The organism is Burkholderia sp. BCC1998, assembly GCF_905339875.1.
GTDB lineage: Bacteria > Pseudomonadota > Gammaproteobacteria > Burkholderiales > Burkholderiaceae > Burkholderia.
In genome coordinates this window covers 1-200,300 of the sequence record NZ_CAJPHE010000016.1, presented here as the reverse complement: position 1 = coordinate 200,300, position 200,300 = coordinate 1, and the positions used below count along the sequence as shown (strand labels likewise).

Sequence of the window (200,300 nt, the reverse complement as noted above, 5' to 3'; positions counted from 1 at the left end):
AACATCTGCGTGATGCTGCCGATGGTCGACGATGTCGACGAGGTTCGCCGTACGAAGGCGATCATCGAGCGCATCGCTGCGGAGCTGACCGAAGCGGGGGTGCCGTTTGCAGTTCCAAAGCTCGGCATCATGATCGAGACGCCGGCTGCGGTTCTCACTGCCGATTTGTTGGCGCAGGAAGTCGAGTTCTTCTCGATCGGTACCAACGACCTTACGCAATACATCATGGCCGTCGATCGCATGAATCCCAGCCTCGCCTCGCTCTACAGGACTGAGCACCCGGCTGTCATTCAGGCGATCAGAATGGTATGCGACGCTGCGAAGCGGGCGAACATCAGTGTCGGCGTGTGCGGTGAGGCTGCGTCCCGGCCAAACATGATTCCTGTGTTCGTGAACCTGGGGGTCGACGAGCTCAGTATGAGTCCCAACTCGATACTACGCGCAAAGAAACTCGTGACGGAAATCTGATTTCCGGTTCGGAGAACGATAGGAGCGTGGCATCGACGGTCCACAAGGTTCGTATTTGCCACTGCTTCACACGTTCGGCTGGATCTACGGGGTGCCGGACGACCAGACTCGCTCGGCAGGTGTCCAGTCTGGTCGAGTTGTTTCTCTCTCCCCCAGCTGCTTCCCGGTCGACGCGGCGCAATTCGAGGAGGCGATTTTGCCGGATGGAACTGCCGGCCAGTCTTCTCGAGCGCGCGCAGGCTTCACACTGGAGAGACGTTCGAGCTCTCCCCAAAATTGTCTGGCTTTCCTCCGCGGTTCGTCCAGTCACGCGTCTGCATCAAAAACCGGAATGAGCCGAGAAGTAAAACGTTCGGGTGCACCTGCCTGCAGCGAAGCTTTGTCGGGGCTTGCTTGACCGTGCATATGCGTGCATCGGATCACGCCGAGCTCACACACCGGATCTCTCGCGATCGATAAATTTTTACGATCAGCGCAAATCGCGAATCGCAATTGGACCTCTTCAATTTGGAGGTGGACGATCGTTTCACTTGCCGTGCACAAAAGACGTCTTGAAGCGAAAATCGTGAGACAAATGTAGCGAAATAAGCCGACAAATACTAGTCGCCGCTGCATTGCCATCCTCGATGGATCTTACCGCAGCCGCTTCTGACGTGCCGGGCGATCCCTGCAACGAATCTCGCAAGAAATTGTATGCGTGACCAGTCGACAGGCAAGCGTGCTTGCACGAGCGAACGAAAATTTTCAGGTGTTTTCGTGCGACGAAGATTCACATAACGACGGAGGTGGGACGGAGATGGAGATGAACATGCAAGAGATTCGCATAAGTGAATCTGCTCCCAAAAAGTTGTCGGGAAATATGGGGCCGATCGGCCTGGCACTGATGGTGCTCGCATTCTCGGCACCTTTGACCACCGTGTCCGGTTACATTCCGTTCGCGTTGATGTTCGGAGGGGTAAGCAGCCCCTTCCTGTTTGTCGTTGTGACGATCGTTCTTCTGTTCTTTTCCGTCGGTTACGTAACGCTCAACAACATCGTCAAGCGCCCGGGCGACTTCTATGCGTTCGTGAGTTTCGGCATCGGGAAGTCGACGGGTCTCGGGTCGGGCATCCTCGCGGCAGTATCGTACTTTTTGCTACTGGCCGGGGTCACGTCGTTTTTCGGCGTGTCCTGCTCCGATCTTCTTCATGAAACGACTGGCGCCACGCTCCCGTGGTATGTCCCCACGATCGCGTGCTGGATGGCCTGCGGGATCCTTAGTTATCTGCATGTCGAGTTGTCGGCGAAGGTCCTGACGTGGATCATGCTGCTCGAGATCGCGGTGTGTCTTGTCTTTTCGTTCTTCGTGCTGGCGAAGGGGGGGGCGGCGGATCTCTCGGCGACCGCGCCGTTTGCGCCAAGCCAATTGTCGAAGAGCGCGAGTGTGCCGTTCTCGGTGCTGTTCATCGTCGGCTTCTTCATGGGATTCGAGGCGACTGCGCTGTTCCGGGACGAAGTCCGGATGCCTGACCGGACGATTCCGGTAGCCACTTATGGTGCGGTGATCTTCATCGGCGTTGTCTACACGATTTGTGCGTACGCACTGATCATGGCCTATGGGTCGCATGTCCAGGACATCGCTACCAAGACACCTGCCGCAATGTTTCCCGACGCATTCTCGAAATTCGTCAGCGGTCGTCTCCATGTCGTGATCTCGCTGCTGGTACTGACGTCGGCATTCGCATCGGCGCTGTCCACCCAGAACGTCTTGGCGCGCTACATGCATAACCTCGGCACCGACGGCGCGCTGCCGCGATTCCTCGGCAAGGTTCATCCGAGGCATGAGTCGCCCTATCTCGCGTCGATCACGGTTTCAGTGATGGTGCTTTGCGTGCTGATCCCCTTCATTGTGATGGGGGCCAAGCCTGATCTGCTCTACGGGCAACTCTCCGGAGTAGGTACGTCGGGGATCGTCGTTCTGATGGCCATCGTCAGCATCTCGTCGTTGGTGTGGTACGGCCGGAGCGGCAGGCACCAGGGTGTCAGCTTTTTCAAGTCGGCGGTCGCACCCGCGATTTCCTCTGTGTTCTTCATCGCGCTCGTCGTGCTGATTGCCCAACACTTCGATGTTCTGGCTGGCGGCGATCCGGGGCAGTACGTGTGGATGTTCTACTGCCTCATCGGGGTGCTGCTCGTGGGCATCGCACTGGCTCAATATTTCAAGTATCTGCGCCCGGAGACCTTCGAAAGACTTGGTCGCAGCCACAAGGACTAAATCGTTGAACGACCAGGGCGGAGATGTTCCGCCTCATCCTGGGTCGTTTCTCCTTTGATCCCGAGCAATTTTCGGGATCTTTTTTATTTTCCGGCTCGTCGTTCTCGGTGCGTCGGGCTGTCTGTAACAGCCGATGCAGAAACGTCACAACGGGCTCCTCCACATCCGTTCACCCACAAGACGTCCGATTTATCGGACGAATCCCAAACCATGGTCGTTGAGACTACAAGCGAAAACAATAAGCGGGCTGCAACACGCGCATCGTTCTTTCTCGCCGGAATCAGCGTGGCGACGTGGGCGCCGCTGGTGCCTTACGCAAAGGCGCGGCTCGACGTCGACGAAGCGAAATTCGGCTTCCTGCTGCTCTTCCTGGGTATCGGCGCCGTTGGCTGCATGCCGCTCTGTCAGCGCGCCGTCGACCGCTTTGGCTGTCGCAAGGTCATCGGTGCGGGTGCGACGATGATCTGCGTGTCGCTTCCACTGCTGGCGACGCTGTCCGGTATGCCGGCGATGGCAGTCACGCTGTTGATCTTCGGCGCCGGGCTGGGATTCGTCGATGTCGCGATGAACATCCAGGCTACGCTCATCGAAAGGCAAAGCGGGGAGCAACTGATGTCCGGTTTCCACGGCCTGTTCAGCGTCGGCGGAATCGCGGGCTCGCTAGTCGGCGGATCGCTGTTGTCGGCCGGCGCGAATCCGCTCGGCGTAGCGGGTGCGATGGTAGCCGTCATCGCCGTGCTCATGTTTCGCTACGCGCGATACCTGGAGTCGGCAGGGCCCGGCGAGCGCACGGCCGCGGTGTTGATCCTGCCGCAGGGGATCGTGGTCTTGATGGGCGCCATTGCGATCGGGTGCTTTCTCGTCGAAGGCGCGATGCTCGACTGGAGCGCCCTGTTCCTGACATCCGTGAAGTCTTATGCGCAGGATCGCGCAGGCTTCGGCTATACCGCATTCGCGATGACTATGGCGACCGGTCGGCTCTTCGGCGACATGTTGATTACCCGATTCGGCGCGCGCGCGGTGATCGTGGCGGGTGGGATTCTCGGCGCGATCGGGATGTCCATCGCGATCGCGGCGCCCTCGGGTACGGGCGCGATCGTCGGGTTTGCCGTGTGCGGGGCCGGGTGCGCGAACATCGTCCCCATCCTGTTCGCCGCTGCCGGCAGGCAAACTGCAATGGACCCGTCCGCCGCCATCTCGTCGATCACGACATTGGGCTATGGCGGCAATCTGGTCGGGCCGGCAATTGTCGGCTTCTTTGCGCATGCGATCGGCTTGCATCTTGCCTTTGCGTTGCTCGCCGGGTTACTTCTGCTCGCAGCGTTCGGTGGCCGAAAAATCGACTCGTGACCTGCACGCACTGCGGATGTGTCGAGGCACGGGGAATCTTGCCTTTGCGTTGCATCGGACGTTCAGTGCACATCACCGATCGATTACAAATTTCGATCAGTAATCATTTTTGTTCTTCATTGGATTGAATCGGTCGCGGTTGATGTAATGCGCTGACGTCTTTCACCGTGAGCGAATGCCATGACCGATCTCTCATCCGGCGATTTCTCGGTCGCCGACATCGAAGCAGCCTATGTACGTATCCTACCGTTCGTCGTGCGAACGCCTTTGCTCGAGAGCGAGGTGCTCAACCGGGCGGCAGGAGCCCGTGTGCTCGTCAAGGCGGAAAGCCTTCAGAAGACGGGTTCCTTCAAGTTCCGGGGCGCCTGCAATCGCGTGCTGCAAATTCCGGCTGCACTGCGGCCGCGAGGCGTCGTCGCTTTCTCGTCTGGAAATCATGCGCTGGCGATCTCGGCGGTTTGCGCGCGATTCGGCATGCCGGCTACCATCATCATGCCGTCGGATGCACCCAAGGCAAAAATCGAAGGTGCGCGGGCCTATGGTGCAACCGTCCGTCTGTATGACCGACAAACGGATGACCGGGAAGCAATCGGACGGGACATTGCCGAGCGCACCGGTGCAGTGACCGTTCCCCCCTACGACGATCGCCAGGTGATGGCCGGCCAAGGCACCGTCGGTCTCGAGATTGTGCAGCAAACGCAGGCCATCTCCGTGGCACCGGATGTCGTTCTTGCGGCCGCCAGCGGCGGCGGCCTTGTCGCCGGGGTCGCGACGGCGATCAACGCGTACTGCAGGCAAGCGCGCCTCTACGCTGTCGAGCCGAAGGGGTTCGACGATCACGCACGATCGCTTGCGAAGGGGGAGCAGGTCGCCAATGCCGCGGGCGCCAGATCCATCTGCGATTCCCTGCAGGTCGCCTCTCCCGGCAAGCTAACGTTTCCCATCAACAAGAGACTGCTGGCCGGGAGTCTCGTCGTCGACGATGACGAGGTGCGCCGGGCGATGCGCGCGGCGTTCGAGACACTGAAACTCGTCGTGGAACCCGGTGGTGCAGTGCCGCTCGCGGCGGTCCTTGCCGGGAAACTCGACGTCGCAGGAAAAACCGTCGTGCTGGTGCTGAGCGGCGGTAACGTGGACCACGATGTATTCGTCAGCGCATTGGCTTGACCATCCGGCGTTCATCCATCCAGAGCGCATTCCTGCCAGGAGGCAATTGCCATGCTTCAACCAGACAGCAAACAGTATCAACGCGTCGCGCGCACGATTGACGGATTCATGACGCTCGACTACACGGGCGTCGGGCTCATCGGAAACATCTACGAGGCGCTGCAGAAGCGGCAGCCCGGCTTTGCATGCATGGGCGCGGCCGAACGAATCGTCGAGGCGGTGCGGCGACAAGGCGGGCCGGTGCTTATCGCCACGGGATTCCCCGAGGGCGGCGGTGCTCCCGAAACCGATGGTCCGGTGGGCGCCGCGTTGATGGCGCGCGCATTCTTCCTGGGCCTTGGGGTGCCGACCGTCATCGTGATCGACGAGGACTGGGAGGAGATGATGGTGCAGACCTGCCGCGGCGCAGGGCTGGCGCCGATGCCGTTCCCGGACGACGGTGTGGTGAAAGGGATCGAGTACCTGCGGCCCGTCTACATCCGGACCGTCCCCAAGGACAAGGAAGGCAGTCATCGCGTTTCGGACGATCTGCTCGAGCGTACCCGGCCCAGCGTGATGATTTCGATCGAGCGCCCCGGTTGCAATGCGCTGGGGCTCTATCACGGCCTTGGCGGCCGCCCGCTCGACGGACTCGTCGCCGACCTCGATTACCTGTTTTATCAGGGCAAGGAGCGCGGCGTTCTGCATATCGGCGTGGGCGACGGGGGTAACGAACTCGGCATGGGTGTGATTGCGGCAGATCTGCCCGCATTTTCGCCGAAGGCTGCGTCGACCGGCGTTGCGGGTCGGGGAGGCGTTGCGGCGGTCAACGCGGCGGATCACCTCGTCGTCGCGAACGTGTCGAACTGGGGCGCAACGGGAATCATCGCGGCGCTTTCGGCGTTGCTGGAGAACCCTTTCGTATTTCATGACCCAGAACTCGAGATTCGTTGCATCGAATGCTGCGTCAATTCGGGCGGTGTGGATGGCATGTTCATGGCGCCCGAACCCGCCGTGGACGGCATCAGCGCGGTCGAATGGGAAGGGTTGCTTCGGACGCTGCGCGCGAGCGTCCGACGCACGCTGGGCGACTCGATTAACTGGCAGGGGGAACGCGGCGACTGGAGGCAGTTGAAATGACGGAACAGACCACGATCGATGCGCGTCTCGCCGAACTGGGCCTCGAACTGCCGCCGGCGAGCGTGCCGCGCGGCAGTTATCTGCCTGCGGTGCGGTCCGGAAACTACCTTCAGATAGCGGGCCAGGGGCCACGTCTGGGCGGTGAACTTCTATATGCAGGCAAGGTTGGCACCGACCTCAGCGTGGAAGACGGGCAGCGCGCAGCTCAGCTCTGTGCACTGAATATCCTGAGCCACATCGGACGAATGCTGGAGGGCGATTTTTCGCGCGTCGTTCGCATCATTCGCGTGGCTGGCGTCGTGCAGTGCAACGCCGATTTTATTGAACACGCGAAGGTGCTGAATGGTGCTTCGGACCTGCTCTTTGCCGTTCTCGGTGAAGCGGGGCGGCACGCTCGTATCGCGACCGGTGCCAATTCCTTGCCGTCCGGCATGGCCGTGGAAGTAGAGGCGACCGTAGAAATATCCTGACGCCCGCACGTGCGGATTGCCAAGCGTACGCCGATCAAGATCGGTACGAAATCTGAAGGGAGAGACGTGAGCATGCAATACGATTCAGCAGCCGGGCCGGTCCGTGACGGCGCGCATTCTGAGGGTACGTACCGGTCGGTCGCCTTTCGGATCATGCCGTTCCTGATGTTGTGCTACGTCACGGCATATCTCGATCGCATCAACATCGGCTTCGCGAAGCTGCGGATGCTGTCGGATCTCGGGCTGACGGACGCGGCGTACGGGCTGGGGGCCGGCCTGTTCTTCATCGGCTATTTCATGTTCGAGGTGCCGAGCAATGTGCTGATGGCGAAGATCGGTGCGAAAAGGACCATCTCGCGAATCATGATTCTCTGGGCGCTGATTTCGGCGGCCTTTGCGTTTGTTTCGACGCCAGCCCAGTTCTATGTGCTTCGCTTCCTGCTAGGGGTGGCCGAGGCCGGCTTTTATCCCGGCATCATTCTGTACCTCACATACTGGTTTCCGTCCGCGCGCCGCGCGAAGATGGTGGCGCTCTTTGTCGGGGCGGTGCCCTTGTCCGGCATGATCGGGGCGCCGGTATCCGGTGCGATCATGTCGGCGCTCGAGGGCGCGCATGGATTGGCGGGATGGCAATGGCTTTTCGTCATCGAGGCGATACCGTCGTTTGTGCTCGGGCTACTGACGCTCGTATTCCTCGACGACGGCCCGGCGTCCGCTCGCTGGTTGCCGGATCGAGACAGACGCTTGATCGAGCGCGAGCTGGAAGCGGATCGTCGAGCGATAGACGGACAGGGCGCCGGGATGAACCTGCGGCAGACGATGACGAACCGAAAGGTCTGGCACATGATGCTCATCTGCTTCTGCTCGGCGATTTGTTCGTACGGCGTTTCGTTCTGGTTGCCGACGCTGGTCGCGCAGCTTGCGCCAGGCGACGTCCTGCGTATCGGGCTCTACACGTCGTTGCCGTTCAGTGCGGCGTTCGTCGGGATGTATCTGATCGGTCGAAGCTCCGATAAACTTCGCGAACGCCGCTGGCATCTCGTCGTGCCGTTTTTGTGCGTGATTGCGGGGCTCGTCGCCAGTGTATTCACGCGGGGCGCGCCGGCCATTGCATTGGCGGCGTTGTGTGTCGCAGCCCTGGGTGCATACAGTACGACGTCGATGCTGTTTTCGATTCCGGGACTGTTCCTGACCGGGATCGGCATGGCTGCCGGTGTCGCCTTCATCAACTGTGTCGGCGGGTTGGGCGGGTTCGTCAGCCCCTATGTCGTAGGCGTCGTCAAGGACATGACCGGGAGCACCGATTACGGCGTTTTCTTCATTTCGTTGATGGCCGCAATCGGCGTGGTGCTGACGCTGAGCCTTCCGAAGCAGCTCGTCAATCGCTGAGGTCGATGGCCGCTGACACCTGTTGCGTCTGAACGATTGCGGGTTGGCAATTTTCTTCATGTTCGACGTGAACAGAGCAGATGATCAATCTGAAAAGTCTGGAAACCTTCTACTGGGTCGCAACGCTCAACAGCTTTCATAAGGCGGCGACCAAGCTGCATACGACGCAATCCGCGGTGTCGCACCGGATTTCCGGCCTGGAGGACGATCTGGGCGTGCTGCTGTTCGAGCGCTCGGCTCGCACCATCCGGTTGACACCCCGTGGCCGAACGCTGCTGGAATACGCGGAGCGGTTCCTGGCGCTCGAGTCCGAACTGATTTCGGCGATTGCGAGCCCTCAGACGCTGTCCGGCGTGGTTCGTCTGGGTGTCGCAGAAACGATCGTTCATATGTGGCTCACCGAGTTCATCGAGCGTGTGCATCGCGAACATCCGGGTATCGTCATCGACATCGTGGTCGACATCACTCCGGCGCTTCGCGATGCGCTCAAGTCCGGTGAGATCGACATGGCGTTTTTGCTAGCTGGGCCGGTGGTGGATCCCGATTTCGTCGAAGTGCCGCTGTGCAGATATCCAGTCGACTTCCTCGTGTCCCCTGATCTCGATGTCGGCGACAAACCATTGACGCCGGAGACCCTGGCGCGTTTCCCGATCATCACACTGCCGAAGCGGACTCATCCGTACATCACGCTGAGGGACGCCATTGCGACGCGGGACAAGCCTTCCCCGCGCATCTTCGCGAACTGGTCCCTGTCGACGATCGTGAAGATGGCGGTCGACAGGATCGGCATCGCCGTGATGCCAGGCGCAGTCGCGCGGCACGAAATCCAGGCAGGCGCACTCGTCGTCAAGGAATCAACATTCACGCTGGATGATTTCGTATTCAGCGCGGCATACGCCCGCGGGCTCGACGTACGTATCTACGAAATCCTGACGGGGTTGGCTCTCGACGCGGCCGCGTCGACGCACGGGTAGACACGTGTTTTAACGTTCGCCAGCCGCAGCGATTAACGGGGTTGCATCAGCGCAAACGCCGTCGCCTGACGAAGTTCGGAAATTTTTATCATCCTTTGGGTGGACGAGGGACGCGCGCGTCATTTCTAGAATGAAATCAATAGCCGGCACACGCGATATGACCATCCGGCTTGACGCGATTCGTACGTTGCGAGCTCTTCGATGAGGTTTTAGTGAAGTGCCGCATGGCGATCATTTCGACCGACAAATTGGCTGTTGACCACCAGCTTTCGCAAGAGAGCCGGACAGGAGGGCGCAAATGACCGATGCGAGCGAGAAGAGGGTGGCCTTGACGAGCGCGGCGGGGCGCTACGACGCTTCGGAAAAGAAGAAGTCACAGGCTAAAACGGCGCGCATCCCGATTAAGATCGTCCCGATCGAGCCGCTTCGCAAGCCGCAGTGGATCCGTGCCAAAGTCGCGACGCCGAACACGCGCTTTTTCGAAATCAAGACGATCCTGCGCGAGCACAACCTGCACACCGTGTGCGAGGAAGCGAGCTGCCCGAACATCGGCGAATGCTTCGGCAAGGGCACCGCGACGTTCATGATCATGGGCGACAAGTGCACGCGCCGCTGCCCGTTCTGCGACGTCGGCCACGGCCGTCCCGATCCGCTCGACACCGACGAGCCGAAGAACCTCGCGCGCACGATCGCCGCGCTGAAGCTCAAGTACGTGGTGATCACGAGCGTCGACCGCGACGACCTGCGCGACGGCGGCGCCGCCCACTTCGTCGAATGCATCCGCGAAACGCGCGCGCAGTCGCCGGACACGCGCATCGAGATCCTGACGCCGGACTTCCGCGGCCGTCTCGACCGCGCGATCTCGATCCTGAACGCCGCGCCACCCGACGTGATGAACCACAACCTCGAAACGGTGCCGCGTCTATACAAGGAAGCGCGCCCGGGTTCGGACTATGCGCACTCGCTGAAGCTCTTGAAGGACTTCAAGGCGCAGCATCCGGACGTCACGACGAAGTCGGGCTTGATGGTCGGCCTCGGCGAGACCGAAGAGGAAATCCTGCAGGTGATGCGCGACCTGCGCGCGCACGACGTCGACATGCTGACGATCGGCCAGTACCTGCAGCCGTCGGAGCACCACCTGCCGGTGCGTGCGTACGTGCATCCGGATACGTTCAAGATGTACGAGGAAGAGGCGTACAAGATGGGCTTCACGCACGCGGCCGTCGGCGCGATGGTGCGTTCGAGCTATCACGCGGATCTGCAGGCGCATGAGGCAGGCATTGCGTGAGGGGGGCGAGCCCGATGAGCGTGATAAAGCGCGCTTATCGAAAAACATCGCCAACGGCAATTGGACCTGATCAATTTGGCGGCGGACGATGACCCGCACGACGAACCGAACCGGACACACGAACGATCGAGGCACGATGCAGCGCAAGTTCGACAATGCTGGTGAAATGTTGAAGGGGTAAGGAGATGGAGGTGGAGATGGAGATGAAACTGAATATGGACGACGTTCAAATAGAAACGTCTCCGCAGAAGAAGCTGTCGGGCAGCATGGGGGCCGTCGGTCTGGCGCTTACCGTGCTGGCGTTCTCGGCCCCGTTGACGACCGTATCGGGATACATCCCGTTCGCGCTGATGTTCGGCGGAGTCGGCAGCCCCGTGATCTTCATACTGACGACGCTCGTATTACTGCTGTTTTCCGTCGGCTATGTGACGCTCAACAATATCGTGAAGCGCCCCGGTGACTTCTATGCGTTCATCAGCTATGGCATCGGAAAGTCGACGGGACTCGGTTCCGGCATTCTCGCCGCGGTCTCGTACTTCCTGCTCCTCGCCGGTGTCACGTCGTTCTTCGGCGTGTCGTGCTCCGATCTCGTGCACGACATGACCGGCGCTTCGATTCCGTGGTACTGGCCGACGCTCGCTTGCTGGTTAGTGGTTTCGATGCTGGGATACCTTCATGTGGAACTGTCCGCGAAGGTGCTGACGTGGGTAATGATTCTCGAGATCGTCGTTTGTCTGGCGTTTTCATTCGGTGTGCTGTCGAAAGGTGGTGTGCCAGGTGTTTCCGCGTCCGCTCCATTCATGCCGAGCCAACTGGCGAACAGTACCAACGTGCCGTTCTGCATGTTGTTCACCGTGTCGTTCTTCATGGGATTCGAGGCCACCGCGTTGTTTCGCGACGAAGTGAAGATGCCGGACCAGACGATTCCGCGTGCGACATATGGTGCAGTCATCTTTATCGGCGTGATCTACACACTGTGTGCCTACGCGATGATCATGGCTTACGGGCCGCAGGTTCAGGCGATCGCGGCCAAGACGCCCGCGGCGATGTTCCCTGACGCCTTCGCGAAATTCGTGAGCCCTAGCCTGCACCTGATCGTTTCGATGCTGGTGATGACTTCCGCATTTGCGGCGAGCCTGTCCACGCAGAACGTGCTTTCGCGCTATATGCACAACCTTGGCACGGACGGTGCGCTTCCCCGCTTCCTCGGGAAGGTGCATGCGAAGCACGAGTCTCCGTATCTGGCTTCGATTACCGTCTCGGTCATGGTTCTGTGCGTGCTGATGCCGTTCATCCTGATGGGCGCTAAACCGGATCTGCTGTACGGGCAACTCTCCGGTGTCGGGACCTCGGGCATCATCATCCTGATGACCATCGTCAACATCTCGTCGCTGGTCTGGTACGTTCGTCGGGGCCGGCACCAGGGCGTGAGCTTCGCCAAGTCGTTTCTGGCGCCGGCGATTTCATCGGTATTCTTTATCGCGCTGGTTTATCTCGTCGCAGCACACTTCGACGTGCTCGCGGGTGGCGACCCGGGGCAGTATGTGTGGATGTTCTACTGCCTGATCGGTGTGCAGGTTGCGGGCATGGCACTTGCCCAATACTTCAAGCACCGGCGCCCCGAAGTCTTCGAATGCCTGGGACGCAGCCAGAACGGTTGACGATCACGACAAGTCAGGACTCGTCGAGTCCTGGCTTTTTTTTGGTTCATCGCAGGAAACCGTGGAGGGTTTGAGAGCGATTGCGTAACCTGACGCCTGACTTTAAGGACGTCAGGAGAGGCAATTGCTCGATCGCAAGGCACTTCAGGCACTGGGCTGCTGGACAGGTTACCGGCTGGAGCGTGTGGAATGGCCGGAAGGCGAAGGCCGTACGCTGTCGCTGTATTTAAAGCCGGTCAGCAAGATCATGTACTGCGAGCAATGTGGGGCACGCTGCCAGCAGATCCACGAGACGACGGTTCGTCGGGTGCGTGACTTGCCGCTATTCGAATACCGGGTGGTGTTGCATGTGCCTCGTCGCCGGGTCTGGTGCGAACGCTGCGGCGGCCCGCGACTGGAGAAGCTGGCGTGGTTGGGCCGTTACCAGCGAGTGACGGAGCGCTTCGCCAAGGCTTGCGAGAAACTGCTGCAAGCGGCCAGCGTACAGGCGGTGGCGGCCTTCTACGATCTGGGCTGGCACACGGTCAAATCGATCGACAAGATGCGCCTGCGGGCGCGCGTGAGCGAGCCCGATTGGTCAACGATCCGCTATCTGGCGATGGACGAGTTCGCGCTGCATAAAGGTCATCGCTACGCCACGGTGGTGGTCGACCCGATCAGCCGGCAAGTACTCTGGATCGGACCGGGACGCTCGCGTGAGACGGCCCGGGCCTTCTTCGAACAGCTTCCCGAAGGCGCAGCCAAGCGTATCGAAGCGGTCGCGATCGACATGACCACGGCCTATGAACTCGAAATCAGGGAACAGTGTCCGCAGGCGGAAATCGTCTTCGACCTGTACCACGTCGTGGCCAAGTACGGCCGCGAAGTGATCGATCGGGTGCGGGTCGATCAGGCCAATCAACTCCGACATGACAAGCCAGCCCGCAAGGTTCTGAAGTCCAGCCGCTGGCTGTTGCTGCGCAACCGCCACAACCTCAAGCCGGATCAGGCCGTGCACCTGAAGGAATTGCTGGCGGCCAATCAGGCGCTGTTAAGCGTCTACGTGTTACGCGACGAGCTCAAGCGGCTCTGGTTCTACCGAAAGCCGGCCTGGGCGCAAAAGGCTTGGGAACAATGGTTCGAGCAGGCTCAGCAAAGTGGGATCGCGGCCCTGCAAAAGTTCGCCGAGCGTCTGCAGGGCTACTGGCACGGCATCGTGACTCGCTGCCGCCATCCGCTCAATACCAGCATCGTTGAAGGCATCAACAACACCATCAAGGTCATCAAGCGTCGAGCTTACGGGTACCGCGACGACGAATACTTCTTCCTTAAGATTCGCGCCGCGTTCCCCGGTAATCCTCGATGAACCTTTTTTTTGCGCTTGTGCAAAGCGAGCGCAGTGCGTTGCCTACCGCCCTTCGTAACGAGCGGCGACGTTTTGGGCGAGCGTGGCCACGATCGAACTCAGCGGCATGTCGACGCGGCGAACGAAACTGGCGGTGAACGGCATCACCGGCATCTCGTGGCCGGTATCGATGCGGCGTAGCCGGCCGGTCGCAAGATGCTCCGCGACGACGTGATGCGGGATCGCCGCGATGCCAATGCCGTCGAGCGTCATCCGGACGATCGACGACAGCGACGAGTTGCCGAAGATCCTCACGTGATGCAGATGTGACCGATCGAACATCTCCTTCAGCTGCATATACGGACGCGTCGATCGGGAAAACGTGATGACCGGATGCCGCGCGAGATCGTTCAGCGTGAGGTTCCCCGCGTCGCATTCGAAATCCGACGAGACTATCCAGCTGATCGGATAGCTGCACAACGGCAGATTTTCTGCGTTGCTCGCGTTGACGGGGCCCATCAGCAGCGCGACGTCGATCGTGCCGTCGGAGAGGCCCGCGGTGAGGTTCGGCGTGGCGTCGACATTGACCTCGAGGGTGATCTCCGGGTACTCGACGCTGAGTCGCTTGAGCAGCGCGGACAACCATGTATGCACGATCGTGTCCGACGCGCCGAGCTGGACCGTCCCGCTCAGGGCCGTGCGGCCTGCGACAGCCTCCACCATCTCCGCGCTCAGCGAGATCATTTGTTCGGCGTAGACGAGCAACTGCCTGCCCTTGATGGTCAGGAAGCAACCCCGTTTGTCTCGCTCGAACAGGCGCCCCTTCAGCTGCTGTTCGAGTTGCGCGATGCGCGCGGATACAGCCGGCTGTGTCGTGTGCAACCTTTCCGCGGCACGGTGAAATCCTCCCAGCTGGGCGACGGCGTAAAAGGTCTCCAGATTTCGAAGATCGATCATGTGACGAACTCCACCCGCGTGGGGAAAAGCGATTCGATCGCAGTTGCCCGGCGCTCGATTGCCGGTCAGATAAAGCGACGCATTTCCCCATTGCGGGGAAGGTCCGATCGATCATAACGACGAAGGTTTGAGCACTCAACACCGAACGCGTGAAACCGGCGCTAGCGCGCCCGCGGCACATTCTTTCTCCACCTTTAGGTGGACGAACCTCATTAGGCGTCTAACTAGAATTTCAACAACGCTGAACGAACGGTGCGTTCGTGAAGGTTGAAGCGAGCGGTCGATGATTGATTGCGAGTGCGTGGTTTGCGCGTCAACGTGCATCGAGGATCGAGATTCCGACCCGTGCTCACGCACTGATAAGCATCGTTGATCGCGCGATATCGCCAATCACGATTGGACCGGGCGAAATTGTCCGGTGACGATTGAAATGGCATGTCGGCACTGCTGTCACGATATTCGTCGGGCGATCGGAATTGGCAAGAAAGCTGAGGGTGCCGCGTCGAAGCGCGCTGCCACGCACACCATTTGAATAAAGGAGATTGGAATGTCCGCCTTGAAGTTTCCCAGTGAGCGGCTCGTGGACGCTTATCGCGCCATGCGAACGATTCGCCGCTTCGAGGAGCGGGTGATGGACGAGATGTCGACCGGCGACATTCCGGGCAATACCCATCTTTGCGCGGGGCAGGAGGCCAGCGCCGTCGGCGTGTGTCTGCATCTCACGGATAAGGACTACATTTCGTCGACGCACCGTGGGCACGGTCACAGCATCGCCAAGGGGTGCGATATCGGCGCAATGATGGCCGAGCTGTTCGGTCGCGCGACTGGAACGTGCGGCGGCAAAGGTGGCTCGCAGCACATCGCGGACCTGCGCAAGGGGATGCTGGGCGCGAACGGCATCGTGGCCGGCGGTGCACCGATCACGTGCGGCGCCGCGCTCACGGCAAAGTTGCTCGGTACCGGTGGCGTGGCCGTCGCGTTCGCGGGTGACGGTGCGATGAACGAAGGAGTGATGTCGGAGAGCTTCAATCTCGCGAAGATCTGGATGCTTCCGATCGTCTTCGTGATCGAGGATAACGGCTTCGGCGAGGCAACGGCGAATTCGTTCGTCTCGGCTGGCAGCTTCACGCGGCGCGCGCAGAGCTACGACATTCCGGCCGCCGAAGTGGACGGTACCGACCTTTTTGCGGTCTACCAGGCCGCAGGCGAGGCGATCGATCGTGCACGCAATGGCGGTGGCCCAAGCCTTCTTCAAATCCACGTACCGCGCTACTACGGTCACTACAGCGGCGACCCCGACAACTACCGCACCCCCGAAGAAAAGAAGGCCATGCGCCAGGAGCGCGATTGCCTGGCCAACTTCCGCCGGCAAGTGCAGGAAGGGTCGCAAGTAGCCAGTGGTGAGTTGGACGCGATCGACGGGCAGATCGAGGTCGAAATCGACGCCGCCGTGAGTGCTGCGCGAGCCGCACCGTTCCCGCCGCTTTCGGCACTGACCGCCGACGTTTACGTGAAGTATCTGTAAGGACCCACTGCAATGGCTAAGAAATCGTTCCGTCAAGCGCTGAATGACGCGCTGCACTCGGAGATGGCGCGCGATCCGCGCGTGATCATGATGGGTGAAGATTTGACTGGCGGCGCCGGCGCCAACGGTGTCAAGGATGCGTGGGGCGGTGCATTCGGTGTGACGCGCGGGCTGCTCGAGGCATACGGCCCCGAGCGCATTCGCGATACGCCGATCAGCGAGGCCGCATTCGTTGGCGCAGCTGCCGGCGCGGCCCTCACGGGTTTGCGCCCGATCGCCGAGCTGATGTTCGTCGACTTCGCGGGCGTATGTCTCGACCAGATCATGAATCAGATCGCGAAGTTTCGGTACATGTTCGGCGGCCGCGCCAAGACGCCGCTCGTGATCCGCGCGACGTACGGGGCAGGCACACGCTCTGCCGCGCAGCACACGCAGGCGTTCTATCCGATCTTCACGCACATTCCCGGTCTCAAGGTCGTGATCCCGTCGAATCCGTACGACGCGAAAGGCCTGCTGCTCCAGGCGATCCGAGACGACGACCCGGTGATCTTCCTCGAAAACAAGATGCTGTACGACACGAGGGGCGAAGTACCCGACGGGGCCTACACGATTCCATTCGGCGAAGCACGCGTGGTGCGGGACGGGAAAGACGTGCTGATCGTTGCGCTCGGCCGCATGGTCGGCGTGGCCGAGACGGCTGCTCGCCTTCTCGCGGCAGACGGGGTGTCGGCATGCATCATCGATCCGCGCACGACATCGCCGCTCGACGAGGACACGCTGCTCGAATACACGGAGGACATCGGACGGGTCGTGATCGTCGACGAGGCGAATCCGCGCTGCAGCGTGGCGACGGATATCTCCGCGCTGCTGGCCGACAAGTGCTTCGACTCGCTGAAGGGGCCGATCCGGCTCGTGACGGCGCCGCACACGCCGGTGCCGTATGCACCGAACCTGGAAGACGCGTACGTGCCGTCGCCGGAAGCGGTCGTGAATGCCGTCAAGTCGATTCTGAAGGGGTAATCAATCATGTCGTTCATTGAAGCCGTCACCATCCCCAAGTGGGGGATGACGATGACCGAAGGCACCGTGCTCGAATGGCACGCGAAGGAGGGGGACAAGGTCGAGCGCGGCCAGGAACTCCTCGAGGTCGAATCCACGAAGGTCAACAACGCTGTGGAAGCGACTGTGTCCGGGATCCTGCGGCGCATCGTGATCAACGAAGGTGAAATCGCGCCGGTCGGTGCGCTGATCGGCGTCATCGCCGACGAGGCCGCGACCGAGGAGGAAATCGACGCGCTCGTCGCAAGCTACGCGCATCGTTTGAATGCGGGCGACGGTGAGGCGGGCGGTGTCGTCGCACCGAAGGCGATTGCCGTCTCCGGGGGCAGCGTGAACGTGCTGGAGCTCGGCCCCGAAAGCAATGAGGCTGTGCTGCTCATTCACGGCTTCGGCGGCGATCTGTCGACCTGGCTGTTCAACCAGGGCACGCTCGCCGAGCAGTTCCGGACGATTGCGGTCGATCTTCCCGGGCACGGCGCATCGACGCCGATTACCGGCGGCGACGTGATCAGAAAGATCACCGAAGCTGTCGAGGACGCCGCGGACGCCGTGACGTCCGGGAAACTCCACCTGGTCGGTCACTCGTTCGGTGGTGCGATCGCCGCCGCGTTCGCGGCCAGCAAACCGGCGCGTGTCGCGTCGGTGACGCTCATCGCGCCGATCGGCCTCGGCAAGGAAATCAACCGGTCGTTCGTGACTGAATTCGTTGCTGCAGAGCGCCGTCGTCCGCTTCAGGTTGCACTAGAAAAGCTGTTTGCCGATCCGTCGAAGATCACGAGCGAAATGGTCGAGGGCACGCTCCAGTTCAAGCGTCTGGAAGGTGTCCAGGAGGCTCTGTCGGCCATCGCCGACACCATCGCCGATGAGAACGGACAGGTTCAGGCGATCGGCGCGACGCTGGCGGGACTTGCCTGTCCCGTGATGCTGCTCTGGGGCGAGCGTGACGGGATCATTCCGGTTCCGCAGGCCGACAGCTTGCCGTCCACGGTGCAGCTGCGCGTGATTCCGGGCGTCGGCCACATGCCGCAAATGGAGGCGGCGTCGGTCGTGAACGATGCGGTGCTGGACAACATCAATCGCGCCCGATAACCGCGCCTGCCGAGCGGCGGGATGCCAATTCGGCGGCGTGGTGCGGTTATCCGCGCAGTGATCTTAAGGAGACTGTGATGTCAGGACGTTTGACAGGCAAGCGAGTACTTCTGACCGGCGGCGTTGCCAATATCGGTCTCGCCATTCTGGAGTCGTTCGTTGCCGAAGGCGCGACCGTGTCGGTCGTCGATATCGACGAAGTCAAGGGTCGTGCGCTCGAATCCCGGTTCGGCGGCAAGGTGCGCTTTTTCCGGGCGGACATTTCGAGTGAAGAAGAGATCAAGACCGTCATCGGGAAGTCGTCCGAATGGATGCACGGCATCGACACGTTGTGTCTGAATGCCGGCGTCCAGCTGTCCGGGCGCGTCGAGGAATTCAGCACCGAGAACTGGGACAAGGTGTTCAGAATCAACGTGCGGGCCAACTTCATTTTCGCGCGCGAGTCGCTTCGCTACCTGCGAGCCGCGAAGAAGTCGTCGATCGTGATGATGTCGTCTCTCGCGGGCAAGCGCGGTGGTACTGGCCTTGCATGCTATTCGGCGTCCAAGGCGGCCATCATCGGTCTCACGACCACGCTGGCAATCGAATTCGCACCGGATGGCGTGCGTGTCAATGCCGTGTGCCCCGGCTGGATCGATACGCCGTTCAATCAACCGGTGATCGACTTCATGGGCGGACGCGACAAGCAGGAGTCGGTCGTCCGGACGGCGATCCCCCTCGGCCGACAGGCGACGCCGGACGAGGTCGCGCCGCTGTTCGTCTACCTCGCATCGGATGAGTCGTCCTACGTTACCGCGCAAGCGATCAATGTCGACGGCGGCGTGTACAACTGACTGCCCGACAGGGCCAGGAAGAGATCAATGAGCAAGCAGATCACATATGAAGCCGCGCGGCTGGCGATCGAGGCGGGCGTCGCCAAGGCGAACGAACTGGCGCAGCGTTCCTCGCTGTCGATCGTGGATGCGGGCGGCCATCTGATTGCGTTCACGCGTGTGAACGACGCCGCATTCGGCACGATCGAAATTGCGCACAACAAGGCATATACCGCGGCCGCACTGCGGTTCCCTACCGATTACTGGATGAAACTGGTTCAGCCGGGCGGCGAGCTGTACGGGCTCGAGCGCGCAGCGTCCCGTCCGTTGGTCGTGTTCGGCGGGGGCCTGCCGGTGAAGCGCGGCGACGAGGTCATCGGTGGTGTCGGCGTGTCGGGCGGACCGGAGGAAGCGGACGTCGCGATTGCGCGTGCGATGGTCGCTGCGCTCGGCGAGAACTGAACAACTTCGCGCAAGGGTGCTTTCAATGGAATCGACTGCAGGTACGCGGACGATGTCGGCCGACCAGGTCCGGCAGCTGATTCGCAACGGCAAGCTGCGTGCGCCGACAACGGGATATGCCGATGGCTTCATGCAGGCAAATCTTGCGATTCTGCCGAAGCGGTACGCAGATGATTTTCGTGAGTTTTGCCGGATCAACCCCAAGAGCTGCCCGCTGGTTGGTGTCGGGGAGCCCGGCGATCCGGGACTGGCCGGACTCGGCGCAATCGATATCCGTACCGATGTGCCCCGTTACCGTGTGTATCGGAACGGGGTTCACACCGATACGGTCGACGATCTGATTGATCTGTGGCGCGACGATCTCGTGACGTTCGCGCTCGGTTGCTCATTTTCGTTCGAGAGCGCGATTCTGCAGGCCGGGATCGATATCCGCCACATCAGTGCGAACCGGAACGTGCCGATGTACGTGACGAACATCCAGACCGCGGCTTCGGGACCGTTTCATGGCCCGATGGTCGTGTCGATGCGCGCGTTCAGGCCTGCCGACGCGATCCAGGCGATCGTGCTTTCGGAGCGGTTTCCGCTTGCGCACGGCGCGCCGGTTCATATCGGCGACCCGGCGGCAATCGGGATTCGCGACGTCGCCCGGCCCGAGTTCGGCGATCCGCCGGTGATTGAGGCCGGTGACATCCTTGGTTTCTGGGCGTGCGGCGTAACGCCTCAAATGGCCCTTCAGGCCGCGAAGCCGGACTTTGCGATCACGCACGAACCGGGGTACATGCTCGTCACCGATTTGCCGGCGAACACGGCGGTCGTGTGAGCAAGGAGTCGTTGCAATGTTCGATGCAGAAATCGCTGCGAAGCTGCTCAATCGCGGAACATCGCCGGCGTCGGACGACTGTGACGGCCAATACCTTGACGTGTTGCGCGAGGGGCTGCTCGATTTTTGTCACAGGATCGAGAGTCTGGTCGTAGCGGACGCCGGATACGGGGGGCCTCGCGAAATCGAGTGGCTGACGTTTGGCGACGGCTCCCGCGCGTTGCGCATTCGTACCGATGACGCGCAGACGTGCTGGAGCGAATGGGTTTCGATCGTGAGATCCGGTGTCGGCAAATCGATAGAGAGTACGAGCAAATACCTTGCGGCTGAATGAAGCGGCGAAGCCGTCTCGATCTGTTCGCAAGGGCAATTGACTGATTGGCGAGGAAGCTCGCCGGGAGACACCGATGTCCGAGCATGGCGTCCGATTGGAATGGAACGTCGAGAAGCACCACGAGCGAGAAGGAACCTATTGCCGGGACCACCGGGCAATCATCAGCCCGACGGTGACGATTCCTGTATCCGCGGCTCCCGATTATCTCGGGAACGAAAACTTGGCCGACCCGGAGCAGTTGCTCGTCAATGCGCTCGCAAGTTGCCACATGCTGTACTTCCTCGCGCTCTGCGAAGGCAGTGGCTATGCGGTCGAGTCGTATTCCGACAATGCAGTCGGGAAAGTCGAGAAAAGCGCAGAGGGGTTTCACTGGGTATCGGAGATCGTGCTCAGGCCGCGTGTGACGTTCGCGTCCGACAAGCAGCCGAACCATGCGCAGCTCGAACGACTGCATCACCGTGCGCACAAAGGGTGCTTCATCGCCAATTCGATCAAGTCGAAAGTGGAAATCGATCTCGGCTGAGCCCAGATCGGGGTCGGCTGCGCATCGATCAACAACCGTAATGAGGAGAGTGAGATGAAGAAGGAAGGTCTGGTCGTGGTCGCAACGGTCGTTGCTCGCTCGGGTAGCGAAGACGTTCTGCGCGAAGCGTTGAAAGAGCTGGTGCCGTATGCAAAGACGGAGCCAGGGTTCATTCAATACGATCTTCACGAATCGACCGAGACGCCGGGACAGTTCGTCTTCTACGAAATCTGGGAGGACGAAGCGGCCCTTGAAACGCATTCGAATACCGAGTTTGCGAAGGCGTTCGGCGCACGGGCGGGGCAATGGATCGAGTCCGTCTCGCTTAGCAAGTTCCGGAAAATCGCGTGAACCTCGCGCGAACGCTCGAGCAGCATCGTGTGTTCGTGCATTAAAGGAATCCTGTAGGCGGCGTCATGGTAAGCATTGACTTGAACTGCGATCTCGGTGAGAGCTTCGGCGCATGGCGGATGGGCGATGATGCGTCGATGCTCGACATCGTGACTAGCGCAAATGTTGCCTGCGGTTTTCATGCCGGCGATCCGGCCGGGATCTATACCGTGCTGCGTGAAGCGGCACGGCGCGGTGTCTCCGTCGGCGCTCACGTCGGTTATCGCGACCTGGTGGGTTTCGGGCGTCGCAACATGCAGCCATCCCGTGCAGAACTGACGGGCGACGTGATCTACCAGATCGGTGCACTGCAGGGGCTTGCAAAAGCAGCGGGCACGTCGATTCGCTACGTGAAGCCTCATGGCGCGCTGTACAACACGATTGCGCACGATACCTACCAGGCGGCGGCCGTCATCGACGCGATTCTGGCGATCGATCCGACGCTCGTGCTTATGACGCTGGCCGGTGCACCTGTCGCGGATCAGGCGCGCGAAGCCGGCCTTGCCGTCGTCAGCGAGGCATTTGCCGACCGGGCGTACAACGTGGATGGAAGCCTCGTGAATCGCCGCATAGAAGGGGCTGTCATTCATGATCCTAACGTCGTTGCGCATCGCATGTTGCGGTTCGTGCAAGAGGGTGTCATGACGGCAATCGACGGTACGGACATCATGATCGAAGCGCAGTCGATCTGCATCCATGGAGACAACCCGTCGGCCGTCGAGACCGCTCGCGTGCTGCAAACGCGGCTCACGGCGCGCGGCGTTACGCTTCGGCCGTTTGCCGGTGCGTGCAGGGGGGCGAACCGTGCCTGAGCAGATGCGCATCCTTTCGGCCGGGTCCGCCGGCGTTCTGGTCGAGCTCGGGAGTCTCGACACGACGCTGGCGCTTCTCGACCGCCTGCTCGCGAGCGAAGTGGACGGCGTCGACGAGGTCATTCCGGGCGCGCGTACCGTGTTGGTTCGCTTCGACCCGGTTGTCATCGATCGTGCGGCATTGATCGAGCGGCTCGGGCAGCTGGACGTGTCTGCTCGCCGGGAGCGTAGCGGGAATACGTTCGATATTCCGGTTTCCTACGACGGGGAAGATCTCGGCGAGGTCGCCGAGCTGCTGGGATGGTCCGTGGCGGAACTCGTCCAACGGCATCTGGATGCGGTCCACTCGGTCGCGTTTACCGGATTCGCACCGGGATTTGCCTATATGACCACCGACGATCCGGGATTCGATGTGCCGCGACGCAAAACACCTCGCGTGCGTATCCCGGCAGGCTCGGTCGCGATCGCGGGCACATTCAGCGGGATCTATCCGTCGGACAGCCCTGGAGGATGGCAGCTTCTCGGCACGACACAGGTGCCCATGTGGGACGTGACGCGTCCGCGAGCCGCATTGCTCGCACCCGGCGATCGGGTTCGATTCCGCGATGCGAGGAAAGGCACCACCGTGCCGGTATCGAAGCGACTGCGACCGACGCCGGTGCGCCACGTTTCAGGCCGCGGCATCATGGTCACGCGTGCGGATCGCCCGGTGCTGTACCAAGACCTCGGTCGGTCTCGACAGGCTGACCAGGGTGTCTCCATGTGCGGTGCCGTCGACAGCGCCGCGCTACGGACCGCGAACGCCTGTGTCGGCAATCCCGACAGTAGCGCTGCGCTCGAGGTGACGTTCGGCGGTCTTTCGTTGGTGCCCGATCGCGCGGTGACGCTGGCCGTGACAGGGGCGCCCTGCCCGGTGTCGATTCGAGACGCGAATGGCCGTGTGACGGTTGTCCCTCACTCGCATCCTTTTGCCGTCGACGCGGGCGAGGAAGTCACGCTCGACATTCCCGACCGCGGCATGCGGAGCTACGTGGCACTGCGCGGCGGGTTCGTCGTCGAGCGCACGTTGGGGTCCGCGTCGACCGACACGCTTTCGAGGATCGGCTCGGCGCCGATCGCCCGTGGCGATGTGCTCGTTCCGGCCGACGAAGCGGTTACGTTCGTCGAGCCCGAGCCGCCGGCCGCGCGGCCGCTTCCGCGCGCCGGCGACGTCATCGAGGTCGATGTCGTCCCGGGTCCGCGCACCGACTGGTTTACCGATGAAAGCGTCGTCCGGTTTCTGTCGCTGGAATGGCATGTCACGTCCGAGTCGAGCCGCGTCGGCATGCGGCTGTCGGGTGAGTTTCCGCTGCAGCGGCGCGACGACGCGGAGCTGCCGTCGGAAGGCACGCTGTTCGGATCGATTCAGGTGCCGCACAGCGGGCAACCGGTGTTGTTTCTGACCGATCACCCGGTCACCGGCGGATATCCGGTCATTGCCGTGGTCGCGGCACATCATCTCGGCATGCTCGGGCAGATTCCGATCGGCGCCCGCATTCGCTTCAACCCGATATCCGCATTCGATCCGCAAGTGAAGGAACTAGTTCGATGAAGAAGCTGCTCATCGCAAATCGTGGCGAAATCGCCATTCGCGTCATTCGCGCCGCGCGCGACTACAACGTGGCGTCGGTCGCCATCTACTCGGACGCGGACGCCGGTTCGCTGCATGCCGAACTGGCCGACGAGGCGTACGGATTGGGCGCCGGGCGCCCGGCGGACACCTATCTCGACATCACGAAGATTCTGGCGATTGCACGTCGCGCCGGCGCCGATGCGGTTCATCCCGGCTACGGCTTCCTGTCCGAGCGCGCGGAATTTGCCCGGGCGGTCATTGATGCCGGCCTGATCTGGGTCGGCCCGTCGCCGGAGGTGATCACCGCGCTCGGCGACAAAGTGCAGGCGCGACGTATCGCGTCGAAGGTCGGCGCGCCGCTGGTCAGGGGTTCCGACGGGCCGTTGAGCAGTGCGTCGGATGCGGTAGCGTTCGCGCGGGAAGTCGGCCTGCCGTTGGCGATCAAGGCCGCGTTCGGCGGCGGCGGCCGCGGCATGAAGATCGTCCGGCGCATCGAAGATGTCGCGGAAATGTTCGATTCGGCGGTTCGGGAGGCGACGGAAGCGTTCGGCCGGGGCGACTGCTACGCAGAACAATTTCTCGATCGTCCGCGCCATATCGAGGCGCAGATCGTCGCCGACCATCACGGCAACACGGTCGTGCTCGGTACGCGCGACTGCTCGCTTCAACGCCGAAACCAGAAGCTCGTGGAGGAGGCGCCCGCGCCTTTCATCACCGACGAGCAGCGCGCGCGGATTCACGACGCGGCGCGGCGGATATGTGCCGAGGCCGGATATACGGGGGCCGGCACGGTGGAGTTCCTGCTCTCGCAAGATGGCGTCATCTCGTTTCTCGAGGTGAATACGCGATTGCAGGTCGAGCATCCGGTGACGGAGGAAACCACCGGCGTCGATATCGTGATCGAGCAACTGCGCATCGCCGACGGCCTTCCCGTCTCGATCACGGCGACGCCGGAGCCGCGCGGTCACGCGATCGAGTTCCGTATCAACGCGGAGGATCCGGGCCGCGGTTTCTTGCCGACACCGGGCGCGATCACGCGCTTTCGTCCGCCGGCAGGTCCCGGTATGCGGCTCGACTCCGGTGTCGAATCCGGTTCGCAGATTCCGGGGCTGTACGACTCTCTCATGGCCAAGCTGATCATCACGGGCGAGACGCGGCACCAAGCGTTGGCCCGTGCGCGTCGCGCGCTCGCCGAATTCAGTATCGAGGGCGTGGCTTCGGTGTTGCCTTTCCATCGGGCGGTGCTCGAGGAAAGGAGCTTCACCGGCGAAGACGGTTTCAAGGTTCATACCAACTGGATCGAAACGGAGTTCCGCGGGATTGAGCCTTCGGCACGCGTCGCACCGGCGGAGGGAGGCTTGTTGAAGAGCTTTATCGAGATCGATGGAAAGCGTCACACGATCGGCCTGCCCGCGTCGCTGTTTGCAAACGTCGGCGCCCCGCGCGCTTTCGACGATGAGGTGAAGGCAGACGCGGGTACAGACATCGTGACGGCACCGGTGCCTGGAACGTTGCAGAAGTGGCTGGTGAAAGAGGGAGCGACGGTGTCCGAAGGAGATGGCGTCGCCATCATGGAGGCGATGAAGATGGAGATGCGTGTCATTGCGCCGAAAGGTGGTCGGATCAGGATCCAGACGGAATCGGGACGTGCGGTCGCCGCGGGCGAGAAGATCGCGGTTATCGAGTAAGGAGCGAACGAGACATTGAATCTGAATTGAGCAATCGAGATGTAATGAATGTAAGTCATGTAATTCGGAATACTGAATGACAGACGAAAGATCAAGTTTTTGTCGAATGAGTCAAGCAATCGGCTGAGTGCGTCACGAGTACGACAGCCTTAATGGAGGAAAACCGTGAAAAAATTGAATGTCGCTCTGGTGGGCACTGGCTTCATGGGCAAAGCCCACTCCATCGCTACTGCCGTGGTGCCGATCCTGTTCGGCTCGCCGGTGGAAATCGAGCGCAAGGTCGTGGTCGACATCGACGACGAGCTCGCACGCAATGCGGCTGCGCAATACGGGTTCGCAGAGCATGCGACGGACTGGCGTGAAATCGTGTCGCGCCCGGATATCGACATCGTCGACATCTGCACGCCGAACGACACGCACGCGGCGATCGCGATCGCGGCCGCGAAGGCGGGCAAGCACGTGATGTGCGAGAAGCCGATGGCCATGACGGTGGCCGACGCGGAGGCCATGCATGCAGCCGCGAAGGAAACCGGCGTGGTCACGATGATCTCGTACAACTATCGCCACACGCCGGCATTGCAGATGGCCAAGCGCCTGATCGACGAAGGGCGTATCGGCGAGATCCTGACGTTCCGTGGCTACTACCTGCAGGACTGGGGCGCTGATCCGAGCACGCCGCTGTCGTGGCGCTTCAACAAGGAAAAGGCGGGCTCGGGCACGCTCGGCGATATCGGCACGCACGTCATCGACGCAGCGCGGCTGCTCGTCGGCGAGTTCGAATCGGTGAACTCGATCGTCAAGACCTTCATCGCCGAGCGGCCGCTGCCGGCCGGCCGCTTCTTCGGCCCGGCAGGCCAGGCGTCGTCCGAGAAGGGCAAGGTCGACGTCGACGACATGGCCATGACGATGATCAAGTTCGCCAACGGCGTGTGCGGGACGATCGAAGTGACGCGCAACGCGTGGGGCCATCACAACCAGCTCGGCTTCGAAATCCACGGCACGCGTGGTTCGATCGCGTTCGATTATCAGCGCCTGAACGAATTGCGTGTGGCATTCGCAGACGATCCTTCGGACGCGTTCGGCTTCCGCACGATCTACTCGGGCCCGCATCAACCTTTCGGCGACAAGCTGTGGCCGGTTGCCGGGATGGGCCAGGGCTACATCGATATCAAGTCGATCGAGTGGTACAACTTCCTGCAGGCAATCGCCGGGAACCAGCCCGCCGCACCGAACTTCGAGGACGGAGTCCAAATCGAGCGCATTGCAGACGCGATCCTCGTGTCGGGTCAAAGCGGTGTGTGGGAACACATCCAGCAGCCCACGCGCGGATAACACGGCTGCCGCGTGAAGTCGTGCGGCGATGGTGATCTTCCTAAGTGGGCGGCAAATCTGTAAGGCGGCTCGTCGGCAACCGATCCGACGAGCGCGTCCTCATCTGCTACCCACGTCGAAGCATCACCGTTCGGGGCGCGATGCGATGGATCGGGATGCGGCCACCAGGTCGACAGCATTCGAACGATAGCGTATCAATAGATCGGAGGCAGGAGATGTCCCTGGCAATTGGGGTGATCGGTGTCGGCGTAATGGGATCGGAGCACGCGCGCATCTTGCGCGAAGAGACGTCGGGCGCGGAGCTGGTCGCAGTCTGCGATGCGGACGAAGGACGTGCACGCACCGTGGCGTGCGGCGCGCGAGTCTATACGGACCCGCGAGCACTGATTCTCTCCGAACATGTTGACGCGGTTCTCGTTGCAGCGCCGGACCCGTTGCACGGCGACCTCGTACTGCAGTGCATCGAGGCCGACAAGCCGGTCCTGTGCGAGAAGCCGCTGGCCGGTACGGCAGTCGAGGCGCTCAAGGTCGTCGATGCGGAAATCGCGAAAGGCCAGAAGCTGGTCCAGGTCGGTTACATGCGTCGATTCGACCAGCCGTACATCGAAATGAAGCGTGCGATCGGAGACCGCGAGATCGGTGCACCGGTTGTCGTGCACAACGTCCACCGCAATCCCGTCGCGCCGGATTGGTTCAACGGCCCGATGTCGATCACCAATGCATTCGTTCACGAAATCGATGCAAGCCGCTGGTTGCTCGATTCCGAGCCTGTTGCCGCACGTGTCTACAGTGCTGACAGCGGTGATCCGCTGGTCGTCGTGATGGAAATGGCCGGCGACGTGATCGTGTCGTCGGAGGTGTTCATGAATTGCCAGTATGGCTATCACGTACACGTGCAGGTTGTCGGGCGAACCGGAACGATCGAGACCGCTCCGCCGGGATGCGTCGGCAGGAACGCCGGCGGCTACGGCATGACGGCCTATGCAGGAAACTGGATCGACCGGTTCCGGTCGGCCTATGTGAAGCAACTCAACGAGTGGGTCCGATCGATCGGCACCGGTACCGCGAGCGGCGGTGCCAATGCGTGGGACGGCTATGTGACGACGTCCGTCGCGGAGCAGATCGTCGCGGCGATGAGCCGTGGGACGTCAGTGACGTTCGCGGCCGAGCGCTACCGTCCGGCGATGTACGCGTAGCCGTGTCGATGCACGGCAATGGAAAAGTTGGCGCGACTCGGGAGGAAAAATGATCAGAATCGGCATTCTCGGATGTGGGCGCATTGGTCAGGTTCATGCGCTAGGTATCAGGCAGATTCCATCGGCGACGCTGGTCGCGGTCGCCGACGTCGACGAGCGTGCCGCGCACGTCTGCGCCGACCGGTTCGGAGTTGAGGCACGCGCTGCAGTGGAAATTCTCGACGGGAGGGACATCGATGCGGTCGTGATCGCAACCCCGTCATCGACGCATTTCGATCTCGTGCACGCAGCGGTGGCTACCCGAAAGGCCATCTTTTGCGAGAAGCCCGTAGACCTGTCGTCGGCACGGGTAAGAGCATGCATGGAAGCCGTTGAGAACGTGGGCGTGCCCTTCATGACGGCGTTCAACCAGCGGTTCGATCCGCACTTCGGTGAGTTGGCGCGCCGCGTACACGACGGTGAAATCGGCGACGTCGAGACCGTCGCGATCACGTCTCGCGATCCGGCGCCGCCGCCGTTGTCGTATCTGAAGACGTCTGGCGGCCTCTTTCGCGACATGATGATTCACGATTTCGACCTCGCGCGATTCCTGTTGGGCGAAGATCCGGTGCGTGTGTTCGCCACCGGATCGGTGCTGGTCGAGCCGTCCATTGCCGAGGTCGACGACGTGGATACGGCGGCGGTGATCCTGACGACGAAGTCGGGGCGGATCTGCCAGATCTCGAATTCGCGCCGCTCGACCTACGGCTATGACCAGCGAATCGAGGTTCATGGATCGCGCGGCATGCTGCGCGTCAAGAACGTGCACGAGTCATTGGTGGAGCGAGCCACGGAATCCGGGTTCGCGATGCCGGTCGCACAACCGTTTTTTCTCGAGCGCTTCGGCGCCGCCTATCTCGCCGAAATGCGCTACTTCGTCGACACCGTGTCGGCGGGAAAACTGCCGAGACCGGATGCCGGCGACGGCCTGAAGGCCCAGCTGATCGCCGACGCGGCCACGCTTTCGTGGCAGCGCGGGCAGCCGCTGGAAATCGCCGGTTGATCGAAGCGGCCGGCAGGGAGAAGACGGCCGGTCGTCATTTCACACAAATCGGATGCTCCCATGAAGATCGGAATCGTTGGCCTCGGCAACGTCGCAGAGCTGCACGTGGCGGCTCTCGCCGAAATGGATCCGCAGTTGTTTTGCGGCGGCTGGAGCCGGACTTACAGGAAGGCGCTAGCGTTCGTCGACAGGTTCGGCGGACGCGCATACGAAACCGTCGACGAGCTGCTGGACGACAAGACGGTCGACGCGGTTGTCGTGTGCACGAATACCGGGTCGCACTTCGACATGGCCCGGCGTGCGTTGCTGGCGGGCAAACACGTGCTACTCGAGAAGCCATTGTGCGAGCAGGCGACGCAGATTCGCGAACTTGCGGAGATTGCCCGGTCGCAATCGAGAATCTGCATGCCTTCCCACAATTACGTTTATGCGGAGAGCATGCGCCGACTGCATGCGCATATCGCTTCCGGGAAGCTGGGCAGGATCGTCAATTTCTGGGCGATTTACAACAAGCGGCATGACGCGGCGATCGGCGCGCCGGATCTGACGATGCGCGAGCTGATGGTGCATCACGCGTACTGCATGCTGTACTTCGTCGGCCGTCCGTCGTCGGTCTTCGCGACCGGCTCCAATGTGCACTTCGACGATCCTGATGCCGACGATCAACTGATGATCACCGCGGAGTATCCGGACGGAACGATCGCGAATCTATGGGGAAGCTTTTCAGCCGACGATCGCAGTCGCGATCCCTGGTCCGTCTATTTCAAGATCATCGGCTCCGACGGAAGCGGCGTGATCCCGTGGGATGTCACGAAGTTCGGCGACGCGAGACTTCCGTTCTGGGATGACGCAACTTACTGGGACAGTTTTCTGCAGGTCGAAAGCTTTTTCGTGAACGAATGCGTCGCGAAAGGCACGACGCCGTTGTCGACGCTCGACGACGCCCATGACGCGGCCGTCGTGCTGGATGCGGCGCGTCGGTCGCTGCGCGAGCGGCGCGTCGTATCGGTCGCTTACGGTTCCTGAGCCACGCAGAGGGGCAAACATGATCAGATACGCTGTTGTAGGCGCAGGGTGGATATCGCAAGAGGCGTTCATGCCGGCCGTTGCGCAGACCGGAAATTCGACGATCGGTGCGTTGGTCTCCGGAAATCCTGACGGCGCGCTCAAGCTCGCGCGATTCCATGGGGTCGACACGATCGTCGGGTACGACGACTACGAGCGGCTGCTGAACAGCGACGTCGTCGACGCCGTCTATATCGCGGTGCCCAACCCGCTCCACGCCGACTATGCGATTCGAGCTGCGCGGGCCGGCAAGCATGTATTGGTCGAGAAGCCGATGGCGACCAGCGTCGCGGATGCCGAGGCGATGATTGCGGCCGCGACCCAGGCTGGCGTTTTGTTGAGCACCTGTTACCGGTTGCATCATGAGGCTGGGACGATCGCGGCGCTGGAAGCGATCCGGGAAGGCCGCATTGGCGATCCGAAGTACTTCAGCGGGGTGTTCGGGTTTCAGTCTGCGACGGGCAATCACCGGCTGGACAGCAAGAATTGGGGTGGCCCGCTTCAAGACATCGGGATTTACTGCGTGAACGCGGCGCGGCATATCTTTTCCGATGAACCCGTGGATGCGTTGGCGATCACGACGCGCCGCTCTGGGGATCCCCGCTTTTCAGACATCGACGACGCTATTGCGGTTACCCTGCGCTTCCCCCGGGATCGAATCGCACAATTCTATTGCAGTTTTGGCACGGCGTCGGTCGATATGTACAGGGTGCTGGGAACCGAAGGGGACCTGACCATGGAGCCTGGTTTCAGGTTCGAGACGCCGACGCGGATGGTACTGAACACGAAGGACGCTTCAGAGACGATGCATTTCCGGCACTGCGACCACTTCGGTGGGATGATCCAGCGATTCTCCGAATGCATACAGAGAGGCACCAAACCTGCCGCGAGTGTCGAGGAGGGACTGGCTGATCTGAAGACCTTGTTGGCGATCGAGGCGTCCGCGCGCACGGGAACGGTGGTATCCGTCGAACCGACGCGGTTCAGCCGACGGAACCTGACGCTGGACGATGTGCGCGCCGTGCCGAGAACGGAAAAGCGCCTGCTGCTGTAGGCAGCATGTCACGAGAACCCGCGGGACGCGCTGGCCGAGGCTCGCCCGGCGAGCCTCACATTCCTGCCGCGGATCGCGACGCGTAGCACGCGATTCAATTGTACCCGAGGATCGATACCGACCGGAGATCAGGTCGATCGGGGACGTTCGCCGCGATGGAAGACATGGGTTCACGCAGAAGGGCCATGTACGGGGAGGTATTTCGCGGGTCGGTGACAGGTGCCTTTCGATGGCTCGTCCGGGTTGCCGTGCCGGCGTTGTGAAGGGCGGTGCCGAGAACTTTCCGTGACGTCATGGGGTGGGTCCAGATAGATCCGTTGTTTCGTGATTCACGGTTGCCAGAGTGGCTTCCGCGTTCTAAATCATAAAAGAAGGAATGCGAATGAATAATAGGATCGGAAATGATCTTGCGCTAACAAGAAATTCCGCTCACGTCTGTCAACATTTTCCTGACAGGCAGTGAGGAACGTCTGAGTGTTCGACGCAGCTGCGCTGTCGTCACCGTGTCGACTCGTGCAGGCAGACGCGCGCCGGAAAGTGTGCCGTGCCGGATGTCGGAACGAATACCAGCTTCCTTCAGGGTAGGGTAATGAATACGCGCTTTCTGGATACGTTCGTAACACTCGCGCACCAAGGCAGCTTCCGGGCTACGGCGCGTCTTCTTCATACTTCGCCGGCGACGATATCGACACGCATTAAGGCGCTCGAGGACGAATTGAGGACCGAGCTCGTCGATCGGACGGCGGCGGATTTTCGTCTCACCCTATCGGGGCAGAGCTTGTTGGCGCTGGCGAGGAACGTGGTGGACGCGACCCGTGCGCTCAAGCAGGCAGCCGGCCTCGAACTCGCGTTGCGCGGGCCCATACGTTTCGGTGTCGTCGACACGATCGTCCATAGCTGGCTCTCCCTGTATGTGACGCAGTTGAGGGAGCGTCTACCTGGGCTGGTGATCGAGCTGACCGTCGATTCGAGTCCGGCATTGAACAAGAAAATCCTGCACGGAGAACTCGACATGGTCGCGTGCGCAGAGATCGTCGATAGCAACAAGATCACGTCGAGCCGGATTGCAAGCTATCCAGTTCGATGGATTGTCAGCCGGGAACTGCTTTCCGACTCGGACGTGGACCCGATTCGCCTTGCCTTGGCGCGGCCGATACTTACTTTCGGAAGAGGCACGACGTCGCACCTGGCGGTGGAACGCATCGTCCGAACACTCGCGAGTCGTGCCGGCATCCCGGACGACGCGATACGCATAACCTGTGCCTCTTCTGTCGCCGCGATCGTGCAATTGGTGCGTGATGGATATGGTGTCGGGGCAGTCCCGCATCTTTTCGTGCGTGACGAACTGGAGAACGGACGCTTCGCCGAGCTCGCGCTGGAACCGCAGCCACCGTCGATCGACGTGTCGTTGTGCATGTCGGTGAATGCGTCCCCGGCCGTCGTCGCGGCAGCCGACGCAGCTAAGGACGTATGCGCCGCATACTGCAGCGGAAGGCCGGCAACCCTGATCCGGCCTGCATGACGGTCATCCCGCTTACGGTCGTTCGGGCAGTGGCGTGTTCCGGTTGGCTTCCCCGGATATGGTCGCCGGCCTGTATATGACTTCCCCTAGTATGAACCGGCGGCATGTTGCGGTAGGCTGTCACATTAGGTATCAGATGTTAGTCTGGTGCGAATTTCATGCTTCACGCTTGTGCGGCCGCCCGCTTGGTGCTGAGTACTCGTCAGGCCGCGGATTTCGCGCGATTGGTGTGCGTACTCATCCCTTCCGGCAAAGAGAATTGGCGATGTTAGTCGAAGTCAGCAAATTCAGGGAATCCCAGGAGTTCGCCCTTCAAACCGTTAACTTCGCACGGTCGATGCTCAATTGTTCAGCAGCCGTGTTTACATGGCTCGATTCGCACGACCAGCTATTGCCGCACACCCAGATGGGATGGCCGGAAGAAACCATCAAGGACTATTACACGGTATTCGCCTCAGCCGATCCGCTGAACGTCTATCGTCTGATCAAACAGCGTGCGACCGTCGTGACCCTCAAAGGTGCAAAGCGCGACGACCAGCACTCTAGCTGGTCGGATTACCAGAGAAAGTATGGTCTCGTGGACGAAGTCGGGTTCCTGTTCTGGGCAGGGGATACACCATTGGCGTGTCTCTCCGTCATCAAGAAGCAGGGCGACAGCCCGTTCTCGACCCCGGAACCCTTCGGACAGATGTACGACTACATGCAGCACAGCTTCTCGATGCTTGCCTCCGTCAAGAAGGTCCAGGCCGACCATGTGCTGCGAAACGAGTATTTCCTGACGGAACGGGAACTTGTCGTTGCGTCCCTCATGACCGCAGGCCTTTCAAACAAGGACATCGCGGAGACGCTGGGCATCGAGCTTGCCACCGTCAAGTCGCATGTCATTCGCATCTTGGGCAAGCTGGGAATCGAGAGCCGTACGCAGCTTGCGGCGTTCTCCGCGGACTTGGGCACTCCAACAACGAAGTAGCCTGAGCGCACCGGGGCGGTGCGTTCATATTCGCCGCCGGCTGCGTCAATGGAAATTTTTCTCATCCTTTGGATGGACGAACGGCGTCTTGGCCATACATACAATGGTTTCAAGGCCGGCGGACATCATCCGAGAGGTCGGAACGCTCGCATTGGCCATCGCCTGTTGCGTGGACTGACCGTTCACTTCATCGACCAGAATCTTCAACCTTGAAGACGGTGCACGTTGCGCACGGTACGATCGATGTTCGAATATAAATTCGCATAACGAATTAAATTACGGTGAGTGATGGATGCTTGCCGAGCGACGATTGATTGCGGACACCGCGTCCGCTCTGGCTTGCCGAGTTGATAGAAATTCGTGATCTGCATACATCGAGAATCACAATTGGACCTCGTCTAATTGGCGCAAGACGATGCAACGACACGAATCCTGGAAACGCAAAGCGCACGATTCGCCGGCTCAATGAGCAGCGCACGTGCTGGTCAAAGTGAAGTCAAGGAGACGTTTCAGTGAATGATTATTCCGGGCGTGTGGTTGTCGTAACCGGTGCCGGCTCTGGCATGGGGCGGGCAATGGTTCGCGAGTTCGTCTCGAGAGGGGCGAACGTAGCCGCACTCGATATCAATCTCAAGGGCGCCGTTGCCACCGTTGAAGCGTTGGCGAATCCGTCGATGGCGTACGCACATCAAGTAGACGTCAGCGATCCGCGTAGCGTCGAGACCGCTGTCAATGCGGTGATCGAGCGCTGGGGGCACATCGATCTTCTGTGCAACAACGCCGGCATTCTGGATGGACACGCGACGGCTCACGAGGTGAGCATCGAAGAGTGGGATCGCGTCATCGCAGTTAACCTCACGGGACCGTTCCTGATGGCCCGAGCGGTCATTCCGCAGATGCTGAAGCAAGGCAAAGGGGTGATCGTGAACACATCGTCCACCTCGGGCTTCAGCGCTGCAGGCGGCGGGACTGCCTACACGGCATCCAAGCATGGCGTGATTGGTTTGACTCGACAACTCACCTTCGAATACGGCGCGCGCGGTATCCGCGTCAATACGATTTGCCCGGGCGCGACCGCGACTCCGCTGGCGATGTCGGAACATACGACGGCGAATTCGCCCGATATGGAGGCGGCGCTTCAGAAATTTCCGGCGCGCCGGTGGTGCCAGCCGGAAGAAATTGCCAAGCTCGCCGCGTATCTGGGTGGCGACGATGCCGACTTCGTGCACGGCAGCGAGTACGTAATGGATGGGGGCTGGCTTGCAGCTGCACGGGATCCGTTCTGAGCGTGCGTTTGGCTACACGCGTGCGCGGTGCAGGCACCTGCGTCCGCGCCTGCACATCTCGGTGGAACAATAGGAGCTTGTGAATGTTTTCGAATCGTGAATGGCCGGAAACCGGCATTGAAGGCTTCGAGCGAGGCTTTCAAACGGTTGATGGCGTGCGGATGCATTATGTGAGCGGAGGCAAGCCGGACGGCGACGTGCTGGTTCTGATTTGCGGTTTCCCCCAAAGCTGGTATGCGTGGCGCAAGGTTTTGCCTCTGCTTGGGCATCGGTACCGTGTTATTGCTCCGGATCTTCCCGGGCAAGGTGACTCGGATCGTCCCGCGGGTACGCTTGATACGGTCAAGGCGGCCAGGCTTCTTCGTGGCTTGGTTGAAAAGCTCGGTGTCGATCGCCATGCACTGGTCGTGCACGATATCGGCGGATGGGTCGGCTATCCCTATGCAGCGATGAACGGCAACAAGGTCACCGGCCTCGCGATTCTCGACACGGGTATTCCGGGCATCAGTCTTCCGGATACGCTGCCGTGGGCTTCCGACGTTGCGTGGCGGACGTGGCATGTCGCATTCCACAACATCCCCGATCTTCCGGAGGCACTTCTTGCCGGACGCGAGCACATCTACCTCGAGTGGTATTTGCAAAGGAAGGCGGCAAATCCGCAGGTGTTTTCCCAAGCGGACTTCGAGGAATACCACCGCGTCTTTCTGACGAATGGCCTGAAAGGCGGTCTCGCTTACTACCGTGCTATCTCAGTGTCTGCCGACCAGAATCGCGAATTGAGCGTGAAGGGTAAGCTCACGATGCCGGTTCTCGCCGTGCGTGCCGATCAGGGATCAATGCCCGATCTGGTCCCGCAACTGCAGCAGGTCGCTGCGGACGTACGCGGAACGATGGTCGCTTCCGGGCACTACATCCCGGAGGAGGCGCCCGAGGCGCTTGCAAAGGAACTCGAGAGTTTCTTCGGCTAGTAGGAGCGGATAAGCGGGCGCCGGTTTTGACGACCTTGCCGGCGTCTGAAGATATCCGTCACCCGGTTCGAACGGGTACGGGGTTCGCGCCGCATGCTGCCGATCGAAGTCAGTGCGTCGTGGGAGCTGCGCTCCACCGGTGAGAGATTGTTGATCTTGAAAACGGCCAGCACCGACTAAAGAATTCAATTAAGTTAATCAGTATTCCTAGTGAAATTAACTTCTGATATTGGGGGGGATATGAAAAAGAAAGTCATCGCAGTGGCCGCGCTGAGCATCGTAGCGTTTTCGCAAGCAAAGGCTCAAAGTTCCGTAACGCTTTACGGGATCGTCGACACGGGTGTCGGGTACGTACACAACAGCGGCGGGCAGAGCTCGCAAGTGAGAATGTTGCCCAGCAATCTGTCAGCGTCTCTGTGGGGATTGAAGGGAACGGAGGATTTGGGCGGCGGGCTCTCGGCCATCTTTACGGTCGAGAGCGGCTTTGATGGCACGAACGGTGCGCTTGCGACACCGGGCAAGTTGTTCAGCCGACAAGCGTTCGTGGGCATTTCGAGCCCGTACGGCACTCTGACGCTTGGTCGTCAGTACGACCCCCTGACGGACCTCGAACAGCAGTTGACTGCCGACGTTTACAGCGGCTGGTTCGCTACGCCGGGTGACGTCGACAACTACGACTCGAGTGCTCGGTTCAACAACGCCGTGAAATGGGTGAGTCCATCGTGGGGGGGTGTTTCGGCCGAGGTCATGTATGCGCTTGGCGGCGTCGCTGGATCCACGGGGTCGGGGCAGACGTGGAGCGCAGCAGTTGGCTATCAAAGCACGTCGTTCAGCGTCGGTGGCGGCGTTCTCCACATCGACAACGGCAATGCAACGTTAGGCAATCGCGGCACATCCTCGTCCGACTCGCTGTTTAATTCGCCGGTAAACGCGGCTTATGCGTCAGCCCGGTCGATCAATATCGCGCGGATCGGCGCCAATTACGTCGCGGGTCCGTTCACGGTCGGCGCGGCATATGGCTACGCGCAGTACGCGTCGGATGCCGCGTCGACGTTCACCGGATCCGAGAAGTATCACAACGGTTCGATCTTCGCCCAGTATCAGGTGACGCCTGCATTTCTGCTGATCGCCGGCTACAACTACACGCGCTCGCTGGGGGATTCGTCCGCGAAGTACCACCAAGTAAATATCGGGGCCGACTACAGCTTGAGCAAGCGCACCGACGTCTATGCGCTCGCGGGGTATCAGCACGCGAGCGGGCAGAACGGCCAAGGTGCCGCCGAGGCTTCCATCGGTTCGTACGGAATTGCGGCGGGCAAAAGCACGCAAGAAGTTGTAGCCGTCGGCCTGCGGCACAAGTTCTGAAGCGATCTACACGAGGCGCCGCGGACCGATACGAGGGCGATTCCTTCGTGAGGTTCGCGGCGCCGCGTTGCTCCTTTTCGTTGAGCGTATTGGGATTTCTGTATGCCGGCTTCAACTCACTCCGATGTGGATTACGCCTCCAGTCCGGTCCCTGAAGATGCAAGGACCAGTTGGAGGGGCATATTCTTCGCTACGTTAGGTATCGCGACCGCGCTTTTCTTTGCTCAGATTGCGTCGATCATTACCGTTAGGTATGGCGTAGTCGCAGCGCTAATCGGACTGGCTTACGGATACTGCATTTCGACATTTGTCGGTGTGCTGCTTGTTCGCCGATCTATCGAGACAGGATTTGGCATCAATATCTGGGCCAGAACCGTGCTCGGGTATCGTGGAGCGGGATTGTTCAGCCTGGCTTACGGAGTGGCCTGCCTCACTTACTTCGTTGCCGAAGCCAGCATCATGGGGGCTTCGCTACAGGCTCTCCTTCCAGAGGTTCCTCATGCGTTGATATATGTCTGCTTGGTCTTCGTCATGTTACCGCTTGTGTGGTCGGGAATGAAGGTCCTCGCAAGATTCCAGACGATAAGCCTAGTGCTGTTTGTTGTGTTCGTCGTGTGGGCGATAAGAAATGCGCTTGGTGTTCCAGTTGCAGGAGCGTCGCTCCCGGAGATTCAGCTTGCGGCAGACCCCTTCACGAGCCTGCTTGAAGTATTGGGCATTGTTAACGGTCTCGCTTTCATCGTAGGTCTCGTGACGGCCGACTATGCAAGATTTGTCCGCAAACAAGAACTCCGAGCAGGGACTGTGTTTGTCGGAGCGTTGTTTCCCGCGTTCTGTTATGGGATCACCGGGGTCTTGGGGATCTGGTTCGCTGTCAAGATGCGGGAAAGCAATCCTGGCGTCTATTTCGTTTCGTTGCTGGGTGCAGGGGGGATCATTTTCGCCTGTACGACTCAGCTCAGAATCAATCTCGGAAACATCTACTCAGGCACCGTTGCCTTCGTCAACGCAGTCGAGCATCTATTTGGCGTTTCCGTCAGCAGAAGGGTCGTCATCGTTGTTTTCTGCGCCGTTGCGGCCACCGTGCTGATATCAGATGGTACGCAATTGCTCGCGAGTGCCCTGAACTATATCGGTATGTCCATGGCTTGCCTCGTCACGTTGCTTCTCGTCGATCAGTTCTGGGTTGCGCGATCCCGCGACGTGTCCGATGCGATGCCTCAAGTGATCAAAAACTGGCGATGGACGGGATTAAGCTCATGCCTGATCGCAACCCTCTGTGGAGTATGCATCGGTAACGCGTCGCTCTTCCCGTCGTTGTACCAGTGGGCGACACCTGTGTCAGTACTTGTCCAGGCGATCCTCTTTCTTGGTATCGAATCGTACTCCAATCGAGGAAGGGGAATGTCGTCACATGCTGCCTCGAGCTAGGGGGCACGTGACAAACTAACCTGTTCTCCGGAGCGCGAGGCAACCTGACACTAGCGAAGGTCACTATCGAGGAAGATGTGAGGATGAGGAAGCGCTTTACGGACGAGCAAATCATCGGCTTCTTGAGAGAGGCCGAGGCTGGCGAGGCGGTCCAATATCTGTGCAGGACGTACGGTTTCAGCGATACCTCCTTCTACTCCTGGCGGGCGAAGTTCGGTGTCAAGGACGACATCGAATCGCAAAGGTTGAAGGACCTTGAGGCCGAGAACGATCGACTAAGGAAGCTATTGGCAGAAGCCTTGGCCAAGCAAGGGGCGTCGGGTATCGCTACAGAAGATGCGTAGATTGTCGACGTCGCCTGAGTCGTCGTCGTTCCGATGTCGTTGTGATTGGCATCGAGCGATCCGTCATTCGACCTGGACAGATCATGGTGCTTCACGCTTTGTAAATCACCGCCACCACTGCGCTTTGACGCCGAGTATGGTGAGCCCTCAGTAGTGGCCTCAACAAGGAATCGAGTCATGCGAAAGATATTCCGACGATCGCTGCAAAATCGTCATCCGATTGGTTCAACAGAGGTCTCTGCTTGTCAGACGGATTCCGATCGTGGATCTCGTAATGTTGAGTCGGACCGAAGCAGATTGGTTACGTACTATAGCCTCGGACAAGTAGTTGCGTGCTTGAGTTTCGACGCGTGGAATGGAGGGCAGAGCTCGACCGAGCGTAGCCGAAAATGAAGAAAGCCTGCTCCAACGCCAGATCATGGCATGGAAGCGGCAACTGCCAGAGCACGCGGCGGGAACACCACTGAACGTGCCAAATCGGACCCGGTTTCGCGTCTGTACATTTGAGGGAGCTGTCGAAACCGTAGCGTGCCAAGTTGCCGGTATTGTGAAAGCTTGTAGGTTCAGCGGGCCGCGTGCGTTCGTATGGTGCCTGGAGCATGGCGCTTGATCTGCAGTGGCAACACGTTCGTACGCGTGTTCGCCACGAACGCGTTCCTATCCGCCTTCGCGGCATTGCGGGACCCAGGTCTCACGGGCCTATTACTCCCGCAAGATCCAGCAAGGCAAGCGTCATAACCAAGCGCTCATCGTGCTCGCATGGCGACGCTGCGGCGTTCTGTTCGCCATGCTGCGCGACGGCACCATTTACCAACCCAAGTCAGTCCCTAACGCTTGACGAAACACATCGGGGCACCCTCCTACTGAGCCGCAATGGACCTCACGCATCAGACTTCGCTGCCACGAGGCAGAGTTGCAACGATCAATTTGCGGTTATCGAGTGCAGGAATGACGCGACTTGCGACCGCGTATTCAATCCGAGCTTTGCCAGCACCCTTCCCACGTGTGTTTTGACCGTTACCAGCTCGATTTGGCATTCTTGGCAGATCTCCTTGTTGGAAAGTCCACTCGCGATCAAGTTGGCGATCTCTAGCTCGCGGGATGTCAATAGATAATGTTCGGTGAGTTTCCGATTGCGTCGATGAGTCTTTATCGAATCCAATCCGATAAGATTGTACTGAATATAGCTATGCATTTCCTGGAGGGCGGATTCATTGTCGAGCGTTCTGTCGCGCCTGCTTTTTAGAACGTTTAGAAAAGCGATGGCTCGATTGTCCTGCCAAAAGACAAAGGCGGCCTCGTCCACAAACCCGTACCGCGCCATGAACTGTGCGTATGGGATGTGGCAATCTCTAAATCTATTGTCGGCGATCTTTCTTAGAGTAACGACCGACGACCTATTTGACAAAAGAAAGTCAGGGGAGATCGGGTCGAACTCTCTGAAATCTCGGTAATAGTCGCGAATCATCGCGTCGCCGAGGCCATGTTCCGTGCATGGTGGAATCTTCTGACTGGCGTCAATCCAGGTAAAGATAGCGGCAGACGATTCCAGAAGGGTTTGGGAAAACGCAATGGTCCGCTTGGCGAAGTCCTTGCAATCGTCGTTTAAATGATATCGCATGGTGTATCCAAGTGGAATAGACAAAGAATAATTTTCCGGACCTGTCTGATGAAAGCCGAAAAGTTCGGGGCTCAACTTGCGCAGCCTACGCGAAAAGGCTGCTAGCGCTATGTTCAGCGATGGGATGCAAGAACCGAACCAAGAGGACCGGCAGGTCACACGCTCCCGTCTATGGTGGCGGTGGCGACTAATCCGGCGAAGTGTCCGGGTGCTGCCGTAGAGGTAGACGCACGACCTGAAAGCGCGTCATTGCACGTTGATCGTGCATCGCGCACCAATCGCGAACGGTGCGCCAGCTTGAGGCGTCTCATAAATACTTTCGGAGGATGTTCGTCCTAAATTTGCTGGATACAGTTCGGGTACCAAGTCCATGGCTTCCGCGGCAAGCGCGACGGAAGTTGGATGCCGAGGAATTCACGCACAGCAGAAAAGGGGGCTCGAATGAGTACGGACGGTTACAGGGCGAATGCCGAAAAGCGAAATAAACTCACTGGAAATATGGGCGCTTTCGGCCTTGCACTCAGTGTGCTGGCCTTTTCGGCCCCTCTCACGACAGTATCGGGATACGTGCCGGTCGCGTTGATGTATGGCGGTGCAGCCAGCCCCATCATTTTTGTTGCGACGATGGTGATGCTGATGCTGTTCTCGCTGGGATATCTGACGCTCAACCAGGCTGCGAAGCGCCCCGGTGACTTCTATGCGTTCATCACGCATGGTCTGGGGAAGAGTGCTGGCCTTGGAGCGGGGCTGCTTGCCACGATCACGTACTTCATCATCCTCGCCGGCGTTCCTGCCTATTTTGGCGTTGCGTCTGCGGAACTGCAGCGTACGCTGACTGGATCAGCCTTTCCCTGGTACTACTTTACGCTCGCATGTTGGCTGGCCATCGCGATCTTCGGCTATCTGCACATCGAGGTATCCGCGAAGTTCCTGACCTGGGTAATGGTTGCGGAAGTCATTGTATGCCTCGTGTTTTGTGCGGGCGTTTTTGGCAGTAACCCACCGAACGACTTGCAGAGCGCCGGGTTCTCGTCATCAGGGCTGTTCAATGCGAACACTCCGTTTGCGATGCTCTTTGCGGTCTCTTTTTTTATGGGTTTCGAGGCGACCGCGTTGTTCCGCGATGAGGTACGAGACCCGGACAACACCATTCCGCGAGCGACTTTCGGTGCCGTGATCTTTATCGGTCTGTTGTACACGTTCTGCGCTTACGCGCTCATTCGCGTGTACGGGCACGATGTGATCTCGGTGGCAACGAAATCACCTGAGACGATGTTTCAGAGTGCTTTCGACAGGTTCGTAAGTGTGAAGATGCGGACACCGGTCGCGATTCTGGTGTTGACGTCAGCGTTTGCGTCCAGCCTATCCATTCACAACGTCTTGACACGGTATCTCCACAATCTTGGCATTGATGGCGCATTTCCGCAGTACCTGAGTGCGATTCACCCGAAGCATCAGTCTCCGCATCGTTCGTCCGTTACGGTCTCGACACTGACCCTGCTTGTTCTGCTGCCGTTCATCGTCACTGGAGCACAACCGGAATTGCTTTACGGTCGACTCTCCGGTGTTGGTACCGCCGGTGGACTGATCCTCATGACGGTCGTGAATGTTTCGTGCCTTGTCTGGTATTTCCGCGAGGGGCGATTCATCGGTGCGGGTGTCTTCAAGGCATGTATTGCTCCTGCCATCTCCGCGGTTATGTTCGTCGCGCTTGTCGTTGTCGTCGGTAAACACTTCGAGCTGCTGGTTGGCGGAGAACCGGGTCAAAGCACGTGGATGCTTTATGGTCTGTGTGCAGTGCAGATTTTCGGAATGGCACTGGCGGTGTACTTCAGGAAGGCCAAACCGGACGTGTTCCAGCGGCTAGGGCGCAATTCTGACGTTGCAGCGCTCGACAGCGGCACGAACGGTGAGATTGTTCTTGTCGTCTCCCAATGACGTGTTTATTGGCCAGAGGTGGATCGCATTAGCGCGGCTGTCAGTTGCGAAGCAGCGCAGTCCTCGGCTCACAGTTGTTCCACGAGACCATTCCAGGTACGTTCATGAGCATCATCAGCCCATCCATTGCCGTTGTGGGCAGCGGCCCGTCGGGGTGCTACCTCGCGCAAGCGTTGAGAAAGACCTGGCCGGATTCTGAAGTCTCAGTGTTCGAATCCGAGCCGGTGCCATTCGGCCTGTTGCGTTACGGCATCGCCGCTGACCATCAGGGTTCCAAGTCGGTGGCGATGCAGTTCGATCGGCTATTTCGACGCGACGGAGTCAAATTCTTCGGAAACGTGACGATTGGGAGAGACCTGCCGTTCGAGCGATTGACGCAGAGTTTCGACGTCGTTGCCATCGCGACGGGGCTCGCCAGGGACCTGGCTCTCCCGGTGCCGCAAGATCCGAGAGCGAATGTCGTTGGGGCCGGAGAAATACTGCGTGCGTTGAACGGCTATCCCGAGCCGCGGCTTCCTAATGATGGCGGTCGATTTCACTCATTGGGAGAGTCGTTGGCGATCGTCGGGCACGGGAACGTAGCCGTCGACGTTGCACGACTATTGGCCAAGCGCATCGAACAATTCGACAACTCCGATATCGATGACGACCGGGTGTCGATGCTTCGCTCCGGTCAACTCCAACGCATTCACCTTATCGGAAGGTCTAACGCCGCCGAAGCGAAATTCGACCTTTCCATGTTGAGCGAGCTCTGCGCACTTGACCATGTAAAGGTGTCTGCATCAGGTCTTTCGGACGACGACCAGAGCGAGAAGGCCGTGATAGTGCGGAACGCCGCGAGACGCACGGTGACCGCTGAACCGCCGGTCGAGATTGCTTTCCATTTCGAATGTGCGCCGGTGCAGGTCGATGCATTGGGGACCAAGAGTGTTTTGCGAGGGTGCTCGAAGGCTGACGGCATCGTGAGTTTCCATGTAGACACGGTCGTGACCGCCATTGGCTTCACGGATGAGGTTGGAGATATTGGCGTTCGATGCGGGGCATGGAGTGCGCCGAATGTCTTCCGGGTCGGTTGGGTGAAGAACGGAGGGAAGGGGGGAGTCGCAGCCAATCGCAAGGATGCACAAACCGTGGCTGCACAAATCGTCACGGCGGTGCGGGATGGCGCGCTGCAGGTCGGTCGGCGTGGACTAGTCGCACTCGGTGAGCAATTGCCAGTCGATTACGTGCGCTACGCGGGTTGGCTGGAAGTCGACCGATATGAACGAAACGCGGCGGGACCGAACAGGCTTCGTAAGAAGATAACCGATCGTGAACTCTTGCTGAAAGTGGCAAGGGGCGATTTGAACCTTGAAGTATCCCGTTGAACAAGAGCGTAATGAAATGAATGCATCTATCCTGATTCTATTCGGCACCGAAAGCGGAAACGCGGAGATGGTCGCTGACGATATTTCGATGTGTTTTTCGGAGAAAGGTCTGCCATGCATCGTCAAATCGATGGCGGAACAAGATGTGAGTGAATTGGAGGCGGCCAGGCTGGCGATCTTTGTTACTTCCACGTATGGCGAAGGGGACATGCCGGAAACGACGGAACCGTTTTATCGTGCGCTTGTCGAAACACGTCCGAACCTGGACACAATGAGGTTCGCCGCGTTCGGGTTGGGAGATTCCACCTACACGAATTACAACCGTGCCGTCGACGTGTTAACCGAAATGCTCGTCTTATGTGGTGCCACTCGAATTGGTGAGACGGGCCGGCACAACGCATCGAAAGGAGTGCCGGCAAACCAAGTTGCAACGGAATGGTCCGAAAATATCATCGCTGCGATAAAGGGATAAGGTAATGTCGACGAGCTACGCAACAGGGGATTTTCTGCAAGATCCTTACCTCCCGTGGGCCGACCCAGCATTTCGCAACAACCCGTACCCGTGGTACGAGCGACTGCAGCGCGAAGCGCCGGTGTATCGAATCAGCGAACATGAGTTCGTCGTCTCGAAGTATGTCGACTACGTGGAGTTTGCCAAGCATCCCGCGATGAGCATGGAAGAGCCGGACTGGGTGAAGCCCCACCCTTGGCATGTGTTTAAGGACAGTGTGCTGTTCTACGACCCGCCGAGGCAGACGCTGTTGCGGCGACACTTCAACAAGTGGTTTACGCCCAAGATGGTGGCGGAGTGGGCGAAGCATACCAAGGAGCTGGTTAGCGACGCGTTGGACAATGTCGCACGAGATGGCGTTGTCGAGGCTCACCACAATATTTGTGTCGTGCCTACGCACGTCACGATGTGTCGCGTCTTCGACATCCCCGAGGACGATATCGAAGGGGTAGTAGAGAACGGGTTGCGTATCGTCATGGCTCAGTCTCCAGCGTCAACGAAAGCGCAGCTGGACGATGCGGTGGTGGGGTTCAAATATCTGTTCGACCGGTGCAACTCGTTCGTTACCGAGAAGCGTCGCAATCCCGGAAACGGTCTCGCTGATGCACTGATCGAGGCACAAGCTCGAGGAGAGCTGACCGAAGCCGAGGTTGTGCAGGCCATGGTCAATTTTTTCTTCTCCGGTGCACCCAATCCGGCGTACGTGCTCGCGTCAGCGTTGGAGCATTTCACGCGTGAACCAGGACTCTTCGACCTCTACAAGACTGCTCCCGAAAGCCGTCAGGCGATGATCAACGAGTTCCTGCGCCTGTATCCGCCAGAGATTTCCTTCACACGGTACAACAAGGCCGCAGTTACGATCAGAGGAACGGTGATCCCAGAAAATAGCGTCATTCGCTTCATGACTGCGGCAGTTAATCGGGATCCCGATGTTTTTGAGGAGCCGAACAAATTCGACCACACTCGCTCGATGCGTGAAAGCCAGATGCTGTCATTCGGCATCGGGACGCACAGCTGCGCAGGGCAATTGATCAGTCGCGTCGAAATCGAAGTGATCTTGTCAGCCATAGCGGAACGCTATTCACGCGTGGAGCTTGCCGGTTCTCCTACGGTCCAGCACGACGATCGCATTCGCAACTATTTGACTTTGCCGTTGCGATTTTCCTGAAGCGACCAAGGACCCAATGCGGGCTATGCTCGCTGATCGTGCGTATTTAGCTATCGAGGAGCGTCTCGCGTGCCACAACTGCTTGGGACGCTCCCTTCATTCCGCTATCGGCGACCCGCTCGGCGTTGTCATCGCGCACTCTGTCGACCGTATCGTCCGTTGCTTCTATCATTCCTCATCCGCGCCCCGATAGCATGCCTTCCAATAGTAGCTCGTCCGGGACGTTTCCCGGCGATGTCCCAACCTCACGACACCAATGGTTCGCCGCATTTGCCGTCGCGGTCAGCGCATTTGCGTTCGTTACCTGTGAATTTCTACCGGTCGGCCTTCTGGCGCACATCGCTCTGGATCTGGATGTCACGTCCGGGACAGCGGGCCTGATGATGACCTTGCCCGGTGTGATGGCTGCTTTAGCCGCGCCGATCTCGGTGGTTATTGCTGGAAAATGGGATCGGAGGTACATACTTTTAATATTAACCGGATTGCTGACGTGCTCAAGCTTCGTCAGTGCATACTCGATGAACTTCACGACGATGCTTGCCGGCCGGGCACTATTGGGGATCGCATTGGGAGGATTCTGGACGCTCGCGACCGCGGCGGCGGGGCGCATGGTGCAAGCCCAGGATGCGGCCCGTGCGATCGCATGCATCCTGGGAGGAGTTGCATCGGCTACTGTCATTGGCGTGCCGCTCGGGGCACTGATCGCTACGCTCGCATCCTGGCGAGAATCGTTCATTGCGACCGGTGTCCTCGCAACGGTAGCGCTTTTTGCACAAGTCGCCTTTGTGCCGGAGCTCACACCTGAATCCACTGTGGGCGTTCAGGATTTCATTTCGCTGCTGCGCCGGCCGCACGTTCGTCTGAGCCTGATGATGGTGGCGTTCGTATTCGGCGCGCATTTTTCCACCTATACGTACCTAGAACCTCGTCTTGGAGAGGACTTTTCGGTATCGGAGATTTCAACGCTGCTGATGGTGTTTGGAATTGTCGGCTTCGTGTCAAACGTGGCGCTTTCGGCGGTGATGGATGGCCGCGTGAAAGTCGCCACCGCGATCGCGACGGCTCTGCTGTTCTTCGCATTGTTGCTGATGGTGGTACTGGATCACGCGCGAATCGGCGAGGCGGCAGCATTGTCGCTCTGGGGTGTAGCGTTCGGTGCAATCCCGTTGTGCTTCAGCATCTGGACTCAGCACGATGCCGCTGACTGCCCCGAAGTCGGTTCGGCGCTCTTCATTTGCGTTGTTCAAGTCGCCATCGCGATTGGGTCCGCCGTGGGAGGGTTGATCGTCGATCATATGGGCATACGAGCAGATTTCTCTATCGGGTGTATTTCCTCCGTGCTCGGGTTGGTGACCCTATGCACACTGAAAGCTCCATCGCGCGGGCAACTGGCGTTTTTGCCTGCTACGGGTAGAACCGTAGTCGGCCAACATCCTGGCTCGTCACATCGAGATAGCCCCCCAGTTTCTGAATGACCGCCATCCACTCCAGCGATTCGCCTAACCTTTTCCCGCTTCAGATCGCGGTCTGGAGTTGATGGGATCGTGCGACCCGGCGGCGACACCGCAACCGGGCAGGACGTACTTGCCGCGATCGCGGAATACGAACTCGCCGCCATCGTGACCGTTAAGTCATTGAGTCGCGAACACGTGCAGCGTTGAAAGACCATCACGGTTCGAAGCGAAGCCTCGCTCCTCGGCCTGCGCCCCCCGGACGCTGATCGCTGGCCCTTTGCAACTTCATTGACGTGCCACGTAGCGACCGCCGCAGCGCGTGGAGTAGCTGCAGCTTCGACGTCGCCGTGCGTCTTCATGCTGCAGCGCACTCACGCGTAAACACGGAGTTTTGCGTCTTGCAAAGCCGTGTAGAGTGTGCGCAAAGAATATAAATATGCACAAAAAATAAGCTTAGGCATTTCTTGTGCACATTGGCGACTTCGTAAACGGTATGGAGGAGACGACGGTGAAAAGGTGGGTCATTACGTCAATTGCCTGCGCGACAGCGGCTCTGGGCCCGGTATCGTGTGCCTATGGGCAAAGCAGCGTGACGCTCTGGGGCTTGCTCGATGCAGGTGTGTCATACATCAGCAATACGTCGGGCCACCCTGCATGGCGGCTCGACGACGGCATCGCGTTGCCCAACCTGCTGGGATTTCGCGGGACCGAGGATCTCGGTGGCGGCACCCGCGCGGTGTTCCAGTTGGTGACGCAGTTCACGCTGCAGGGGAATCTTGTCGCTCAGAAGAGCAACGGGAGCGGTACCGGAACCGGGCTTTTCGCGCGCAATGCATGGGTCGGCCTCGATAACGCGCGCTTCGGCAAACTCACGCTCGGACGCCAGTACGACTTCATGGTCGACACGCTGTTCGCCGATGTCGGGGCCGATATGGCGATGTATGGCGGCGGATTCTACGGCTTCCGGGATGGTCCGTTTGCGAAGCTCGGCATTCCCGATTCTCCGCCGAACGAGGCGTTCGACTTTGACCGCATGAACGGCGACACGCCTCTTGGCAACGCGGTCAAGTACACGAGTCCGTTGCTGGGAGGATTCCGGTTCGGCGGAATGTACGCATTCGGCGGCGTGGCCGGGGATTTCCGCCAAAACAGCGCGGAAAGCTTCGGTGCCAGCTACAGTGCTGGCGCGTTTGCATTCGGCGCGGCCTATACCGACGTGCGTTATGCGTCATTGCTCGGCGACAGCATCAGGAACTACGGGCTCGACGCGAAATATCGCAGCGACAAGTTGCTGCTGACGGCACTGTTCACTGACACGCGCAATACGCACAACGGCGCGGTTGTCAACGCGGCGGAGGTCGGCGCACTGTATCAGTTCACGCCGGCGTTCTCGACGAGCCTCGCCTACACCTATATGTGGGGGAACGAGGTTGTCGACCGCAATCACGCCCATCAATGGGGGGCCGTTGCGAAGTACCATCTGTCGAAGCGGACGGCCGTCTATCTGCAATCGGTGTATCAGCTGACGAACGGGGGGGCGAATGCGTCGATCAACGGGACGTTCGGCCCGTCGAGCAGTCGCTCGCAGTTCATCGGCCGGATCGGCATGCAAACGATGTTCTGACTGATCCGTGCGACGGCGGCGGGAGTCGCCGTCGCAATGGGGTGCATTCGCAGACGCAGTATCGGGGCACTGCGCGCGACTTACTGCACCGATCCCAATTGCCGTTCCAGTGCGGCGGCAACACGAGTCAACGTTCCTTCTATATGCTTGCGCAGCAATTTCGCTGCCTTGTCCTTTTCCCGTCCGATCGCCGCTTTCATCAGCGCCTCGTGTTCCGCACCCTTGTGGCGTTCCTCCGTCCGATGGAGTGCCGAGTAGCGCCGATAGCGTTCGGCGCGGTCGAACAGCGATCCGACCATGTTCAGCAGCAGCGGGCTTGGCGTCGCGGACAGCAACGCCATATGGTAGGCGCGATGGCGCTCCGACCAGTCGTCGTCGAGGGCCACAGGGCCGGTACCCATCCGTTTTTCGGCGAGACTCAGCCGATGGAACGCCGTCAGCACGGCAACTTCCCAGTCGTCGTCGGCATGCTCGATGGAATCCATCAGCGCTTCGTGTTCAAGCAGGATGCGCAGCCGCGTGATGTCCTTGAAGTCGTCGATACTGATCGGTGCGACCCAGAAGCCGCGATTTTCGGTTGCCTGCACGATTCCGTCCTGCGCGAGGCGGTTCAGTGCTTCGCGAATCGGTGAACTGCTGAGACCGTAGGTCTTCGACAGACTTTCGACTTTCAGGCGCGTGCCTGGCTCCAGTTCACACCGGATGATCGAGGTTTTCATCCGCGCGAAAGCAACATCGATGAGCGGGGCACCATTGGAGGCAGGTGTCGAATCCATGGCGTGGCATTCCGGATTGTCAATGCGGTAATTTTATGCGCAAAGCTCGCTTCTATGCAAGATTGACTCGAAAGGCTCGTCGGACAAAAAAAGCGCTCGGGCAAAGCACCGAGCGCTGAAGGCTGTTACATGATGCGCGTTCCGGATCAAAGGCTCGTTGCAGGCGCCTCAAGTGCTTGCGAGCCGTTGGTCGCTAGCGCGCCCACGAGCTCGTCGAGCAGCGCAAGCGCCTCATGCGGCTCACGGCAACCACCGTACACATAGTGGTCGGGGCGGGCGAGAACCACACGGCAGTCGTGTTGCGCCATCCAGCCGGTCAGCACGCCACTGACGTCCTGATACGTATCCGGCGAGGCATCGGGCGCGGGCGCGTCGGGCCCGATCGCGACGAATCGGATCGCTGGATGCTGCAGGTGATTGCATGCCTGCCGAAGTTGCGCGACGGTCGCCGCATCGGTACGTGCGTCCACCGCGAGCCGGAAGGTGGCGCCGGTCATGTCGTCGAGCAGGCGCTCGTCGCCGGCGGACGTCCGCACGCGTGGTTGCGGGAACAGCAGCCCGCGTGGCCCGTCGCTCGAAGCGGACAGAAAGCCATCGCTCAGCCCCGGGATCAACGATTGCCGGACCGTTCCCCGCGGATTGGTGGCCATCTCCGCATGCAAGAGCTCGTCGCGCGCGCTGGCTGCGACCGGATCGCGTTCACAGATCAGCTTGCCCAGTTCCTTCGTCACGAGTGTCGTGCGCTTGACGTGCGGCAACCGTTCAGCCTGGTAACTGTCGAGCAGTGCCGTGCCGGCGTTGCCACGCGTAACCATCGCGAGCTTCCAGACGAGATTGGACGCGTCCCGGATGCCTTGACACATTCCCTGCGCGAGGAACGGCGGCGTCATGTGCGCTGCATCACCGAGGAAAAATATCCGCCCGGCTCGCCAGTTGCGCAGCACGAGCGCGTGAAACCGGTAGGCGGATGCACGCCAGATCTCGTATTCGTCTTCGGCGAGCCAGCGCGAAATCAGCTTTTTCACGAACTCGGGCCGGCAGGCCTCGGTAGGCGTCTCGTCCGCGTTGATCATGAACTCCCAGCGGCGGCAGCGGCCGGGGCCGACGACGAACGTCGACGGGCGCGCGATCTCGCAATACTGCACGTTAGTTGCCGGCAGGCTCTCGCCGGCACCGTCTTTGAGCATCACGTCGACGACGAGCCATGGCTCGTCGAAGTCGAGATCCTCCATGTCCAGGCCGAGCCGCGTACGGATCGGGCTTGTTCCTCCATCGCAGGCCAGCACATGGCCTGCGGTGAACGTGCGTTGCTCGCCCGACGCTAGCGAGATCGTCACGGAGGCGGCATCGTCGTGTGATTCGACCGCAGTCGCTTCTGCACCGAGCTCGACCCTGACCGACGGGTAGCGGGCGAGATTGTCGCGCAGGACCCCTTCGATTTGCGGCTGCATGAACACGTAATTCGGCGCCCAGCCGAGCTGGTACGGCGGCGCTGCCGCGTCAATGCGGCGGATCACCCGCGTGTCAGTCGTCCGGTATTCGGACGGGCGGTACGGCATCACGTATTGCGCGATCCTGTCTGCGATCCCGAGGTTGGCCAGGATCCGCATGATTTCCTGGTCGAATCCCATTGCTCGCGGCTTGTCGTATACATTTAGCGACTTGTCGACGACCAGCGTGCGCAGGCCGGCTTGACCGGCCAGGTTGGCGGCGACTGCACCGACCGGGCCGAGACCGACAATGATCAAATCGAAGTCCACATCTCCTCCATGTTCATATTCGTTCCGCCAGAGGCGATCACGTTCGCCCCGCGGTGCGGGCGGGTCCACCGGACCGTCGCCCGACTGATCTCAGTATGCCTTCGTGTAGGCGGTCTTGACGGTCGTGAAGAATTCGGCGGCGTATCGGCCTTGCTCGCGCGGGCCGTAGCTCGACGACTTCGTGCCACCGAACGGTACGTGATAGTCGACCCCCGCAGTGGGCACGTTGACCATCACCATCCCGCTGCGCATGTGTTGCCTGAAATGCGCCGCGTATTTCAGAGACGTCGTACAGATGCCGGCTGACAATCCGAACTCGCTGTCGTTCGCGATCTCCAGCGCCTCGTCGTAGTCCTTCGCCGGAATAGCGCACGCGATCGGGCCGAAGATCTCCTCGCGCGCGATGCGCATCTTCGGCGCCCCATCGGAGAACAGCGCCGGTGTCAGAAAATGGCCTCGTGTGCTGCGGGCGACGGTCGCACCGCCGCAGATCAGCGTCGCCCCTTCATTTCTGCCGATATCCACGTACGCTTCATCCAGTCGCAGTTGCTCGCTATCGACAACGGGCCCGATTTGCGTGTCGGCGTCGAGCGCATGCCCGACGCGGAGCTGCTCGAGCGCCTCCGCAACCCGGGCGACGAAGCGCGTGTAGATGCCTTTCTGCACGATGAAACGGGATGATGCGGTGCAGCGCTGCCCGGTCGAGTAATAGGCGCCCTGTATCGCACAGTCGACGGCGACGTCGAGGTCCGCGTCGTCCATGACGACGAGCGGATTCTTGCCGCCCATCTCGAGCTGCATCCGCTTGAACTGGCGCGCGCCCTGCAGCAGCAGGTTCCGCCCGGTGTCGACCGATCCGGTGAACGAGATCGCGTGGATTTTCGGAGAGGCGACCATCGCATTGCCGACGACACTTCCACGCCCCATCACGAGATTGAATGTGCCGGGCGGAATGCCGCTGCGGTGAATGATGTCCGCGAGCGCCCACGCGGATCCCGGGACGAGGTCCGCAGGCTTGAAGACGACGCTGTTGCCGTGCGCCAGTGCCGGCGCGATCTTCCAGGCCGGAATGGCCATCGGGAAGTTCCACGGCGTGATGATGCCGACGACACCGACCGGCTCGCGCGTGATACTGACGTCGACGAGCGGCCTGACCGACGGCAGGTACTCGCCGCCCGAGCGCACCGCTTCGGCGGCGTGGAACTTGAATATCTGCCCAGCACGCGCGACTTCGGCAATGCCCTCGGCAAGCATCTTGCCTTCTTCACGCGATAGCAGCGTACCGAGTTCCGTCTGCCGCGAGAGCAATTCGCTGCCGATCGCGTCGAGTGCATTCGCTCTGGCCTGGATGCCGCTGTCCCGCCAGCCGCGTTGAGCGTCGCAAGCGGCGTCGATTGCCTCGTGTGCCTGCTCGACATCCGCGTACGCATAGTCGCCGATTGCGTCGTCGAGATCGGACGGATTGATGTTGCGGCGTGAAGTGGCGCCGGTGCGCCACGACCCGCCAATCAGATTGCACTTCATGACCAGTGATCTCCCCCATTTTTGCAGGGTGGCGTCCGCCTGCTGTCGAACGCGGCGGACGCAGCGGATTGCTATGTCTATTCGTCGAACGCGGTGCGCTGGGCGGCGATGCGTTCGCGCATTGCCGCGATCCATGCGTCGCGCGTCAGGAAGCCCGGGCGGCGCTGGCACATCGCTTCCGTCCGTCTCAGGACTTCAGCGCTCGGGAGATCGAGATCGAGCGGCTCGCGACAAGGCTGCGCGGTGAAGAACGGGCTGTCAACGTAGAGTTCGATCGGATTGCCTTCAGGATCCTTGAAATAGATCGACCACGCGTTGCCGTGATCGACTTGCTCGATACCGGCGATGCCCGCGCGTTTCGCGCGTTGGTAATACGTGCGCAGATCGTCCAGCGAGTCGAGCAGGAAGGAAAGCTGGTTGACCGGATTGAAGGGGAGGTCGGTGGGCTTTCCATCGAACAACACGAGCTGGTGATGGATTTCCGGATCCTGCGTCATGAAGTACAGATTGTGTCCGGTCGACGCGACGCCCTTGTCGCTGATCACGAACCCGAGTGCCTTGCGGTAATAGTCGACCATCCTGTCGAGGTCGCTGCAGAAGATTCCGCAGTGGGTGAACTGAATTTTCGGCAATGCTGCCATGATCGTCTCCTGATAGTTCGAGTATCGCTCACGCTTCGTCGGTCACCGGGTTCGACAGCGTGCCGACCCCCGGAATTACCACGTCGAAGGTGTCACCGGGCTTCAGGAATACCGGCGGCTGGCGCTTGAAGCCGATCCCGCTCGGGGTTCCGGTCGCGAGGATGTCGCCCGGCTGCCAGTCGAGCGCCTGCGATACGTATGCGATCAGGGCCGGAATGTCGAAGGCGAGTTCGGACAGCTTGCCGATCTGCATCTGCTCACCATTCAACAGACCGTGCACCGAGAGTTCGCGGTAGTCCGGAATTTCGTCGGCCGTGACGAGCCACGGGCCGAGCGCGCCGGTGCCGCGGAAATTCTTGCCCATCCCGTACTGGTGCGTATGGAACTGCCAATCACGGATGCTGGCGTCGTTGAAGCACGTATAGCCGGCTACGTGGCTCATCGCGTCTTCCGGTGCGATATGCGAACCGCCGCGGCCGATGACGACCGCGAGTTCGGCCTCGAAATCGAAATTGTCCGAAATGGTCGGACGAATCAGAGGCGCACCGTGCGGCAACAGGGTTTCCGCGTAACGATGGAAGATGACGGGGTACTTGCCGACCATGCGCCCGGCTTCCGCGGCGTGTGCGACATAGTTGATGCCGACGCAGATGATCTTGTTCGGGCGTGGAATGACCGGCTCGAGCTCGACTTCGGCCAACGGGAAATCCGTGGCCGCGGCGACGAGCCGGCGTGCTTCCTCCAGCGCCGCGTCATCCGCGAGCAGCGATGCGAGATCGGCCAGCGCGGGCAAGCGCGACGCGAGATCGACGATCCCTTCTTCCTTGATTGCACCGAAAGCGGCCTTGCCGGCCCGGCGATACGACACGAGTTTCATTGCTCCTCCATTTGGGCACAAAACATGTTTTTGTGCATATTACATCTGAATGGATATAATGCAAGCACGGGAGCACAAATTGGCTCCCGGCGATCCGAACAATTTCCGTGGAGCAGAAAGATGCCGCTGGTCAATGTCAGAAAGATCAAGCTCGACCTGGAGGAGGTCTGGCACGAAGGGGGGGGGCGCGTGAGCGAGCCGCTGCGGGTCGCGGTCGCGACAGCCATCGTCGCGAATCCGTATGCGGGGCGGTACGAGCCTGACCTGTTGTCGTTCATGCAAGCGCTGCGCGAACTCGGGCATGACCTGTCGTCACGCATCGTGGCGCTGCTCGGCGGCGCGGAGAACGTCCAGGCATACGGAAAGGGCGCGATCGTCGGCGAGGATGGCGAACTCGAGCATGGCGCCGTATGGCACGAAGCCGGCGGCTGGGCGATGCGGGAATCGCTGGGCCAGCCGAAGGCAATGGTGCCGTCGGCTAAGACGATCGGCGGCGTCGGTACGCGCCTGATGGTACCGCTGGGCCATATTCAGGCGTCTTATGTCCGCAGTCACTATGGCACGTGCGAGGTGACCGTCTGGGATGGCCCGCGCCGCAACGAGATCGCGTTCGCACTCGCGATGGCGACGGGCGGGCGCGTGCATGCGCGACTGGGCGGCCTCGCGGCGTCGGACGTCAAGGGTCTCGACGGCCTGCGATGAAGTTCAGGCGGAATTTGTATTTTTGTGCATAAAAATTGATATCATGCATTTAGCCTGGCTTGAGTTGCAGACAGATGACCGGGCCGGTGAATGTGTGTTGTGAATACACGAAGAGTGACGGACAGGAGACAAACATGACGAAGATGATGCGAGCAGCACGGATGCACGATGTCGGCGCACCGATGGTGGTGGAGGATATTCCGGTGCCGTCGCCGCGGCCGACCGACGTGCTGGTGAGAGTCAAGGCATGTGGCATCGTGCCCAACCTCGGCAACGTGCTGAGCAACTGGCAGAAATGGTTTCCCCACCTGCCGCTTCCCCGGCTGCCGGCGATTTTCGGTCTCGACGCGACGGGTGTGATCGAGGAAGTCGGCAGTCAGGTTCATGCATTCAACGTGGGAGACCGCGTCTATGTGAATCCGGCACGCTATTGCGGCGGTTGCCGCGCGTGCCGCTCGGGTGATACCACGGCCTGTCCGTACTACACATTCAATGGTTATTTCGGGTTCAGCCAGCGATCGCAGGTTATCTTCGACGACTATCCGTACGGCGGGCTGTGCGAGTTCATGACCGCGCCGCAATACAGTCTGGTCAAGATACCCGAGAACCTGAGCCATGAGACCGCAGCGCGCTTCGGCTATCTTGGCACCGCCTATCGTGCGCTGAAGAAGGCGGAAGTCGGGCCGAGCAGCACGATCCTGATCAACGGCATCAGCGGGACGCTCGGTATCGGGGTTGCACTGTTCGGGCTCGCGCTTGGTGCGCGGAAGATTCTCGGTACCGCACGCAACAAGGAGTTGCTTCAGCGCGTGAAGGCAATTGCGCCGGATCGCATCGAGATTCTGGCGCTCGACGACGAACCGGTCGACACATGGGCGGCGCGCATCACGCGTGGAGAAGGTGTTGATGCGGTGATTGACGCACTGGGGCCCGGCGCGCCGCATACGACGCTGCAAGAATCGTTGAAGACGCTGCGCCGCGGCGGCCATCTCGTCAATATCGGCGCGGTTGCCGGCGACGTGCCGGTCAATCTTCACTACATGATGGACAATGACCAGCGCCTGAGCGGCTCTGCCTGGTTCACGGCCGGGCAAGGACAGGAAATGGCGGACATGGTCGAATCCGGCGTCGTCGATCTGTCGGTCTTCGAACACTGCACGTTCAAGCTGGAGGACATCAATGTCGCGCTGGGCGGGATCGAGAACCGAAACGGCGGCTTCAGCAACTACGTGATCTGTCCGTAACGCACATCGGCGACACTTCTGCACCACATCGGCGCCGGGGTGTCGTCGGCCGAAAGCGTTTCCTTTCAGCGAGGCAACTCATGCACATTCGACGCGTGGTAACCGGCCGCGATCCGCACGGCCGATCCGTCGTGGTTTCCGATGGCCCGACACCCCGAACTGTCCTGTTCGACTTCATCCCCGGGCATGCATTCGCGCAGGTGTGGACGACTGCGGCTTCTCCGTCGCTGGCAACGGCGGCCGATCCGACGATCGGAAAAGACACCCTGATTCCGCCGGCCGGCGCGACCAGCCTCCTGGTCGTAACCTTTCCGCCGGATAAGGTCATGGCGGCTCCACAGTTCGATCCCGCAGCGGCGGCAAACGAATGTGTCGCGCGCATGCCGGATCTCGCAGCGACGTTCGAGCCCGACCATCCAGGCATGCATGCGACCGAAACGGTTGACTATGCGATCGTGCTGTCGGGCGAGATCTGGCTGGAGCTCGACGATGGGCAGGCGACGCGGCTCGGGCCGATGGATATCGTCGTGCAGAACGGCACGCGCCACGCATGGCGCAACAAGGGGAACAGCCCGGCGACCGTGGCGTTTTTCATGGTCGGTGCGACGCGCACGTGATGCGCACGCATGGTCTTTCGATAGTCGATCTGGAGGAAAAAGGAATGAGCGAGCCGCTCGATACCCGCGCGCGCCAGCAGTTATTTACTGACGCACGCAGCCAGAACGCGTGGTTGGACCAGGCGGTGCCCGATGCGATGCTGCGTGATCTGTACGAACTGACCCGATGGGGCCCGACGAGCATGAACTGCTCGCCGATGCGCGTCGTGTTCGTGCGGTCGCTGCCAGCGCGCGACAGGCTGTTGTCGGCCGTTTCTCCGGGGAACGTCGCGAAAGTGCGTACCGCGCCGGTCGTTGCAATCATTGCGCAGGATGTGGCGTTCTACACGCAGCTCGACAAGCTGTTTCCACATCGACCGGGTGCAGGGAAGATGTTCATCGAGCAACCGGAGTTGGCACGAGATACTTGCTTTCGCAACAGCTCGCTGCAGGGTGGTTATTTCATCATGGCGGCGCGGACGCTTGGTCTCGACTGCGGGCCGCTTTCTGGATTCGACGCGGCCAGAGTCGATCACTTGTTCTTCGAAGGAACGGCATTGCGCGTGAACTTTCTTTGCTGCCTCGGGTATGGCGATTCGGGCGGGCTGTTTCCCCGCAGCCCGCGGCTCGATTTCGACGAGGCATGCGAGATTCTGTAGGTCATCCGCGCGGCGATCGGTTATCCGGGCCGCGCTTGCTCATGCGATCGACACCGTCGCGATAGTAGCGTGTAGCGAATTCAGTGTGGGGCGCGGCGGCGAAGCCAGTCAGTCACCCATGCGCTTCAGTTGTTCCGCACACTTGAGAAACGCCGTTTCGATCACATGCAGTCACGGTGCGGGCCGGTGATGTCGCGCGCAGCGTGATTGAGCCATGTGCGCAATGTTCTCGTTGTATCGTCGCGCTTCGCCGCTCAGCCATTCCCGAAACGCCGCCAGCGTCGAGCTTTCCGCCTTGGCTTCCGGGTAGATCAGGAAGTACGCATTCCCGGTCGGATGTTCGTAGCGACCGACCTGCACCAGCGTCCCGCGCGATAGTTCGTCTTCGACGAGCAGGCGAGGAATCAGTGCGATTCCGATTCCACTCGATGCCGCTTCGGCCAGCATCGAGAACAGTTCATAACGCGGTCCGGACAGGTCGCCTTCCATTTCGAGTCCTTGCGCCGCGAACCATTCGCGCCACGCGTACGGTCGCGTACTTTGCTGCAGCAATCGATAGCGCCGCCAGTCCACCCGGGTCGGCTGGATGCGCGGCGCGACCAGCTTCGGGCTGGCGACCGCGATCACGCTTTCCTGCATCAGCAAATCGCCGGCCGTACCGGGCCAGGGAGCGGGGCCTGCGTGGAGCGACGCGTCGAATCCTGTCGCATCGAACATGAACGGACGCGGCATGGCGGTCAGATTGACGGTGATGTCCGGATGCGTATCGATGAACGCCGGCATGCGCGGCAGCAGCCAACGGGTTGCGAAGGTCGGCACGGCCGCGAGCTCCAGGGTACCGCCTTTGCCGCCCGTCGCCATCATCTCCAGCGCGTCGTATTCGATCTGATCGAGTCTCGATGCCACACGGCGGCTGTACGCCGCACCGGCTTCGGTCAGTGTCACGCCGCGCCGGGTGCGCCGAAACAGCTTCACGCCAAGAAATGCCTCGAGCACGCCGATCTGACGACAGATCGCACTTTGCGTGACGGCGAGCTCGTCCGCCGCTTTCGTGAAGCTCTGGTGGCGAGCGGCGGACTCGAATGCGGACAAGGCCGTTGTAGAGGGGATCGTGCGGCGCATGATGCGTGTCCAGGTGAGCAGTGAGATCGACGAGTGAGATTTTTGCACATGTTGGTGCGAACAAATCGTTTGTTTTAACGGTACGTGGCGAATAAAGTTGGCGTAACACCTTCAGGTGGGCGATCAACAAATGACTAATGCACACAAATCGATTTCGTTTCAATGGGACGACCCGCTGCTGATGGACCAGCAGCTTGGCGAGGACGAACGCATGGTGCGCGATTCCGCGCACGCGTACTGTCAGAAGCGGCTGGCACCGCGCGTTCTGGATGCGTTTCGTCGCGAGGAGACCGATCGGGCGATCTTTCGCGAATTGGGCGAGCTCGGCCTGCTCGGCATCACGATTCCGGACACCTATGGCGGCGCGGGTAGCAACTACGTCAGCTATGGCCTCGTCGCGCGCGAGGTCGAACGTGTGGATTCCGGCTATCGCTCGATGATGAGCGTCCAATCGTCTCTCGTGATGGTGCCGATCCATGCATTCGGTCATGAAGCGACTCGCCAGAAATACTTGCCCAAGCTGGCATCGGGGGAACTGGTCGGCTGCTTCGGCCTGACCGAGCCGAATCACGGTTCCGATCCGGGCGGCATGGCGGCGCGCGCGCGGAAGGTCGACGGCGGCTATCGCTTGACGGGCAGCAAGATGTGGATCACGAACAGCCCGATCGCGGACGTGTTTGTCGTCTGGGCGAAGGATGACGAGGGCGCGATTCGCGGCTTCGTGCTGGAGAAGGGCTGGAAGGGTTTGTCGGCACCGGCGATTCACGGCAAGGTCGGGCTGCGTGCGTCGATCACCGGCGAGATCGTGATGGACGACGTGTTCTGTCCGGAGGAGAACGCGTTTCCGGAAGTCCGCGGCCTCAAGGGACCGTTCACCTGCCTGAACAGCGCGCGCTACGGTATCGCGTGGGGCGCGCTCGGTGCTGCCGAGGATTGCTGGCATCGCGCTCGGCAGTACGTTCTCGATCGCAAGCAGTTCGGCCGGCCGCTCGCCGCGAACCAGTTGATCCAGAAGAAGCTCGCCGACATGCAGACCGAGATTACGCTCGCCCTGCAGGGCTGCCTGAGGCTCGGCCGGATGAAGGACGAAGGCACGGCAGCCGTCGAGATCACGTCGATCATGAAGCGGAACTCATGCGGCAAGGCGCTCGACATTGCTCGGGTCGCACGGGACATGCTGGGCGGAAACGGGATCAGTGACGAATTCGGCATCGCACGGCACCTCGTGAACCTCGAAGTCGTCAACACGTATGAGGGTACGCACGACATCCATGCGCTGATCCTCGGCCGGGCGATCACCGGCATTGCCGCATTCTGAGCCGCCATGGAAACGATCGCACAGCAAGGCGCATTGGCCGGACTCCGCGTACTCGATCTATCGCGGGTGCTGGCCGGGCCGTGGTCCGGCCAGCTTCTCGCCGATCTCGGCGCGGATGTCGTCAAGATCGAGCGGCCGGGGACGGGTGACGACACGCGGGCGTGGGGCCCGCCGTGGCTGCTCGACGCGGACGGGCAGTCGACGGGCGAATCGGCATACTACTTGAGCGCCAATCGCAACAAACGCTCGATCGCGGTCGATCTGAGCCGGCCGGACGGCCAGTCGCTGGTTCGGCAACTCGCGCAGCAGGCTGATATCGTGCTCGAGAATTTCAAGGCCGGTGGCCTTGCGCAGTACGGGCTGGATTACGCGACCCTCAGCGCCGGGAACCCGCGCCTGATCTACTGCTCGATTACCGGGTTCGGGCAGACGGGGCCGTATGCGTCACGTGCCGGGTACGACTTCCTGATACAAGGGATGGGCGGCCTGATGAGCGTGACGGGGCGCGCCGACGGCACGGAAGGTGCTGGTCCGGTGAAGGTCGGCGTCGCGCTGACCGACTTGATGACGGGGCTGTATGCGACGGTTGCCGTGCTGGCCGCCGTTGCTCATCGTGAGCGCACAGGGCGCGGACAACACATCGATCTGGCGCTCCTCGACGTGCAGATCGCCGCGCTCGCGAACCAGGCGTCCAATTACCTGATAGGCGGCATCGTGCCGCATCGGATGGGAAACGCGCATCCGAACATCGTGCCGTACCAGGATTTTCCGACGGCCGATGGTCACATGATCATCGCAGTCGGCAATGATGGTCAGTTCGCCAGCCTGTGTGAGGTACTCGGTCAGCCGCAGTGGGCGAGCGATGCGCGTTTCGCGACGAATCCTTTACGCGTACAGCATCGCGACGAACTGGTCGCGCTGATTGGCGTGGTGACCACGTGCCGGTCGACCGACGAGTGGGTCATTGCGATGGAGGAGGCGGGCGTGCCGTGCGGGCCGGTCAATGGGCTCGACCGGGTATTTGCGGACGAACAGGTCAAGGCGCGCGGTATTCGTATCGAAATGCCCCATACGTTGGCCGGCAGCGTGCCGCTCGTTGCAAACCCGATTCGAATGTCGGATTCACCTGTTCAGTATCTTCGTCCGCCACCACGGCTCGGCGAGCAAACGGACGAGATCCTGGACGCGTGGCTGGGACTAGGTCACGACGAGATCGCCGCATTGCACGAGCGAAAAATCATCTGACATCATGATTTCGATACTTGATCAATCACTGGGCTGGGAGGCAATCTGCGAGGTGCGCATGGTTGCCGCCGCTACTGCGAACGCAGACGATGCGTCGGTGTGGAGATGGTTTGCGGCGATGCTCGAGGAGCGACGCATCCGCTGGCGCTTCATGTTCAACGAGTGGATTGTTCACGTCGATCGTAAGGAAGTCGCGATTGAAGCCAGCTTCTACGAGGCAATTCGATCCGCCAAGTGTGAATCGGAAGAGCTTGGCCTTGGGGCACTTTAGCGCGGGCGTTGATGCAAGCGGTGTTTTCCCGACCCTCCCTGATGTCGATTGGGTCGTATCGCTTGCGGCTCCACGAAAGAGTGCCTCTTGAGTTGGGTGCGCCAACGTGCAGCGCGAAGGAAGTGAATTTAGATGAACCGAGGGAAACGACGCCGGTGCTGGGGCATAAACGACTTTACATAATTACCTCTCTCGTCGGACAGCCCTGTGATGACTGGTAGGGAAAACCTGGGCGTAACGGTGACTGTGAGGACCACTTTGGGGGCATCTTGTCGGGAGTCTGCCCGGCGTCTCTTTGCAGTCAACGTATTGCGGCCGATCCTGGATTGCGGCTGCCCAAATATGGGTAGGATCATGGGTAGCGAGCCATCTGCGAACGCGGGAGTCTTACCTGGCGGTTCGGTGCGAGCGGTAGTTGGAGTTGGCTGCCTGACCCCTACGGCCCGGATTACTTGATCCGGGCCTGCGCGCTTTGCTTGCGTGCGGTCTGCACATCAAAGCGGCCGTTGCCTGTCCAGCCGTCTTCGCTGGCTTCATCCCGTCATCTGCGACTGTAGCCCGCGGCAGTGTGCCGTTAAGGCACACCGGGTCGTGTCCTCGGCGGTCTTCTGGGGCTCGACAAAAGCCCTTCAACCGGGAACCATTCTTCGTCTGTCAGATCTGTCGGGTAACGGCGGGTGTTCTTCGCGATCGAGGTCATCCGGGCTCGATTCGCTTGTGTCCACATCAGAAGTTTGGATCATGGACCTCAAACCGCCACCCGCTATCAAACGGTCTCTTGGCCCACACTTCGGTCGTGACAGTATCGAGGAGCGCGTTCGAAAGAGGTTGACGGTACCAGCGACGGTATCGCGCTCACAAATCGTGAAGAGACGGTGAGTATTCTCGATTTTTCAATCGAAGCGGGCGACAATCCTCCAGGACGATCCGACGACAACCGTCAAGTGCCGAGTATGATTTTCGGTATCGTCGACGGTATCAACGCCGCGTGACCAGGCGGAAACGCCGTCCCCACAAGGCTCCAGCCACTGGATTGACAATCGAGTGGGGACCGGAAATCGGGTGCGGGTTCAGGGGTAACACGTCGCGCGAACTGCACGCCGGCAGAGAAAGTTCGAGCGCTTCCCGCGGGGGATTGCCAGAATTATTCGAGTTTGCTATCCCGGGTAGCAGGATTTGGGGGAGGCTCAGCTTCGACTCGAGAGGCACTGCGATCAAGTTCGTCGACTACGGTCTGCGCCCATTTTCGCCAATCCACGTAGCCCACCATCGCTTTCCCGCCGTTTCCGAGTCTTGTGTCCAGCATGTCAAGGTATGCACGCAGTGCGCTAGCCTTACCCCAACTCTCAGCTTCAGCAACGAGCTCCGCCTTTCGCTGCCGCTCATGTTCCGCTCTCTGCTGCGCCTCTTTCCGCTGTCGCTCTTCTTCTTGCCGCCGAAGTTCGGCGGCTTTCCAGTTCAGATCACGCTGAGCCCACTCCGCTACCGCTGCCACAGAACGCGCATATCGTAATTCGATCACCTCAAAGATTCGCACAAGCTGCCCCTCCAGTAATTGATCTCTACGATCTGCAATCCCAGTTTCACCAAGGCCTTGCTGCTCGACAAATAGAGTGAGGAGCCCGGACGGCATTAATCTCTTTACCTGTTCAGTCTTTTTATCCCAACTGCGTACCCTTTGGCGCAAGCCCGCATCGAGTTTTTCGACTATGCGTAGCTGGACGTATGCTTGTTCGCGCGTCAGCCGGAGTCTCGAGTGCCCTTTCTCCATGCTGACTGAATATCCACGACGCTCGGCCTGCCAGCAGATGACGTTGAGCAGCGCGAGACCTCGCTCGTAACTGAGCAAAGAGAGCCGAGCTACGGACTTCCGGTGGGTTGTCGCGAGCAATTGCCCAGCGTCACAAAAGTATTCCCAGCTCCCGCGAGAGTCCAGGTGAACCGGATGCCGCTTCCCCGGATGCGCTCGCTCCCAATCGTCTTTGAGCTTAAGTCGGTTCGCGTTGTCAGCGTCATCTTTCATGCGCTTGCGTAGCCCCTCGATAGCGTCATGCCAGTGCATGGGCGTCTCGGTAGCGGTGCTCAGCGAATCGTTCTGAGACGGTGCTTCGGATTGCTGTTGTGGGGGAGCGGGCTGCTCCGTACTATGTATCCTTCGAACTCGCTTACGTAGTGTGTCTTTTGGTTTGTTGTGACGTTCGATCCACTTCGGCAGGGGCGGGCGCTCGATTACATATCCCATTTCCACCCGTGTCCAATGCCCCTGTTCAGGTACCGGAATTTGCAGTTCATCGCATGCGCGTCGGATATCTGGTCCAGAAACGCCGTACTTCGTTCCGAGATGTTTCATAGGGGTTGACCAGACTTCTTCGTAAAGTTGCTCGCGGTCGAAAGAAGCGAGGCGATTGATGTCTTGCATAATTTGCTTTTCCTCGATCTACGGATGCGTATCCGATCGACAGTCTGGATGACGCTGGCACGCAGTTCGACCGGCTTCCTATCTTCCGATCCTACGATGTCCACGCCTATTTCGAGCGGAGTTTTTCGGTGCGTTGGTGGATTGTGCGACAAGCGGGGACAACGTATGGCACCGTGAGTGCCTATCCACGTCGCTGATCAACGCCGTCCCCACAAGGCTTCAGCCATTGGGTTGACAATCGAGGGGGGTATTGGGCGGCACGAGCACACTCGCTTCGTGACCGCTTGTTCCCTCGTGCTGCGATACTTCCGAAACCATCGCTCGTTTGTTGCGGAAACGCGACGTAATTTGCCAAAGACTGACGATGTGATTCGGCGTAGGCTTTGGCGTAGGTCAGCTGACGAGGGCATTGTGAGATAAGGCCAATTCACTACTTCGAAGAAAACGAGTAATCGCGTTCGACGCGTGGGCGCCCGATCGGGCGTCGCGCTCATTCCGTGAACGCCGGGCGGGACGATGCGTCCCGCCGCATTCGATTCCCGTCGCCGGTTCTCGCGACTGTCGCCGCTGGTTGCCGGCGCAGCTGACGAGCGCGATTGCTTCATCCCTCCGCTTCGCCTTCGAGCTCGCTCCTGCGTTACGAGAACGGTGTGCGCGGCCCGACGCACCCCATGCCTTCTGCATCTCCCGATCACGGTTGATCCGCCATTGAAGATAGAAACCGAACGTTTGACGTTGCGTCGCTGGCGCTCGGACGATGCCGATGCGCTGGTTGCGATGCACGCGGATCCTGATGTGACCGCGTGGCTGGCGCGTGGCCCGATGTCCTTCGATGAGGCGGAGGCCGTCATCGCACGTTTCGAAGCGCATTTCGACGCGCACGGTTTCGGTGTGTGGGCGATCGAGCGCCGTGCGGATGGCGCGCTGATCGGGCTCTGCGGGTTGTCGCGCGAAGTTCGTGACGAGCATCCGATGGCGCCGTGCGTCGAGATCATGTGGCGCCAGGCCCGCGCATCGTGGGGGCATGGCCATGTCGCGGAAGCGGCCGCTGCGGTATTGGTCGACGGGTTCGGCCGGGTGGGGCTCGGCGAGATCTTTGCATGGACGGCTGCCGCCAACCAGCGATCGCAGCGTGTTGCACGGCAACTCGGGATGGTGCGGCAACCGATGCGCGATTTCGAGCATCCTGCGTTGCCGCCGGGGCATGCGCTGCGACCGCATGTGGTGTTTGTCGCGCACGCAACGCCCGTTCGTCCGGATGATTACGTCAGCGCGTAACGTGCCCCGGTCACGCTTGCCCGCTCACGCCACCTCGCGTTCTGCAGCACGATCCGGTAGCCGTCGGCGTCCTCGAACGTCTGTCCGCACGCATCCCAATATGGATTGAACGATGTCGCCCGCATGAAGCCGTGCGCGACTGCGCGTGCGCACGCGGCTTCCCATGCCGGGCGGTCGGGAAGATAGAAGACGATCAGGTCTTCGGGTGTCGGCGACGGGGCAACCGGATGCGCCGGACCGTGCGTGAATTCAAAGTGGTAGTCGAGTTCTTCGCGTCCGGGCATCACGCCGGAGAAACCGTCGTGATCGTCGAAGCGCGCGAGCACTGCTAGCTCGAATGCGTCGCGGTACATGTGCTCGGTTCTGGCGAGGTCGGCGACGGGGCGGGCGATGCGCAGGTGGGCGCGCATGACGACGTCGGCTCTGGGTGAGCGATTCGTCGATGATAAGCCGACGGGCAGGCGCGGGGGCGCTGCTCGCGGGGGGGGGGGGGATGTGTCCCTGATAAATTATCGCAGGCAAGAAAAAGCCCGCTACTGGAGCGGGCTGAATCCATGTTTGGAGACATGGAGGAGACGGATGTAACTTTAAGGGAAAACCCGAGGGATGGCAAGCCCTAGTTGTAATTGTGCAACGCAGCGCGCCTTGAGCTGTCCTGACCAGGCTGGTGCTGCACGCCATCCAGCTGTCGCGGGCGTTCCACCGTGTCGTGCCGAACAGCCGCCGCACCGTCGCGTATCCGCGGAGCCGCCGCCGGTCCTATATTGCGCCTGCCCGCGCGTGCGCGGCAAACGCGCCGAACCGCTCCTGCGCAACCGGCACCGCGTACTTGTTGCGCATTTCCGTCTCAATCCACGCGCAGGCCTCGCGCGCGCAGTCGGTCAGCGCATGCCGTGTCGTGTGTCCGTCGATGTCGTAGACGAAGCGCACGCCCACCTCGTCGTCGGCGACTTGCCGTTGCAGCTGATTGAGCTGCAGTTGCGGCCCGTGTCGCTGCGACAGCGCGCGCAGCTCGTCGAAGTGATATTCGAGCCAGTCGGCGAAGAACAGCGCGTCGCTATGGCAGCGCAGACGGAACGCCGCACTACGCGACGGACGCTGCGCGCCGCCGCCCGCGGCCTGCGGCTCGCCGTTTGGCGCGATGGCCGCATCGACGGGCGCAAGCGGCTGCCCGGTCTGCCGGTACGGTTTGCGGTCGCGCAGTGCGTGCCACAGCAGTTCGTCGCCGGCGGCACCGGACGGCTGCATTGTCAGGTCGCGCCGGCCCTCGCCGACAGCGGCGACGTCGCGGATCACGAGGCGCAGCGAGCAGAGCGGCTCGTCCGCTACCAGCAGCGTCGCCGTGCGCGGCAGCCCGCACACGAGCGGCGCGGCGCCGGCGGCCCGGAACACGAGCCCGCGGCGATCGAGCCGCACGAGCGGCAGCGGCCGCGCAAACGTCGGGTAGGCGACTGCGATGCGGGCGCCGCCGGCACCCGTCAACCCGGGCATCATCGCGCGAAAGACCTGAGACTGGTCCACGGTGGTTCTCCTTCGTTACGTTGACGCCCGGCCGGACTACGCGCGTTCCGGCTCAGGCGGCGATGGCTTGCCGGGCAGCCCGTCCCGGCTCGATTCCCAGTGCGGCAAACGTTTGCGGATCGATGTCGATCCAGCACGCGACAACCAGACGACCGTCCACCTGTTTCGGGGGACCTGCCCGGTGCGCGTGCACGCCGATCCGGCGGAACAGCCGCTCCATGCTCGCGAACGTCACGCCGATCAGCTGCCGCGCGCCCCGTTGCGCCGCGCATTCGACGACCGCGGCGAGCATCGGGCGGACGGCCCACTCGGCATTGCCGGGACCGCCTTCGTCGTCGCCGGTCGCCGCGAACCGCGACAGCTCCCAGACGGCAGCGGATTGCGGCAGTGCGACGTCCTCGGCGATCAGGTCGGCGAACAGCGACTTCAGCAGATACGGGCGGGTGGTCGGCAACAGGCGCGCACATCCGCACACTTCGCCGCCGGCATTTCTCGCGAACACGTAGACGGTATCGTCGCGATCGAACTGGTCGCGCTCGAAACATTCGTTCGCCGACGGGAGCGCCCAACCGAGCTGTTCGACGAACACATGGCGCCGATAGCGCCCGAGATCCGCTGCAAGTTCGTGTGGTAACCGCCCTTCATCGTGAACGAAGGTCCGCATGGTGTCCTCGGATCGGTACTTTGGTATGCCCGCATTACATCGCGCGTCCCGAGGAGGCGGTAACTGGTAACTCTTACAGGGTGATGGCGCGCCGACACCATTCGACCGGTGGTAACGGTTTCTTGATCGGCGGGATTGAAATACCGGCGGCTTTTGCTTATAAAGAGCGCCAGTCTTGCGGAAATGTCAGACGAAAGCGCGGCCGGTTGTCACTGGAGCACGGGACCGGCATGATAGACGTCGTTGCGACCGAGCAATGCCGACGCAACCGCGGCCGGCCAGTCGATGTGTGCGAGCCGCGCGGCGAGCACGGCGGCGGTGCGGAACATGCCGAGGTCGGCGCCGGTGGCGTCGACGGCCATGATGTTGCTGCGGACGTCGCCGCCCGCGATCGCGAACGTGCCCGTCGCGCGCTCGAGATACCAGTCCCAGCCGACCGTCAGGTACGCGAGGCCGGCACTGGCCGGGCGGTGCCATTCGGTGTAGCCGGCCAGGCGCGCGTCGACGGCGCTGTCGCGCAGCTCCGCGAGCAGCGATGCATCGAGGCCGCTCGCGACATGGTCGAGCGCGAGCGCGGCCAGCGCGCTTTCGGACAGGCGCACGTAGCCGTCCGGAGACGGGCCGCGGACCGGGTGCAACAAAGGTGAAGTCATGCGCGGAATGTATCAGCCCCGAACCGGCGCTGGCACCTGACAGGTATGACAGCGTAACGTTGTCGGAGAATGAATGGAACTGCGCTGGCAGGATGCCTACCAACAATTCAGCGCCGCGGAAGACGAGCAGCAGCTCTTCCAGCGGATCGCCGCTTATTCTAAACGCCTCGGCTTCGAATATTGCTGTTACGGCATTCGCGTGCCGTTGCCCGTGTCGAAGCCGGCCGTCGCGATCTTCGATACCTATCCGGACGGCTGGATGGCCCACTACCAGGCGCAGAACTACATCGAGATCGACTCGACGGTTCGTGACGGCGCGCTCAGCACCAACATGATCGTCTGGCCGGACGTCGACCGGATCGATCCGTGTCCGCTGTGGCGGGACGCGCGCGACCACGGGCTGTCGGTGGGCGTCGCGCAGTCGAGCTGGGCGGCGCGCGGCGCGTTCGGGCTGCTGAGCATCGCGCGTCATGCGGACCGGCTCACGCCGGCCGAGATCAACATGCTGACGCTGCAGACCAACTGGCTCGCGAACCTGTCGCATTCGCTGATGAGCCGCTTCATGGTGCCGAAGCTGTCGCCCGAGGCGAGCGTCACGCTGACCGCACGCGAGCGCGAGGTGCTGTGCTGGACGGCCGAAGGGAAGACCGCGTGCGAGATCGGCCAGATCCTCAGCATCTCGGAGCGCACGGTCAACTTCCACGTGAACAACATCCTCGAGAAGCTCGCCGCGACCAACAAGGTCCAGGCGGTGGTCAAGGCGATCTCGGCCGGGCTCATCGATACGCCCTGACGCGGCACCGGCGGCGGGGCGGTCGTGCCGAGCCGGCCGCCTTTGCGCTCACTCCATCATCGGCTCCGCTTCCTTCGCGGTCCAGCTCACGCTGGAAATGCTCTTCTCCATGCTCATCCGGCTCGCGATCTGTTCGAGCTTTTGCTGATCCTTCGGATGCAGCTTCAGCGTCGCGGTCACCTTCAGCCGGTCGGGCTGCTCGGGCACGTCCTCGCTCGTGAGGCTCTGGAACGACAGTGGTTTCGCGTACATCGAATTCGACAGCAGCGTGCGGATGTGGACTTCGTCGGCGGCGAGGCAGATCACGGTGATCTGGTATTCGCGCACGAGGTCGGCATTCGACACGGGGGTCGCGTTGATCGCCTGGCTGACGCCGCGCAGCACCGTGTTGGTGAGCAGCACGACGCCCGTGCCGGCCAGGGCCGGCACGTAGTGGCCGGAGCCGGCCAGCACGCCGACGGCGGCCGAGCACCACAGCGTCGCGGCCGTGTTGATGCCCTGGATCGAGCCCTTGTCGCGCATGATCACGCCGCCGCCGAGAAAGCCGACGCCCGACACGACGTAAGCGGCGATCTGCGTGACGCCGGCCACGCCGTTGCCGGTCAGCACGCCGAGCGTGACGAACAGGCAGGCGCCGCTCGCGACGAGCGTGATCGTGCGCAGCCCCGCCGTGCGTTGCCGCATCTGGCGTTCGAGGCCGATCGCGACGCCGCAGGCGAACGCAGTGAAAAGACGGAGTGCGAAATCGAGAGTCATGATGGTCCTGCCGTGCCAAGTGCGCATGCCGGCCCGCGGCGCGGCGGCGCGAAGCCGAACGCGGCACGATGGCCGTCATCGCGCGGTACTGTACCGCGCGGATGCGTCATTCAATGTGAAACGGATGGCGTGCGGGCTCGCGGAACGCGAGCCGCGGCAGGAGAACTGTGGCGGACAGGCGTTCAGGCGGCAAGCGGCGCACGCAACGGAGTGCTGCAACTGTCCACGATGGTTCCTGAAGGAAGAATGGGCGGCATTCTAGTGGGCCGCGCGCGCAGGCGTCAACCCGTCTGGCGGCCGGCCGGTGGTCACTGCGACGGTGACTGCGACGCGCCGATCGTCCCCGTCGCGAGCGCGAGCGCGGCGGCGGCCGACAGCGCGCCGGCGTAGCTGTCGACCTCCGCGTTGCGGGCCGCGAGCAGCTGGCTTTGCGCGATCGTCGCATCGGTGACCGAGCCGACGCCGTTGCGGTACGCGGTCAGCGCCGCGTCGTAGCTCGTCTGCGCGGCATCGACGAGCGCCTTCGCCGCGTCGTGCGACGCGAGGCTCGTCTGCACCGCGTTCTGCGCGGCGACGACCTGGCGGACGGCCTCCTCCTTGGTCCGCGTGAGGCGCGCGGATGCGCTTTGCGCATCGTTGCGCGCCTGCATCAGCACCGCCGAGCGCAGGCCGCCGTCGTACAGCGGAATCGTCACGCCGAGGAACACGCCGCCGCCGTAGTGGCTGCCGTTCAGGTTCACGGTCGGGGCCTGGTCGCCGATCGCGGGCAGCGCGGTGATCGCCGTGCCGCCGCTGGCGTAGGACGTCGACGCCGACAGGAAGATCTTCGGCATGAACGCGGCTTGAGCGGCCTTGATCTTCGCGCGGTTGGCCTGCTCGAGCGCATAGGCGCCCTGCAGGTCGGGGCGGCGCGCGATCGCGTCCGATACGATCGCGTCGACCGACGACGCGAGCGCGGGCGGCAGCGCTCGCCTGGGCAGCGCGGCGATCGACGGTTTCGACAGCGGCGAGATGCCGAGCGCGGAAACCAGCGCGAGGTAGCTGTCGCTTTCCGTGCCGTTCGCCTGGACCAGCGCGAGGTTCGCCTGTGCGCGATTCTGCGTCGCCTGCGCGAATTCGACGACGGTGCCGACGCCTTGCCTGAGCCGTGCGCGCGACGCCGCGAGAATCGCGTCAGCGTTCGCCAGGCCCTGCTGCGCGCTGACCGCGCGCGAGCGGGCGGCTTCGTAACGGTAATACGCGACGGTCACGTCGTGGATCACCTGCTGATGCACGGCCGTGAACGCGACGTTCGACGCGACCGACGCCTGCTCGGCCGCCTCGACGCGTGCGGCGCGGCCGCCGAAATCGAACAGCAGCCATTGCAGCGACAGCGCCGAGATCGTGCCGTGCACGGTCGTGTTGCTCGACGAGTCACCGAGGATCGTCGACGTCGAGCCGTGACTCGCCTGGTACGCGCCCATCGCGGTCGCGGACAGGTTCGGCAGGTACGCGGCCTTCGCGATGCCGACCGCGAGCGCCGCGTTGCGCGCGTCGTTCCACGCGATGCGGGTCAGCGGGTTCGTCGATTCGGCGAGATCGATCAGCTCGGGCAGCGTGTACGGATGCGCGGCATCGAGCGCGGCCGGCGGCGACACCGATGCGAGCGCGGGCGAGGCCGGCAGCGTGTAGTCGTGCGGCGCACGTTGCGCAGATGCAAGCGGCGGCGCCGGCACGATGTCGCCGGCGGCCGACGTTTGCGGCTGCCACGGGCGGTCGGGCGCCTGCGGCGCGAGATCGACCGACGACGTGGCGCAACCGGTCAGCGCGATGGCGGTCGCGAGCGCGGCGGCGGCGATCGATGCGGCCGGCGGTTCAGGGACGCGCATGAGGGGCAGGCTCCTTCGGGGTGTCGGGGCGCGCGGCGTCGGCGATGTGCGCGAGCCGCGTGTCGATCAGGTTCAGCAGCGCGTCGCGTGCAGGGTCGGTGGAGGTGGCGGCCGGCGGCGGGGCCGGCTCGGCTGCCGCGCCTGCCGTCGACGACGGTGGCGCCGAAGCGGCGTCGGCAGTCGGGGCGTCGTCGCGCAGTTCGACCACGCGCGCGAGGTGCGCGCCGATCGCCGCATCGCCCGGCGTGCGCTCGGCGAGCAGGAACAGCGGGCCTTCGAGCGCGCCGAGCTCCGCGAGCGCGCGTCGCCGGGTGGCGAGCCACGTGGCGGCCGGCCGCACCCACGATGGTTCGTAATGGATCAGGCTCAGCTCCTGCGCGATCGCGCCGTGGCGCGCGAACGCTTCGGCGGCGAGCGTGCGGCGTTCGGCCGGCTGCACGACCTGCGCGATACGGCGCCATTGATCGAGCAGCGCCGCGAACGCGACGTCGATCTGCTTGCCGATGCTGACGGGCCAGATGCGCGTGAACACGAGATACACGACGACGTTGCCGAGCAGGATGCCGATCGTGCGATCGCGCGCGAGCGTCAGGTCGAAGCCGGGGCCCGCGCCCTGGATCACGCACAGGAAGAACGCGAACGCGACCTGGAAGCCCGCGTACGCAATGCGCGGCGAACCGAACGCGACCCACGCGGACAGCCACGCGCCGACGAACACGAGCGCCATCAGCTCGCCGATCGACGACAGCGCCGGCACGACGAACACGAGCGCCGCGGTGCCGATCAGCGCGCCGACGATGCAGCCGGCGATCCGCAGCGTGAGCTTCTCGACCGTTTCGGCCGTCGAGCCGAGCGACACCATGTAGCAGGTGATGAAGCAGGTATGGATGCCCGACCAGTCGAGCTGCGAGTACAGCAGGTAGCAGAACATCGCCGCGACGGTCGTCTTCAGCGCGTAGCGGATGTGGTCGGGGTTGGTGCGCGCGTCCGGCAGGAAGAAGCCGCCGCGCGGCGCGGCGGGTGCGTTGGCGGTTGCAGCCGATGCGTCGGGCGGAGTCGCCGTCGGTGCGGCAGATGCGGCAGCGACAGCAGGCGCGGCCGTTGCAGTCGCTGCAGTGGATTCAGCAGGTATGGCCGGCTCGGCGAACTGCGTGATGGCCGTGTGCAGATCGGCTGCGACGACGCGCGCGAGCGGCGGCAGCGTATCGGCCGGCGGCAGCGCCAGCGTCACGTCGACCGGATAACCGCCTTGCTCGAGGATGCCGGCCATCTCGTCGAGTGTCGCCGCAGCCGGTTGCGCGAACGCGGCGGGCAGCCGCGCGTCCGGCTCGCGGTCGGCGAGCGAGACCGCGACGAGCAGCGCGGTGCTCGACGCGATGGCTTGCCGTATCGCGGGTGCGTCGGCGGCGGGCGTCGACCCTTCGAGCGTCGACAGCTTGAGCCACGTGAGCAGCTGCTTGTCGCCTTCGCGCAGGCTCGTGTCGAAGGCCGCGCGCGCGTCCTCGTCGCCGCGCAGCCGCTGCGCGGCGAGCCGCAGTCGTTTCGCGAGCTGCGCGAGCGCGAGCTTGCGCGGCGAAGGCGCGATCAGCAGGTTGACGACGATCGCGACGCCGACCGGAATCGCGACCATCAGCCATGCGTAGAGCAGCGCACGCGTCGCGGCTTCGCCGACCGGCGCGAGGCCGAGCTGGTCGAGCCCGAAGCCGACGATCATCGCGAGGATCGCGCCGACCGGGCGCAGCTTGCTCGCCGACGTGAGGTACAGCAACCCGGCCGACAGCACGGCCATGCACGCGACGCGCAGCACCGAATAGTCGATGCTGAAGATCGCGACGCCGATCACGAGCGCGATCACGAGCGTGATGAGCAGCAGCATCGCGACCGCGAGCACGACGCTCGTCACGCGGTCGGCGCGGTTCAGGAAGAACACGACGTACGCGGAGATCGCGGCTTCCGGCGTGCCGTAGCCGCTCGTCACGAGCACGACGAGCGCGCAGATCAGCGCGACCCGCGCGGCCATCGCGGCGCGCCCCGGAAACGGCGCGAGCAGTCGCAGGACTTCGCGCGGGCCGGGCGAGCGGACTTCAGCGGCAGGCTGAGCCATGCCGGACCTCGACGATCGCGCTCGCGCCGACGCGCACGAGCTTGCCGTCGGGTTCGTCGAGCTTCACACGCACCGGGAAGCGCTGCGCGACATGTACCCAGTTCACCGAGCGCTGCACGATCGGCAGCGCGCGCGGCAGGTTGATGCGGTCGCTGTCCGAGATGCCCGCGCCGATCCCGACGACCTTGCCCGCCAGCGGCCGGCTGCGGTCGATCATCGAATAGACGGTCGCGCAGTCGCCGACCGCGATGCGGTTCAACGACGTTTCGCGGAAATTGCCGACGGCGAACCATTCGCTCGCATCGATCAGCGTGAAGATCGACTGGTTCGGCGCGAGGGTTTCGCCGGCAAGCACGGTCAGGCCCGTCACGAGCCCGTCGTGCGGCGCGCGCACCACCGTGTCGTCGAGCGCGTGCTGCGCGCGGGCGAGTGCGGCTTCGCGTGCATGGAGCGTGGCGATCGCGTCGGCGTCGTCGCCGATCGTCTGCGCGGACGATCGCTGCTGTTCCTGCGCCTGCGCGAGCGACACGGCCGCGTCGCGCTGCCGGACCTTCGCCTGGTCGAACTGCTGCGCGCTGACGTAGCCCTGCGCCGCGAGCGGCGCGAGCCGGTTCACGTCGCGCGTCGCGAGATCGTGATTCTGCGTCGCGCGCTTGACCTGCTCGGCGGCGACGGCTGCGTTCGAGCGCTCGCCGATCAGCGACCGGCGGCGCGTGTCGAGCGACGCGCGCGCGAGTTCGAGGTCGGCCTGCGCCTGCGCCACCGTCAGCCGGTACGGCACCGGATCGATCTGATACAGCAGGTCGCCCTTTGCAACGCGCTGGTTCTCGTGCACGGCAAGCTGCACGATGCGGCCGCCGACGGGCGATGCGACGTGCACGACGTCCGCGTCGATCGACGCGTCGTCGGTGGACGGGTAGGCCGTCGTGCGGTGGTACGCGTATGCGAGCGCGGCGATGCCGAGCGCGACGATCGCCAGCGCGATCACGCGGCCTTTCGTGGACGGGCGGGCGGTTCCGGCGGCCTTCATGCGAACGGCCCCGTGCCGGTGAGCCACACGATCACGGCGACCACGAGCCCGATCGCGGTGCAGACGGCGAGCTGGTAGGGCACCGTGGCGGCCCAGCCGGTCGCGACGAACACGCGGTGCGCGACGATCGCGCCGACGATGCCGACGATCGCGCTGACGAGCCAGAGCGGGAAATACGCGCCGAACAGGACGTACGACGGTGCGCCGCGTGACGTGCAGCCCGCGAGCGGCAGGGCGGGCGCGAGGACGGCGGCGACACGCAGCGGCGCGCGCGGCGTTGTTTTTCTCATGGTGTGACGAGCTCGACGTTGGGGGTGGATGCCGGGCGCGGCGCAAGGCGGTTCGTCGCCGCGACGACGATTCCGCGATACGGAGCCGATCATAAATCAGCGCGATGTAGACCGCCAGCGATGCGGCGTGCATCGGCGGCATGCGGCGGGCTGCCCGGCGGGCCGCCGCACCCACCGCACCCGTGACCGGTCGTGCCGGCCGGTATCTGTGTACCATCGTGCGAAGGGCGCGGCGCGTGGCGCGGGGCATGACGAGACCTGGCGTCACGGTCCCGTCCGACGCGCGGCGCGGAAGCGGTATCGCAACGAGGACGAGTATTCCATGCGAAGTTTCTTTGTCCGGTTCATCGCAATCGGCGTGGTGTTCCATTTGTATGTCGGGCTGCGGATCATTCCCGATGCCTTCACGTCGCCGCTCGCGCGCACGATCGCGGCGCTCGTGCTGGCGAGCTTCGTCGTGCTGATCCCGGTCGGCATGTTCTCGCGCCGCTTCGACGAAGGCTGGGCCGCGACGCTGGTCGGCTGGCTGGGTTCGATCGCGATGGGTTTCTTCTCGTCGCTGCTGGTGCTGACATTCCTGCGCGAGCTGGTGCTGCTCGGCGTCGTCGTCTGGCGGCATCTGGGGCACGACGGCGCCTGGAGCGGCGCGGCATCCGACACGGCGCTCGGCGTGCTGGCGGGCGCGGTGCTGGTCAGCGCGCTCGGATTCGTCGGCGCGCGCCGCACGGCCGCGGTCAAGCGCGTGTCGATTCCCGTCGACGGGCTGCCGGCCGCGCTCGACGGGCTGACGATCGTGCAACTTTCGGACATTCACGTCGGGCCGACGATCAAGCGCCCGTATATCGAGCGGATCGTGCGCGCGGTCAATGCGCTCGAGGCTGATCTCGTCGTCGTGACGGGCGACGTGGTGGACGGCTCGGTCAAGCGGCTGCGCGAGCACACGGCGCCGCTCGGCCGCATGCAGTCGCGGCACGGCAGCTTCCTCGTGACGGGTAACCACGAGTACTACGCCGGCGCGCACGCATGGATCGACGAGTTCCGGCGGATCGGGTTGACGGTGCTGCTCAACGAACACGTGCTGATCGAGCACGACGGTGCGCGCGCGGTGCTCGCCGGCGTCACCGATTTCACGGCGGGCGGGTTCGATCCCGCGCATCGCAGCGATCCCGAGCAGGCGCTGGCGGGCGCGCCGCACGACGTCGCCACGAAGATCCTGCTTGCGCACCAGCCGCGCAGCGCGGAAGCGGCGAGCCGCGCCGGTTTCACCGTGCAACTGTCCGGCCATACGCACGGCGGGCAGTTCCTGCCGTGGCCGCCGTTCGTGCGCCTGCAGCAGCCCGTGATCGGCGGGCTGAACCGGTTCGGCACGATGTGGCTCTATACCAGCCGCGGCACCGGCTACTGGGGGCCGCCGAACCGCTTCGGCGTGCCGTCCGAGATCACGCTGATCCGCTTGACCCGCGGCCTCTAGCGCGCCGGAATGACAGCGCATGGCGGCGCGCGTCGCCGTTGGCTACCATGCAGGCATGGTTCGCCTGCATCGTTCATTTGCTGCCTGATCCCGACATGTCGACGCCCGATCTTTTCGCCGATTCGCCTGTGCCCGACGTGGACTGGTACCCAGACTGGCTCGCGCCGGCCGACGCCGATCGCGTGCTGGCCGCGCTGATCGACGAGGTCGCGTGGCGGCAGGACACGATCCGCACGCCGCGTGGCCGCATTCCGCTGCCGCGGCTCACCGCGTGGCAGGGCGAGCCCGACGCCGTCTACGTGTATTCGGGGATCCGCAACGTGCCCGCGCCGTGGACGCCGGCCGTGCTCGACCTGAAGCGCGCGGTCGAGGCGACCTGCGGCGCGCGATTCAACAGTGTGCTGCTCAATCGGTATCGCAACGGGCAGGACAGTCTCGGCTGGCATGCCGACAACGAGCCGGAGCTCGGCGACGCGCCGGTTATCGCATCGGTGAGCCTCGGCGCAATGCGCGTGTTCGACCTGCGTCATCGTGCGACCGGCGTCGTGCACGCGTACCGGCTGACACACGGCAGCCTGCTCGTGATGCGCGGCCGCACTCAGGCCGAATGGCAGCACCGCGTGCCGAAGGCGCCGGCCGTGCAGGGCGAGCGCGTCAACCTGACGTTCCGGCGGGTGGTGTCGGCGGGAAGCGGCCGGTAGCGGCGGGAGATGCCGACCGGCGGACGCCACGGGCCGACTTAGGTGATGGTCCGGCGCACGCGTGCCGGTCGCACCCCGTTTTTCATCCGGGCGAAGCAAGCCGCCGTCGATGCGGCACGTTGCCGCACTCAGGTGTCCGGGGCGGCTTGAACCGGCCTGCGAGGCCCGTCCCATAAGGGTTTCAGGTGGTTTTGATTGACCGCCCGGTTCTGATAGGCAGGTGTAAGCCCTGATGGTGCGTCGCAACATTCATTGACTAGACTGTCGAATGGCTGAAACGCGCCGGACGCCGGCGCATTTTTTCGACATGCCTGACGCGTCGCCGACGTGATGCGCAGTGCAGGAGCATAACCCGTGACCGTACTGGACTCATCCCTCGAACCCTCGCTGCACGTCTTCGAACAAGACGGCGGATGGCAATGGGCGCTGACGGTGAAGCGGGCGTCGGGTGTCGGTGTGAAAGTCGTCGCATTCAGCACGGACGGCTTTCGCGGTGAAGCCGACGCATACGCCGCCGGCCAGCTCGCCCGTGCCGAGTACGACGCTGCCGTGACGGCCTGACGTCGCGTCGCGCCGATCCCGCTCGCGGATCGGTGCGGTCGTTTGTTCCCTCGCGTTTCTTCCCCCTTTCGTTTTCTAGTCGCACATCGGCCGTGATCGTGCCGGCCGGTACCGCACGTGAGGCATCCCGATCGCGGATGAGCAGGGCCGGCGGCCCGCCTTGCCCACGGCGACGTTCCGGTGGGCAGTCCTGTCTATCGCTGTTATCCTTTCGATCGCATCGGGCTATATGACAGTCCGGCGACCCGATTCGGGCGCGCCGGGCCATCGGCCGCCTGCGCCGGATCGTGTTGATCCGGTCCGGTCGAAATTCCATAATCAAGCATTGCGGGTCATTCGTGAACGCTTCCATTCCGTCCATGTGCACAGGATCAATCCAACGATGAGCGGCGCATCGAAACCGCCGGCGAAGCCGGCAAGCGCGCCGCGCGCGACAGCCGGCGACGACGTCGACCACGACGCGTCGAAGCAGGGCGCGGGCGACGACGAATCGTCGGGCGGCGCGTCGTCGTATCTGGTGCCGGGCCTCGAGCGCGGGCTGCGGATCCTCGCCGAATTCTCCGCGCGCGAGCCGGTGCTCGGCGCGCCCGAACTGTCGAAGCGCATCGGCATTCCGCGCACGACCACCTTCCGCCTGCTGCAGACGCTCGAAGCGCTCGGCTTTCTCGAGCGCGTGAACGGCGACCGTTATTTCCGGCTCGGCGTCGGCGTGCTGCGGCTCGGCTTCGAATACCTGAATTCGCTGGAACTGACCGATCTCGGCACGCCCGTGCTAGAACGATTGCGCGATGCGACCGGCCTGTCGACGCACCTGCTGATCCGCGACCAGCGCGATGTCGTGTTCGTCGCGAAGGCGCAGAGCAACACGTCGATGTTCGGCTCGGTGAAGGTACACGTCGGCACGCGGCTGCCCGCGCACGCGACCGTGCATGGTCATGTGCTGATGGGCGACCTCACGCGCGACGCGCTGCGCCAGCTGTATCCGGAGAAGCGCCTCGAACAGTACACCGAGCGCACGCCGGGCACGGTGGACGAGTTGTACGAGCGCGTGCGTCATTACGCGCGGCTCGGCTACGCGGTCAGCGAAGCCGCGTTCGAGAGCGGCATCTCGGCCGTGACCGCACCCGTGCGCGACCATTCGGGCGCGATCGTCGCGGCGATCACCGCGACGGTGCCGCGCTCGGAAATCGGCGAGGCCGGCGAGAAGGAGCGGCTCGTCGAAGCGGTATGCGGCGCGGCGGTCGACCTGTCGCAGCGGCTGAACTACCGGCCGCTCGAAAGCGACCCGACGTTCGCGCACGCGCGCCATCGGGTCGCGATGTTCTGATTCGCGGCATGAGCCGCGTCGCGCGGCTTCGTCAGTAGCCTGTCGCAAGTAGCCAAAAAAAGAGCAGCCCGCGGGCTGCTCTTTTCGTTTCCGCCGTCGGGCGCATCCGCCCGCCGCCGCTCTCAGAACGAGTGATGGATGCCGGTCAGCACGATCACCTGGTTCGCGGTGCTCGACGCGCCGGCCGTGAAGAACGCGGCCTTCGCGCCGCCCGAACCGTGCTCGTACAGCACGTTCGCATACAGCTGCGTGCGCTTCGACAGCGCATAGATGTCGCCGAGCTCGACCTGCGTCCAGCGGCGGCCGGCCAGCGTCGTGGTCGCCGCGCCGCCCGCGATCGTGTTGAACGCGCTGCTGCGGTAGTTCACGCCCGCGTCGTAGCTCTGGAACGTGTCGGAAAACCCGTTCGACTGCATCTTCACGCGCGTGTAGAGGCCGTGCACGAGGAAGTCGCCGATCTGGTAGGACGCGCCCGCGCCGATGTTCTCGACCTTGTTCGCGATGTAGCCGGTCGCGGTGTTCTGCCCCTGGAACGACGTGATACCCGTCTGGCTGATCAGGATCGCGCGGTCGTGCTCGTTCGAGTAGACGGCCGACGCCTTGAACGGCCCGTTCGCGTAGTTCAGCGCGACCCCGACCGACTTGCCGGTCGAGAAGTTCGTCGTGTTGCCGAGCGCCATCGCCGCCGCGGCCGAGAAGCCGGCGAAGCTCGGCGAACGGTACTTGACCGCGTTGTTGTACGGCACGTTGCCGGTCGCGGCGAGCCCGTCGATGTTGCCGGGATGGAACGCATACCAGCTCAGCGCGAGATACGCGGTGCTGAGCGGATCGAGATAGTCGAACGTCAGCGGCGTCTGGCGGCCGAGCGTCAGCGTGCCGTAGCGGTCGGAGCTGAGGCCGACGAAGGCCGCGCGGTTCCAGATCGTGTTCGCGGTCGCGAACTGGCCGTTGTTCGTATAGAAGCCGTTTTCGAGCTGGAAGATCGCCGACAGGCCGCTGCCGAGGTCTTCCTTGCCTTTCAGGCCCCACCGGTCGGGTTGCGAGTTGCCCTGGATCATCGCCCACTTCGCGTGGCCGCCGACGTTGTTCACATAGGCGACGCCGGCATCCAGGCTGCCGTACAGCACCACGCTGCTTTGTGCCCAGGCGCCCGACATCGCGCCCATTCCGATGATTGCTGCTGCTACCGCTTGCTTGACCATTTGATCTCCTGACTCTCCAAACCTGATGAGAAACGTGCCGTGGCGGCGGGCGCGGGGGACGGCCGGCCGTCGCGCGTTCTTCACCACCGGGCGGGCATTTTTAATGTTCCATATAAGGAACAATGTGCCTCTGATGGAATGAAGTATAGAGGTGTCGTGCGCCGGATCAAAAATAAATTTATCGGGCCGGATGCGGGTGGTGACGATCCACAACACGGGACCGAGCGTCCTGAAAAAAGGACTTAAATCCCCGACACTAAACAAAAAATCACCTTTTTGAAGATGAGTGGCGGCGATCGTCGACCCGGCGGTCGGTGTTTTCCCTAGGACGTGCAGCTTTTTGTTTTACTCGTGGGAAGTCGCTCCTATAATCACCATCCATAAACTGCTGTTCCGGGTATGGAACAAACCCGGGGCGAACCGAGAGTCGATCAGAAGGAAGGGTGTGAGATGTCTGAACAATGGGTTTGTGCCGGGCACGCCGGCGCGCTGTCGGAAGACACGCCGATCGAGTTCAAGCGGACCGACGGCGTCGAAATCGGGATCTACCGCGTCGGCGACGAGGTGTATGCGCTCGAGAACGTGTGCCCGCATGCCTACGCGCTGCTGACGCAGGGGTTCGTCGACGAAGGCACGGTCGAATGTCCGCTGCACGAGGCCGTGTTCGACATCAAGACGGGCGAATGCCTGAAGGGCCCGGGCGGGCGCGCGCTGAAGCAGTACGCGGTGCGCCTGGCCGGCGAGGAAATCCAGATCAAGGTGGAGTAACCGATGAAAGAAGCGACCGTCAACTTCAATCCGTTCCTGAAGCCGTGGGTGGCGCCGCAGCCGAACAACGTCGCCGGCAAGGGGCAGATCGAGATCCCGGGCCAGGTCGAGAACCGCATCTGGCAAAACCGCAAGGCCGAGCCGACGCAGTACGAGAACGATCTGGGCGATGCGCTCGAACGCGTGTTCGAGAGCGGCGCGACCGAGCTGGACGAGGTCGTCGCGGGCCTGAACCGCATCGGCTTCCGCGCGCCGGACGGCACGGCGTGGACGCCCGAGCGCTTCCGCGCCGAAATGGCCTCGCTGGCGGAATGAGCGCACCGACCGCGCCGCACGCCTGAGCGCCGACCCGACAACCGCATCCGGAGCACACTGATGACGTCCCCCGCACAACACGAAACACAACACGACCCGGTCCGCGACTACCTCGACCGCGGCATCAAGAACTACTGGTATCCCGTTGCGCCCAGCTGGCAGGTGTCGAATGCGCCCGTCGGCCTCACGCGCCTGTCCGAGCAGATCGTGCTGTGGCGCGATCACGAAGGCAAAGTCCATGCGCTCGAAGACCGTTGCCCGCACCGCGGCGCGCGCCTGTCGCTCGGCTGGAACCTCGGCGGCAGCATCGCGTGCTGGTATCACGGCATCGAAGTCGACGGCGGCGGCACGGTCAACCGCGTGCCGGCCGTATCGAACTGTCCGCTCGAAGGCACGAAGTGCGTGAAGTCGTATCCGGTCGAAGAGAAGGCCGGCGCGATCTTCCTGTGGTTCGGCGACGAAGCGCACGGCGAGCCGGCGCCGCTGAACCTGCCGGAAGAACTGGTCGCCGACGAATACGCGCACTTCCTGTGCGTGTCGAACTGGAAGTGCAATTACCAGTACGCGATCGACAACGTGATGGACCCGATGCACGGCGCGTACCTGCACGCGACGTCGCACTCGATGGCCGAAGGCGACAAGCAGGCCGACATGCGCGTGCGGAAGACGGAAACGGGCCTGATGTTCGAGAAGATCGGCCAGCGCGACGTGAACTTCGACTGGGTCGAGCTCGGCGAAACCGGCTGCCTGTGGATGCGCCTCGCGATTCCGTACAAGCAGAAGTTCGGCCCGGGCGGCAACTTCGGGATCATCGGCTTCGCGACGCCGGTCGACGGCGACAACTGCCAGGTCTACTTCTGGCGTACGCGCAAGGTCAGCGGCTGGCAGCGCGACGTGTGGCGCTTCATGTACCGCAACCGCCTCGAAGGCCTGCACTGGGACGTGCTCGAGCAGGACCGCTACGTCCTCGAGAGCCTCGCGCCGAACGCGCGCGATCACGAATACCTGTACCAGCACGACGTCGGCATGACGCGCGTGCGCCGGATGCTGCGCACGCGTGCGCAGGAGCATCTTTCCGCGCTCGACGCGCATCGCGCGGCGCAGGCCGCGGCGGAGCCCGCGAATGGCTGAGTTCGCACCGGTCGTGTCGCTGCCGGGGCGCCGCGTGCTCGTCACGGGCGGCGCGCGCGGTCTCGGCGCCGCGTTCGTGAAGGCGCTCGTCGAAGCGGGCGCGCAGGTCGCATTCGGCGACGTGCTCGCCGAAGAGGGCCGCGCGCTGGCCGCGCAGCTCACGCAAGCCGGCCACACCGCGCATTTCTTCACGCTCGACCTGGCCGATCCGGCGAGCGTCACGGCTTTCGTCGCGCAGGGCGCGGCGGCGCTCGGCGGCATCGACGCACTGATCAACAACGCGGCGATCACGAACTCGGGCGGCAAGCTGTCGACGGAGCTCGACGTGTCGACCTGGGATGCCGTGATGAACGTGAACGTGCGCGGCGTCTGGCTCGTCAGCAATGCGGCGCTGCCGTACCTCGCGCAATCGGGCCGCGGCGCGATCGTGAACCTCGCATCGGACACCGCGCTGTGGGGCGCGCCGAAGCTGCTCGCGTACGTCGCCAGCAAGGGCGCGGTGATCGCGATGACGCATGCGCAGGCGCGCGAGTTCGGCGCCCACGGCGTGACGGTCAACGCGATCGCGCCGGGGCTCACCGAAGTCGAGGCGACGGCCTACGTGCCGGCGGAACGCCACGCGTTCTACATGCAGGGCCGCGCGCTGACGCGCGCGCAGGTGCCCGAGGACGTGACGGGCCCCGTGCTGTTCCTGCTGTCGGACGGCGCGCGCTTCGTGACGGGTCAATTGCTGCCGGTAAACGGCGGCTTCGTAATGAATTGAATTGAAGTTTTCACTCTGATGAAGGAGAGGACGATGGCGGACGCCGATCTCGAACGCAAGTCGTGGGACCAGCCGGAAGGCGCAAGCTTCAACGACTGGATGGAAGGGCGCGTCGCGCGCTACGCGACGCGGCGCTACGACTGGGACGCGCTGAAGTTCCAGGCCGACTACGACCCGAAGTACCGCCGCGCGCAGATGCGCTACGTCGGCACGGGCGGCACGGGCGTCGCGAAGGACGTCAACACGGTGCCGGCCGGCGGCTTCACGTTCTCGACCATGGTCATTCCGGCCGGCAACATCGGCCCGAGCCACATCCATATCGACGTGGAAGAAATCTTCTTCGTGCTGCGCGGCAAGATGAAGGTGATCTGCGAGCGCGACGGCGAGACCTGGGAAGCGATCCTCGGCGAGCGCGACCTGATCTCGGTGCCGCCGGGCGTGTACCGCACGGAAATCAACATCGGCGAGGAAGACGCGCTGATGTGCGTGATGCTCGGTTCGCCGAAGCCCATCACGCCGACGTATCCGCCGGATTCGCCGCTCGCGAAGATCAAGCGCTGAGACGGGGCGGAGCAAGCAATGCGTGTCATCGACAAACGTGAACGCGACCGCACCGCGGCGTTCGCCGCGCTGCTCGGGCAGTTTCCCGAACAGCGCTGCGCGGCCGGCGCGGCGGGCACGATCGGCTACCGTGAGGCTGGCGCAGGCGAGGCCGGCGCGCAGCATGCGGGCCGCGCGCTGCCCGTCGTGCTGCTGCACGGGATCGGCTCGGGCGCCGCATCGTGGGTGTGCCAGCTCGACTCGCTCGGCGCGTCGCGCCGCGTGCTCGCGTGGGATGCGCCCGGCTACGGCGTGTCGACGCCCGTGCACGGCGCGTCGCCGGCGGCCGCCGATTACGCGGCGTCGCTGAACGCGTGGCTCGAGGCACTCGGCATCGAACGCTGCGTGCTGGTCGGGCATTCGCTCGGCGCGATCGTCGCGGGCGGGTTGGCCCGCGTGATGCCCGCGCGGATCGCCGGCCTGCTGCTGATCTCGCCCGCGGGCGGTTACGGCAGCGCGCCCGCGGAAACGCGCGACACGCGCCGCGATGCACGCCTCGCGATGCTCGACGAACTCGGCCCGGCCGGGCTCGCCGAACAGCGCAGCGGCAACATGCTGTCGGGTTTCGCGAGCGAGGATGCGCGTGCATGGGTACGCTGGAACATGGCGCGCATCGTGCCGGCCGGTTATGCGCAGGCCACGCATCTGCTCGCGAACGCCGATCTCGCGTCCGATCTCGCCGGCTTTCGCGGCCGCACGGCGGTGGCGGTCGGCGCGAACGACGCGATCACGCCGCCGGCTGCCTGCGAGCGGATCGCCGCTGCCGCGCACGTCGGGCTGCAGGTGATTCCGCAGGCCGGTCATGCGGGCTACGTGGAAGCGCCGGCGGTCTACTCGTCGCTGATCGACGCGTTCTGCCGTCAATGCGACCGTCAACGGGGGCTGGAATGAACTACCCCCACGCTCACATTCGTTCGCTTGGGGGGGCGCAGCCCGCCCAATCCCGACATGCATTTCAACGTGCCCCTGGGGCGGCCCGACCGGAGGCATCATGAGCGAACCGTTGCAACAACAGGATGCGGACACCGCGAAGTCCGAGGCCAACTACGTGGTGCCGGGCCTCGAACGCGGTTTGCGGATCCTCGCCGAATTCTCGCCGCGCGAGCCGGTGCTCGGCGCGCCGGAACTGTCCAAGCGCCTCGGCATTCCGCGCACGACGGTGTTCCGTCTGCTGCAGACGCTCGAATCGCTCGGCTTTCTCGAGCGCGCGGACAAGGATCGCAACTACAAGCTCGGCATCGCCGTGCTGCGGCTCGGCTTCGAATACCTGAGCTCGCTCGAGCTGACCGATCTCGGCCTGCCGGTGATCGAGAGCCTGCGCGATGCGACCGGCTTCACGACGCACATCGTGATCCGTGACGGCCGCGACGTGGTGTTCGTCGCGAAGGCGCAGAGCCAGTCGCCGGTGTTCAGCTCGATTCGCGTGAACGTCGGCACGCGGCTGCCCGCGCATGCGACGACCCACGGCCACGTGCTGATGGGCGACCTGTCGCTGAAGGAGTTGCGTGCGCTGTATCCGGAAGGAGCGCTGAACCGGATGACGAGCGCGACGCCGGAAACGGTCGATGCGCTGTACGAAGTGATCCGGGAAGATGCGCTGCGCGGCTACGGCGTCAGCAATTCGTCGTTCGAGCGCGGCATTTCGGTGGTCACGGCGCCGGTGCGCAACGACACGCAGAGGATCGTCGCGTGCATCACGGTGACGGTGCCGCGGCCGGAGATCGACGCGGCGCTGATCGCCGACGGGCTGATCGACAAGGTGCAGCGCGCGGCGGCGGAATTGTCGCGGCGGCTCAATTACCGCTCGGATGACGAGCACACGTTTCTCAAGGCTTTAGGACTGCGATGATTCAGATCGATCTGACCGGGCAGGTGGCGGTGGTGACGGGCGGTTCGTCCGGCATCGGCCTCGCGACTGCCGAACGGTTCCTGCAGGCCGGCGCATCGGTCGCGATTTGCGGCCGCGACGGCGAGCGTCTCGCGCGCGCCGAGGCGATGCTCGGCGAGAAATATCCGGGCGCGCCGCTGCTCGCGGTGCGCTGCAACGTGCTCGACGAAGCCGACGTGGCCGCGTTCGCGCAGGCCGTGTCCGACCGCTTCGGCCGCGCCGACATGCTCGTCAACAACGCAGGCCAGGGCCGCGTGTCGACTTTCGCCGATACGACCGACGACGCATGGCGCGAAGAGCTCGAACTGAAGTACTTCAGCATCATCCGCCCGACGCGCGCATTCCTGCCGCTGTTGCGCGATGCGGCCGCGCCGACGATCACCTGCGTGAATTCGCTGCTCGCGCTGCAGCCGGAGCCGCACATGGTCGCGACGTCGTCGGCGCGCGCGGGCGTGCTGAGCCTCGTGAAGTCGCTCGCGACCGAACTCGCGCCGCAGCGCATCCGCGTGAACTCGATCCTGATCGGCATCGTGGAGTCGGGGCAGTGGCGCCGCCGATACGAAGCGCAGGCGCCGGCCGGCGAAAGCTGGGAGGACTGGACGGGCGCGCTCGCCCGCAAGAAGAACATTCCGCTGAACCGCTTCGGCAAGCCCGACGAGGCAGCCTGGGCACTTTTTTATCTCGCAACGCATCTGTCGTCCTACACGACGGGCAGCCATATCGACGTTTCTGGAGGCTTTGCACGCCATGTCTAAAAAAACCACGGTTGGCGAGCTGATTGCCGCCTTTCTCGAGCAGTGCGACGTCAAAACCGCATTCGGTGTCATCTCGATCCACAACATGCCGATCCTTGACGCGATCAACTCGCGCGGCAACATCCGGTATGTCGGCGCGCGCGGCGAAGCGGGCGCGGTGAACATGGCCGACGGGCTGGCCCGCGTGTCGGGCGGTCTCGGTGTCGCGTTCACGAGCACCGGCACGGCGGCGGGCAACGCGGCCGGCGCGATGGTCGAGGCGCTGACGGCCGGCACGGCACTGCTGCACATCACGGGGCAGATCGAGACGCCATACCTCGACCAGGATCTGGCGTACATCCACGAAGCGCCGGACCAGCTCACGATGCTCGATGCGATCTCGAAGGCCGCGTTCCGCGTGCGCACGGTCGAGACCGTGCTGCCGACGATCCGCGAAGCCGTGCGCATCGCGCAGACGGCGCCGACGGGCCCCGTGTCGGTCGAGATCCCGATCGACATCCAGGCCGCGGAAATCGAATGGCCGGAAGATCTCGCGCCGGCGCACGTCGCGGTGCGCGAGCACGACGATGCACGCGTCGCGAAGCTCGCCGACGCGCTGGCGGCCAAGCGCCGTCCGCTGCTGTGGCTCGGCGGCGGCGCGCGTCATGCGCGTGCGGAAGTCGAACGCCTGGTGAAGCTCGGCTTCGGCGTCGTGACGAGCGTGCAGGGCCGCGGCGTGCTGCCCGAGGATCACCCGGCGACGCTCGGCGCGTTCAACGTGCATTCGGCGGTCGAAGCGTTCTACAAGACCTGCGACGCGCTCGTCGTGGTCGGCTCGCGCCTGCGCGGCAACGAGACGCTGAAGTACAAGCTCGCGCTGCCGCAGCCGCTGTTCCGCGTCGACGCCGATGCGCTCGCCGACAACCGCGGCTATCGCAACGAGCTGTTCGTGCACGGCGATTCGAAACGCGTGCTGGCCGAGCTGGCCGATCGCCTCGAAGGCCGCCTGTCGGTCGATCCGCAGTTCGCGGGCGATCTCGCGGCGGCGCGCGAAGCGGCCGTCGCGAGCGTGGCGGAAGGCCTCGGGCCGTACAAGAAGCTGGTCGATACGCTGCAGGGCGCAGTGGGCCGCGACTACAACTGGGTGCGCGACGTGACGATCTCGAACAGCACGTGGGGCAACCGCCTGCTGAAGATCTTCGAACCGCGCGCGGGCGTGCATGCGCTCGGCGGCGGCATCGGCCAGGGCATCCAGATGGGCATCGGCGCGGCGCTGGCCGGCTCGGCGGCGAAGACGGTCTGCCTGGTCGGCGACGGCGGCCTGATGGTCAACGTCGGCGAGCTCGTGACGGCCGTGCAGGAAAACGCGAACGTGATGATCGTGCTGATGAACGACCAGTGCTACGGCGTGATCCGCAACATCCAGGACGCGCACTACGGCGGCCGCCGCTGCTTCGTGCAGCTGCACCAGCCGGATTTCGCGCAGTTCTGCGCGAGCTTCGGCCTCACGCACTACCGGATCACGTCGCTCGACCAGGCGGAAGCGATCGTGCTCGAAGGGATCGCGAAGGAAGGGCCGGTGATGGTCGAAGTCGACATGCTGTCGGTCGGCTCGTTCGCATCGCAGTTCGCGGGCCCGCCGGTGAAGAAGGAAGAGACGCCGTCGGAGCGCCAGTATGCATAACGGCCAGCGACACGGGCATGCGCCCGTCGACGTCGCGATGATCGGCTTCGGCGCGATCGGTGCCGCCGTGTATCACGCGGTCGAGCACGATGCGTCGTTGCGCGTCGCGCACGTGATCGTGCCCGAGCATCAGCGCGACGCGGTGCAGCGTGAGCTCGGCGGTGCGGTGGAGGTCGTGTCGTCGGTCGACGCGCTGGCTCGCCGCCCCGAGTTCGCGCTCGAATGCGCGGGTCACAGCGCGCTCGTCGATCACGTCGTGCCGTTGCTGAAGGCCGGCACCGACTGCGCGGTCGCATCGATCGGCGCGTTGTCCGACCTCGCGCTGCTCGACGTGCTGTCGCAGGCGGCCGACGAGGGCGGCACGACGGTGACGCTGCTGTCCGGCGCGATCGGCGGGATCGACGCGCTGGCGTCCGCGAAGCAGGGCGGCCTCGACGAAGTGCTGTACGTCGGCCGCAAGCCGCCGCTCGGCTGGCTCGGCACGCCCGCCGAGGAGCTGTGCGACTTGCGTGCGATGACCGGGGAAAAGGTGATCTTCGAAGGCAGTGCGCGCGACGCCGCGCGCCTGTATCCGAAGAACGCGAACGTCGCGGCGACGGTCGCGCTCGCGGGCCTCGGCCTCGACGCGACGCACGTGCGCCTGATCGCCGACCCGGCGGTCGAACGCAACGTGCACCGCATCACCGCGCGCGGCGCGTTCGGCGAGATGTCGCTCGAAATGAGCGGCAAGCCGTTGCCCGACAACCCGAAGACGTCCGCGTTGACCGCGTACAGCGCGATCCGCGCGCTGCGCAACCGCGCGGCCCGCTGCGTGATCTGAGCAGGCAGACAACCCGGACAACCAGGCCGACGCGGCCATTCGGGCCATTGAACGGCCGCCGGCGCCACGGCGCGGGCGGCTGCGCAGAGACAGATTTGTGGGACTTGTGACATGACTCCATTCGATACGAGCCTCGTACCCAACGGCGACATCCTGATCGGCGGCGAGTGGCGGCGCGGCCGCGGCGCGCCTTACGCGAGCATCTATCCGGCCGACCAGTCGCTGAACATGGAAGTCTCGACGGCGAACGCGGAAGACGCGGCCGACGCCGTCGTGGCCGCCGACGCAGCGTGGCGGCGCGCCGACTGGGCCGGCCTCAAGCCGCACCAGCGCGCGCTGGTGCTGTACCGGATCGCCGACCTGATCATGCAGCGTCACGAGGCGCTCGCGAACCTGCAACGCCGCGACAACGGCAAGCCGATCGGCGAGACGCGCGTGCTGGTGGCGAGTGCGGCCAACACGTTCCGCTATTTCGCGGCGTGCCTGGAAACGCTCGACGAAGAACTGACGCCGTCGCGCGGCGACTACCTGACGATGAGCGTGCACGAGCCGATCGGCGTGATCGCCGCGATCACGCCGTGGAATTCGCCGATCGCGTCCGACGCGCAGAAGCTCGCGCCGGCGCTCGCCGGCGGCAACGCGGTGGTGCTCAAGCCGGCCGAGGTGACGCCGCTCGTGTCGCTCGCGCTGGCCCGCATCTGCGAGGAAGCCGGCGTGCCGAAGGGCGTGCTGAGCGTGCTGCCGGGCAAGGGCTCGGTGATCGGCGACGTGCTGGTGCGCCATCCGCTCGTGAAGAAGGTGTCGTTTACCGGCGGCACCGAAGTGGGCCGCGGCATCGCGCGCATCGCGGCGGAAAAGCTGATGCCCGTGTCGCTCGAACTCGGCGGCAAGTCGCCGACGATCGTATGCGACGACGCGGATCTCGATCACGCGGTGAACGGCGTGCTGTACGGCATCTTCAGCTCGTCGGGCGAAGCGTGCATCGCGGGTTCGCGGCTGTTCGTGCAGCGCTCGGTATACGACGAGTTCATGAAGCGCCTGGTCGCGGGCGCACGCAAGCTGCGCGTGGGCGACCCCACGCGGCCCGACACGCAGATGGGCCCGCTGATCACCGCGAAGCATCGCGAGTCGGTGGAACGCTACGTCGCGCTCGGGCTGGAGGAAGGCGGCCGCCTGCTGTGCGGCGGCGAACGGCCGTCGGGCGACGGGCGCGAGGACGGCTTCTTCTACCAGCCGACGATTCTCGAAGGCTTGCCGAACAGCGCGCGCATCTGCCAGGAGGAAATCTTCGGGCCGGTGCTGGTCGCGATGCCGTTCGACGACGAAGCGTCGCTGATCGCGCAGGCGAACGACAGCGTGTTCGGCCTCGCCGCCGGCATCTGGACGCGCGACTACAAGCGCGCATGGCGCATCGCGCGGGCGCTGGAGACGGGCACCGTCTGGATCAACACGTACAAGCTGTTTTCGATCTCCACGCCGTTCTCGGGCTGGAAGGAGAGCGGGATGGGCCGCGAGAAGGGCCGTCTCGGCATCCGCGAGTACATGCAGCAGAAGAGCCTCTACTGGGGCTTGAACGACGCGCCGCTGCCGTGGGCGAACTGAGCGAAGGGGAATGACGCAATGAGCATCTTGGGTATCGAGCAGATCACGTACGGTGTCGACGACCTCGCGACGTGCCGGCGCTTTTTCGCCGACTGGGGCCTGAAGGAAGTCGCGCACGACGACACGCGCGCACGTTTCGAAACGCTGAACGGCTGCACCGTGCTGGTCGTGAAGGCCGACGATCCGTCGCTGCCGCCCGCGTTCGAAGCGGGCCCGACGCTGCGCGAAGTCACGTGGGGCGTCGCGACGCAGCAGGAAGTCGACGCACTGCGCACGAAGCTGGCCGGCCAGCCCGGCTATTACGCGCAGGACGATGCGGTCGGCTGCATCGATCCGAACGGGATGGCGATCCGCATCGAGGTGACGCGCAAGCGCGCGCTCGACATCACCGGCTCGCCGTCGAACGTGTGGGGCCGGACGGCGCGGGTCGACCAGCCGAGCCCGATCTATGCGCGCGCCGAGCCGGTCGAGGTCGGCCACGTCGTGTTCTTCACGAACTGCCTCGACGCGCAGGAGAAGTTCTATCACGAGCTGCTCGGCTTCGAGACGTCGGACCGCTATCCGGGCCGCGGCGCGTTCATGCGCTGCGCGCCGCACGGCGGCCACCACGACCTGTTCCTGCTCGCGTTGCCCAATGGCAAGCGCGGCCTGAACCACGTCGCGTTCACCGTGCGCGACATCCACGAAGTGTTCGGCGGCGGCATGCACATCGACCGCTGCGGCTGGGAAACGCAGCTCGGCCCGGGGCGTCATCCGGTGTCGTCCGCGTATTTCTGGTACTTCCAGAACCCGGCCGGCGCGCTGATCGAGTACTACGCGGACGAAGACGTGCTGACGCCCGAATGGCAGCCGCGCGAATTCGAACCGGGCCCGACCGTGTTCGCCGAATGGGCCGTCGACGGCGGCCTCGACGGCAACACTCGCCGGCAGAAGAATGCGAAGGCGCCGGAAGGCAAGTTCATGACGGAGCGCAAATCATGAGCGCAACGAACTCGCAGGAACCGGCCGCGCCTCGCACGGTCGTCGTGATCGGCGGCGGCCAGGCCGCCGGCTGGGTGCTGAAGACGCTGCGCGCGGAAGGCTTCGCGGGCCGTCTCGTGATGATCGCCGACGAGCCGCACCTGCCGTACGAGCGTCCGCCGCTGTCGAAGGCCGTGCTGGCCGGCGACGCCGACATCGAGACCGTGCGTGTCGTGCGCCCGGACGAATTCGCCGCGCTGAACGTCGAGGCATGGCAGCCGGAACGCGCGGTGTCGATCGACCGTGCGCGCCGCGCGGTGAAAATCGAAAGCGGCCTCGAAGTCGAATACGACCGCCTCGTGATCGCGACCGGCGGCACGTCGCGTCGCTTGCCTGACTCGATCGTCAGGACCCCGAACCTGCATTACCTGCGTACGCTCGACGAAGCGGCCGCACTCGGCGAGAAACTGCGCGCGAGCCGGCGTGTACTCGTGATCGGCGGCGGCTGGATCGGCCTGGAGGTTGCGGCGACCGCGCGCAAGCTCGGCGTCGAAGCGGTGGTCGTCGAAGGCGCGCCGCGGCTGTGCGGCCGATCGGTGCCGCAGGTCGTGTCGGACTTCCTGCTCGACCTGCATCGCGCGAACGGTGTCGACGTGCGCCTCGGCGCGGCGCTCGCATCGCTCGACGCGCAGCCGGACGACGCATCGAAGGTGCGCGCGACGCTTGCGGACGGCACGACGATCGACGCCGATTTCGCGGTGGCCGGCATCGGCCTCGCGCTGAACGCGACACTCGCGAGCGACGCGGGCCTCGCAGTCGACGACGGCATCGTGGTCGACGAATTCGGCGCGACCAGCGATCCGGCGATCTTCGCGTGCGGCGACGTCGCGAACCATCACAACGGCTGGCTGAAGCGGCGCGTGCGGCTCGAATCGTGGGCGAACGCGCAGAACCAGGCGATCGCGGCCGCGAAGGCCGTGCTCGGCGTGCGCGCGCCTTACGCCGAGATTCCGTGGTTCTGGTCCGATCAATACGACGTGAACCTGCAGATCCTCGGCGATCTGCCGGCCGATGCGCAGCTCGTCGTGCGCGGCGATCTCGCCGCGCGACGCGCGACGCTGTTTTTCGTGGGCGATGGGCATGTGAGAGGTGTCATCGCCATCAACAACGCACGCGAGCTCAAGCTCGCACGCAAGTGGATGAACCAGGGCCGGGCAGTGAACACGGAAGCCCTGGCGGACACGACCCAAGCGCTTGCCTGACCGGCGAAACCGGTACAAAGACCCAGGAGACACCCCGCATGAGCACTTTCGACAACGTCGTGGCCGGCAGGGCCACGATGGAAGCTGCCGCCTCCACGCCCGGCGCGATCATCGCGCGGCTCGAGCGGCTTCCGGCCAACGCGATGCAGATCCGCGCGCGCGTGCTGATCGGCACCGCGACGTTCTTCGACGGCTTCGACGTGATCACGATCGCGGCGACGCTGCCGCTGCTGATTCACAAGTGGGGCCTGTCGCCGACGCAGATCGGCATGCTGATCGCGTCCGGCGCGATCGGCCAGCTGATCGGCGCATTCCTGTTTCCCGCGCTCGCGGAGAAGCATGGCCGCGTGAAGGCGATCGCGTGGAGTTCCGCGGTGATCGGCATCACCAGCATCGCGTGCGGCTTCGCGCCGACGTTCGAGGTGTTCGTGCTGCTGCGGATCCTGCAGGGGCTCGGCCTTGGTGGCGAGCTGCCGGTCGCGGCGACGTACATCAACGAAATCACGCGCGCGCACGGCCGCGGCCGCTTCGTGCTGCTGTACGAAATCGTGTTCCCGATCGGCCTGCTGGTATCGATGGCGCTCGGCGCGTGGCTCGTGCCGCGGTTCGGCTGGGAGATCATGTACTTCGTCGGCGGGCTGCCGCTGATCCTCGCGCTGGTGCTCACGCGTCTGGTGCCGGAATCGCCGCGCTGGCTCGCGTCGCGCGGGCGGCTCCCGGAAGCCGGGCGCGCGGTCGGCGTGTTCGAAGCGTCGGTGCGCGGCGAACTGCCGCCGGTCACGCAGGTGGCCGCGTACGACGAGATGGTGCGCCAGCACCCGAAGCGCCGGATGAGCGACCTGTTCAGCGCCGCGTATCGCAAGCGCACGCTCGCGGTGGCGACGCTGTGGGCGACCTGCGGGTTCATCCAGTACGGGCTGTCCACGTGGCTGCCGACGATCTACAAGAACTTCTATCACGCGCCGCTGCAGCTCGCGCTGAATCTCGCGGTGATCGGCTCGGTGATGGGCGTGCTCGGTTCGCTCGCGTCCGCGCTGCTGGTCGACAAGCTCGGCCGCAAGCCGGTGATCGTGTGGTCGTTCGTGCTGTGCGCGCTGTCGCTGGCGTTCGCGGGCATCTACCACGCGTCGTCGGTGTACGTCGTCGCGACCTTTTGCTCGCTGTCGCTGGGGCTGATGGCATCGGGCTTCATCACCGCGTACGTCTATACGCCGGAACAGTATCCGACGAGCATCCGCGCGTCGGGCTGCGGGCTCGGCAGCGCGTGGCTGAAGATCGCGTCGTTCGCGGCGCCGATGATCGTGCCGCACGCGATCATCGGCGGCAATCTCGCGCCGGCGTTCTACCTGATCGGCATCGTGCCGCTGATCGCCGCCGTGACCGTTCATTTCGTCGGGATCGAGACGAAGGGGAAGGTGCTCGAAGCGCTCGAGGCATAAGCGCGGCGCGCGGCAAAGGCGATGTGGAAGGCCCGGACGATGTGTCCGGGCTTTTTCGTTTCGGGCAGCGGATCGCGCGTGCCGGACAGCGCGAACGCACGCGATGGCCGGCCTCCGGATAGCGTGTTCTAATTCATGCTTGCGTTTTTTTCCCGGCCGCCGCGATGCCCTTGTTCGAACCCGTCACGCTGCATACGTCCCGACTCGTCCTGCGTCCGCTTCGCGACACGGACGCTCATGCGTTCTTCGACCTCTGGTCCGATGCGCATGCGATGCGCTATGCGTCGTTCGCGCCGCTCACGGATTGGCGGCAGGCCGCCGAGCGCGTCGCGCGCAACCTCGCGACGACCGCCAGCGGCCAGGATCTCGTCTGCGTGCTCGAAGCCCGGGACACGGGCGACGTGCTCGGCGAATGCGTGCTGTTCCATGCGCACGAGCAATGCCGGCGTGCGGAAATCGGCTTCAGCCTGCGGCGCCGCTACTGGCGCGGCGGCTATATGCGCGAGGCCGCGTCGGCGGTCATCGACCACGCGTTCGGCACGCTGCGCCTGAACCGCATCGAGGCCGACATCGATCCGCGCAACGTCGCATCGGCCGCGCTGCTCGAACGGCTCGGGTTCGTCAGGGAAGGCGTGCTGCGCGAACGCTGGATCGTCGGCGACGAGGTGTCGGACAGCGCGCTGTACGGGTTGCTCGCGCGCGATCGTCGCGGGTGATGCGGGGTGACGCGGCGTGTCCGGTGCGAACGAATTGCGCATCGGCATCGTTCCCGTAGTCGCGACGCAGGAGCGGCGTTCGATCCGGCTGGCGGCTTGCCGGATTGCCGTGTCGAACGTACGCTTTGCCTACCCCCGACTCCATCAGCAGGTTACCGCCCATGCAAGCCCATCCTCTGCGTCTTTCCCCCGGCGACGATCTGCGCGCGTCGATCGAGCAGGCGTTGCGTCGACTCGACGCGCATGCAGCATTCGTGATCCAGGGCATCGGCAGCCTGAACGTCGCGCAGCTGCGCTATGCCGGCGTCTCTGCGCCGACCGAGCTGCGCGGCGATCTCGAGATCCTGACGCTGGCCGGTTCGGTCTCGCCGGACGGCGCGCACCTGCACATGGCGGTGTCCGACGCGCACGGCCGCGTCTCGGGCGGCCACGTCGCGAGCGGCTGCGTGGTGCGCACGACCGCCGAGATCCTGCTCGTATCGTTGCCCGCGCATCGTTTTTCCCGCGAGCACGATGCGCTCACCGGGTTCAACGAGCTGGTGGTCCGTCCGGCGAAAGACTGAGATCGCGCGGGCCGGGCCGTTCACGATCGTGCGTCCATCGCAACGACGCACGACCGGCGGCGACGATTCAACGGGCCGTCTTGCCGACCACATGGCGCCGGCAATGTTCGAGATACGCCTCTTCGTGCGCGGCCATCAGTTCGATGATGCTTCGCCACAGCCATGACGGCGCGTCGGCCGTCTTCGGGTGCTGGCGCCGCAACTCGCTGCACCACGCGCGTTGCGTCGCGTGGTCCATCTGCGCGGCATGCGCGTTGCCGATCACCAGCGCCAGATAGCGCGCGACTTTGACCGCATCGGCCTCCGACATCCGTTCCGCGTCCAGTTTCAGATCCTGCGGCATCAATTCGCGTATGACGACGGGGCATCCGTCGAGGCGTGCCGCGCACATCCGGCTGCCCAGCATCGGCGATACGTGCCGCGCGCCTTCGAGCACCCGTTGCGCGGGATCGCGCGGCATGCGCACGCCGGGATCCTTCGGGGCCTTCGCCGCCGCGGCCTCCTTGATGTCGATCAGATACGGCGGATGGCCGTCGGAACACGCGTCGTCGATATCGAGCATGACCGCGAAGCGGCGCCGTCCGAGCGAGCTGCATCCCTTTACCCAGAAGGCGGCGTCGAGCACCTTCATCCTCGCGTCGCGGTGTGGCGCGCGGCTGAGCGCCGCGCCGATCGGCGAATCCGGGGTGGATTCGAACAGCGCGTGGATGGCGCTCCGCTCGCGCTCGGACAACGGCCAGAAGCGTTTGCCGAGCGGAATGCGCGGCGTGACGTTCTGGATCGTCTGCCGGTCGAGCTTGCGCCACGATCGGTGCAACGCCGCCTTCATCGCGATCTTGATCGCGGCTGGGCGTTGCAGGTGACTGGTCTCGGCGCGGTGCCGGCTGTCGAACGCCTGCTCGTATCCGGCGATGAGCGCTTCGACCATCCGCCACGTGATGATGCCGGGCAGATCGGAGCTGCGCGCCGCGGTCGCGAGCGAGAAGCCGAGACGCAGCAGGTCGTGTACGGGATTGCCGATCACGCTCTGGTCGAGATCGCGGATCTGCACGGCAACCTCGCCCGTCTTCGCCGCGACGGGCCCCAGATTGCCGAGATGGCAGTCGCCGCCGATCCATACCGCGGGGCCGTCGGGCAGGGTGCCGGAGCGATGGTCCGCGAGCCATGCGTAGAAGCGCTCGGCGCTGCCGCGCGTATACGTGTGTATCGAGCGCGCCATCTTGCCGCTGCGCAGGCGCGCGAGAATCTGCGCGCGCTGGTCGCTGGACGGCAGCCGTGCCGATCCCGATGCTTTCTTCGCCACGATGCGTTCTCCTTCTGTTCCGCGGCATGCGTCGCCGGTGCGTGTGCCGGCTCGCGTGACGTCGGTGTATCCGGCGCCGCGCCGGCCGGCGCGGCTCCACCTGCTCAACCCGGCACGAACACGCCCAACGCCGCGACCGCCATCGCGAACGTCGCGAGCCAGCCGCCCCAGGCCAGCAGGCCGGTGATCGCGAACTTGCCCATGATGCGCGTGCTGTGGGCCATCAGCATCATCACGACCATGATCGGCACGGCGGTCACGCCGTTGATGACCGCACTCCAGTAGAGCGCGCGGATCGGGTCGAAATGCATGAACGTGATCGCGACGCCGCCGATGATCGCCAGTGCGATGACCGCATAGAACTCGCGCGCGACGCCGAATTGCAGCGCGAGGCTGCTGCGCCAGCGGAAAGTGCCCGCGGCCGCATAGGCGGCCGACCCCGCGAGGACCGGCAGCGCCAGCAGGCCGGTGCCGATGATTCCGAGCGCGAACAGCACGTACGCGAAGTGCCCGCCGATCGGCTCGAGCGCCCGCGCGGCATCCGCCGACGTCTTCACGTCGATGTGGTGCAGGTTCAGCGTGGCCGCGGCCGTCAGCGTGATGAAGAACGCGATGACGTTTGATACGCCCATCCCGACCCACGTATCGAAGTTGATCCGGCGCAGCTGCGCGGGGGCCTGGTGAGGCGCGTGCCGCAACGACTGCTGGTTCGGCACCGCGCGCAGCTCCTCGACTTCCTGCGATGCCTGCCAGAAGAACAGGTACGGGCTGATCGTGGTGCCGAGCACGGCGATGACCGTGGTCAGGTAGGCGGCGGACAGCTGGACGCGCGGCAACACGAGCGCACGGCCGACCTCGCCCCACGGGACGGGTACGATGAGCGCCACGGCGACGTAGGCGAGCAGGACCAGCGCGGTCCATTTGAGCAGGCGCGCGTAGCGGTCGTACGGCACGAGGATCTGCAGCAGGGCCGATGCGCCGCCGAGGCACACGACGTAGAGTTCTTGCGGGCCGTTCAGCAGCAGCTTGACCGCCGCGCCCATCGCCGACAGGTCGGCCGCGATGTTGATCACGTTCGCGACGATCAGCAGCACGACGGTGACGTAGAGCAGCCACGGGGGATAGTGCGTGCGTATGTTCGACGCGAGGCCCTTGCCCGTCACGCGGCCGATGCGCGCGCTGACCAGCTGGATCGCCGTCATCAGCGGATACGTCAGCAAGAGCGTCCACAGCAATTCGAAGCCGAACTGCGCACCCGCCTGCGAGTACGTGCCGATGCCGGACGGATCGTCGTCCGCGGCACCGGTGACGAGGCCCGGCCCGAGGCGGCGGAGCCACGTTGCGGCACGCGGACGCTGCTCCGCGGAATCGAGGGACTCGTTGTCGTTCATGATCGCGACTCGTGGGGAAGGGGGCAATCGAGTCGCAATTGGCATGCCCGACGGAACGCGCGGCGGCGCGGGCGGGTTATGGGATGCGACCGCCAGACGCGGTGCAACCGAACGCAATTTGACGCGATGGAAAACCGGCTCGGCCGACGGGCGGGGAGCGGCGGTACGGCAGGGAGCGCACGACGTGCTCGCGTGCTCGTGACGGGGGGAACCCGAACCCAGTTGGAGAAGCGACGGACGGTGCCGAGCGATTCGCGCAAGTCGCTATCGCTGCGACGTGCTTGACGTGTCGCGGCGAACGCTCATCGGTCGCGGCGATTGTCGGATGGTTGGCGTATTCGTACTGCCGCTACCGGCGAGCCAATGCCGCCGATGGCAAGCGAAAGAATCTCGGAAGGCGCCGCGGATCACAGTTGGCGCCCAGGCGCCGCGACACGCACGCAACCGGCGCGGCGCCCGGTCGGCCTCAACGGGCCGCCACCGCGACGCCCCGATTACCGCGCCCGGACACGAGGCAGCTCGACATGAACGCTTCGCTTTGGCTGTCGGCCGCCGCGCTGCCGAAGCCCTTGCCGAGCGCGGCGTATTTCACCTGCTCGGCGCCCTGCGAGCAGGCGGTCGGGCTGGCGTCGCGGCCTTGCGCGTGCAGCAGTGCGCGATCGCCGATCAGATAGACCAGCAGCGCGAAAAAAGCGATGTGTACGACTCGTCTCATGGTTCGTCTCCTCGTCGCTCAAGCGTAACGCGGAGACGTTTCTCGAAGCACTTGGGGCTTCCCCCGGTAAACGTCTGCAGAAATGACGGCGAGCCCGGCTGATCGTGTCCCGTTTTTACCGTGCGGACGACGAAAAGGCACGTTGGCCCCCCGCATCGCCGCGCGACTGACGCGAGTTTGACGAATGTCAGACGGCGGGCAGGTCGAGACGGTCGTGCCGGCGATCAGAGCGATAGCATGAATGCATGTTTCAACGGAACGCGATGCGCGGCAGGCGATGGGCGCCGCGGCTCCGAATGCAGCGAGTACGAATTGAACATCGCTATCGAATTAGTGAGGAATCCAAATGCTTAACGTATCGTCCGTCCTGATCAGTCTCGCGCCGATGTGGGCGATTCTGCTGGTTGCATCGTCAGCCGCGACCTATCTCGTGTTCTGGCGCAAGGTCATCAAGTAAGCGGCGAGCGCCGCATCGCGTGCCGCTTATCTGACCGCCGTCACCGGCACGTTCGAAATCCGCACGAGGCGGCCCATCATGCTGCGACCGAACATCGACAGCATCTGATGAAACGGATCGTGCCGCGGCGCGACCACGACGATTTCGTCGCAGCCCGTCTCGGCCGCAACGGCCGCGATCGTGTCGGCCACCGGCCCGACCTTCTTCACGACGCTGTATCGGACGCCGGCTTCCCGCAGCACCCGTTCGGCCGTCGCCAGATCGTCGCACGCGAACTGGTCCTCGATCGAACGCAGTCGCGACAGCGAGTGAAATGCCTCGAGCCGCGTCGCTTCGAGCGGCGGCTGGACGTTGATCAGCACGATTTCCGACGCGCAGCGTTCGCGATACAGGAAGGTCGCATGGCGGACCGCCTGCAGCGAACGCGGCGAATGACCGACCGGAACCAGCAGCTTGAGCATGGAAGATGCTCCGGAATTGAGATGTTTGCAGCGTAGCGCGGCGCCGGATCGCCCGACCTAAAGAGATCGGGCGGCCGCGTAAAAATGTCGTCAACGTCCGCCGCGCCTATTAGAAATATAAGAAATTTAAGTTTATGCGCATAAACGTTTTCACCGACCGGCCGGGCGGCGGCCCCAGGCGGGCCGTCGAGTGGCGCACCACGCCGATTTAGTCGGATCCTCAATGAATCGCGGCGGAAAATATCGGAGGTCGGCGATCCGGCGTCGCGTAGAGTAGTGCATCGGCCGCGGCGCGGCCTTCTCCCGGGCGGTCCAGGCCGTTCGGGACGGACCGCCGCCACGCTGCGGCCCGCCATTCCATTCCGATTCCAGGAGACCTCGCATGCCGCATGGCGCCCCGCAGCTTCTCGCACCCGCTTCCATCACCGTCGACCCGATCGTGCGCCTGTCGGCCGGCGAACTCGCGTCGGCGATCCGCGGCAAGGCGGTCTCGTGCGTCGAGACGATGCGTGCGTATCTCGATCACATCGAGCGCGTGAACGGCGCGGTGAACGCGTTGATTTCGCTGCGCGATCGCGCCACGCTGCTCGCCGAAGCGGCGGAAAAGGACGCGGCACTCGCCCGCGGCGAGTACCACGGCTGGCTGCACGGAATGCCGCAGGCGCCGAAGGATCTCGCGATGACGAAAGGGCTGCGCACGACCTACGGCTCGCCGATCTTCCGCGATCACGTGCCGCAGGCCGATTCGGTCGGCGTCGGCCGGATGCGCGCGGCGGGCGCGATCTTCATCGGCAAGACCAACACGCCGGAGTTCGGCCTCGGCTCGCATACGTTCAACGAAATCCACGGCGCGACGCGCAATCCGTACGACCTGACGAAGAGCGCGGGCGGCAGCAGCGGCGGCACGGCGGCGGCGCTGGCCGCGCGCATGCTGCCGGTCGCGGACGGCAGCGACTTCGGCGGCTCGCTGCGCAATCCGGCCGCGTTCTGCAACATCTACGGGTTCCGTCCGTCGCAGGGCCGCGTACCGCGCTGGCCGGGCGTCGACGTGTTCATGCAGCAGCTCGGCATCGAAGGGCCGATGGGCCGCACGGTCGGCGACGTCGCGCGGCTGCTCGCGATCCAGGCCGGCTACGACCCGAACGATCCGCTGTCGCTCGCGGAAGATCCGGCCGTGTTCGCGAAGCCGCTCGATACGGACCTGCGCGGCAAGCGCATCGCGTGGGTCGGCGACTGGAACGGCTATCTCGCGACCGAGCCGGGCGTGCTCGCGCAGTGCGAACAGGGCCTCGCGACGCTGCGCGAGATCGGCTGCGACGTCGATGCCGCGCTGCCGGCGTTCGCACCGGAGCGCATCTGGCGGCTGTGGCTCGCGCATCGGCACCTGCTGTCCGGCGGCGGGCTGCTCGCGCACTATCGCGACCCGGCACGGCGTGCGCTGCTGAAGCCCGAGGCGATCTACGAGGTCGAAGGGCTGCTCGCGATGCAGGGGGCCGAGGTATTCGACGCGAGCGTCGAGCGCACCGCGTGGCACCAGGCCGTGCTGGGCTTCTTCGATCGCTACGACTTCATCGCCGCGCCGACCGCGCAGGTGTTTCCGTTCGACGTCGAGCAGCGCTGGCCGAAGGAAATCGCGGGCCGCGCGATGGATACCTACCACCGCTGGATGGAAACGGTCGTGCCGTGGACGCTGGCCGGCTGCCCGGTGATCAGCGTGCCGGTGGGCTTCAACGATGCGGGGTTGCCGATGGGGATGCAGCTGATCGGCCGGCCGCGCGCGGATCTCGCCGTGCTGCAGCTCGCGCGCGGCTACGAGCAGGCGGCCGACTGGGTCGGCCGGCGGCTGCCGGGCTGGATGGCTGCGTAATGCGACGGCCGGCGGGCCGGTGACACACGCCGAACGCAAGTGACGAACCGGGCGGCCGCGTGCCGCCCGGTTCGTTTCCACACCTCGAAACGCGCTGGCTAATCCTGCCATTGGTGCGCCGGGCATCACGCTGTCGCACAACAGCGCCGGCCGACACCGGCGCAGCGCCGGCGCATACCGGGCGTCGCCGGGATTGCCGCGGTGCAGGAACGAATCGCGGCGCCAGCCCGATATCGCGCGGCAAATTCGGATGAATCCGCGCGCCGGGCGACGGTCGTGCCGGGCGATTTCGTATCGATGTGTTTCAGTCGTTGCGGCGGCGCGCGGCGCGCTTCGACAATATCGGCCTCAAACATATTCGGGCACGAGGGAAACACATGAAGCACAATCGCGCGACGGGCAAGCACCTGGCATCGGCGGGCATCGCCTTCGGCATCATGCTCGGCGTGAACGGCACCGCCCATGCACAACTCGACCTCCAGTCGATCGGCTCGGCGCTGCTCGGCGGCGGGCAACAGCAGGCCGCACCCGCGCAGGGCGGCGTCGCGCAGTTGATGCAGGCGTACGTCGGCGCGAACCAGCAGGTGCTGGTCGGCCAGTCGTCGCTCGCGTCGGCGATGGGGCTCACCGGCGCGGCCGGTCAGGCGCAGCAGGCCGCCGGCCTGCTCGGCGGCGGCAATGCGCTGACGCCGGCCGCGCTGTCGCAGATGGGCGGCGCGCAGCAGTCGGTGTCGCAGGCGCTCGGCCAGGCGTTCGCGAGCGGCGGGGCGTCGCACGGCCCGATCGACAAGCAGGCGTTCAGCAACGGCCTGGCATCGCTCGGCCAGGGCCTGACGCAGTACTCTCAGCTGCAGTCGGGGCTCGGTAATCTCGGTTCGACCAGCGCGGCATCGCTGCTGCAGTCGGGCCTGAATCCGCAGAACATGCAGGCCGCGTCGTATATCGCGCAAAGCGCGCCGGGCCAGTTGCAGTCGCTCGCGTCGACGCTCAGCCAGGCCGTGCAGTTCGCGACGAGCCAGGGCATTGCGGTGCCGTCGGTCGCGTCGTCCGCGCTGAAGCTGCTGCCGTAACGCGGTCGCACCCGGTGCGGAGCCGGCCGCGCGCGCGGCGATCCGGGATGGCCCCGCGCAACATGGGGATATCGCTCGATGCTATCGTGGCGTGTTCCCCGTTACCGGTGCCGGTTCATGACTGACTCGTTCGACCTCTCGCGCTACTTCGCCCGCATCGGCTACGACGGCCCGGCCGAGCCGACGCTCGACGTGCTGCGACGGCTGCACCTGCTGCAGCCGCAGGCCATTCCGTTCGAAAATCTCAATCCGCTGACCGGCGCGCGCGTCGCGCTCGACCTGCCCGCGATCGTCGACAAGGTGGTCGGGCGCCGCCGCGGCGGCTACTGCTTCGAACTCAACAAGCTCTTCTACACGGCGCTCACGACGATCGGCTTTCGCGTGACGCCGCTGATCGCGCGCGTGCGCTGGATGCGGCCGCCCGAGCTCGTCACCGCGCAGACCCACATGCTGCTGCGCATCGATCTCGACGGCGCGGCGTGGCTCGCCGACATCGGCTTCGGCAGCGCGACGCTCACCGCGCCGCTGCGCTTCGTGCCGGGCGAGCGGCAGCTGACGCCGCATGGGGCGTTTCGCGTCGTCGACGCGCCGGTCGACGGCGAATTCGACATGCAGTTCCAGATCCCCGACGGCTGGCAGACGACCTACCGCTTTTCGCTGAAGCCGGCCGAGTGGATCGATTACGACGCCGCGAACTGGTTCACGTCGACCTATCCCGAGTCGATCTTCGTCAACGACCTGATCGCCTGCCGCGTGCTGCCGGACGGCCGCGCGGCGCTGTTCAACACCGTGCTGACGCTGCGCGACGCGGCGGGCGCGGGGCGCACCGTCACGTTCGACGACGCGGCCGCGTGGGGCGCGTGCCTGCGCGACACGATCGGCATCGATACGACCGGCTTCGACCTCGACGCGTTGTTCGCGCGGGTGGCGGCGCGGGCGAACCCGATGTAATGCGTCGCGGGCCGCGACGCGACCGTACGCAATCCCGCCGGCCGTGCGTGGCGCCTGCAGGCGCCGCACCAGCCGCGCGCATGAGGACGAGACGATGACCGACCTTCATCCGGACGCCCCTGACAGCACCGCCGCGCGCGTCGCGCTGTGGCGCGCGCTGCACGTCGAGCTCGATGCGCCGCCGCACGTGCTCGTGGACGAAATCGGACTGCGCCTGCTCGCGCCGGCGCCCGGCTGGCAGCAGCGCGGCGACATGGATCCGCAATTCACGCGGCCGTTTCGCGCGTCCATCGTCGCGCGGGCGCGCTTCATCGAGGATCTCGTCGTCGAGCAGGCCGCGCGGGGCGTGAGCCAGTACGTGATCCTCGGCGCGGGCCTCGACAGCTTCGTGCAGCGCCGGCCCGAGATGGCGTCGCGCCTGACCGTCTTCGAGGTCGATCCGCCCGCGCCGCAGGCGTGGAAGCGCCGCAGGCTGACCGAGCTCGGCTTCGGCGTGCCGGACTGGCTGCGGTTCGTGCCGATCGAATTCGAAGCGAAGCAGTCGTGGCGCGACGCGCTCGTGCGCGCGGGCTTCGATGCCTGCAAGCCGGCGGTCGTCGTGTCCACCGGCGTCAGCATGTACCTGACGCGCGACGCGAACGCGGCGGCGCTGCGCGAAGTCGCGTCGCTCGCGCCGGGCTCGACGTTCGCGATGACGTTCCTGCTGCCGCTCGAGCATGCCGATCCGGACGTGCGCCCGGCGCTCGAAATGGCCGCGAAGGGCGCGCGCGCGAGCGGCACGCCATTCATCAGCTTCTTCATGCCGGCGGAGATCCGCGCGCTCGCGACCGGGGCCGGCTTCGCGCGGGCCGAGCATGTGTCGGCCGCGGAACTCACGCGCCGCTACTTCGCCGATCGGACCGACGGCCTGCGCCCGCCGGACAACGCGGAAGAGCTGCTGGTCGCGACGGTGTGACGTCGCGACCTTCCATCACGCGCGTTCGAGCACGGCCATCTCGCGCACGATCACGAGCAGCACCGCGAGGCTCGCGCCGCCCGACGCGCGCAGGTCGGCGAGCAGGTGCTCGTAGCGCTGCAGCGCCGCTTCGCGGCGTTCGCGCCACGCGTGGACGATCGTCTCGGGCGCCGTCGAGTCGGCCGACTCCGCGAGCGCGCTGGTGGCGAGCGTGCGCCTGAGCCGCGCGACTTCCGCGAGCGCGGCCGCGCGCGCCAGCATGTCCCAGTGCGTCGGGGTCGGCAGCGAGGCCGCGCGTTCGCCGATCCACCCGTAGTTCAACAGCGTGCCGAGCGAGAAGTAGACGCCCGCGACCAGCTCGAGGCTGCGATCGCAGGTCGCGGCCACTTCGGCGATGTCGAGCAGCGCGGCCGAGATGTCGCCGCTCGCGACGCGTACCGCGAGCGCGCTCTCGACGCCGGCTTCGACCAGCGCGCGCTGCCGCTCGGACAGCGCCTCCAGATCGGCGGTTGGCAGCAACGACGGCAATTGCGGCGCGATGCGCTGCACCGCGTCGCGGCACCGCGCGATCAGGCCGGCGACGCCGCCGTCGGCCACCGTGCCCGACTGCAACTGCCGCAGGAACCACAGCGCCGCGCGCTCCAGCAGCCGCGCGACGTCGACGAACATGCGCGCCTGCACGTCGTCGGCGACGCGGTTGTCGAGTGCGTCGATGTCGCGCCACACCGCATCGAGATCGAACACGTCGCGCGCCATGATGCAGGCGCGCACGATGTCGCCCGGCTTCGCGTCGGTTTCCTCCATCAGCCGGTGCACGAACGCGCAGCCGACCCGGTTGACGAGCGCGTTGGTCAGGTGCGTCGCGAGAATCTCGCGGCGCAGCGGGTGGCGCTGCATCGGTTCGCTGAAGCGCTGTTGCAGCGGCTTCGGGAAATAGTCGACGAGCATCGCGGCGACGAGCGGATCCTCGGGCACGTCGGATTCGAGCAGCGCGTCGTACAGCCACATCTTGCTGTACGCGAGCAGCACCGCGCGCTCCGGCGACGTGAGGCCCTGTTTCGCGGCCTGCCGTTCGGCGATCTCGTCGTCGGTCGGCAGGAATTCGATCACGCGGTTCAGGCGGCCCGCGCGTTCGAGCCAGCGCATCAGGCGCGCCTCGGCGTCGAGCAGCTCGACGCCGTAGCGGCCCGCGATCGACAGCGCCTGCGTCTGGTAGTAGTTGTCGCGCAGCACGAGCAGCCCGACTTCGTCGGTCATTTCCGCGAGCAGGGCATTGCGCTGCTTCTCGGTCATCTCGCCGTCACCGACGACGAGCCCGAGCAGGATCTTGATGTTGACTTCGTGATCCGAACAATCGACGCCGGCCGAGTTGTCGATCGCGTCGGTGTTGATGCGCCCGCCGCGCTGCGCGAACTCGATGCGGCCGAACTGCGTGCAGCCGAGGTTGCCGCCTTCGCCGACGACCTTGCAGCGCAGGTCCGCGCCGTTCACGCGTACCGCGTCGTTCGCGCGATCGCCGACCTGCTGGTGGGTTTCGCGCGCGGCCTTCACGTAGGTGCCGATGCCGCCGTTGTACAGCAGGTCGACCGGTGCCTGCAGGATCGCGCGGATCAGCTCGGTCGGCGGCAGCGCCTGCGCGTCGATGCCGAGCGCGGCTTGCACGGCCGGCGACAGCGGGATCGTCTTCGCGGTGCGTGGGTAGACGCCGCCGCCCGCCGAGATCACCGACGTGTCGTAGTCGGCCCAGCTCGAGCGTTCGAGCGCGAACATCCGCTGGCGCTCCGCGAAGCTCGTCGCCGGGTCGGGGTTCGGGTCGAGAAACACGTGGCGATGATCGAACGCCGCGACTAGCCGGATATGCGGCGACAGCAGCATCCCGTTGCCGAACACGTCGCCGGACATGTCGCCGACGCCGACCACCGTGAAGTCGGTCGTCTGCGTATCGATGCCCATCTCGCGGAAGTGCCGCTTCACCGATTCCCACGCGCCGCGCGCGGTGATCGCCATCTTCTTGTGGTCGTAGCCGACCGAGCCGCCGGACGCGAACGCGTCGTCGAGCCAGAAACCGTATTCGTGCGAGATCGCGTTCGCGTAGTCGGAGAAGGTGGCCGTGCCCTTGTCGGCCGCGACGACGAGATACGGATCGTCGGCGTCGTGGCGCACCACGTCGGGCGGCGGCACGATCGCGTTGCCGGCGAGATTGTCGGTCAGGTCGAGCAGGCCACGCAGAAAGGTCTGGTAGCACGCGATGCCTTCGCGTATCCACGCTTCGCGATCGCTCGGCGGCGGCGGGTTCTTCACGACGAAGCCGCCTTTCGAGCCGACCGGCACGATCACGACGTTCTTCACCATCTGCGCCTTCATCAGCCCGAGCACCTCGGTGCGGAAATCCTCGCGACGGTCGGACCAGCGCAGCCCGCCGCGCGCGACGCGCCCGCCGCGCAGGTGCACGCCCTCGACGCGCGGCGAGTACACCCAGATCTCGAACATCGGCTTCGGCTCGGGCAGGCCGGGCACCTTCGCCGGATTGAACTTGAACGACAGGTACGGCTTCGATTCGCCGTTCGTGTCGTGCAGGAAATAGTTGGTGCGCTCGGTCGCGTTGATCACGCCGAGAAACTGGCGCAGGATCCGGTCCTCGTCGAGGTTCGGCACCTGGTCGAGCGCCGTCTCGATCGCCTTCAGCAGGCGTTCGGCCTGCACGTCGCGCGTGCCGCCCGTGGCCGGGTCGAAGCGCACCAGGAACAGCTCGACGAGCTGCCGTGCGATCGCCGGGTTGCCGGTCAGCGCGCGCTCGATATAGGCGTCGCTGAACGTCGAGCCGACCTGTCGCAGGTATTTCGCATATGCGCGCAGGATCGTGACTTCGCGCGCGCTCAGGTGCGCGCGCAGCACGAGGCGGTTGAAGTCGTCGTTCTCGATCCGGCCGCTCCAGATCCGGTCGAACGCATCCTCGAACAGGCCCTTCACGCGCTCGATGTCGAACTCGGTATCGTCGGCGAGTTCGAGGCCGAAGTCGTGCACCCAGGCGGGCGCGGCATCCTGCGTCTGGATCCGGTACGGCCGTTCCTCGTCGACGCGCACGCCGAGATGCTCGAGCATCGGCAGGCTGCGCGACAGCGCGATCGGGTCGCCCGCGCGATACACCTTGAAGCGGAACGCGCGCGCGTCGGCCTCGATCGGGCGGTACAGGTTCATCGCCAGCTGGCCCGACGCCTTCACGCGCTCGATCAGCTCGATGTCGCGCACGGCCGTGCGCGCCGGATAGTCGTCGCGATAGCCTGCCGGGAACGAGTCCGCATAGTGCTGCAGCAGGCGGTTGCCTTGTTCTTCGCCGAACGCGTCGAGCAGCGCGTCGGCGAGATCGTCCTGCCAGCGGCGTGCCACCTGCACGAGCCGCGTTTCGAGCTCGCGCGTGTCGACGTCGGGCATCGTGCCCGGTTCCGCATGGACGACGAAATGAATCCGCGCGATCGCCGATTCCGACAGCAGCGGCGTGAACTCGACGTTCACGCCGTTGTACGCATCGACGAGCAGCTTCGCGATGCGGCGGCGCAGGTCGGTGTTGTACTTGTCGCGCGGCACGAACGCGAGGCACGACACGAAGCGGTCGAAGCGGTCGCGCCGTACGAACAGGCGCGTGCGCTGGTGTTCCTGCAGGCGCAGGATGCCGAGCGCGATGTCGTAGAGCTGGTCTTCGTCGGCCTGGAACAGTTCGTCGCGCGGATAGGTTTCGAGCACCGTCACCAGCGACTTGCCGAGATGCCCCTTCGGCAGGAAGCCCGCGCGCCGCACGATGTTCGCGCATTTGCGGCGCACGATCGGTATCTCGGTGTACGAACCGAAATAGGACGTCGACGTGTAGAGTCCGATGAAGCGCCGTTCGCCGGTCACCTTGCCGTCGGCGCCGACCAGTTTCACGCCGACATAGTCGAGATAGCCGGGCCGGTGCACGGTCGCGCGCGAGTTCGCTTTCGTCAGGAAGATCGGCCAGGGGCCGGTGATGATCTCGGCGGCGGCCGGCGGCAGCGGCGTCACGTCCGGCGCGCCGGGCGCGCGCAGCGATTCGCGCAGCAGGCCGCAGCCGGAGCCTTCGACGCCGCGCAGGCCGAAACCCGTGCCGTCCGACACGAGCGCGTAGTCGCGCTGGCCGAGGAAGGTGAAGTGGTCGGCGACCATCCATTCGAGGAACGCGCGCGCCTCGATGTCTTCCGCGGTGGATTCGCGGGCCTTCATGTCCTTGATCGTCGCGCGCGCGATGTCGACGATCTTCGGCCAGTCCTCGACCGATGCGCGCACGTCGCCGAGCACGCGCGCGATGTCGTTGCGCAGGGTGTTGAGCAGCGCGGCGTCGCCGCAGCGGTCGACTTCGAAGTGGATGAACGACGCGAGCTGCGACTGGCCGTCGCCGGCCGTCGCGCCGCCGGCGTCGACGCGCTCGATCGCGCCGTCGCCGCCGCGCCAGATGCGGAACACCGGGTGCAGCGCCGAGTGCAGCGCGAGCCCGAGGCGGTTGACGGCCATCGTCACCGAATCGACGAGGAACGGCATGTCGTCGTTGACGATCTCGATCACCGTGTGGTCGGAGTGCCAGCCGTGCTGTTCGAGGATCGGGTTGTACACGCGCAGCCGCTCGCTGCCGGGCACGAATTTCTGGGCGGTCTGCCAGTGCGCCATCGCGGCGCCGTAGAGGTCGGCGATGCCGCGATTCTGCAGATCATCGGCGTCGACGAAATCGTAGTAATGACGCAGGAACGGTTCGACGATCCGGAACGTGGCTTCGGGCAGGCGTCCGCGCGCGAATTCGACGACATCGGAGAGCAGGTGTGCGACGACTTCTTCGTTCTTCGCTTCCATGGCGGTCTCCTGGTCGGGTGGCCATTGGCTGCTGCGTCTGTGCCGCATTATATGCGCCGATTGCGTGACAACGCGAGGTGCGGGCGCACAACGCGGCGCAGGGAACGAAGGCCGCGTGCGACGCCGGTGGCCGGCGTCGCACGGGCGGGTCAGGCGAGGTCCGGCGGCTTCAGGTCGGGGTGCCGCGCGTAGAGCGGATTCATGAAATCGAGCAGCATCGTGGTCAGCAGTTGCGACACGAATTCGCGGTAGGCGACGAATTCCGAATCCGGACACGACGCCTTGACGGTCAGCAGGGAGCGATCCAGATCGGCTCCCATTTGCAAGATCATGTCGTTAAGGGCACTTGCGATTTGCTTGTCAGAGATCACTTTTTTGCCTTTTTAGCATCCCGCCAACGCGTTACAACTGTTGACGCAGTTCCAGAACTTGAATCCGAAGTCACCGGTGGGCAAAGTCATTGCAGAGCATTTTGCCCGGCACATTGCTCGCCATTGTGCACAGGCGGAGGAGTGTCGAGGCTCCGGCGTCGTGTTGAGTGCGCTCGCGTTGGCCTCGGGACCGATAAAAATGAAGTTTGCCGACTCTCGTTTCGTCGTATAGACGACAGCCAGATCCTCCGAAAATATTAATGCGGCATCAAATGCTTGTCCAACAGTCGTTGGGCAGACCGTCGTTGCCTGTGATACTGCCACGCGATATGCATTTTCCTGATTGAGTGATTTTATCTTTCCGGTCAGCCTGCATTTGCCAATATCGATGGACATGTCCACGAGGTTTGGGGCGATCTGGAGCCGCATCGAGGTGCCGGAAACTACCGCGGACCATTTTCCGGGGTGGGTTACGTTTTGTACCTTATGACGAGGCCGATAGGGTTTCGCGACAAAGCTCGTGGTTTCGCCGTCGATGCTTAACATGACACCGATCGATTGACTGCTCGTCTCCTGAATCCCGATCGTGATGTTGGACGAAATCGACGTCCACGGTACATACTCGGTACCGGTTGAGCCGTTTCGCCGATCGTAGACAACGTACCCAGAAATATCGTTCTTGTTTCCGTAGACGATTAGAAAACGTTCGTTGGAAACCTTGATGATTTTGTAGTTTGTACCATTTTCGACGGCTTCCCATACCTGGTTGGCAGGGGCGGGCGCTCCACCGGATGCTATTGGCAACGATTTGCCGAAACCGGCATTTGAGAAGGAAATCAGTGAAAGCAGCAGCGCGACAAAATAGCCTTTTAGCGTCATGATTTTCATGGTGTCCACCTGCAAAGATAGTTGAAGATCGGCAGGATATTTATTGCCGGGTTTCATTGCTGGCGGTGGCGCCACTGGTGGCGATCAGCTGGCTAGATTGTTTCGGATTCTGATGCGATAAATTTGATTCGTTATGCTGATCTATATTGAGAAAATGACCGAGCGTGTGTGCGCTTACGAAAGCTAATTGCCGCGAGGCCGATTGTCAACGGTAATATATCAAGATAGCTGCTGGCTTCGGCATATTCGAATTGCCGGTCCCAATTTTGAGATGACAAACTGGCTCCAAGTAGCATGCGTCCAATGGCTGGACGCACACCGATCTCGGGGAGCTTTTCAGCGTTCGTCGCTCCACAGCTTGCCGCCCGTCGCCCAGTTCTCCTTCTTCACGTCGGCGAGGATGATGTCGACCGAGCCCGGGTCGCAGCCGAGCGTCTCGCACGTGACGCGCGTGATCGCTTCGACGAATGCGCGCTTCTGCTCGACCGTGCGGCCTTCGAACAACTGGATATTGAAAGTCGGCATGACTGGATGCTCCGATGGTTGGGGGTAGGGAAGTCGGGACGCGAGCGGCGTCAGTCGCGATACGACGGATCGATCCGGTCGAGGCGGCGCAGCAGCGCCGGCCATTCCAGTTCGCCCTCGATCGCGCCGCCGTCGCGCAACTGCGCGGCGGTGCGCTCGGCGACGGCCGGCTCGGGCAGCACGAGCGTCCCGCCGCCTGCCTGCGCGCGCACCTGGATGTCGCAGGCCTTGATCAGCGTATCCATCAGCACATATGCCTCGGCGACGGTCCGGCCGACCGTCAGCGTGCCATGGTTGCGCAGCAGCATCGCGGATTTCGCGCCGAGGCTGGCGGTCAGCCGCGTGCCTTCGGCCGGCGAGAACGCGAGCGCCTCGTAGTCGTGGTACGCGAGGTCGCCGTGAAACCGCAGCGCGTGCTGCGACGCGGGCAGCAGCCCGTCGCGCTGGATCGACACGGCGATGCCGGCCGTATTGTGCAGGTGCATCACGCAGACGGCGTCCGGCCGCGCGGCGTGCACGGCCGCGTGCAGCGCAAAACCGGTCACGTTGACTGCGTATTCGCTCTCGCCGATCCGGTTGCCGGCCAGGTCGATCTTCACGAGATTCGATGCGCGAACCTCGTCGAACGCGAGGCCGAACGGGTTGATCAGGAAATGCCCGGGTTCGCCGGGCACGGTCGCGGAAAGATGCGTGTAGATCAGGTCGTCCCAGCCGTTCAGCGCGACGAGACGATAGGCGGCGGCGAGATCGACGCGCAACCGGCGCTCGGCGTCCGAGTTCGGGCCGCCGGGCTTCACGGTGTCAGGACGGTGTGCGAATGACGACATCGGGTTCTCCGAGGGTGAAGCGGCGCGCGACGATCACCGTGATCCACGCAGCGATCGCGAACGGGGCCGTGAACGCGGGGAGGCCCGCGCGCGTCGCGAGCCACTGGATCAGCGCGGCGAGCGCGGCGGCCGCGAACGCCGCGCGCGGCCCGCGCGGCATCAGCGCGAGTGCGGCGAGCGCGCCGTTGAAGCCGAGCAGGCCGTCGGCGAACGACGCGCCGTTCGCGCCGGCCGCGATCAGCAGCACGGTCGACACGATCGTGCCGCCGAGTGCGAACGCGGCCGCGCGGCGCGACGCGACGGCGAGGCCGGCGACGATCAGCGCGCCGGCCCACGGGCCTTGCGCAAAGGTGGTTTGCGCGACGCCCGACAGCAGCGCGTCGGCGATGGAATGAAGCGTCAGCGGCGCACCGGCTGTCGCGTCGCCCGCATGCTGCGGCGCGACAAACGGCAGCCACAGCGCGGTGACGGCGAGGCACGGGCTCGAATACGGGCACTGGCGCCAGCGGGCGAGCGGCACACGCATCGCGCGTTGCACGAGCGCCGCGCCGATCGCGACCAGCGGTACCAGCGCGACGGCGGCGGGCGAAGCGGGCGCGAACAGCACGGCGATCAGCGCGGCGAGCGCGCCGTTGAAGCCGTGCAGTCCCTGTTCGACGTCGCGGCGCTCGGCACCCGTCAGCACCGCCGTCATGCTGGCGGCGGCCGAGCCGACCAGCGCCGCGGACGCGAGCCGCAGGTCGGTCAGCGCCAGCGCGGCAAGCAGCAGCGCGCCGGTGACGGCATGCGCCTGCAGCACGATCTGCCCGATGCCGCGCAGCAGGATGCGCAGGTCGATCGACGGCGAGGCGGGGCGGGCGGTAGGCATGGCGGCGGTGGAGCAGGACGAGCCGCGAGCATAGGACACAATGCCGTGCACCGGAATAGGGAATTCTGGATAGTCAGGATTTGTGGCGCATGCCCTGAGTTGGGGCGGGGCGCGTGTTTCGGCGTCTTGTTTGCCCGGGACAATGGCGCTGTCGCGGGATTGCCGGGCCGGGAAACGAAATTTTGGCCGCAGCCGGATTTTTCGTGCGTATGCTGACGCGTCGGCGTTTTCGAGGAGGAACGATGCGTGAACTGCGCTGGGCGTCGCTCGAGGGCGACGGAATCGAACACCTGACGTTCGACCGGGGGGACGCGGGCATCGTCGTCGAAAGTGCCGTGGTCGGCCAGCGGTACGGCCGCGCGTACGGGCTTGCATACCGGGTCGAGTGCGATCCGCAATGGCGGGTCAGGTATGCGGTGCTCAAAGTGATGGGCGGCGGCACGCTGGAACTGCACGGCGACGGCGACGGCGCCGGGCACTGGCGCGACGGTTCAGGCAGCGCGCTGCCGGAGCTGGATGGCTGCGTCGACATCGACATCGCGGCGACGCCGTTCACGAACGCGCTACCGATCGGCCGCCTCGGCCTCGCTCGCGGCGAGCGGCGACCGATCGACGTCGCATACATCTCGACGCCGGACCTGAAGGTGACGCCGGTCAAGCAGGCATACGCGTGCATCGAGCCGGGCCGGCGCTACCGCTACGAAGGCATCTTCCGGAATTTCACGGCCGAGATGGACGTCGACGCCGACGGGCTCGTGATCGACTACGAAACGCTGTTCAAGCGCCTGCCGCCGTTGCGCTGAACCGCCGCCCGCGGTGCCGCGGGTGCTGCCGCGACCGCCGGTCGTTCATGCGTCGAGGCAAACCGGTCGATCCGCGCCGCGATCAGGTCGGGATTGCGTACCACGACCCAGTGCCCGCCGTCGATTTCCTCGCGCACGTGCTCGCCGAGCCAGCGCTCGAGATCGACCGACATTTCGGGCGTCACGTAGCGGTCGCGCACCGGCACGAGGATCTGCACCGGCGCCTGCGCATACCGCTCGCGCGGCTTGGTCGCCCGCGCGAGGAAATTCGCGCGGTAGAGCTGCAACCCGTTCAGCGCGTTCTTCAACTGCGCGGGATCGCGCTCGGGCCGCACGCGTTCGGTCAACTGCAGCCAGCGCGGCCACAGTGCGGCGCCGCCGAGGCGCCACACCAGCGACGGCACGACCGGCAGGTGGAAGAACGCGATGTACCACGATTTCAGGCTCTGCCTGAGCCGCATCTTCGCGCGGAACACGTGGTCGAGGCACGGGCCGGAGATCGACGTGTACGACGCGATCCGGCCGCGCAACGCAGGGTCGGTCACGGCCTCCCAGCACTGGATCGACCCCCAGTCGTGACCGGCCAGATGGAACGGCCGCGCGCCGCAGGTCGCGTCGGCGACGGCCTTCAGGTCGTCGGCGAGCCGCGCCAGCGTGTAGTCCGCGCGGCGGCGCGGCGCATCGGATGCGCCGGCGCCGCGCACGTCGTACGCGATCACGCGGTAGCGCTTCGCGAGCCGCGCACGGACCGGCGCCCACACGGCCGACGAATCGGGATAGCCGTGCACGAGGATCAGCGGCGGCGCGCGGCGCGGGCCGCTGACATGGACGGCGAGTTTCACGTCGCCGGAGCGGACGGTCAGCATCTCGTGCGTGCGTGCCATGACGTCATGCCTGCGGAACCGGATGCAGCGGCACGCGGCGCGGGGCGGCCTGCGCCGCGTGGCGCGCATTGGTCGCGTCGATGTTCGCGAGCAGCGTGTCGAGCCCCTGCAGGTACTGATGGTTGTCGTGGTCCCACGGATGGAAGCCCGGACGGAAGTAGTCGAGCCATTCGCGCGCGATGCTCGGGAACACGCCGGTCCGCGGGCTGTACAGATACTTCACGAGCCGCCACATGCCGCCGAACCTGCCGTGTTCGCGACGGTGCGCGCGCATCAGGCGCACGTGGAAGTCGAACACGATCGTCCAGAACAATACCGTCGTCGTCAGCATCGTGCCCGTGCGCAGCAGGTAGCTGCCGAGGCCGGGCTTCATCACGGCGTTCCATACGTCGTACGACACCGCCTTGTGCTCGGTTTCCTCCATCGCGTGCCACATCCACATCTGCTGATAGCCTTCGACCGACCCGTCGATCCGGTGCTCGTGGCCCGCCAGCAGCTGGTTCGCAAGGATCGCCGTGTAATGTTCGAGCGCGATCGTGATCGCGAGCTGCATCGAATGCGGCAGCGTCTTCTTGAAGAAGCCGAGGATCGTCCACAGCCGCTTGTCGAGCTTGTGCGCGGGCAGGCCGGACGACTGCAGCAGGTCGTTGTACTCGATGTGCTCGCGCGTGTGCATCGCTTCCTGGCCGATGAAGCCGAGCACCTGCTTCTTCAGCTCCGGATCCTCGATGCGGTCGCGGTAGTGGCGCACCGAATCCATGAAGAAGCGCTCGCCGGCCGGGAACAGCAGCGACAGCGCGTTCATGAAGTGCGTGACCGGTACGCCCTGGACGTGCCAGTCCTTCGCGCGTTCGGGCGGCAGCGCGAAACGGATGTCGCGCCGCACCGGCATCATGTTCGGGGTCGTCATGATTGTTCTCCTCCCTGATTGCCTGCGTTGTTGTAGGTGGCGCGAAGCGGCGCGGCGGCCGGCGTGCCGTAGCGGGCCGCCGCGCGGCGGGCCTTCGCGGCCTCGCGGCGCGTCGTGAGCACGACGAGCGCCTGGTACGCGGCCGGCAGGATGCGCGCCATCCAGTCCGCGGCCTTCGCGTCGCGGCCGATCAGCACACGCCGCTTGTTGCGGCGCACGCCGGCGAGGATCGTGCGCGCGGCGTCGTCGGCGGTCGTGATGAAGAACTTCTCGAAGCTGTCCTTGCCTTGCTGCTCGCTCTCGACGATGAAGCCGACCATGTTCTTCGCGACGCGGCTCGACTGCGCGATGTTGGTGCGGATGCCGCCCGGATGCACGCAGGTGGCCGACACGCCGCACTTCATCATGTCGAGTTCCTGGCGCAGCGATTCGGTGAAGCCGCGCACCGCGAACTTGGTCGCGTTGTAGCCGCTCATGCCCGGCTGCGCGAAGATCCCGAAGATGCTCGACGTGTTGATCACGTGACCGTCGCCGCTCGCCTTCAGGTGCGGCAGGAACGCCTTCGTGCCATGCACGACGCCCCAGAAGTTGATGTTCACGATCCACTCGAGATCGCCGTATTCCATCCCTTCGATCGTGCTCGACAGCGCGACGCCCGCGTTGTTGAAGATCAGGTTGACCTTGCCGTGTTCCTGCGCGGTGTCGTCGGCCCACGCGAACATCGCGTCGCGGTCGCCGACGTCGAGCACGCGCGTCGACACGCGCACGTTCGGCGCGATCGCGCGGACGATCCGCTCGGTTTCGGCGAGGCCGACGCCATTCTTGTCGGCGAGCGACACGTGGCAGCCGGCCTGCGCGAGCTGGATCGCGAGCGAGCGGCCCATGCCCGAGCCGGCGCCCGTGATCGCGGCGACCTTGTTGGCGAAATCTCTCATGTCGTTGGCTCCTTGTCTGGCTCAGGCCGCTTCGGCGGACGTGGAAGCGGAAGCGGCGGACGCGGCGGGCGCGGCGACGGGCCGCCCGCTCGTGTCGTGGTGCGGCGCGCGATACGCGTGGTAATCGGCGATCGAGAAGTGCGCGGTCGCCTGGCGGAAGCGCCAGGTGAAGCCCGGCCACAGCGTCGTGTTCTTGCCGGTGCGCGGGTCGAGGTACCAGCTCTTGCAGCCGCCCGTCGACCAGATCGCCTTTTTGAGGCGGCCCTGCAGGTCGCTGTTGAACTGCGCCTCGACGAGCGGGCGCACCTCGATCGCATCCGCGCGTTCGCGCTGCATCGCGTTCAGCGCGCCGAGGATGTATTCGATCTGCGACTCGATCATGAACACCATCGAGTTGTGGCCGAGGCCGGTGTTCGGGCCGACGATCATGAAGAAGTTCGGGTAGCCCGGCAGCGTCGTGCCGAGATACGCGTGCGCGCCGTCGCGCCACGCATCGACGATGTCGAGGCGGCCGCGGCCGATGATCGCGCCGCGCGGATACGGATCGGCGACCTGGAAGCCCGTGCCGTAGATCAGGCAGTCGACTTCATGACGCTTGCCGTCGGTCGTCACGACCGCGTCGGCTTCGATGCGCTCGATGCCGGTCGTGATCACGTCGACGTTCTTGCGCGACAGCGCCGGGTAGTAGTCGTTCGAGATCAGCACGCGCTTGCAGCCGAGCGTGTAGTCCGGCGTGACCGCACGGCGCAGTTCCGGATCGGGAACCTGCTTGCGGATATGGCGCAGCGCGAGCTTCTGCACGTTCTTCATCAGCGACGGATGGATCGCGAAGCCGAGCACGCGCGATTCGAGCATCCAGTAGATGCCGCTGCGCACCGCCTTCTGCGTGAACGGCAGCGTGCGGAACAGCCACTTCTCGAAGCCGCTCAGGTTGCGGTCGGGCTTCGGCATGATCCACGGCGGCGTGCGCTGGAACAGCGCGAGTGCCTTCACGCGCGGCGCGATTTGCGGCACGAACTGGATCGCGCTCGCGCCGGTGCCGATCACCGCAACACGCTTGCCTTCGAGTGCGTAGTCGTGATCCCACTGCTGCGAATGGAACGCATGGCCCTTGAAGGTCTCGACGCCGGGAATCGCCGGCAGCGCGGCGCGCGACAGTCCGCCCATCCCCGACACCAGCACGCGCGCCGACAGCCGCTTGCCGTTCGCGAACGTGAGGCGCCAGCGTCGCGCGGCCTCGTCGTATTCGGCGCGCTGCAGCTCGTGGTTCAGGCGCAGGTGCGGGCCGACGCCGAAGCGCTGCACGCAGTCTTCCAGGTACGCGCGGATCTCCGGCTGCGGCGCGAACATGCGCGTCCAGCGCGGGTTCGGCGCGAACGAGAACGAATAGACGTGCGATTGCACGTCGCACGCACACCCGGGGTAATGATTGTCGCGCCACGTGCCGCCAACCGACGCGGCCTTCTCGAGCACGACGAAGTCGGTCACGCCGGTCTGCCGCAGGCGAATGGCCATCCCGAGACCGGCGAAGCCGGTGCCGATGATGGCGATGTCGGTGGTTTCGTCCGGGCCGTCGTGGCCGGGCGGGCCGAAAGGCAACGTGCGAGCATTCATCCGGGTGTCTCCGATTTGGCTCATTTTTGAATGTTACATTGGTTGATGTAAAGATAGTGGGTGAACCCGGAAACCGCAAGAGGCTAGAAGCAGCGCTCTAAGGGCCGGAAGCCGCGCGGGAAAAGGCTGAGCGGGGTTTGGAACGGTCTGATTTCCGCATTGCGGAATGTGCGGAAACGGCCGTCGGCAGGGCTGGAGAGGCGGGAGACGAAGGCCGCCGGGACGCGGCGACCTGTTTGAAACGCTATCAGGGACGGATCGGGCGGCCGGCCGTCTCATGGAAAACCCCGGCGACGATCGTGATCTGCGCGAGCGCGTAGAGGCCCCAGATCAGGTAGTCGATGCCGGGGAAGCCGCCGAGGAAGCGTCCGACGCCGATCAGCGTGTCGGAGCCGACGAAGATCAGGCTGCCGACGGCGACCAGCGGGCCGCGCGTGCGGGCCGCGAGCGCGAAGCTCGCCATCGCGCACAGCACGAGCATGTAGACGGCGACGGGTACGAGCAGGTCGCCCAGGTGCGGCAGGAACGCCGCATAAAACGCCGGCGCGGTGATCCACAGCCCGATCAGTGCGAGGAAGCGCCAGCCGTGCGGCCGCGCGCGCCAGCGCACGAAGATCGCGCAGTAGCACAGGTGCGTGAGCAGGAACGCGCCGAGGCCGAGGACGAACGACAGCGGCCACTCGGGCAGCGCGAGCAGCACGTCGCCGAGCACGGCCGTGGCGAGCGCCGCGCACAGCCACGCGCGTTCGCGCGGTGCCGCGCAGGTGCTGCCGGCCGCGAGCAGCAGGATGCCCATCGCGGCTTTCGCGGCGGCCTGGCCGGGATAGGGCGCGGCGGCGAGCGACAGCCCGTACAGCAGCGCGGCGGCGATGGCGAGCCGCCAGAGCCGGCGATAGGCGGCGGGAAGCGTGGCGATCAAGGCGGGTGTCTCCGGGGTTGTTGTCGTCTGCGGTGGACGGCGCGCCGTCGGGGGCGCGGTTGCGGCCATTATCCGGAAGAAAGCGCGGGCGAAAACCGGCGAATCCTTCTAGGCGCGGCATGGCGACGGGGGCGGTGGTGCGGCGGTCCGGCGGCACGGGATCGGGCCATGCGGCGCCGGTGCGCCTGCCGCCGCGCCGATCGTTTCGATGCGTTTGCCCCGGTCGAACCGGGGCAACACGGCGGTTTCGGCTTGCTATCATCGCCGCGTATCGACGTTGTCCCGCCCGGCCGCGCTACAGGGTTCGCAGGCCGGCGCGACGGCCGCGCCCGATGAGGGCATGCCGCCGCGTTTTCATTGAATCCGTGCCGAGTCCCGCCAGCGCAGCCGATGCAGTGGCCGGGGCCGGTCCTCCCGACCAACAGGTTCGACATGACCGAACTGCTCCACGGCGACGGCGCGATCCGTCGCACGACGCCATATGGCTCCTCGATCGAAAACACCTATGCGGGCGTACTGTCGTTCATGCGCCGCAACTATTCGCGCGCGCTCGACGGCGTCGACGTCGCGATTTCCGGCGTGCCGCTCGACCTCGCGACGACCTTTCGCTCGGGCGCGCGGCTCGGGCCGGCCGCGATCCGCGCGGCGAGCGTGCAACTCGCGGAGCTCAAGCCGTATCCGTGGGGCTTCGATCCGTTCGAGGATCTCGCGGCCGTCGATTACGGCGATTGCTGGTTCGATGCGCACAACCCGGTATCGATCAAGCCGGCGATCGTCGAGCATGCGCGCACGATCCTGCGCTCGGGCGCGAAGATGCTGACGCTCGGCGGCGATCACTACATCACGTATCCGCTGCTGGTCGCGCACGCGGAGCGCTACGGCAAGCCGTTGTCGCTGATCCACTTCGATGCGCACTGCGATACGTGGGCCGACGACGAGCCCGACAGCCTCAATCACGGCACGATGTTCTACAAGGCGGTGAAGGAAGGGCTGATCGATCCCGCGACGTCGGTGCAGGTCGGCATCCGCACGTGGAACGACGATTTCCTCGGGATCGAGCGGCTCGATGCCGCGTGGGTGCATGAGCATGGTCCGCGCGCGGCTGTGGAGCGGATCGTCGACGTCGTCGGCGCGCGGCCCGCGTACCTGACGTTCGATATCGACTGTCTCGATCCGGCGTTCGCGCCCGGCACGGGGACGCCGGTCGCGGGTGGGTTGTCGTCCGCGCAGGCGCTCGCGATCGTGCGTGCGCTCGGGGCGGTGAATCTGGTCGGCGCGGATGTGATCGAGGTTGCGCCTGCTTACGATCACGCGGACATTACCGCGATCGCCGCTGCGCATGTCGCGTGCGATTTGCTGTGCCTGTGGCGGCAGAAGAAGGTGGCGGGGCGTTGAAGTGGGGGTAGCCCGGCGGGCACGGCTTTGTCATGCAGAAGACCGGCGGGCTGAGCGCCCACCGGTCTTCTTTGATGCGCTGCGCGCAACTTCGACGGATCGATGGCCGTGGGTGGATTGTTTGCCGTGGGCTGAGGAAAAGGGCTTGTCGCGCGTTTCCGTCGATGGTGCTTTCCGACCCGGTACGGCCCCTCAAATGAGATCGACGACCGTCAGGTTCCCGCCCGACATGAGACGATCGCGGATGAGACCACGTCGACGACTTGCGAAATTCGAGCTCTGGATGAAAGGCTGCTGGCCTCAAGCACGCAAGCTCGGCGCGGCCTACGGAAAGTCTTCACGGCGCTCCGCCCATGTCAGGATCGCATCCAGTGCGGGGCATAACGCCTGGCCCCAATCAGTCAGGCGGTAGTCCACCTTCGGCGGCACCTGGTGATAGACCGTACGCGTTACGATGCCGTCCGCTTCGAGGCTGCGTAGCTGCTGGGCAAGCATCTTCTGCGTGATGCCGGGGATCAGCCTCTCGAGGTCCGAAAAGCGCCTCACTTGCCCGCCGAATAGGTGGAACAGGATCACCAGTTTCCAGCGGCCTTCCAGCAGCTTGAATGCGGCTTCGACATCGCTTGCGGCAGTCGCGGGGGTGTAGTTTTTTCGGTTAGCCACGGGTTACTTACTTTTTTGTGCGTTCTTGCGATGCGGTAACTGTAGCGCCATGATCGGGGCATGCAAACCTTCACGTTGAGGTGAGCCCCGATGAACATGATGCTGCCTCCGCCGCTGGATGCCTATCTGCTCGCGGAAACCGTCACCGACACCGCCCCTCTATCGAACTGCTTTGCCGCCGATGCCGTCGTGCGGGACGAAGGCCGCACGATCAAGGGGCTGGAGGCCATCCAGGCCTGGAAGAAAGACAGCAAAACCAGGTACCAGTACAGCGTTGAGCCGCTGGACGTATCGCAGGACGGCGCCACCGTGACGATGCGCGCACGGCTCACGGGCACCTTCCCGGGTAGCCCGGTTGAGCTGACCTATACGTTCGTCCTGGCCGGCGGCAGGATTGCGTCGCTGGAAATCCGCTAATGAGCTCCGCATCCGAACTGCTGGGGCTTCGGGCGCTCGTTACGGGCGGAACCAAGGGCGTCGGCAAGGCCGTTGTCGGACGCCTTTGCGAGGCAGGTGCGAACGTTCTGACGACCGCGCGTTCCCGTCCCGATGAGCTTGCCGAAGAACGGTTCATCGGGGCGGACATCGCGACGGCCGAGGGCTGTAAAGCCATCGTCGACGCCGTGCTCGAGCGATTGGGTGGCGTTGATATAGTCGTGCACGTAGTGGGCGGTTCATCTGCACCGGCCGGTGGCTTCAGCGTGCTGGATGACGCTGAATGGAACAAGGCATTGAGCCTGAACCTATTCTCGGCAGTGCGCATCGATCGCGCGCTGTTGCCCTCGATGATCGCGCAGCGTTCGGGCGTCATCATCCATGTCACGTCGATCCAGCGGCAATTGCCGTTGCCGGAGGCGACAATTGCCTATGCCGCCGCCAAGGCCGCGCTGTCAACCTACAGCAAGGCCTTGTCCAAGGAGGTCAGTCCGAAGGGCATTCGCGTCGTGCGTGTCTCCCCGGGCTGGGTCGAGACCGATGCCGCCGCAGGTCTCGTTGCCGAGATCGCCCGACAAAGCGGTATCGACACGGAAGGCGCCCGCAAGATCATCATGGATTCGCTCGGTGGCATTCCTCTCGGCCGACCATGCTCGCCTCGGGAGGTTGCGGAACTCATTGGCTTCCTCGTCTCCGCGCGGGCCAGCGCAATCACCGGCACTGAATACGTCATCGACGGAGGAACTGTTCCGACTGTGTGATCTGAGCCACTTGCCCGGCCGTCGCGGTGCCGAACCTGTTTGCCAACGGGCTGGCAGTCACGACCAAGCCTCTTCCGCGAGACAGGGCTTCTGTTCGCGACCGCCGCAACGGTAGATGCTCCGAAGGGTACAGCATCATCGATGACCGTCTTTTCCTGGTCCGGGAGCGGGCAGTCGTAGATCTTCGTTGAGCGACTCAAACGGGCCGAACGCCGCCAGCGCGCCCGACGTCCCCCGAAAATTCGAGCAGAACCAAAAAAGGCCGACGGGCAGGGCACCCGTCGGCCTGTTCCATGCGAGTGCGAACCGTGCGTTACTTCGCCGCGAGCGCGCTTGCCACGCCCTTGTCGGTCCACGCGTTATCGGCCACGTTCAGCTTCTGCGGAATCAGCTTCGCCGCATAGAACGCATCGGCCACCCCCTGCTGAACCGCGACGATCTTCTCATCGACCGGCACCGCGCCGAACGGCACACGCTTGATCCACGTTTCCACGAGCGGCTGCGGCAGGCCGACCTTCGGCGCGATCAGCGCGGCCGTCTCGGCCGGATGCCCGTTGACCCACAGGCCCGTCTCGCGCAATTGCTTCAGGATCGTGCCGACCACGTCGGCATGTTGCTCCGCGAAGCCACGCGTTGCCTCGTAGAAGTTGTTCGCGGGCGTGAGGCCCGTGTAGTCGGACAGCGTACGGATCTTCAGCGAATTTTGCGCGGCCGCGTAGTACGGATCCCACACGGCCCACGCGTCGACGTTGCCGCTCTCGAACGCGGCACGCGCGTCGGCGGGCGGCAGGTACACCGGGCGAATTTCGTCGTAGCGTACGCCGGCCTTTTTCAGCGCTTCGAGCAACAGGTAGTTCGCGCTCGAACCCTTCTGCAGCGCGACCTTCTTGCCGCGCAGGTCGGCGAGTGAACGGACCGGCGAATCGGCCTTCACGAACACGGCTTCGTTGTGCGGCGACGGCGGTTCCGCGGCGACGTACACGAAGCGCACGCCGGCCGCCTGCGCGAACACCGGCGGCGGCGCGCCCGTGTAGCCGAAGTCAATGCTGTTCGCGTTCAGCGCCTCGAGCAGTTGCGGGCCGGCCGGGAATTCGAACCACTGGACGGTGTAGCCGAGCGGCTTGAGCCGCGTCTCGAGCGAGCCCTGCGTCTTGACGACCGACAGCAGGCCGGCCTTCTGGTAGCCGATGCGCACGACCTTGTCGGCGCTGCCTTGCGCGAAGGCCGATGTGGCGGCGACGGCGACGAGCGCCGTCGCGGCGGTGCGGGTGATCCAGCGGGTGAAACGAATCATCGAACGGACTCCATGCGAAACGTCTTCGGGGAGCGGCGCGCGCCGCTCGGTTGGAAGAATCGTCGCACGGGCGATCGGGCCCGCAAACCAAGCAATGCCGATATGAATATGACGGCGGCGGTCCTATGCTTTGTCGCCGTCGCCTTGCGGGCCGGACGCATCGGACGTATCCGACGTGCCGGCCTGGCGTGCTGCTTCGTCGCTGAGTTTCCGGTCGAGGATCGTCGCGACACGGCCGCCCAGATACGCACTGGCGGCGTTCTCGAGCGCGCGGTTCGTCTCGCCCTCGACGAACACGGCCGCGAGCGGGCGCAGGCGCCAGATCGCATCGACGAGCGCGGGCACGTCGGTGACGGGTGGCAGCGTGCCTTCGTCATAGCGGTCGAGCCGCTTCACGACGAGATCGACGAGCAGCCGCGCGATCGCGTCGAAGTGCGGCCGCGCGAGGCTGATCACGTCAAGCAGCTCGCGCGGCGGGATGCCTTCCTTCGTCATCGCGGCTGCCGCCTCGAGCAGCGCGGGGCTTTTCGCGACGAACGACAGGCCGCGCCGTTCGAGCAGGCCGAGTTCGGTCACGCGCGACAGTTGCGACGCCGTCTGCGGGCCGAACATCTGCGCGAGTTGCGCGAGCGAATAGGTTTTCGGCAGTTCGTGCGACCAGCGGCCGCCGATCGCGTTTTCCAGGCCGAGGATCGAGCGCAGGTCGTGACCCTCGTCGATCGCCATGATCAGGTCCTGGATGTTCGACAGCGTGTAGCCGCGCGCGAGCAGGTGGTTGATCAGCTTCAGGCGCGCGACGTGCGTGTCGTCGTAGATGCCCACGCGCCCGCGCTTCTCGGGCGGCGCGAGCAGCCCGCGATCCTGGTACGCGCGCACGTTGCGCACGGTCGTGTCGGACACGCGAGCGAGTTCGTCGACCGTGTACTCGTTGCGGGAATCCGGCGCGGCCTCGTCTGGCATGGTTGGAGTCTGTTTTGACATGCGGCCATTCTAGCGCGGCGCGACAGGCTCGGGCGCGGCGGGGAGCGTGCGTGCGCCGTCGCCGAGCGCGCGCTGCATCAGCGCGGTGTCGATCCAGCGGCCGTGCTTGAAACCGACTGCCTTCAGCACGCCGGCCGGCTCGAAACCGAACGCGCGGTGCAGCGACGTCGACCCGCCGGTGCCGCCGTCGGCGATTACCGCGATCATCTGCCGCCACGGGCCGGCTTCGCAACGCGCGATCAGTGCCGCGAGCAGCGCGCGGCCGATGCCGCGGCCGCGCTGCGCGTCGTCGATGTAGATCGAATCCTCGATCGTGTGGCGGTACGCGCTGCGCGTGCGATAGGGCGTCGCGTACGCGTAGCCGGCGATGCGGCCGTCGCATTCCGCGACGAGATAGGGCAGCCCGTGGCGCAGCACCGCGTCGCGGCGCGTGCGCAGTTCGTCGACGTCGGGCGGCGTCTCCTCGAACGACGCGACGCTGTGGCGCACGTGGTGCGCGTAGATCGCGTGAATGGCGTCGAGATCGGCATCGGTCGCGTCGCGGACGACGCAGGCGGGAGCGGCGGGCATGGTGGCGGAGTAGGCGGATGAAACCGCTACTATGCCGGCCGTCGGGCGGTGCGGTAAAGGCGTTGGCCGCGTCGCCTGCGTGCAGGGCCTGCCCGACCGGCCTACAGATGGCCCTCCGCGTCGCGAACGGCGTCGGCGATCGCCTCCGCGACGCGCTGCACGCGCGGCGAGCGGCGCACGTCCGGGTGGACGACGAGCCAGATCTCGCGCTCGACGTCGCAACGAGGCACGGACGTCAGTTCGACGAGCGCTGCGGGGGCCGACAACGACGGATCGGCCGCGGCCGGGCCCGAGCTCGTGGCCGGCACGTCGACGAGAAAGCGCGGCAGCAACGCGATTCCCGCACCGGCCACGCACGCACGATGCAGCGCGGCCAGGTCGTTGGCGACGAACGCGAAGCGGCGCCCGGCCGCGAAGCGCTCGAGCCATTGCTGCTGCGGCATTTGCGCGAGCGCGTCGTCGTAACCGAGGAATGCCCAGGTGTCGGGCGGCGCGGTGGCCCAGTCGCGCGATGCGCACAGCGCGAAGCGCATCGTGCCGAGCCGGCGCGCGGCCAGCCCCGGCTCGTTCGGTCGTGACAAGCGCACGGCGAGGTCGGCTTCGCGCGCGTACAGGTTCGCCGCGTGCATTTCGCCCATCAGGTCGATCCGCAGCGCGGGCCACGCGCGCTGCGCGCGGGCGAGCCGCGGCGCGAGGAAGTGGCTCGCGAATACCGGCGACGCGGACACGCGCACCACTCCGTCGAGCGCCGCCGCCCCCTGCGCGGCGCGCGCGAACGCATGCACGTCGGTTTCGACGCGCGCCGCATGTTCGGCGAGATGCAGCCCTTCGTCGGTCGGCGGCCAGCCGCGCGGCAGCCGGTCGAACAGCCGGATGCCGAGCGCGGACTCCAGCGCGTCGATGCGCCGGGCAACCGTCGAATGCTGGACCTGCAGCGTCCGCGCCGCGGCCGACAGGCTGCCGCCGCGCATCACCGCGAGGAAATAGCGGAGGTCGTCCCAGCTCATCGGCGGCGCGGACACTGCCGTTGGTTCGGTCGAATTTTGCACAGTAGATGGGCGCGTAACGGGAATTCCGTTCGATTATGCACGATGGGATGATCGTGTCACTTCATTCGATTGCGAGGAACGTCATGACCCAAACTGCCACCGCCACCCGGATCGGGATCGACCGCTACGGCGACGCCGGCGTGCTGCGCCGTGTCGATGCGCCCGTCGTGCCGCCCGGTGCCGGCGAGGTGCGGATTCGCCAGACCGCCGTCGGCGTGAATTTCGTCGACATTTATTTCAGGACCGGCGCGCACCCGTTGCCGGCACTGCCGGACGCGCTCGGCGTGGAGGCGGCCGGCGTGGTCGAGGCGGTCGGGCCCGGCGTGACGGCGCTCGTCCCGGGCCAGCGCGTTGCCTATGCGGGACTGCCGACCGGCAGCTACGCGAGCCTGCGCACGCTGCCCGCCGAGCGCGTGGTGCCCGTGCCCGACGGCGTGAGCGACGACGCGGCCGCGGCCGGGCTGCTGAAAGGCATTACCGTCTACATGCTGCTGTACCGCGTGCGGCAGGTCGGCGCCGGCGAGACCGTGCTCGTGCATGCAGCGGCCGGCGGCGTCGGCTTGCTGGCGACGCAGTGGGCGCGCGCGCTCGGCGCACGGGTGATCGGCACGGTCGGCTCGGCCGCGAAGGCGGCGCTGGTGCGCGCGCACGGGGCGGAAGCGGTGGTCGATTATCGCGAGGCGGATTTCGTCGCGGCGGCCCGCGCGTTCGGCGGCGGCGCGGGCGTCGACTACGCGATCGACGGAATCGGCGGCGACGTGCTGACGCGTACGCTCGGCGCGGTCCGGCCGTTCGGGATGGTCGCGAGCATCGGGCAGGTCGCCGCGATCGGCGCGCGGCAGACGATCGATCTCGACGAACTCGGGCCAGCCCGCTCGATCGCGCTGGCGCGGCCGAGCGTGCTGGGTTTCATCGCGCGTGACGTGGCGGGGTATCGGGAAGCGGCGCGCGCGACGCTCGAGCGGCTCGCGGGCGGGATGCACGTGGAGATCGGCGCGCGGCTGCCGCTCGAACACGCGGCCGACGCGCATCGCTTGCTGGAGTCGCGGCAGACGACGGGCGGGGTGGTGCTGGTGCCGTGACGGCGGGCGGGGCGGCACGGCGATCGCAAATCGGGAGAACGGTCGCCTCGTGGCTTCGATCGGCCGGCGATCGCTGCCGCCGGCCTGCGAATCAGTTGTGCTTGCGCAGCGGCGCGCTCTCGACGAACCAGGCGAGCACGAACGCGATCGCGATCACGCCGGCCGCCGCGAGATACACCACATGCAGCGACCCGGCGAACGCATGCAGGTACGCATCGCGCACCGCATCCGGCAACTGGTGCACGGCCGCCGGGCCGAGCGCGGGCGGCAGCTCGGTGCCGGCCGGCAGCGCCTGCACGATCCGCGACTGCAGCCCGTGCGAGAACAGTGCGCCGAACGCGGCGACGCCGAGCGAACCGCCGATCGAGCGGAACAGCGTCGCGCCCGACGTCGCGACCCCCATGTGCCGGAATTCGACCGTGTTCTGCACCGCGAGCGTCAGCACCGGCATCACCATGCCGAGCCCGATCCCGAGCAGCGCCATGTACGCGTACATCGTGTGGAGCGGCGTGTCGAGCGACAGCGTCGACAGCAGCGCCATCGCGACACCGCCGATCAGCGTGCCCGCGATCGGAAACGGCCGATACGTGCCGAGCCGCGAGATCAGCCGGCCGCTGACAACCGACATCGCGAGCATCCCGCCCATCATCGGCAGCAGCTGCATTCCGGCCTGCGACGGCGTCGAGCCTTTCACGACCTGCAGATAGAGCGGAATGAACGTGACCGACCCGAACAGCGCGATGCCGACGACGAAGCCGATCAGGCTCATCAGCACGAAGGTGCGCTGGCGGAACAGTTCGAGCGGCATGATCGGCTCGGCCGCGAGCCGCTCCTCGTAGATGAAGCCGCCGACCGCGACCACGCCGAGCACCAGCGTCATCCATAGTTGCGGCGACGACCACGGCAGCAGCGAACCGCCTTCGCTCGTGAACAGGATCACGCAGGTGAGGGCCGTCGCGAGGAACGCCGCGCCCATGTAGTCGATCCGGTGCTTCACGTGCGCGGTATGCGGCCGGAACGCTATGCCGATCACCGCGAGCGCGAGCAGGCCGAGCGGCAGGTTGATCGTGAAGATCCAGCGCCACGACAGGTGTTCGACCAGGAAGCCGCCGAGCAGCGGCCCGACGATCGTCGCGAGGCCGTACACGCCGCCGAACATCCCCTGATAGCGCGCGCGGCGGTCGGGCGGCACGAGGTCGCCGATCGCGGCCATCGTGACGACCATCAGCCCGCCGCCGCCGAGCCCCTGCAGCGCGCGCAGCACGATCAGTTGCGTCATGTCCTGCGCGATGCCGCACAGCGCGGAGCCGGCGAGAAACAGCACGATCGCGGCCTGCAACACGATCTTGCGGCCGTACAGGTCGCCGAGCTTGCCGTACAGCGGCAGCACGACCGTCGACGACAGCAGGTACGCGGTGACGACCCATGACAACTGGTCGAGGCCGCCGAGCTCGCCGACGATGGTCGGCAGCGCGGTCGACACGATCGTCTGGTCGAGCGCGGACAGCAGCATGACGAGCAGCAGCGCGGCGACGATCAGCCCGGTCGGCGCATCGCGGCGGGCCGCGTCGGCGGCCGGCGGGGCAAGGAGGGTATCGGTTCTCATCGAGATATCTGCCATGGCAGGGAATGGAGCGAAATATAGAGATAATTTGTTGCCTGGTCAATTTCTGCCGGGCCTCGATTTGTTGCATTGGTAACAGGAGATTGCCGACCGGGAAAATTGATCGCGATCAGCCCGACGGAGGACCGGACTCAAGTTTTTTGCAGGCAAACCGTAATCCAGAGTGCCGCGGACCGATTGCCGCGGCACCCTTTATCGCTCCCGTCCCGTCATGAACCTGAACGCCCTGTTTTCCCGTTTCTCGATCCGTACGCGGATTTTTTCCACGCTCGGGCTCGTCGCCGTGCTGCTCGTCGTGTCGGGCCTGATCGGCCTGACCGGCATGCAGCGCTCGAACCGCGCGCTCGACGAAGCCTATACGCGCGAGCTGGCCGCGAAGACGGCGCTGTCCGCCGCGAGCCTGGACCTGACGATCGTGCGCACCACGCTCGACCGCGCGATGCTGCATCCGGAGGCGCCGGAAGTGCCCGAGCTCGTCAACAAGGCCGAGGGCTATCTCGCGAAGGCCGACGCCGCGTGGCGCACCTACGCGACGATGCCGCACGACGGCGACGAAGGCCCGCTCGCGACCCGGCTCGACGCCGCGCGTCAGGCGCTGATCGGACAGGCGTTGAAGCCGATGATCGACGCGATCCGCGCGGGACGCCGCGACGACGCCGACCGCCTGCTGATGACGGTCGCGCCGCCGCTGTCGGTCGCGCTCACGCAGGCGACCGACGCGCTCGACGCGTACCAGGCCGCGCGCGGCAAGGACGTCTACGACACCGCGCAGACCTATTACGGCTGGATGCGCGCGGGCGCGATCGCCGGCATCGCGTTCGGTCTCGCCGCGTGTCTCGGCTGCGCGGTCGGCCTGCATTTCGCGATCACGCAACCGGTGAACCGGCTGCTGTCGCATTTCCGCCGCCTGTCGGACGGCGACTTGACGTCGGAAGTGCGCTGGTCGTCGCGTGACGAGATGGCCGAGCTGGTCAAGGGCGTGACGGGCATGCAGCGCAGCCTTGCCGATACGGTGCGCCAGGTCAGCCAGGGTTCCGAAGCGATCTCGACCGCGACGCACCAGATCGCGGCCGGCAACACCGACCTGTCGCAGCGTACCGAGGAGCAGGCGTCCGCGCTGCAGGAGACGGCCGCGAGCATGGAACAGCTGACGGCGACCGTGAAGCAGAACGCCGATCACGCGGTCGAGGCGCAGGCGTGCGCGGACAACGCGAGCGAGATCGCGACGCGCGGCGCGACGGTCGTCGGCGAGGTGATCGGCACGATGAACGAGATCGACCAGAGTTCGCAGAAGGTGGCCGACATCATCGGCACGATCGAGGGCATCGCGTTCCAGACCAACATCCTCGCGCTGAATGCGGCGGTCGAAGCCGCGCGCGCGGGCGAGCAGGGCCGCGGCTTCGCGGTGGTCGCGGGCGAGGTGCGCACGCTCGCGCAGCGCTCGGCGTCGGCCGCGAAGGAGATCCGCACGCTGATCGGCGAGTCGGTCGAGCGTGTCGCGACGGGGTCGCGGCTGGTCGGCGTGGCCGGCGCGACGATGCAGGACATCCAGCAGGCGATCGGCCGCGTGACGGGCATCATGACCGAGATCGCGGCCGCGTCGAACGAGCAGCGCGACGGGATCGAGCAGGTGAACCGCGCGGTGTCGCAGATGGATCAGGTGTCGCAGCAGAACGCGGCGCTGGTCGAGCAGGCGGCGGCGGCTGCGGCGTCGCTCGAGGAGCAGGCCGATGGGCTGCGGCGGGCGGTGGGGGCGTTTCGGGTGGCGTGACGCACGGTGCGGCGCGCGCAGCGGGAGCAGTGGGCGGGGTAGTCATCCGGCGCGCGCCCGCCACCCGCGTTCCGCCGCGTCATCCACCCGCAAGCTGCGCCGCCGAGCGTGCCGACGCGACGAGCAGCAGCTTCATCGTCGCGCGCGTCGCGCCGACGAACAGCTTGCGGGCCGCACGCGCATCGAGCGTGTCGAAGTCGATCTCGGTGAGGATCACGCACGGCGCGGACTGCCCCTTGAAGCGGTAGATCGAATCGAGCAGCACGTCGCCTTCGCGATATTCAGGGTTGCCGAACAGGTCGTACTTGCCGGTGAAGCGCTTGACCCGGTGCGGGCCGAGCTGGTCGAGCCGCGCGAGCACCGAGCTTTCGCGGCCGCGATACGACAGCACCGCGATGTCCTGCTTGCGGAAGCCGAGCGACAGCGCGTGCGTGATCGCGCGCTTGGTCGCGTCGATGCACGCTTCGGCGAGTGCGTCGCCCGACGCGCCGTCTTCCCCGTATGACGACACCGACGGATCGGAACCGTCGAACGGGCTGCCCGAGCGCAGTTCGGCCGCGAGCGGCTCGACGCGGCCGACGACGTCGCGCACGAATTCGAGCAGGTCGCGCGGGCTGCGGTAGTTCGTCAGCGCCTTCAGCGTGACCCAGCCGGGCAGCGCGACGGGCTCGCGCAGATAGAGGTTCTGAAGCGGGTCTTCCAGCCACCACCACGCGGCGTCCGGCGCCAGCAGGCGCTCGAGCGCCGCCGCCCACGGCGCGTGGAAGTCCTGTCCTTCGTCGACGATCAGCACATCGAAGCGCCAGCGTTCCGGAATCGGCGCTTGCGCGAAGCGCGCCTCGAGCCGCTCGAACGCGCCGGGCGTGTCGAAGTCGGGCGTATAGCCGCCGTCGCGGGCGACCCAGTCGCACAGCTGATGGTAGTTCGCGATCTTCGCGCCGGGCGGCGCGATGCGCGCGATGTAGTCGGCGAGCGGCCGGTTGAAACACACGTAGAGCACGCGCTTGCCGGCCGCGACCGCGTCGCGCATCGCCTGCACCGCGAGCTGCGTCTTGCCCGAACCCGCGGTGCCCGTCACGCGCAAGCGGAACGGCGTGAATTCGAGCTGGCGCGCCCACTCGGCAAGCCCGCCCGACAGCCGCGTGACGAGCGTGCCGGCCTGCCCGACGAGCGCGCTCGTGTCGGGCGTGAGCGCCAGTTCGTCCGCAAGGAAGTGATGCAGCTTCGCTGCGTTCGGCAGAGGCTCGTCGTGCTCGGGCAGGATCTGCAGGATCACCTGCGCGAGCTGCGCCTTGCGCGACGCATCGACGATGCGGTCGGCCGCGACGCCGGCGATCGCCGTCTCGCGGATCGCGTAGTCGGGGCAGTACAGCAGCGCCTCGACGCCATAGACGCCCGCGCCGAGCGCGGCGGTCAGCCGCCGGTGCAGCGTCTCCTGCGTGCGCGCGAGCTGGATCGGGACGTTGCGCTCCTTCTGCAGGTAGACCTTCACGAGCCCCTTCGGCGTTTCGCGCAGGAAGCCGGCCTTCTGCTCGATCAGCAGCACGCGGCCGGCCGGGCTCACGACGACGAACGCCGCTTCGCCGAACACCGAGAAACCCTGGTCGGCACGCGTCCAGTGCACGCCGTGATAGACGGTGTAGTTGTCCGGCAGCGCGTGTTCGAGGGCGGCAAGCGTCTCGCGCTCGCGTTCGGCCGCGCCGGTGGCGGCGAGGCTTTTCCAGTCGTCGGGAATGAGGCGGGCCATGAAGTCGGGCGGCGGATGCCGGTCGTGAACGGGGTCCGGCTATTGTACTGAGGAACCTGTTCACGACCGCCGCGCCGCAGGGGCGCCGGCCATGCGAAAGAGGTAGACGGCGTGCGGGAATTACCCGCGTGCGAGCCGCTTCGCGAGGTCGGCGCTGAGGATCGCCATGCGCGCGGGTTTTTCGTAGCAGACGACGTCGAATGCGCGGATCACTTCGCTGATGTCCGCTTCGCTCGCGCGGCCGGTGAGCAGGTCGCCCGTCAGCACGAAGATCGGCGCGCCCGGATTGTCGGACGTGCGCACCGCCTTGATCGCGGTGGCGGCCGTGCTGTCGTCGAACAGCCATTCGGTGACGACCGCGTCGAACGCCTGGCCCTGCAGCGCGTCGACGAACGGCGCGAGGCCGTCGAACGCGGCCGTCGAGAATCCCTGCCGCTCGAGATAGCGGCACAACTCGGTCGCGCTGACGCGATCGGGATCGATCACCGCGACGACGAGCTTGTCGCTCTCCGCGCGGCGCGGATAGATCTCGATCTTGTGCACGTCGTACGCGTTCTGATACAGCACGCCCGTATGGCGCAGCACGCGCCAGCGGCCGTTCTGTTCGTACGCGACGAACTCGGGGCGCGCGCCGGCTTCGAGCGGCGCGCCGATCCAGGCAGTGCACGGAATTTCGGCGACGCCGGCGTACAGGACGGCCTCCTGCGAATAGGCGCCGACCATGCCGGGGTCGAGCGTCTGCGCGCCGAACAGTTGAGCGGCGGGCTCGCCGTAGGCTTCGGCGACTTTCTTGATCTGCGCGAGCGTCCAGGGGCTGCTGCCGCGCAGCTTGCGGTGACCCTGCGAAAAGCTCAGGTCGAGGATGCGGCACAGCTCGGTGGTTTGCTGGCGCTTGCCGATGCCGTTGCGGGTCATCAGCTCGCGCACGCGCTCGGCAACCGCGAGGGAATCCGTGGTGATTGCTTCAGTGGTCATGCTACGGGAACGGATCGTGACGTTCAGAACGACGCCTTGCGGCAGTCTCGGCGGACAGTCTTTATGACGTCCAGGGGCGAGCCGACCGGCCACGCGCGGAAAAGATAACTTTACCGCAAAACGAGTGTCATTCCATGTCGCAATCGGTGCCTTTCTGTGAAAGGTGTGTCATGACGTTACGCTAGATCCGCAGGCGTGCGTCACGCGTCGCTGGCCCGTTCGCAACCTTCGGACGCGGATCGCGAGGCGCCGGGACACGATTCCTCGCCGAGCGGCACGTAATCGCACCGCACTGCCGACGAAATGCACCAGAGCAGGGCGTGTCGGCGAGCCGAACCGCGGCATTCGTGCCGCTGCGTCGGCGACAAATTTTTACATGGCGTCGCGCGTCGGGCCGGATGGCCCGACATCTTGTACGCGAATGATTCGACGGCTTACTCTAATGGAACCGATGGGGATGCTCTGGTCGGGCACGCGCATGAACGCGGCGGAACCCCATGCTACGATTCGCCCGTCTCAAAATAGTGTTGAAGCGATGCAGAAGAAATTTGTGATGCGCGGGTACGAGATGAACTGCGAACCGCGCGTGACGGAGGACGGCAAATATGCCGCCCAGGTCGAGGTCACGAAGCTGGGTTTCAGCCGCGAGGCCGCTTTCCGCAAGTTGGGCGAATTCGATACCGAAGCAGACGCCGTCGCCTACGCGAAAGCATTTTCCGAAGCCTGGTTGAGCCGCTACGCGTAGCGCGTCGTTTGCCCGGGCACGACGGGCGCCGGCTCGACCGGCCGGTGCATGCACTGTGAGCCATTAGGGCGCCGAACGGGCGCCCCCCATTCAAAGCGAAAATCACGAGTGACGCCCGGATGCGCGGCGGGGTCGCGCGCACCTTCCCGCCGTTGCCGCATGGCGACGCGCCCGGATGGTCGCGCCCGGCAGAAAGGTTTGCGGAAAGCGATGGGCAGCCGGCCTGCAATTGATTCCTGATGGTTTCGAATATCCGGGGAAGCGAGTAGATTCATCGCCCGGGTTGTGAGGTATCGTTCGATGCTCGATTGAAGGCAACGCAATTGGAGGCAGCGAATGGCCACTTTGTGCATGCAGATCGTCGTTCTCGGTAAAACTGTCCAGCTCGTGTTGTCGTCGGAGCACCGTACCGCCAGGATTTACATCGTCGACGCCGACGCGGGCAGCCATCCGCCTCGAACGATGAGCATCGAACAGTACGTCGACGCCGGCATGACGGACGACGAGATCGCACGGCATGTGCTCGAAGTCGTCACGATGTCGATCGAACAGCTCGCGCGGCTTCAGCCGTACAACCGCACGGCGCGCGCGCAAACGCGTCGGTTGAGCTATCCACACTGATCACCCCGATACCGGTTGCACCGGGATCGTCCCGGCGCGAACCGCGCCTTTCGATCTTCGATAACGTCCATGTGTTGCGATGACCTCGCGGTCATCGCGCCTTCGGCATTGATCGATGAAGCATGGCCTGCCCGACGCATTGCACGGGAAAGTATCGTCATGTCGTCATGATCAGGAAAACGAACGACATCGAAGAACCCTCGAAAAACGACCGCCGAATTCGAATTGCCTTACGCCGGCATATACGTGAACGGCTCTCCGTCTTCCCGCTCGACGGACAGCAGCCGCTTGAGCTGATCGAGCGCGAACAACTGCTTGCCTTCCGCCGCCGCTTCGGCGATCGCGGCATCGACGAGTTTTCGCGCGCGCGCGAGGATCACGGATCGCTGACGCGCGATCTCGAGCACCATGCGTTGCTCGATGTTCTGCCGGCTCGATTGCCTGTCGCTCAGATGACGCCAGCGATCGCGAAGCTCGGCCCAGGTGACGCGCCGGAATTCCGGAATCGTGCAGGGGAGCGTGCCGGCTTCCGCGGGTTCGGGCGGCGCGCGCAATGCGCATCGCAGCGCTTCACGGGCGCGCCATTCGTCGGAAAACGGTGCATATACGTCGCGCGAGCGGCCGATCGGATTCGCGCGCTCGATTTCCTTTTCGAGCAGGTAGGTCAGCCGTCTCAGTGCGGAGCCGTGCGCGAGCATGGCCGGATCGAGCACGCGGATCCCGCGCGATGCATCCGCGACGTGTGCTTTCAGTTCCCACAGCGTCAGACGAAGGTGCTGCACCTCGAGGATCAGGCGCTGGACGTCGGCATAGGTGCACTTCGTCCACCATTCGGTGAGGTCGTTCAGCTTCGGGGGATCGAATGGGGGGAGGATCATGTTACTGCTGAAGGGATACTGTATGGATATACAGTTTATCGCGCGGTAACATAGCGCCGTCAAGGCGAAAAAACAGGGACGGTCGACGGGCAACCGTCACCGGCGGCGGGGCCGCGGCCACGCACCGGATCGTTCATCGGCTTTCCCCCACGTTCGCCATCCCGATCCTCAATCCGGGCGCCGGTCCGGCGCATGCCATCGCGAACGCCGATGCGTGTGCCGGCGTATCGACGCCAACAGAGAACAATGACGACCACCTATCCGCTGCACGACGCATTGACGCACGCCGACACGGCGTTTCCGGCCGAAGCCGACATCGTGATCGCCGGCGCCGGCATCATGGGCTGCGCGGCCGCCTACTACCTCGGCCTGCGCGGCCTGAAGGCCGTCGTGCTCGACAAGTCGCGCATTGCCGGCCAGCAATCGACGCGCGCATGGGGCTTCGTGCGGCAGCAGGGCCGCGAGTCCGCCGAAGTGCCGCTGATGATGGCCGGCATGCGGATCTGGGAAGGGCTCGAGCAGGCGCTCGGCTTCGACCTCGAATGGCGGCAGGGCGGTTGCCTCTATATCGCCGACAACGACGACGACTGGGCGTCGTTCCAGGCGTGGCTCGCCGTTGCGCGCGAACACGGGCTCGACACGCGCACGCTGACGCGCGCGGAAATCGACGAACGCGTGACCGGGCTGTCGACGCAGGCGCGCACGCTCGGCGGGTTGTATACGGCGACCGACGGGCAGGCCGAACCGCGCCGCGTGGCCGCCGCGTTCGCGGCGCGCGCGACGGAAGCCGGCGCGCGTTTCTTCGAAGGCTGCGGCGTGACGGCGATCGAGACGGCCCGCGGCGCGGTCGTCGGCGTCGTGACCGAGCGCGGCACGATCCGCACGCGGCGCGTGATCTGCGCGGCCGGCGCGACCAGCTTCCGGCTGCTCGACGGCGTCGGCATCCGGCTGCCGCAGCAGGCCGTGCGCGGCACCTGCATGCGCACCAACGTGTTGCCCGACGTGTCCGCGTCGACGATCTGGGGGCACGGCCTCGGCATCCGGCAACGCAGCAACGGCGCGATCAATCTCGCCGACGACATGCAGGTCGACGTCGACCTGACGCTCGGCCATCTGCGCGGCCTGAGCCTGTTCTGGCCGGAATTCTGGTCGCAGCGCGAGAAGTTCCGGCTGCATCTGAATGGCGCCGCGTGGCGCGATGCCTGCGCGCGCATCGGCGGCGGAGGCGGGCCGATCGAGCCGCGCGATCCGCAGCCGCAGCCGAATCGCGCGCACGCGCCGCGCGCGCTCGCGAAGCTGAAGGCGATCTTCCCCGCGCTGAAGGACGCGCAGATCGTCGAGGCCTGGGCCGGCCTGATCGACGTGCTGCCCGACGGGATTCCGGTGATCGACGCGCCCGGCACGCCGTCCGGGCTCGCGATCGCGACCGGTTTCTGCGGGCACGGCTTCGCGATGGGGCCGATCGTCGGGCGGCTGCTGGCCGAATGGGTCGATACGGGCGCGCCGTCGCTCGACCTGGCGGCGTTCCGCGCCGGGCGTTTCGCCGACGGGACGATGGTGCGGCCGCGCAGCATGCTGTAGCGGACGGGCCCGCGTGTTCCCGTCGTAGAATCGAGCCCGCAATCTTCAGGAGATTCCCCGTTGGCAACGCCCTCCGACAAGCGCCGCTCGTTGCGCTCACGCCTGCGTCGTGCCCGCGATCCGTGGCAGGCGCCGCGTGCGCGCACGCTGTTCACGCGTCCCGCGACGTCGCCGCGGCGCACGCTGCTGTTCCGTCTCGGCGCGGTCGTGGTGCTGTGCATGCTCGCGTTTCTCGTGCTGTATCTCGATCGCGACGGCCTGCGCGATTCGACCAAGAGCACGCCGATGAATGTCGCCGATCTCGTGTACTTCACGATGGTCACGGTCGCGACGGTCGGCTACGGCGACATCGTGCCGGTCACCGCGCGCGCGCGTCTGATCGATGCGTTCTTCATCGTGCCGATCCGCATCGGCATCTGGTTCATCTTCCTGGGCACGGCGTATCAGTTCGTGATCCAGCGCGTCATCGAGGAATTCCGCATGAAACGCCTGCAGAAGCAACTGTCCGATCACATCGTCGTGTGCGGCTACGGCCTGTCGGGGTCGATCGCCGTGCGCGAGCTGCTCGAAAGCGGTGTCGATCCGTCGACGGTCATCGTGATCGACGCGCAGCAGCAGGCGCTCGAGGCCGCGACGTCGCTCGGCGTGACGGGGCTGCTCGGCGATCCCGCGCACGAGGATCTGCTGCAGCAGGCGCAAGTGCGCTCGGCGAAGGCCGTGATCATCTCGGTGACCGACGACCCGACCGCGATCCTGCTGACGCTGTCGGTGCGCAGCATCGCGCCCGAGACGAAGATCGTCGTGCGGATCCAGGAGAACCTGTATCAGCGGCAACTGCGGCAGGCGGGCGCGGACGTGATCGTGTCGTCGACGAAGATCGGCGCGCTGCTGCTCGCGGATGCGGTGCATAGCCGCTACATCGTGCCGTTCGTGAACGACATGCTGTCGACGCGCGGGCGCGCGACGCTGCTGGAGCGCGAGGCATTGCCGCACGAGATCGGCTGCATGACGAACGTCGTGCCGGGCGCGATCGTCGTCGGGCTCGATCGCTGCGGGAAGATCCATTCGTTCTACGAGGATCCGCCGTGCCGGATCGAGGCGGGGGATACGCTGGTCGTGATTCAGTCGGCGCGAATTCCGGATCCGGATGTGTGAGGGCCGGTTGTGCAGCATCCCGGCATCGTGCGCCATGCCGCGCGGTGACCGGGGCAACCCCGCTTGATATGTCCCCGCACGTTATTTAGTATGAGGTAATCGCGTCGTGCGCCGCGCACGAGCGTGATCATCGAGGAGACACATGCAATTCAGGTCGACGGCGCCCTATACCATCGTCGTGATCGGTATCGTGATTGCGTGCGCGCTCATGGGTCTGTGCGTGCTGCAGCTGTTCCAGAGCCGTAACGACGCGCTCGCGCGGGCGAGCGAAACCTCCCGCAATCTCGGGCTGATCGCCGAGCGCGACATCGAACGCAATTTCGAACTCTACGACCTGTCGCTGCAGGCTGTCATCGCGGGGCTTCAACGTCACGACGTGATGACCGCGCCCGCGAGCTTGCGGCGCGCCGTGCTGTTCGATCACGCCATGACGGCAGAGTTTCTCGGCTCGATGCTGGTGCTCGACGCCGGCGGCAACATCGTCCTCGATTCCGCCGGCGACGAGCCGCGTCACGGCAATTTCGCCGATCGCAAGTATTTCACCATCCACCGCGACAATCCGGACGCAGGGCTCTACGTCAGCGATCCGTTCATATCGCGCCTGCGAGGAGGCTCGCCCAGCATCGGGCTCTCGCGGCGGATCTCGAACCCGGACGGCTCGTTTGCCGGCATTGTGCTCATCGCGGTCAACCTCGAGTATTTCCACCAACTGTTCGCCGGCCTGTCGCTCGGACAGCACGGCTCGATCTCGCTGATCGGCAACGACGGCATCATGGTGATGCGCCAGCCGTACGACGTGCATACCATCGGGCGCAACATCAGCAAAGCCGCGACCTTCCGGCGATTCCAGACCGCGCCGGAGGGCTCGTTTTCTGAAACGTCGTCGATCGACGGGGTGCGCCGTCTCTATTACTTCAAACATCTACCCAAGCTCCCGCTGATCATCATGGTCGCGGAAGCGGAGCAGGATATCTATGCGGCCTGGCGGCACCGCGCCGTGACGATCGGCGCGCTGGTGGCGACGTTCGGCGCCGCGTTCATCGGGGTGTCCTTCATGCTCGGCACGCAACTCCGGCGCCGGATGCGCGCCGAGTCGGAACTCGTGCTGCTCGCCCGCACCGACGGTCTCACCGGCCTGAACAATCGCCGCAGCTTCGCGGAAGTGCTGGACCGCGAATGGCGCCGCGCGCGGCGCGCGCGATCGGTGTTCTCGTTGCTGTTCGTCGATGTCGATCGCTTCAAGGCCTACAACGACACCTACGGCCACCAGGCGGGAGACGATGCGCTGGCTGCGGTTGCGCGCTGCATCGGCGACAACATTCGCCGGCCGGCCGACACCGCAGCCCGTTATGGCGGAGAGGAATTCGTCGTGTTGCTCCCCGATACCGCCGAGACGGGTGCCGCCCAGATTGCCGAGCGGATCCGCGCGGCGATCGACGAACTGCCGCTCGAACACGCCGGCAGCGAACACGGGCATGTCACGGCCAGTATCGGCCTGGCGAGCTGGACGCCCGAGCACGATGCCGAGGCCGAGGCCGTGATCAAGGCTGCCGACGAAGCGTTGTACTACGCGAAGGCGACCGGCCGGAACAAGGTCGTCGCGTTTCAGCCGCCGGCATGACGCGTGGCGCGACACGCAGGCGCGTGGCCGCGCTCGATTTGCCTCGAACCCGCCGCGGTCGCGATTGCACCTGCGCGTGCCTGCCAGGCGTACGCGGCCGCGAAACTTTATGACGTACACCGAATAATTTATCGGTTTATATCGGTTGGGAATGCCGGATCGCGGGAACAGAATCGTCGCTTCCGGAACCCGAATGCCTGTGTGTCGACGCTCCAGCAGCCACTTTTCAGGTGATGGCGAGCGTGCATGCACGTGTCGGGTTCCTGTCTCCATGTGGACATCGCCGGCCATGCGGCGAACAAGGGAATGCGATGAGTTCGATCGATCTGAACGCAGTCACGCCGGTTTCCGCGCCCATCCGCTCCGCGAGCGATGTGGCGCGCCTGATCAATACGACGGACAGTTCCGTCAGCCACGCGCGGATGATCGTGCTGCTCGCGCTCGGCGGTGTGTTTCTCGACGCGTACGACCTGACGACACTGTCGTACGGCATCGACGACGTCGCGCGCGAATTCGGCCTGACGCCCGCGCTGACGGGGCTGGTCGGCTCGGCGATCATGATCGGCACGATCTTCGGCAGCCTGATCGGCGGATGGCTGACCGACAGGATCGGCCGTTATCAGGTGTTCATGGCCGACATGCTGTTCTTCGTCGTCGCGGCGATCGCGGCCGGGCTCGCGCCGAACGTCTGGGTGCTGATCGCCGCGCGCTTCGTGATGGGGCTCGGGGTCGGCATCGACCTGCCCGTCGCGATGGCGTTTCTCGCGGAATTCTCGAAGTTCAACGGCCGCGGCAACAAGGCGTCGCGGCTCGCTGCATGGTGCCCGATGTGGTACGTGGCGTCGTCGGTGTGCTTCCTGCTGATCTTCGGCATGTATTTCCTGCTGCCGGCCGAGCATGCGGGCTGGCTGTGGCGCGCGTCGCTGATCTTCGGCGCGGTGCCGGCGCTCGTCATCATCCTGGTCCGGAATCGCTTCATGAACGAATCGCCGTTGTGGGCCGCGAATCAGGGCGACCTGGCCAATGCCGCGCGCATCCTGCGCGAGTCGTACGGCATTCACGCGCATGAAGCGGACGACGCGCCGCGCGAGCCGAGCCCGCCGCCCGTGCGGATTCGCGTGCTGTTCCAGCGTCCGTATCTCGGCCGAACGATCGTCGCCAGCGTGATGAACCTGTGCATTCCGTTCGAATACACGGCGATCGCGTTCTTCCTGCCGTCGATCCTGTCGCAGTTTCTCGGCGCGGGCGTGTTCGAGACGATCGCGGCGTCGCTTGCGCTGAACGTGCTGTTCGCGTTGACGGGCGGTTTGCTGGGCATGCGTCTCGCGTATCGATATCCGTCGCGTCACGTCGCGATCGCGGGCTTCGCGCTGCAGTTCGTCGCACTCGTCGCGCTCGCGCTGGCGGGGCATCCGCACGGCGCATTCGCAATCGGCCTCGTGTTGCTGATGCTCGGCACCTGGCTGTTCGCCGAAGGTTTCGGGCCGGGTGCGCAGATGATGATCTATCCGACGCTGTCGTATCCGGCAGCGATCCGCGGCACCGGTGTCGGCTTCGGGCGCTCGCTGTGCGGGATCGGCCAGGCGCTCGCGCTGTTCGTGCTGCCGATCCTGCAGGCCCGTCTCGGCACGGACATGTTCTGGGTCGTCGCGGTCAGCGCGGCCACGCCGATCGTGTTCCTGCTGATCGTGCGTCATGAACCGACGGCGCGCGATATCGACGCCGAGGTGGCCGCGTGAATGCAGCGCTTGCCGGAACCCGCAAACAAGTTTGCCGCGATGCCGGCCTTCGCGCTACATTGGCGTCATTCGCCTTCAGCCGAAGGCCGACCCGGAGTCGAACCATGCAACGCCAGACCGGCAACCTGTTCAGCCTCGAAGGTGCGCGCGGCGTCGACGAGCGCGTCGACGTGCTCGTCGCGGGATCGCGCCTGAACGTCGAGCGGATCGTGTCGATGGGGCACACGAGTCCCGACGGATTCTGGTACGACGATTCGCGTGCCGAATGGGTCGTGCTGCTGTCAGGTGCCGCGGTGCTCGAGTTCGAAGCGGACGCGACGCTGCACGACATGCGCCCCGGCGACTACGTGCTGATCGAACCGCATTGCCGGCATCGCGTCGCATGGACGCATCCTGAAGAACAGTCGGTCTGGCTCGCGATCTATCACGATCGATGAGTCGCGCGGGTGTGGCGTCACCCGTTCGCATGCGATGCAATGCCGCCGCATCACGCGCAATCCGGCCCGATCGCGGAGCCGGTCAGTCCTTTCGCGCCCGCGACCTCACAGGTCAACGCACGGGCTCCGCGGAGGCCAGCAAGCTGCGCAGGAACACCATGATCATGTGCCCGATCGGCACTTCGGACAGAATCGACTGTTGCAGCGACAGCCCTTGCGAGAGCCCCATGAACGACACGGCCAGGACGGCCGGCGACTCGGGCGGCACTTTCTTGAATCTGGCGAAAATCTGTTCGATGCAATAGGCGAGGCCGTCGCGGTGGGTGTCCAGCAACGCCTGCGATGCCGTCGCAAAAGCGGGATTGCGACGCCCCTGAAGCTTGAACTCGACGCCCAGCACCGACCACTCGGGCTCGGCATCGACCGTCTGCGACCACACTTCCAGTGCATCCAGTATGTCGTCCCCGGACGCGGACGGGTCGCTCAGCGCCCGGGCGATGTCGGCCACTTGCGTCTTCGAGCGCTCCAGCATCAGTTCGACAAACAACGCTTCCTTGCTCGCGAAATTCGAATAGAACGCGCCCTGCGTGTAGCCGGCCTCGGCCGCGATATCCCTGAGCGACGTGGCGCCGAAGCCGCGCTCGACAAACAGCCGCTTCGCCGCGGCTAGCAAATGCGCGCGGGTCTGCAGTCGACTTTCTTCGCGGGTCAGCCGCGGGGGAAGGGGCGCCATGTTCATGGGCGGAAGGATATCAGTTGATATTTGAGATGGATACCATTACGATGGCATTTCAAATATCACTTGATATGTGAAACGTGGCGCGCGATCGTGCACCTGAATGTCCGCCATGGGCGGGTCGTGGGCGAACGATCGTATCCGCACGCATGCGTCGTCGCGGCGTCGATGTGCAGCGGATGGCCGTTTTCCGTACACCGGGTCGGCCGCGTGACGATCGAGTGAATGCGGCCCTCCCGGGACGTGGTGAAACAGTCCATTAGTCATGCGAATCATATCGCTTCGCATGCGGATGCGAGGCAGGAAGCAGAAGATGAGCGTGAGGAAGACCTATGCGCAGCTCGTGGTGGAGCTGGCGGAACTGGACGAGCAAATCGAGCGCGCCCGCGCACGCGAACGCATCGATGCGATCGCGGAGGTTCACGCGCTGATGGACACCTATGCGATCAAGCATCGCGACCTGGTCGGCCGCAACGGCCGTCGGGGGGCGTACGTCGTGAAAGCCCTGCCGGCGCGCTATCGTGATCCGGCGAGCGGCAAGGAGTGGAGCGGGCGCGGTAACGCGCCGCTCTGGATCCGGGGCAAGGACCGCCGTCAGTTCGTCATAGGCAAGCCCCCGCCGATTGGCAAGAAGACGAGGAGGGGTTGACGGAACATGGGGCGCCCGGCACCGTCAGCTGCACGTGTTTATCCCCGTCCCACGAACGGCATCGTGGTCGCCATGATCGTCATGTTCAGGATGTTCGTATCCAGCGGAAGATTCGCGATCTGAACGACCGCATTCGCGACATGCGTGACGTCCATCCGCGCCTCGGGCGCCATGCGGCCGTCGGCCTGCAGCACGCCTTCCGTCATGCGATCCGTCAGCGATGTCGCCGCGTTGCCGATGTCGATCTGGCTGCACGCGATGTTGTATGCACGGCCGTCGAGCGCGAGCGACTTGGTGATGCCGGCCACCGCATGCTTGGTGGCCGTGTACGCGATCGTGTTCGGGCGCGGCGTATAGGCGGAGATCGAGCCGTTGTTGATGATGCGGCCGCCCTGCGGCGTTTGCGCCTTCATCACGCGCCACGCGGCCCGCGCGCACAGAAAGACGCCCGTCAGGTTCGTCGCGACGACGTCGTTCCATACGTCGAACTCGTGTTCGTCGAGCGGCACGGCCGGCGCATTGCGCCCGGCATTGTTGAAGAGGACGTCCAGCCGCCCGAACCGCTGCGCGATCTGCGCGAATGCGTGTTCGACCGACGCTTCGTCGGTGACGTCGGCCGGAAACGCGTGTGCGTCGCCATGGGCGGCGACGATCGCCTCTTTCGTTTCACGCAGCGAGGCTTCCTTGCGTCCGAGCAGCGCGACGGCAAATCCGGCGTTCGCGAGCGCGATTGCCGCGGCACGACCGATGCCGGATCCGGCGCCCGTGACGGCGGCGAACTTCTTCGAGACAGACATGGCTTGATTTCCTGCGGGTTGGGTGAGGAAAGCGGCGGCGGGCGCGCGATGGACCCGCCGCGCCGGTCGAAGCGACATCCTACCGCGCACACCGGATTTCGCGACGCGAGCGGCTACGCCTTGCGCGTCGGCGCGGCCTTGCGTTCGCGCGTTCCGGCTTGCGCGAACAGGCTGACCACGACATCGCGGAGCCACCGGTTGCCTTCATCCTGATTCACGCGCGCATGCCACAGCATGTGGATCGGCGCGCCCGGCAGCGTGACCGGCAACGCGCGCCAGCCGAGCGAAAACGGCGCGGCGAGCTGCAGCGCCAGGTGTTCCGGCACGGTCGCGATCAGGTCGGTGCGCTGCAGGATGTAGCCGACGCTCATGAAATGCGGCACCGTCAGCCGCACGCGGCGCTTCACGCGGCGGCGCTTCAGCCATTCGTCCACCTGGCCGTGACCGGTGCCGGCCGACACCACGACGAGATGCTCGGCCGCTCGCCATGCGTCGACGGTCAGCGGCGCGTCCTCGAGCGGATGCCCGAGCCGGAACAGGCACACGTAGCGCTGATCGAACAGCCGGCGCTGATAGAACCCGCCCTGCAACTGCGGCAGCAGGCCGATCGCGAGATCGACGCGGCCGTCGGCCATCTCGTCGGCGAGATTGACGCTCGTGTTGCGCACCGTATTGAGCGCGATGCCCGGTGCCGTGCGCGACAGGTGTTCGAGCAGCGCGGGCAGGAACACGACTTCGCCGATATCGGTCATCCCGATCGTCATCGTGCGCGATGCGCGCAGCGGATCGAAACCGGTCTCGGGGTTGAGCGCGGCATGCAGCGTCGACAGCGCGTGCGCAACCGGTTCGGCCAGGCGCAGCGCGAACGGCGTCGGCACCACGCCGCCCGGGCCGCGCACGAACAGCGGATCGCCGAGCCGGCGGCGCAGCTTCGCGAGCGCGTTGCTGACGCCCGGCTGGCTCATGTTCATCTGCTCGGCGACGGTCGACACGCGCCGCTCCTGCATCAGTCGCTGAAACAGCAGCAACAGATTGAGGTCGATCTCGCTCAGTTCCATGGTTCCGGGTTGTCTCCAATCATTCCGTTTGGTGATGAGGCAGATTCCCTGCATTTTATTGTGGGATGAAGGGGCGCTGCTGAAAATACCGATACGGCGCTCGCATTCGACAGGCGCGCCGGCCGGGGCACGCGCACTGCGGCCTCGACCACTCACCATCTGAATATCGGAGACACGTTCATCATGCAGACGAATCTGAGGATCGCGATCGTCGGGGCCGGCATCGGCGGCCTGACGCTGGCGCTTGCATTGCGCGAGCAGGGCATCGACGCGCGACTGTACGAGCAGACCGACGTGCTGCGCGAGGTGGGGGCGGCCGTCGCGCTGTCGGCCAACGCGACGCGCTTCTACGAACGGATGGGATTACGGCCGGCTTTCGACGCGGTGTGCGCGGAGATTCCCGGCCTCGTCTATCGCGACGGGCGCAGCGGCGCGGTGATCGGCCATCATCGCGGCGAACCCGACTATCGCCGGCAGTTCGGCGGCGCGTACTGGGGCGTGCATCGCGCGGACCTGCAGGCGATCCTGTCGAAGGCGGTCGGTGTCGGGCAGATTCATCTCGGTCATCGGCTCGTCGATCTCGCGCAGCATCCGGATCGCGTCACGCTGAGCTTCGCCAACGGCGCACGCGTCGACGCCGATCTCGTGATCGGCGCGGACGGCGCGCGTTCGATCACGCGGCGCTGGATGCTCGGCTACGACGACGTGCTGTATTCAGGGTGCTCGGGCTTTCGCGGCGTGGTGCCGGCCGAGCGGATCGACCTGTTGCCCGATCCCGAGACCATTCAGTTCTGGGTCGGGCCGCACGGCCATCTGCTGCACTATCCGATCGGCGACAACGGCGACCAGAACTTCCTGCTGGTCGAGCGTCATCCGTCGCCGTGGCCGTCGCGCGATTGGGTCGTGCCGGCACAAGAGGGCGAGCAGTTGCGCCTGTTCAAGGACTGGCATCCGGCGGTGGTGCAGATGATCACCGCGGTGCCGATCAGCCAGCGCTGGGGGCTGTTCCACCGGCCGCCGCTCGGCCGCTGGAGCCGCGGGCGCGTGACGCTGATCGGCGACGCCGCGCATGCGCTGGTGCCGCATCACGGGCAGGGCGCGAACCAGTCGATCGAGGACGCGATGGTGCTGGCCGCGCAGCTGGCGAAGGCCGGGCGCGGCAACTGGCGCGAGGCGCAGGAAGCGTACGAGCGGCTGCGGCGCGGCCGCACGCGCAAGGTGCAGTACGCGTCGATCTCCGCGGCCGACGTGCTGCATCTGCCCGACGGGCCGGCCGCGCAGGCGCGCAATGCGCGTCTCGGCGAGCGCGACAGCGTGCTGCATCACCTGGACTGGATTCACGATTTCGACGCGCTCGCCGATGAACCGAACGAGCGGCAGGGCGGGACGTGGCTTTGACCTGACAGGCGCGATCAGTGGCAGTGCATCAGGCAACCGGTGCGGCAGTTGCGTGGGGTCGTTCGTCGGGAAGGCCGGCCTTTCTCGTGCAGGCTGGCCAGCCCGGCTGGCCGTCACGCGTAGTCGGCCACCTGTTGCGCGTCGCGCTTGACCTGTTCGATGTCGCGAAACCGCGCAGCCGGATGGGCATCCGGCAGCCACGCCGATGCACCGAACAGCTTCTCGCGCAGCGTGCCCGGCGCATATTCGGTCGGATAGACGCCGCGCCGCTGCAACTCCGGCACGAGGTAGCGCACGATGTCCTCGAAGGTTTCGTGCGCAACGGCATACGCGAGATTGAAGCCGTCGACGTCGGTCGCGGCGACCCATTCCTGCAGGATGTCCGCGACGGTCTGCGCTGAGCCGACGAACACGGGCCCCATCCCGCCGATGCCGCCCCACGCGGCCAGTTCCTCGATCGTCCACGCGGTATCGCCGCCGGCCAGATGCTCGACGGCCGACACGATCGCGTTCGTCTCGACGCGCCGGACGGGATCGGTCGGCGCGTACTGGCCGAAATCGATGCCGGTCCAGCCGGACATGAACACGAGCGAGCCGTCGTACGACACATAACGACGGTACTCGTCGAACTTGGCCTGCGCCTTCTCGTCGGTCTCGTCGACGATCACCGTGACGAGGTTGTAGATCAGCACGTCGTGCGGGTCGCGGCCCGCGGCGGCGGCCTGCGCGCGCACGTCGGCGACATAGCGCGCGAGTTGCGGGCGGGTCGGCGCGGCGACGAACACGCATTCGGCGTGCTGCGCGGCGAACGCCTTGCCGGGGCCGGACGCGCCGGCCTGGAACAGCACCGGCGTGCGCTGCGGCGACGGCTCGCACAGGTGATAGCCGGGCACGTCGAAGAAGCGCCCCTTGTGGCCGATCTCGTGCACCTTCTCCGGATGCGTGAACACGCGGCCGTCGCGATCGCGCACGACCGCGCCATCTTCCCAGCTGCCTTCGAACAGCTTGTACAGCACCTCGACGTATTCGGCCGCGACCGCATAGCGGTCGTCATGGGTGCGCAGTCCGTTGTCGCCGACGTTCTTCGCGCCGCTTTCCAGGTACGACGTGACGATATTCCACGCGAGCCGGCCCTTCGTGTGATGGTCGGCGGTCGACAGCCGGCGCGCGAACGTGTACGGATGCTCGAACGTCGTCGACGCGGTGATGCCGATACCGAGATGCTCGGTCGCCATTGCGATCGGCGCGGCGAGCTGCAGCGGATCGTTGACGGGGATCTGCGCGGCCTGGTGCAGCGCGTGGTAGTTGCTGCCCTGGTATACGTCGTAATAGCCGATCACGTCCGCGATGAAGATCGCGTCGAAGATCCCGCGTTCGAGCACGCGGGCGAGATCGGTCCAGTAGTCGAGATCCTTGTACTGCCACGAACGATCGCGCGGATGCGCCCACAGGCCGGGCGACTGATGGCCGACGCAATTCATCTCGAACGCGTTGAAGCGGATGGTCTTGCTCATCGCGCGGCTCCCGTTTCCGTGCCGGCTTGCGCACCTGAACCGTTGCCGACGCGCCAGACGAACGGCGGCGTGCGTCCGTTGATGACCCAGTCGCCGACGATCCGCGCCTTGTAGACGAGCGGATTGTGCGACGACACCGTGCGCGCGTTGCGCCAGTGACGGTCGAGCGCGGTCGTGCTGCGCGTCGCGGATGCGCCGAGCGCGTCGAACAGGCGCGTCGCCGCACGCAGCACGAGTTCCGACACGACGAGCTGGCTCTGCGCGGATTCGATTTCGGCGGCGACGTTGGCGGCATGTTCGGCTTCGTCATCGCCGCCGAAGCGTGCGGCGTATGCCTGCTGCAGCGGCTGCGCGGCGCGCAGCGTGAGCGCATCGGCCGCATAGGCCCACGACGCGATTTCGCCGATCACCTGCTGGAGCTGCGCATCGTCGCCGGCGCGCGCGGCGTTGCCGTGGCTGTACACGCGCGTGCGGCCGCGCACGAGCTCGCCCGCGTCGCGCACGATCGCATGGCCGATGCCGGCCAGCGTGGCGACGTGGAACAGCTGGTAGAACGCGGTCTGGTATTTGAAGCGGCGTGCGAAATCGATCACGTGGTCGGCGTCGACCGCCGCATTCTCGAAGCGCGTCGTGCCGCTGCCGGTCGTTCGCTGGCCGAAGCCGTCCCAGTCATCTTCGAGTATCACGCCGGGCTGCCCGGTGGCGATTGCGACGATCACGTCGCTGCCATCCTGCTGGCGCTGCGCGAACACGTCGATCCAGTCCGCGAACAGGCTGCCGGTGCTGTAGAACTTGCGGCCGTTCAACACGAGCCGGCCGTTCTGCTCCGATACCTTCGTGATCGTCTGGCCGAGCGGAACGTCGCCGGCCTCCGACCACGCGTTGCCGACGAGCTGGCCGCTCGCGAAACGATCGAACCACGTCGTGCGCTGCGGCCCGGGCGGCGCGTTCAGCCAGTCTTCGACGAACGCGAAGTGGCCGCGCAACGCCTGCGGCAGATTGGAGTCGGCGGCGGCGAGTTCGGTCAGCAGCCGGAACAGCTGCGGCAGCGACGCGCCGGCGCCGCCGTCACGCACCGGCAGTCGTATCGCGCCGAAGCCGGCGGCCTTGAGCCAGCCGATCGCTTCGTGCGGCAGTTCGCGGCGGTGTTCGCGCTCGGCGGTGCCGGCGGCAATCCGGTCGAAGATCGGCCGGAACCGGCTCGCGAGTGCGTCGTAGTCGGTGCCGGTGGACAATTCGGTATCTGCGTGCGACGAAGTCATGCGGGGTTCCTCGTAGGGCGGGGCCGTTTGCACCGGGAGCCTAGTATAGGAAGCACGACGCGCACGTTCCAATAACGGATTCGCAGATCGTTATCGTCGCTGCGCATTACGCGAACGGCGCCGTGAAACGTCGACGCCAGGGCATCGATTGCGACGCCGAAGCGCGGAAGCGGATGCGGTGCCGTGCGATGTCGTTTGTCATCCGAAGGAATATCGTTACGAGAATCGCTCGGTTTGCCGGCCTGCGGCGCGCTGCTAGATTGAGTGCTTTCGTGATTCGACAGGAGAGCCCGATGTCAGATACGAGCGCGACGATTCAGGACCGGCCGGCCGACGCAAGACCGCAGGTGGCCCGCGTGATCGCCGACGACGCGCAGGCGATCGCGGTTGCGCAGGCACTCGCGCAACGGCTGGCCGAAGGGGCGGCCGAGCGGGACCGCGAGCGCCGGCTGCCGCGCGACGAGATCGAATGGTTCTCGCAGTCGGGGCTGTGGGCGATCACGGTGCCGAAGGCCTACGGCGGCGCGGGCGTATCGAACGTGACGCTCACCGAAGTGATCAAGATCGTCGCGGCGGCCGATGCGTCGCTCGGGCAGTTGCCGCAGAACCACTTCGGGCTGGTCGACGTGATCGCGCTGGCCGGCACCGACGCGCAGAAGCGCCATTTCTTCGCGGAGATCCTGAGCGGCAAGCGCTTCGGCAACGGCTTCTCGGAGAAGGGCACGAAGCACGTGCTCGACCTGAAGACGCGCGTGCGGCGCGACGGCGACGACTATGTCGTCGACGGCACGAAGTTCTATTCGACCGGCGCACTGTTCGCGCATTACGTGCCGGTGCTCGGCCTCGACGATGCGCAGCAGGCATGGCTCGCCTACATTCCGCAGCCGACGCCGGGGCTGACCGTGATCGACGACTGGTCGGGCTTCGGGCAGCGCACGACCGCGAGCGGCACGGTGGTGCTGGACAGCGTGCGCGTGCCGGCTTCGCATGTGTTGCACGCGCAGCGCGTGTCGGACGAGCCGACGCTCAACGGCCCGCTGTCGCAGATCATCCAGGCGGCGATCGATGCCGGCATCGCAAAGGCCGCGATCGCCGATACGGAGACGTTCGTGCGCACGCGCACGCGGCCGTGGGTCGACAGCGGCGTCGAGCGGGCGGCCGACGATCCGTTGATCGTCCGCGAGATCGGCCGTCTGCACATCCAGCTGCATGCGGCGGAAGCGCTGCTCGAACGCGCGGCGCGCACGCTCGACGAGATCGGCGCGCGCGGCACGGTGACCGACGACGATGTCGCGCGTGCATCGGTCGCGGTCGGCGAGGCGAAGGTGCTGACGACCGAGATCGCGCTGCTCGCGGGCGAGAAGCTGTTCGAGCTGGCGGGCACGCAGTCGACGCTCGCCGAACACAATCTCGACCGGCACTGGCGCAATGCGCGCACGCACACGCTGCATGATCCGGTGCGGTGGAAGTATCACCTCGTCGGCAACTACTACCTGAACGGCGTGCGGCCGGCGCGTCACGCGTGGAATTGAATCGGGCGCGAGGCAGCGCGACAGCGCAGCGCGCGCCTTGCGCCGGCGACGCCGGCGCCGGCGCAGCGAACGAAGCGGCGTCAGGTGATCGTCGTGCGGTTGCCTGACGCGTCGGCCGGCTCCATTACTTCACGCATTACTTCACGCATTCCAGCGCGTACTTCAACCCCGACCCGAGCACTCCGCGCCACACGTCCCACGTGTGCCCGCCGTCGACGATGCGCAGTTCGGCCGGGTTCTGCGCGCGGCGCAGCTGCGTGTACAGCACGCTCGATTCGGCCTGGATCGTCAGGTCGTCGTCGCCGGCCGCGATGAACATCGGCACGCGCCAGTTGCGCGCGAAATAGCCGCGCATCAGGGCCGGGTAGTTCAGCTCGTGCCACACGCGCGGGTCGAACTGCCGGTCGCCGAACACGCCGACATAGCGCGCGGCGGAATTGAGCGGCGGCTCGTTCGCGTAGATCGCGGGGCTCAGCAGCATCGCGCCGCAGAACAGGCCCGGTTCGAGCAGCGAGAAACGCAGCGCGCCGAAGCCGCCCATCGACACGCCGCCGATCGCGCGGCCCGCACGCTGGTTCGACACCGCGAAGTGCGCTTCGACTTCCGGCAGCAGGTCGTTCAGGAACGCGCTCTGCATCTTCTCCTTGCGGTCGACGTACCAGTCGGTGCCGCCTTGCGGCATCACGATCACGACGGGCGGGATCTCGCGGCGCTCGATCAGCGTGTCGGCCGTGGCCTGCAGCCGGCCCTGCGTGATCCAGTCGTTCGCATTGCCGGCATTGCCGTGCAACAGGTACATCACGGGGTAGCGCGTGCCTTCCGGGTTGTAGCCGGGCGGCAGGTAGACCGTGTACGACCAGTCGCGCTTGAGCGACGCCGACCGGAACGCGCGCAGCACGACGCTGCTGCCCGGATTCACCGGCGGTTCCTGGGCGGCCGGCGCGACCGTTGCGGGCGGGACGATCGCGGGCGCGGACGTCGCCGGCGCAGCCGCAGGCGCGCCCGGCGTGGCGTGGGCGGTGGCGATGGAGCCGGCGATCAGGGCGACGGCGAACGGAAGGGCGAGTCGGCGCATGGCGAAGCGTTTCAGGAGAGGCGCCCGCTATCGTAGCAGCGGCGCGTGACGGCGCGGCACGTCATCGCCGCGTACGGAACGGGAACGACAGCCGCGACACCAGCGGCGCATAGAGCTTCGCGACGAGATACAGCAGGCCCATCGCGACGACGTCGGCAGCCAGGCCGAGCGGCACGTCGAGATAGCCTTCGGTCGCCTGGTAGAGCAGCGAGTCGACCGCGAGCGAGATGCCGGTGCCGGCGACGAAGCACAGCAGCCCCTGGCGGCCGATCGTGCCGATCCACGGCATCGCGTGCGCGACCTTCTTCATCCACCCGAGGTGCACGAGCTTGGCCGCGAGCCACGCGATCGCGAGGAAGTTCGCGAGCCGCAGCGCGCCGAGGTTCTGCTTGATCGACGGATCGGTCGGGAACGGCTCGACGCGCAGCCGGTAGTACGCGCCGGCCGCGACGATCGCGAGCGATACGGCCGTCAGCAGCCAGCCCTGGGGTTTCGGCGCGAGCGTCTGGTAGACGGGCTGGCAGCGCGCGATCACGCCGAGCACGAACAGGAACTGCCACGCGAACGGGTTGAAGTCCCACGGCGCGCCTTCGACGGTCGGCAAGAAGCGCGCGACGTGCGGCGCCGCGTACCAGAGCGAGCCGCTGAACGCGAGCATCAGCCACGGCTGGGTGCGCGCGAGCGGCAGCGCGAGCGGGACGAGCAGCGCGAAGAACGCATACATCGGCAGCACCGACGCGAGATACGGCTGGCGGCGGAACAGCAGGATGTCGCGCAGCGCGGCGAGCGGCTTGTGGAGCAGGCCGTCGAGATCGTTGGTCGGCATGTTCGGGCCGTCGATCGAGAACGCGTTCAGCACGGCGGTGATCAGCAGCATCAGGCCGGCCGTCACGAGGAATGCGCGGTAGATCTCGAACGCACGGCGGATGAAACGCTGGCGCGCGGCGGCCTCGTCGTGGCGCTCGGCGAGCGAGTTGTACGCGATGGCGGTCGCGAAACCGCCAAGGAACACGAACACCTCGGCCGCATCGCACAGCGCGTACGCATGCAGCGTCACGCGCGACAGGATGCTGCCGCCGATGTGATCGACGACGATCACCAGCAGCACGAGGCCGCGGAAGAAATCGAGTTCGGCGTAGCGGCCGGCCCGGGCGGCGGCGGTCATCGGGCCGCCTCCCGGCGCGCGCCGCGTGCGCGGCCGGCACCTGCCGCGCATGAATCGGGGTGAAGCATGAATTCGTGAAGAAATGACGAACGGATGCGCATTGTGCCACCGATGCGGTGCCGTCCGGGTTTACGCGGATAGCGGGCCGGCCGGCCGCTGCCGATAAGCGTGCTCATGGCATCGGAAGAACAGGGCAGTTGGACGAGCGCAACGCTTTGCTGGCCGCGCCCACGCCCCGATGGACGGGCGGTTTGCGACGTGACACCATTTTGTCCTCGCGGCCGCACACCGCGCAGTCCGCCCTGCGGGCCACTTCTATAAAACAGACCAAACAATCGCCGGGCGAATGGCCTGTCCGGCACCCGGCTCCGGAGATCCGTCATGAAGAAGCACGTCATTTTTGCCGCCGCGCTGGCCGCTTTCGCCGCGCCGGCCTTCGCGCAGGACAGCGTGACGCTGTACGGCCTGATCGACGAGGGCTTCAACTACACGAACAACGTGAGCGTGAACGGGGTCGGAAAAACGAATTACCAGCTCGCGAGCGGCTATGCGCAGGGCAGCCGCTGGGGCCTGAAGGGCAGCGAGGATCTCGGCGGCGGGCTGAAGGCGATCTTCACGCTGGAAAACGGCTTCGACGTGAACAACGGCCGGTTCAACCAGGGCGGCCGGATGTTCGGCCGCCAGGCGTTCGTCGGGCTGAGCGCGTCGCGCTTCGGCACGCTGACCTTCGGCCGCCAGTACGATGCGGTCGTCGACTATCTCGCGCCGCTCACCGCGAACGGCAACTGGGGCGGCACGCTGTTCTCGCACCCGTTCGACAACGACAACACGGACAACTCGTTCCGCGTCAACAACACGGTCAAGTACGCGAGCCCCGACTGGAACGGGCTGTCGTTCGGCGGCACCTACAGCTTCAGCAACAGCACGGGCTTCTCGACCAACCGCCAGTACAGCATCGGCGCGCAGTATTCGCTGGCCGGGCTGCAGGTCGCGGCCGCGTATCTGCAGGCGAACAGCCCGGGCGTCGGCAATGCGGGCGCGATCGCGGCCGACGACGCGAACTTCGTCGCCGACCGCCTGCGGATCTTCGGCGGCGGCATCAACTATACGTTCGGTCCGGCGACGGTCGGCTTCGTCTATACGAAGACCGACGTGAAGAACCCGGTGTCGACCGTCTACCTGCCGGCGTCGACGTTCGACGGCCTCGGGCTCACGGCGACCAGGTTCCAGAACTTCGAGATCAACGGCAAGTACCAGCTCACGCCCGATTTCTATCTCGGCGCGCAGTACGTGTATACCGACGGCAAGTTCGACGCCGCGGCCGGCTCGTTCAAGCCGAAATATCACACGGTCGGGCTGATGGCCGACTACAGCCTGTCCAAGCGCACCGACGTCTACCTGCAGGGCGCATGGCAGAAGGTCGCCGGCGACAAGACGGGCACCGCGGCCGACGGCGGCTACGTGGTCGGGACGGACGGTCCGTCGTCGTCGGCGAACCAGTTCGCGGTGCGCGCCGCGATCCGCCACAAGTTCTGATGCGCTTGACCGGCCGGCACCCGGGGTGGGCTGCCCTGGTGCCGGCCGTCGTCATTGCGCCCGGTGCGCGTCGTCGAGCGTGTGCGCGAGCCAGTCGACGAAGATCCGCACGCGCGGCGCCAGATGCCGGCCGTTCGGAAACACGACCGACACCGGCAGCGGCGCCGCATGCCATTCCGGCAGCACCTCGACCAGCGAGCCGTCTTCCAGCAGCGGCGCAAGCCCGTCGCGCGGCGCCTGGATCAGCCCGAGGCCCGCGAGGCAGCACGCGAGATACGCGTGCGAGCTGTTCACCGCGACCACGCTGCGCATCTTCACGGTCTGCAGCGCGCCGGAATCCATGTCCGCATATTCCCAGTCCAGCTCGCGGCCCGTGCGGCTCGAGAAATAGCCGACCGCGACGTGGTCGGGCAGATCGTCCGGCGAGCGCGGCGTGCCGTATCGCGCAAGATACGCGGGCGACGCGCAGTTGATCTGCGCCATCTCGCCGACGCGCCGCGCGACCAGCGACGTGTCGGACAGCACGCCGACCCGCACCGCGCAGTCGATCCCGTCGGCGACGAGATCGACGAAGCGGTCGGTCGTGCTCAGCACGACGCGCAGGTCGGGATAGCGTGCGTGGAAATCCGGCAGCGCCGGAATCACCTTGTCCAGTGCAAAGCGCTCGGGGAGGTCGACGCGGATCAGGCCGCGCGGCGACGCACCGGCTTCGTCGAACAGCGTCTCGGCGTCGTCCAGGTCGGCCAGCAGCCGCGTGCAGCGCTCGTAGTAGGTCGCGCCTTCCGCGGTCAGCGCGACGCGCCGCGTCGTCCGCTGCAACAGGCGCACCTTCAGGTGCTTCTCCAGGTACTGGACGGCATTGCTGACGGTCGGGCGCGGCAATTGCAACTGCTCGGCGGCTTTCGTGAAGCTGCCAAGGTGGGCGACGCGCGCAAAGATGCGCATTGCATGCAGATGGTCCATGCGGGGCGGAAACGTGGCGGATCGGGACAGGCTCCATTGTTAATCAGCGTCGAATGATTTGGTTGGGCGTTTCGCGTTTATCGCGCGCCGCGTTACGCCCAGAATCCGGTTCATTCACTCACCACCGCGAGGAAACGGACATGGACAAGCGTCAACTGGGCCGCACGGGCCCGCAGGTATCGGCGATCGGGCTCGGCTGCATGGGGATGTCGGATCTCTACGGGCCGGCGGATCGCGACGAAAGCATCGCGACGCTGCACGCGGCGCTCGACAACGGGATCACGCTGCTCGATACCGGCGACTTCTACGGGATGGGCGACAACGAGATGCTGATCCGCGACGCGCTGCGCGGCCAGGTGCTGATCAGCGTGAAGTTCGGCGCGCTGCGCGATCCGGCCGGCGCGTTCGTCGGCTACGACGCGCGGCCGCAGGCGATCCGTAATTTCGTCGCGTATTCGCTGAAGCGGCTCGGCACCGACCACATCGACATCTACCGGCCGGCGCGCGTCGATCCGGCGGTGCCGATCGAAGAGACGGTCGGAGCGATCGCCGATCTCGTGAAGGCCGGCTACGTGCGCCACATCGGCCTGTCGGAGGTCGGTGCCGACACGATCCGCCGCGCGGCGACCGTCGCGCCGATCGCCGACCTGCAGATCGAATACTCGCTGCTGTCGCGCGGGATCGAGACGGACATCCTGCCGGTGTGCCGCGAACTCGGGATCGGCGTGACGGCCTACGGCGTGCTGTCGCGCGGGCTGCTCGGCGGCGGCTGGAGTGCGGCGCGGCAGGGCGAGCGCGATTTCCGCGCGGCCAGCCCGCGGTTCCAGGGCGAGAACCTCGCGCACAACCTCGCGCTGGTCGACGCGCTGCGCGCGATCGCCGACGAGAAGGGCAGCAACCCGGCGCAGATCGCGATCGCGTGGGCGCTGTCGCGCGGCGACGACATCGTGCCGCTGATCGGCGCACGCAAGCGCACGCAACTCCAGGACGCGCTTCAGGCATCTAAATTGCAACTAACGGTCGATGATCTCGCCCGCATCGAAACGGCGGTGCCCGCCGGGGCGGCTGCCGGCGAGCGTTATCCGGCCGCGCAGATGGCTCACCTCGACAGCGAGCAGGGACGGGGGCCGGCGCACGGTGCCTGAACGGCGCGCATGGTGGGGCGACGGGGCAACGGGGCAACGGGGCGATGAGGCGATGAGGCGATGAGGCGATGGGTGGCGGGGTAGCGGGGTGACAGGCCCCGCCGGGCGGGCCCGAGCCAGCCTCAGGCAAAGCCAGATGGCCGACGGCGTGACGGTGGTTCACCATCGGCGCCGTATTCAACCGGACCGAACCCCCGCCATGCAAACGCATACGCTGACGATCATCGTGCTGGTCTTTCTGCTCGCCGGCGCGGTCAAGGGCATGATCGGCCTCGGCCTGCCGACGATCGCGATGGGGCTGCTGACGCTCGCGATGCCGCCGTCGGCCGCCGCGAGCCTGCTGCTCGTGCCGTCGTTCATCACCAACGTGTGGCAGTTGTGGCTCGGCCCGTCGTTCGGGCCATTGCTGCGGCGTTTGTGGCCGCTGCTCGCCGGGCTGACGCTCGGCACGCTGACGGGCGGGCTGCCCGCGCTCGCGGCCGGCAGCGCGTGGACCCGTGCGGCACTCGGCATCGTGCTGGTCGCGTACGGCGGCTGGGGGCTCGCCGCCGCGCGGCTGCCCGCGCCGGGCCGTCACGAAAAGTGGCTGTCGGCCGCGGTCGGCTACCTGACGGGCGTCGTGACGGCCGCGACCGGCGTGTTCGTCGTGCCGGCCGTGCCGTACCTGCAGGCGCTGCGCCTGTCGAAGGACGACCTGATCCAGGCGCTCGGGTTGTCGTTTACCGCGTCGACGATCACGCTCGGCGTGCAGTTGCGCGTGACGGGCGCGCTGCAGACGGTCGATCTCGGCGTATCGGCGCTCGCGCTCGTGCCGGCGCTCGCGGGGATGATCGGCGGGCAGTACGCGCGGCGCGTGATGAGCGAGAAGGCGTTCAAGCGCTGCTTCTTCGTCGGGATGATCGCGCTCGGCGCCTATATGGCGGTTTCGGCGTGGCGGTGAGCGGGCATTGCCGACACGCGCGATGCGCGCCCGGCGTTAATGCCCCGAAGCCGGTTTCGAAAGCCGGCTTCGAGGACGCTCACGGAACGGCGGCCATGCCGCTCAGGCCGGGTCGGCGTATTTCAGCGTCCACCCAAACGTGCGGGTAGCGCCCGCACCGAGCGCGAACGGACTGGTCTTGCATGCGAAGTTCGAATGCAGCTGGCCGACCGGCGTCGTCGACAGCGGGTTCGTCGCGCCGTTGGCCGTGTCGAAGGCGGACAGCGCGCAGGTGTCGAACCCGGACGCCGCATAGCCGGTCGCGGCGCTGTTCGCGTAAGTCACCGACACGCCGTCGCCGTTGGCCTGCGTCGACGCGAAATCCGCGAACGACGTGAAGTCCGTCTCGACCGCGAGGTTGCCCGTGAGCGTGCCTGAACTCAGCGTATCGCTGCGCGAGACGGTGCCGTGCGCGAACGTCAGCACCGTATGCACCTGCAGGTCGAGATCCGTCGTGTATGCCGCGTTCTTCGATGCGAGACGGAACTTCGTCGTATCGAACGACACGATCACCTGGCCGTTGCTTTGCTGCACGTTCAGGTTCTTGTAGTACGTGACGGGAATGTACGTCTTTGCGTTGTACGTCACCTGCGGCACCAACAGCGCATAGCCGAGATCGGTCGTGCCGTAGATCAGCTTGTCCGAGAACGGCACCGGGTAGTACGGCGTGTACGAGTTGTAGTCGGGCGCCTGGCTCAGGTTCAGGTTGATCACGCGCCGGCCGTCGCGCACGGTGAGCAGCGCGGCGCTGTACGGATGGGCGGCATCGGTCGGCTGGTTGTACCAGGTCAGCGTGTAGCGCGGCAGCGCGTCGAGCCATGCGCCGTAGTCCGCATCGGCCATCGGCGCCTTCCCGCCGAAGCCGAGCTTGTTCCACCATGCGTTCACATACAGGTACTGATGCAGCAGGCTGAAGTTCTCGCCCATCACGCGCGGCTTGCCGCGATAGGCGTCGGTGCCGCGACCCTTGACCCACATGTTCACCGACGGCGTCGGCAGCGACGGGTCGTACCAGTACGTGTCGAAACGATGCGCGGCCTGGTAGATGAACGCATACGCGACCTGCTTCTCCTGGTCGGTCAGCACGCCGGCGTTGGCGGCGGCCGTCAGCACTTCCATGAACGCGGAATCGCCGTACGGGCCGATCGAGCGGCCGTAGTTGAAGCCCTGGCCGTTGGCGTTCAGCTGCGGCAGGATCAGGTCGACCGACTTGCGCAGATAGCCCTTCAGTTCGGGTGTGAGATTCGCCACGTTGTCCATCTCGAACGTGCGCTCGACCACTTCACCGATCAGCAGCGTGCTGTAGCGGTCGAAGCGCGCCTGGTCGTAGTAGGTCGTGTGCGTGTTCGACGCTTCGTCGGAGAACCCGCCCGACGAATCCCTGCGGATGTGGTTCGTCAGTGTGTACAGCAGCGCATCGCGCGCACCCATCGTCGCGACGGCCGGATCGGTCGCCGACGAGAACGACGGATTGCTCCAGCCGAGTTTTTGCCGCAGGCCGGCGATTCCGTAGGACACCGCATAGTAGTTCTGCGCGGTGTTGAGCGACGCGATGTCGATCGGCGTGCCGGCGGCCGGGCAGGTGCTGGTCTTGCCGCTCGCATCGGGGCCGAACATGTCGCAGAAGGTGAGCCGTTGCTGCAGCGTCGCGAGCATCGCGTCGCTGAAGACTTCGTTGAGCATGCCGTGCGCCTTCAGGTTGTTCAGCGCGACGAGGTAGTAGTACTCGCCCCATGACGTGTTCGCATACGTGTAGTTGCTGCCCGACTGCGCCATCATCGCGGTCGTGATCGTTTGGTACGTCGCGAGGTAGCTCGCGTATTGCGGATCGCCCTTCGACTTCATGTCGATCAGGATGTACGACAGGCCGAGCGCGAGCTTGCCGGGCAGGAATTTGTCGCCGGTGTTCGTGTCGAGCACGTGAACCGGCGAACCGTCGCCGAGATCCATGACGACCTGCGTGAAGTCGGGCGACTTCCGGATCAGGTCGAACAGCGCGCGCATCTGGCCCATCATCGTGGCCGGTATGGTCGTGCCGGCCGGCACGCTGGTGTCGGGTGCGCCGTAGACGAGCGCCTGCAGCGAGTTCGGTGCGAGCGCGGGTGTCGACGACGGGGGCGACGACGGCGGCGGGGCGGTCACGTCGTTGCCGCCGCATGCGCTGACGAACAGGACGGAAAAGGCGCTGAGCGCGGCGCCGAGCGCGAATCTGCTGCGCGTATGCATTGTGTCTCCAGGTTCGAATGGTAATGAAGGGCGGGCGGGTTCAACCGTTGCCGCGCTCGACGCCCGACCCGGCCTCCGTCTCGCAACCCTGATCCCTGTGGACGGACGGCTTGAATCACTACTCGAGCAGGCAAGCGTTCTCCCTGCGCGAGCCGTGGCCGCCGTCGCGCCGATATGGAAGGAAAACGTTTTCCAAATTTAGGCTTCGATTGATTCGATGTCAACGCGCTTTCGCGCCGGATGCGCCGGTGAAAACCCGAATGGCCAAAGCGCGAGGTGCGATGAAGGGGGCGTATTCACGTAGAAATTTCCGCGATTTCTGTTTTTTTCGCTGCGGCGCGGCGTGAATATCTCGGCAGTGACAGCGGTGGCGGAAAGCTACCCGTGCCGTGCGTTTTTCGGTGAGATTTGATGGAAAACGTTACCCTTAAGAATCAAATCGAATCAGGCCGGGTATCGGCTCGTCGATCCCGTCTGGCGGCCGTCCCGCGCCGTGCTAAAGCTGCGCTTCGATCGCGGCCTTGTCGATCACCGACCACACCTGCCGGATCCTTCCGTCGTGAAATTCGTAGAACACGTTCTCGGCGAACGTGACGCGCGTGCCGTCGACGGCGAGCCCCATGAAGATCCCTTTCGGCGCACAGGCGAAGCGCAGCCGGCATGCGATGCGCGGCGGTTCGCACACGAGCAGCCGGACCTCGAAATGGAGATCCGGAATGTCGCGGAAATCCTGCTCCAGCATCGCGCGATAGCCGGCCAGGCCGAGCGGCCGGTCGTTGTGGATCACGTTGTCGGCGACGTACCGGCCGAGCGCCGGCCAGTCCTGCCGGTTCAGGCAGTCGATGTAGGCGCGATAGTGCATCGCGAGTTCGGGGCCGGTCATGGCTGCGATGTCTCCTCGGGTATCGCCACGCTGCTGCGGCGCGCGCGACGTTCAGTGTGGCGGCATGTCGCCCGACAGATACGACACGAACGCCTGCGTGTATTTCGGCAGCGCATCGAACGAGCGCGCGCAGAGCGTCAGCTTGCGGTGGCTCCACGCATCGGACAGCTCGACGAGCCGCACGTCCATCGTCTGCATCGCGCGTTCGGCCGCATGGCGCGACACGATGCCGATCCCCACGCCGCTTGCGATCACGCGGCAGATCGCATCGAAACTCTTCAGTTGCACACGGTAGCGGATCCGCTTGCCGAGCGCACGCGCCTGGTCCGCCAGATGGACCTGCAGCGCGCTGCCGTCGGTCAGCCCGATGAAGTCCGCGTCGGCGATCTCGTCGAACGCGACCTTGTCGCGCGCGGCGAGCGGATGACCGGCCGGCACGACCGCGATCAGCCAGTCCTCTCTGAACGGCTTCTGTTCGAGCCCGCCGAGCCCGACCGAGTCGGCGACGATGCCGACCTCGGCCGTCCTGTTGCGGATCGCATGCACGATGTCCTGGCTCGAGCGCTCCTCGACGCTGATCGACAGTTTCGGGTGAAGCGGCAGATACGCGGCGAGCGCGTCGGGCAGGTATTCGCTCAGCGACGCCGTGTTGCACAGCAGCCGGATATGCCCGCGCAGCCCCTGGCCGTATTGCTGCAGCTCGCCGCGCATGTGGTCGATCTGCTGCAGCACCGTGCGCGCGTGGTGCTCGAGCGCGCGGCCGGCGTCGGTTACCTGCGCGCCCGACTTGGTCCGGTGCAGCAGCGGCACGCCGAGCTCGTCCTCCATCCCGCGGATTCGCTCGCTGGCGGCCTGCAGCGTGATGTGGGTGCGCTCGGCGCCGCCCGTGATCGTGCCGGCCTCGCAGATGTTCAGGAAGAGCCGCAGGTCGGTCAGGTCGAAGCGCATGATCGGTGGGGGCGCGTAAGGATGGGTATGGCCGATAAGTTAGCAGGAACCGCCGCACCGGTCTCAGGCTGGGCCTGAGACCCGGTTCGCCGGTTCCGCATTTTCGGGGGCGGGATCGATGCCGGATCATGGCCGCATATCAACCGGGGGAGACTGTCATGCGGGTCGATTCGTCGTGGGGCGTGTCGTTCAAGATCGCGCTGCACGTGCTGTTCCTCTGCATCGGCATCGCGTGGGCCTGCGCGGAGCTGGTCGACTGGCTGCGTTGAGCGGGCGGGCGGTGCGGGCCGCATTGGCTCGCCGGCGCGCTCACGCGCGCAATGAAAGCTTTTCGAAATAATCGGTGCATCGCGAAATTTCTTCCGAATCGCCCGTCCAATACCGTCAAGTTTTTCCGAATCCGACCGTATTCCCGGTAACAAGTGTTTGCCGGCACCCGGTTCGTGATCGTTTGTCATCATTGTTTGCATCCGGTTACACGTCGGCCGTTCCGTTTTTGAGATGCTTGAAAGATTGTCAAACCGGAGTCGATCGTCCATGAAACAGCGCGAGATTTGCCGCAAGTCGGCGTGGCTGTCCGGCCTGGCCGCGGTGCTCGTCATGGCCGGTTGCGCCAGTACGCCGTCCGTCCCGCCGAGCGATACGCTGGCGGGCTCGACGTCGGGCCAGCCCGCCGCCGCGCCGGCGGCGCCCATTCTCGTCGCGCAGAAGTACGTGGTGAAACGCGGCGACACGCTGTCGGGCATCGCGTCCGCCAACGACTGCAGCGTCGCCGACCTGCGGACCTGGAACAAGCTCAACGGGCGCGGCGCGCTGCGCATGGGGCAGGTGCTGCGCATCGTCCGGCAGCAGTCGCTGCAGGCGCCGGCCAGCGCGCAAGCGGCCGCACCGGCCGCCGCGAGCAATGCGGCGGGCGCCGCGCAGGCGAGCGCATCGACGGCGAGCGACCGGCAGGTCGTGAAGGAAACCCGGCGCCATGCGGGCGCGGTGGCGCTCAGATGGCCCGCGCAGGGCAAGATCGTCGATGCGTTCAAGCCGGGGCAGAACCGCGGCATCCAGATCGCCGGCCGGCCGGGCGACCCGGTTCGCGCGGCCGCCGACGGCCGCGTGATGTACGCGGGCACCGGCCTGAACGATTACGGCACCTTGATCATCGTCCAGCACAACGCCGATTTCCTCACGGCCTATGCGCACAACCGCAAGCTGCTCGTGAAGACCGGCGACATCGTGCGCCAGGGCGACGAGATCGCCGAAATGGGCGACCTCGACAACGCGCGTGTCGCGCTGCTGTTCGAAGTGCGACGTGACGGCAAGCCCGTCAATCCGATGCCGTACCTGCCTTCGTCGCAAGGCTGACGCGAGCGGCGCGCGCTGCTACGCTAGGGTCTGTTCATGTGAGTCCCGCCGCATGCGGGGCCGACGGACGTCTTCGGGCATGCGCGGCGAATGCCGTCGCGAGCCGGCCGTCGGCGTGAACACGCGCGCATCGCCGATGCGCGCGTGCGTTGCTCCGTGCCACCGTTTCCGACCGAACAGCCTTCATCCATGGAACACTCTCCGACACGCCGCTCGCTGTTGCTCGCCGCCGTCGCCGCGCCGTTCGTCGCCGCCTGCTCGTCGGCACCCGTCGCCGACCAGGGGCGCGCCCACGTCGCCCAGGCCGAGCTCGCCGCGCTCGAAAAAGCGTCGAACGGCCGGCTCGGCGTCGCCGCACTCGATACGTCGAACGGCACGCGCATCGCGCATCACGCGCGCGAGCGCTTCCCGCTGTGCGGCACCTATGCGGTCGTCGCTGCCGCCGCGATACTCGCGCGCGGTTCGCTCGACGCATCGCTGCTGCCGCGCCGCATCCTGTACCGCCGCTACGAGGTCGTGGCCGGGTCGCCGGTGACGGAAAGCCATGTGGATACGGGGATGACGATCGCGCAGCTCTGCACCGCGCTGCTGCAGTCGGGCGACAAGGGTGCGGGGAACCTGTTGATGGGCGTGCTCGGCGGCCCGCAGGCCGTCACGTCGTTCGCGCATGAAAGCGGCGACACCGCGTTCCGGCTCGACCGCTGGGAACCCGAACTGAACCAGGCCGCGCCCGGCGACGAGCGCGATACGTCGACGCCGGTCGCGATGGTCGACATGCTGCAGCGGCTGCTGCTCGGCGACACGCTGCGCGAGCCGCAGCGTGCGCAGCTCACCGAATGGATGACCGGCGGCGCGACCGGGATCGCGGCCGGCGTGCCGCCCGGCTGGCGCAGTGCCGGCAAAACCGGCACCGGCGGCTACGGCACGACGACCGACGTCGCGGTGCTGTGGCCGCCGTCGCGCGCGCCGATCGTGCTGGCGGTGTCGTTCACGCAGCCGCGTGCCGACGCGGCGGCACGCGCGGACGTTGTCGCGTCGGCGGCGCGTATTGCGGCGGGTGCGCTCGTTCCCACCGCTTGAGCGCGGCGGCACGCGCGGACGTCGTCGCGTCGGCGGCGCGCATCGCAGCGGGTGCGCTTGTTCCCACCGTCTGAGCGCGGCGGCACGAGCGGACGTTGTCGCGTCGGCGGCGCGCATCGCAGCGGGTGCGCTCGTTCCACCGTCTGAGCGCGGCGGCACGAGCGGACGTCGTCGCGTCGGCGTCACGCATCGCGGCGGGCGCGCTAGTTCCTACGACCTGAGCGCCCGGCGCACCTCGCGTAAAGCCCGCGTTTGGCTTATCGTGTCGATCAGCGCGCGCCGATGTCGACGCGCGGTCCTGCCGCGCCGTCGTTCGGCGCGGTCGATCCGCGATCCGCGGTCCGTTCACCCGCCTTACCCGCTTCGTCATGCGCCGACTTCCGCCCCTGCACGCGCTGCAGATCTTCTCGACCGTGGCTCGCCACCGCAGCTTCACGCGCGCGGCCGAGCAGCTGTGCCTCACGCAGGGCGCGGTGAGCCGGCAGATCCTGACACTCGAGGCGCACTACGGCTTTCCGTTGTTCAAGCGGCACGCGAAGGGCCTCACGCTGACGGCGGAGGGCGAGCAATTGCTGCCGGTCGTCAACGAGAGCTTCGCGCGGATCGAGGACATCTCGATGAAGCTCACGCGGCAGCGCACCGATCTCGCGCTGAAGGTGCCGACCTGCGTGATGCGCTGGATGCTGCCGCGCATCATGCGCTTCCAGGGCGAGCATCCCGATCTCCACGTGCAGATCACGACCGCGTGGCAGCACGTCGTCGATTTCTCGACCGAGCCGTTCGATGCGGCGGTCGTTTATGGCACGTCGCCGGGCGCGGGCGTGTTCGCGCTGCCGCTGTTCGACGAGCGGCTGACGCCGGTGTGCGCACCCGAGCTGCGGCACGCGACGCCGCTCGATGAGGTCGGCGATCTCGCGCGCCATACGCTGCTGCATCCGACGCGCGACCATCGCGACTGGCGCGCGTGGCTCGATTACGCAGGCGAGCGCGCCGTCGACGCGGAGCGCGGCCCGACCTTCGACACGCTCGATCTCGCGACGAATGCGGCGATGCAGGGCTTCGGCGTCGCGATCGGCGACGTGACGCTCGTCGACGACGACGTCAGCGCGCGCCGGCTCGAACGGCCGTTCGACATCGTGCTCGAGACCGGCGCCCGCTATTTCTTCGTCTATCCCGAGAGCATCGGCAGCCAGCAGAAGATTCGCGCGTTCAGCGACTGGATCGCCAGCCATCGCGACTGACGCGCCACGCGACGCCGGCGGCGCATGTTGCTTACTGATAGGTGACGACGGCGATCATCGGCGCATGCGCGTTGCCCGGACGGTCCGGTAAAACGATTGCGCGCGACGCCTGCGTAAAGGTCGTGGTCTTGATCGTGCGCAGGCTGGCCGCGTCGACGAACGCGACTTGTCCGGTCACCGGGCGCGGGCAGTCGGCGCGCACGTGCGCATGTGCGGTGTCGGCGGTGTCGAGCGCGAACGAGCACGGCGGCTCGACGATCATACCGGTGAAGTGGATGATGCCGGACGTGCCGGCGGCAAATGACGAGGACGAGGCCAGAAGCGCGGCAGCCAGGGCAAACGAGGCGGCAAACAGGCGATGCTTCATGACAGGCTCCAGAGAGGAAGCGCGTCGCAGCGGGGCCGCTCGAATGGCAGTCCGTCAACGCCGCGGTGCTGTATGCGTAAACGGCAAATCCATCGGACCTCTTGAATGAAAAGACGGAAATAACGGCAATAAGCAAATGACGCCGTATTCCTTCAATCAATTTATCTCAAATTTGTGCGGCCGCAAGTCAGGGTATTGCCGGTGGCGTACGCTTGCGGAAGGGGCGTCAATGGATGCGGCGTTTGCCGGTAAATCGTTGAGGATTCAACGATTCACGGGTGGCGCGAATTGAGGTATGCAAAAAGAAAACGGCCGCTCGTGCGAACGAGCGGCCGTTGTGCATCGATGCGGCGGTCAGCCCGCGCGCTTGCGCACCGCGCCGACGATCACGAGCAGCACGATCGCGCCGATGATCGACGCGATCCAGCCGGCGCCCTGGCCCGGCGCATACCAGCCGGCAGCGCGGCCGACGTAGCCCGCGACGAGCGAGCCGACGATGCCGAGCACGATGGTCATCAGGATACCCATCTTGTCGTCGCCGGGCTTGAGCGCACGGGCGAGGAGGCCGACGATGAGCCCGACCACCAGGGTTTCGATGAATTGCAGCATGAACGCCTCCCTATAGCTGTTGAGCTGTTGACGAAAGGACATGGACCCGCGCGGCGCGCGAGGGTTCCATTCGGCGGCGCGTCGGCGCACTAGCGCACCGACGCACGGGGTGCCGAGTATCGCACGCCCGCGCGTCGCGCACATGTCAGGCGACCGGATCGAGCCGGCGGTACCCTTCGGTCGCGCGCAGCAGCGTGCGCGTGTAGTCGCGTGCGACCTGCCCGGCGCGCACGTCCTCGATCCGCAGCTGTTCGACGATCTCGCCATGCTGCATCACCGCGACGCGCTGGCACAGGAAGCCGATCACCGCGAGGTTGTGGCTGACGAGGATCATCGTCAGGTTGCGTTCGCGATGCAGGCGGCGCAGCAGGTTCAGGATCTCTGCCTGCACCGACACGTCGAGCGCGGAGGTCGGCTCGTCGAGCAGCAGCACGCGCGGCTCGACGATCAGCGCGCGCGCGATCGCGACACGCTGGCGCTGGCCGCCCGACAGCTGGTGCGGATAGCGGAAGCGGAACGCCGGGCCGAGCCCGACTTCGGACAGCGCGCGGGCGATGCGCGCGTCGGCGTCGTCGATCCCGTGGATCGACAGCGGCTCGCGCAGCGTCTGGTCGACCGTGAAGCGCGGATGCAGCGACGCGTACGGATCCTGGAACACCATCTGCACGTGGCGGCGGAATGCGCGGTCGGTCGTGCCGCCGACGGGCCGGCCGTCGATCGACAGGCTGCCGCCCGCGAGCGGCACGAGGCCGGTCAGCGCACGCAGCAGCGTCGACTTGCCGGAGCCCGATTCGCCGACGAGGCCGAACACTTCGCCGTCGCGCACCGCGAAGCTCGCATCGCGCACGGCGTCGACATGGCCCGTGCGGGTCGGAAAACGGATCGAGGCGTGATCGACGTCGATCATCGGGCGGACTCCTGTTGTGCCGTCGCGGCGCTTGCGGGCGAAACGGTATCGAGCCACGCCGGATCGCGCCGCAGCACCGGCAGTTCATCGGGCGGGTTCGCGAGCGGCGGGTTCGCCGCGAGCAGCCCGCGTGTGTAGGGATGCGTGGCGTTGCGCAGGTCGCGCGCGGCGCAGGTTTCGACGACGCGGCCCGCATACATCACCGCGACGCGATCGCAGAACGACATCACGAGCGGCAGATCGTGGCTGATGAACATCAGCCCCGTGCCGTGCCGCGCGATCATCGCGTCGAGCACCGCGAGCACCTGCATCGATACCGCGACGTCGAGCGCGGAGGTCGGTTCGTCGGCGATCAACAGACGCGGGCCGGTCGACACCATCATCGCGATCATCACGCGCTGGCCCATGCCGCCCGACAGCTCGTGCGGATACGCATCGGCGACGCGCGCCGGATCGCGGATCTGCACGGCCGCGAGCGCATCGACGATCCGTTCGCGCAGCGCGCGGCCGCGCAGCCCCGGCTCATGCAGCCGGAATGCTTCGCCCATCTGCTTCGCGACGGTCATCACCGGGTTCAGCGAATACTTCGGATCCTGCAGGATCATCCCCATCTGGCTGCCGCACAGGCGCCGGCGTTCGCTCGCCGACATCGCGAGCAGATCGTGGCCCGCGAAGCGCATCGTGCGGGCCGACCAGCGCGCGGCTTCGGGCAGCAGGCCGAGCAGCGCGCGGCCCGTCAGCGATTTGCCGGAGCCCGATTCGCCGACGATGCCGAGCCGTTCGCCGGGCGCGAGCGTCAGCGACAGGTCGCGCACCGCGTCGGACACGACGCCGTCGTGTCCGCGAAACCCGATCTTCAGGCCGTCGATCTCGCAGAGCGGCGCGGCGACGTTGACGGAATTCAGTGGCATGTCACGCTCCATGACGCGGATCGAAGACGTCGCGCAGCCCGTCGCCGAGCAGGTTGAACGCGAGGCTGACGAGCAGGATCGCCGCGCCGGGCAGCGTCGCGACCCACCACGCGTCGAGCAGCACGTTGCGGCCGGACGCGACCATGAAGCCCCATTCGGGGCTCGGCGGCTGCGCGCCGAGGCCGAGGAAGCCGAGGCCCGCGACGGTCAGGATGATGCCGGCCATGTCGAGCGTCGCTCGCACGATCACCGACGACATGCACAGCGGCACGATGTAGCGCAGCAGGATCCGCGGGCCCGATGCGCCTTGCAGGCGCGCCGCATGGATGTAGTCGGCCTGCGCGATGCGGATCGTCTCCGCGCGCGCGAGCCGCGCATAGGCGGGCCACGCGGTGATCGAGATCGCGACGACCGCGTTGACCACGCCGGGCCCGAGCGCGGCCGCGAACGCGAGCGCGAGCACGATCTTCGGGAACGCGAGCGCGATGTCGGTGATGCGCATCAGCACGCTGTCGACGAAACCGCCGCAATAGCCGGCCGTCGTGCCGATCGCGAGGCCGATCGGCACGACGATCACGACCACGAGCAGCGCGATGCCGAGCGTGAGGCGCGAGCCGTCGATCAGCCGCGAGAGGATGTCGCGGCCGAGCTGGTCGGTGCCGAGCCAGTGCGACGGCGAGCCGGGCGGCAGCAGGCGGTCGGGCAGCACCTGGCGCAGCGGATCGTGCGGCATGATCAGCGGGCCGACGATCGCGACGACGATCAGCGCGACCAGGATTGCGAGCCCGAACAGGTTGAGCGGATTGGCGGCGAAGCGGCGCCAGCGGCGATACGCAAGGCCGAACGCGGCCTGCGCGCGCGACGCGGGCGCATCGGAAAGCAGCCACGCGCGCAGCGTGAGACGCTCGGCATTCATGATCGGGACACCTTCGGCATGGACGGGAAAGGAAGCAGGGCGGCAGCAGTCATGTCGCGGCAGCCCTCAGCGCGCACGCGGATCGAACACGCGGTACAGCGCGTCGGTCAGCAGGTTGACGGTGATGAACATCGCGCCGATCACGAGCGTCGCGCCGAGCACCGCGTTCATGTCGGCGTTCAGCAGTGCACCCGTCAGGTACGAGCCGAGCCCGGGCCACGCGAACACGATCTCCGTCAGCACCGAGCCTTCGAGCAGGTTGCTGTACGTGAGCGCGATCACGGTCAGGAGCGGCACCGCGATGTTCCCGAACGCGTGCCGCCAGATCACGCGGCGCTCGGACAAGCCTTTCGCGCGCGCGGTGACGATGTATTCCTGGCTCAGCTGGTCGAGCATGAACGAGCGCGTCATCCGGCTCAGGTACGCGACCGAGTAGTAGCCGAGGATCGCGGCCGGCAGCGCGATGTGCGACACCGCGTTGCGGAACACGTCCCACTCGCCCGCGAGCACTGCGTCGATCAGCAGGCTGCCCGTGCGCGGGTCGACCATCCCGTCGTACACCGGGTCGAGCCGGCCGGGGCCGCCGACCCAGTGCAGCCGTGCATAGAACAGCAGCAGCCCCATCAGCCCGAGCCAGAACACCGGCACCGAATTGCCGATCAGGCCGACGAAGCGCGCGACGTGGTCGATCGGCCGGTTGTGCTTCACCGCGGCCGCGACGCCGAGCGGCACGCCGATCGCGATGCCGATCAGCGTCGCGATCGTCGCGAGTTCGAGCGTCGCGGGGAACACGCGCCTGATGTCGTCGAGCACCGGGTTCGACGTCAGCAGCGACATGCCGAGATCGCCGTGCAGCACGTCGCGCGCGTAGATCAGGAACTGCGTGACGAGCGGCTTGTCGAGGCCCAGCGCGAGGCGTTCGGCCGCGTACGCCTCGGCCGACGCGCGATCGCCGAGGATCGCGAGCACGGGATCGATCGGCACCTTGCGGCCGATCACGAACGTCAGCGCGAGCAGCCCCGCGAACGTGACGGCGAGCGTGAGCGCCCAGCGCAGCACGCGCAGCGCCCAGCGTACGGCCGGGCGGCGCGCGGGCAGCGTGCGCAGTGCTTCGAGGGAGGAGGCGGGAGTCGACATGCGGCGAATCTTATTGCTTCTTCAGGTTACGGTACGACACGAGATCGTTGATCGGTCCGACTTCGAGCCCGCTCACGCCGGGCCGCGTCGCGACCTGGGCGACCTTCTCGAACATGATCACGAACGGCGAGCGCGCGAGCAGGTCCTTCTGCATCGCCTGATACCGTTGCGCGCGTTGCGCGGCGGTCGGCTCGGCGAGCGCGGCGTCGGTCTCCTTCGTCAGTTGCGGAATGTCCCAGCTGTTGCGCCAGGCCAGCATTTTATAGCTCGACTTGTCCGAGTTGTCGGGGTTCCATGCGAAACCCTGCGCATTGCTGTGCGGGTCGATGTAGTCGGCCGACCATTCGCCGATATAGATGTCGTGCTGGCGCGCACGGTATTTCGCGAGCGTCTGCTTGTTGTCGCCGGGAATCAGCTGCACCTTGACGCCCGCCTGCGCGAAGTTCGCCTGCACGGCCTGCGCGATCTCCGTATACGGATAGTCGTTGCGCACGTCCATCGTCACCGAGAAGCCGTTCGGTACGCCGGCCTTCGCAAGCAGCGCCTTCGCCTTCGCGACGTCGAGCTTGTACGGGTTCGCCTTCAGCGTGCCGAGGAAGCCTTCGGGCAGGAAGGTCTGGTGTACCTTGTAAGTGGTCTTCACGACGTTGGTCTGGATACCGGAATAATCGACCAGCCACTTCAGCGCTTCCTGCACGTCGGGCTTCGCGAGCGTCGGGTTCTTCGTGTTCAGGCCGAGATAGAGCAGCGTCGCCTGCGGCGAGGCCATGACCTTCGCCTTGCCGGATTTCACGACCGACGCGAGATCGTCGGGGCTCAGGTCGCGCGCCGCGTCGACGTCGCCGTTTTCCAGCAGCAGGCGCTGGCTCGCCGCTTCGGGCACGTGGCGCAGCACGATGCGCTTCATCGCGAGCGGCAGCCGGTAGCCGTCGAAGCGCTGCAGCACGATGCTGTCGCCGGCCGCCCACTTGACCAGCTTGTATGCGCCGGAGCCGGCCTCGTTGGTCTTCAGCCATGCGTTGCCGAAGTCGTCGCCCTGCTGGTGCGACAGCAGCAGCTTCCTGTCGAGCACCGACGCGGGCCACGCGCCGAGCACGTTCAGCACGAAGGTCGGCGCGTATTTGTGGTCGGTCGTGATCGACACCGTCTGGTCGTCGAGTTTCTTCACGTTCGCGACGACGTTCGCCTTCGTGAGGCCGATGCCGGTCAGCACGGCGGCCGGGCCCTTGTCGAGCAGCACCGCGCGCTGGATCGACCAGGCGACGTCGTCGGCCGTCAGCGGGTTGCCCGAGTGGAACTTGAGGCCCGGGCGCAGCTTGAACGTATAGGTCAGCCCGTCGGGGCTCACCGTCCACGACTGCGCGACGTCGCCGTTGAATTTCGACGGATCGCGCAGGTCGACGCGCACGAGCCGGTCGTACGTGTTCGCGACGTATTCCTCCGGCACCAGCTCGTAGATCTCGCCGGGATCGAGCGTCGTGAATTCGTCGAGCAGCGTGGCCATCACGAACATGTCCTTCGGCGTTTCCGCGCGTGCGGCGGCAAGCGGAACGGCGGCGAGCACGGACGCGGCGGCCAGCGCCGCGACGAGCCGGGAGGTCAGGGGCTTCATGTGCGTTTCTCCATGTGTCGTTGAAGTCGTTGAACGTGAACGGTGAAGGGAACGTGCAGCGTCGTTACATCAGGCGCCACGGGCCGCTCGCGTCGTTGTCGATCTGCGGCAACGCATGCGAACCGGGCAGCTCGTAGTGCCACCACTCGCTGTCGATATGCGCGAAGCCGGCCGCGTGCATCACGCCGAGCAGCAGCAGCCGGTTGCGTTGCACGGCTTCGGGCAGCCCCGCGTGGAAGTGGCCCGACGCGGCCACCATCTCGTCGAAGCCGGTGCCCATGTCGAGCACCTCGCCGTTCGCGTCGACGAGTGTCAGGTCGAGCGCGGTGCCGCGGCTGTGGTTCGAGCCGCGGCCGAGATCGGCGACGAAGTTCGGGTCGGGCAGGAAATCCCACAGCACCTGCTGCGCCTGCGGCGGCCGGTACGCATCGTAGACGCGCAGCGTGAAGCCGGCCTGCGCGGCGACGTCGACCGCGCGGCGCAGCGCGGCTTCGGCGGGCTCGAGCAGCAGGCAGTGCGCGCGGCGGTAGATCGCCTTGCCGGTCAGGTTGCGCTCGGTCGCGTAGACGAGATCGATCTCGACGCGATGCGTGGCGGGTGTGATTTCGACGAGGCGGGGAGGGTTCATCGGCGGTCGGGGCGCTCAGGATTCGAATTGGTCGAACGTGCGCTGCAGTTCGCGGTTGCGCGCGACGCGCCGGTCGATCGCGGGGCCGAGGCGGTCGACCACGGCGGTGATCAGCAGGTTGAACAGGCAGGTGAGCGGCGCGAGCGAATCCCAGAACTGGCCGACGTCGGTCTTCACCTGCAGCAGGTCGGCCGGCCATTCACGTGCCCACGGGCAATAGAGATCGGTGACCAGCGCGAACGGCTGGCCGCGCTCGGCGGCCGCCTGGCAATAGCGGCGCGCGCTGCGCGAATAGGCACGCGTATCGGTGACGATGCAGTACGGCCGCTCGAATTCGGAGTTCAGCGAATCGACGTACGAGCCCGACTGGCCGTCGGAATAGAACACGCGAGGGCGCAGGTATTCGAGATAGCTGCTGAACGCATTGCTGATGCCGCGGGTCGACTGGATGCCGAGGATGAACACGGCGTCGGCATGCGCGATCCGGTCCGCGACCTGCGCGAACACGGGTTCTTCCGCGAGCCGGTAGACGTGGCGGATCGCGTCGAGTTCGCGATCGAGCGACGATGCCAGCGTGCCGTCGCTGCGGGTGCCGTCGCCGTCGCTCACGTGTGTGCCGGCGGTGCGGCGATATTCGTCGAGGCGATCGGTGATCATCCACGGGCGATCGCTGCCGCCGCGCAGTTCGCGTTTCAGATCGTCGAGGTTCCGGTAGCCGATGCTGCGCAGGAAGCGCCCGACCGAGATGCCGCTGGTGCCGGCCTGCTGCGCGATCTGGTCGGCGGTTTCGAGCCCGAGACGGTCGAGATTCGCGAGCATGTAGCTCGCGATGCGCTTCGCGGTCGGCGTCAGCTCGGCAAAGCGGGATTCGACGGTATGGGCGAACGCGCAGGTCATCGGTATGTTAGATATTTGTCATCGGCTGATTCAGTGTCATCCATCTAACAAAACCAAAATCATTCGCGCCAGCGGATAAAAACTATGGCTTAGCGGAGGATGATAGGGTCGGGTACGCGTCCCCGACGGCAATGTCGCGATGCGTAACCACACAGATTATTTCTGACAGAGATATTTTGCGTTTATGTCTGTCAGAGATATACTGCATTTATTGCCTACTGGACCCGAGCCGTGGATTTCATCGTCAATACACCCGCGCAACTGGGCGAAATCCTGTCGTCCGCGCGTCAGGCCAAGGGGCTGACGCAAGCCGAGGCAGCGGCGCGCATCGGCGTCGGCCAGTCGCGCCTGTCGTCGCTCGAGACCACGCGCACCGCCAGCCTGTCGCTCAGCCAATTGCTCGAACTGACCGCGCTGTACGGTCTTGAGCTCAGCGTCCGCACGAAGGACGGGCGCGACGTTGCCGACATCGACTGGTAAGCGATGGGGCGCAACTCGCACAGCCGCGCACTGTCGATCTGGGCCAACGGCCAGCGGGTCGGGACATGGCGGATTCCGGCGCGCGGCGACATGGAGTTGCGGTACGACACCGGCTGGAAGCAGTCCGCTGCGGGCCGCCCGTTGTCGCTGTCGCTGGCGTTCGGCGTCGGCGATGCGCCGTTGCGCGGCGAGCGCGTGAACCACTACTTCGACAATCTGCTGCCGGACAGCGACGCCATTCGTCGCCGGCTGGCGTCCCGGTTCGGTACGGCGACGATCGAGCCGTTCGATCTGCTCGCCGCGCTCGGCCGCGACTGCGTCGGCGCGGTGCAACTGCTCGGCGAGGACGAAGCACCGGCCGGCCATGATCGCATCGACGGTACGCCGTTGTCGGACGACGAGGTCGCGCGCGTGCTCGATCAGGCGAGCGGGGTGGCGGGGGGTGCGCAGGATGACGACGCCTTCCGCCTGTCGCTCGCCGGCGCGCAGGAAAAGACCGCGCTGCTGTTTCACGACGGGCGATGGATGCGCCCGCATGGCGCGACACCGACGACGCATATCCTCAAGCTGCCGCTCGGGCTGGTCGGCAACAAGCGTGCGGATCTCACCGCTTCCGTCGAAAACGAGTGGCTGTGTCTCGCGATCCTGCGCGCGTACGGCCTGCCGACGGCCGATGCCGAAATCGTGCGTTTCGGCGAGCACAAGGTGCTGTCGGTCGCGCGTTTCGATCGTGCGCTGCATCGCGAAGGCGGATGGTTGTTGCGCTTGCCGCAGGAGGATTTCTGCCAGGCGCTCGGTGTGCCGCCGCATCTGAAGTACGAATCGCAGGGCGGCCCCGGCGTGCCGGATCTGGCCGCCATCCTGCGCCGGTCGGAAACGGCGCAGGACGACCTCGACACGCTGTTTGCCGCGCTGATCGTGTTCTGGATGCTCGCCGCACCGGACGGGCATGCGAAGAACTTCAGCCTGCGCCTGCTGCCGGGCGGTCGGTTCCGGTTGACGCCGCTCTACGACGTGATGTCGATCTGGCCGGTCGAGGGTGATGGCGCGAACCAGTGGTCGTGGCACAAGGCGAAGCTTGCGATGGCCGTGCACGGCAAGCGCAAGCACTATGCGATGCGCGACATCACACGCCGTCACTTCAGTGCGATGGCCGAGCATTGTCTGCTCGGCGATATCGCGACGCCGATCATCGAACGGCTGGTCGCCGCGACGCCGCACGTGATCGAGTCGGTCGGCGCGACGCTGCCGGCCGGGTTTCCGGCGCGGATCGCCGAACGCATTCTGGGCGGATTGCGGTTCGCCGCCGAACGTCTCGCCGAAACACCGCGCGCCTGACGTCGGGGGGCGAACCGCCTACGCGTCGTCCACTGCCTACTGCTGCATGTCCGGCGCCTCGCGCAGCCGCCAGATCGCGTTGCACTGCTGGCCGCCGAGGCTCGTCGAGCGCAGCGTGATGACGGTGCCGGCCGAGATCCGATACCAGAAATGGGTCATCAGATCAGGGCCCTTGTGCTGCGCCTGCCCATCGATCAGCACCTCGCATCGCAGCGGCGACGGCGAGCCGGACGGGTGCGTGATGTACACGTTCAGCCGCGCGATGTCGCGGGTCGCGGTCAACACGATCTCGTGGTTCCCGCTGCCGACGAGCATCGTGCCGCCCGGTTCGTCGAGCGCCTGCAGGTACGCGCCCGCGCTGCCCTCGATCGCGGCGGAGTTGACGGTCAGCCCGGCCGAACGCACGTATTCGGTCGCGGCGATGCGGGCGGCGGCCGTGTCGGACGGTGCCGGCGTGCCGTTCGACAGCGCGAACGGCATGCCGTCGCGCAATGCGGCGTCGACATGGTTCGCGTAGTAGCGCCAGCGGTCGAAGAAACGGATGTCGCCGGTCATGTGCAGCGCGCGGATCGGTTCGCCCTGATAGCGCAACGTCGTGGCGCCGTTGCTCGGATCGAACGATTCGTGAATGCCGTTCTTGCTGATGAAGTTCTGGACCGGGTCGAGCAGCGCGGTTTCGCCGCGCGCGCCCCACAGGTGCAGGAACGTCGTGTCGATCCCGAAGCATTCCTGAAAGTCGGTGCCGATGCGAGCGACGCAGTCGCGCAGATGCGCCGCGAAGCGCGCCCACGCGGTGGCCGTGCCGGCGACGAGCCCGGCCTGCAGCGCTCCGCCGTGACGCGCCTTCACGTCGTCGACGACGAGACGCCAGTGCGCGTCGCGTCGCTCGCCGATCAGCGGCGTGACGATGAACGTGCAGAACAGCGGGTCGGGGCACGCGTACAGGCGGTCGTCGGCGATCCGGGAGAACAGGTCGAACGAGGACGCGCAGAACCAGATGTCCGCGTCGTACAGCGCGAGTTTCGTGATGTGCGGATTGCGCGCGCAATAGTCGGCGGCCTCGATGAAGCGGCCGACCGGCAGCGCATGCGCGCTCGACGCTTCGACCACGTCGACCGACTGGCTTTCCAGGATGCGCCGCTTGTGTTCGGACAGTCCGTAGCCGATGACGGCCACCTGCCCGTCGTAGCCTGTCTGCCGCAGCGACAGCAGGAACGGCACGAGCATCTCGTACCACGCGCGGTTGTTGTCGTTGATCGCCACGCAGACCGCGTGTCCGTTCGCATGCATGGTGCCTCCCGTTGCGCGTGCGCGGCTCAATAGCCGACGTGACGCTCGCACACGACCGCGCCGCAGCCGCGGCTGTCGTGATATGTGATGTGAAACTGCTTGTTGTCCCACAGCCATTGGAAGACGGCCTGGTAGACGCCCGACGTGTTCATGTCGTGCAGCACGATCTTCTTGCGCGCGAGCGGGCCGAACCGGTTCAGTTCGGCGAGCGTCTGCTCGTACGTGTGCGTGGTGTCGATGAACAGCAGGTCGCACGCGAGCGGGTCCATTGCGAGGTCATCGGCAATCCTGAATTCGAAGTCGATCGCCAGTTCCTGCGCCGCGTGCTTCAGCTCGTCCTGGATGTGGAAATACTGATCGGTGATGTCGACCGACACGAGCCGCTTCGGCTGCGCGAGCATGAAGGCCGTCGTGGTCAGTCCGGTGAACACGCCCAGCTCGAGGATGCTGTCGCATCCGGCGGCCGTGCGGGTATAGAAGTCGAAGCGCGACGGGCTGTCGCCGAGCCAGCCGATCGGTTCGATCTTGTACTGGAGGAATTCCAGCCGCAGTTCTTGTAATGAGCGCATTGTGTAGTCCCCGAGCGAAGCGTATTGGATGACGGATGCACCCGCACGCCGGCGTCGTCGGTCGCGCGGGCAGCCGGGCTTATTTCGCCAGCGTCCGGTACGACACGAGGTCGTTGATCGGGCCGATCTCCGGCCCGGTCGTGCCGGGGCGCGTCGCGACCTGCACGACCTTCTCGAACATGATGATGAACGGCGAGTTCGCGAGCACGGCCTTCTGCAGCGCCTCGTAACGCTGCGCGCGCTTCGCGGGCGACGGCTCGACCAGCGCGGCCTCGGTGTCCTTCGTCAGCTGCGGGATGTCCCAGCTGTTGCGCCACGCGATCATCTTCGTCTTCGACTGGTCGGAATTGTCCGGATTCCAGGCGAAGCCGCGCGCATTGCTGTTCGGGTCCATGTAGTCGGGCGACCATTCGCCGATGAAGATGTCGTGCTGGCGCGCACGGTACTTGCCGATCGCCTGCTTCGCATCGCCCGGGATCAGCTTCACGCGGATGCCGCCTTGCGCGAAGTTGGCCTGCAGCGCCTGCGCGATCTCGAGGTACGGATAATCGTTCGGCATGTCCATCGTCACGTCGAAGCCGTTCGCCAGGCCGGCCTTCGCGAGCAGCGCCTTCGCCTTCGCGACGTTCAGCTTGTACGGGTTCGCATTCAGCGTGCCGAGGAAGCCTTCGGGCAGGAAGGTCTCGTGGACCTTGTAGGTCGTGCTGACGATGTTGCGCTGGATGCCGTCGTAGTCGACCAGCCACTTCATCGCCTGCTGGACCTCGGGCTTCGCGAGATTCGGGTTCTTCGTGTTCAGGCTCAGGTACAGCAGCGCGGACACCGGCCACGACGCGACCTTGATCTTGCCGGCCTTGGTGAGCGCGGCGAGGCTGTCGGGGCTCAGGTTGCGCGCGGCGTCGACGTCGCCGTTTTCCAGCAGCAGCCGCTGCGCGGATGCCTCGGGCACGTGGCGCAGCACGACGCGTTTCATCGGGTACGGCGCGCGGTACTTGTCGAAACGCTGCAACACGATGCTTTCGTTCGGCGTCCACTTGGCGAGCTGGTACGGGCCCGAGCCCGCGTCGTTGGTCTTCAGCCAGCCGCTGCCGAAATCGTTGCCCTGCTGGTGCGACATCAGCAGCTTCTTGTCGAGCACCGACGCCGGGCACGCGCTCAGCACGTTGAGCACGAAGCTCGGCGCGTACTTGCGGTCGGTTTCGAGCACGAAGGTCTGCGGGTCGACCGCGCGCACCTTCTGCATCACGTTCGTTTTCGTGAGGCCGAGATCGGCGAGCACGCCGGCCGGACCCTTGTCGAGCAATACGGTGCGCTGCAGCGACCATGCGACGTCGTCGGCGGTGACCGGGTTGCCGGAGTGGAACGCGAGGCCGGGGCGCAGCTTGAACGTATAGGTGAGCCCGTCGGCGCCGACCGTCCAGGATTGCGCGATCTGTCCGTCGAAGCGCGTCGGGTCCTTCAGGTCGACCCGCACGAGCCGTTCGTAGGTGTTCGCGACGTACTCGGACGGCACGAGCTCGTAGATCTCGCTCGGATCGAGGGTCGTGAATTCGCCGAGCTGGGTGGCGACGACGAAAATGCCGGGCGGTGTCGCGGCCTGCGCCGGCAGCGCCGGAACAAGCGCGACGAGCGCGGCGCTGACGAACAGCCGGGACAGCAGGTGCTTCATGCGGGCTCCGTGGAAAGGGAATCGTGGTGCGATTCTCTCATCGACGGCCGCCCGGATGAAAAAATTCGACGGGCGCGCCTGACGGCGCCCGGGGGAAGCGGCTTGCGTGCCGGGCGCGGTGCCCGGCAGCGGCGGCGGTCAGATCACGCAGCGCGCGATCGCGAAGCGCATCGCTTCCTCGGCCGGCTCGCTGCCCGAGCCGCGCACGACCTTGACGACCGAACCGTTGCCCGACGGCGTGAGCGTGACGAAGTACGAGCGCGAGCCGACGGTGATGTCGGTCACGCCGTTGTGCTGCGATTGCTCGGTGCCGGACAGGCGGCTGTCGAGGCAGTTGGCGATCGCGTGGGCCGGACGCGCCGACGACACGTAGATCATCGGCGCCGGGCCGGACGCGGCCGAATCGGACGAAGGTGCGGAACCGCAGGCGGCGAGCAGGGCGGCGGGAAGGAGCAGCAGGAATCGTTTCATGATCGGAATCGTCGTGTGTCTCGTGTCGAGGCTGGGGCGCGGGGTACGCGAAACGCGAAGCTTCGCGACGAAACCGCCGCAATCGTGCCGTTTTTGACGGTCGATACGGGCGGCGGCTGACGTCGGAGTATACCCGCGGCACTTGACACGAACGGCCGGCTGAAACGATTCGATACAACAACAAGCGCCCGCTGTCGCGCGGCGGCAGCGGGCGTTTCAAGCGATGGCGAATCGACGTTTGCCGGCGTTATTGGCCGATCTTGTGGCTGACCGCATTTTCCTGCTGGTTCAGCACGTGCTTTTCGCTCTGCGTAATGTGGCCGCGATCCTGCGCGGCCATGTCCCGCTCTTCCCGGCGGATCCTGCGGTCGTCACGGTGCAGGCGCGCGGCCCGGGCGTGCGACATCTCGCCTTCCTTCACTTCGTGACGGATCCGGCGATTCTGGTTGGCGAGACGCTGGTTGACCTCCTCGCGGCGCGGATGCGCCTGCTGCCACGGCGTTTCGGCGAACGCGGTGCCGGTCAGCACCGACATCAGGGTGGCGGCGATCGCGAGACGGCGGGTAAGGGCTCGCATGACGTTTTCTCCTGTCGTTGCGCGTCACGAAACGTGCGCGCTTGTCGAAAAAACGCTGTGTGGGCCCCGGCTGTTGACGTTTCCGGCTGTATCGCTTGCAAGTGTTTATTACAGCGCGTCGGCCGTATCGGCTCGTCAGGTGAGCCGATACGCCGGGCCGGGCGTCACCTCCGCCGGCAGCGGCTCGCGGTTCAGTTCGAGCAGCGTGCGCTCGATCGTGCGCGTCATCGCATCGAGCGCGAGGTGGTTCGGCCCGTCGCCGAACGGCTCCGCGATCGCATGCGCGATCGCGTCGAGCGCGATCAGCGTATAGGCGACGAACACGGTGACGAACGGCGTCGCCGCGCCGATCGAATCGACGAGACCGAACGGCAGCAGCACGCAGTACGCGTAGATGGTCCGGTGCAGCAGCACGTCGTACGAGAACGGGATCGGTGTCGACGCGATGCGCTCGCAGCCGCTCACCATCGACACCAGATCGTCGAGGCGCGCGTCGAGCATCCACAGCCGCGTGTCGGCGAGATGGCCCGCATCGGCGCGCGCGGCGAAGGCTTCGCGCAGTTCATGAACGATCGCGATCGGCGCAAATCGGGCGGCGACGATGCGCGCATAGGTCGCGTCGTCGAGCAGCGTGCGCAGGTCCGGCGCAGGAGCGGTGCCGCGCAGTTGATGCTTCAGCGCATAGACGAACGCGACGACCTTGCGCACGAACGCCTGCCGTGAGGCATCGTCGCCGTCGACCGCGCCGTAGCAGAGCGATTGCGACACCAGCGTGCGCGTGGCGGTCAGCACGCCACCCCACAGCTGCCGGCCCTCGCGATAGCGTTCGTAGCTCGCGTTGTTGCGAAACCCCGCGAAGATCGCGAGCGTGAGACCGATCAGCGTGAACGGCGTCGGGTTCAGCGGCACCTTCTCGCCGAGCACGCGGCCGCCGCCCCACACCGCGACGAGGCTGATCGCGAGCGTCAGCACCAACTGCGGCAGGATGGTCGGCAGCACCGACCCGTTCCAGACGAGCAGCATCCGCAGCCAGTGCTCGCGCGGCCGGACGATCATCGCGGCGCTCCGTCAGGCGGCAGCCGACGCCGGCGCGGCCGCGCGATGCAGCAGCACCGGCACCGACTTCGACGTCGGCGTGTTGCACACGTCGCCGACGCTGTCGAGCGGCACCAGCGGGTTCGTTTCCGGGTAATACGCGCCGATGCAGCCGCGCGGGATGTCGTATTCGACGAGCAGGAAGCCGTCCGCGCGCCGCTCGATGCCGTCGTGCCACACGGTTTCCATGTCGACCCGGTCGCCGGCCTTCAGGCCGAGCATCGCGAGGTCGTCGCGGTTGGCGAACACCACGCGGCGCTGGCCGTACACGCCGCGATAGCGGTCGTCGAGCCCGTAGACGGTCGTGTTGTACTGGTCGTGCGAGCGCGTCGTCATCAGCGTCATCAGGCGCTCGCCGTGCAGTGCGCGGGCGCGCTGGATCGGCGTGTCGGTCGGCAGCGCATGCGCGATGAAGTTCGCCTTGCCCGTCGGCGTCAGCCATTCGCGATCGCGCGACGCGACGCGCAGGTGGAAGCCGCCCGGCCGCGCGATACGCGTGTTGTAGTCGTAGAAGCCGTCGAGCGTCGCCTCGATCGCGTCGCGGATCTTCGCGTAGTCGTCCTTGTACGCGAGCCAGTCGATCTTGCCGCTGCCGAACAGCGCGTGGCCCATGTGCGCGACGATCGCCGGTTCCGACATCAGGTTCGCGGACGCCGGCTTGTTCATCCCGTACGACACGTGGACCATGCTCATCGAATCCTCGACCGTCACGCCCTGCGCGACGTTGTCCTGCAGGTCGATCTCGGTGCGGCCGAGCGTCGGCAGGATCAGCGCGTCGCGGCCGTGGATCAGGTGGCTGCGGTTCAGCTTCGTCGTGATGTGCACGGAGAGATCGCAGCGGCGCATGCCTGCCCACGTGCGCGGCGTGTCGGGCGTCGCCATCGCGAAATTGCCGCCGAGGCCGATCAGCACCTTCACGTGGCCTTCGAGCATCCCTTCGATGGTTTCGACGACGTCGTAGCCGTGGTGACGCGGCGGTTCGAAGTCGAACACGTGGCCGAGCCGGTCGAGGAACGCCTGCGACGGCTTTTCCTCGATCCCGACCGTGCGGTTGCCCTGCACGTTCGAGTGGCCGCGCACCGGGCACAGGCCCGCGCCGGGGCGGCCGATGTTGCCGCGCATCAGCATCAGGTTCGTCAGCATCTGCACGGTCGCGACCGAATGCTTGTGCTGCGTGATGCCCATGCCCCACGTCGCGATCACGCGCTCGCTGCGCGCGTAGCGCTGCGCAAGGCCGTCGATCTGCTCGTACGGCACGCCGCTTTCGGCCGTCAGCGCGGACCAGCTTTCATTGCGCAGATCGTCGGCGAACGCGTCGAAGCCGGCCGTGTGCTCGTCGATGAACGCGGTGTCGAGCACGCGCGGCGCGCCGGCGGCGCGCGCGGCATCGTCGAGCTCCAGCACGCGCTTCGCCATCCCCTTGATCAGCGCGAAATCGCCGCCGATCGTCGGCTGGATGAAGGTCGACGCGATCTTCGTGCCCGACATCGTCAGCATCTCGAGCGGGCTTTGCGGATCGGCGAAACGCTCGAGCCCGCGTTCCTTCAGCGGGTTGATCGACACGATCGTCGCGCCGCGCTTCGCGCATTCGCGCAGCTCGCCCATCATCCGCGGATGGTTGGTCGCCGGGTTCTGGCCGAAGATCAGCAGCATGTCCGCATGTTCGAAATCGTCCAGCGTGACGGTGCCCTTGCCGACGCCGACCGACGCCGGCAGCCCGCGGCTCGTCGCCTCGTGGCACATGTTCGAGCAGTCGGGGAAGTTGTTCGTGCCGTACAGCCGCACCAGCAACTGGTACAGGAACGCCGCCTCGTTGCTCGCGCGGCCGGACGTGTAGAACGCGGCCTGGTTCGGGTCCGGCAGCGCGCGCAGGTGGCGCGCGATCAGCTCGAACGCGTCGTCCCACGCGATCGGCACGTAGCGGTCGGTCTGCGCGTCGTACACCATCGGGTCGGTCAGGCGGCCGTGTTGTTCGAGCTCGAAATCCGACTGTTCGAGCAGCTCGGTGACCGTATGCGCGGCGAAGAATTCGGGCGTCACGCGCTTGCTCGTCGCTTCGGCGGCCACGGCCTTCACGCCGTTTTCGCAGAATTCGAACGTCGATGCGTGCTGGCGGTCCGGCCACGCGCAACCCGGGCAGTCGAAGCCGTCGGGCTGGTTCTGGCGCAGCAGCGTGCGGTAGTTGCCGCCGGTGACCTTTTCCTTGATCAGGTTGATCGTGACGGCTTTCAGCGCGCCCCAGCCGGCAGCCGGGTGAGTGTACGGTTCGATGCGCGCGGCGGCGGATTTCTTTTTCATGATGCAGGGTGTCAGGGGCGATGCACGCAGAGTACGCGCGGCGCTCCGGCCGCTGTGTGTACACCTTTCGTCTTCAAAAAAGAGTACAGTTTCGGCCATCCGCGCAGTGCGGACCGCAACTGTGTTGTTGAAGGGAAGTTGAAAGGGAGGCGCGTGAAGCGTTATGAACAATTGGCCGACGATCTGCAGGCGCAGATCGAGCGCGGCGTGTACCGGCCCGGCGAGCGGATTCCGTCGGTGCGCCAGGCGAGCCGGCAGCAGCAGCTCAGCGTCACGACCGTGCTGCGCGCGTACCTCGTGCTGGAGAGCCGCGGCCTGATCGAGAGCCGGCCGCAGTCGGGCTACTTCGTGCGGGCGCGCGCCGCGGCGCCGGCCGAGGCAGAGCTGCACATGTCGGCGCCGGCCGCCGAGCCGTCGGCGGTGGACGTGAGCCGGCTCGTGCTGTCGACGCTGCGCACGATCTCGCGCGACGACGCGGTGCCGCTCGGCTCGCCGTATCCCGACGCGTCGCAGTTCCCGGTGCAGCGTCTCGCACGCTACGCGCAGGCAATCGGGCGGCGCCGCACGCGCTGGGGCGTGATCGACGACCTGCCGCCCGGCAACCCGGAGCTGATCCGCCAGATCGCGCGGCGCTACGCGGAGCGCGGAATTCCCGTCGAGCCGGGCGAGATCGTGATGACGATCGGCGCGACCGAGGCGATCAACCTGTGCCTGCAGGCGGTCGCGAAACCGGGCGACACGATCGCGGTGGAGTCGCCGACGTTCTACGCGATGCTGCACGCGATCGAGCGGATGGGCATGCGCGCGCTCGAGGTGGCGACCCATCCGGGCGACGGCATCGATCTCGACGCGCTCGAACGGATCCTCGCGCGCGAGCGCATCGCCGCGTGCATGGTGATGCCGAATTTCCAGAATCCGCTCGGCTTCCAGATGCCCGATGCACGCAAGCGCGCGCTCGTCGAGCTGCTCGCGAAGCACGGCGTGCCCGCGATCGAGAGCGACGTCTATCACGAGCTGCATTTCGGCGACACGACGCCGAGCGCGCTGAAGTCGTACGACCGCGACGGGCTCGTGCTGCATTGCGCATCGTTCACGAAGAGCCTGTCGCCGCGCTACCGGATCGGCTGGGCGATGCCCGGCCGCTACCGCGACCAGGTCGAGAAGCTGAAATTCCTGAACACGCTCGCGACGCCCGCGATCGAGCAGCTCGCGATCGCCGAATACCTGAAGCACGACGGCTACGATTTTCACCTGCGGCGGATGCGCAAGCAGTATGCGCAGCAGGCGAGCCTGATGAGCGCGATGGTGCGGCGCTTCTTCCCGGCAGGCACGCGGCTGTCGCAGCCGCAGGGCGGGTACGTGCTGTGGGTCGAGCTGCCGCGGCAGGTCGATGCGATGAAGCTGTATGCGCTCGCGCTCGCGCAAGGGATCACGATCGGGCCCGGCCACATGTTCTCGGCAACCGCCGATTATCGGCACTTCATCCGGCTCAACTACAGCTATCCGTGGTCGCGGCAGATCGAGGAGGCGCTGAAGGTGGTGGGGCGGCTCGCATCCGAGTGCGCGGGGCGGTGAGCGGCGCGATACCGCGTTGCCGGCGGCGACCCGTCGGCGGCCGCGCAGGCAAGCGTCACCGCGCGGACGGCGCGGGCAGTCCGGCTTGCGCCGTGTCGACCATCCGGCGCATGTCGAAGCCCGACGGATGCTGGTACACACGCAGCCCGAACTCCGGCAGCACCGCGATCAGGTGATCGAACAGGTCGGACTGGATCGCCTCGTAATCGACCCAGGTCGTCGTGTCGGTGAAGCAGTACAGTTCGAGCGGAATGCCTTCGGCCGTCAGCGGCAGCTGGCGCGCCATGCACGTCATGTCGCGGCGAATGTGCGGATGGCCCTTCAGGTAGTTCGCGACGTACGCGCGGAAGGTGCCGAGATTCGTCAGCTGGCGGCGGTTCGCCGGGCATTCGCCGGCCGCGCCGAGCGTGCCGTTCCATTGCGCGATCGCGTCGACCTTGTCTGCCAGGTAGTCCTTCAGCAGCGTCAGGCGTTCGAGCCGTTCGATCTCGTCGTTGCCGAGAAAGCGCACGCTCGTCGCGTCGATGAACAGCGCGCGCTTGATGCGGCGCCCGCCGGCCTCGGTCATCCCGCGCCAGTTCTGGTAGCTCTCGGTGATCAGCTTCCAGGTCGGCACCGTGATGATCGTGTGATCGAAGTTCGCGACCTTGACCGTGTTCAGCGTGATGTCGATGACGGTGCCGTCCGCGCCGGCCGACGGCATCGTGATCCAGTCGCCGATCCGCAGCATGTCGTTCGACGACAGCTGCACGCCGGCGACGAGGCCGAGCAGCGTGTCCTTGAAGATCAGCATCAGCACCGCCGACATCGCGCCGATGCCCGACAGCAGCAGGCCGATCTGCTTGCCGGTCGCGTCGCCGATCACGACGAGCGCGGCCGTGATGAACATCACGAGCTTGACGAGCTGCATCGCGCCTTTCAGCGACAGGCGCGGCTGGTCGCGCCGGCTCGTGCGATGCGAGTGTTCGAGCGCGGACAGCGTTGCGCTGATCGTCATCGACACCAGGAACACGATCAGCGCGAACAGCACCTTGTCGGCAGCCTGCGCGGCCACGGCGGGAATGCCGGGCACCGCGCCGAGCCCGAGCTTGATCACGACGAACGGCACGATGCGGTTCAGCCACTTGAATGCGCCGAACTCGAACAGCGCGTCGTCGATGCGGGTGGCCGACAGCCGAGCGAGGCGCGCGACCACGCGAAACAGCAGGAAATGGACGGCGGCGGCGATCGCGCCGGCGGCGGCGAGCAGGATGAGGATGCCGACGAGCGGCGCAAACCAGGATTCGTTCAGGGTCATAAGGGTGGACAGGGGCCTTCTCGTGCGTTGAATCTGTACCGCGACGCGGCGCGCGCCCGGTGAAGGGAACATGAAAGGGACCGTGATTGTGCCATCGGGTTCCGGCCGGATGTCGCGAATGCGTGACGCAGGGCTCCTCAACATTCTCGCCGTTGCGCGGATTTTCCTCGAGTCCTTGAGTCCTTGAGTCAGTGTGTTCACGTAGCGCAACATACTGTGCACTTGCCACGCATCGCCCGCTCGGGGCACGATGCGCGAACGGCTTCGCGAACTCCGCTTCCACGTCGTTCCGGTCAACCACGCATTTCACGCATGCAAGATTCCAACGAAAGCCAGCCGTCACGCGTGCGGCTGCTGAAGGGCATTCTGCCGATTCGGCGCGCGTCGGCCATCCGCGACGTGTTCGCGGGCATCTCGCTCGCGTCGATGGATATCCCGCAGGTGCTCGGCTATGCGCGCATCGCCGGCATGCCGGCCGTGACGGGCCTCTATACCGTGTTCCTGCCGCTGATCGCGTTCGCGTGCTGCGGCGCGTCGCGCCATCTGGTGGTCGCCGCCGACTCCGCGACCGCGACCATTTTCGCGAGCCGCCTGTCGTCGATGGCGCCGGCGGGCAGCGCCGAGTACGTCGCGCTGGCCGGCATGGTCGCGCTGCTGACCGCCGCGATGCTGCTGCTCGCGCGCATCTTCAAGCTCGGCTTTCTCGCCGATTTCCTGTCGCGCACGGTGCTGGTCGGCTTCCTGGCCGGCGTCGGCGTGCAAGTGTCGATCGCGATGCTCGGCGACATGCTCGGCTTGTCCGTGCCGTATCCGGCATCGCGCAGCGTCGCCCAGCTCGACTACGTCGTCACGCATGCGATCCACGCGCATCGGCCGACGCTCGCGCTCGCGGCTCTCGTCGTCGTCGCGATTCTCGCGTGCAAGCGCTTTGTGCCGCGCGTGCCGATGCCGATGATCGCGGTGGCGGGCAGCATCGCCGCGAGCGACTGGTTCGGCTTCGCCGCGCAAGGCATCGCCGTGCTCGGGCCCGTCGCGGGCGGCTTGCCGCCGCTGCGCTGGCCGTCCGTCACGTGGCAGCAGTTCCTCGATCTCGTGCCGGTCGCCGCGTCGTGCTTCGTGATGATCATTGCGCAGAGCGCGGCGGCGGCCCGCGTGTTCGCGCAGCAGTACGGTGAGGACGTCGACACCAACGCCGACATCCTCGGGCTCGCGGCCGCGAACGCGGCGGCGGCGGTGGGCGGCGCGTTCGTCGTCAACGGCAGCCCGACGCAGACCGCGATGGCCGACGGCGCGGGCGTGCGCAGCCAGATCGGGCATCTGGCGTTCGCCGCGGTCGTCGCGGCGGTGCTGCTGTTCCTGAGTGCGTATCTGCAGTACCTGCCGCATGCGGTGCTGGCCGGCATCGTGTTCACGATCGCGCTCGGGCTGATCAACGTGCGCAGCCTCGCGGCGATCCGCAGGGAAAGCCCTGGCGAATTCACGCTCGCGCTCGTCACCGCCGCGGCCGTCGTGACGGTCGGCGTCGAGCACGGGATCCTGCTGGCCGTCGCGCTGTCGCTGATGCGGCACGTGCGCCACAGCTATCAGCCGCACACGATGGTGCTCGAAGCCGCCGACGGCAACGGGCGGTGGCTGCCGGTGCCGGCCCGGCCGGGCGCGATGACGGCGCCGGGGCTGATCGTCTACCGGTTCGGCTCCGACCTGTTCTTCGCGAACGACCATCGGTTCGCCGCCGAAGTGACCGAACTCGTCGACGCGTCGCCGGTACCGCTGCGCTGGTTCATCGTCGACGCGGGCGCGATCACCGATCTCGATTACTCGGCCGCGCGGACGATCACCGATCTCGTCAAGGCGCTGCACGCGCGCCGGATCGGTGTGCTGTTCGGGCGCGTGAACCGCTACCTGCACGCCGATATGGAGCGCCACCGGATCACGGAGATCGTCGGCGCGTCGTGCATTTTCCCGACACTGCACCAGGCGCTGGAAGCGGCGGGTGTGACGCCGGCGCAGCAGGAGCCGGGGGTCACGTAGCGGAAATTGGAAGGCGGAAATTGGAAAGCGGAAAGCGGAAAGCGGAAAGCTGGGGGAACGCGGGAGGCGGGAGGCGGAACGCGGGAAGTGGAGCGCGGGAAGCTTCACCGCTAAGCGGCTGCGCGCATGCGCGCGAAGCCGTTGCGCAAATGGCGGGCCAGTTCCGCCGCGGCCGGCGCGTGCTGGCCGCGCGGCAGATGCAGGTTGATCGCGAAGTTCGGCAGGGCGGGCAGGCCGCTGTCGGCCGGCAGGATGTCGAGATCGGCCGGCACGGTGGACGCGAGCCAGACGGTCACCGCGAGATCGGAGCGCACGGTCGCGGCCGTCGCGTCGATGCTGCCGTTCTCGAACACGGTGCGCCACGCGCGATCGCAGGCCCGTAGCGCGTCGAGCACGGTCGGGCGGAACGCGCAGGTCTGGTCGACCATCGACACGGGCAGCGGCGTCTGCAGATGGGCGCTGCCGCCTTTCGCGCCGACCCAGACCAGACGGTCGACGGCGATGCATTCGCCGCGCGACGGCCCGACCGGCGCCTCGATCAGCGCGACATCGATCTCGCCTTGCCTGAGCGCCTTGCGCAGTGCGGGCGACGCCGCGCACACGAGCGACAGCGCGACTTGCGGATGCGCGTGCGCATAGCCTTTCAGGATCGGCGCGAGACAGCTGCCGACGAGATCCTGCGGCGCGCCGATGCGCACGGCGCCTTCCATCGCACCGGCCGTCAGCTCGGTCAGCAGCGCGTCGTGCGCGGCGAGCAGCCGGCGCGCCTGCGCGAGCAGACGCTCGCCGTCCGCCGTGAGCAGCAGGTTGCGATGCTCGCGCACGAACAGCGGGCCGGACAGCGTTTCGAGCCGCGCGACCTGCTGGCTGACCGCGCCTTGCGTCAGGTGCAGCGCGCGGCTCGCCGCCGTCATGCTGCCGTGATCGGCGACCGTGACGAAGGCGCGAAGCAGGGCGATGTCGAGGTTGCGTGTCATGGTTCGCATTATGAATGCTAATGACTGGTATAAAAAGCTTTCGCTGTCGTAATGCACGGAGCGCGGGTAAAACGGAGCTTCGACGACCCGAACCGGGAGCCCGTGTGCCGCTTCAAGACTATTTGCCGCTGCTGTTGTTCGTGATCGTGTCCACGGTGACACCGGGTGGCGCGACGACCCTCGCAACCGCATCGGGCGCGCATTTCGGCTATCGGCGCTCGCTGCCGATGATGACGGGCATCGCGGCCGGCCTGGCATCGATGGCCGCCGCCGCCGCGGCCGGGCTCGGCAGCGTGTTGCTGGCCCTGCCCGCGCTGCAGCTCGGGATGAAGGTGCTCGGCTCGCTGTATCTGCTGTGGCTGGCCACGCGCATCGCGCGCGGCGGCAAGCCCGGTGTCGACGCGGCCGTGCAGCGGCCGCAAGGATTCGTCAGCGGCGTATGGATGCTGTGGCACAACCCGAAGGGCTGGGCGATGACGCTCGGCGCGGCCGCGTCGTTCGCCGCGCTCGCGTCCGGCCCCGTGCGGCTCGGCGCGTTGCTCGGGCTGGCGTTCGGCGTGGCGGCGATGGCGTCGCTGTCGCTCTGGTGTTGTGCCGGGCTGCTGTTCGCGCGCGTGCTGCGCACGGAGCGGCAGTGGCGTTGCGTGAATGCGGGCTTGGGGATCCTGCTCGCGGCGTCGATCGTGCCGATGTGGCTGTAGCAGCGGCGCTGCGCGCACGGCGCAGCCGCGACACTCAGCGAGAACCGTCCCGCGCGGCCCTGACGGGCCGTCCGCCCGCGCCGCTCGACCATCGCGGCAGCCGCAGTGTCGTCGCGAAGCTCGCCGCATGCAGTGCGCAAAGCAGGCCGAACGTCCACGCGTAGGCGACCCCGTGCGTGCCGCCCGTCGACGCGGATTCGGCCTGCAGCCGCCACGCGAGAAACAGCGTGCACATCGTCGTGAACGTCGGGCCGCCGAGGCGCTGGACGATATTGAGCGACGTCGTCGCCATCGGCAGGTTGTGCCGCTCGACCGACGCATACGCGGCGGAAATCGACGGTGCGCCGATCGCGCTCTGGCCCATCCCGCGCAGAAACAGCGCGGGCACCAGCACGGCGGGATCGTAGCCGGCCAGCGCGAGATACCCGAACGGCAGCGTCGCGGCGAGCGCGAGCAGCGCGCCGGCGGCGGCCAGCCGGCGCACGCCGAACCGGCTGGTCAGCGCGCCCATCGACGGATAGGTGACGAGCATGCCGAGCCCGAGCGGCGCCAGCAGCCAGCCCATCTCGCCGGGCGAGCGGCCGCACGCCTCGATCAGGAACACCGGAATCAGCATCTGGCCCGCGTAGATCGCGCCGTTCGACAGAAACTGCGTGGCCGCCGCCGCGCCGAACACGCGCGAGCGAAACAGCGCGAGGTCGATCAGCGCCCGCTCGCCTTTGCGCAGCTGGACGCGCAGGAACGCGACGAGCAGCAGCACCGAACCCGCGATCGCGGCGATGCCGGGCACCGCGTCGATGCGCTCCGCGCCATACAGGAACAGCACGAGCGCCGGCGACAGCAGCGCGAGGCCGACCCAGTCGAGTTCGCGCTGCTGCGTTTCCTCGCGGTCGCCGGGCAGGAACCACACGGCCAGTGCCAGCGCCAGCGCGCCGACCGGCAGGTTCACGAGAAACAGCCAGCGCCACGACGCGTACTGCAGGATCGTACCGGCGACGACCGGCCCCAGGATCGGTGCGATCAGCACGGGTACCGCCGCATAGCCGATCACGCGCGCCATCTGCTGGCCGGCCACGCGCGCGATCATCATCTGCGCCATCGGCGCGAGCAGCCCGCCGCTGACGCCTTGCAGCACGCGGAACGCGATCAGCGACGGCGCGGACCACGCGAGCCCGCACAGCGCCGACGTCAGCGTGAACGCTGAGAAACACCACAGGTACAGCGCCTTCGCGCCGATGCGATCGACCAGCCAGCCGTTCAGCGGCAACACCAGCGTGAGCGCGAGCAGGTATCCGCTCGTCACCCACTGGATCGTCGACAGGCTCGCGTGCAGGTCGGACGCGAGGCTCGACAGCGAGACGTTGACGATCGTCGCGTCGAGTTGCGACAGCAGCGAGCCGAGCGTCGCGACCGCGCTGACTTTCCAGATCGACGGACCGAGTCGTTCGGCCGCACGGCCCGGCGCCGGCCGCGCGCGTTGGTCGCTCACGCGCCGCGGCGGTCGAGCAGCGCGACGATCTCGTGCGTCGGGCCCGTCTCGCCGAGCCGCGGGAACAGCCGTTCGACGCTGTTCGTGTGCGCGTCCGCGTTGAGGTCGGTCATCGCGTCGACCGCGAGCGTCACGTTGTAGCCGAGTTCGTGCGCCTGGCGGGCCGTCGATTCGACGCCGATGCTGGTCGCGATGCCGGCCAGCACGATCTGCGTGACGCCGGCCGCCTTCAGGTGCGCGTCGAGATCGGTGCCGGTGAACGCGCCCCAGGTTTTCTTCGTCACGACGTGGTCGCCAGGCTGGCGGTTCAGTTCGGGCAGGAGGTCGGCCCAGTCGGCCGGGAACGGATCCTTGCGCGGTGGCAGTTGCGTGCGGCCCGGTGCGCCGCCGGCGACGTTGACGAGCACGACCGGCAGGCCGCGGCTGCGGAAGGCATCGAGCAGTTCGCGGGTGCGCTCGATTACCGGTGCGACCGGGTGGGCGGTGGGCAGCGCGACGATGCCCTTTTGCAGATCGATGACGACGAGTGCCGTATGCGTGTCGAGACGGGTTGTGCTCATGATGCGGATGCTCCGTGCATAGGGATAAGGGGCACGTGCCGCACGGCACGCACGCGGGGTCACTGCTCGCCGATGCGCCGGATCAGCGGAATCGCGGCGGCGAGTGTGCGGAGGTCTTCGGCATCGAGCTTCTCGATCGCGGCGCCGAGCCACTTGTGCTTCGCGGTGTCGCGCTTGCGCCGTGCCGCCAGGCCGGCCGCGGTCAGCAGGAACAGGATCTGGCGGCCGTCGGTCGGATGCGGCTCGCGTTCGACGAGCCCGTCTTCCTCGAGACTCGCGAGAATCGCCTTCATTGACTGCGGCTTCATCGCCTCGGCGCGCGCGAGATCGGCGGTCGTCATGGGGCCCTGTCGTTCGAGCCGCGCGAGCGCACTCGTCTGCGACATGCCGAGCCCTTCGGACTCGATCTCGGCGCGCAGCCGTCGAATCAGCTGGCCGACCGCGAGGGTCAAGTCGGCGGCGACGGCGTCGCCGGAAATGCGGGGTGTGCGTGGCGGAGTCATGCGGCGGATCATAGAACACGACAGTTAAACTTGCAAGTTTAGCTGTCTAGTTTGACGGGCGTTCGCGATGCACGGCGCATGACGTACGACGCACCGCGCACCGACGCACGATGCGTCGGCGAGGCCGGGAGAGGAACAGCGGGCGGCGGCTCGGCAACCGCCGATTGTCGGACTGTGGGCAGTGTGCGGCCGGACGCTATGCGCGGCGCGGCAACGGAACCGGCACGACGTCGTTGTACTTCGGCGACGCATTTTCGTGCAGCAGGTCGCCGAGATATTGCGCGAGTTCGTCCGCGGCGAGCGCGGACGGAACGTGCAGGTTGGCCGGCCGCCGTTTGCCTTCGGTGCCGAGATCGAACACGGTCCAGCGGCCGTTCGTCCGCACGACGGCGAGCAGGCGTCCGAACGCGTTGAAACGGTATTCGTCCTGCATGGCATCGCTCCTTCGTGGATGAATGTGCCGGCCGCGCGCGCCGCGTTTACTGGATCGAGCAGGTCAGCCAGCGATGGATCTTCAGCGCATCGCTCGACACGCCGGCGCGGGTCGGCGCGCCGAGCAGCACGACCGTTTCGCGGCGGCCCTTCACGCGCATGCGCATCACGACGCCGTGCCCCGATTCGTTGATGAAGCCGGTTTTCTGCAGCCGGATCGGCAGGCGGCCGTCACGCACGAGCGGATCGGAGTTCACGTACAGCAGCTCGCCGTCGCCGGCCTGCACGGTGGTCGACGTGTCCGTCGAGAAATAGCGGATCAGCGGATCCTGCGCGGCCGCGCCGACGAGCCGCGCGAGATCCTCGGCGGTCGACACGTTGTGCGGCGACAGGCCGGTCGGTTCGCGGAAATGCGTATCGCGCATCCCGAGCCGGCGCGCCTCGCGGTTCATCGCCTTCACGAACGCGGCACGGCCGCCCGGATAGTCGCGGCTCAGCGCGGCGGCCGCGCGATTTTCCGACGACATCAGCGCGATATGGAACATCTGGCGGCGCGACAGTTCGGCGCCGATCGGCAGCCGCGAACCGGTGAACTTGATCGTGTCGCGATCGCGAGAGGTGACGCGCAGCACGCCGTTCATCGGCCGGTCCGCGTCGCGTGCGACGACGGCGGTCATCAGCTTCGAGATCGACGCGATCGGTCGCACCGTGCGTGCGTTGCGGGCGAGCAGCGGCGTGCCCGAGTCGACGTCGAGCACGTAGGCCGCGCGCGAATGTAGCGAGCTCACCGCGCGCGGGCTGTAGCCGCAGCTCGCGAGCAGGCGCGGCTGCGCGGCGGGGCGCGGGCGAACCGCGTTCGTGCGTTTCGCGCGCCGGTGCTGCGGTGCGGGCGCCGCGTGACGCTTGACTGCATGATGCGTCACGCGCGGGCGGCGGTGCTTGACGGCCTTGTGCTTGCGGTGGGCGGGTTGTTTCTTGACGACTTTCGCATGCGCATGGGGCGTCGCCGTGCGATGCGGCTGCGCACGCTGCGCCGACGCGTTCGTTGCGAACGCAAGTGTCAGGAACGAGAGGGCGATGAGCAGGGTGGTCCGGGCGCGAGGCAGGCGCGCGATGAGGCCGGTCAAGCGAGAGTCTCCTTTTCACGCGCGTTGCGGCGGCGCGAAATGCGTGGGCGGTCAGCGGGTGCGGGAAATTATAAGGTCGATTGTGTGGCGATGACGATGGATGTGCGCGCAATGGTGTGCGATCCGGGCGGAATGTCGAGGCTTTTGTGAGGCGCCGAACGCGTGCGGCGGGCGAAAGGCGCCCGCTGCGTCGAATCAGCGCGGCCAGTTCCGCCGCGACACGACCGCGAAGCTGATCGCGATCGAACCGGTGACGACACGCGGCGGCGTGTCGTCCAGCGCATCGCCGAAGCGGAAGCGGCGGCCGCGTCCGTCAGAGCGTGCGGTACGACGCTCGGGCATCGGCGTGTCGGGCTCGACACCGCCCGTGTCGGCGACGACCGTATCGCACGACATATCGGTCAGGTACTCGGCTAGATGATCAACAGGCATGACAGTGAATTCCGCGAAGGGCATGCCCGTATTGAACGTCACGCCGTTCAATCAGTAAAATGAATGTTTCGATCGCTATGATTCCTTTAAAGAATGGAATTGAAACTGCTCCGAACCTTCCTGACCGTCACGGAGCTCAGCCATTTCAGCCGCGCGGCCGATACGCTGCACATGAGCCAGCCGGCGCTTAGCAAGCAGATCGGCGCGCTCGAGGCGAGCCTCGGCGGCAAGCTGTTCGAACGCGGCAGGCATGGCGCGGAGCTGACGCCGTTCGGTGAACGCTTCCTGCCCGACGCACAGGCGCTCGTGCGCGATGCCGACGAAATCCTCGCGCGTGCACGGGAGGCGACCAGCGGGCAACGCGGCCATCTGCGGCTCGGCATCTGCCTGTCCGTGCTGACGCTCGTGCCGAAACTCGTCGCGGAATTCCGGCGCCGCAATCCGGGTGTCGCGGTCACGCTGAGCGATCTGTCGTCGTCCGAGCAAACCCGTCGGCTGCGTGCCGGCAAGCTCGACGCCGGGTTCCTGCGTTTGCCGTCGGATGAAGGCTTGTCGTCGTTCAAGGTGATCGACGAAGGGCTCGCGCTCGCGGTGCCGCCGCACCTCGGCTTCAAGCGCGTGCCGGCCGATCTCGACGTGCTCAACGAGATCGGCTTCATCGCGCTGCAGCGCGCACGCGGCCCCGGGCTCGCCGCGCAGATCGACCGGTGGTGCGTCGGGCGGCGCTTCGTGCCGCAGGTCACCCAGCAGGCGGAGGACGTGCAATCGGTGCTCACGTCGGTCGCGGCCGGGGGCGGCGTCGCGTTCATTCCGTCGCACGCGCAGTACCTGCTGCGCGACGCGACCGTGTTGCCGCTCGCCGGCAGGGATGCGAAATGGCGCGTCGGGCTCGCGTGGCTGTCCGGCCGCGACGATCCCGTGACCACGCGTTTCGTGTCGTTCATGCGCGCCGCGATCAAGGGCGCATGACCGGGCGTATAGTGTCCGCGATCGCCTTCTGCCCGAATGCCGGCCCGGCGCCGGCTCACGAACCCGAACCGATGACTTCAGAACCCGACGACTCCCCGCTCGATCCCGCACTCGTTGCGACGCTCGCGACGCTGCATGAAGCCGCGACCGATCCGTCCGGCAAAACGTGGTCGCTGCCGAAGATCGCGAAGCGCACGCAATTGCCGATGAGCACGCTGCGCCGCGTGCTGACGCAGCTCGACGCCGCCGGCCTGAGCGCGACGACGCTGAACGACGACGGCACCGGCAGCGCCGCCTTGACCGAAGAGGGTCGTGCCGTGTGCGCGCAACTGTTCGGTGCGAGCGACCGCGGATGAAAAAACGGGTCGCCCGAAGGCGACCCGTCATATTGCGGTTCGACATGCGGCATCACCACCGCGCCGTCACCCCACCCATGACGGAATGACGGTAGGTCTGGTCGTTCAGCCCATGCCGGTAGCCGACGTCGAGATCGAGCCAGGGCTTCGGCGAGTAGATCGCGCCCGCGATCACGAACGCCGGATTCGCGCCGGCCGTGCTCTCGGTGTTGCGCGACAGGCCGATGTCGGCCACGAGCTGCACCTTGTCGGTCGCCTTGTAGAGCGCCGCGGCCGACACGGCCCAGACCGAGCGCAGGTCGCCCTGGCGGTTCGGCTGGTACGCGAGGCCCGCATTCGCGAGCAGCGAGAAGCGCGCGACGTCGGCTTGCGCGAGCAGCGTGGCGCCGGTGCCGACGCGGCCGGTGCCGAGCCCGCGATCGTCGTTGCCGGTCGGCATCGTCACCTGCGGTTTCAGCGCAAGCGACAGCGGCCCGCGTTCGACGAAGCGCCACTTCATGCCGATCTCGACATCGCCGATGCCTGCACCGTGGTCGTCGGTGCGCGTTTGCAGATGCGTGTAAGGCGCGTTCACATAGAGATCGACGTGCTCGCCGAACCCGCGCGTGAGCGTCGCGTTCCACAATTGATGGCGGCCGTTTTCGTCCTGTTTCGAGGTTTGCTCGCCGTTGAACTCGAACTGCCAGTTCGCGTTGCCCTGCGTACCCGTGTCGTCGCTGACGAGCGGATGGGCCGCGTACGCGTACAACGGCGCGAGGAGGGTGCTCGCGGCCGCGAGCGAAAGCATTCTTTTCATGAAGTCACCGTTGTTGCGTCGTGGGCGGCCGGCCCGCGCGGGCCGGCACGCCGTCGTTTCGGAGGCGATCAGAACCACTGCTTGTAGCGACGCACATAGATCGTCTTGACGATCTGCGCGAGCAGGATGTAGCCGACCATCGTCGCCGCGAGCCACAGCCAGTAGGTGCCCGGCAGGTGCATGAAGCCGAGCGAATCCGCGAACGGCGAGAACGGCAGCCAGCAGCCGATCGCGATCGCGGTGAACGTCGACAGCAGCACCGGCAGCGCGGCCGTGCTCTGCAGGAACGGGATCTTCTGCGTGCGCAGCAGGTGCACGACGAGCGTCTGCGACACGAGGCTCTCGATGAACCAGCCCGAGTTCATCACGATCTGGCCGCCCGAACCGCCGTGCAGGTGATACATCGCGCCCGCGCCGAACACGGTCCACATCAGCACGTAGGTCGTGATGTCGAACACCGACGACGTCGGCCCGACCCACAGCATGAAGCGGCCGATGTTGCCGGCTTCCCACTTGCGCGGCTTCTTCAGGAACTCGGGATCCATCTTGTCCCACGGCAGCAGCATCTGCGACGTGTCGTAGATCAGGTTCAGCACGAGCAGCTGGGTCGCGAGCATCGGCTCCCACGGCAGGAACGCGCTGGCGACGAGCACCGAGAACACGTTGCCGAAGTTCGAGCTGGCGGTCATGTTCAGGTACTTCAGGATGTTGCCGAACGTCTCGCGGCCCTTGATCACGCCTTCCTCGAGCACCATCAGGCTCTTTTCGAGCAGGATGATGTCGGCCGTTTCCTTCGCGATGTCGGCGCCGCTGTCGACCGAGATGCCGACGTCGGCGTCGCGCAGCGCCGGTGCGTCGTTGATGCCGTCGCCGAGGAAGCCGACCGTGTGGCCGTTCGCCTGCAGCGCCTTCACGATGCGCGCCTTCTGCAGCGGCGTGAGCTTCGCGAACACCGTCGTGCGTTCGACGACCTCGGCGAGCGTCGCGTCGTCGAGCGCCTCGATTTCGGCGCCGAGCATCGGCTTGCCCGGTTCGAGGCCGACCTGGCGGCAGACCTTCATCGTGACGGTCGGGTTGTCGCCCGTCAGCACCTTCACCGACACGCCGTTCTCGCGCAGCGCGGCGAGCGCCGGCGCGGCCGATTCCTTCGGCGGATCGAGGAAGGTCAGGAAGCCGCGCACGACGAGATCGCGCTCGTCGGCGGTGCGGTATTGTTCGCGTTCGTCGCCGCGCGGGATCGTGCGCGTCGCGAGCACCAGCACGCGGAAGCCGTCCTCGTTGTACGCGTTCGCCTGTTCGAGCAGCCGCTTGCGTGCGACGAAGTCGAGCGGGCGCACGCCGTCTTCGTCCTGCACGTGGGTCGACACCGCGAGCATTTCCTCGACCGCGCCCTTGCAGATCAGCTGGTGCGTGCCGTGCGTGTCCTCGACCACGACCGACAGGCGGCGCCGCACGAAGTCGAACGGCAGCTCGTCGATCTTCTTGTAGCCGTGCGGCTTCACGCGCTCGCCGATCTCGTCGGCGCGCGCGACCACCGCGATGTCGATCAGGTTCTTCTGGCCGCTCTGATGAAAGCTGTTCAGCCAGCCGAGCCGCAGGATGTCCTCGTTCTTGTGGCCGGACAGGTCGAGATGATGCTCGAGGATGATCTTGTCCTGCGTGAGCGTGCCGGTCTTGTCGGTGCACAGCACGTCCATCGCGCCGAAGTTCTGCACCGAGTTCAGCCGCTTCACGACGACCTTGCGACGCGCCATCGCGATCGCGCCGCGCGCGAGGTTCGCGCTCACGATCATCGGCAGCATCTCGGGCGTGAGGCCGACGGCCACCGCGAGCGCGAACGTGAGCGCGCTCAGCCAGTCACCCTTGGTCAGGCCGTTGATCATGAACACGATCGGCACCATCACGAACATGAACCTGATCAGCAGCCAGCTCACGCTCGCGACGCCGCGGTCGAAGCTCGTTTCGATGCGCTTGTGGCTCACGACGTTGCGTGCGAGCGAACCGAAGTAGGTGTCTTCGCCGGTCGCGACGACCACGGCCGTCGCGGTGCCGCTCACCACGTTGGTGCCCATGAAGCACACGTTCTCGAGATCGAGCAGCGACTTCGACGCATCGTTCGTGGCGGCGGACGAGCCCGTCGCGCCTGCGCCGGCCGACTTGCCGGCGACCGCGCCGAGCGTGTCGTATTTCTCGACCGGCAGCGCTTCGCCGGTCAGCACGGCCTGGCTGATGAACAGGTCGCGCGACGCGAGCAGGCGCACGTCGGCGGGGATCATGTCGCCGGCCGACAGGTGCACGATGTCGCCGACCACCACTTCACGCATCGGCACCTCGCGGCGCGCGGGCTCGGACACGTCGGTCACCGCGCGCTGCACGGTCGCCGTCGTGCGGACCATCGCCTTGAGCTTTTCGGCCGCGCGCAGCGACCGGAATTCCTGCACGAAGCGCAGCAGCGCGCTGATCGTGACCATCGTCAGCAGGATCGTCATCCCGACGAAGTCGCGATCGCCGGGCGCCGCGAAGTAGACGTCGGTGCAGAAGCTGATCGTGGCCAGCACCAGCAGCACGTAGACGAACGGATTGTGGAACGCGTGCAGCAGCTGGCGCGTCCAGTGCGGCGGCTTGTCGTGCGCGATCTCGTTCGGACCGTTGTGCTGCAGGCGATCGGCGGCCTGGTCGTAGGTGAGGCCGCGCGTGCTGGTGCGCAGCGACTTGAAGGTTTCTTCGAGCGGGCGGGCCGCTTCCTGCGCGGCGCGCATGTTGCGCGGTTCGTTCTGCTGACCGGGGCCGGCGTTGATGAAGCCGCGCTGCTTTTTTTTCGATGTTTGCGAAGTGTTGTGTCGTGTCATGAGTCGCTCCTTGCGCACGAGGCGGCGGGCGGGGAGCGACCGTGACGTCAGCGACGCACGAGCGCTCCCCGCCGCGTCGCGTCAGGCGCGATCGGCTGTGGATCGGTGAAGGGGGGAACGCTCGCCGGCGCGCGGAGTGCGGCCGAAGGATCGATGCGCGGCGTCGCACCGGCGAGCGGTAATCGACTACTGTCGTCCGAGTTCATCTGCACTCCTTTCGGTTGCGAGTAGGCGGCACGGGCGATCGGAAGCCGCGCACGCACGAGGGCGCGCGGCCGGACGGCACGCGAACGGAACACGCACGCAGCTTGCGCTGCGCGCAGCACGAACGTACGCCCGCTGCAACGCAGGGTTGCGCAGCGCGGACATTCGGCGATATCGAAAAAATTCGGCGGGGGATTCTGGCCGGTCAGGCCGGAAGGACGCCGCATCCTGCTTCCCGGGATGCGGCAGAAGACGAGGCTCTGCGCGGTTTCCTCAGGCAGCAGTCAAGTTGGTCGAGGACCAACTACAACTCGCATCGGTGTTCACAGAACACTCCATGTAATTCAGACGGGGGCGATGGTAAAGGCTCGTTGTGCGAAGCGTCAACCCTTTTGTCGGAAGATGCTTGCGAAATGTTATTGGCGCGATGCCGGACAGTCGGGCCGCCGGACGGCAGAAAACGCACGAGTCGCGGGGGGGGGGGGGGGGGGCGCGCCCCCCCCGCGGGGGGGGGGGGGGGGGGGGGGGGGGGCGCCCGGGCCCCCCCCCCCCCCCCCCCCCCCGGGGGGG

At 65.4% G+C, this 200,300-nt stretch carries 183 protein-coding genes and 2 pseudogenes; 104 read left to right on the top strand and 81 right to left on the bottom strand.

Annotated elements, in window-relative coordinates; genetic code table 11:
* From U5A56_RS25565 to U5A56_RS25515, 11 genes are all read left to right on the top strand, one after another.
* A partial coding sequence (locus tag U5A56_RS25565; RefSeq protein ID WP_321925198.1) for a putative PEP-binding protein occupies positions 1-468 on the top strand: 468 nt, incomplete at its 5' end.
* A gap of 802 nt (positions 469-1,270) precedes the next feature.
* Positions 1,271-2,722 (top strand): APC family permease, encoded by a 1,452-nt coding sequence (locus U5A56_RS25560; RefSeq protein WP_321812534.1) that lies wholly within the window; start codon positions 1,271-1,273, stop codon positions 2,720-2,722.
* Positions 2,723-2,932: 210 nt separating this feature from the next.
* Positions 2,933-4,072, top strand: a complete 1,140-nt coding sequence (locus tag U5A56_RS25555) for an MFS transporter (protein WP_321925196.1) — start codon at positions 2,933-2,935, stop codon at positions 4,070-4,072.
* A 180-nt stretch (positions 4,073-4,252) separates the two neighbouring features.
* Positions 4,253-5,239: a threonine/serine dehydratase gene (locus U5A56_RS25550; protein ID WP_321925194.1), complete on the top strand. Its 987-nt coding sequence runs from the start codon at positions 4,253-4,255 to the stop codon at positions 5,237-5,239.
* A 51-nt stretch (positions 5,240-5,290) separates the two neighbouring features.
* Positions 5,291-6,358 (top strand): DUF4392 domain-containing protein, encoded by a 1,068-nt coding sequence (locus tag U5A56_RS25545; protein WP_321925193.1) that lies wholly within the window; start codon positions 5,291-5,293, stop codon positions 6,356-6,358.
* Positions 6,355-6,828 (top strand): RidA family protein, encoded by a 474-nt coding sequence (locus U5A56_RS25540; protein ID WP_321925191.1) that lies wholly within the window; start codon positions 6,355-6,357, stop codon positions 6,826-6,828. The genes U5A56_RS25545 and U5A56_RS25540 overlap by 4 nt, the downstream gene beginning before the upstream one ends.
* Before the next feature lie 72 nt (positions 6,829-6,900).
* Positions 6,901-8,217 (top strand): MFS transporter, encoded by a 1,317-nt coding sequence (locus U5A56_RS25535; RefSeq protein WP_321925189.1) that lies wholly within the window; start codon positions 6,901-6,903, stop codon positions 8,215-8,217.
* Positions 8,218-8,297: 80 nt separating this feature from the next.
* Positions 8,298-9,191: a LysR family transcriptional regulator gene (locus tag U5A56_RS25530; RefSeq protein ID WP_321925187.1), complete on the top strand. Its 894-nt coding sequence runs from the start codon at positions 8,298-8,300 to the stop codon at positions 9,189-9,191.
* Positions 9,192-9,489: 298 nt separating this feature from the next.
* Positions 9,490-10,479 (top strand): lipoyl synthase, encoded by a 990-nt coding sequence (lipA, locus tag U5A56_RS25525; protein WP_321925185.1) that lies wholly within the window; start codon positions 9,490-9,492, stop codon positions 10,477-10,479.
* A gap of 203 nt (positions 10,480-10,682) precedes the next feature.
* Positions 10,683-12,140 (top strand): APC family permease, encoded by a 1,458-nt coding sequence (locus U5A56_RS25520; RefSeq protein ID WP_321811807.1) that lies wholly within the window; start codon positions 10,683-10,685, stop codon positions 12,138-12,140.
* Positions 12,141-12,264: 124 nt separating this feature from the next.
* A complete protein-coding gene (locus U5A56_RS25515) occupies positions 12,265-13,485 on the top strand; it encodes an ISL3 family transposase (RefSeq protein ID WP_321925184.1) in 1,221 nt (406 codons plus the stop codon).
* 42 nt (positions 13,486-13,527) lie between these two features.
* Here the strand turns inward: U5A56_RS25515 and U5A56_RS25510 are convergent, their stop codons facing one another.
* Positions 13,528-14,421 (bottom strand): LysR family transcriptional regulator, encoded by an 894-nt coding sequence (locus U5A56_RS25510; RefSeq protein WP_321811808.1) that lies wholly within the window; start codon positions 14,419-14,421, stop codon positions 13,528-13,530.
* A 547-nt stretch (positions 14,422-14,968) separates the two neighbouring features.
* Between U5A56_RS25510 and U5A56_RS25505 the strand changes: the two genes are divergently transcribed.
* The 19 genes from U5A56_RS25505 (at position 14,969) to U5A56_RS25415 (ending at position 33,728) form a co-directional block, all read left to right on the top strand.
* Positions 14,969-15,946, top strand: a complete 978-nt coding sequence (locus tag U5A56_RS25505) for a thiamine pyrophosphate-dependent dehydrogenase E1 component subunit alpha (RefSeq protein ID WP_321925181.1) — start codon at positions 14,969-14,971, stop codon at positions 15,944-15,946.
* A 12-nt stretch (positions 15,947-15,958) separates the two neighbouring features.
* Complete coding sequence (locus U5A56_RS25500; protein WP_321925179.1) at positions 15,959-16,966, top strand: alpha-ketoacid dehydrogenase subunit beta; 1,008 nt, start codon at positions 15,959-15,961, stop codon at positions 16,964-16,966.
* Between the two features lie 6 nt (positions 16,967-16,972).
* A complete protein-coding gene (locus U5A56_RS25495; protein WP_321925178.1) occupies positions 16,973-18,094 on the top strand; it encodes an acetoin dehydrogenase dihydrolipoyllysine-residue acetyltransferase subunit in 1,122 nt (373 codons plus the stop codon).
* 77 nt (positions 18,095-18,171) lie between these two features.
* Complete coding sequence (locus tag U5A56_RS25490) at positions 18,172-18,927, top strand: SDR family NAD(P)-dependent oxidoreductase (RefSeq protein ID WP_321925176.1); 756 nt, start codon at positions 18,172-18,174, stop codon at positions 18,925-18,927.
* A gap of 27 nt (positions 18,928-18,954) precedes the next feature.
* A complete protein-coding gene (locus tag U5A56_RS25485) occupies positions 18,955-19,368 on the top strand; it encodes a GlcG/HbpS family heme-binding protein (protein ID WP_321925174.1) in 414 nt (137 codons plus the stop codon).
* A 25-nt stretch (positions 19,369-19,393) separates the two neighbouring features.
* Positions 19,394-20,188, top strand: a complete 795-nt coding sequence (locus tag U5A56_RS25480; protein WP_321925172.1) for a putative hydro-lyase — start codon at positions 19,394-19,396, stop codon at positions 20,186-20,188.
* A 16-nt stretch (positions 20,189-20,204) separates the two neighbouring features.
* On the top strand, positions 20,205-20,522 hold the full coding sequence (locus tag U5A56_RS25475; RefSeq protein WP_321925170.1) for a hypothetical protein: 318 nt from the start codon (positions 20,205-20,207) through the stop codon (positions 20,520-20,522).
* Between the two features lie 73 nt (positions 20,523-20,595).
* Entirely contained in the window at positions 20,596-21,045 is a 450-nt protein-coding gene (locus U5A56_RS25470; protein WP_321925168.1) for an OsmC family protein, read from the top strand.
* Positions 21,046-21,099: 54 nt separating this feature from the next.
* Positions 21,100-21,396 carry a putative quinol monooxygenase gene (locus U5A56_RS25465; RefSeq protein WP_321925166.1) on the top strand — a complete coding sequence of 99 codons (297 nt, stop codon included), beginning with the start codon at positions 21,100-21,102 and terminating at the stop codon, positions 21,394-21,396.
* Between the two features lie 65 nt (positions 21,397-21,461).
* Positions 21,462-22,247: a 5-oxoprolinase subunit PxpA gene (locus tag U5A56_RS25460; RefSeq protein WP_321925164.1), complete on the top strand. Its 786-nt coding sequence runs from the start codon at positions 21,462-21,464 to the stop codon at positions 22,245-22,247.
* Positions 22,240-23,838 (top strand): urea amidolyase family protein, encoded by a 1,599-nt coding sequence (locus tag U5A56_RS25455; protein WP_321925162.1) that lies wholly within the window; start codon positions 22,240-22,242, stop codon positions 23,836-23,838. Before U5A56_RS25460 ends, U5A56_RS25455 begins: the two co-directional genes overlap by 8 nt.
* Complete coding sequence (locus tag U5A56_RS25450; protein ID WP_321925160.1) at positions 23,835-25,547, top strand: acetyl/propionyl/methylcrotonyl-CoA carboxylase subunit alpha; 1,713 nt, start codon at positions 23,835-23,837, stop codon at positions 25,545-25,547. Before U5A56_RS25455 ends, U5A56_RS25450 begins: the two co-directional genes overlap by 4 nt.
* Before the next feature lie 165 nt (positions 25,548-25,712).
* Positions 25,713-26,879, top strand: a complete 1,167-nt coding sequence (locus U5A56_RS25445) for a Gfo/Idh/MocA family oxidoreductase (protein WP_321925158.1) — start codon at positions 25,713-25,715, stop codon at positions 26,877-26,879.
* 215 nt (positions 26,880-27,094) lie between these two features.
* Complete coding sequence (locus tag U5A56_RS25440; protein WP_321925156.1) at positions 27,095-28,075, top strand: Gfo/Idh/MocA family oxidoreductase; 981 nt, start codon at positions 27,095-27,097, stop codon at positions 28,073-28,075.
* Positions 28,076-28,124: 49 nt separating this feature from the next.
* Positions 28,125-29,117, top strand: a complete 993-nt coding sequence (gene iolG / locus U5A56_RS25435) for an inositol 2-dehydrogenase (RefSeq protein ID WP_321925155.1) — start codon at positions 28,125-28,127, stop codon at positions 29,115-29,117.
* 60 nt (positions 29,118-29,177) lie between these two features.
* The gene (locus tag U5A56_RS25430) at positions 29,178-30,143 is read left to right on the top strand and encodes a Gfo/Idh/MocA family oxidoreductase (protein ID WP_321925153.1); all 966 of its coding nucleotides are present in this window, start codon (positions 29,178-29,180) and stop codon (positions 30,141-30,143) included.
* Complete coding sequence (locus tag U5A56_RS25425; protein WP_321925151.1) at positions 30,064-31,236, top strand: Gfo/Idh/MocA family oxidoreductase; 1,173 nt, start codon at positions 30,064-30,066, stop codon at positions 31,234-31,236. The genes U5A56_RS25430 and U5A56_RS25425 overlap by 80 nt, the downstream gene beginning before the upstream one ends.
* A gap of 589 nt (positions 31,237-31,825) precedes the next feature.
* Positions 31,826-32,758 carry a LysR family transcriptional regulator gene (locus tag U5A56_RS25420; RefSeq protein ID WP_321925149.1) on the top strand — a complete coding sequence of 311 codons (933 nt, stop codon included), beginning with the start codon at positions 31,826-31,828 and terminating at the stop codon, positions 32,756-32,758.
* A 265-nt stretch (positions 32,759-33,023) separates the two neighbouring features.
* A complete protein-coding gene (locus U5A56_RS25415) occupies positions 33,024-33,728 on the top strand; it encodes a response regulator transcription factor (RefSeq protein WP_321811827.1) in 705 nt (234 codons plus the stop codon).
* A gap of 45 nt (positions 33,729-33,773) precedes the next feature.
* On the opposite strand, the gene U5A56_RS25410 is transcribed toward U5A56_RS25415, so the two are convergent.
* Positions 33,774-33,935: a hypothetical protein gene (locus U5A56_RS25410; RefSeq protein WP_321811828.1), complete on the bottom strand. Its 162-nt coding sequence runs from the start codon at positions 33,933-33,935 to the stop codon at positions 33,774-33,776.
* A 305-nt stretch (positions 33,936-34,240) separates the two neighbouring features.
* Here U5A56_RS25410 and U5A56_RS25405 point away from each other — a divergent pair, with 305 nt between their 5' ends.
* From U5A56_RS25405 to U5A56_RS25380, 6 genes and pseudogenes are all read left to right on the top strand, one after another.
* Positions 34,241-35,014: an SDR family oxidoreductase gene (locus U5A56_RS25405; protein WP_321811829.1), complete on the top strand. Its 774-nt coding sequence runs from the start codon at positions 34,241-34,243 to the stop codon at positions 35,012-35,014.
* A gap of 83 nt (positions 35,015-35,097) precedes the next feature.
* Positions 35,098-35,982, top strand: coding sequence for an alpha/beta fold hydrolase (locus U5A56_RS25400; protein ID WP_321925147.1), 885 nt, complete (start codon positions 35,098-35,100; stop codon positions 35,980-35,982).
* Positions 35,983-36,222: 240 nt separating this feature from the next.
* On the top strand, positions 36,223-37,347 hold the full coding sequence (locus U5A56_RS25395; RefSeq protein WP_321925145.1) for a porin: 1,125 nt from the start codon (positions 36,223-36,225) through the stop codon (positions 37,345-37,347).
* A 102-nt stretch (positions 37,348-37,449) separates the two neighbouring features.
* The gene (locus U5A56_RS25390) at positions 37,450-38,778 is read left to right on the top strand and encodes a hypothetical protein (protein ID WP_321925143.1); all 1,329 of its coding nucleotides are present in this window, start codon (positions 37,450-37,452) and stop codon (positions 38,776-38,778) included.
* An 83-nt stretch (positions 38,779-38,861) separates the two neighbouring features.
* A pseudogene (locus U5A56_RS25385) lies at positions 38,862-39,080 on the top strand (transposase); the annotation flags it as partial.
* Positions 39,081-39,776: 696 nt separating this feature from the next.
* Positions 39,777-39,960: pseudogene (locus U5A56_RS25380) on the top strand (IS110 family transposase); the annotation flags it as partial.
* 84 nt (positions 39,961-40,044) lie between these two features.
* On the opposite strand, the gene U5A56_RS25375 reads toward U5A56_RS25380, so the two are convergent.
* On the bottom strand, positions 40,045-40,818 hold the full coding sequence (locus U5A56_RS25375; RefSeq protein ID WP_321925141.1) for a helix-turn-helix transcriptional regulator: 774 nt from the start codon (positions 40,816-40,818) through the stop codon (positions 40,045-40,047).
* 366 nt (positions 40,819-41,184) lie between these two features.
* Between U5A56_RS25375 and U5A56_RS25370 the strand changes: the two genes are divergently transcribed.
* The 6 genes from U5A56_RS25370 to U5A56_RS25345 all read left to right on the top strand — a co-directional run bounded on the left by U5A56_RS25370 (position 41,185) and on the right by U5A56_RS25345 (position 48,805).
* A complete protein-coding gene (locus U5A56_RS25370; protein WP_321925139.1) occupies positions 41,185-42,681 on the top strand; it encodes an APC family permease in 1,497 nt (498 codons plus the stop codon).
* A 104-nt stretch (positions 42,682-42,785) separates the two neighbouring features.
* On the top strand, positions 42,786-44,048 hold the full coding sequence (locus tag U5A56_RS25365) for an FAD-dependent oxidoreductase (protein ID WP_321925137.1): 1,263 nt from the start codon (positions 42,786-42,788) through the stop codon (positions 44,046-44,048).
* Entirely contained in the window at positions 44,032-44,520 is a 489-nt protein-coding gene (locus U5A56_RS25360; RefSeq protein ID WP_321925135.1) for a flavodoxin domain-containing protein, read from the top strand. The genes U5A56_RS25365 and U5A56_RS25360 overlap by 17 nt, the downstream gene beginning before the upstream one ends.
* Before the next feature lie 4 nt (positions 44,521-44,524).
* Positions 44,525-45,727 (top strand): cytochrome P450, encoded by a 1,203-nt coding sequence (locus U5A56_RS25355; protein ID WP_321925134.1) that lies wholly within the window; start codon positions 44,525-44,527, stop codon positions 45,725-45,727.
* Between the two features lie 194 nt (positions 45,728-45,921).
* On the top strand, positions 45,922-47,202 hold the full coding sequence (locus U5A56_RS25350) for an MFS transporter (RefSeq protein ID WP_321925133.1): 1,281 nt from the start codon (positions 45,922-45,924) through the stop codon (positions 47,200-47,202).
* Positions 47,203-47,674: 472 nt separating this feature from the next.
* A complete protein-coding gene (locus U5A56_RS25345; protein WP_321925131.1) occupies positions 47,675-48,805 on the top strand; it encodes a porin in 1,131 nt (376 codons plus the stop codon).
* Between the two features lie 80 nt (positions 48,806-48,885).
* Here the strand turns inward: U5A56_RS25345 and U5A56_RS25340 are convergent, their stop codons facing one another.
* From U5A56_RS25340 to U5A56_RS25320, 5 genes are all read right to left on the bottom strand, one after another.
* A complete protein-coding gene (locus U5A56_RS25340) occupies positions 48,886-49,581 on the bottom strand; it encodes a GntR family transcriptional regulator (RefSeq protein WP_321925129.1) in 696 nt (231 codons plus the stop codon).
* 146 nt (positions 49,582-49,727) lie between these two features.
* Positions 49,728-51,341, bottom strand: a complete 1,614-nt coding sequence (locus U5A56_RS25335; RefSeq protein WP_321925127.1) for a bifunctional 3-(3-hydroxy-phenyl)propionate/3-hydroxycinnamic acid hydroxylase — start codon at positions 51,339-51,341, stop codon at positions 49,728-49,730.
* A 90-nt stretch (positions 51,342-51,431) separates the two neighbouring features.
* The gene (locus tag U5A56_RS25330) at positions 51,432-52,865 is read right to left on the bottom strand and encodes an aldehyde dehydrogenase family protein (protein WP_321925200.1); all 1,434 of its coding nucleotides are present in this window, start codon (positions 52,863-52,865) and stop codon (positions 51,432-51,434) included.
* A 77-nt stretch (positions 52,866-52,942) separates the two neighbouring features.
* Entirely contained in the window at positions 52,943-53,506 is a 564-nt protein-coding gene (locus U5A56_RS25325) for a VOC family protein (RefSeq protein ID WP_321925125.1), read from the bottom strand.
* 28 nt (positions 53,507-53,534) lie between these two features.
* Positions 53,535-54,383, bottom strand: a complete 849-nt coding sequence (locus U5A56_RS25320) for a fumarylacetoacetate hydrolase family protein (protein ID WP_321925123.1) — start codon at positions 54,381-54,383, stop codon at positions 53,535-53,537.
* 120 nt (positions 54,384-54,503) lie between these two features.
* Here U5A56_RS25320 and U5A56_RS25315 point away from each other — a divergent pair, with 120 nt between their 5' ends.
* The 4 genes from U5A56_RS25315 to U5A56_RS25300 all read left to right on the top strand — a co-directional run bounded on the left by U5A56_RS25315 (position 54,504) and on the right by U5A56_RS25300 (position 57,584).
* On the top strand, positions 54,504-55,085 hold the full coding sequence (locus tag U5A56_RS25315; RefSeq protein WP_321925121.1) for an amino acid synthesis family protein: 582 nt from the start codon (positions 54,504-54,506) through the stop codon (positions 55,083-55,085).
* Between the two features lie 134 nt (positions 55,086-55,219).
* Positions 55,220-56,329 (top strand): alcohol dehydrogenase catalytic domain-containing protein, encoded by a 1,110-nt coding sequence (locus U5A56_RS25310; RefSeq protein WP_060067715.1) that lies wholly within the window; start codon positions 55,220-55,222, stop codon positions 56,327-56,329.
* 80 nt (positions 56,330-56,409) lie between these two features.
* On the top strand, positions 56,410-56,946 hold the full coding sequence (locus U5A56_RS25305) for a cupin domain-containing protein (RefSeq protein WP_321925119.1): 537 nt from the start codon (positions 56,410-56,412) through the stop codon (positions 56,944-56,946).
* 44 nt (positions 56,947-56,990) lie between these two features.
* The gene (locus U5A56_RS25300; protein ID WP_321925117.1) at positions 56,991-57,584 is read left to right on the top strand and encodes a malonic semialdehyde reductase; all 594 of its coding nucleotides are present in this window, start codon (positions 56,991-56,993) and stop codon (positions 57,582-57,584) included.
* A gap of 171 nt (positions 57,585-57,755) precedes the next feature.
* Here U5A56_RS25300 and U5A56_RS25295 read toward each other — a convergent pair whose 3' ends face one another.
* A complete protein-coding gene (locus U5A56_RS25295; RefSeq protein ID WP_321925116.1) occupies positions 57,756-58,706 on the bottom strand; it encodes a LysR substrate-binding domain-containing protein in 951 nt (316 codons plus the stop codon).
* Between the two features lie 130 nt (positions 58,707-58,836).
* On the opposite strand from U5A56_RS25295, the gene U5A56_RS25290 reads away from it, so the two are divergent.
* The 3 genes from U5A56_RS25290 to U5A56_RS25280 are packed head-to-tail and all read left to right on the top strand — an operon-like array spanning position 58,837 to position 61,540.
* Positions 58,837-60,024, top strand: a complete 1,188-nt coding sequence (locus U5A56_RS25290; protein ID WP_321925115.1) for an acyl-CoA dehydrogenase — start codon at positions 58,837-58,839, stop codon at positions 60,022-60,024.
* A gap of 6 nt (positions 60,025-60,030) precedes the next feature.
* Entirely contained in the window at positions 60,031-61,269 is a 1,239-nt protein-coding gene (locus U5A56_RS25285) for a CaiB/BaiF CoA-transferase family protein (RefSeq protein WP_321925114.1), read from the top strand.
* 4 nt (positions 61,270-61,273) lie between these two features.
* On the top strand, positions 61,274-61,540 hold the full coding sequence (locus U5A56_RS25280) for a hypothetical protein (protein ID WP_321925113.1): 267 nt from the start codon (positions 61,274-61,276) through the stop codon (positions 61,538-61,540).
* Between the two features lie 1,144 nt (positions 61,541-62,684).
* On the opposite strand, the gene U5A56_RS25275 is transcribed toward U5A56_RS25280, so the two are convergent.
* A complete protein-coding gene (locus U5A56_RS25275) occupies positions 62,685-63,959 on the bottom strand; it encodes a hypothetical protein (protein WP_321925112.1) in 1,275 nt (424 codons plus the stop codon).
* A 708-nt stretch (positions 63,960-64,667) separates the two neighbouring features.
* Here U5A56_RS25275 and U5A56_RS25270 point away from each other — a divergent pair.
* Positions 64,668-65,237, top strand: coding sequence for a GNAT family N-acetyltransferase (locus U5A56_RS25270; protein WP_321811597.1), 570 nt, complete (start codon positions 64,668-64,670; stop codon positions 65,235-65,237).
* On the opposite strand, the gene U5A56_RS25265 is transcribed toward U5A56_RS25270, so the two are convergent.
* The 4 genes from U5A56_RS25265 to U5A56_RS25250 all read right to left on the bottom strand — a co-directional run bounded on the left by U5A56_RS25265 (position 65,222) and on the right by U5A56_RS25250 (position 68,075).
* Positions 65,222-65,647, bottom strand: a complete 426-nt coding sequence (locus U5A56_RS25265) for a VOC family protein (RefSeq protein WP_321925111.1) — start codon at positions 65,645-65,647, stop codon at positions 65,222-65,224. The genes U5A56_RS25270 and U5A56_RS25265 overlap by 16 nt on opposite strands.
* A gap of 349 nt (positions 65,648-65,996) precedes the next feature.
* Positions 65,997-66,758 carry a hypothetical protein gene (locus tag U5A56_RS25260; protein WP_321925110.1) on the bottom strand — a complete coding sequence of 254 codons (762 nt, stop codon included), beginning with the start codon at positions 66,756-66,758 and terminating at the stop codon, positions 65,997-65,999.
* A 52-nt stretch (positions 66,759-66,810) separates the two neighbouring features.
* Entirely contained in the window at positions 66,811-67,422 is a 612-nt protein-coding gene (locus U5A56_RS25255; protein WP_044843157.1) for an acyl-homoserine-lactone synthase, read from the bottom strand.
* A gap of 209 nt (positions 67,423-67,631) precedes the next feature.
* Positions 67,632-68,075: a DUF4902 domain-containing protein gene (locus U5A56_RS25250; protein WP_044843158.1), complete on the bottom strand. Its 444-nt coding sequence runs from the start codon at positions 68,073-68,075 to the stop codon at positions 67,632-67,634.
* A 73-nt stretch (positions 68,076-68,148) separates the two neighbouring features.
* Here U5A56_RS25250 and U5A56_RS25245 point away from each other — a divergent pair, with 73 nt between their 5' ends.
* Positions 68,149-68,868, top strand: a complete 720-nt coding sequence (locus U5A56_RS25245; RefSeq protein WP_124488191.1) for an autoinducer binding domain-containing protein — start codon at positions 68,149-68,151, stop codon at positions 68,866-68,868.
* Positions 68,869-68,916: 48 nt separating this feature from the next.
* Here the strand turns inward: U5A56_RS25245 and U5A56_RS25240 are convergent, their stop codons facing one another.
* The 5 genes from U5A56_RS25240 to U5A56_RS25220 form a co-directional block, all read right to left on the bottom strand.
* A complete protein-coding gene (locus U5A56_RS25240) occupies positions 68,917-69,624 on the bottom strand; it encodes an MgtC/SapB family protein (protein ID WP_040140256.1) in 708 nt (235 codons plus the stop codon).
* Positions 69,625-69,932: 308 nt separating this feature from the next.
* Positions 69,933-71,492, bottom strand: a complete 1,560-nt coding sequence (locus tag U5A56_RS25235) for a TolC family protein (RefSeq protein ID WP_321925106.1) — start codon at positions 71,490-71,492, stop codon at positions 69,933-69,935.
* Positions 71,479-73,596: an FUSC family protein gene (locus U5A56_RS25230; RefSeq protein ID WP_321925104.1), complete on the bottom strand. Its 2,118-nt coding sequence runs from the start codon at positions 73,594-73,596 to the stop codon at positions 71,479-71,481. Before U5A56_RS25230 ends, U5A56_RS25235 begins: the two co-directional genes overlap by 14 nt.
* Positions 73,577-74,626, bottom strand: a complete 1,050-nt coding sequence (gene mdtN, locus U5A56_RS25225) for a multidrug transporter subunit MdtN (RefSeq protein WP_321925102.1) — start codon at positions 74,624-74,626, stop codon at positions 73,577-73,579. Before mdtN ends, U5A56_RS25230 begins: the two co-directional genes overlap by 20 nt.
* Entirely contained in the window at positions 74,623-74,916 is a 294-nt protein-coding gene (locus U5A56_RS25220) for a hypothetical protein (protein ID WP_124488186.1), read from the bottom strand. The genes mdtN and U5A56_RS25220 overlap by 4 nt, the downstream gene beginning before the upstream one ends.
* Positions 74,917-75,238: 322 nt before the next feature.
* On the opposite strand from U5A56_RS25220, the gene U5A56_RS25215 reads away from it, so the two are divergent.
* The 4 genes from U5A56_RS25215 to U5A56_RS25200 all read left to right on the top strand — a co-directional run bounded on the left by U5A56_RS25215 (position 75,239) and on the right by U5A56_RS25200 (position 78,976).
* Entirely contained in the window at positions 75,239-76,387 is a 1,149-nt protein-coding gene (locus U5A56_RS25215; protein WP_321925100.1) for a metallophosphoesterase, read from the top strand.
* Positions 76,388-76,482: 95 nt separating this feature from the next.
* Complete coding sequence (locus U5A56_RS25210) at positions 76,483-77,088, top strand: alpha-ketoglutarate-dependent dioxygenase AlkB family protein (protein ID WP_044843167.1); 606 nt, start codon at positions 76,483-76,485, stop codon at positions 77,086-77,088.
* Positions 77,089-77,442: 354 nt separating this feature from the next.
* Entirely contained in the window at positions 77,443-77,649 is a 207-nt protein-coding gene (locus U5A56_RS25205) for a hypothetical protein (RefSeq protein ID WP_044843168.1), read from the top strand.
* 382 nt (positions 77,650-78,031) lie between these two features.
* A complete protein-coding gene (locus tag U5A56_RS25200) occupies positions 78,032-78,976 on the top strand; it encodes an IclR family transcriptional regulator (RefSeq protein ID WP_321925098.1) in 945 nt (314 codons plus the stop codon).
* A gap of 122 nt (positions 78,977-79,098) precedes the next feature.
* On the opposite strand, the gene U5A56_RS25195 is transcribed toward U5A56_RS25200, so the two are convergent.
* Positions 79,099-80,178: a porin gene (locus U5A56_RS25195; protein WP_321925096.1), complete on the bottom strand. Its 1,080-nt coding sequence runs from the start codon at positions 80,176-80,178 to the stop codon at positions 79,099-79,101.
* Between the two features lie 450 nt (positions 80,179-80,628).
* On the opposite strand from U5A56_RS25195, the gene U5A56_RS25190 reads away from it, so the two are divergent.
* From U5A56_RS25190 to U5A56_RS25115, 16 genes are all read left to right on the top strand, one after another.
* On the top strand, positions 80,629-80,946 hold the full coding sequence (locus U5A56_RS25190; RefSeq protein ID WP_006758060.1) for a non-heme iron oxygenase ferredoxin subunit: 318 nt from the start codon (positions 80,629-80,631) through the stop codon (positions 80,944-80,946).
* A gap of 3 nt (positions 80,947-80,949) precedes the next feature.
* Entirely contained in the window at positions 80,950-81,261 is a 312-nt protein-coding gene (locus tag U5A56_RS25185; RefSeq protein ID WP_044843171.1) for a recombinase-like helix-turn-helix domain-containing protein, read from the top strand.
* 60 nt (positions 81,262-81,321) lie between these two features.
* The gene (locus U5A56_RS25180) at positions 81,322-82,392 is read left to right on the top strand and encodes an aromatic ring-hydroxylating dioxygenase subunit alpha (RefSeq protein WP_321811607.1); all 1,071 of its coding nucleotides are present in this window, start codon (positions 81,322-81,324) and stop codon (positions 82,390-82,392) included.
* Positions 82,385-83,155, top strand: a complete 771-nt coding sequence (locus U5A56_RS25175) for an SDR family oxidoreductase (RefSeq protein ID WP_124520791.1) — start codon at positions 82,385-82,387, stop codon at positions 83,153-83,155. Before U5A56_RS25180 ends, U5A56_RS25175 begins: the two co-directional genes overlap by 8 nt.
* 33 nt (positions 83,156-83,188) lie before the next feature.
* A complete protein-coding gene (locus tag U5A56_RS25170; RefSeq protein ID WP_321925093.1) occupies positions 83,189-83,716 on the top strand; it encodes a cupin domain-containing protein in 528 nt (175 codons plus the stop codon).
* An 18-nt stretch (positions 83,717-83,734) separates the two neighbouring features.
* On the top strand, positions 83,735-84,646 hold the full coding sequence (locus U5A56_RS25165) for an alpha/beta fold hydrolase (protein WP_321811608.1): 912 nt from the start codon (positions 83,735-83,737) through the stop codon (positions 84,644-84,646).
* Positions 84,647-84,746: 100 nt separating this feature from the next.
* Positions 84,747-85,604, top strand: a complete 858-nt coding sequence (locus U5A56_RS25160; RefSeq protein ID WP_321811609.1) for an IclR family transcriptional regulator — start codon at positions 84,747-84,749, stop codon at positions 85,602-85,604.
* Positions 85,601-86,398: an SDR family oxidoreductase gene (locus U5A56_RS25155; RefSeq protein WP_124488178.1), complete on the top strand. Its 798-nt coding sequence runs from the start codon at positions 85,601-85,603 to the stop codon at positions 86,396-86,398. The genes U5A56_RS25160 and U5A56_RS25155 overlap by 4 nt, the downstream gene beginning before the upstream one ends.
* Complete coding sequence (locus U5A56_RS25150; protein WP_321925090.1) at positions 86,391-88,061, top strand: thiamine pyrophosphate-binding protein; 1,671 nt, start codon at positions 86,391-86,393, stop codon at positions 88,059-88,061. The genes U5A56_RS25155 and U5A56_RS25150 overlap by 8 nt, the downstream gene beginning before the upstream one ends.
* Positions 88,054-88,881, top strand: coding sequence for an aspartate dehydrogenase (locus U5A56_RS25145; RefSeq protein ID WP_044843178.1), 828 nt, complete (start codon positions 88,054-88,056; stop codon positions 88,879-88,881). The genes U5A56_RS25150 and U5A56_RS25145 overlap by 8 nt, the downstream gene beginning before the upstream one ends.
* Before the next feature lie 111 nt (positions 88,882-88,992).
* Positions 88,993-90,483 (top strand): aldehyde dehydrogenase, encoded by a 1,491-nt coding sequence (locus U5A56_RS25140; protein ID WP_124488176.1) that lies wholly within the window; start codon positions 88,993-88,995, stop codon positions 90,481-90,483.
* Positions 90,484-90,501: 18 nt separating this feature from the next.
* Entirely contained in the window at positions 90,502-91,464 is a 963-nt protein-coding gene (locus U5A56_RS25135; protein WP_124520782.1) for a VOC family protein, read from the top strand.
* Positions 91,461-92,705 (top strand): NAD(P)/FAD-dependent oxidoreductase, encoded by a 1,245-nt coding sequence (locus tag U5A56_RS25130; RefSeq protein ID WP_321925088.1) that lies wholly within the window; start codon positions 91,461-91,463, stop codon positions 92,703-92,705. The genes U5A56_RS25135 and U5A56_RS25130 overlap by 4 nt, the downstream gene beginning before the upstream one ends.
* A gap of 38 nt (positions 92,706-92,743) precedes the next feature.
* Entirely contained in the window at positions 92,744-94,144 is a 1,401-nt protein-coding gene (locus U5A56_RS25125; RefSeq protein ID WP_044843182.1) for an MFS transporter, read from the top strand.
* Between the two features lie 164 nt (positions 94,145-94,308).
* Positions 94,309-94,860 carry a GNAT family N-acetyltransferase gene (locus U5A56_RS25120; RefSeq protein WP_321925086.1) on the top strand — a complete coding sequence of 184 codons (552 nt, stop codon included), beginning with the start codon at positions 94,309-94,311 and terminating at the stop codon, positions 94,858-94,860.
* Between the two features lie 161 nt (positions 94,861-95,021).
* On the top strand, positions 95,022-95,423 hold the full coding sequence (locus U5A56_RS25115; protein WP_321925084.1) for a PPC domain-containing DNA-binding protein: 402 nt from the start codon (positions 95,022-95,024) through the stop codon (positions 95,421-95,423).
* A gap of 67 nt (positions 95,424-95,490) precedes the next feature.
* Here the strand turns inward: U5A56_RS25115 and U5A56_RS25110 are convergent, their stop codons facing one another.
* The 4 genes from U5A56_RS25110 to U5A56_RS25095 form a co-directional block, all read right to left on the bottom strand.
* A complete protein-coding gene (locus tag U5A56_RS25110; RefSeq protein WP_321925082.1) occupies positions 95,491-96,726 on the bottom strand; it encodes a DUF2252 family protein in 1,236 nt (411 codons plus the stop codon).
* A 104-nt stretch (positions 96,727-96,830) separates the two neighbouring features.
* Entirely contained in the window at positions 96,831-98,117 is a 1,287-nt protein-coding gene (locus U5A56_RS25105) for an Nramp family divalent metal transporter (protein ID WP_321811618.1), read from the bottom strand.
* Between the two features lie 466 nt (positions 98,118-98,583).
* Entirely contained in the window at positions 98,584-98,832 is a 249-nt protein-coding gene (locus U5A56_RS25100) for an adhesin (protein WP_321925079.1), read from the bottom strand.
* Between the two features lie 483 nt (positions 98,833-99,315).
* Positions 99,316-99,750 carry a universal stress protein gene (locus tag U5A56_RS25095; protein WP_044843188.1) on the bottom strand — a complete coding sequence of 145 codons (435 nt, stop codon included), beginning with the start codon at positions 99,748-99,750 and terminating at the stop codon, positions 99,316-99,318.
* Between the two features lie 382 nt (positions 99,751-100,132).
* Here U5A56_RS25095 and U5A56_RS25090 point away from each other — a divergent pair, with 382 nt between their 5' ends.
* The 4 genes from U5A56_RS25090 (at position 100,133) to U5A56_RS25075 (ending at position 104,593) form a co-directional block, all read left to right on the top strand.
* A complete protein-coding gene (locus U5A56_RS25090) occupies positions 100,133-101,617 on the top strand; it encodes an amidase (protein ID WP_321925077.1) in 1,485 nt (494 codons plus the stop codon).
* Between the two features lie 377 nt (positions 101,618-101,994).
* Positions 101,995-102,687, top strand: a complete 693-nt coding sequence (locus U5A56_RS25085) for a hypothetical protein (RefSeq protein WP_321925075.1) — start codon at positions 101,995-101,997, stop codon at positions 102,685-102,687.
* A 117-nt stretch (positions 102,688-102,804) separates the two neighbouring features.
* Positions 102,805-103,638, top strand: a complete 834-nt coding sequence (locus tag U5A56_RS25080) for an arylamine N-acetyltransferase family protein (protein ID WP_044843191.1) — start codon at positions 102,805-102,807, stop codon at positions 103,636-103,638.
* Positions 103,639-103,732: 94 nt separating this feature from the next.
* The gene (locus U5A56_RS25075; RefSeq protein WP_321925073.1) at positions 103,733-104,593 is read left to right on the top strand and encodes a class I SAM-dependent methyltransferase; all 861 of its coding nucleotides are present in this window, start codon (positions 103,733-103,735) and stop codon (positions 104,591-104,593) included.
* Positions 104,594-104,608: 15 nt separating this feature from the next.
* On the opposite strand, the gene U5A56_RS25070 is transcribed toward U5A56_RS25075, so the two are convergent.
* The 6 genes from U5A56_RS25070 to U5A56_RS25045 all read right to left on the bottom strand — a co-directional run bounded on the left by U5A56_RS25070 (position 104,609) and on the right by U5A56_RS25045 (position 112,929).
* The gene (locus U5A56_RS25070; RefSeq protein ID WP_321925071.1) at positions 104,609-109,450 is read right to left on the bottom strand and encodes an NAD-glutamate dehydrogenase; all 4,842 of its coding nucleotides are present in this window, start codon (positions 109,448-109,450) and stop codon (positions 104,609-104,611) included.
* 149 nt (positions 109,451-109,599) lie between these two features.
* Positions 109,600-109,821 carry a hypothetical protein gene (locus tag U5A56_RS25065; RefSeq protein ID WP_124892776.1) on the bottom strand — a complete coding sequence of 74 codons (222 nt, stop codon included), beginning with the start codon at positions 109,819-109,821 and terminating at the stop codon, positions 109,600-109,602.
* Between the two features lie 12 nt (positions 109,822-109,833).
* Positions 109,834-110,709 carry a hypothetical protein gene (locus tag U5A56_RS25060; RefSeq protein WP_321818910.1) on the bottom strand — a complete coding sequence of 292 codons (876 nt, stop codon included), beginning with the start codon at positions 110,707-110,709 and terminating at the stop codon, positions 109,834-109,836.
* 336 nt (positions 110,710-111,045) lie between these two features.
* Positions 111,046-111,234: a 4-oxalocrotonate tautomerase gene (locus tag U5A56_RS25055; RefSeq protein ID WP_044843193.1), complete on the bottom strand. Its 189-nt coding sequence runs from the start codon at positions 111,232-111,234 to the stop codon at positions 111,046-111,048.
* Positions 111,235-111,284: 50 nt separating this feature from the next.
* Entirely contained in the window at positions 111,285-112,061 is a 777-nt protein-coding gene (locus U5A56_RS25050) for a class II aldolase/adducin family protein (protein ID WP_321925068.1), read from the bottom strand.
* Complete coding sequence (locus tag U5A56_RS25045) at positions 112,036-112,929, bottom strand: urea transporter (protein ID WP_321925066.1); 894 nt, start codon at positions 112,927-112,929, stop codon at positions 112,036-112,038. Before U5A56_RS25045 ends, U5A56_RS25050 begins: the two co-directional genes overlap by 26 nt.
* A 242-nt stretch (positions 112,930-113,171) precedes the next feature.
* Between U5A56_RS25045 and U5A56_RS25040 the strand changes: the two genes are divergently transcribed.
* A complete protein-coding gene (locus U5A56_RS25040; RefSeq protein WP_321925064.1) occupies positions 113,172-113,732 on the top strand; it encodes a putative glycolipid-binding domain-containing protein in 561 nt (186 codons plus the stop codon).
* Here U5A56_RS25040 and U5A56_RS25035 read toward each other — a convergent pair.
* The 5 genes from U5A56_RS25035 to U5A56_RS25015 all read right to left on the bottom strand — a co-directional run bounded on the left by U5A56_RS25035 (position 113,693) and on the right by U5A56_RS25015 (position 118,994).
* A complete protein-coding gene (locus U5A56_RS25035; protein ID WP_321925062.1) occupies positions 113,693-114,616 on the bottom strand; it encodes an alpha/beta fold hydrolase in 924 nt (307 codons plus the stop codon). The genes U5A56_RS25040 and U5A56_RS25035 overlap by 40 nt on opposite strands.
* A 4-nt stretch (positions 114,617-114,620) precedes the next feature.
* Entirely contained in the window at positions 114,621-115,526 is a 906-nt protein-coding gene (locus tag U5A56_RS25030) for a metal-dependent hydrolase (protein WP_044843198.1), read from the bottom strand.
* On the bottom strand, positions 115,523-116,461 hold the full coding sequence (locus U5A56_RS25025; protein WP_321925060.1) for an SDR family NAD(P)-dependent oxidoreductase: 939 nt from the start codon (positions 116,459-116,461) through the stop codon (positions 115,523-115,525). The genes U5A56_RS25030 and U5A56_RS25025 overlap by 4 nt, the downstream gene beginning before the upstream one ends.
* Before the next feature lie 21 nt (positions 116,462-116,482).
* Positions 116,483-118,075 carry an NAD(P)/FAD-dependent oxidoreductase gene (locus U5A56_RS25020; RefSeq protein WP_321925057.1) on the bottom strand — a complete coding sequence of 531 codons (1,593 nt, stop codon included), beginning with the start codon at positions 118,073-118,075 and terminating at the stop codon, positions 116,483-116,485.
* A 247-nt stretch (positions 118,076-118,322) separates the two neighbouring features.
* Positions 118,323-118,994: a lysoplasmalogenase gene (locus U5A56_RS25015; RefSeq protein ID WP_321925055.1), complete on the bottom strand. Its 672-nt coding sequence runs from the start codon at positions 118,992-118,994 to the stop codon at positions 118,323-118,325.
* Between the two features lie 432 nt (positions 118,995-119,426).
* On the opposite strand from U5A56_RS25015, the gene speB reads away from it, so the two are divergent.
* Entirely contained in the window at positions 119,427-120,389 is a 963-nt protein-coding gene (gene speB, locus U5A56_RS25010) for an agmatinase (RefSeq protein WP_321925053.1), read from the top strand.
* A 324-nt stretch (positions 120,390-120,713) separates the two neighbouring features.
* Here speB and U5A56_RS25005 read toward each other — a convergent pair whose 3' ends face one another.
* Positions 120,714-121,052: a winged helix-turn-helix transcriptional regulator gene (locus tag U5A56_RS25005; RefSeq protein ID WP_044843203.1), complete on the bottom strand. Its 339-nt coding sequence runs from the start codon at positions 121,050-121,052 to the stop codon at positions 120,714-120,716.
* Positions 121,053-121,142: 90 nt separating this feature from the next.
* On the opposite strand from U5A56_RS25005, the gene U5A56_RS25000 reads away from it, so the two are divergent.
* Complete coding sequence (locus U5A56_RS25000) at positions 121,143-121,469, top strand: nuclear transport factor 2 family protein (RefSeq protein ID WP_321925051.1); 327 nt, start codon at positions 121,143-121,145, stop codon at positions 121,467-121,469.
* Positions 121,469-122,248 (top strand): SDR family oxidoreductase, encoded by a 780-nt coding sequence (locus U5A56_RS24995; RefSeq protein ID WP_321925049.1) that lies wholly within the window; start codon positions 121,469-121,471, stop codon positions 122,246-122,248. Before U5A56_RS25000 ends, U5A56_RS24995 begins: the two co-directional genes overlap by 1 nt.
* A gap of 313 nt (positions 122,249-122,561) precedes the next feature.
* Here U5A56_RS24995 and U5A56_RS24990 read toward each other — a convergent pair whose 3' ends face one another.
* The 4 genes from U5A56_RS24990 to U5A56_RS24975 all read right to left on the bottom strand — a co-directional run bounded on the left by U5A56_RS24990 (position 122,562) and on the right by U5A56_RS24975 (position 126,100).
* The gene (locus U5A56_RS24990; protein ID WP_044843206.1) at positions 122,562-123,542 is read right to left on the bottom strand and encodes a sulfonate ABC transporter substrate-binding protein; all 981 of its coding nucleotides are present in this window, start codon (positions 123,540-123,542) and stop codon (positions 122,562-122,564) included.
* 123 nt (positions 123,543-123,665) lie between these two features.
* The gene (locus tag U5A56_RS24985; protein ID WP_044843207.1) at positions 123,666-124,523 is read right to left on the bottom strand and encodes a MerR family transcriptional regulator; all 858 of its coding nucleotides are present in this window, start codon (positions 124,521-124,523) and stop codon (positions 123,666-123,668) included.
* A 9-nt stretch (positions 124,524-124,532) separates the two neighbouring features.
* The gene (locus tag U5A56_RS24980; RefSeq protein WP_044843208.1) at positions 124,533-125,093 is read right to left on the bottom strand and encodes a GNAT family N-acetyltransferase; all 561 of its coding nucleotides are present in this window, start codon (positions 125,091-125,093) and stop codon (positions 124,533-124,535) included.
* A gap of 101 nt (positions 125,094-125,194) precedes the next feature.
* Positions 125,195-126,100 carry a LysR family transcriptional regulator gene (locus U5A56_RS24975; protein ID WP_321925046.1) on the bottom strand — a complete coding sequence of 302 codons (906 nt, stop codon included), beginning with the start codon at positions 126,098-126,100 and terminating at the stop codon, positions 125,195-125,197.
* A 125-nt stretch (positions 126,101-126,225) separates the two neighbouring features.
* On the opposite strand from U5A56_RS24975, the gene U5A56_RS24970 reads away from it, so the two are divergent.
* Entirely contained in the window at positions 126,226-127,224 is a 999-nt protein-coding gene (locus U5A56_RS24970; protein ID WP_321925045.1) for a quinone oxidoreductase, read from the top strand.
* Between the two features lie 91 nt (positions 127,225-127,315).
* On the opposite strand, the gene U5A56_RS24965 is transcribed toward U5A56_RS24970, so the two are convergent.
* Positions 127,316-128,830, bottom strand: coding sequence for an MDR family MFS transporter (locus U5A56_RS24965; protein WP_124646320.1), 1,515 nt, complete (start codon positions 128,828-128,830; stop codon positions 127,316-127,318).
* A 229-nt stretch (positions 128,831-129,059) separates the two neighbouring features.
* Between U5A56_RS24965 and U5A56_RS24960 the strand changes: the two genes are divergently transcribed.
* Complete coding sequence (locus U5A56_RS24960) at positions 129,060-130,619, top strand: methyl-accepting chemotaxis protein (RefSeq protein ID WP_321925043.1); 1,560 nt, start codon at positions 129,060-129,062, stop codon at positions 130,617-130,619.
* A 79-nt stretch (positions 130,620-130,698) separates the two neighbouring features.
* Here U5A56_RS24960 and U5A56_RS24955 read toward each other — a convergent pair whose 3' ends face one another.
* Both U5A56_RS24955 and U5A56_RS24950 read right to left on the bottom strand, forming a co-directional pair.
* A complete protein-coding gene (locus tag U5A56_RS24955; RefSeq protein WP_124646319.1) occupies positions 130,699-132,366 on the bottom strand; it encodes an ATP-dependent helicase in 1,668 nt (555 codons plus the stop codon).
* A 120-nt stretch (positions 132,367-132,486) separates the two neighbouring features.
* A complete protein-coding gene (locus U5A56_RS24950; RefSeq protein WP_044843213.1) occupies positions 132,487-133,341 on the bottom strand; it encodes a helix-turn-helix domain-containing protein in 855 nt (284 codons plus the stop codon).
* A gap of 535 nt (positions 133,342-133,876) precedes the next feature.
* Here U5A56_RS24950 and U5A56_RS24945 point away from each other — a divergent pair.
* Positions 133,877-134,086 (top strand): hypothetical protein, encoded by a 210-nt coding sequence (locus U5A56_RS24945; RefSeq protein ID WP_044843214.1) that lies wholly within the window; start codon positions 133,877-133,879, stop codon positions 134,084-134,086.
* Between the two features lie 336 nt (positions 134,087-134,422).
* Positions 134,423-134,707 carry a hypothetical protein gene (locus U5A56_RS24940; RefSeq protein WP_044843215.1) on the top strand — a complete coding sequence of 95 codons (285 nt, stop codon included), beginning with the start codon at positions 134,423-134,425 and terminating at the stop codon, positions 134,705-134,707.
* Between the two features lie 230 nt (positions 134,708-134,937).
* Here the strand turns inward: U5A56_RS24940 and U5A56_RS24935 are convergent, their stop codons facing one another.
* On the bottom strand, positions 134,938-135,585 hold the full coding sequence (locus U5A56_RS24935) for a hypothetical protein (RefSeq protein ID WP_044843216.1): 648 nt from the start codon (positions 135,583-135,585) through the stop codon (positions 134,938-134,940).
* Positions 135,586-135,831: 246 nt separating this feature from the next.
* Between U5A56_RS24935 and U5A56_RS24930 the strand changes: the two genes are divergently transcribed.
* From U5A56_RS24930 to U5A56_RS24910, 5 genes are all read left to right on the top strand, one after another.
* On the top strand, positions 135,832-137,166 hold the full coding sequence (locus U5A56_RS24930) for an FAD-binding oxidoreductase (RefSeq protein WP_321925041.1): 1,335 nt from the start codon (positions 135,832-135,834) through the stop codon (positions 137,164-137,166).
* A 60-nt stretch (positions 137,167-137,226) separates the two neighbouring features.
* Positions 137,227-138,321: a potassium channel family protein gene (locus U5A56_RS24925; RefSeq protein WP_044843218.1), complete on the top strand. Its 1,095-nt coding sequence runs from the start codon at positions 137,227-137,229 to the stop codon at positions 138,319-138,321.
* Between the two features lie 142 nt (positions 138,322-138,463).
* Positions 138,464-139,942 (top strand): sensor domain-containing diguanylate cyclase, encoded by a 1,479-nt coding sequence (locus tag U5A56_RS24920; protein ID WP_321925040.1) that lies wholly within the window; start codon positions 138,464-138,466, stop codon positions 139,940-139,942.
* Positions 139,943-140,253: 311 nt separating this feature from the next.
* On the top strand, positions 140,254-141,681 hold the full coding sequence (locus U5A56_RS24915; RefSeq protein ID WP_321925038.1) for an MFS transporter: 1,428 nt from the start codon (positions 140,254-140,256) through the stop codon (positions 141,679-141,681).
* A gap of 104 nt (positions 141,682-141,785) precedes the next feature.
* On the top strand, positions 141,786-142,118 hold the full coding sequence (locus U5A56_RS24910; protein ID WP_321925036.1) for a cupin domain-containing protein: 333 nt from the start codon (positions 141,786-141,788) through the stop codon (positions 142,116-142,118).
* A 112-nt stretch (positions 142,119-142,230) separates the two neighbouring features.
* Here the strand turns inward: U5A56_RS24910 and U5A56_RS24905 are convergent, their stop codons facing one another.
* Positions 142,231-142,857, bottom strand: coding sequence for a helix-turn-helix domain-containing protein (locus U5A56_RS24905; RefSeq protein WP_321811641.1), 627 nt, complete (start codon positions 142,855-142,857; stop codon positions 142,231-142,233).
* Positions 142,858-143,167: 310 nt separating this feature from the next.
* On the opposite strand from U5A56_RS24905, the gene U5A56_RS24900 reads away from it, so the two are divergent.
* Positions 143,168-143,503: an H-NS histone family protein gene (locus U5A56_RS24900; RefSeq protein ID WP_321925034.1), complete on the top strand. Its 336-nt coding sequence runs from the start codon at positions 143,168-143,170 to the stop codon at positions 143,501-143,503.
* A gap of 38 nt (positions 143,504-143,541) precedes the next feature.
* Here U5A56_RS24900 and U5A56_RS24895 read toward each other — a convergent pair whose 3' ends face one another.
* Positions 143,542-144,300, bottom strand: coding sequence for an SDR family oxidoreductase (locus U5A56_RS24895; protein WP_321925032.1), 759 nt, complete (start codon positions 144,298-144,300; stop codon positions 143,542-143,544).
* 113 nt (positions 144,301-144,413) lie between these two features.
* Positions 144,414-145,358, bottom strand: coding sequence for a LysR family transcriptional regulator (locus U5A56_RS24890; protein ID WP_321925030.1), 945 nt, complete (start codon positions 145,356-145,358; stop codon positions 144,414-144,416).
* 183 nt (positions 145,359-145,541) lie between these two features.
* On the opposite strand from U5A56_RS24890, the gene U5A56_RS24885 reads away from it, so the two are divergent.
* Positions 145,542-146,756: an FAD-dependent oxidoreductase gene (locus tag U5A56_RS24885; protein ID WP_321925028.1), complete on the top strand. Its 1,215-nt coding sequence runs from the start codon at positions 145,542-145,544 to the stop codon at positions 146,754-146,756.
* Positions 146,757-146,869: 113 nt separating this feature from the next.
* Here the strand turns inward: U5A56_RS24885 and U5A56_RS24880 are convergent, their stop codons facing one another.
* Together U5A56_RS24880 and U5A56_RS24875 are read right to left on the bottom strand one after the other, a co-directional pair.
* On the bottom strand, positions 146,870-148,270 hold the full coding sequence (locus tag U5A56_RS24880) for an LLM class flavin-dependent oxidoreductase (RefSeq protein ID WP_321925026.1): 1,401 nt from the start codon (positions 148,268-148,270) through the stop codon (positions 146,870-146,872).
* Positions 148,267-149,532 (bottom strand): acyl-CoA dehydrogenase family protein, encoded by a 1,266-nt coding sequence (locus tag U5A56_RS24875; RefSeq protein ID WP_321925025.1) that lies wholly within the window; start codon positions 149,530-149,532, stop codon positions 148,267-148,269. The genes U5A56_RS24880 and U5A56_RS24875 overlap by 4 nt, the downstream gene beginning before the upstream one ends.
* Before the next feature lie 293 nt (positions 149,533-149,825).
* Between U5A56_RS24875 and U5A56_RS24870 the strand changes: the two genes are divergently transcribed.
* Complete coding sequence (locus tag U5A56_RS24870) at positions 149,826-151,064, top strand: SfnB family sulfur acquisition oxidoreductase (RefSeq protein WP_321925023.1); 1,239 nt, start codon at positions 149,826-149,828, stop codon at positions 151,062-151,064.
* Positions 151,065-151,200: 136 nt separating this feature from the next.
* Here the strand turns inward: U5A56_RS24870 and U5A56_RS24865 are convergent, their stop codons facing one another.
* Together U5A56_RS24865 and U5A56_RS24860 are read right to left on the bottom strand one after the other, a co-directional pair.
* The gene (locus tag U5A56_RS24865) at positions 151,201-152,139 is read right to left on the bottom strand and encodes an alpha/beta hydrolase (protein WP_321925021.1); all 939 of its coding nucleotides are present in this window, start codon (positions 152,137-152,139) and stop codon (positions 151,201-151,203) included.
* Positions 152,140-152,200: 61 nt separating this feature from the next.
* Entirely contained in the window at positions 152,201-153,304 is a 1,104-nt protein-coding gene (locus U5A56_RS24860) for an OpgC domain-containing protein (RefSeq protein WP_044843341.1), read from the bottom strand.
* Positions 153,305-153,685: 381 nt separating this feature from the next.
* Here U5A56_RS24860 and U5A56_RS24855 point away from each other — a divergent pair, with 381 nt between their 5' ends.
* Entirely contained in the window at positions 153,686-154,840 is a 1,155-nt protein-coding gene (locus U5A56_RS24855) for a porin (RefSeq protein WP_044843230.1), read from the top strand.
* Between the two features lie 51 nt (positions 154,841-154,891).
* Here the strand turns inward: U5A56_RS24855 and U5A56_RS24850 are convergent, their stop codons facing one another.
* The gene (locus tag U5A56_RS24850) at positions 154,892-155,803 is read right to left on the bottom strand and encodes a LysR family transcriptional regulator (protein ID WP_044843231.1); all 912 of its coding nucleotides are present in this window, start codon (positions 155,801-155,803) and stop codon (positions 154,892-154,894) included.
* Positions 155,804-155,943: 140 nt separating this feature from the next.
* On the opposite strand from U5A56_RS24850, the gene U5A56_RS24845 reads away from it, so the two are divergent.
* Both U5A56_RS24845 and U5A56_RS24840 read left to right on the top strand, forming a co-directional pair.
* Positions 155,944-156,948, top strand: coding sequence for an aldo/keto reductase (locus tag U5A56_RS24845; RefSeq protein WP_321925018.1), 1,005 nt, complete (start codon positions 155,944-155,946; stop codon positions 156,946-156,948).
* A 199-nt stretch (positions 156,949-157,147) separates the two neighbouring features.
* Entirely contained in the window at positions 157,148-157,888 is a 741-nt protein-coding gene (locus tag U5A56_RS24840; RefSeq protein ID WP_321925015.1) for a sulfite exporter TauE/SafE family protein, read from the top strand.
* Between the two features lie 102 nt (positions 157,889-157,990).
* Here U5A56_RS24840 and U5A56_RS24835 read toward each other — a convergent pair whose 3' ends face one another.
* From U5A56_RS24835 to U5A56_RS24825, 3 genes are all read right to left on the bottom strand, one after another.
* Positions 157,991-160,153: a hypothetical protein gene (locus U5A56_RS24835; protein ID WP_321925013.1), complete on the bottom strand. Its 2,163-nt coding sequence runs from the start codon at positions 160,151-160,153 to the stop codon at positions 157,991-157,993.
* 496 nt (positions 160,154-160,649) lie between these two features.
* Positions 160,650-161,036: an ester cyclase gene (locus U5A56_RS24830; protein ID WP_321925011.1), complete on the bottom strand. Its 387-nt coding sequence runs from the start codon at positions 161,034-161,036 to the stop codon at positions 160,650-160,652.
* A 51-nt stretch (positions 161,037-161,087) separates the two neighbouring features.
* Positions 161,088-161,984 (bottom strand): LysR family transcriptional regulator, encoded by an 897-nt coding sequence (locus U5A56_RS24825; RefSeq protein WP_321925009.1) that lies wholly within the window; start codon positions 161,982-161,984, stop codon positions 161,088-161,090.
* A 537-nt stretch (positions 161,985-162,521) separates the two neighbouring features.
* Here U5A56_RS24825 and U5A56_RS24820 point away from each other — a divergent pair.
* The 3 genes from U5A56_RS24820 to U5A56_RS24810 all read left to right on the top strand — a co-directional run bounded on the left by U5A56_RS24820 (position 162,522) and on the right by U5A56_RS24810 (position 165,661).
* Positions 162,522-163,340 carry a peptidoglycan DD-metalloendopeptidase family protein gene (locus tag U5A56_RS24820; RefSeq protein WP_321925007.1) on the top strand — a complete coding sequence of 273 codons (819 nt, stop codon included), beginning with the start codon at positions 162,522-162,524 and terminating at the stop codon, positions 163,338-163,340.
* Positions 163,341-163,529: 189 nt separating this feature from the next.
* Complete coding sequence (gene bla / locus U5A56_RS24815) at positions 163,530-164,420, top strand: class A beta-lactamase (protein ID WP_124488122.1); 891 nt, start codon at positions 163,530-163,532, stop codon at positions 164,418-164,420.
* Positions 164,421-164,788: 368 nt separating this feature from the next.
* Positions 164,789-165,661: a LysR substrate-binding domain-containing protein gene (locus tag U5A56_RS24810; RefSeq protein ID WP_321925005.1), complete on the top strand. Its 873-nt coding sequence runs from the start codon at positions 164,789-164,791 to the stop codon at positions 165,659-165,661.
* A gap of 31 nt (positions 165,662-165,692) precedes the next feature.
* On the opposite strand, the gene U5A56_RS24805 is transcribed toward U5A56_RS24810, so the two are convergent.
* From U5A56_RS24805 to sapR, 9 genes are all read right to left on the bottom strand, one after another.
* Positions 165,693-166,028: a type 1 fimbrial protein gene (locus U5A56_RS24805; RefSeq protein WP_321800445.1), complete on the bottom strand. Its 336-nt coding sequence runs from the start codon at positions 166,026-166,028 to the stop codon at positions 165,693-165,695.
* A gap of 354 nt (positions 166,029-166,382) precedes the next feature.
* Positions 166,383-166,637 carry a GlsB/YeaQ/YmgE family stress response membrane protein gene (locus U5A56_RS24800; protein ID WP_044843241.1) on the bottom strand — a complete coding sequence of 85 codons (255 nt, stop codon included), beginning with the start codon at positions 166,635-166,637 and terminating at the stop codon, positions 166,383-166,385.
* Positions 166,638-166,782: 145 nt separating this feature from the next.
* Positions 166,783-167,544 (bottom strand): ABC transporter ATP-binding protein, encoded by a 762-nt coding sequence (locus tag U5A56_RS24795; RefSeq protein WP_321925003.1) that lies wholly within the window; start codon positions 167,542-167,544, stop codon positions 166,783-166,785.
* Positions 167,541-168,455, bottom strand: coding sequence for an ABC transporter ATP-binding protein (locus U5A56_RS24790; RefSeq protein WP_321925001.1), 915 nt, complete (start codon positions 168,453-168,455; stop codon positions 167,541-167,543). The genes U5A56_RS24795 and U5A56_RS24790 overlap by 4 nt, the downstream gene beginning before the upstream one ends.
* A gap of 1 nt (position 168,456) precedes the next feature.
* Positions 168,457-169,371 carry a nickel transporter permease gene (gene nikC / locus U5A56_RS24785; protein WP_321924999.1) on the bottom strand — a complete coding sequence of 305 codons (915 nt, stop codon included), beginning with the start codon at positions 169,369-169,371 and terminating at the stop codon, positions 168,457-168,459.
* A gap of 66 nt (positions 169,372-169,437) precedes the next feature.
* The gene (locus U5A56_RS24780) at positions 169,438-170,508 is read right to left on the bottom strand and encodes an ABC transporter permease (RefSeq protein ID WP_321924997.1); all 1,071 of its coding nucleotides are present in this window, start codon (positions 170,506-170,508) and stop codon (positions 169,438-169,440) included.
* 10 nt (positions 170,509-170,518) lie between these two features.
* Positions 170,519-172,120 carry an ABC transporter substrate-binding protein gene (locus U5A56_RS24775; protein ID WP_321811658.1) on the bottom strand — a complete coding sequence of 534 codons (1,602 nt, stop codon included), beginning with the start codon at positions 172,118-172,120 and terminating at the stop codon, positions 170,519-170,521.
* A 64-nt stretch (positions 172,121-172,184) separates the two neighbouring features.
* Positions 172,185-172,748, bottom strand: a complete 564-nt coding sequence (gene ddpX / locus U5A56_RS24770) for a D-alanyl-D-alanine dipeptidase (protein WP_044843247.1) — start codon at positions 172,746-172,748, stop codon at positions 172,185-172,187.
* 15 nt (positions 172,749-172,763) lie between these two features.
* Positions 172,764-173,645, bottom strand: coding sequence for a sap1 transcriptional regulator SapR (gene sapR, locus U5A56_RS24765; protein ID WP_321924994.1), 882 nt, complete (start codon positions 173,643-173,645; stop codon positions 172,764-172,766).
* Positions 173,646-173,876: 231 nt separating this feature from the next.
* Here sapR and U5A56_RS24760 point away from each other — a divergent pair, with 231 nt between their 5' ends.
* Positions 173,877-174,125 carry a helix-turn-helix transcriptional regulator gene (locus U5A56_RS24760; protein WP_321818942.1) on the top strand — a complete coding sequence of 83 codons (249 nt, stop codon included), beginning with the start codon at positions 173,877-173,879 and terminating at the stop codon, positions 174,123-174,125.
* A 3-nt stretch (positions 174,126-174,128) separates the two neighbouring features.
* On the top strand, positions 174,129-175,463 hold the full coding sequence (locus tag U5A56_RS24755) for a type II toxin-antitoxin system HipA family toxin (protein ID WP_321924992.1): 1,335 nt from the start codon (positions 174,129-174,131) through the stop codon (positions 175,461-175,463).
* 36 nt (positions 175,464-175,499) lie between these two features.
* On the opposite strand, the gene U5A56_RS24750 is transcribed toward U5A56_RS24755, so the two are convergent.
* From U5A56_RS24750 to U5A56_RS24720, 7 genes are all read right to left on the bottom strand, one after another.
* The gene (locus tag U5A56_RS24750) at positions 175,500-176,753 is read right to left on the bottom strand and encodes a hypothetical protein (protein WP_321924990.1); all 1,254 of its coding nucleotides are present in this window, start codon (positions 176,751-176,753) and stop codon (positions 175,500-175,502) included.
* Between the two features lie 26 nt (positions 176,754-176,779).
* Positions 176,780-177,322, bottom strand: a complete 543-nt coding sequence (locus U5A56_RS24745) for a class I SAM-dependent methyltransferase (RefSeq protein ID WP_044843252.1) — start codon at positions 177,320-177,322, stop codon at positions 176,780-176,782.
* 79 nt (positions 177,323-177,401) lie between these two features.
* Positions 177,402-178,991 carry an ABC transporter substrate-binding protein gene (locus U5A56_RS24740; RefSeq protein WP_321924988.1) on the bottom strand — a complete coding sequence of 530 codons (1,590 nt, stop codon included), beginning with the start codon at positions 178,989-178,991 and terminating at the stop codon, positions 177,402-177,404.
* Positions 178,992-179,129: 138 nt separating this feature from the next.
* Positions 179,130-179,462 carry a hypothetical protein gene (locus U5A56_RS24735; protein WP_059533926.1) on the bottom strand — a complete coding sequence of 111 codons (333 nt, stop codon included), beginning with the start codon at positions 179,460-179,462 and terminating at the stop codon, positions 179,130-179,132.
* Positions 179,463-179,709: 247 nt separating this feature from the next.
* Positions 179,710-180,039 (bottom strand): hypothetical protein, encoded by a 330-nt coding sequence (locus U5A56_RS24730; RefSeq protein WP_321924985.1) that lies wholly within the window; start codon positions 180,037-180,039, stop codon positions 179,710-179,712.
* 135 nt (positions 180,040-180,174) lie between these two features.
* The gene (locus U5A56_RS24725; RefSeq protein ID WP_321924983.1) at positions 180,175-181,095 is read right to left on the bottom strand and encodes a bestrophin family protein; all 921 of its coding nucleotides are present in this window, start codon (positions 181,093-181,095) and stop codon (positions 180,175-180,177) included.
* A gap of 12 nt (positions 181,096-181,107) precedes the next feature.
* Positions 181,108-183,432 (bottom strand): FdhF/YdeP family oxidoreductase, encoded by a 2,325-nt coding sequence (locus U5A56_RS24720; protein WP_124921242.1) that lies wholly within the window; start codon positions 183,430-183,432, stop codon positions 181,108-181,110.
* A gap of 153 nt (positions 183,433-183,585) precedes the next feature.
* On the opposite strand from U5A56_RS24720, the gene U5A56_RS24715 reads away from it, so the two are divergent.
* Positions 183,586-185,007, top strand: a complete 1,422-nt coding sequence (locus tag U5A56_RS24715) for a PLP-dependent aminotransferase family protein (protein WP_257770038.1) — start codon at positions 183,586-183,588, stop codon at positions 185,005-185,007.
* Positions 185,008-185,062: 55 nt separating this feature from the next.
* Here the strand turns inward: U5A56_RS24715 and U5A56_RS24710 are convergent, their stop codons facing one another.
* Positions 185,063-186,304 carry a mechanosensitive ion channel family protein gene (locus tag U5A56_RS24710; protein WP_044843259.1) on the bottom strand — a complete coding sequence of 414 codons (1,242 nt, stop codon included), beginning with the start codon at positions 186,302-186,304 and terminating at the stop codon, positions 185,063-185,065.
* Positions 186,305-186,616: 312 nt separating this feature from the next.
* Between U5A56_RS24710 and U5A56_RS24705 the strand changes: the two genes are divergently transcribed.
* Positions 186,617-188,335 carry a SulP family inorganic anion transporter gene (locus tag U5A56_RS24705; protein WP_321924980.1) on the top strand — a complete coding sequence of 573 codons (1,719 nt, stop codon included), beginning with the start codon at positions 186,617-186,619 and terminating at the stop codon, positions 188,333-188,335.
* 110 nt (positions 188,336-188,445) lie between these two features.
* Here the strand turns inward: U5A56_RS24705 and U5A56_RS24700 are convergent, their stop codons facing one another.
* Entirely contained in the window at positions 188,446-189,321 is an 876-nt protein-coding gene (locus tag U5A56_RS24700) for a LysR substrate-binding domain-containing protein (protein ID WP_321924978.1), read from the bottom strand.
* Positions 189,322-189,416: 95 nt separating this feature from the next.
* On the opposite strand from U5A56_RS24700, the gene U5A56_RS24695 reads away from it, so the two are divergent.
* On the top strand, positions 189,417-190,013 hold the full coding sequence (locus U5A56_RS24695) for a LysE family translocator (RefSeq protein WP_124489625.1): 597 nt from the start codon (positions 189,417-189,419) through the stop codon (positions 190,011-190,013).
* A gap of 34 nt (positions 190,014-190,047) precedes the next feature.
* Here U5A56_RS24695 and U5A56_RS24690 read toward each other — a convergent pair whose 3' ends face one another.
* The 6 genes from U5A56_RS24690 to U5A56_RS24665 form a co-directional block, all read right to left on the bottom strand.
* Entirely contained in the window at positions 190,048-191,502 is a 1,455-nt protein-coding gene (locus tag U5A56_RS24690; protein WP_321924976.1) for a DHA2 family efflux MFS transporter permease subunit, read from the bottom strand.
* Complete coding sequence (locus U5A56_RS24685; RefSeq protein ID WP_321924975.1) at positions 191,499-192,062, bottom strand: cysteine hydrolase family protein; 564 nt, start codon at positions 192,060-192,062, stop codon at positions 191,499-191,501. The genes U5A56_RS24690 and U5A56_RS24685 overlap by 4 nt, the downstream gene beginning before the upstream one ends.
* Positions 192,063-192,121: 59 nt before the next feature.
* Entirely contained in the window at positions 192,122-192,577 is a 456-nt protein-coding gene (locus U5A56_RS24680; RefSeq protein WP_321924973.1) for a MarR family winged helix-turn-helix transcriptional regulator, read from the bottom strand.
* Between the two features lie 184 nt (positions 192,578-192,761).
* On the bottom strand, positions 192,762-192,998 hold the full coding sequence (locus U5A56_RS24675) for a hypothetical protein (RefSeq protein WP_321924971.1): 237 nt from the start codon (positions 192,996-192,998) through the stop codon (positions 192,762-192,764).
* A 46-nt stretch (positions 192,999-193,044) separates the two neighbouring features.
* Positions 193,045-194,124: a serine hydrolase gene (locus tag U5A56_RS24670; RefSeq protein ID WP_124646300.1), complete on the bottom strand. Its 1,080-nt coding sequence runs from the start codon at positions 194,122-194,124 to the stop codon at positions 193,045-193,047.
* Positions 194,125-194,319: 195 nt separating this feature from the next.
* Entirely contained in the window at positions 194,320-194,556 is a 237-nt protein-coding gene (locus U5A56_RS24665; protein WP_321924968.1) for a hypothetical protein, read from the bottom strand.
* Between the two features lie 93 nt (positions 194,557-194,649).
* On the opposite strand from U5A56_RS24665, the gene U5A56_RS24660 reads away from it, so the two are divergent.
* Complete coding sequence (locus U5A56_RS24660) at positions 194,650-195,525, top strand: LysR family transcriptional regulator (protein WP_321924966.1); 876 nt, start codon at positions 194,650-194,652, stop codon at positions 195,523-195,525.
* A gap of 71 nt (positions 195,526-195,596) precedes the next feature.
* Positions 195,597-195,881 (top strand): transcriptional regulator, encoded by a 285-nt coding sequence (locus tag U5A56_RS24655; RefSeq protein ID WP_257770090.1) that lies wholly within the window; start codon positions 195,597-195,599, stop codon positions 195,879-195,881.
* Positions 195,882-195,933: 52 nt separating this feature from the next.
* Here U5A56_RS24655 and U5A56_RS24650 read toward each other — a convergent pair whose 3' ends face one another.
* Both U5A56_RS24650 and mgtA read right to left on the bottom strand, forming a co-directional pair.
* Entirely contained in the window at positions 195,934-196,677 is a 744-nt protein-coding gene (locus tag U5A56_RS24650; protein ID WP_124570619.1) for a transporter, read from the bottom strand.
* A 68-nt stretch (positions 196,678-196,745) separates the two neighbouring features.
* Entirely contained in the window at positions 196,746-199,526 is a 2,781-nt protein-coding gene (gene mgtA, locus U5A56_RS24645) for a magnesium-translocating P-type ATPase (protein ID WP_321924962.1), read from the bottom strand.
* Positions 199,527-200,300 lie beyond the last annotated feature (774 nt).

What these genes read in the sequence shown, in the direction of transcription:
- U5A56_RS25560 (WP_321812534.1), top strand. Translation starts at nt 1,271, where the DNA reads ATGAACATGCAAGAGATTCGCATAAGTGAATCTGCTCCCAAAAAGTTG.
- U5A56_RS25555 (WP_321925196.1), top strand. Translation starts at nt 2,933, where the DNA reads ATGGTCGTTGAGACTACAAGCGAAAACAATAAGCGGGCTGCAACACGC.
- U5A56_RS25550 (WP_321925194.1), top strand. Translation starts at nt 4,253, where the DNA reads ATGACCGATCTCTCATCCGGCGATTTCTCGGTCGCCGACATCGAAGCA.
- U5A56_RS25545 (WP_321925193.1), top strand. Translation starts at nt 5,291, where the DNA reads ATGCTTCAACCAGACAGCAAACAGTATCAACGCGTCGCGCGCACGATT.
- U5A56_RS25540 (WP_321925191.1), top strand. Translation starts at nt 6,355, where the DNA reads ATGACGGAACAGACCACGATCGATGCGCGTCTCGCCGAACTGGGCCTC.
- U5A56_RS25535 (WP_321925189.1), top strand. Translation starts at nt 6,901, where the DNA reads ATGCAATACGATTCAGCAGCCGGGCCGGTCCGTGACGGCGCGCATTCT.
- U5A56_RS25530 (WP_321925187.1), top strand. Translation starts at nt 8,298, where the DNA reads ATGATCAATCTGAAAAGTCTGGAAACCTTCTACTGGGTCGCAACGCTC.
- lipA (WP_321925185.1), top strand. Translation starts at nt 9,490, where the DNA reads ATGACCGATGCGAGCGAGAAGAGGGTGGCCTTGACGAGCGCGGCGGGG.
- U5A56_RS25520 (WP_321811807.1), top strand. Translation starts at nt 10,683, where the DNA reads ATGAAACTGAATATGGACGACGTTCAAATAGAAACGTCTCCGCAGAAG.
- U5A56_RS25510 (WP_321811808.1), bottom strand. Translation starts at nt 14,421, where the DNA reads ATGATCGATCTTCGAAATCTGGAGACCTTTTACGCCGTCGCCCAGCTG.
- U5A56_RS25505 (WP_321925181.1), top strand. Translation starts at nt 14,969, where the DNA reads ATGTCCGCCTTGAAGTTTCCCAGTGAGCGGCTCGTGGACGCTTATCGC.
- U5A56_RS25500 (WP_321925179.1), top strand. Translation starts at nt 15,959, where the DNA reads ATGGCTAAGAAATCGTTCCGTCAAGCGCTGAATGACGCGCTGCACTCG.
- U5A56_RS25495 (WP_321925178.1), top strand. Translation starts at nt 16,973, where the DNA reads ATGTCGTTCATTGAAGCCGTCACCATCCCCAAGTGGGGGATGACGATG.
- U5A56_RS25490 (WP_321925176.1), top strand. Translation starts at nt 18,172, where the DNA reads ATGTCAGGACGTTTGACAGGCAAGCGAGTACTTCTGACCGGCGGCGTT.
- U5A56_RS25485 (WP_321925174.1), top strand. Translation starts at nt 18,955, where the DNA reads ATGAGCAAGCAGATCACATATGAAGCCGCGCGGCTGGCGATCGAGGCG.
- U5A56_RS25480 (WP_321925172.1), top strand. Translation starts at nt 19,394, where the DNA reads ATGGAATCGACTGCAGGTACGCGGACGATGTCGGCCGACCAGGTCCGG.
- U5A56_RS25475 (WP_321925170.1), top strand. Translation starts at nt 20,205, where the DNA reads ATGTTCGATGCAGAAATCGCTGCGAAGCTGCTCAATCGCGGAACATCG.
- U5A56_RS25470 (WP_321925168.1), top strand. Translation starts at nt 20,596, where the DNA reads ATGTCCGAGCATGGCGTCCGATTGGAATGGAACGTCGAGAAGCACCAC.
- U5A56_RS25465 (WP_321925166.1), top strand. Translation starts at nt 21,100, where the DNA reads ATGAAGAAGGAAGGTCTGGTCGTGGTCGCAACGGTCGTTGCTCGCTCG.
- U5A56_RS25460 (WP_321925164.1), top strand. Translation starts at nt 21,462, where the DNA reads ATGGTAAGCATTGACTTGAACTGCGATCTCGGTGAGAGCTTCGGCGCA.
- U5A56_RS25450 (WP_321925160.1), top strand. Translation starts at nt 23,835, where the DNA reads ATGAAGAAGCTGCTCATCGCAAATCGTGGCGAAATCGCCATTCGCGTC.
- U5A56_RS25440 (WP_321925156.1), top strand. Translation starts at nt 27,095, where the DNA reads ATGTCCCTGGCAATTGGGGTGATCGGTGTCGGCGTAATGGGATCGGAG.
- iolG (WP_321925155.1), top strand. Translation starts at nt 28,125, where the DNA reads ATGATCAGAATCGGCATTCTCGGATGTGGGCGCATTGGTCAGGTTCAT.
- U5A56_RS25430 (WP_321925153.1), top strand. Translation starts at nt 29,178, where the DNA reads ATGAAGATCGGAATCGTTGGCCTCGGCAACGTCGCAGAGCTGCACGTG.
- U5A56_RS25425 (WP_321925151.1), top strand. Translation starts at nt 30,064, where the DNA reads ATGACGCGGCCGTCGTGCTGGATGCGGCGCGTCGGTCGCTGCGCGAGC.
- U5A56_RS25420 (WP_321925149.1), top strand. Translation starts at nt 31,826, where the DNA reads ATGAATACGCGCTTTCTGGATACGTTCGTAACACTCGCGCACCAAGGC.
- U5A56_RS25415 (WP_321811827.1), top strand. Translation starts at nt 33,024, where the DNA reads ATGTTAGTCGAAGTCAGCAAATTCAGGGAATCCCAGGAGTTCGCCCTT.
- U5A56_RS25400 (WP_321925147.1), top strand. Translation starts at nt 35,098, where the DNA reads ATGTTTTCGAATCGTGAATGGCCGGAAACCGGCATTGAAGGCTTCGAG.
- U5A56_RS25395 (WP_321925145.1), top strand. Translation starts at nt 36,223, where the DNA reads ATGAAAAAGAAAGTCATCGCAGTGGCCGCGCTGAGCATCGTAGCGTTT.
- U5A56_RS25390 (WP_321925143.1), top strand. Translation starts at nt 37,450, where the DNA reads ATGCCGGCTTCAACTCACTCCGATGTGGATTACGCCTCCAGTCCGGTC.
- U5A56_RS25370 (WP_321925139.1), top strand. Translation starts at nt 41,185, where the DNA reads ATGAGTACGGACGGTTACAGGGCGAATGCCGAAAAGCGAAATAAACTC.
- U5A56_RS25365 (WP_321925137.1), top strand. Translation starts at nt 42,786, where the DNA reads ATGAGCATCATCAGCCCATCCATTGCCGTTGTGGGCAGCGGCCCGTCG.
- U5A56_RS25355 (WP_321925134.1), top strand. Translation starts at nt 44,525, where the DNA reads ATGTCGACGAGCTACGCAACAGGGGATTTTCTGCAAGATCCTTACCTC.
- U5A56_RS25350 (WP_321925133.1), top strand. Translation starts at nt 45,922, where the DNA reads ATGCCTTCCAATAGTAGCTCGTCCGGGACGTTTCCCGGCGATGTCCCA.
- U5A56_RS25345 (WP_321925131.1), top strand. Translation starts at nt 47,675, where the DNA reads ATGGAGGAGACGACGGTGAAAAGGTGGGTCATTACGTCAATTGCCTGC.
- U5A56_RS25340 (WP_321925129.1), bottom strand. Translation starts at nt 49,581, where the DNA reads ATGGATTCGACACCTGCCTCCAATGGTGCCCCGCTCATCGATGTTGCT.
- U5A56_RS25330 (WP_321925200.1), bottom strand. Translation starts at nt 52,865, where the DNA reads ATGAAGTGCAATCTGATTGGCGGGTCGTGGCGCACCGGCGCCACTTCA.
- U5A56_RS25325 (WP_321925125.1), bottom strand. Translation starts at nt 53,506, where the DNA reads ATGGCAGCATTGCCGAAAATTCAGTTCACCCACTGCGGAATCTTCTGC.
- U5A56_RS25320 (WP_321925123.1), bottom strand. Translation starts at nt 54,383, where the DNA reads ATGAAACTCGTGTCGTATCGCCGGGCCGGCAAGGCCGCTTTCGGTGCA.
- U5A56_RS25315 (WP_321925121.1), top strand. Translation starts at nt 54,504, where the DNA reads ATGCCGCTGGTCAATGTCAGAAAGATCAAGCTCGACCTGGAGGAGGTC.
- U5A56_RS25310 (WP_060067715.1), top strand. Translation starts at nt 55,220, where the DNA reads ATGACGAAGATGATGCGAGCAGCACGGATGCACGATGTCGGCGCACCG.
- U5A56_RS25305 (WP_321925119.1), top strand. Translation starts at nt 56,410, where the DNA reads ATGCACATTCGACGCGTGGTAACCGGCCGCGATCCGCACGGCCGATCC.
- U5A56_RS25300 (WP_321925117.1), top strand. Translation starts at nt 56,991, where the DNA reads ATGAGCGAGCCGCTCGATACCCGCGCGCGCCAGCAGTTATTTACTGAC.
- U5A56_RS25295 (WP_321925116.1), bottom strand. Translation starts at nt 58,706, where the DNA reads ATGCGCCGCACGATCCCCTCTACAACGGCCTTGTCCGCATTCGAGTCC.
- U5A56_RS25290 (WP_321925115.1), top strand. Translation starts at nt 58,837, where the DNA reads ATGACTAATGCACACAAATCGATTTCGTTTCAATGGGACGACCCGCTG.
- U5A56_RS25285 (WP_321925114.1), top strand. Translation starts at nt 60,031, where the DNA reads ATGGAAACGATCGCACAGCAAGGCGCATTGGCCGGACTCCGCGTACTC.
- U5A56_RS25280 (WP_321925113.1), top strand. Translation starts at nt 61,274, where the DNA reads ATGATTTCGATACTTGATCAATCACTGGGCTGGGAGGCAATCTGCGAG.
- U5A56_RS25275 (WP_321925112.1), bottom strand. Translation starts at nt 63,959, where the DNA reads ATGCAAGACATCAATCGCCTCGCTTCTTTCGACCGCGAGCAACTTTAC.
- U5A56_RS25265 (WP_321925111.1), bottom strand. Translation starts at nt 65,647, where the DNA reads ATGCGCGCCCACCTGCGCATCGCCCGCCCCGTCGCCGACCTCGCCAGA.
- U5A56_RS25255 (WP_044843157.1), bottom strand. Translation starts at nt 67,422, where the DNA reads ATGCGGACCTTCGTTCACGATGAAGGGCGGTTACCACACGAACTTGCA.
- U5A56_RS25250 (WP_044843158.1), bottom strand. Translation starts at nt 68,075, where the DNA reads ATGACTTCACCTTTGTTGCACCCGGTCCGCGGCCCGTCTCCGGACGGC.
- U5A56_RS25245 (WP_124488191.1), top strand. Translation starts at nt 68,149, where the DNA reads ATGGAACTGCGCTGGCAGGATGCCTACCAACAATTCAGCGCCGCGGAA.
- U5A56_RS25240 (WP_040140256.1), bottom strand. Translation starts at nt 69,624, where the DNA reads ATGACTCTCGATTTCGCACTCCGTCTTTTCACTGCGTTCGCCTGCGGC.
- U5A56_RS25235 (WP_321925106.1), bottom strand. Translation starts at nt 71,492, where the DNA reads ATGCGCGTCCCTGAACCGCCGGCCGCATCGATCGCCGCCGCCGCGCTC.
- U5A56_RS25230 (WP_321925104.1), bottom strand. Translation starts at nt 73,596, where the DNA reads ATGGCTCAGCCTGCCGCTGAAGTCCGCTCGCCCGGCCCGCGCGAAGTC.
- mdtN (WP_321925102.1), bottom strand. Translation starts at nt 74,626, where the DNA reads ATGAAGGCCGCCGGAACCGCCCGCCCGTCCACGAAAGGCCGCGTGATC.
- U5A56_RS25220 (WP_124488186.1), bottom strand. Translation starts at nt 74,916, where the DNA reads ATGAGAAAAACAACGCCGCGCGCGCCGCTGCGTGTCGCCGCCGTCCTC.
- U5A56_RS25215 (WP_321925100.1), top strand. Translation starts at nt 75,239, where the DNA reads ATGCGAAGTTTCTTTGTCCGGTTCATCGCAATCGGCGTGGTGTTCCAT.
- U5A56_RS25210 (WP_044843167.1), top strand. Translation starts at nt 76,483, where the DNA reads ATGTCGACGCCCGATCTTTTCGCCGATTCGCCTGTGCCCGACGTGGAC.
- U5A56_RS25200 (WP_321925098.1), top strand. Translation starts at nt 78,032, where the DNA reads ATGAGCGGCGCATCGAAACCGCCGGCGAAGCCGGCAAGCGCGCCGCGC.
- U5A56_RS25195 (WP_321925096.1), bottom strand. Translation starts at nt 80,178, where the DNA reads ATGGTCAAGCAAGCGGTAGCAGCAGCAATCATCGGAATGGGCGCGATG.
- U5A56_RS25190 (WP_006758060.1), top strand. Translation starts at nt 80,629, where the DNA reads ATGTCTGAACAATGGGTTTGTGCCGGGCACGCCGGCGCGCTGTCGGAA.
- U5A56_RS25185 (WP_044843171.1), top strand. Translation starts at nt 80,950, where the DNA reads ATGAAAGAAGCGACCGTCAACTTCAATCCGTTCCTGAAGCCGTGGGTG.
- U5A56_RS25180 (WP_321811607.1), top strand. Translation starts at nt 81,322, where the DNA reads ATGACGTCCCCCGCACAACACGAAACACAACACGACCCGGTCCGCGAC.
- U5A56_RS25175 (WP_124520791.1), top strand. Translation starts at nt 82,385, where the DNA reads ATGGCTGAGTTCGCACCGGTCGTGTCGCTGCCGGGGCGCCGCGTGCTC.
- U5A56_RS25170 (WP_321925093.1), top strand. Translation starts at nt 83,189, where the DNA reads ATGGCGGACGCCGATCTCGAACGCAAGTCGTGGGACCAGCCGGAAGGC.
- U5A56_RS25165 (WP_321811608.1), top strand. Translation starts at nt 83,735, where the DNA reads ATGCGTGTCATCGACAAACGTGAACGCGACCGCACCGCGGCGTTCGCC.
- U5A56_RS25160 (WP_321811609.1), top strand. Translation starts at nt 84,747, where the DNA reads ATGAGCGAACCGTTGCAACAACAGGATGCGGACACCGCGAAGTCCGAG.
- U5A56_RS25155 (WP_124488178.1), top strand. Translation starts at nt 85,601, where the DNA reads ATGATTCAGATCGATCTGACCGGGCAGGTGGCGGTGGTGACGGGCGGT.
- U5A56_RS25150 (WP_321925090.1), top strand. Translation starts at nt 86,391, where the DNA reads ATGTCTAAAAAAACCACGGTTGGCGAGCTGATTGCCGCCTTTCTCGAG.
- U5A56_RS25145 (WP_044843178.1), top strand. Translation starts at nt 88,054, where the DNA reads ATGCATAACGGCCAGCGACACGGGCATGCGCCCGTCGACGTCGCGATG.
- U5A56_RS25140 (WP_124488176.1), top strand. Translation starts at nt 88,993, where the DNA reads ATGACTCCATTCGATACGAGCCTCGTACCCAACGGCGACATCCTGATC.
- U5A56_RS25135 (WP_124520782.1), top strand. Translation starts at nt 90,502, where the DNA reads ATGAGCATCTTGGGTATCGAGCAGATCACGTACGGTGTCGACGACCTC.
- U5A56_RS25130 (WP_321925088.1), top strand. Translation starts at nt 91,461, where the DNA reads ATGAGCGCAACGAACTCGCAGGAACCGGCCGCGCCTCGCACGGTCGTC.
- U5A56_RS25125 (WP_044843182.1), top strand. Translation starts at nt 92,744, where the DNA reads ATGAGCACTTTCGACAACGTCGTGGCCGGCAGGGCCACGATGGAAGCT.
- U5A56_RS25120 (WP_321925086.1), top strand. Translation starts at nt 94,309, where the DNA reads ATGCCCTTGTTCGAACCCGTCACGCTGCATACGTCCCGACTCGTCCTG.
- U5A56_RS25115 (WP_321925084.1), top strand. Translation starts at nt 95,022, where the DNA reads ATGCAAGCCCATCCTCTGCGTCTTTCCCCCGGCGACGATCTGCGCGCG.
- U5A56_RS25105 (WP_321811618.1), bottom strand. Translation starts at nt 98,117, where the DNA reads ATGAACGACAACGAGTCCCTCGATTCCGCGGAGCAGCGTCCGCGTGCC.
- U5A56_RS25100 (WP_321925079.1), bottom strand. Translation starts at nt 98,832, where the DNA reads ATGAGACGAGTCGTACACATCGCTTTTTTCGCGCTGCTGGTCTATCTG.
- U5A56_RS25095 (WP_044843188.1), bottom strand. Translation starts at nt 99,750, where the DNA reads ATGCTCAAGCTGCTGGTTCCGGTCGGTCATTCGCCGCGTTCGCTGCAG.
- U5A56_RS25090 (WP_321925077.1), top strand. Translation starts at nt 100,133, where the DNA reads ATGCCGCATGGCGCCCCGCAGCTTCTCGCACCCGCTTCCATCACCGTC.
- U5A56_RS25085 (WP_321925075.1), top strand. Translation starts at nt 101,995, where the DNA reads ATGAAGCACAATCGCGCGACGGGCAAGCACCTGGCATCGGCGGGCATC.
- U5A56_RS25080 (WP_044843191.1), top strand. Translation starts at nt 102,805, where the DNA reads ATGACTGACTCGTTCGACCTCTCGCGCTACTTCGCCCGCATCGGCTAC.
- U5A56_RS25075 (WP_321925073.1), top strand. Translation starts at nt 103,733, where the DNA reads ATGACCGACCTTCATCCGGACGCCCCTGACAGCACCGCCGCGCGCGTC.
- U5A56_RS25070 (WP_321925071.1), bottom strand. Translation starts at nt 109,450, where the DNA reads ATGGAAGCGAAGAACGAAGAAGTCGTCGCACACCTGCTCTCCGATGTC.
- U5A56_RS25060 (WP_321818910.1), bottom strand. Translation starts at nt 110,709, where the DNA reads ATGAAAATCATGACGCTAAAAGGCTATTTTGTCGCGCTGCTGCTTTCA.
- U5A56_RS25055 (WP_044843193.1), bottom strand. Translation starts at nt 111,234, where the DNA reads ATGCCGACTTTCAATATCCAGTTGTTCGAAGGCCGCACGGTCGAGCAG.
- U5A56_RS25050 (WP_321925068.1), bottom strand. Translation starts at nt 112,061, where the DNA reads ATGTCGTCATTCGCACACCGTCCTGACACCGTGAAGCCCGGCGGCCCG.
- U5A56_RS25045 (WP_321925066.1), bottom strand. Translation starts at nt 112,929, where the DNA reads ATGCCTACCGCCCGCCCCGCCTCGCCGTCGATCGACCTGCGCATCCTG.
- U5A56_RS25040 (WP_321925064.1), top strand. Translation starts at nt 113,172, where the DNA reads ATGCGTGAACTGCGCTGGGCGTCGCTCGAGGGCGACGGAATCGAACAC.
- U5A56_RS25035 (WP_321925062.1), bottom strand. Translation starts at nt 114,616, where the DNA reads ATGGCACGCACGCACGAGATGCTGACCGTCCGCTCCGGCGACGTGAAA.
- U5A56_RS25030 (WP_044843198.1), bottom strand. Translation starts at nt 115,526, where the DNA reads ATGACGACCCCGAACATGATGCCGGTGCGGCGCGACATCCGTTTCGCG.
- U5A56_RS25025 (WP_321925060.1), bottom strand. Translation starts at nt 116,461, where the DNA reads ATGAGAGATTTCGCCAACAAGGTCGCCGCGATCACGGGCGCCGGCTCG.
- U5A56_RS25020 (WP_321925057.1), bottom strand. Translation starts at nt 118,075, where the DNA reads ATGAATGCTCGCACGTTGCCTTTCGGCCCGCCCGGCCACGACGGCCCG.
- speB (WP_321925053.1), top strand. Translation starts at nt 119,427, where the DNA reads ATGACCGAACTGCTCCACGGCGACGGCGCGATCCGTCGCACGACGCCA.
- U5A56_RS25000 (WP_321925051.1), top strand. Translation starts at nt 121,143, where the DNA reads ATGAACATGATGCTGCCTCCGCCGCTGGATGCCTATCTGCTCGCGGAA.
- U5A56_RS24995 (WP_321925049.1), top strand. Translation starts at nt 121,469, where the DNA reads ATGAGCTCCGCATCCGAACTGCTGGGGCTTCGGGCGCTCGTTACGGGC.
- U5A56_RS24990 (WP_044843206.1), bottom strand. Translation starts at nt 123,542, where the DNA reads ATGATTCGTTTCACCCGCTGGATCACCCGCACCGCCGCGACGGCGCTC.
- U5A56_RS24985 (WP_044843207.1), bottom strand. Translation starts at nt 124,523, where the DNA reads ATGTCAAAACAGACTCCAACCATGCCAGACGAGGCCGCGCCGGATTCC.
- U5A56_RS24980 (WP_044843208.1), bottom strand. Translation starts at nt 125,093, where the DNA reads ATGCCCGCCGCTCCCGCCTGCGTCGTCCGCGACGCGACCGATGCCGAT.
- U5A56_RS24975 (WP_321925046.1), bottom strand. Translation starts at nt 126,100, where the DNA reads ATGAGCTGGGACGACCTCCGCTATTTCCTCGCGGTGATGCGCGGCGGC.
- U5A56_RS24970 (WP_321925045.1), top strand. Translation starts at nt 126,226, where the DNA reads ATGACCCAAACTGCCACCGCCACCCGGATCGGGATCGACCGCTACGGC.
- U5A56_RS24965 (WP_124646320.1), bottom strand. Translation starts at nt 128,830, where the DNA reads ATGAGAACCGATACCCTCCTTGCCCCGCCGGCCGCCGACGCGGCCCGC.
- U5A56_RS24960 (WP_321925043.1), top strand. Translation starts at nt 129,060, where the DNA reads ATGAACCTGAACGCCCTGTTTTCCCGTTTCTCGATCCGTACGCGGATT.
- U5A56_RS24955 (WP_124646319.1), bottom strand. Translation starts at nt 132,366, where the DNA reads ATGGCCCGCCTCATTCCCGACGACTGGAAAAGCCTCGCCGCCACCGGC.
- U5A56_RS24950 (WP_044843213.1), bottom strand. Translation starts at nt 133,341, where the DNA reads ATGACCACTGAAGCAATCACCACGGATTCCCTCGCGGTTGCCGAGCGC.
- U5A56_RS24945 (WP_044843214.1), top strand. Translation starts at nt 133,877, where the DNA reads ATGCAGAAGAAATTTGTGATGCGCGGGTACGAGATGAACTGCGAACCG.
- U5A56_RS24940 (WP_044843215.1), top strand. Translation starts at nt 134,423, where the DNA reads ATGGCCACTTTGTGCATGCAGATCGTCGTTCTCGGTAAAACTGTCCAG.
- U5A56_RS24935 (WP_044843216.1), bottom strand. Translation starts at nt 135,585, where the DNA reads ATGATCCTCCCCCCATTCGATCCCCCGAAGCTGAACGACCTCACCGAA.
- U5A56_RS24930 (WP_321925041.1), top strand. Translation starts at nt 135,832, where the DNA reads ATGACGACCACCTATCCGCTGCACGACGCATTGACGCACGCCGACACG.
- U5A56_RS24920 (WP_321925040.1), top strand. Translation starts at nt 138,464, where the DNA reads ATGCAATTCAGGTCGACGGCGCCCTATACCATCGTCGTGATCGGTATC.
- U5A56_RS24915 (WP_321925038.1), top strand. Translation starts at nt 140,254, where the DNA reads ATGAGTTCGATCGATCTGAACGCAGTCACGCCGGTTTCCGCGCCCATC.
- U5A56_RS24910 (WP_321925036.1), top strand. Translation starts at nt 141,786, where the DNA reads ATGCAACGCCAGACCGGCAACCTGTTCAGCCTCGAAGGTGCGCGCGGC.
- U5A56_RS24905 (WP_321811641.1), bottom strand. Translation starts at nt 142,857, where the DNA reads ATGAACATGGCGCCCCTTCCCCCGCGGCTGACCCGCGAAGAAAGTCGA.
- U5A56_RS24900 (WP_321925034.1), top strand. Translation starts at nt 143,168, where the DNA reads ATGAGCGTGAGGAAGACCTATGCGCAGCTCGTGGTGGAGCTGGCGGAA.
- U5A56_RS24895 (WP_321925032.1), bottom strand. Translation starts at nt 144,300, where the DNA reads ATGTCTGTCTCGAAGAAGTTCGCCGCCGTCACGGGCGCCGGATCCGGC.
- U5A56_RS24890 (WP_321925030.1), bottom strand. Translation starts at nt 145,358, where the DNA reads ATGGAACTGAGCGAGATCGACCTCAATCTGTTGCTGCTGTTTCAGCGA.
- U5A56_RS24885 (WP_321925028.1), top strand. Translation starts at nt 145,542, where the DNA reads ATGCAGACGAATCTGAGGATCGCGATCGTCGGGGCCGGCATCGGCGGC.
- U5A56_RS24880 (WP_321925026.1), bottom strand. Translation starts at nt 148,270, where the DNA reads ATGAGCAAGACCATCCGCTTCAACGCGTTCGAGATGAATTGCGTCGGC.
- U5A56_RS24875 (WP_321925025.1), bottom strand. Translation starts at nt 149,532, where the DNA reads ATGACTTCGTCGCACGCAGATACCGAATTGTCCACCGGCACCGACTAC.
- U5A56_RS24870 (WP_321925023.1), top strand. Translation starts at nt 149,826, where the DNA reads ATGTCAGATACGAGCGCGACGATTCAGGACCGGCCGGCCGACGCAAGA.
- U5A56_RS24865 (WP_321925021.1), bottom strand. Translation starts at nt 152,139, where the DNA reads ATGCGCCGACTCGCCCTTCCGTTCGCCGTCGCCCTGATCGCCGGCTCC.
- U5A56_RS24860 (WP_044843341.1), bottom strand. Translation starts at nt 153,304, where the DNA reads ATGACCGCCGCCGCCCGGGCCGGCCGCTACGCCGAACTCGATTTCTTC.
- U5A56_RS24855 (WP_044843230.1), top strand. Translation starts at nt 153,686, where the DNA reads ATGAAGAAGCACGTCATTTTTGCCGCCGCGCTGGCCGCTTTCGCCGCG.
- U5A56_RS24850 (WP_044843231.1), bottom strand. Translation starts at nt 155,803, where the DNA reads ATGGACCATCTGCATGCAATGCGCATCTTTGCGCGCGTCGCCCACCTT.
- U5A56_RS24845 (WP_321925018.1), top strand. Translation starts at nt 155,944, where the DNA reads ATGGACAAGCGTCAACTGGGCCGCACGGGCCCGCAGGTATCGGCGATC.
- U5A56_RS24840 (WP_321925015.1), top strand. Translation starts at nt 157,148, where the DNA reads ATGCAAACGCATACGCTGACGATCATCGTGCTGGTCTTTCTGCTCGCC.
- U5A56_RS24835 (WP_321925013.1), bottom strand. Translation starts at nt 160,153, where the DNA reads ATGCATACGCGCAGCAGATTCGCGCTCGGCGCCGCGCTCAGCGCCTTT.
- U5A56_RS24830 (WP_321925011.1), bottom strand. Translation starts at nt 161,036, where the DNA reads ATGACCGGCCCCGAACTCGCGATGCACTATCGCGCCTACATCGACTGC.
- U5A56_RS24825 (WP_321925009.1), bottom strand. Translation starts at nt 161,984, where the DNA reads ATGCGCTTCGACCTGACCGACCTGCGGCTCTTCCTGAACATCTGCGAG.
- U5A56_RS24820 (WP_321925007.1), top strand. Translation starts at nt 162,522, where the DNA reads ATGAAACAGCGCGAGATTTGCCGCAAGTCGGCGTGGCTGTCCGGCCTG.
- bla (WP_124488122.1), top strand. Translation starts at nt 163,530, where the DNA reads ATGGAACACTCTCCGACACGCCGCTCGCTGTTGCTCGCCGCCGTCGCC.
- U5A56_RS24810 (WP_321925005.1), top strand. Translation starts at nt 164,789, where the DNA reads ATGCGCCGACTTCCGCCCCTGCACGCGCTGCAGATCTTCTCGACCGTG.
- U5A56_RS24805 (WP_321800445.1), bottom strand. Translation starts at nt 166,028, where the DNA reads ATGAAGCATCGCCTGTTTGCCGCCTCGTTTGCCCTGGCTGCCGCGCTT.
- U5A56_RS24800 (WP_044843241.1), bottom strand. Translation starts at nt 166,637, where the DNA reads ATGCTGCAATTCATCGAAACCCTGGTGGTCGGGCTCATCGTCGGCCTC.
- U5A56_RS24795 (WP_321925003.1), bottom strand. Translation starts at nt 167,544, where the DNA reads ATGATCGACGTCGATCACGCCTCGATCCGTTTTCCGACCCGCACGGGC.
- U5A56_RS24790 (WP_321925001.1), bottom strand. Translation starts at nt 168,455, where the DNA reads ATGCCACTGAATTCCGTCAACGTCGCCGCGCCGCTCTGCGAGATCGAC.
- nikC (WP_321924999.1), bottom strand. Translation starts at nt 169,371, where the DNA reads ATGAATGCCGAGCGTCTCACGCTGCGCGCGTGGCTGCTTTCCGATGCG.
- U5A56_RS24780 (WP_321924997.1), bottom strand. Translation starts at nt 170,508, where the DNA reads ATGTCGACTCCCGCCTCCTCCCTCGAAGCACTGCGCACGCTGCCCGCG.
- U5A56_RS24775 (WP_321811658.1), bottom strand. Translation starts at nt 172,120, where the DNA reads ATGAAGCCCCTGACCTCCCGGCTCGTCGCGGCGCTGGCCGCCGCGTCC.
- ddpX (WP_044843247.1), bottom strand. Translation starts at nt 172,748, where the DNA reads ATGAACCCTCCCCGCCTCGTCGAAATCACACCCGCCACGCATCGCGTC.
- sapR (WP_321924994.1), bottom strand. Translation starts at nt 173,645, where the DNA reads ATGACCTGCGCGTTCGCCCATACCGTCGAATCCCGCTTTGCCGAGCTG.
- U5A56_RS24755 (WP_321924992.1), top strand. Translation starts at nt 174,129, where the DNA reads ATGGGGCGCAACTCGCACAGCCGCGCACTGTCGATCTGGGCCAACGGC.
- U5A56_RS24750 (WP_321924990.1), bottom strand. Translation starts at nt 176,753, where the DNA reads ATGCATGCGAACGGACACGCGGTCTGCGTGGCGATCAACGACAACAAC.
- U5A56_RS24745 (WP_044843252.1), bottom strand. Translation starts at nt 177,322, where the DNA reads ATGCGCTCATTACAAGAACTGCGGCTGGAATTCCTCCAGTACAAGATC.
- U5A56_RS24740 (WP_321924988.1), bottom strand. Translation starts at nt 178,991, where the DNA reads ATGAAGCACCTGCTGTCCCGGCTGTTCGTCAGCGCCGCGCTCGTCGCG.
- U5A56_RS24735 (WP_059533926.1), bottom strand. Translation starts at nt 179,462, where the DNA reads ATGAAACGATTCCTGCTGCTCCTTCCCGCCGCCCTGCTCGCCGCCTGC.
- U5A56_RS24730 (WP_321924985.1), bottom strand. Translation starts at nt 180,039, where the DNA reads ATGCGAGCCCTTACCCGCCGTCTCGCGATCGCCGCCACCCTGATGTCG.
- U5A56_RS24725 (WP_321924983.1), bottom strand. Translation starts at nt 181,095, where the DNA reads ATGATCGTCCGGCCGCGCGAGCACTGGCTGCGGATGCTGCTCGTCTGG.
- U5A56_RS24720 (WP_124921242.1), bottom strand. Translation starts at nt 183,432, where the DNA reads ATGAAAAAGAAATCCGCCGCCGCGCGCATCGAACCGTACACTCACCCG.
- U5A56_RS24710 (WP_044843259.1), bottom strand. Translation starts at nt 186,304, where the DNA reads ATGACCCTGAACGAATCCTGGTTTGCGCCGCTCGTCGGCATCCTCATC.
- U5A56_RS24705 (WP_321924980.1), top strand. Translation starts at nt 186,617, where the DNA reads ATGCAAGATTCCAACGAAAGCCAGCCGTCACGCGTGCGGCTGCTGAAG.
- U5A56_RS24700 (WP_321924978.1), bottom strand. Translation starts at nt 189,321, where the DNA reads ATGCGAACCATGACACGCAACCTCGACATCGCCCTGCTTCGCGCCTTC.
- U5A56_RS24685 (WP_321924975.1), bottom strand. Translation starts at nt 192,062, where the DNA reads ATGAGCACAACCCGTCTCGACACGCATACGGCACTCGTCGTCATCGAT.
- U5A56_RS24680 (WP_321924973.1), bottom strand. Translation starts at nt 192,577, where the DNA reads ATGATCCGCCGCATGACTCCGCCACGCACACCCCGCATTTCCGGCGAC.
- U5A56_RS24675 (WP_321924971.1), bottom strand. Translation starts at nt 192,998, where the DNA reads ATGCAGGACGAATACCGTTTCAACGCGTTCGGACGCCTGCTCGCCGTC.
- U5A56_RS24665 (WP_321924968.1), bottom strand. Translation starts at nt 194,556, where the DNA reads ATGCCTGTTGATCATCTAGCCGAGTACCTGACCGATATGTCGTGCGAT.
- U5A56_RS24660 (WP_321924966.1), top strand. Translation starts at nt 194,650, where the DNA reads ATGGAATTGAAACTGCTCCGAACCTTCCTGACCGTCACGGAGCTCAGC.
- U5A56_RS24655 (WP_257770090.1), top strand. Translation starts at nt 195,597, where the DNA reads ATGACTTCAGAACCCGACGACTCCCCGCTCGATCCCGCACTCGTTGCG.
- U5A56_RS24650 (WP_124570619.1), bottom strand. Translation starts at nt 196,677, where the DNA reads ATGAAAAGAATGCTTTCGCTCGCGGCCGCGAGCACCCTCCTCGCGCCG.
- mgtA (WP_321924962.1), bottom strand. Translation starts at nt 199,526, where the DNA reads ATGACACGACACAACACTTCGCAAACATCGAAAAAAAAGCAGCGCGGC.